This is a genomic window from Exiguobacterium sp. U13-1, from assembly GCF_001750115.1.
Classification (GTDB): domain Bacteria; phylum Bacillota; class Bacilli; order Exiguobacteriales; family Exiguobacteriaceae; genus Exiguobacterium_A; species Exiguobacterium_A acetylicum.
Map to the genome: position 1 here is coordinate 2,753,722 of NZ_CP015731.1, position 230,686 is coordinate 2,984,407.

The 230,686-nt window shown below is 48.0% G+C and carries 230 protein-coding genes, 1 tRNA gene, 1 other RNA gene, 2 pseudogenes, 3 riboswitches and 2 other annotated features (2 of these 239 running past the window's edge); of the genes and pseudogenes, 51 read left to right on the top strand and 183 right to left on the bottom strand.

From position 1 onward, the window contains the following. The 5 genes from coaE to ESP131_RS14345 all read right to left on the bottom strand — a co-directional run. Positions 1–352: the 5' portion of a dephospho-CoA kinase gene (gene coaE / locus ESP131_RS14325; RefSeq protein ID WP_231925646.1), read on the bottom strand. The gene continues 272 nt to the left of window position 1, outside the view; the window shows 352 of its 624 coding nt (coding positions 1–352); the start codon lies at positions 350–352; its stop codon lies off the left edge, out of view. Next, positions 331–1,161 carry a DNA-formamidopyrimidine glycosylase gene (gene mutM, locus ESP131_RS14330; RefSeq protein WP_029342326.1) on the bottom strand — a complete coding sequence of 277 codons (831 nt, stop codon included), beginning with the start codon at positions 1,159–1,161 and terminating at the stop codon, positions 331–333. Before mutM ends, coaE begins: the two co-directional genes overlap by 22 nt. Before the next feature lie 16 nt (positions 1,162–1,177). Next, positions 1,178–3,775, bottom strand: coding sequence for a DNA polymerase I (gene polA, locus ESP131_RS14335; protein WP_047393557.1), 2,598 nt, complete (start codon positions 3,773–3,775; stop codon positions 1,178–1,180). A 212-nt stretch (positions 3,776–3,987) separates the two neighbouring features. Then, positions 3,988–5,721: a two-component system histidine kinase PnpS gene (gene pnpS, locus ESP131_RS14340; protein WP_047393555.1), complete on the bottom strand. Its 1,734-nt coding sequence runs from the start codon at positions 5,719–5,721 to the stop codon at positions 3,988–3,990. Next, a complete protein-coding gene (locus ESP131_RS14345) occupies positions 5,718–6,437 on the bottom strand; it encodes a response regulator transcription factor (protein ID WP_029342329.1) in 720 nt (239 codons plus the stop codon). The genes pnpS and ESP131_RS14345 overlap by 4 nt, the downstream gene beginning before the upstream one ends. Before the next feature lie 211 nt (positions 6,438–6,648). Between ESP131_RS14345 and ESP131_RS14350 the strand changes: the two genes are divergently transcribed. After that, a complete protein-coding gene (locus ESP131_RS14350) occupies positions 6,649–7,074 on the top strand; it encodes a divergent PAP2 family protein (RefSeq protein WP_047393552.1) in 426 nt (141 codons plus the stop codon). A gap of 59 nt (positions 7,075–7,133) precedes the next feature. Here the strand turns inward: ESP131_RS14350 and ESP131_RS14355 are convergent, their stop codons facing one another. The 11 genes from ESP131_RS14355 to dnaE form a co-directional block, all read right to left on the bottom strand. Continuing rightward, entirely contained in the window at positions 7,134–8,273 is a 1,140-nt protein-coding gene (locus ESP131_RS14355) for a zinc-dependent alcohol dehydrogenase (RefSeq protein WP_047393550.1), read from the bottom strand. Between the two features lie 452 nt (positions 8,274–8,725). Continuing rightward, on the bottom strand, positions 8,726–9,664 hold the full coding sequence (mdh, locus tag ESP131_RS14360; RefSeq protein ID WP_047393548.1) for a malate dehydrogenase: 939 nt from the start codon (positions 9,662–9,664) through the stop codon (positions 8,726–8,728). Positions 9,665–9,686: 22 nt separating this feature from the next. Next, positions 9,687–10,961, bottom strand: coding sequence for an NADP-dependent isocitrate dehydrogenase (icd, locus tag ESP131_RS14365; RefSeq protein ID WP_029342333.1), 1,275 nt, complete (start codon positions 10,959–10,961; stop codon positions 9,687–9,689). A gap of 71 nt (positions 10,962–11,032) precedes the next feature. Beyond that, complete coding sequence (gene citZ, locus ESP131_RS14370) at positions 11,033–12,145, bottom strand: citrate synthase (protein WP_047393546.1); 1,113 nt, start codon at positions 12,143–12,145, stop codon at positions 11,033–11,035. A 218-nt stretch (positions 12,146–12,363) separates the two neighbouring features. Next, positions 12,364–12,834, bottom strand: coding sequence for a DUF441 domain-containing protein (locus ESP131_RS14375; protein ID WP_047393544.1), 471 nt, complete (start codon positions 12,832–12,834; stop codon positions 12,364–12,366). A gap of 59 nt (positions 12,835–12,893) precedes the next feature. Next, a complete protein-coding gene (pyk, locus tag ESP131_RS14380; protein WP_047393542.1) occupies positions 12,894–14,642 on the bottom strand; it encodes a pyruvate kinase in 1,749 nt (582 codons plus the stop codon). Positions 14,643–14,707: 65 nt separating this feature from the next. Continuing rightward, on the bottom strand, positions 14,708–15,676 hold the full coding sequence (pfkA, locus tag ESP131_RS14385; protein WP_029342336.1) for a 6-phosphofructokinase: 969 nt from the start codon (positions 15,674–15,676) through the stop codon (positions 14,708–14,710). A 147-nt stretch (positions 15,677–15,823) separates the two neighbouring features. Continuing rightward, on the bottom strand, positions 15,824–16,759 hold the full coding sequence (gene accA / locus ESP131_RS14390; RefSeq protein WP_023469039.1) for an acetyl-CoA carboxylase carboxyl transferase subunit alpha: 936 nt from the start codon (positions 16,757–16,759) through the stop codon (positions 15,824–15,826). Next, on the bottom strand, positions 16,746–17,606 hold the full coding sequence (gene accD / locus ESP131_RS14395; RefSeq protein ID WP_023469040.1) for an acetyl-CoA carboxylase, carboxyltransferase subunit beta: 861 nt from the start codon (positions 17,604–17,606) through the stop codon (positions 16,746–16,748). The genes accA and accD overlap by 14 nt, the downstream gene beginning before the upstream one ends. 21 nt (positions 17,607–17,627) lie before the next feature. Next, positions 17,628–18,146: a FadR/GntR family transcriptional regulator gene (locus ESP131_RS14400; RefSeq protein ID WP_029342337.1), complete on the bottom strand. Its 519-nt coding sequence runs from the start codon at positions 18,144–18,146 to the stop codon at positions 17,628–17,630. Positions 18,147–18,248: 102 nt separating this feature from the next. Further along, positions 18,249–21,410, bottom strand: coding sequence for a DNA polymerase III subunit alpha (dnaE, locus tag ESP131_RS14405; protein WP_069940879.1), 3,162 nt, complete (start codon positions 21,408–21,410; stop codon positions 18,249–18,251). 146 nt (positions 21,411–21,556) lie between these two features. On the opposite strand from dnaE, the gene ESP131_RS14410 reads away from it, so the two are divergent. Then, positions 21,557–21,751: a YtzJ family protein gene (locus ESP131_RS14410; RefSeq protein ID WP_023469043.1), complete on the top strand. Its 195-nt coding sequence runs from the start codon at positions 21,557–21,559 to the stop codon at positions 21,749–21,751. A 65-nt stretch (positions 21,752–21,816) separates the two neighbouring features. On the opposite strand, the gene ESP131_RS14415 is transcribed toward ESP131_RS14410, so the two are convergent. Further along, a complete protein-coding gene (locus tag ESP131_RS14415) occupies positions 21,817–22,752 on the bottom strand; it encodes a DHH family phosphoesterase (protein WP_069940880.1) in 936 nt (311 codons plus the stop codon). A gap of 63 nt (positions 22,753–22,815) precedes the next feature. Here ESP131_RS14415 and ESP131_RS14420 point away from each other — a divergent pair, with 63 nt between their 5' ends. Further along, entirely contained in the window at positions 22,816–23,124 is a 309-nt protein-coding gene (locus tag ESP131_RS14420; RefSeq protein ID WP_069940881.1) for a YtpI family protein, read from the top strand. Positions 23,125–23,175: 51 nt separating this feature from the next. On the opposite strand, the gene ESP131_RS14425 is transcribed toward ESP131_RS14420, so the two are convergent. After that, complete coding sequence (locus ESP131_RS14425; RefSeq protein WP_023469046.1) at positions 23,176–24,486, bottom strand: DRTGG domain-containing protein; 1,311 nt, start codon at positions 24,484–24,486, stop codon at positions 23,176–23,178. A 155-nt stretch (positions 24,487–24,641) separates the two neighbouring features. On the opposite strand from ESP131_RS14425, the gene ESP131_RS14430 reads away from it, so the two are divergent. Next, on the top strand, positions 24,642–25,745 hold the full coding sequence (locus ESP131_RS14430) for a M24 family metallopeptidase (protein ID WP_069940882.1): 1,104 nt from the start codon (positions 24,642–24,644) through the stop codon (positions 25,743–25,745). 45 nt (positions 25,746–25,790) lie between these two features. On the opposite strand, the gene ESP131_RS14435 is transcribed toward ESP131_RS14430, so the two are convergent. Then, positions 25,791–26,516, bottom strand: a complete 726-nt coding sequence (locus tag ESP131_RS14435; protein WP_029342341.1) for an SDR family oxidoreductase — start codon at positions 26,514–26,516, stop codon at positions 25,791–25,793. A 154-nt stretch (positions 26,517–26,670) separates the two neighbouring features. Here ESP131_RS14435 and ESP131_RS14440 point away from each other — a divergent pair, with 154 nt between their 5' ends. Further along, positions 26,671–27,108 (top strand): universal stress protein, encoded by a 438-nt coding sequence (locus tag ESP131_RS14440; protein WP_029342342.1) that lies wholly within the window; start codon positions 26,671–26,673, stop codon positions 27,106–27,108. A gap of 109 nt (positions 27,109–27,217) precedes the next feature. On the opposite strand, the gene ESP131_RS14445 is transcribed toward ESP131_RS14440, so the two are convergent. The 4 genes from ESP131_RS14445 to tpx all read right to left on the bottom strand — a co-directional run bounded on the left by ESP131_RS14445 (position 27,218) and on the right by tpx (position 30,968). Beyond that, positions 27,218–27,823: a 3D domain-containing protein gene (locus ESP131_RS14445; RefSeq protein ID WP_029342343.1), complete on the bottom strand. Its 606-nt coding sequence runs from the start codon at positions 27,821–27,823 to the stop codon at positions 27,218–27,220. A 306-nt stretch (positions 27,824–28,129) separates the two neighbouring features. After that, positions 28,130–29,341, bottom strand: a complete 1,212-nt coding sequence (locus tag ESP131_RS14450; protein ID WP_047393528.1) for an acetate kinase — start codon at positions 29,339–29,341, stop codon at positions 28,130–28,132. Positions 29,342–29,461: 120 nt separating this feature from the next. Then, on the bottom strand, positions 29,462–30,370 hold the full coding sequence (locus ESP131_RS14455; RefSeq protein ID WP_047393526.1) for a class I SAM-dependent methyltransferase: 909 nt from the start codon (positions 30,368–30,370) through the stop codon (positions 29,462–29,464). Positions 30,371–30,470: 100 nt separating this feature from the next. Then, positions 30,471–30,968 carry a thiol peroxidase gene (tpx, locus tag ESP131_RS14460; RefSeq protein ID WP_148662037.1) on the bottom strand — a complete coding sequence of 166 codons (498 nt, stop codon included), beginning with the start codon at positions 30,966–30,968 and terminating at the stop codon, positions 30,471–30,473. Between the two features lie 165 nt (positions 30,969–31,133). Between tpx and ESP131_RS14465 the strand changes: the two genes are divergently transcribed. Continuing rightward, positions 31,134–31,949 (top strand): NAD kinase, encoded by an 816-nt coding sequence (locus ESP131_RS14465; protein ID WP_023469054.1) that lies wholly within the window; start codon positions 31,134–31,136, stop codon positions 31,947–31,949. Positions 31,950–32,042: 93 nt separating this feature from the next. After that, the gene (locus ESP131_RS14470; RefSeq protein ID WP_047393524.1) at positions 32,043–32,807 is read left to right on the top strand and encodes a MerR family transcriptional regulator; all 765 of its coding nucleotides are present in this window, start codon (positions 32,043–32,045) and stop codon (positions 32,805–32,807) included. On the opposite strand, the gene ESP131_RS14475 is transcribed toward ESP131_RS14470, so the two are convergent. Next, a complete protein-coding gene (locus ESP131_RS14475) occupies positions 32,799–34,358 on the bottom strand; it encodes an amidohydrolase (RefSeq protein ID WP_029342348.1) in 1,560 nt (519 codons plus the stop codon). The genes ESP131_RS14470 and ESP131_RS14475 overlap by 9 nt on opposite strands. 67 nt (positions 34,359–34,425) lie before the next feature. After that, positions 34,426–36,132, bottom strand: a complete 1,707-nt coding sequence (gene ezrA, locus ESP131_RS14480; RefSeq protein ID WP_047393521.1) for a septation ring formation regulator EzrA — start codon at positions 36,130–36,132, stop codon at positions 34,426–34,428. A gap of 223 nt (positions 36,133–36,355) precedes the next feature. Between ezrA and ESP131_RS14485 the strand changes: the two genes are divergently transcribed. The 3 genes from ESP131_RS14485 to ESP131_RS14495 all read left to right on the top strand — a co-directional run bounded on the left by ESP131_RS14485 (position 36,356) and on the right by ESP131_RS14495 (position 38,355). Beyond that, on the top strand, positions 36,356–36,841 hold the full coding sequence (locus ESP131_RS14485) for a GAF domain-containing protein (protein WP_023469058.1): 486 nt from the start codon (positions 36,356–36,358) through the stop codon (positions 36,839–36,841). Positions 36,842–37,074: 233 nt separating this feature from the next. Further along, a complete protein-coding gene (gene rpsD / locus ESP131_RS14490) occupies positions 37,075–37,674 on the top strand; it encodes a 30S ribosomal protein S4 (protein ID WP_023469059.1) in 600 nt (199 codons plus the stop codon). 153 nt (positions 37,675–37,827) lie between these two features. Continuing rightward, positions 37,828–38,355 carry a biotin transporter BioY gene (locus ESP131_RS14495; RefSeq protein ID WP_023469060.1) on the top strand — a complete coding sequence of 176 codons (528 nt, stop codon included), beginning with the start codon at positions 37,828–37,830 and terminating at the stop codon, positions 38,353–38,355. Positions 38,356–38,616: 261 nt separating this feature from the next. On the opposite strand, the gene tyrS is transcribed toward ESP131_RS14495, so the two are convergent. Next, entirely contained in the window at positions 38,617–39,864 is a 1,248-nt protein-coding gene (gene tyrS, locus ESP131_RS14500; RefSeq protein ID WP_029342350.1) for a tyrosine--tRNA ligase, read from the bottom strand. A gap of 56 nt (positions 39,865–39,920) precedes the next feature. Then, positions 39,921–40,127: a binding site (T-box leader), on the bottom strand. Between the two features lie 148 nt (positions 40,128–40,275). Here tyrS and ESP131_RS14505 point away from each other — a divergent pair. Further along, positions 40,276–42,870, top strand: coding sequence for a transglycosylase domain-containing protein (locus ESP131_RS14505; protein ID WP_069940883.1), 2,595 nt, complete (start codon positions 40,276–40,278; stop codon positions 42,868–42,870). 45 nt (positions 42,871–42,915) lie between these two features. Here ESP131_RS14505 and acsA read toward each other — a convergent pair whose 3' ends face one another. Beyond that, positions 42,916–44,619, bottom strand: a complete 1,704-nt coding sequence (gene acsA / locus ESP131_RS14510; RefSeq protein WP_047393518.1) for an acetate--CoA ligase — start codon at positions 44,617–44,619, stop codon at positions 42,916–42,918. 146 nt (positions 44,620–44,765) lie between these two features. Between acsA and ESP131_RS14515 the strand changes: the two genes are divergently transcribed. The 4 genes from ESP131_RS14515 (at position 44,766) to ESP131_RS14530 (ending at position 48,100) form a co-directional block, all read left to right on the top strand. Next, positions 44,766–45,398: a GNAT family N-acetyltransferase gene (locus ESP131_RS14515; RefSeq protein WP_023469064.1), complete on the top strand. Its 633-nt coding sequence runs from the start codon at positions 44,766–44,768 to the stop codon at positions 45,396–45,398. Between the two features lie 18 nt (positions 45,399–45,416). Continuing rightward, positions 45,417–46,049 carry an acetoin utilization AcuB family protein gene (locus tag ESP131_RS14520; RefSeq protein WP_069940884.1) on the top strand — a complete coding sequence of 211 codons (633 nt, stop codon included), beginning with the start codon at positions 45,417–45,419 and terminating at the stop codon, positions 46,047–46,049. Beyond that, positions 46,046–47,239, top strand: a complete 1,194-nt coding sequence (locus ESP131_RS14525; RefSeq protein ID WP_047393512.1) for an acetoin utilization protein AcuC — start codon at positions 46,046–46,048, stop codon at positions 47,237–47,239. The genes ESP131_RS14520 and ESP131_RS14525 overlap by 4 nt, the downstream gene beginning before the upstream one ends. Positions 47,240–47,344: 105 nt before the next feature. Then, on the top strand, positions 47,345–48,100 hold the full coding sequence (locus ESP131_RS14530) for a maltotransferase domain-containing protein (protein WP_156772517.1): 756 nt from the start codon (positions 47,345–47,347) through the stop codon (positions 48,098–48,100). Between the two features lie 53 nt (positions 48,101–48,153). Here ESP131_RS14530 and ccpA read toward each other — a convergent pair whose 3' ends face one another. The 4 genes from ccpA to ESP131_RS14550 form a co-directional block, all read right to left on the bottom strand. Beyond that, on the bottom strand, positions 48,154–49,164 hold the full coding sequence (gene ccpA, locus ESP131_RS14535; protein WP_023469068.1) for a catabolite control protein A: 1,011 nt from the start codon (positions 49,162–49,164) through the stop codon (positions 48,154–48,156). Positions 49,165–49,322: 158 nt separating this feature from the next. Then, on the bottom strand, positions 49,323–50,408 hold the full coding sequence (locus tag ESP131_RS14540) for a bifunctional 3-deoxy-7-phosphoheptulonate synthase/chorismate mutase (RefSeq protein WP_023469069.1): 1,086 nt from the start codon (positions 50,406–50,408) through the stop codon (positions 49,323–49,325). A 199-nt stretch (positions 50,409–50,607) separates the two neighbouring features. Beyond that, a complete protein-coding gene (locus ESP131_RS14545) occupies positions 50,608–51,144 on the bottom strand; it encodes a YtxH domain-containing protein (RefSeq protein WP_029342358.1) in 537 nt (178 codons plus the stop codon). Beyond that, entirely contained in the window at positions 51,141–51,710 is a 570-nt protein-coding gene (locus tag ESP131_RS14550) for a DUF948 domain-containing protein (protein WP_029342359.1), read from the bottom strand. Before ESP131_RS14550 ends, ESP131_RS14545 begins: the two co-directional genes overlap by 4 nt. A 139-nt stretch (positions 51,711–51,849) precedes the next feature. On the opposite strand from ESP131_RS14550, the gene ESP131_RS14555 reads away from it, so the two are divergent. Next, complete coding sequence (locus ESP131_RS14555) at positions 51,850–52,962, top strand: aminopeptidase (RefSeq protein ID WP_029342360.1); 1,113 nt, start codon at positions 51,850–51,852, stop codon at positions 52,960–52,962. A 53-nt stretch (positions 52,963–53,015) separates the two neighbouring features. Here the strand turns inward: ESP131_RS14555 and ESP131_RS14560 are convergent, their stop codons facing one another. From ESP131_RS14560 to ESP131_RS14590, 7 genes are all read right to left on the bottom strand, one after another. After that, positions 53,016–53,456 carry a Dps family protein gene (locus ESP131_RS14560; protein WP_023469073.1) on the bottom strand — a complete coding sequence of 147 codons (441 nt, stop codon included), beginning with the start codon at positions 53,454–53,456 and terminating at the stop codon, positions 53,016–53,018. Positions 53,457–53,548: 92 nt separating this feature from the next. Further along, positions 53,549–54,064: a DUF2179 domain-containing protein gene (locus tag ESP131_RS14565; RefSeq protein ID WP_023469074.1), complete on the bottom strand. Its 516-nt coding sequence runs from the start codon at positions 54,062–54,064 to the stop codon at positions 53,549–53,551. Positions 54,065–54,238: 174 nt separating this feature from the next. Next, positions 54,239–55,534 (bottom strand): UDP-N-acetylmuramate--L-alanine ligase, encoded by a 1,296-nt coding sequence (gene murC / locus ESP131_RS14570; RefSeq protein WP_023469075.1) that lies wholly within the window; start codon positions 55,532–55,534, stop codon positions 54,239–54,241. Positions 55,535–55,612: 78 nt separating this feature from the next. Further along, a complete protein-coding gene (locus ESP131_RS14575; RefSeq protein ID WP_069940886.1) occupies positions 55,613–56,350 on the bottom strand; it encodes a hypothetical protein in 738 nt (245 codons plus the stop codon). Positions 56,351–56,387: 37 nt separating this feature from the next. Beyond that, complete coding sequence (gene ytpR, locus ESP131_RS14580; RefSeq protein WP_069940887.1) at positions 56,388–56,996, bottom strand: YtpR family tRNA-binding protein; 609 nt, start codon at positions 56,994–56,996, stop codon at positions 56,388–56,390. Positions 56,997–57,049: 53 nt separating this feature from the next. Then, positions 57,050–57,847: a DUF1444 domain-containing protein gene (locus ESP131_RS14585; protein WP_029342364.1), complete on the bottom strand. Its 798-nt coding sequence runs from the start codon at positions 57,845–57,847 to the stop codon at positions 57,050–57,052. Positions 57,848–57,900: 53 nt separating this feature from the next. After that, positions 57,901–58,209, bottom strand: a complete 309-nt coding sequence (locus tag ESP131_RS14590) for a thioredoxin family protein (RefSeq protein WP_023469079.1) — start codon at positions 58,207–58,209, stop codon at positions 57,901–57,903. 126 nt (positions 58,210–58,335) lie between these two features. Between ESP131_RS14590 and ESP131_RS14595 the strand changes: the two genes are divergently transcribed. Then, positions 58,336–58,626 carry a hypothetical protein gene (locus tag ESP131_RS14595; protein WP_029342365.1) on the top strand — a complete coding sequence of 97 codons (291 nt, stop codon included), beginning with the start codon at positions 58,336–58,338 and terminating at the stop codon, positions 58,624–58,626. A gap of 83 nt (positions 58,627–58,709) precedes the next feature. On the opposite strand, the gene ESP131_RS14600 is transcribed toward ESP131_RS14595, so the two are convergent. Further along, entirely contained in the window at positions 58,710–59,723 is a 1,014-nt protein-coding gene (locus tag ESP131_RS14600) for a PTS sugar transporter subunit IIC (protein ID WP_029342366.1), read from the bottom strand. Between the two features lie 157 nt (positions 59,724–59,880). After that, positions 59,881–60,951, bottom strand: coding sequence for a M42 family metallopeptidase (locus tag ESP131_RS14605; RefSeq protein WP_029342367.1), 1,071 nt, complete (start codon positions 60,949–60,951; stop codon positions 59,881–59,883). 119 nt (positions 60,952–61,070) lie between these two features. On the opposite strand from ESP131_RS14605, the gene ESP131_RS14610 reads away from it, so the two are divergent. Continuing rightward, on the top strand, positions 61,071–61,373 hold the full coding sequence (locus tag ESP131_RS14610; RefSeq protein WP_012371126.1) for a PepSY domain-containing protein: 303 nt from the start codon (positions 61,071–61,073) through the stop codon (positions 61,371–61,373). Positions 61,374–61,442: 69 nt separating this feature from the next. After that, positions 61,443–61,799 (top strand): DUF1304 domain-containing protein, encoded by a 357-nt coding sequence (locus ESP131_RS14615; RefSeq protein WP_029342368.1) that lies wholly within the window; start codon positions 61,443–61,445, stop codon positions 61,797–61,799. A 41-nt stretch (positions 61,800–61,840) separates the two neighbouring features. Here ESP131_RS14615 and ESP131_RS14620 read toward each other — a convergent pair whose 3' ends face one another. Beyond that, positions 61,841–62,356, bottom strand: coding sequence for a hypothetical protein (locus tag ESP131_RS14620; protein ID WP_029342369.1), 516 nt, complete (start codon positions 62,354–62,356; stop codon positions 61,841–61,843). A gap of 116 nt (positions 62,357–62,472) precedes the next feature. Next, on the bottom strand, positions 62,473–63,114 hold the full coding sequence (gene trmB, locus ESP131_RS14625; RefSeq protein WP_029342370.1) for a tRNA (guanosine(46)-N7)-methyltransferase TrmB: 642 nt from the start codon (positions 63,112–63,114) through the stop codon (positions 62,473–62,475). A gap of 176 nt (positions 63,115–63,290) precedes the next feature. Here trmB and cydS point away from each other — a divergent pair, with 176 nt between their 5' ends. From cydS to budA, 3 genes are all read left to right on the top strand, one after another. Further along, positions 63,291–63,392 carry a cytochrome bd oxidase small subunit CydS family protein gene (gene cydS, locus ESP131_RS17085; RefSeq protein WP_023469087.1) on the top strand — a complete coding sequence of 34 codons (102 nt, stop codon included), beginning with the start codon at positions 63,291–63,293 and terminating at the stop codon, positions 63,390–63,392. A gap of 162 nt (positions 63,393–63,554) precedes the next feature. After that, positions 63,555–65,246, top strand: a complete 1,692-nt coding sequence (gene alsS, locus ESP131_RS14630) for an acetolactate synthase AlsS (protein ID WP_029342371.1) — start codon at positions 63,555–63,557, stop codon at positions 65,244–65,246. Between the two features lie 11 nt (positions 65,247–65,257). After that, complete coding sequence (gene budA, locus ESP131_RS14635; protein ID WP_069940888.1) at positions 65,258–65,971, top strand: acetolactate decarboxylase; 714 nt, start codon at positions 65,258–65,260, stop codon at positions 65,969–65,971. 41 nt (positions 65,972–66,012) lie between these two features. Here the strand turns inward: budA and ESP131_RS14640 are convergent, their stop codons facing one another. Genes ESP131_RS14640 through pepV form a run of 6 tightly spaced genes read right to left on the bottom strand, consistent with a single transcriptional unit; the run spans position 66,013 to position 73,050 of the window. Beyond that, positions 66,013–66,813, bottom strand: a complete 801-nt coding sequence (locus tag ESP131_RS14640) for a phosphotransferase family protein (RefSeq protein WP_029342373.1) — start codon at positions 66,811–66,813, stop codon at positions 66,013–66,015. A gap of 51 nt (positions 66,814–66,864) precedes the next feature. Then, the gene (gene pulA, locus ESP131_RS14645) at positions 66,865–69,006 is read right to left on the bottom strand and encodes a type I pullulanase (protein ID WP_069940889.1); all 2,142 of its coding nucleotides are present in this window, start codon (positions 69,004–69,006) and stop codon (positions 66,865–66,867) included. 34 nt (positions 69,007–69,040) lie between these two features. Then, positions 69,041–69,916, bottom strand: coding sequence for a hypothetical protein (locus ESP131_RS14650; RefSeq protein WP_231925647.1), 876 nt, complete (start codon positions 69,914–69,916; stop codon positions 69,041–69,043). A gap of 1 nt (position 69,917) precedes the next feature. Further along, entirely contained in the window at positions 69,918–70,436 is a 519-nt protein-coding gene (gene thpR, locus ESP131_RS14655; protein ID WP_029342376.1) for an RNA 2',3'-cyclic phosphodiesterase, read from the bottom strand. Positions 70,437–70,444: 8 nt separating this feature from the next. Then, positions 70,445–71,593: an MFS transporter gene (locus ESP131_RS14660; RefSeq protein ID WP_047393490.1), complete on the bottom strand. Its 1,149-nt coding sequence runs from the start codon at positions 71,591–71,593 to the stop codon at positions 70,445–70,447. Positions 71,594–71,652: 59 nt separating this feature from the next. Next, the gene (pepV, locus tag ESP131_RS14665; RefSeq protein WP_047393487.1) at positions 71,653–73,050 is read right to left on the bottom strand and encodes a dipeptidase PepV; all 1,398 of its coding nucleotides are present in this window, start codon (positions 73,048–73,050) and stop codon (positions 71,653–71,655) included. A 321-nt stretch (positions 73,051–73,371) separates the two neighbouring features. On the opposite strand from pepV, the gene ESP131_RS14670 reads away from it, so the two are divergent. Continuing rightward, entirely contained in the window at positions 73,372–73,590 is a 219-nt protein-coding gene (locus tag ESP131_RS14670) for a DeoR family transcriptional regulator (RefSeq protein WP_023469095.1), read from the top strand. A 108-nt stretch (positions 73,591–73,698) separates the two neighbouring features. Further along, positions 73,699–74,331, top strand: coding sequence for an SDR family oxidoreductase (locus ESP131_RS14675; RefSeq protein WP_069940890.1), 633 nt, complete (start codon positions 73,699–73,701; stop codon positions 74,329–74,331). A 58-nt stretch (positions 74,332–74,389) separates the two neighbouring features. Here ESP131_RS14675 and ESP131_RS14680 read toward each other — a convergent pair whose 3' ends face one another. Together ESP131_RS14680 and ESP131_RS14685 are read right to left on the bottom strand one after the other, a co-directional pair. Beyond that, positions 74,390–75,109: a pseudouridine synthase gene (locus ESP131_RS14680; RefSeq protein WP_069940891.1), complete on the bottom strand. Its 720-nt coding sequence runs from the start codon at positions 75,107–75,109 to the stop codon at positions 74,390–74,392. Then, a complete protein-coding gene (locus ESP131_RS14685) occupies positions 75,096–76,760 on the bottom strand; it encodes a putative polysaccharide biosynthesis protein (protein WP_069940892.1) in 1,665 nt (554 codons plus the stop codon). The genes ESP131_RS14680 and ESP131_RS14685 overlap by 14 nt, the downstream gene beginning before the upstream one ends. Before the next feature lie 192 nt (positions 76,761–76,952). Here ESP131_RS14685 and ESP131_RS14690 point away from each other — a divergent pair, with 192 nt between their 5' ends. Next, positions 76,953–78,224, top strand: a complete 1,272-nt coding sequence (locus ESP131_RS14690; RefSeq protein ID WP_069940893.1) for a BaiN/RdsA family NAD(P)/FAD-dependent oxidoreductase — start codon at positions 76,953–76,955, stop codon at positions 78,222–78,224. Positions 78,225–78,283: 59 nt separating this feature from the next. On the opposite strand, the gene ESP131_RS14695 is transcribed toward ESP131_RS14690, so the two are convergent. The 5 genes from ESP131_RS14695 to ESP131_RS14715 form a co-directional block, all read right to left on the bottom strand. Further along, positions 78,284–79,261 (bottom strand): hypothetical protein, encoded by a 978-nt coding sequence (locus ESP131_RS14695; protein ID WP_069940894.1) that lies wholly within the window; start codon positions 79,259–79,261, stop codon positions 78,284–78,286. A 131-nt stretch (positions 79,262–79,392) separates the two neighbouring features. Further along, entirely contained in the window at positions 79,393–81,798 is a 2,406-nt protein-coding gene (gene leuS / locus ESP131_RS14700) for a leucine--tRNA ligase (protein ID WP_029342384.1), read from the bottom strand. Between the two features lie 46 nt (positions 81,799–81,844). Continuing rightward, positions 81,845–82,067: a binding site (T-box leader), on the bottom strand. A gap of 38 nt (positions 82,068–82,105) precedes the next feature. Continuing rightward, positions 82,106–82,750, bottom strand: a complete 645-nt coding sequence (locus ESP131_RS14705) for an HAD family hydrolase (RefSeq protein ID WP_069940895.1) — start codon at positions 82,748–82,750, stop codon at positions 82,106–82,108. Between the two features lie 94 nt (positions 82,751–82,844). Then, positions 82,845–83,879, bottom strand: a complete 1,035-nt coding sequence (locus ESP131_RS14710) for a peptidoglycan bridge formation glycyltransferase FemA/FemB family protein (RefSeq protein ID WP_069940896.1) — start codon at positions 83,877–83,879, stop codon at positions 82,845–82,847. A gap of 183 nt (positions 83,880–84,062) precedes the next feature. Further along, complete coding sequence (locus ESP131_RS14715; RefSeq protein WP_069940897.1) at positions 84,063–85,241, bottom strand: MDR family MFS transporter; 1,179 nt, start codon at positions 85,239–85,241, stop codon at positions 84,063–84,065. A gap of 153 nt (positions 85,242–85,394) precedes the next feature. Between ESP131_RS14715 and ESP131_RS14720 the strand changes: the two genes are divergently transcribed. Continuing rightward, on the top strand, positions 85,395–85,994 hold the full coding sequence (locus tag ESP131_RS14720; protein WP_256375409.1) for a tRNA 5-(aminomethyl)-2-thiouridylate-methyltransferase MnmM: 600 nt from the start codon (positions 85,395–85,397) through the stop codon (positions 85,992–85,994). 50 nt (positions 85,995–86,044) lie between these two features. Here the strand turns inward: ESP131_RS14720 and ESP131_RS14725 are convergent, their stop codons facing one another. The 3 genes from ESP131_RS14725 to metK all read right to left on the bottom strand — a co-directional run bounded on the left by ESP131_RS14725 (position 86,045) and on the right by metK (position 88,663). Continuing rightward, entirely contained in the window at positions 86,045–86,749 is a 705-nt protein-coding gene (locus ESP131_RS14725; RefSeq protein WP_050678620.1) for an alpha/beta fold hydrolase, read from the bottom strand. Positions 86,750–86,827: 78 nt separating this feature from the next. Then, a complete protein-coding gene (locus ESP131_RS14730; protein WP_069940898.1) occupies positions 86,828–87,316 on the bottom strand; it encodes a GNAT family N-acetyltransferase in 489 nt (162 codons plus the stop codon). 138 nt (positions 87,317–87,454) lie between these two features. Beyond that, entirely contained in the window at positions 87,455–88,663 is a 1,209-nt protein-coding gene (metK, locus tag ESP131_RS14735; protein WP_023469108.1) for a methionine adenosyltransferase, read from the bottom strand. 128 nt (positions 88,664–88,791) lie between these two features. Further along, positions 88,792–88,918: riboswitch (SAM riboswitch) on the bottom strand. A gap of 234 nt (positions 88,919–89,152) precedes the next feature. Here metK and pckA point away from each other — a divergent pair. Continuing rightward, complete coding sequence (gene pckA / locus ESP131_RS14740; protein WP_197499330.1) at positions 89,153–90,721, top strand: phosphoenolpyruvate carboxykinase (ATP); 1,569 nt, start codon at positions 89,153–89,155, stop codon at positions 90,719–90,721. Between the two features lie 166 nt (positions 90,722–90,887). Here pckA and ESP131_RS14745 read toward each other — a convergent pair. The 10 genes from ESP131_RS14745 to ESP131_RS14795 form a co-directional block, all read right to left on the bottom strand. Further along, positions 90,888–92,050, bottom strand: a protein-coding gene (locus tag ESP131_RS14745; RefSeq protein ID WP_156772518.1) for an IS3 family transposase whose coding sequence is annotated in 2 segments (ribosomal slippage) — positions 90,888–91,774 and positions 91,774–92,050 — 1,164 coding nt in all. Because the reading frame shifts where the segments join, the coding sequence is not laid out codon by codon here. An 89-nt stretch (positions 92,051–92,139) separates the two neighbouring features. Beyond that, on the bottom strand, positions 92,140–93,396 hold the full coding sequence (locus ESP131_RS14755; RefSeq protein WP_047393469.1) for an EAL and HDOD domain-containing protein: 1,257 nt from the start codon (positions 93,394–93,396) through the stop codon (positions 92,140–92,142). Between the two features lie 173 nt (positions 93,397–93,569). Then, positions 93,570–94,325, bottom strand: a complete 756-nt coding sequence (locus ESP131_RS14760) for an alpha/beta hydrolase family protein (RefSeq protein WP_051656293.1) — start codon at positions 94,323–94,325, stop codon at positions 93,570–93,572. Next, positions 94,297–94,770, bottom strand: coding sequence for an RNA deprotection pyrophosphohydrolase (ytkD, locus tag ESP131_RS14765; RefSeq protein ID WP_047393467.1), 474 nt, complete (start codon positions 94,768–94,770; stop codon positions 94,297–94,299). Before ytkD ends, ESP131_RS14760 begins: the two co-directional genes overlap by 29 nt. 172 nt (positions 94,771–94,942) lie before the next feature. Then, entirely contained in the window at positions 94,943–96,292 is a 1,350-nt protein-coding gene (locus tag ESP131_RS14770) for a glucose-6-phosphate isomerase (protein ID WP_047393465.1), read from the bottom strand. Positions 96,293–96,405: 113 nt separating this feature from the next. After that, positions 96,406–97,572, bottom strand: a complete 1,167-nt coding sequence (locus ESP131_RS14775; protein WP_029342395.1) for an iron-containing alcohol dehydrogenase — start codon at positions 97,570–97,572, stop codon at positions 96,406–96,408. Between the two features lie 137 nt (positions 97,573–97,709). Further along, the gene (gene yugI, locus ESP131_RS14780; protein ID WP_012371159.1) at positions 97,710–98,102 is read right to left on the bottom strand and encodes a S1 domain-containing post-transcriptional regulator GSP13; all 393 of its coding nucleotides are present in this window, start codon (positions 98,100–98,102) and stop codon (positions 97,710–97,712) included. Positions 98,103–98,536: 434 nt separating this feature from the next. After that, positions 98,537–99,580, bottom strand: coding sequence for a ribonucleotide-diphosphate reductase subunit beta (locus tag ESP131_RS14785; RefSeq protein WP_035406099.1), 1,044 nt, complete (start codon positions 99,578–99,580; stop codon positions 98,537–98,539). Then, a complete protein-coding gene (locus ESP131_RS14790; RefSeq protein ID WP_023469116.1) occupies positions 99,549–100,037 on the bottom strand; it encodes a flavodoxin domain-containing protein in 489 nt (162 codons plus the stop codon). The genes ESP131_RS14785 and ESP131_RS14790 overlap by 32 nt, the downstream gene beginning before the upstream one ends. Before the next feature lie 18 nt (positions 100,038–100,055). Further along, on the bottom strand, positions 100,056–102,323 hold the full coding sequence (locus ESP131_RS14795; RefSeq protein ID WP_023469117.1) for a ribonucleoside-diphosphate reductase subunit alpha: 2,268 nt from the start codon (positions 102,321–102,323) through the stop codon (positions 100,056–100,058). A 456-nt stretch (positions 102,324–102,779) separates the two neighbouring features. On the opposite strand from ESP131_RS14795, the gene ESP131_RS14800 reads away from it, so the two are divergent. From ESP131_RS14800 to ESP131_RS14815, 4 genes are read left to right on the top strand one after another with little or no spacing between them, the layout of a single operon-like run. Beyond that, a complete protein-coding gene (locus tag ESP131_RS14800; RefSeq protein ID WP_023469118.1) occupies positions 102,780–103,019 on the top strand; it encodes a NifU N-terminal domain-containing protein in 240 nt (79 codons plus the stop codon). Positions 103,020–103,075: 56 nt separating this feature from the next. After that, on the top strand, positions 103,076–103,870 hold the full coding sequence (locus ESP131_RS14805; RefSeq protein WP_047393462.1) for a glycosyltransferase family 2 protein: 795 nt from the start codon (positions 103,076–103,078) through the stop codon (positions 103,868–103,870). 4 nt (positions 103,871–103,874) lie between these two features. Continuing rightward, on the top strand, positions 103,875–104,372 hold the full coding sequence (locus tag ESP131_RS14810; RefSeq protein WP_029342399.1) for an Lrp/AsnC family transcriptional regulator: 498 nt from the start codon (positions 103,875–103,877) through the stop codon (positions 104,370–104,372). Next, the gene (locus ESP131_RS14815; RefSeq protein ID WP_034786083.1) at positions 104,369–105,559 is read left to right on the top strand and encodes an aminotransferase; all 1,191 of its coding nucleotides are present in this window, start codon (positions 104,369–104,371) and stop codon (positions 105,557–105,559) included. Before ESP131_RS14810 ends, ESP131_RS14815 begins: the two co-directional genes overlap by 4 nt. A 41-nt stretch (positions 105,560–105,600) precedes the next feature. Here ESP131_RS14815 and ESP131_RS14820 read toward each other — a convergent pair whose 3' ends face one another. Both ESP131_RS14820 and ESP131_RS14825 read right to left on the bottom strand, forming a co-directional pair. Next, complete coding sequence (locus ESP131_RS14820; RefSeq protein ID WP_231925648.1) at positions 105,601–106,488, bottom strand: MazG nucleotide pyrophosphohydrolase domain-containing protein; 888 nt, start codon at positions 106,486–106,488, stop codon at positions 105,601–105,603. Then, positions 106,454–106,639, bottom strand: a complete 186-nt coding sequence (locus tag ESP131_RS14825; RefSeq protein WP_069940901.1) for a hypothetical protein — start codon at positions 106,637–106,639, stop codon at positions 106,454–106,456. Before ESP131_RS14825 ends, ESP131_RS14820 begins: the two co-directional genes overlap by 35 nt. A 93-nt stretch (positions 106,640–106,732) precedes the next feature. Here ESP131_RS14825 and ytvI point away from each other — a divergent pair, with 93 nt between their 5' ends. Beyond that, a complete protein-coding gene (gene ytvI, locus ESP131_RS14830) occupies positions 106,733–107,857 on the top strand; it encodes a sporulation integral membrane protein YtvI (protein ID WP_058703944.1) in 1,125 nt (374 codons plus the stop codon). Here the strand turns inward: ytvI and ESP131_RS14835 are convergent. The 3 genes from ESP131_RS14835 to ESP131_RS14840 are packed head-to-tail and all read right to left on the bottom strand — an operon-like array spanning position 107,837 to position 110,065. Beyond that, a complete protein-coding gene (locus ESP131_RS14835; protein ID WP_069940902.1) occupies positions 107,837–108,505 on the bottom strand; it encodes a DUF429 domain-containing protein in 669 nt (222 codons plus the stop codon). The genes ytvI and ESP131_RS14835 overlap by 21 nt on opposite strands. Further along, complete coding sequence (locus ESP131_RS16700) at positions 108,486–108,656, bottom strand: hypothetical protein (protein WP_156772519.1); 171 nt, start codon at positions 108,654–108,656, stop codon at positions 108,486–108,488. The genes ESP131_RS14835 and ESP131_RS16700 overlap by 20 nt, the downstream gene beginning before the upstream one ends. Beyond that, positions 108,653–110,065, bottom strand: a complete 1,413-nt coding sequence (locus ESP131_RS14840) for a leucyl aminopeptidase (RefSeq protein ID WP_069940903.1) — start codon at positions 110,063–110,065, stop codon at positions 108,653–108,655. The genes ESP131_RS16700 and ESP131_RS14840 overlap by 4 nt, the downstream gene beginning before the upstream one ends. 353 nt (positions 110,066–110,418) lie before the next feature. Between ESP131_RS14840 and ptsP the strand changes: the two genes are divergently transcribed. Beyond that, entirely contained in the window at positions 110,419–112,143 is a 1,725-nt protein-coding gene (gene ptsP / locus ESP131_RS14845) for a phosphoenolpyruvate--protein phosphotransferase (RefSeq protein ID WP_047393452.1), read from the top strand. A 108-nt stretch (positions 112,144–112,251) separates the two neighbouring features. On the opposite strand, the gene ESP131_RS14850 is transcribed toward ptsP, so the two are convergent. From ESP131_RS14850 to ESP131_RS14875, 6 genes are all read right to left on the bottom strand, one after another. Then, entirely contained in the window at positions 112,252–113,769 is a 1,518-nt protein-coding gene (locus tag ESP131_RS14850) for an MDR family MFS transporter (RefSeq protein ID WP_069940904.1), read from the bottom strand. 152 nt (positions 113,770–113,921) lie between these two features. Then, positions 113,922–116,033, bottom strand: a complete 2,112-nt coding sequence (ptsG, locus tag ESP131_RS14855) for a glucose-specific PTS transporter subunit IIBC (RefSeq protein WP_069940905.1) — start codon at positions 116,031–116,033, stop codon at positions 113,922–113,924. Between the two features lie 129 nt (positions 116,034–116,162). Further along, positions 116,163–117,686, bottom strand: coding sequence for a glucose-specific PTS transporter subunit IIBC (ptsG, locus tag ESP131_RS14860; protein ID WP_029342409.1), 1,524 nt, complete (start codon positions 117,684–117,686; stop codon positions 116,163–116,165). Positions 117,687–117,903: 217 nt separating this feature from the next. Beyond that, positions 117,904–118,761, bottom strand: coding sequence for a glucose PTS transporter transcription antiterminator GlcT (gene glcT / locus ESP131_RS14865; protein ID WP_023469132.1), 858 nt, complete (start codon positions 118,759–118,761; stop codon positions 117,904–117,906). Between the two features lie 101 nt (positions 118,762–118,862). Beyond that, positions 118,863–119,180, bottom strand: a complete 318-nt coding sequence (locus ESP131_RS14870; protein WP_023469133.1) for a YuiB family protein — start codon at positions 119,178–119,180, stop codon at positions 118,863–118,865. An 81-nt stretch (positions 119,181–119,261) separates the two neighbouring features. Continuing rightward, positions 119,262–120,473 (bottom strand): NAD(P)/FAD-dependent oxidoreductase, encoded by a 1,212-nt coding sequence (locus ESP131_RS14875; protein ID WP_029342410.1) that lies wholly within the window; start codon positions 120,471–120,473, stop codon positions 119,262–119,264. 243 nt (positions 120,474–120,716) lie between these two features. Here ESP131_RS14875 and ESP131_RS14880 point away from each other — a divergent pair, with 243 nt between their 5' ends. Continuing rightward, entirely contained in the window at positions 120,717–121,715 is a 999-nt protein-coding gene (locus ESP131_RS14880; protein WP_023469135.1) for an NAD(P)/FAD-dependent oxidoreductase, read from the top strand. 110 nt (positions 121,716–121,825) lie between these two features. Here ESP131_RS14880 and ESP131_RS14885 read toward each other — a convergent pair whose 3' ends face one another. From ESP131_RS14885 to ESP131_RS14900, 4 genes are all read right to left on the bottom strand, one after another. Further along, complete coding sequence (locus tag ESP131_RS14885; RefSeq protein WP_047393445.1) at positions 121,826–122,317, bottom strand: GNAT family N-acetyltransferase; 492 nt, start codon at positions 122,315–122,317, stop codon at positions 121,826–121,828. Next, positions 122,314–122,817 carry a GNAT family N-acetyltransferase gene (locus ESP131_RS14890; RefSeq protein WP_029342412.1) on the bottom strand — a complete coding sequence of 168 codons (504 nt, stop codon included), beginning with the start codon at positions 122,815–122,817 and terminating at the stop codon, positions 122,314–122,316. Before ESP131_RS14890 ends, ESP131_RS14885 begins: the two co-directional genes overlap by 4 nt. Then, positions 122,814–123,680, bottom strand: coding sequence for an NAD-dependent epimerase/dehydratase family protein (locus tag ESP131_RS14895; RefSeq protein WP_029342413.1), 867 nt, complete (start codon positions 123,678–123,680; stop codon positions 122,814–122,816). Before ESP131_RS14895 ends, ESP131_RS14890 begins: the two co-directional genes overlap by 4 nt. Before the next feature lie 116 nt (positions 123,681–123,796). After that, the gene (locus ESP131_RS14900) at positions 123,797–124,147 is read right to left on the bottom strand and encodes a HesB/IscA family protein (RefSeq protein ID WP_029342414.1); all 351 of its coding nucleotides are present in this window, start codon (positions 124,145–124,147) and stop codon (positions 123,797–123,799) included. 111 nt (positions 124,148–124,258) lie between these two features. Then, positions 124,259–124,401: riboswitch (FMN riboswitch) on the top strand. Positions 124,402–124,556: 155 nt separating this feature from the next. Between ESP131_RS14900 and ESP131_RS14905 the strand changes: the two genes are divergently transcribed. Further along, positions 124,557–125,123 (top strand): ECF transporter S component, encoded by a 567-nt coding sequence (locus tag ESP131_RS14905; protein WP_029342415.1) that lies wholly within the window; start codon positions 124,557–124,559, stop codon positions 125,121–125,123. A 76-nt stretch (positions 125,124–125,199) separates the two neighbouring features. Here ESP131_RS14905 and ESP131_RS14910 read toward each other — a convergent pair whose 3' ends face one another. Then, positions 125,200–125,433: a YuzB family protein gene (locus ESP131_RS14910; protein ID WP_023469141.1), complete on the bottom strand. Its 234-nt coding sequence runs from the start codon at positions 125,431–125,433 to the stop codon at positions 125,200–125,202. A 92-nt stretch (positions 125,434–125,525) separates the two neighbouring features. On the opposite strand from ESP131_RS14910, the gene ESP131_RS14915 reads away from it, so the two are divergent. After that, positions 125,526–126,578: an NAD(P)/FAD-dependent oxidoreductase gene (locus tag ESP131_RS14915; protein ID WP_029342416.1), complete on the top strand. Its 1,053-nt coding sequence runs from the start codon at positions 125,526–125,528 to the stop codon at positions 126,576–126,578. Positions 126,579–126,618: 40 nt separating this feature from the next. Here ESP131_RS14915 and ESP131_RS14920 read toward each other — a convergent pair whose 3' ends face one another. Beyond that, positions 126,619–126,915, bottom strand: coding sequence for a DUF1462 family protein (locus ESP131_RS14920; RefSeq protein ID WP_029342417.1), 297 nt, complete (start codon positions 126,913–126,915; stop codon positions 126,619–126,621). Positions 126,916–127,024: 109 nt separating this feature from the next. Here ESP131_RS14920 and ESP131_RS14925 point away from each other — a divergent pair, with 109 nt between their 5' ends. Further along, a complete protein-coding gene (locus ESP131_RS14925; protein WP_012371190.1) occupies positions 127,025–127,252 on the top strand; it encodes a NifU family protein in 228 nt (75 codons plus the stop codon). A gap of 42 nt (positions 127,253–127,294) precedes the next feature. Here the strand turns inward: ESP131_RS14925 and ESP131_RS14930 are convergent, their stop codons facing one another. Both ESP131_RS14930 and ESP131_RS14935 read right to left on the bottom strand, forming a co-directional pair. Continuing rightward, on the bottom strand, positions 127,295–128,059 hold the full coding sequence (locus tag ESP131_RS14930) for a TIGR01457 family HAD-type hydrolase (protein WP_069940906.1): 765 nt from the start codon (positions 128,057–128,059) through the stop codon (positions 127,295–127,297). A gap of 6 nt (positions 128,060–128,065) precedes the next feature. After that, entirely contained in the window at positions 128,066–128,509 is a 444-nt protein-coding gene (locus ESP131_RS14935; protein WP_029342419.1) for a DUF86 domain-containing protein, read from the bottom strand. A 151-nt stretch (positions 128,510–128,660) separates the two neighbouring features. Between ESP131_RS14935 and glpX the strand changes: the two genes are divergently transcribed. Both glpX and ESP131_RS14945 read left to right on the top strand, forming a co-directional pair. Further along, a complete protein-coding gene (gene glpX / locus ESP131_RS14940) occupies positions 128,661–129,641 on the top strand; it encodes a class II fructose-bisphosphatase (protein ID WP_029342420.1) in 981 nt (326 codons plus the stop codon). 35 nt (positions 129,642–129,676) lie between these two features. Continuing rightward, positions 129,677–129,952 (top strand): DUF3055 domain-containing protein, encoded by a 276-nt coding sequence (locus ESP131_RS14945; RefSeq protein WP_034786088.1) that lies wholly within the window; start codon positions 129,677–129,679, stop codon positions 129,950–129,952. 35 nt (positions 129,953–129,987) lie between these two features. On the opposite strand, the gene ESP131_RS14950 is transcribed toward ESP131_RS14945, so the two are convergent. From ESP131_RS14950 to ESP131_RS15080, 27 genes are all read right to left on the bottom strand, one after another. After that, positions 129,988–130,434, bottom strand: a complete 447-nt coding sequence (locus ESP131_RS14950) for a general stress protein (protein ID WP_029342422.1) — start codon at positions 130,432–130,434, stop codon at positions 129,988–129,990. Between the two features lie 86 nt (positions 130,435–130,520). After that, positions 130,521–130,898, bottom strand: a complete 378-nt coding sequence (locus ESP131_RS14955; protein ID WP_029342423.1) for a YutD family protein — start codon at positions 130,896–130,898, stop codon at positions 130,521–130,523. A gap of 94 nt (positions 130,899–130,992) precedes the next feature. Next, a complete protein-coding gene (gene lipA, locus ESP131_RS14960) occupies positions 130,993–131,892 on the bottom strand; it encodes a lipoyl synthase (RefSeq protein ID WP_023469150.1) in 900 nt (299 codons plus the stop codon). Between the two features lie 62 nt (positions 131,893–131,954). After that, a complete protein-coding gene (locus ESP131_RS14965; protein WP_029342424.1) occupies positions 131,955–133,256 on the bottom strand; it encodes a bifunctional metallophosphatase/5'-nucleotidase in 1,302 nt (433 codons plus the stop codon). Between the two features lie 21 nt (positions 133,257–133,277). Then, complete coding sequence (locus ESP131_RS14970; protein ID WP_069940907.1) at positions 133,278–134,120, bottom strand: DUF72 domain-containing protein; 843 nt, start codon at positions 134,118–134,120, stop codon at positions 133,278–133,280. Between the two features lie 167 nt (positions 134,121–134,287). After that, a complete protein-coding gene (locus ESP131_RS14975; protein ID WP_069940908.1) occupies positions 134,288–135,361 on the bottom strand; it encodes an acyltransferase in 1,074 nt (357 codons plus the stop codon). A gap of 146 nt (positions 135,362–135,507) precedes the next feature. Next, positions 135,508–136,059, bottom strand: coding sequence for a dihydrofolate reductase family protein (locus ESP131_RS14980; RefSeq protein ID WP_069940909.1), 552 nt, complete (start codon positions 136,057–136,059; stop codon positions 135,508–135,510). An 85-nt stretch (positions 136,060–136,144) separates the two neighbouring features. Next, complete coding sequence (sufB, locus tag ESP131_RS14985; RefSeq protein WP_023469154.1) at positions 136,145–137,542, bottom strand: Fe-S cluster assembly protein SufB; 1,398 nt, start codon at positions 137,540–137,542, stop codon at positions 136,145–136,147. A gap of 36 nt (positions 137,543–137,578) precedes the next feature. Then, complete coding sequence (gene sufU, locus ESP131_RS14990) at positions 137,579–138,013, bottom strand: Fe-S cluster assembly sulfur transfer protein SufU (protein WP_023469155.1); 435 nt, start codon at positions 138,011–138,013, stop codon at positions 137,579–137,581. After that, positions 138,003–139,226 (bottom strand): cysteine desulfurase, encoded by a 1,224-nt coding sequence (locus tag ESP131_RS14995; RefSeq protein ID WP_035396382.1) that lies wholly within the window; start codon positions 139,224–139,226, stop codon positions 138,003–138,005. The genes sufU and ESP131_RS14995 overlap by 11 nt, the downstream gene beginning before the upstream one ends. Before the next feature lies 1 nt (position 139,227). Beyond that, positions 139,228–140,505: a Fe-S cluster assembly protein SufD gene (gene sufD / locus ESP131_RS15000; protein WP_047393415.1), complete on the bottom strand. Its 1,278-nt coding sequence runs from the start codon at positions 140,503–140,505 to the stop codon at positions 139,228–139,230. An 18-nt stretch (positions 140,506–140,523) separates the two neighbouring features. Continuing rightward, a complete protein-coding gene (gene sufC / locus ESP131_RS15005; RefSeq protein WP_023469158.1) occupies positions 140,524–141,309 on the bottom strand; it encodes a Fe-S cluster assembly ATPase SufC in 786 nt (261 codons plus the stop codon). Positions 141,310–141,442: 133 nt separating this feature from the next. After that, entirely contained in the window at positions 141,443–142,693 is a 1,251-nt protein-coding gene (locus ESP131_RS15010; protein ID WP_069940910.1) for an MDR family MFS transporter, read from the bottom strand. Positions 142,694–142,772: 79 nt separating this feature from the next. After that, positions 142,773–143,606, bottom strand: coding sequence for a MetQ/NlpA family ABC transporter substrate-binding protein (locus ESP131_RS15015; RefSeq protein ID WP_050678660.1), 834 nt, complete (start codon positions 143,604–143,606; stop codon positions 142,773–142,775). A gap of 32 nt (positions 143,607–143,638) precedes the next feature. Beyond that, complete coding sequence (locus tag ESP131_RS15020; protein WP_029342432.1) at positions 143,639–144,304, bottom strand: methionine ABC transporter permease; 666 nt, start codon at positions 144,302–144,304, stop codon at positions 143,639–143,641. Beyond that, positions 144,301–145,323: a methionine ABC transporter ATP-binding protein gene (locus ESP131_RS15025; protein ID WP_056062868.1), complete on the bottom strand. Its 1,023-nt coding sequence runs from the start codon at positions 145,321–145,323 to the stop codon at positions 144,301–144,303. Before ESP131_RS15025 ends, ESP131_RS15020 begins: the two co-directional genes overlap by 4 nt. 76 nt (positions 145,324–145,399) lie before the next feature. Beyond that, positions 145,400–145,504, bottom strand: a riboswitch (SAM riboswitch). A gap of 57 nt (positions 145,505–145,561) precedes the next feature. Further along, entirely contained in the window at positions 145,562–146,728 is a 1,167-nt protein-coding gene (locus ESP131_RS15030; RefSeq protein ID WP_029342434.1) for a bifunctional cystathionine gamma-lyase/homocysteine desulfhydrase, read from the bottom strand. Beyond that, complete coding sequence (locus tag ESP131_RS15035; RefSeq protein ID WP_023469164.1) at positions 146,721–147,644, bottom strand: PLP-dependent cysteine synthase family protein; 924 nt, start codon at positions 147,642–147,644, stop codon at positions 146,721–146,723. The genes ESP131_RS15030 and ESP131_RS15035 overlap by 8 nt, the downstream gene beginning before the upstream one ends. Beyond that, positions 147,641–148,105, bottom strand: coding sequence for an S-ribosylhomocysteine lyase (locus tag ESP131_RS15040; protein WP_029342435.1), 465 nt, complete (start codon positions 148,103–148,105; stop codon positions 147,641–147,643). The genes ESP131_RS15035 and ESP131_RS15040 overlap by 4 nt, the downstream gene beginning before the upstream one ends. A 3-nt stretch (positions 148,106–148,108) precedes the next feature. Continuing rightward, positions 148,109–148,747, bottom strand: coding sequence for a class I SAM-dependent methyltransferase (locus ESP131_RS15045; protein WP_029342436.1), 639 nt, complete (start codon positions 148,745–148,747; stop codon positions 148,109–148,111). Positions 148,748–149,285: 538 nt separating this feature from the next. Next, positions 149,286–149,567 carry a thioredoxin family protein gene (locus ESP131_RS15050; protein WP_023469167.1) on the bottom strand — a complete coding sequence of 94 codons (282 nt, stop codon included), beginning with the start codon at positions 149,565–149,567 and terminating at the stop codon, positions 149,286–149,288. A 98-nt stretch (positions 149,568–149,665) separates the two neighbouring features. Then, positions 149,666–150,049, bottom strand: coding sequence for a glycine cleavage system protein GcvH (gene gcvH / locus ESP131_RS15055; RefSeq protein WP_029342437.1), 384 nt, complete (start codon positions 150,047–150,049; stop codon positions 149,666–149,668). Between the two features lie 64 nt (positions 150,050–150,113). Beyond that, positions 150,114–150,476, bottom strand: a complete 363-nt coding sequence (locus ESP131_RS15060) for an arsenate reductase family protein (protein WP_029342438.1) — start codon at positions 150,474–150,476, stop codon at positions 150,114–150,116. Positions 150,477–150,510: 34 nt separating this feature from the next. Further along, positions 150,511–150,963 carry a DinB family protein gene (locus tag ESP131_RS15065; RefSeq protein ID WP_029342439.1) on the bottom strand — a complete coding sequence of 151 codons (453 nt, stop codon included), beginning with the start codon at positions 150,961–150,963 and terminating at the stop codon, positions 150,511–150,513. 75 nt (positions 150,964–151,038) lie between these two features. Beyond that, positions 151,039–152,823 carry an acyl-CoA dehydrogenase family protein gene (locus ESP131_RS15070; RefSeq protein ID WP_023469171.1) on the bottom strand — a complete coding sequence of 595 codons (1,785 nt, stop codon included), beginning with the start codon at positions 152,821–152,823 and terminating at the stop codon, positions 151,039–151,041. Beyond that, on the bottom strand, positions 152,820–154,010 hold the full coding sequence (locus ESP131_RS15075) for an acetyl-CoA C-acetyltransferase (RefSeq protein WP_069940911.1): 1,191 nt from the start codon (positions 154,008–154,010) through the stop codon (positions 152,820–152,822). The genes ESP131_RS15070 and ESP131_RS15075 overlap by 4 nt, the downstream gene beginning before the upstream one ends. 17 nt (positions 154,011–154,027) lie before the next feature. Continuing rightward, entirely contained in the window at positions 154,028–156,445 is a 2,418-nt protein-coding gene (locus tag ESP131_RS15080) for a 3-hydroxyacyl-CoA dehydrogenase/enoyl-CoA hydratase family protein (RefSeq protein WP_069940912.1), read from the bottom strand. A 183-nt stretch (positions 156,446–156,628) separates the two neighbouring features. Between ESP131_RS15080 and ESP131_RS15085 the strand changes: the two genes are divergently transcribed. Next, entirely contained in the window at positions 156,629–157,276 is a 648-nt protein-coding gene (locus ESP131_RS15085; protein ID WP_029342442.1) for a class I SAM-dependent methyltransferase, read from the top strand. 623 nt (positions 157,277–157,899) lie between these two features. Here the strand turns inward: ESP131_RS15085 and ESP131_RS15095 are convergent. From ESP131_RS15095 to ESP131_RS15165, 14 genes and pseudogenes are all read right to left on the bottom strand, one after another. Beyond that, on the bottom strand, positions 157,900–158,580 hold the full coding sequence (locus ESP131_RS15095) for a hypothetical protein (protein ID WP_029342444.1): 681 nt from the start codon (positions 158,578–158,580) through the stop codon (positions 157,900–157,902). An 87-nt stretch (positions 158,581–158,667) separates the two neighbouring features. Continuing rightward, positions 158,668–159,483 (bottom strand): DUF2785 domain-containing protein, encoded by an 816-nt coding sequence (locus ESP131_RS15100; protein WP_029342445.1) that lies wholly within the window; start codon positions 159,481–159,483, stop codon positions 158,668–158,670. Positions 159,484–159,542: 59 nt separating this feature from the next. Further along, a complete protein-coding gene (locus tag ESP131_RS15105; RefSeq protein ID WP_029342446.1) occupies positions 159,543–160,460 on the bottom strand; it encodes a proline dehydrogenase family protein in 918 nt (305 codons plus the stop codon). Between the two features lie 84 nt (positions 160,461–160,544). Beyond that, positions 160,545–161,219 carry a TVP38/TMEM64 family protein gene (locus tag ESP131_RS15110; protein WP_047393377.1) on the bottom strand — a complete coding sequence of 225 codons (675 nt, stop codon included), beginning with the start codon at positions 161,217–161,219 and terminating at the stop codon, positions 160,545–160,547. After that, positions 161,216–161,875, bottom strand: coding sequence for a PAQR family membrane homeostasis protein TrhA (trhA, locus tag ESP131_RS15115; RefSeq protein WP_047393972.1), 660 nt, complete (start codon positions 161,873–161,875; stop codon positions 161,216–161,218). Before trhA ends, ESP131_RS15110 begins: the two co-directional genes overlap by 4 nt. A 228-nt stretch (positions 161,876–162,103) precedes the next feature. Continuing rightward, positions 162,104–162,719: pseudogene (gene hisIE, locus ESP131_RS16955) on the bottom strand (bifunctional phosphoribosyl-AMP cyclohydrolase/phosphoribosyl-ATP diphosphatase HisIE). Further along, complete coding sequence (gene hisF / locus ESP131_RS15130; protein WP_023469183.1) at positions 162,716–163,465, bottom strand: imidazole glycerol phosphate synthase subunit HisF; 750 nt, start codon at positions 163,463–163,465, stop codon at positions 162,716–162,718. The pseudogene hisIE and the gene hisF overlap by 4 nt, the downstream one beginning before the upstream one ends. Continuing rightward, positions 163,459–164,163, bottom strand: coding sequence for a 1-(5-phosphoribosyl)-5-[(5-phosphoribosylamino)methylideneamino]imidazole-4-carboxamide isomerase (hisA, locus tag ESP131_RS15135; RefSeq protein WP_069940913.1), 705 nt, complete (start codon positions 164,161–164,163; stop codon positions 163,459–163,461). Before hisA ends, hisF begins: the two co-directional genes overlap by 7 nt. Next, positions 164,136–164,723 (bottom strand): imidazole glycerol phosphate synthase subunit HisH, encoded by a 588-nt coding sequence (gene hisH, locus ESP131_RS15140; RefSeq protein WP_047393374.1) that lies wholly within the window; start codon positions 164,721–164,723, stop codon positions 164,136–164,138. The genes hisA and hisH overlap by 28 nt, the downstream gene beginning before the upstream one ends. Beyond that, a complete protein-coding gene (hisB, locus tag ESP131_RS15145; protein WP_047393370.1) occupies positions 164,720–165,301 on the bottom strand; it encodes an imidazoleglycerol-phosphate dehydratase HisB in 582 nt (193 codons plus the stop codon). Before hisB ends, hisH begins: the two co-directional genes overlap by 4 nt. Continuing rightward, positions 165,274–166,245, bottom strand: a complete 972-nt coding sequence (locus tag ESP131_RS15150; protein ID WP_047393367.1) for a pyridoxal phosphate-dependent aminotransferase — start codon at positions 166,243–166,245, stop codon at positions 165,274–165,276. Before ESP131_RS15150 ends, hisB begins: the two co-directional genes overlap by 28 nt. Next, positions 166,245–167,462 (bottom strand): histidinol dehydrogenase, encoded by a 1,218-nt coding sequence (gene hisD / locus ESP131_RS15155; RefSeq protein ID WP_035405944.1) that lies wholly within the window; start codon positions 167,460–167,462, stop codon positions 166,245–166,247. The genes ESP131_RS15150 and hisD overlap by 1 nt, the downstream gene beginning before the upstream one ends. Then, the gene (gene hisG, locus ESP131_RS15160) at positions 167,459–168,070 is read right to left on the bottom strand and encodes an ATP phosphoribosyltransferase (RefSeq protein ID WP_023469189.1); all 612 of its coding nucleotides are present in this window, start codon (positions 168,068–168,070) and stop codon (positions 167,459–167,461) included. Before hisG ends, hisD begins: the two co-directional genes overlap by 4 nt. Further along, positions 168,071–168,892 (bottom strand): ATP phosphoribosyltransferase regulatory subunit, encoded by an 822-nt coding sequence (locus ESP131_RS15165; protein WP_069940914.1) that lies wholly within the window; start codon positions 168,890–168,892, stop codon positions 168,071–168,073. 121 nt (positions 168,893–169,013) lie between these two features. Between ESP131_RS15165 and hisJ the strand changes: the two genes are divergently transcribed. Continuing rightward, positions 169,014–169,808, top strand: a complete 795-nt coding sequence (gene hisJ / locus ESP131_RS15170) for a histidinol-phosphatase HisJ (RefSeq protein WP_047393353.1) — start codon at positions 169,014–169,016, stop codon at positions 169,806–169,808. A gap of 38 nt (positions 169,809–169,846) precedes the next feature. Here hisJ and ESP131_RS15175 read toward each other — a convergent pair whose 3' ends face one another. The 3 genes from ESP131_RS15175 to hxlA form a co-directional block, all read right to left on the bottom strand. Continuing rightward, positions 169,847–170,617, bottom strand: coding sequence for a hypothetical protein (locus ESP131_RS15175; RefSeq protein WP_069940915.1), 771 nt, complete (start codon positions 170,615–170,617; stop codon positions 169,847–169,849). A 186-nt stretch (positions 170,618–170,803) separates the two neighbouring features. After that, positions 170,804–171,352, bottom strand: coding sequence for a 6-phospho-3-hexuloisomerase (hxlB, locus tag ESP131_RS15180; RefSeq protein WP_069940916.1), 549 nt, complete (start codon positions 171,350–171,352; stop codon positions 170,804–170,806). Further along, positions 171,353–171,988, bottom strand: coding sequence for a 3-hexulose-6-phosphate synthase (gene hxlA / locus ESP131_RS15185; RefSeq protein ID WP_023469194.1), 636 nt, complete (start codon positions 171,986–171,988; stop codon positions 171,353–171,355). A gap of 204 nt (positions 171,989–172,192) precedes the next feature. Between hxlA and ESP131_RS15190 the strand changes: the two genes are divergently transcribed. Beyond that, complete coding sequence (locus ESP131_RS15190; RefSeq protein ID WP_069940917.1) at positions 172,193–172,558, top strand: transcriptional activator HxlR; 366 nt, start codon at positions 172,193–172,195, stop codon at positions 172,556–172,558. A gap of 55 nt (positions 172,559–172,613) precedes the next feature. On the opposite strand, the gene ESP131_RS15195 is transcribed toward ESP131_RS15190, so the two are convergent. The 15 genes from ESP131_RS15195 to ESP131_RS15265 all read right to left on the bottom strand — a co-directional run bounded on the left by ESP131_RS15195 (position 172,614) and on the right by ESP131_RS15265 (position 185,462). Continuing rightward, positions 172,614–173,123, bottom strand: a complete 510-nt coding sequence (locus ESP131_RS15195; protein ID WP_023469196.1) for a GNAT family N-acetyltransferase — start codon at positions 173,121–173,123, stop codon at positions 172,614–172,616. Positions 173,124–173,195: 72 nt separating this feature from the next. Then, positions 173,196–174,035 (bottom strand): GIY-YIG nuclease family protein, encoded by an 840-nt coding sequence (locus ESP131_RS15200; protein ID WP_069940918.1) that lies wholly within the window; start codon positions 174,033–174,035, stop codon positions 173,196–173,198. 124 nt (positions 174,036–174,159) lie between these two features. Further along, positions 174,160–174,518, bottom strand: a transfer-messenger RNA (tmRNA) gene (gene ssrA, locus ESP131_RS15205). 58 nt (positions 174,519–174,576) lie between these two features. Beyond that, positions 174,577–175,047: an SsrA-binding protein SmpB gene (smpB, locus tag ESP131_RS15210; RefSeq protein ID WP_029342464.1), complete on the bottom strand. Its 471-nt coding sequence runs from the start codon at positions 175,045–175,047 to the stop codon at positions 174,577–174,579. 32 nt (positions 175,048–175,079) lie between these two features. Beyond that, positions 175,080–177,437 carry a ribonuclease R gene (rnr, locus tag ESP131_RS15215; RefSeq protein ID WP_069940919.1) on the bottom strand — a complete coding sequence of 786 codons (2,358 nt, stop codon included), beginning with the start codon at positions 177,435–177,437 and terminating at the stop codon, positions 175,080–175,082. A 14-nt stretch (positions 177,438–177,451) separates the two neighbouring features. After that, complete coding sequence (locus ESP131_RS15220; RefSeq protein WP_023469200.1) at positions 177,452–178,192, bottom strand: alpha/beta hydrolase; 741 nt, start codon at positions 178,190–178,192, stop codon at positions 177,452–177,454. A 101-nt stretch (positions 178,193–178,293) separates the two neighbouring features. Beyond that, positions 178,294–178,527 carry a preprotein translocase subunit SecG gene (gene secG, locus ESP131_RS15225; protein WP_023469201.1) on the bottom strand — a complete coding sequence of 78 codons (234 nt, stop codon included), beginning with the start codon at positions 178,525–178,527 and terminating at the stop codon, positions 178,294–178,296. Between the two features lie 146 nt (positions 178,528–178,673). Next, on the bottom strand, positions 178,674–179,591 hold the full coding sequence (gene rbsB / locus ESP131_RS15230) for a ribose ABC transporter substrate-binding protein RbsB (protein ID WP_069940920.1): 918 nt from the start codon (positions 179,589–179,591) through the stop codon (positions 178,674–178,676). Between the two features lie 27 nt (positions 179,592–179,618). Beyond that, positions 179,619–180,587: a ribose ABC transporter permease gene (rbsC, locus tag ESP131_RS15235; RefSeq protein WP_050678685.1), complete on the bottom strand. Its 969-nt coding sequence runs from the start codon at positions 180,585–180,587 to the stop codon at positions 179,619–179,621. A 1-nt stretch (position 180,588) separates the two neighbouring features. Next, positions 180,589–182,067, bottom strand: a complete 1,479-nt coding sequence (locus ESP131_RS15240) for a sugar ABC transporter ATP-binding protein (protein WP_069940921.1) — start codon at positions 182,065–182,067, stop codon at positions 180,589–180,591. A 12-nt stretch (positions 182,068–182,079) separates the two neighbouring features. Then, positions 182,080–182,469, bottom strand: a complete 390-nt coding sequence (gene rbsD, locus ESP131_RS15245) for a D-ribose pyranase (protein ID WP_069940922.1) — start codon at positions 182,467–182,469, stop codon at positions 182,080–182,082. After that, positions 182,466–183,344 carry a ribokinase gene (gene rbsK / locus ESP131_RS15250; RefSeq protein WP_069940923.1) on the bottom strand — a complete coding sequence of 293 codons (879 nt, stop codon included), beginning with the start codon at positions 183,342–183,344 and terminating at the stop codon, positions 182,466–182,468. Before rbsK ends, rbsD begins: the two co-directional genes overlap by 4 nt. Beyond that, positions 183,341–184,321 (bottom strand): LacI family DNA-binding transcriptional regulator, encoded by a 981-nt coding sequence (locus ESP131_RS15255; protein WP_035396314.1) that lies wholly within the window; start codon positions 184,319–184,321, stop codon positions 183,341–183,343. The genes rbsK and ESP131_RS15255 overlap by 4 nt, the downstream gene beginning before the upstream one ends. A 198-nt stretch (positions 184,322–184,519) precedes the next feature. Further along, positions 184,520–184,759 carry a hypothetical protein gene (locus ESP131_RS15260; protein WP_050678690.1) on the bottom strand — a complete coding sequence of 80 codons (240 nt, stop codon included), beginning with the start codon at positions 184,757–184,759 and terminating at the stop codon, positions 184,520–184,522. Positions 184,760–185,117: 358 nt separating this feature from the next. Continuing rightward, a complete protein-coding gene (locus tag ESP131_RS15265; protein ID WP_029342473.1) occupies positions 185,118–185,462 on the bottom strand; it encodes a hypothetical protein in 345 nt (114 codons plus the stop codon). A 135-nt stretch (positions 185,463–185,597) separates the two neighbouring features. On the opposite strand from ESP131_RS15265, the gene ESP131_RS15270 reads away from it, so the two are divergent. Continuing rightward, a complete protein-coding gene (locus ESP131_RS15270; protein WP_029342474.1) occupies positions 185,598–185,918 on the top strand; it encodes a hypothetical protein in 321 nt (106 codons plus the stop codon). Between the two features lie 136 nt (positions 185,919–186,054). On the opposite strand, the gene ESP131_RS15275 is transcribed toward ESP131_RS15270, so the two are convergent. The 10 genes from ESP131_RS15275 to ESP131_RS15320 form a co-directional block, all read right to left on the bottom strand. After that, positions 186,055–186,303 (bottom strand): hypothetical protein, encoded by a 249-nt coding sequence (locus ESP131_RS15275; protein ID WP_231925650.1) that lies wholly within the window; start codon positions 186,301–186,303, stop codon positions 186,055–186,057. Positions 186,304–186,316: 13 nt separating this feature from the next. Then, complete coding sequence (locus tag ESP131_RS15280) at positions 186,317–187,228, bottom strand: acyl-ACP desaturase (protein WP_069940924.1); 912 nt, start codon at positions 187,226–187,228, stop codon at positions 186,317–186,319. A 269-nt stretch (positions 187,229–187,497) separates the two neighbouring features. Continuing rightward, positions 187,498–188,790, bottom strand: coding sequence for a phosphopyruvate hydratase (gene eno, locus ESP131_RS15285; protein ID WP_023469213.1), 1,293 nt, complete (start codon positions 188,788–188,790; stop codon positions 187,498–187,500). 59 nt (positions 188,791–188,849) lie between these two features. Next, positions 188,850–190,397 (bottom strand): 2,3-bisphosphoglycerate-independent phosphoglycerate mutase, encoded by a 1,548-nt coding sequence (gene gpmI, locus ESP131_RS15290; RefSeq protein WP_069940925.1) that lies wholly within the window; start codon positions 190,395–190,397, stop codon positions 188,850–188,852. Beyond that, positions 190,398–191,150, bottom strand: a complete 753-nt coding sequence (gene tpiA, locus ESP131_RS15295; RefSeq protein ID WP_023469215.1) for a triose-phosphate isomerase — start codon at positions 191,148–191,150, stop codon at positions 190,398–190,400. Positions 191,151–191,177: 27 nt separating this feature from the next. After that, complete coding sequence (locus tag ESP131_RS15300; RefSeq protein ID WP_050678694.1) at positions 191,178–192,362, bottom strand: phosphoglycerate kinase; 1,185 nt, start codon at positions 192,360–192,362, stop codon at positions 191,178–191,180. 121 nt (positions 192,363–192,483) lie between these two features. Further along, positions 192,484–193,491 (bottom strand): type I glyceraldehyde-3-phosphate dehydrogenase, encoded by a 1,008-nt coding sequence (gene gap / locus ESP131_RS15305; protein ID WP_035409970.1) that lies wholly within the window; start codon positions 193,489–193,491, stop codon positions 192,484–192,486. Between the two features lie 53 nt (positions 193,492–193,544). Then, positions 193,545–194,573, bottom strand: a complete 1,029-nt coding sequence (locus ESP131_RS15310) for a sugar-binding transcriptional regulator (RefSeq protein WP_023469218.1) — start codon at positions 194,571–194,573, stop codon at positions 193,545–193,547. Positions 194,574–194,688: 115 nt separating this feature from the next. Next, complete coding sequence (locus ESP131_RS15315; RefSeq protein WP_069940926.1) at positions 194,689–194,949, bottom strand: glutaredoxin family protein; 261 nt, start codon at positions 194,947–194,949, stop codon at positions 194,689–194,691. Then, entirely contained in the window at positions 194,940–196,082 is a 1,143-nt protein-coding gene (locus ESP131_RS15320; RefSeq protein ID WP_069940927.1) for an RNA polymerase factor sigma-54, read from the bottom strand. The genes ESP131_RS15315 and ESP131_RS15320 overlap by 10 nt, the downstream gene beginning before the upstream one ends. 154 nt (positions 196,083–196,236) lie before the next feature. On the opposite strand from ESP131_RS15320, the gene ESP131_RS15325 reads away from it, so the two are divergent. Both ESP131_RS15325 and clpP read left to right on the top strand, forming a co-directional pair. Next, a tRNA-Arg gene (locus tag ESP131_RS15325) sits at positions 196,237–196,312 on the top strand. A 182-nt stretch (positions 196,313–196,494) separates the two neighbouring features. Further along, positions 196,495–197,079 (top strand): annotated as a pseudogene (gene clpP, locus ESP131_RS15330) (ATP-dependent Clp endopeptidase proteolytic subunit ClpP); the annotation flags it as partial. Positions 197,080–197,199: 120 nt separating this feature from the next. On the opposite strand, the gene ESP131_RS15335 reads toward clpP, so the two are convergent. The 11 genes from ESP131_RS15335 to hprK form a co-directional block, all read right to left on the bottom strand. Next, positions 197,200–197,436, bottom strand: a complete 237-nt coding sequence (locus ESP131_RS15335) for a hypothetical protein (RefSeq protein ID WP_023469221.1) — start codon at positions 197,434–197,436, stop codon at positions 197,200–197,202. Positions 197,437–197,518: 82 nt separating this feature from the next. Next, positions 197,519–198,475: a DNA-binding protein WhiA gene (gene whiA / locus ESP131_RS15340; RefSeq protein ID WP_023469222.1), complete on the bottom strand. Its 957-nt coding sequence runs from the start codon at positions 198,473–198,475 to the stop codon at positions 197,519–197,521. Continuing rightward, positions 198,472–199,470, bottom strand: coding sequence for a gluconeogenesis factor YvcK family protein (locus tag ESP131_RS15345; protein WP_035409984.1), 999 nt, complete (start codon positions 199,468–199,470; stop codon positions 198,472–198,474). The genes whiA and ESP131_RS15345 overlap by 4 nt, the downstream gene beginning before the upstream one ends. Further along, positions 199,470–200,339: an RNase adapter RapZ gene (gene rapZ, locus ESP131_RS15350; RefSeq protein WP_029342483.1), complete on the bottom strand. Its 870-nt coding sequence runs from the start codon at positions 200,337–200,339 to the stop codon at positions 199,470–199,472. The genes ESP131_RS15345 and rapZ overlap by 1 nt, the downstream gene beginning before the upstream one ends. 111 nt (positions 200,340–200,450) lie before the next feature. Further along, a complete protein-coding gene (trxB, locus tag ESP131_RS15355; protein WP_023469225.1) occupies positions 200,451–201,413 on the bottom strand; it encodes a thioredoxin-disulfide reductase in 963 nt (320 codons plus the stop codon). A gap of 61 nt (positions 201,414–201,474) precedes the next feature. Next, on the bottom strand, positions 201,475–202,959 hold the full coding sequence (locus tag ESP131_RS15360; protein WP_069940928.1) for a tetratricopeptide repeat protein: 1,485 nt from the start codon (positions 202,957–202,959) through the stop codon (positions 201,475–201,477). 96 nt (positions 202,960–203,055) lie between these two features. Further along, complete coding sequence (gene kapB / locus ESP131_RS15365) at positions 203,056–203,436, bottom strand: sporulation phosphorelay system protein KapB (protein WP_023469227.1); 381 nt, start codon at positions 203,434–203,436, stop codon at positions 203,056–203,058. Positions 203,437–203,466: 30 nt separating this feature from the next. Continuing rightward, positions 203,467–203,949, bottom strand: a complete 483-nt coding sequence (locus tag ESP131_RS15370; protein ID WP_035396297.1) for an acyltransferase — start codon at positions 203,947–203,949, stop codon at positions 203,467–203,469. After that, positions 203,933–204,589, bottom strand: coding sequence for a pyrophosphatase PpaX (gene ppaX, locus ESP131_RS15375; protein ID WP_069940929.1), 657 nt, complete (start codon positions 204,587–204,589; stop codon positions 203,933–203,935). The genes ESP131_RS15370 and ppaX overlap by 17 nt, the downstream gene beginning before the upstream one ends. A 3-nt stretch (positions 204,590–204,592) precedes the next feature. Then, positions 204,593–205,426 (bottom strand): prolipoprotein diacylglyceryl transferase, encoded by an 834-nt coding sequence (lgt, locus tag ESP131_RS15380; protein WP_069940930.1) that lies wholly within the window; start codon positions 205,424–205,426, stop codon positions 204,593–204,595. Then, positions 205,426–206,361, bottom strand: coding sequence for an HPr(Ser) kinase/phosphatase (gene hprK / locus ESP131_RS15385; protein WP_023469231.1), 936 nt, complete (start codon positions 206,359–206,361; stop codon positions 205,426–205,428). The genes lgt and hprK overlap by 1 nt, the downstream gene beginning before the upstream one ends. 126 nt (positions 206,362–206,487) lie before the next feature. On the opposite strand from hprK, the gene ESP131_RS15390 reads away from it, so the two are divergent. Next, the gene (locus tag ESP131_RS15390) at positions 206,488–206,871 is read left to right on the top strand and encodes a hypothetical protein (protein ID WP_023469232.1); all 384 of its coding nucleotides are present in this window, start codon (positions 206,488–206,490) and stop codon (positions 206,869–206,871) included. A gap of 264 nt (positions 206,872–207,135) precedes the next feature. On the opposite strand, the gene ESP131_RS15395 is transcribed toward ESP131_RS15390, so the two are convergent. From ESP131_RS15395 to ESP131_RS15470, 16 genes are all read right to left on the bottom strand, one after another. Next, entirely contained in the window at positions 207,136–208,245 is a 1,110-nt protein-coding gene (locus tag ESP131_RS15395; RefSeq protein ID WP_029342488.1) for a DUF4097 family beta strand repeat-containing protein, read from the bottom strand. Positions 208,246–208,345: 100 nt separating this feature from the next. Beyond that, positions 208,346–211,201 carry an excinuclease ABC subunit UvrA gene (uvrA, locus tag ESP131_RS15400; RefSeq protein WP_029342489.1) on the bottom strand — a complete coding sequence of 952 codons (2,856 nt, stop codon included), beginning with the start codon at positions 211,199–211,201 and terminating at the stop codon, positions 208,346–208,348. A gap of 1 nt (position 211,202) precedes the next feature. After that, entirely contained in the window at positions 211,203–213,170 is a 1,968-nt protein-coding gene (gene uvrB / locus ESP131_RS15405) for an excinuclease ABC subunit UvrB (protein WP_029342490.1), read from the bottom strand. Positions 213,171–213,376: 206 nt separating this feature from the next. Continuing rightward, positions 213,377–214,540 carry a PDZ domain-containing protein gene (locus tag ESP131_RS15410; RefSeq protein ID WP_029342491.1) on the bottom strand — a complete coding sequence of 388 codons (1,164 nt, stop codon included), beginning with the start codon at positions 214,538–214,540 and terminating at the stop codon, positions 213,377–213,379. 22 nt (positions 214,541–214,562) lie between these two features. Next, positions 214,563–215,987 (bottom strand): S41 family peptidase, encoded by a 1,425-nt coding sequence (locus tag ESP131_RS15415; protein WP_069940931.1) that lies wholly within the window; start codon positions 215,985–215,987, stop codon positions 214,563–214,565. 94 nt (positions 215,988–216,081) lie between these two features. Continuing rightward, entirely contained in the window at positions 216,082–217,482 is a 1,401-nt protein-coding gene (locus tag ESP131_RS15420) for a murein hydrolase activator EnvC family protein (protein ID WP_029342493.1), read from the bottom strand. Positions 217,483–217,522: 40 nt separating this feature from the next. Next, positions 217,523–218,422 carry a permease-like cell division protein FtsX gene (gene ftsX, locus ESP131_RS15425; protein WP_069940932.1) on the bottom strand — a complete coding sequence of 300 codons (900 nt, stop codon included), beginning with the start codon at positions 218,420–218,422 and terminating at the stop codon, positions 217,523–217,525. Beyond that, the gene (ftsE, locus tag ESP131_RS15430; RefSeq protein ID WP_029342495.1) at positions 218,412–219,098 is read right to left on the bottom strand and encodes a cell division ATP-binding protein FtsE; all 687 of its coding nucleotides are present in this window, start codon (positions 219,096–219,098) and stop codon (positions 218,412–218,414) included. Before ftsE ends, ftsX begins: the two co-directional genes overlap by 11 nt. 193 nt (positions 219,099–219,291) lie before the next feature. After that, complete coding sequence (gene cccB, locus ESP131_RS15435; protein WP_029342496.1) at positions 219,292–219,663, bottom strand: cytochrome c551; 372 nt, start codon at positions 219,661–219,663, stop codon at positions 219,292–219,294. Positions 219,664–219,778: 115 nt separating this feature from the next. Beyond that, the gene (locus ESP131_RS15440; RefSeq protein ID WP_023469242.1) at positions 219,779–220,648 is read right to left on the bottom strand and encodes a YitT family protein; all 870 of its coding nucleotides are present in this window, start codon (positions 220,646–220,648) and stop codon (positions 219,779–219,781) included. Positions 220,649–220,745: 97 nt separating this feature from the next. Beyond that, positions 220,746–221,249 (bottom strand): GNAT family N-acetyltransferase, encoded by a 504-nt coding sequence (locus ESP131_RS15445; protein WP_069940933.1) that lies wholly within the window; start codon positions 221,247–221,249, stop codon positions 220,746–220,748. After that, complete coding sequence (locus tag ESP131_RS15450) at positions 221,249–222,016, bottom strand: class I SAM-dependent methyltransferase (RefSeq protein WP_051656296.1); 768 nt, start codon at positions 222,014–222,016, stop codon at positions 221,249–221,251. Before ESP131_RS15450 ends, ESP131_RS15445 begins: the two co-directional genes overlap by 1 nt. A 60-nt stretch (positions 222,017–222,076) precedes the next feature. Beyond that, positions 222,077–223,177: a peptide chain release factor 2 gene (prfB, locus tag ESP131_RS15455; RefSeq protein ID WP_023469245.1), complete on the bottom strand. Its 1,101-nt coding sequence runs from the start codon at positions 223,175–223,177 to the stop codon at positions 222,077–222,079. A gap of 68 nt (positions 223,178–223,245) precedes the next feature. Next, complete coding sequence (gene secA / locus ESP131_RS15460; protein WP_029342500.1) at positions 223,246–225,765, bottom strand: preprotein translocase subunit SecA; 2,520 nt, start codon at positions 225,763–225,765, stop codon at positions 223,246–223,248. Between the two features lie 216 nt (positions 225,766–225,981). Then, positions 225,982–226,545: a ribosome hibernation-promoting factor, HPF/YfiA family gene (hpf, locus tag ESP131_RS15465; protein ID WP_023469247.1), complete on the bottom strand. Its 564-nt coding sequence runs from the start codon at positions 226,543–226,545 to the stop codon at positions 225,982–225,984. Between the two features lie 280 nt (positions 226,546–226,825). After that, on the bottom strand, positions 226,826–227,026 hold the full coding sequence (locus tag ESP131_RS15470) for a cold shock domain-containing protein (RefSeq protein WP_023469248.1): 201 nt from the start codon (positions 227,024–227,026) through the stop codon (positions 226,826–226,828). Positions 227,027–227,277: 251 nt separating this feature from the next. Here ESP131_RS15470 and ESP131_RS15475 point away from each other — a divergent pair, with 251 nt between their 5' ends. From ESP131_RS15475 to ESP131_RS15495, 5 genes are all read left to right on the top strand, one after another. Then, on the top strand, positions 227,278–227,784 hold the full coding sequence (locus tag ESP131_RS15475; RefSeq protein WP_029342501.1) for a competence protein ComK: 507 nt from the start codon (positions 227,278–227,280) through the stop codon (positions 227,782–227,784). Between the two features lie 109 nt (positions 227,785–227,893). Further along, entirely contained in the window at positions 227,894–229,747 is a 1,854-nt protein-coding gene (locus ESP131_RS15480) for a hypothetical protein (protein WP_029342502.1), read from the top strand. A gap of 15 nt (positions 229,748–229,762) precedes the next feature. After that, the gene (locus tag ESP131_RS15485; RefSeq protein WP_029342503.1) at positions 229,763–230,053 is read left to right on the top strand and encodes an EscU/YscU/HrcU family type III secretion system export apparatus switch protein; all 291 of its coding nucleotides are present in this window, start codon (positions 229,763–229,765) and stop codon (positions 230,051–230,053) included. Further along, positions 230,050–230,442 (top strand): flagellar export chaperone FliS, encoded by a 393-nt coding sequence (locus ESP131_RS15490; protein ID WP_029342504.1) that lies wholly within the window; start codon positions 230,050–230,052, stop codon positions 230,440–230,442. Before ESP131_RS15485 ends, ESP131_RS15490 begins: the two co-directional genes overlap by 4 nt. After that, positions 230,439–230,686, top strand: the 5' end (the start) of a protein-coding gene (locus ESP131_RS15495; RefSeq protein ID WP_029342505.1) for a flagellin N-terminal helical domain-containing protein. Its footprint extends 643 nt past the window's final position; only the first 248 of its 891 coding nucleotides appear in the window; the start codon lies at positions 230,439–230,441; its stop codon lies off the right edge, out of view. Before ESP131_RS15490 ends, ESP131_RS15495 begins: the two co-directional genes overlap by 4 nt.

The following is a 230,686-nucleotide window of genomic DNA, read 5'->3' on the forward strand; positions in this document are numbered from 1 at the left end:
GAATATCAAATACGACGAGCGAATGTCCTGAACGTTCATAGGCATCTGCTTCATTAAGCATCTGTCGTCGAATACTCGGATGCATCAACTGATTCAGCTGTTGTCGTTTTTCGCTATCCTGAAAAATGATTTGTCCGAGTTTCGGACGGACGAGACGTTCCTCCTCGAATGCTTCCGGGAAAGCCAACTTGACCGCCTCATATGCTCGCCCTCCTGGCTCAACGACTTCTCGCGCAACGAGATCCGCATCGATGACCGCTATTCCTTTTTGCTTCAGATAGCTAGAAACCGTACTTTTACCGGTAGCGATACTGCCCGTCAGACCAACCCTCATAAGGCGACCTGTTGGCATGTCGGACAGAAGTGCGTTCCTCGTCCGCCGACTTTAATTTTTTCAATGGCAGTACCGCAACGGGAACACGGTTCGCCCTTTTGACCGTATACCGCGAGTTGAAGCTGAAACTCACCTTTTCCGGAAGGTGAGACATAACTTCGGATCGTACTTCCCCCTGCTTCTACCGCTTGTCGTAAGACGTCGACACCGGCTTGATGAATACGTGAGATATCATCAAGCGTCAAGGCACCAGCCTTCGTCAATGGATGGACGCGTGCCGCATGAAGGGTCTCATCGACATAGATGTTACCGAGACCAAGGAAGATGGACTGATCCAGCAATGCCGTTTTGATTGGACTTCTTTTTTTACGAATTAAATTCTCTGCTAACACTTCTGCTGTGAACTCCGGATCAAACGGTTCGCGCTCCAGCTGTGCCAGTGGAGCAGTCTGCATTGCTGTTTCCTTATCACGCAATTCCATCGTTCCGAACTTCCGGACATCATTGTAATGCAGCTCCGAACCATCCGTGAATCGGAAGACGACATGGGTATGTTTATCCCGCTCGACCGGTTGCGGATACGGGAAGTACTTCCCTTCCATCCGCAAATGACTGACGAGATAAAAACGATCAAAATCAAAGAGTAGGAACTTACCGCGACGTTCGACGCGTTCGATCCGTTCTTGATGTAAGGCATCTGCAAATGGTGCCACTTCCATCCCCCGAATCATTTTCGGGTGGTAGACTTTGACGGAAGAGACTGTTTTTCCAGAGACCGAACGTTCTAAACTGCGGCGAACGGTCTCGACTTCAGGTAATTCAGGCACGTCTATTCCTCCTTGCTTACTTCGTTTCGTACCACGTATGTCCTGCGCCCCCATCGACGCGTAACGGTACGGATAGTTCGACGGTCTGCTCCATCGCTTGTTTGACAAGCGCTTGTAAGGCTTCAAGTTCTTCGTCCGGTGCTTCAAAAATCAATTCATCGTGTACTTGTAGTAACAAACGTGCTTTTAAATCTGATGCTTGTAAGGCAGCATGCACATCAAGCATCGCTTTTTTAATGATATCCGCAGCCGAACCTTGAATCGGCGTATTGATTGCCGTACGTTCCGCAAAACCACGTAAATTGAAGTTTTTCGAATTGATATCCGGGATGTTGCGGCGCCGGTTCATCAACGTTTCGACGAATCCATTCGCTCGTGCCGTCTCGATCGCCGTATCCATGAACTGTTTGATTTGCGGGAACAGCTCGAAATAACGATCGATGAACGATTGTGCTTCCTTCCGCGTGATGTTCAAGTTTTGTGACAGTCCATAATCGCTGATTCCATAAATGATGCCGAAGTTGACGGCTTTCGCCTGACGCCGCATGTTTCCTGTGACATCCTCCGGTTCAACACCAAAGACACTACTTGCGGTTTGAGTATGGATATCCTCATCATGTAAGAATGCATCGACAAGCGTCTGATCCTGCGACATATCGGCCATGACACGTAGTTCGATTTGTGAATAATCGGCAGCATACAGTGACCAGCCTGCTTCACTTGGAACGAAGGCTTTTCGAATCTTCCGTCCTTCTTCAATCCGAATCGGGATATTCTGAAGGTTCGGATTGACCGAACTTAAACGGCCTGTCTGGGCAATCGTCTGAGCAAAACGGGTATGAATCTTTCCGTCTTCCTTGATGACTTTTTGTAAGCCTTCGACATACGTCGACTGTAATTTTTGGAGCTCCCGGTACAACATGATGTGATCAATGACCGGATGCAACGGACGCAGTTTTTCAAGAACGTCTGCGGCAGTCGAATAGCCGGTCTTTGTTTTTTTGAAGGCTGGTAGTTCGAGTTTTTCAAACAGAATCACACCGAGTTGTTTCGGTGAATTGATATTGAACGACTCACCTGCAGCTTCAAAGACCAACGTTTCAAGTTCTGTAAGACGCCCGGCAAGATCCGCTTGCATCGATTGGAGCGTCGCGACGTCGACACGAATCCCAGTCCACTCCATCTCAGCAAGGACACCTGATAGCGGACGTTCCAGTGTTTCATACAGCTCATATTGCTGATTCGCCTTCAACTCTTCCCGGACTTTCGGAAACAATAATTCGATCATCCGTGCCTTCTCTGCAAGATAAGGGTGTAATACGTCATCCGCTGGGGCTAGACGTTTTGCTCCCTTGCCGAGGACCGCTTCTTCGTTCGGTGCCATCAATGCATAATGACCAGCAATTGAAGCGAGCGTCGTGCCGCCACTTAAATTCAATAAGTAACCAGCTAATAACAAATCCTCATAACCGTTTAAGGTTAAGCCATGCTTACGCAATGCGAATGCGACTTGTTTGGCATCGAGACAAATCTTCCGATGTTCTGACTCGATCCATTGGCGGAATGCCGGATCCTCGACGAGCGTTGGAGCAGCAACATAGATCGTGTCAGGCGTCGCGATCGCAAACCCGATGATGTCTTCTTCCATGTAATCCTCTCGCAGCTGTTCAGCAAGCAACACCGCATCGGTGACGTCTTCAGGAAGTGACGTAATCGTCACGACGTTCAACTGCTCTTTATCCTCTTCTTTGACGACAGGGGCGAATCGATTCGTCAACGACTTGAAGCCGAGCGACTGGAACAACGAATAAGGAACTTGGGTATCAATGTCGCGAATTTGCAAATCCTCTAGCGTCGTCTCGAGCGGGACATCGACTTTAATTGTCGCGAGTTCTTTCGATAATCGTGCTAGCTCTTCGTTCGCGATGACTTTTTCCTTCTGCTTCCCTTTTAAGTCCTCGACGTGCTCATACAGTCCTTCGACAGAACCATATGCCGAAATCAATTTAACCGCCGTCTTTTCACCAATCCCAGGAATCCCTGGAATATTATCCGACTTATCCCCCATTAATCCTTTCAGATCAATCATTTGAATCGGCTTTAGACCACCATACGTCTCAGCGAACAGTTCCTCAGTCATGCACTGGACGTCCGTAATCCCACGCTTCGTGATCAAGACTTCGATCTTATCCGTGACAAGTTGAAGTAAATCTTTATCTCCAGTGACGATCCGCGTCCGATCCGTCGGCATCGTTCGTGCGAGCGTACCGATCAAATCATCCGCCTCATAGCGATGAAGTTCCATCATTTGAATACCGAGCGCTTCGCAGATGTCCCGGACGATCGGGAATTGTTCACGTAGTTCGGACGGTGTCTTTTCGCGACTTCCTTTATACTCCTGATAGACATCGTGACGGAACGTTTCACTCGAAGCATCAAAGGCAACGAGCATATGGGTCGGTTGTTCTTCCTCGAGCAACTTCAATAACATCATCGTAAAGCCATAAGCTGCGTTCGTATTTCGTCCTTGCGCATCCGTCATTGGTGGTAAGGCGAAAAACGCCCGATAGGTCAACGAGTTCCCATCAATCAATAGCAATTTATTTTCCATCATCTACGCCCCTTTAATCGATTTTCTGTTCCTATTGTATCACTCTACACACATTTGTTCGCTAAAAATGACCAAAAAAAGACGATTGACTCACGGAGAGTCAACCGCCAAGGGCATGACGACATGGGAGCTGATCCAGTCGCCATACAGATGATGAAGAAGGTACTTTCATCATAAGATACGTCTATTAAGGAAATGTGAATCCACTGTGAAATTCAGCCATGTTTTGGTAAACGAATCGTAAACGTCGTTCCTTTCTGTTCTTCTGAAGCGACTTCGATTTCACCGTGGTGTAGGTCGACGATATGTTTGACGATGGCTAGTCCGAGACCCGTTCCCCCGGAATTACGGCTTCGTGCCTTATCGACGCGATAGAAACGTTCGAAGATCCGTTGGGTTTCTTTCGGATGAATGCCAATTCCGTCATCTTTGATGATGAGCTGGACAGACTCTTCTCCATCCTCAAGCTGAATCCAGACGTTGCCACCGTTCGGCGTATAATTCAGCGCATTCGCAACCAAGTTGACGACGACCTGTTTTAATCGATTCAGATCTGCCCGAATGAAGACTTCTTCTTCCGTTTCGATATGAATCGTCATCTCTTGTTCTGTTGCTCGTCGGTGCAGGAGTGCTGCAGTTTCCCGAACGAGACTCGTCACATCAACGATTGCGGTCTCGAGCTGATAGTTATCTTGTTCTAAACGAGAAAGCTCGAGCAAGTCTTCCACCAATGTTTGCATCCGTTCCGATTCATCGTGGATGATCCGTAAGAACTGCTCTCGGATTTCCGGAACATCTTGTGCACCATCGAGTAACGTTTCCGCAAATCCTTTAATGGACGTCAATGGTGTCTTTAATTCGTGGCTGACATTCGCAACGAAATCTTTACGCATCTGTTCCAGCTTTTTGATTTCCGTGATGTCGTTAAAGACGACAGTCGTTCCCTGCACTCGACCGTTCTTATCAAAAATCGGAGCAGCACTGACCATGAACGTCCGACTGTTGATGCCAAATCGGACACTCGATTGTTTCCGGTTCGGTTTTTCCGTCAGATAGACATCTTCAATCACCTGGCTCATCTTTTCGTTTGGAAGTACACGATAGTACAGCTTCCCGCTAGACGGTTCATGAATGTTGAACATTTCTCGGTACGTTCGGTTGACGAGTAGGACGTAGCCCTTCTCATCAATCAGCATGAGACCAGCTCCCATGTACTCGATCAAGGATTCGAGACGTGCCCGTTGCATCGCTTCACCAGACGATGCGTTCTCGAGATTGCGCGCTAATAGATTGATGGAGCGCCCTAAATCGCGTGATTCGTCAGGTGCCGATAACTCATAGACACGGGACTTGTAATTTCCATGTGATAGTTCGTGCAAGACATCGGTTGCCTCCGCGATCGGTCGCAGGAATCGTTTTGTCGAACGATAAATCGTCAAGAAGATAACCAATAACGACGCAACGAGAGAAAGGATGATGACCGTCCAAATCCGTGAATAAATGACGTTCAAGTCTTTTGCATAACGAATAAAACTGACATACACCTCACCACCGTCCGCTGTCGGAACAGGCTTCGTGAATTGAACGACACTATCATCTGTTTTCGATTCAAACGTTCCCTCATCAGGAATCGCTGAAAAATTGAGGGTCGCGACTTTCAGTTTCGTGACATCAACCGGTGTACCGGCAATGATCTCACCCCGACCATTAAATAAAATCATGTCGAAGTTCGATTCAGCGTACAATTGATTCACGTACTGGGCCATTTCAGAAACATCGCGCCCTTGTAAGATCGTCTCAACAAGAGAAGTCTCATCCATCAATTTTTCTTTTTCATTTTGGACATAGAACTCCTTGAAGGATTGTCCAAGTAAGAAACCGAGTGCAATCAGCACGAGACTGATGAACGAAAACATTTTAAAGATAAATCGCTTGCGATACTTACTCATTCCGATTTCGGCTCCTCCATCTTATACCCGAGACCACGAATTGTTTTGATGTAAATCGGTTTTTTCGTATTCGGCTCGATTTTTTCACGGACATGACTAATATGCACATCCACGATTCGTGTATCGCCGACGAAATCATAGTTCCAGATTGCGGATAACAGTTGATCTCGTGTCAGGACACGTCCCTTATTTTTAGCAAGGTATACGAGCAGTTCGAATTCTTTAGGTGTTAGTTCAAGACGCTCTTCTGCTTTGAAAGCTTCATAGTTATCTGGAACGATTTTGACATCACCAATCAGAATCGTCCCATCCGTCACTTCTTCCGAAGGTGTTGTCTGATGACTCATTCGTCGTAAAATTGCTTTCACACGGGCGACGACTTCACGTGGGCTAAATGGTTTTGTCAGATAATCGTCCGCACCGAGTTCAAGACCAAGGACTTTATCGAACTCATCATCCTTTGCTGTCAACATCAAGATCGGCGTATTGATTTTCTGTTGGCGTAGCCGTTTACATACTTCCAGACCATCGAGTTCCGGCAACATGAGATCTAGTACAATCAATGCGGCATCTTGCTTCTCCGCTAATTTTAAACCTGACATCCCATCATGTGCCGTTTCGACGACGAAACCAGCTTGTTCTAGATTAAACTTCAATAGTGTTGCGATCGACAATTCATCATCTACCACGATAATTTTATCTTTCAAACCTTGCATCCCCCTCAAGTTTCGTTCTTTCGAATGAGGAATTCCGTGGAATCCGCTTCGTCTGTCTTCATCTTACCGACTTTCACAGGAAAATCACAAATCTTTCTGCTGTTTCTTTACATAATCTTTAAAGGAGATGCCGAATCCAACTAGATCGTTCGTGTAAAAGCTAATAAAACGGGGAATCAATACATATCGTTAATTGTAGGAGGTAGAATGTATGGAATGGAATCATCCCCTTTTTGCAGCCATTACGGCATGGTTTATCGCTCAAGCAGCGAAGCTTGTCACAAGTTTGGTACGGACACGAAAGTTCGACCTGGAAATCATGTTTGCTTCTGGTGGTATGCCTAGTTCACATAGTTCGACTGTCGTCGCTCTAGCCGTTGTCATCGGTTTTCAGGAGGGGTTCTCATCATCGATTTTCGCACTGGCCGTCATCTTTGCGACGATCATCATGTATGATGCGACAGGTGTCCGGCAAGCTGTCGGTGTTCAGGCAAAACTACTCAATGATTATTTCAAAGGGATTCGCCATGAGACTCCTCTCCTGAATGAGCTCGTTGGTCATACCGAGTTTCAAGTGTTCGTTGGTCTCCTGCTCGGACTAGCCGTCGGTCTTCTATGGCCCGTCTTCTTTTTTTAATCCTATGATGTACAACAGCCCATCCAAAAATCGGATGGGCTGTTTGAGTATGAGATAGCTTATGGTTTCAAGACGACCTTGATACATCCATCTGTCCGATCATTAAATGTCTGATAGGCAGACGCAGCATCATCTAGTGCGACTTGGTGCGTTACGATATCTGTTGGATCAAATTCCTTGTTGATGATTTTCTGGAACAGTTCCGGCATTAAATGGACGACTGGTGCTTGTCCCATTTTCAGCGTAATATTTCGGGTAAAGAAATCGCCAAGCGGGAACTGATTATATTTCTTAGCATAGACGCCCGTCAACTGTACAGTACCAAATTTCCGGACAGCATCCTTTGCAATATCAATGGCACTCAACGTTCCACCTTGCAGACCAATCTTTTGTTCAATTTTTTCTACAGGGGACATCTTCCCATCAAAACCGACACAATCAATGACGACGTCTGCCCCACCCTGTGTCAGCTCTTTAATATACGCACCACTTTCTGCGTGATCTGAGAAATTCACTGTCTCGACTTTATTCGTGACTTTGGCATGATTTAATCGATACACTTGATCATCCACCGCAATGACTCGCTTTGCCCCTTGCATCCATGCAAATTTTTGTGTCATTAGTCCAACTGGTCCTGATCCGAGTACGACGACCGTATCTCCTTTTTTCACACCCGCATGCAAGACGCTCCAATACGCCGTAGGTAAAACGTCAGATAAGAACAATAATGCCTCATCTTCCAGTTCACACGATTCAGGAATCACAAGTGGCATGAAATTTCCGAACGGAACTTTTAAATATTCCGCCTGACCACCGGGATGTCCACCAAACTCTTCTGTAAAACCGAAGTACCCACCTGTATCGACATGGGGATTTCCATTCGAGTTATCACATTGGCTCTCCATGTCATGTTCACAAAAGAAACAGTGACCACAAGCAACGTTAAACGGTAACACGACGCGGTCTCCTCGTTTGACTTTCGTCACACCTGGTCCCACTTCTTCAACGATGCCCATCGGTTCATGACCAATGACATAGTCTTTGTGAGCCGGCATATTCCCCTGATAGATGTGTAGATCCGAACCACAAATGGCAGTCGATGTGATTTTTACGATGATGTCATCGTTTTTTTCAATCGATGGATCCTTTACTTGCTTGACTTGGACATCTTTTGTTCCTTGGTACGTTACGGCGCGCATGTAAAATCCCCCTTAGTGGAATAGAATGACGTACCTTTGTCCTTACCCTAATATTAGCATTCTCTCTACATGTTTATTAAAATTGGAACTTTTCTCCTACATGTATCCTATGCTATGAAATAAGACATTCTACACAATTAGCACAGGAATGAAAGGAGGCACTCGCGTGGCACGCTGTACTGTTTGTCGTCAAAATTGGTCTGCTCGAACAATCTATCGATTAATCTGGTCTGCCCATGTAACTTGTCCACACTGTCAGAATCCGCAGCACCTACATATGGAGCATCAAGGTCACTTCCTCCGGATTGGTTATTTGGTTCCTTGGCTGACGTTCCTTCTTATACTAGTCTGTCCTTGGTATGCTAAGTTATCGCACTATGCTTCTCCTCATCGGTTATGACGAGACAAAAAAGACGAACTTGTCGAAAGTGACAAGTTCGTCTTTTTTAAATTCAGGATTTTAATAAGTCGAGTACAGAGCGGACAGTAGATGCAGAGCGATTCAAAGCCTCTTGCTCCTCAGTCGTCAGTTCGAGTTCATAGATATGCTCGACACCGTTTCCGCCGAGAATGACAGGTACGCCGAAATACATATCGTCATATCCGTATTCACCTTCGAGGTAAGCGATTGCCGGAAGAATACGTCGCTGGTCCTTCAAGATCGCTTCGACCATCTCAGCGATTGCCGCTGCAGGTGCATAATAAGCAGAGCCGTTTCCGAGTAACTGAACGATTTCACCGCCGCCTTTACGGGTCCGGTCAACGATCGCATCCAGTCGTTTTTTCGATACGAGCTTCTCGATTGGGATTCCTCCCGCCTGAGAATAGCGCAGTAGCGGTACCATATCATCTCCGTGTCCTCCGAGCACGAATCCCGATACATCCTTCACAGAAACGTTCAGCTCCTCTGCTAAGAATGTCCGGAAACGTGCCGTGTCGAGGACACCGGATTGACCGATGACACGCTCTTTCGGAAAACCAGATGCTTGATAGACCGTATAAGTCATCGCATCGACAGGATTCGTCAAAACGATGATGATCGATTCTGGTGCATGCGCGACAATTTCCTTCGTCACAGCTGTCATGACGGCAGCATTCGTACTCACGAGGTCTTCGCGGCTCATACCTGGCTTCCGAGCGATACCCGCAGTGATGACGACGATATCTGCACCTTTAATGTCTGCATAATCCGATGTCCCTTTTACTGAAGCATCAAACCCGAGGATCGGCGCTGCTTCTTGCATATCGAGCGCCTTTCCTTTCGTCGGATTCTCTTGCTCTGGTCGGTCGACGAGGACGACATCACCTAGCTCTTGCTGGGCAAGATAGAGTGCCGTCGTCGCTCCTGTAAAGCCACTTCCTATGACTGCGATCTTCTTCCGTCTGTTCATCGACTCATTCCTCCTGATCGGATTACATGTTTTTGATGAGTTCGTCCGCGAATTCAGAACACTTCACTTCAGTCGCACCGTCCATGAGACGCGCGAAGTCGTATGTGACGACTTTCGTTTCAATCGATGTTTCCATCGATTTGATGATGAGATCTGCCGCTTCGTTCCAGCCGAGGTGACGGAACATCATTTCGCCTGACAAGATGACAGATGATGGGTTTACTTTATCAAGTCCAGCGTATTTCGGTGCTGTACCGTGAGTTGCTTCAAAGATTGCGTGACCTGTCATGTAGTTGATGTTTGCTCCAGGTGCGATTCCGATACCACCGACTTGTGCAGCAAGTGCATCCGAAATGTAGTCACCGTTCAAGTTCATTGTTGCAACGACATCAAACTCTTTTGGACGAGTCAAGATTTGTTGTAAGAAGATATCAGCGATTGAATCTTTTACGATCAACTTACCAGCAGCTTCTGCGTCTGCTTGTGCTTTGTTGGCAGCATCTGTTCCTTCTTCTTCCTTGATGCGATCGTACTGGTTCCAAGTGAAGACGTGCTCTGCGTATTCACGCTCAGCAAGTTCATAGCCCCAGTTTTTGAAAGCACCCTCAGTGAACTTCATGATGTTTCCTTTATGAACGAGCGTCAATGAAGCACGTTTGTTTTCAAGTGCGTATTCGATTGCTGCACGAACAAGGCGTTCTGTTCCCTCTTTTGAAATCGGTTTGATTCCAAGACCAGATGTCTCAGGGAAGCGGATTTTATTGACACCCATTTCGTTTTGAAGGAACTCAAGCAGTTTTGCAGCGCCTTCGCTGCCTTCTGCGTATTCAATTCCTGCGTAGATGTCTTCAGTATTTTCACGGAAGATGACCATGTCTGTATCTTCTGGGCGTTTAACCGGTGAAGGAACACCTGTGAAGTAACGAACTGGACGAAGACATGTGTACAAATCAAGCTCTTGACGTAGAGCAACGTTCAACGAACGGATTCCGCCGCCGACTGGTGTCGTAAGTGGTCCTTTGATTGCGATGATGTGCTCACGGATGAGATCGAGTGTCTCTTCTGGTAACCAGTTGCCTGTTTTGTTGAATGCTTTTTCACCAGCGTAGACTTCTTTCCATTCGATTTTCTTCTCACCGTTGTATGCTTTTTCAACTGCTGCATCAAACACACGTACAGCTGCGTTCCAGATGTCAGGTCCTGTTCCGTCACCAATGATGAACGGAATGATTGGAGCGTTTGGAACTTGAAGTGTACCGTTAGTTACTGTGATGTTTTCGCCTTGAAGTGTAGCCATGTCTAAAAATCCCCCTTAAGTAATTGTAATCTACATCAAAAATCAGGAGAGGATTGCTCCTCCCCGTCCTTTTAACGTTCTTCGATGGACACGTATGTCCGGTGCGTTTCACCCGTGTAGTCTGCACGCGGGCGAATCAGACGGTTATCGCTATACTGCTCTAAAATGTGCGCCAACCAACCTGACATCCGACTTACTGCAAAGATTGGAGTGAATAGTTCTGTATCAAGTCCAAGTGCATGGTACGTAGAAGCGGAATAGAAATCAACATTTGGTTTCAATCCTTTTTCCGATTGGACGATTTCGTCGATCTTAACTGACATCTCATACCATTTCGGCTCCCCGATTTGAGCAGTCAGCTGACGGCTCATTTCTTGAAGATGCTTCGCACGTGGGTCGCCGTCCTTGTAGACACGGTGACCGAAGCCCATGATTTTTTGCTTGTTCTCAAGTTTATTATGAACATACTCGTCAACCTTTTCAACCGAATCAATTTCTAACAACATCTTCATGACGGCTTCGTTCGCGCCACCGTGAAGTGGTCCTTTTAACGCGCCCATCGCTGCCGTCACACCTGAGTAGACGTCAGAGAGTGTCGCGACACAAACGCGTGCCGTGAACGTCGAAGCGTTCAACTCGTGATCAGCGTGAAGAACGAGCGCTTGGTTGAAGGCTTTTTCTGCAACTTCCGTTGGCTCCTCACCCGTCAACATGAACAAGAAGTTTCCTGCGTATGATAGACCTGCTTTAGGTGCAATCGGCTCTTGTCCTTTTTTGATACGGGCGTAAGCTGTGACGAGTGTTGCGATTTGTGCCTGTAATTTGATGGCTTTAGCGTAATTCGCCTCAGTCGACATATCTTCTGATGTCTCATCGTAAAGCGCGAGTTGAGAGAGCGCTGTTCGAATCGTCGCCATCGCATTCGCCGACTTCGGTGCTGCCTTCATCGTTTCAAGAACGGCAGTCGCAACCGTTGCTTCGGAAATGAGTGCTTCCGATAGTTGCTTCAATTCCTCTTCTTTTGGTAGACGGTCGTTCCACAATAAGAAGACGACTTCCTCAAATGAGGCGTGCTCCGCCAAATCATCAATCGTATAACCGCCATACGTCAATTGACCATCGATAATCGAACTGATTTTCGATGAAGTCGCGACGATTCCTTCTAAACCTTTAGTTTGCGTCATGACAATAATCCCCCTTTTTTTCCCCAGAAATTTAAAACGCTTTCATTTCCGTATTGAAAAAAAGACGTCCACTCAAGAGTCGTTCCCCATGCTTGTAGCGCTGTACTCTTGAATAGACCATCTTGTTTCTGTTCTTAGTATAAACAAAATTACCCAAAAAGTGAATGAACTTGCATACTATTATCAAAAAATTAATTCAGTTACTTTGCTGATTCGGCTCATCCTGTGAACGCTTTTGCGATGACATCCCACATTCCGATGACGAGCGCCGCGATTCCAGCACCAATCAGCGGACCAACAGGTACTCCCCGGAAGAGCCCGACGGCGAGAATCGTTCCAGCTAGCAAGGCTGTCGTCACGAGTGGATCTTCTTTCATCAGTCCAACACCGTGTGCTGCGACGATTGCAACAAAAATTCCTGATAAAAATGAGATGATGCCGATATGTCCCCGAATGCTTTGGAGCAACTCCTTAAAGCCTATATCCCCTGTTGCAATCGGTACAAGAATTGCTGCTGTGATCAATGTGACGCCCCACGTGATTCCTTTTGCCTGTAAGGAAGGAAACAGTCTACCATCCAGCCCGATTGCCTTGATGATCAATAGGAAGGCTGCAGCGATGATCAATGATTTATTTTGTGCGATGACCCCGATGAAGACGAGGGCAATCAAAAAAAGATAAGCTTCCATACGTCCTCCTCGTACAAAAAAAGACGGACATGACCTAAGTCACGTCCGTCATGAATGGTTTATGCGTTATACAGTTTACCTGTCAATGGATCGATTGAGATCATTTGACCGTCTTTGAAGACTGTCAATGCATCTTCGACACCAACGATAACCGGTTTACCGAGTGATGGTCCAACGATTCCAGCGTGGCTTGTCAATCCGCCATCAACTGTGATCATCGCTACAGCCATCTCGATTGCAGGCATCATGTCACGATCTGTTGAGTTCGTAACGAGAATCATGCCTGGCTTCGCTTTAGAGTTTGCTTCCTCAGCGTTGTTTGCGATGACGACTTCGCCAACGACTCCACGTTCACCGATCCCACGACCGTTTGCGATCTCTTTACCGACGATGTGGATTTTCAACATGTTCGTTGTACCAGCAGTCAAAGCAGGGATACCTGCTGAGATGACGACGAGATCACCATCTGTGACGAAACCAGCGTCTTTTGCTGTGTCCGCAGCAAGTGTCAACATGTCATCCGTGTTGTCTGAAAGATGATCAACGACGATTGGGTACACGCCCCATACGATGTTCAACTGACGTGCGACACGTGCGCTTGGTGTAACCGCAACGATGTTCGGCTCCGGACGGTATTTCGAGATACGTGCAGCCGTGTAACCCGATTGTGTCGGTGTCAAGATTGCTTTTGCGTCCAAGTTGATCGCAGTGTGCGTAACCGCTTGAGCGATCGCATCCGTTACTGTGTGCTCACTACGTGTCTGACGATCTTTCAATAAGAGCTTGTAGTCGAGCATTTTTTCTGTACGTTTTGCGATTGAGTGCATCATTTGGACAGATTCGATTGGGTAGTCCCCTGCTGCTGTCTCACCTGAAAGCATGATTGCATCCGTACCATCAAGAATCGCGTTCGCGACGTCTGATGCTTCAGCACGTGTTGGACGTGGGAAACGTTGCATCGAGTCGAGCATTTGTGTTGCTGTAATGACTGGTTTACCAAAGTCGTTACAAAGCTTGATCAAGTCTTTTTGAGTTGGCGTAACTTCTTCCGTTGGGATCTCGATACCGAGGTCACCACGCGCTACCATTAAACCGTCTGAAATCGCAAGGATTTCTTCGATGTTATCGACACCTTCTTGGTTCTCGATTTTCGGGAAGATCTTGATGTGGCTCGCGTTGTTTTTCTCAAGCAATTGACGAATCGCAACGACGTCTGACGCACGGCGTACGAAAGATGCCGCGATCAAATCGATATCGCTCTTGATACCGAACTCGATATCAGCGATATCTTTTTCTGTCAAAGCAGGAAGGTTAACCTTCACGTTTGGCAAGTTAACGCCTTTTTTCGTTTTGATGACGCCTTCGTTTTCGATTGAACAACGAAGCTCACGGTTCGGAAGTTTTTCAGTGACACGAAGACCGATGAGACCGTCATCAAGCATGATCATCGAACCGACTTCAACATCATCGTAAAGTCCTTCGTATGTGACAGAAAATTTATCTTTCGTTCCGACGATTTCGTTTGCATCACCACTGACGATGATGACTTCTTGTCCACGTTCGAGAAGCGCTTTTCCTTCTTCAAACGAATGTGTACGGATTTCCGGACCTTTCGTATCGAGAAGAATCGTAACGATTTTGTTTGCTTCTTCTGCTGCACGACGGATATCCGTGATTCGTGCACCGTGCTCTTCATAATCGCCGTGTGAGAAGTTCAAACGAGCGACGTTCATACCTGCTTCGATCATTTCTGGAAGACGTTTTTCTGACGCCGGTCCAATCGTACATACAATTTTAGTTCTACGCATATTCCATAAACCTCCTACGGTGTTTGGCCAAGTTCTCTTGTCCATTCCAATCCTATCGACGTTCGTTAAATCGAAAGCTGTTTTGAAAGCTCGAGAATATCAAGATCCAGCTCGTGTTTATTTTCGTCGAGTGCCTCATCGATATCGAGATCGATCATCTTACCACCACGTACACCTACGACACGTCCTTGCTTTCCTTGAAGTAGGATTTCGATAGCATGTGCACCCATCCGACTTGCAAGTACACGGTCCGCTGCCGTTGGTGCTCCACCACGTTGAACGTGACCAAGAACCGTGACGCGTGTATCAAGACCTGTTTCTTTTGCGATCGCGTCTCCCACGTCCTGAGCACGACCTGCCCCTTCAGCGACGATGACGATCGAGTGTTTTTTACCGCGATTGACACCACTTTGAATGCGATCAAGGACTTCTTTTAAATCTTCAGGACGCTCGGGAACAAGAATCGATTCTGCTCCACCAGCAAGTCCTGCATATAATGCGATATCACCTGCATCGCGCCCCATGACTTCAATGACATACGTCCGCTCATGCGACGATGCCGTATCACGGATTTTATCGATCGCTTCAAGCGCCGTGTTGAGCGCTGTATCAAAGCCGATCGTATAGTCTGTTCCAGGGATATCGTTATCAATCGTACCTGGAAGTCCAATTGTCGGGAAGCCAAGTCCTGTCAATTTTTGGGCACCACGATACGACCCGTCTCCGCCTACGACGACGAGTGCATCAATTTCAAATTTCTTAAGATTGACGACCGCTTTTGCTCGTCCTTCTTCTGTGCGGAACTCAGGGCAACGTGCTGAACGTAGGAACGTTCCGCCTCGTTGAATAATGTCACCAACTGATCCAAGGTTCAACTGGACGATGTCCCCGTTGATTAATCCTTGATAGCCGTTATAGACACCAAATACTTCTAAGCCATGAAAAATCGCTTTACGCGTGACAGCACGCACCGCGGCATTCATACCTGGTGCATCGCCGCCACTCGTTAAGACAGCAATCCGTTTTAAACTCACGTTAATCACCTCTCCATTAATCTGAATCTAAAATAGCACGTTGTTTTCTTGTTTTACAACAGGGCAGATTGCATAAACTTTCACTTGGTTTTTCATCACCGATTCCGGAAATGAGGAATATCAATCATGATAGCGATTACATGGTGCTTATGTGCCAATTTGGTGATATTTTTCGGTCCGCTGATCGATAAGCTCTTCCTTGGTCAAATGAACCAATGATTCGAGTTTCTGTACCAATACAGTTTTTAATTTATCCGCCTGTAATGACACATCGAGATGTGCGCCTCCGACGACTTCTGGAATGATGGCATCTGCGATCCCGAGTCGTAATAAATCAGGTGCTGTGATCTTCATCGATTCTGCCGCTTTCTCCGCAAGACTTGCATCTTTCCATAACAATGCTGCAGCACCTTCAGGAGAGATAACGGAATACGTTGAATTCTCGAGCATCAAGAGTTGGTCACACACTCCGATTCCTAAAGCACCACCTGATCCACCTTCACCGATGACGATTGAGATGATTGGAACTGTCATGCCAGCCATCTCAAACAGATTTTTCGCGATGGCCTCACTCTGACCACGTTCTTCTGCCGCACGTCCTGGATAAGCCCCTTTCGTGTCGATGAACGTGATGATTGGTCGGTTGAATTTCTCCGCTTGTTGCATGAGACGTAGTGCTTTTCGGTACCCTTCCGGATGTGGCATCCCAAAATTACGACGAATGTTTTCTTTTGTATCTTTTCCGCGTTGATGACCGATGATCGTCACCGGACGACCATTCAATGTTCCAATTCCACCAACGATTGCCGCATCATCATACCCATGACGATCGCCATGCAGCTCGATGAAATCTTCACAAATGGATTCAATGTAATCGAGTGTCGTTGGACGTTCTGGATGACGTGCCAATTGAACACGATTCCACGCTTTCATATTCCCGTAAATATCGAGTTCTAATCGATGAAGGCGTTCTTCAAGAAGTTGGAGTTCTTCCTTGAAGTCTAATCCTTGTGTTTCCGCCATATCATGGAGCTCAAGAATTTTTTCGCGTAACGCGATGACTGGTTGGTCAAATGGTTGCATGGTTCGTTCCCTCCGCATGTAGCTTTAAGATTCGCGTATAGTACGTTTTCAGATCATGTCGTGATACGACATCGTCCAGTTGACCTGCTTGTAATAAGAATTCTGCTGTTTGGAAATCTTCCGGTAGTTTTTCACGTATCGTCTGTTCGATGATCCGTCGACCTGCAAACCCGATCAACGCCCCCGGTTCAGCGATGTTGAAGTCACCGAGCATCGCAAAACTTGCTGATACACCGCCGGTCGTCGGATGAGTCATACAAGAAATATAAAGTAATCCAGCATCTGAATGCTGTTTTAAGAAGAGACTCGATTTCGCCATCTGCATGAGACTAACCATTCCCTCTTGCATCCGTGCTCCACCTGAAGCGGAGAAAATCGTGACAGGTAGACGATGTTTCGTTGCGTAACGAACCGCTTCAGAAATCGCAGCACCAACCGCTGCCCCCATCGAGCCCATCCGGAATCGTGCATCCATGACACAAGCGACGAGTGGGTGACCATTCACATTCCCGACGCCACAGACGATCGCTTCCTCAAGACCCGTTCTGACTTGGTCGCCCTTTAATTTTTCCGGGTAATCTTGAAATCCGAGAGGATCCGCTTGAACTGCCGGTAAGTCGAAATACGTCACCGAACCTTCATCGAATAATTGCGTAAAACGTTCTTGCGCGGTCAACGGATGATGATACCCACATGAACAGACACGTAAGTTCGCCTCCAGTTGTTTCGTATATTGGATTAATTTACATTTCGGACATTTCGTCATTAGGCCAACTGGCACATCGACACGCTGCTCCTTCGAAGTCAGCGTGACGAACTTTTTAGGTTTTCGAAAAAATGCTTGCACGTTCAGTTCCCCCTTGTCATCCTAGGGGCGGTTCAAGAGTTGTTCCCGTTCCGCCTGCGTATAGAGTTCCCCTTGACCGAAGCTTTTATGGAAGGCATTGACTTGTCGCCAGATTCGTTCAAACAAATCGTTATCGACTGTCTGAATCAACGTTTCACGAAACGCAACATCGGATGAAACGACTGGTGCAAGCACCGAAAGGTCATCCAGCTGCGCGAGCGCTGCTTGCTCAAGCAAGCGAAGCGTTCCTGCCAAGTCTTCGAACTTCGAATCGCCAGTCACTAAGAATTGAGCGATGATTTGAATATAGGTATGATCGTCACGATTCAATAGAAAGCTTCCGCCTCCATGTCGTGTCTCGACGATCCCTAAATAAGCGAGCGTCCGTAATGCTTCTCGTACGGACGGTCGACTGATGGATAGTCGTTCTGCCAGTTCCCGTTCTGATGGAATACGGTCTCCTGGAACTAATCCATCTTGTTCGATCATCAATTTAATCGCTGCGATATTGGCTTCAAACGCATTTCGTTTCTTCTCCATATCGATACGGCACCACCTTTCTGACCCTTCAGTCGGTTGCTTTAATTGGTGGCATTGGTCAGACCAATTACCCCTTATTATAACAAATCTTATTACCTAGTACTAGTTTGAGCGGGGGACATTTTTCAGGACGACATGATCCTCGCCAAACCGAATACGTAGCCGAGCTAGTAATTCCTCATCATGCTGCACTGCATAAAGCGGCGGTAACGATTTCGTCTCGCGTGAATCCGCGTAGCGAACGACGACTGGAATATCGCCTGGTGCTGCTTCTAGCAACTGTTCGAGTGCGGCCAACTCATTTTTTGATGTTAACTTGACGAACAGCACATCTTGTCCAAGTGGACGGAGACGTTCCAAAATGAACTGACGCTCCCCTTCGCGATCTTGCACCTTTAGTTCAATCAGTAAGACGTTCCCTAAATAAAGCGATCGACGGAATCGTTCATATTGATTCGGGAAGACGACGACCTCTTCATTCGAATACCCGTCGACTGCCTGAATAACTGCCATCGTTTGACCACGTTTCGTCTTGAACTCTCGAATCTGATCAATATAACAGACTAAATAATGTGTTTCCGAGCCGACGCCAAGATCATGGAAATAAGCAGATTCAACCGGAGCTTTCATTGCTGTCGTCAACGGCGAATACGTCAACCAGAACCCAAGCGCTTCCCGTTCTAATCGTGCCCAGTCGGAATCACTTCGTTTCGAGGACTTCTGTGTCCGGCGTTTCCCGAGAATTGCCAACTCGTCTGGAAGTAATGTATTCGACGACTCAGTGAAATATTCGAGTACTTCTTGTTCAGCGAGTCCGCGATCGCCGTGTGTCGCTCGATCTAGCGCACCACTGTAGAGTAACAATTCGATTTTTGCGCGCTCCTTCTTGCCCCATCCGACGTGGGTCAATAGATCAGCAATCGTCGCCGTATGCTTCGACGCGTCCTTTACACGCTCGAATTCTCGCTCAGAAATACCTTTAATCACATGGATACCGAGACGAATTCCTTTGCCCTCTAACGAAGAACGGTAATCCGAAATCCAGACATCCGGCGATAGGACAGGAAGACGTCGTTCACGCATCAATCGGACGAGACGCTCCGGTTGTTCGACCGAGACAAGCAAGAAAATGTGCGGAAAATGCGCTTTGATATATCCAAGGGCATAACTAATTTTTGAATAGGCGACCGCGTGGCTTCGGTTGAATCCATACCCAGCAAATCGCTCGATTTGTTCATAGAGTGATTGTGCGATTGCATCATCGAATCCATTCGACTTTGCTCCTTCGAGAAAACGAACCCGTTCCCGTTCGAGCGAATCCGTACTTTTCTTAGAAATTGCACGCCGTAATAAATCTGCTTGTGCCAGTGTAAATCCAGCCACTCGACGGGTGATTTCCATGACTTGCTCTTGATAGACGATGATGCCATACGTTGGTGAAAGGACGTCTTCTAAAACGGGATGCAACATTTGATAAGGTTGACCGGCTTTTCGTTTCGCGTACAGATCAATGAATTTCATTGGTCCTGGACGATAGAGTGACATCGTTGCTACCAAATCCTCGAACCGATTTGGTTTGACTTCGCGTAACGTCTGTTTCATACCTGTCGACTCGAATTGGAAGATATCATCCGTCTCAGCGCGGGCAAAGACTTGGAATGTTGCACGATCTTCCTCTGGAATTTGCGTGAGCGTAAAGGATGGCTGTTCGCGACGAATCAATTCTTCCATCCGACGCAAACGACTGAGATTTCGTAATCCTAACAAGTCAATTTTTAACAATCCTTGACGCTCCAACGCCTGCATCAGGAACTGCGTCACATACCGTTCATTTGGTCCCGTTTCAACAGGTGTCGTCTCGACGAGCAGTTCAGATCCAATGACGACACCAGCCGCGTGAACCGAACGTTGTCGCGGGAGACCCTCGACCGCTTGTGCCAATTGCAACAGTTGCCGGCGCTTTTCGCTTCCAGAGAACCAACGATATGTCTGTTTATTTTGTTCGATCCCTTGTAATGTCGTTGATTTTCCAAGCTGTTTGACTGCAGCATCTAACTCATCTTTCGAAAACTCTAGCGTCCGTCCGACGTCTCGAAGAGCGGCTTTGGCACCGAGCGTCGACAATGTACCGATTTGAGCAACGTGATCTTTTCCGTAACGCATCACGAGATCCTCTAATACTTCTTCGCGTCGTTCGTCTTCGATATCGATATCGATATCAGGCATCGAAATCCGCTCAGGGTTCAAGAATCGTTCGAATAGTAATCCATATTTCAATGGATCCACCGTCGTAATTCCAAGCGCATAACTGACAAGTGATCCAGCTGCTGAGCCTCGACCAGGTCCAACGAAGATACCTTTCGCTTTTGCGCTACGTACGAGTTCTTCAACGATTAAGAAGTAATCGGCAAATCCCGTCTTATCGATGACTGATAGTTCATAAGCGAGACGTTCCCGTGCCGCTTCACTTTCATGACCATGTGCCAGTAAACCTTCCTCAGCACGTTTCCGTAACAACGCATTCGAGTCTTCCGCAATACGTGGAAGTGGACGTTGTTGATAAGGTAATTCTAAGCGTTCAGATGTCGTCGCAAACTGCTCCGCCATCGTAATTTCTCGCTCGGTAAAGTCTTCGAGTAACTCTTCCCGGGTCTTTAAATGCATCAGACGATCTGTCTTTTGGTCTTGGAACGTCGTCGCTTCACCAATCGCACGTATTGCTTGATACGCTGGCGCTTCATCTCGACGAAGATAACGAACAGGATCGACTGGTACAGTCTCAACACCAAGGGCTGCTGCTACTTCGCGGTAACGCGTGCGACTCTCTCGTTCGACCGTTGAACGACTAGAGGTTACTCCCATATATGTACGCGCTCCTTGAACGTGTCCCATCCATTGAACGAAGGAACGACGTAGACGCGTCGCGTCTTCAGATGCTTGACGCAGTGGAACGAGCACCGCGATCAGTGATGAAACTTCAGTCTCCCCCTGTCGACTGGCTAGTCGATACAGTTGACGCAGTCCATCAGAAGAAAAAGCAAACCATAAGATACAAAATTCTTCTTCTTCGATTCGTTGCTCCCATCCGACGATCGGCTGCATATTTCGACGTTGACATGCATCGATGAATGCGGGAACTCCTGTTAATGTCGTTTCACAGATGACCGCTCGTCCGATGTGTCGACGGACTAGTTCATCAAGATAAGGGTCGATTCGAACTAAACTTTGCAATGGACTAAACTGCGTCCGAACATTTATATGCATCTTCCATTCTCCTTTCTCTTCTGATGGAGGTTTTTAAAAGTTTTCAGAACATTCATATCTAACTGACTCAAGTACTCGCCATCTGATTTATTATTCGCTACAATAAGTATAGAAATATCATGACGGGTACGGAAGGAGCGTTTCTCATGATTTTGAATCGCAGTCAAATCGCACGTGAAAAAGTCGAACAACTAAAGCTCGGTGTTACCGCTTTTACTGAAACGGAAGAAATCGCTGAGAAGATTCGCAAATCTGTCGCTGAACTTCAACTGAATGTCATTGAAGACCACACAGATCGTGGCGTTTGGTTCATTCCGCAAGACGAAACAAAGACGCAATAAGCGTAAAAAGGCTGTTCGCTTCGCTTCCTCTATGAGAGGAGTGAGACCGAGCAGCCTTTTTCCGTTTAAAACTGGAAGTTAGCAGCGACCTCGTCCAGACGACGGATGACACGTTCGACTTCACTCAACTGTCCAATCGTTGCACCAGACGCCATCGGATGTCCACCACCATTGAATTCTTTTGCTACTTCATTGATGACAGGACCCTTCGAACGAATCCGGACACGGACTTCCTTGTCCGTTTCAAGGAATAACGCCCAACACTTCATTCCTTTTAAACCAGCAAAACTATTGACGAGTAACGATGCTTGCTCAACCGTCGCCCCAAACTGCTTCAATGTATCTTGTGTCAAAACGACATAACCGACACCTTGATCCGTCAATTGAATATGTTGTAGGACGTATCCTTGTAAGTGAAGCGCCGCAAGTTCTGTTTCGTACATATTGCGATACAACCAGTCCGTATCGATTCCTGCATCAATCAATTGCGCTGCGACTTCAAATGTTCGTTTCGTCGTACCACGGAATTGGAAACGTCCCGTGTCACCGACGATCCCAGCGTAGAATTGAATGGCAGCTAATGCTGGAATCTCATATCCCCATTCATTCAATAAATGAACGAGCAGTTCCGATGTCGAACTCATCGTCGTATCGACGAGTTGCACGGGCGCGTATGGATCTTCATCCGGATGATGGTCGATTTTAATGACATCTTTTCCTGTCATCGCAACTTTTCCATCGATCCGCGCTTGGTTCGCCGTATCCAGAATCACGACTAACGCCTTTTTATACAACACGTCATCGATTTGATCGAGCTCCCCCATGAATGACAGTGATGCCGCCATCTCACCTGCTGACAAAACTGTTTTTTCAGGAAACTGATGTTGTAATGTTAATTGTAAACCGAATTGACTACCGAGTGCATCGGGATCTGGCCGTTCATGACGATGAATAATGATCATATCTGCCGCTTCAATCATTTGTTTGATTTGCTCTTTCACTGTGCACAGCTCCTCTAATCTTGATATGATACTAGATGAAGACAAAAAGGAGGTCCTTTTAACATGCAATTCATCCTCATCGCCCTCATCGTTTTCTCGCTTGGTGGGTATTTGTTAGCAAAACGCCGCGCGTTCCATACGAAAAGCACGAACCGAAAATACTTGTTCAATACGCAAGCGAGCATTTGGTTGAGCTTGTTCGTCATCCTATTCGCCGTCAACCAGTTCGTTTCCGGGAACGGATTAACGACACTCGTTGGGAAAATCGTTTGTTCCATTTTAATCATCGTCGGTGTTGCTTCATTCATCGCCGGATTCATCCGTTACAAAAAGATTTATCCGCATGTCGTCCGCGAGATGGAGCAATCCTGAGCTAGATTCAGAGGAACCGAAGTCAGTTGACTTCGGTTCTTTTTGATTCATTTAACGATCGATGAGTTGGGATGTCACGAGTGCCTTCGCAACAATTTGTGTCCCTTGATACATTTCGACATCGACTTTCCCGAATTTTCGACCGACGTCAAAGACATTCGCCCGGATCGTTACCGTGCTCTCGATTTGAACAGGTTTAATGAAGTAGATGCTGACATTTTCAATGACAAGGTCACCTTTTTTCATATGGCGTAACATTCGCGTCGCTCCTTCGACTAGAAGCGTCGTCAACACCCCACTCGAAGCAGTCCCCATGAAGTTCGTCATTTGCGGCGAGACCTCAAGCGATAAGTACGGTCCCCGTTCGTCCTCCGCCGCCTTGATTTGCCCCGTGATTAGATCGTCGAACGTCTCTCCGACTTGTGGTTGACGATTCGCGAGTTGCAGTGCCTTGAGGACGTCTTGCCGACTAATGATCCCGAGCAATCGACCGTATTGGTCGATGACCGGTAGCATCTCGATTCCTTCCCAGACCATCTGATGCGCGGAATTCGTGACACTCGTTCGAATACCGACCGTGATCGGGTGACGGGTCATGACTTTTTCAACAGCCCAGTCATGTGGACGGTCAATGATGTCCTTCGCTGTCACGACACCGACGACCTTCATTTGTTCATCGATGACAGGATAACGATTGTGTTTCGTCTGCTCATTTAACTCATGCCAGCGTGAAATGGGATCCGTCGTCTGTAAATAGAACGTGTCATGCAACGGAATTAAAATATCCGAGACGAGTAAAATCTCCTTTTTGATCAATCGATCATAAATCGCACGGTTGATCATCGTCGCAACCGTGAACGTATCATATGACGTCGAAATGATCGGTAACTCCATCTCATCCGCCAATCGCTTCGCATCTTCTGTCGTATCGAAGCCACCGGTAATCAATACAGCAGCCCCTGCTTCAAGCACGAGCTCATGTGCTTTTTCGCGGTTTCCGATGATGACGAGACTATCGACATCGATGTAGCGCATCATGGCTTCGAGCTTCATTGCGCCAATGACGAATTTCGTCAACGTCTTGTGTAATCCATTTCGACCACCGAGCACTTGACCATCGACGATGTTCACGACTTCCGCGAATGTCAGCTTCTCGATATTTTCTTTTTGTTTCTTTTTAATCCGAATCGTTCCGACTCGCTCGATCGTCGAGACGAACCCTAAATTTTCTGCTTCCTTGATGGCGCGATAAGCCGTCCCCTCGGATACGGTCAAATCCTTCGCGATTTGTCGGACGGAAATCTTTGTTCCGACATCAAGATCTTCGATGTGTCGAATGATCTGTTCGTGTTTCGTAGGCATACTGTATCCCTTCTTTTCCTTTTTTCTACTCTCCTGTCATTATACTGTACTACTCTAAAGATGAAAACGTGTACTAGTCTGATTTACGATAAATGTTTTTCGAACCGGACGATGATATACTTATGTAGAAAATGAGTAGAGAGGTGGAATCATATATGCGCGAACGTACGAACCAAATCAGTGAATTCTTGAAAGAACAAGGAATCGACTTAGCCGTCGTCACTTCGAAGGCAAATGTCTTTTATTTCTCAGGAGTCTACGCTGAACCCCACGAACGTGTCATGGCGGTCCTCGTGGATGTAACCGGCAAACATGTATTATTCTGTCCGGCGCTCGAAGCAAGTATCGTTGCAGCGAGTCCTTGGGAAGGAGACGTCGTGACGTATGAGGATCACGAAAACCCGTTTGATCGATTAGCAGAATTATTCGCGACATTCGAACACTCGAATAACCGGATTGGTATCGAAGGGGAACATATGACGTTCAGCCGCTATCAGGAGTTAAGTTCACGTCTTGAGAACGCAGCGATTCTCGATATCGGTGCGTCGCTACAAGGACTGCGCTTGAAAAAAACACCGGACGAAATCGCTATTCTTCAAGAAGCAGCACAACTTGCGGACGAAGCAATCGAAATCGGTAAACAAGCGATCCGCCCGGGGATCACGGAAATCGAAGTCATTGCGGAAATCGAATATGAAATGAAGAAAAAAGGCGTCCGCGAGATGTCATTTGATACGCTTGTTTTATTTGGTGCAAACAGTGCTGATCCGCACGGTGTACCCGGCGACCGTGTCATCCAAGAAGGCGACTTCGTCTTATTTGACCTCGGCGTCGTTTGGAAAGGCTACTGTTCCGATATTACACGGACCTTCGTTTACGGCGAAGCGAACGAAGAACAGAAAAAAATCTATGAAACGGTTCGCCAAGCACTTGAAGCCGCGACAGAAGCAAGCCAGATCGGCACGACACTCGGTTCGTTAGATAAGGCAGCTCGTGACGTCATCACAGAAGCTGGTTACGGGCAGTACTTCACGCACCGTGTCGGTCACGGACTCGGAATCGAGGTTCATGAATTCCCGTCTCTCGCGTCAAACAACCTACTGACGGCTGAAGCTGGTATCGTCTACACACTCGAACCAGGCATTTATGTTCCAGGTGTCGGTGGCGTCCGCATCGAGGATGATATTCATCTCACTGCGGAAGGTCCAGTTGCGTTAACTCGCACACCAAAACACCTTCAATCCATTCCTTCATCTTAACTCAAGAAAAACACCTAATCCATCGCTTGGATTAGGTGTTTTTGCTTACTTACGGGATTGATGGACGACATTGACGCCACCTGTTACATCGAGAATTGCTCCCGTGATCATACTCGATTCTTCTGCCAGCAAGAAGGAGATCGCGCGAGCGATGTCTTCTCCGACACCCGTTCTTCCGACAGGCGTCGCCTCATCATGCTCCGCTTCTGAAATCTGTTTCGTCTTATTGTCTCCGACGATGTTTCCTGGGTTGACCATGTTGACCGTGATGCCATGTTCCGCTTCTTCAAGCGCTACACTCTTCGTCAAACTCACCATCCCGCTTTTAGCAGCAGCGAACGCCGCCCGGCATACCCATCCCGGCGCTGTTGCACTCTCTGGAAAGCCATACGTAATGATTCGACCATAAGATTGCTTACGCATGACGGGTAACACTTGACGTAACAGCCAAAAACTAGCCGTCAGATTCCCGGTGATCACTTCATTCCATTCCTGATCGGTGTAATCTACTAACGCTTTTCGTTCAAATATATAAGGTCCTGCATTAAGTATCAACGCATCAATCCGACCTTGCTCGTTGATTGCTTGTTGGGTTGCGCGTTCCAATTCTTCTTGATTCGTCACATCCGCTTGAATCGTCATGAGGTTCGGATGTGTAAATTCGGGTTCGGAACGATGGAACGCTGTCACTTTCCAACCTTCTTCCAGTAACTGGCGCGTTACTCGTTCTCCCAGTCCTTTTGTACCTGCTGTAATTAACGCGTGCCTCATCTTGGCATCGCCCCCTTTCACTGACTCCATCTTACGACGGAACGGAAAGGAAGGACAATTTTTAGAACTCACTGAATGTTTCATCCGCTCCCAGTAAGAGAATGGTATAATTAGGGTGTACTCATCATATCGATTACGAAGGGATGGATTCATCATGGCAATCGTCTATCATAATGTACTTGTAGCAGTAGATGGCTCAAAAGAGGCAGAACGTGCCTTCGAGACGGCAATCGATGTTTCATTGCGAAATGATGCAAAATTGATCATCGCACACGTCATTGATACACGGACATTCGCAACGGTAGAAGCATATGACCGCACCATCACGGAGCGTGCCGAATCTTACGCGAAGGAATTGCTAGACGAATACGTCAAGACCGCTCAAGATCGCGGTGTACAGGAAGTCGAAGTAGCGATTGAATACGGCTCACCGAAAGTAACGATCGCCAAAAAGCTTGCCCCTAATCACGATGCCGATTTAATCATCTGTGGCGCAACTGGTTTAAACGCTGTTGAGCGTTTCTTCATCGGTAGTGTCTCTGAAAGCATTACGCGTTACGCAAAATGTGACGTTTTGATCGTCCGTTTATGAACCACTCTTCACCAAAAAGCCTCGCTTCCTTCATTTCAAAGGAAGCGAGGCTTTTTTGACGACCTACTTAATCAAAAAAACCATCGAACCAATGTCCGATGGTTTAAAATCATTTGTATTTTACTGTGACCGTACGACGACCCCAGTTGAATGCTTCTGAACGAGAGTAGTAAAGGATATCCAGCTTCTTGCCTTTGATGGCACCGCCAGTATCAGCGGCTGTATACGTTCCTTTTAATTTCCCTTTGTAATACACTTTCACTGTCGAACGAAGTGGAATGACACGTGGATCAACCGCTACGACTTTCTTTTTCGAGCTTTTGATGTTCCAACCGATTGCTGTCAGATTACCACTACCTGGATCATACGGCGTGTAAGCTGTTGCGCTTACGTTCGTGATTGTTTTCCAACCACCTGTCGATTGTTTTTTCGAACTGCTTGACGTCACGACTTTTGAGTAGCTTGCGCTAAGGTAAGCTGTTTTACCTTTGTAACTTACTTTATACCAGTTACCTGTTTTTGCTTTGTACGATAACGTTTGGTTCTTATATAGAAGACCGAGCTTTTTCGAAGAAGTAGTAGCTTTCTGACGAATGACTAGGCTATCGACTGTTGACTTGACGCTTTTCTTAGTTGCAGCCTCTGCTTGAAGACCTGCGAACGAACTGAGTGCTAACACGACCGTTAAAACACTTGCGAGCATCCGTTTCATCATGTATTTTCTCCTCCATCATTGTTTCGTGTTTGTTAACTGAGATTAATATACATGACAAAACGAAGTAGTGCCGTTACATATAGACCACAAAAATATGTCTGTACTATTACTTTTATGTTACAAAAGACTCATTTTTTTTAGAAATCGATCATTTTTGGGTTTATTTTTACAAAGATGACGATTCATTTTTCGTTATATGACAAACACCGTAACAATAGATCGTATGTTCGTATATTCTATTTCTTAGATTTTATAAAAAAAGACTGAATCGTTGGAATAACGACTCAGTCTTTTTGATTGAAACGATTATGCGTTTTGAGCAACTAATCCACCAACACGAACCGTGTCGCGTGCAATCATCAATTCCTCATTCGTTGGAATGATGATGACTTTAACTGGTGAGTGTGGGTAGTTAATGAAGAGTTCTTCTCCACGAGCTCCAGTGTTGAGTGATGGATCCCAGTACACGCCCATGAATTCAAGACCACGTAAGACACGCTCACGGATTGAATCAGAGTTTTCTCCGACGCCCGCTGTGAAGATGATCGCATCGACACCATTCATCTCAGCAGCGTATTGCCCGATGTAACCATGGATACGGTTAGCAAAGATACGGAGTGCCATCTCTGAACGATGATTTCCTTCTTTAGCAGCTGTCTGGACATCACGCAAGTCACTTGAGAGACCTGAAAGACCGTAGATTCCAGACTCTTTGTTCATGACGTTCAAGACGTCCTCTGCTGTTTTCCCTGTTTTCTCCATCAAGAATGGAATCAACGCTGGGTCAAGTGAACCAGAACGTGTTCCCATTGTGATCCCTTCAAGCGGTGTGAAGCCCATTGTCGTATCGATTGATTCGCCACCCGAAACTGCTGCGATCGATGCTCCGCTACCTAAGTGACATGAAATCAAACGGAGGTCTTTTAACGGACGACCGAGTAATTCAGATGCACGTTCCGTAACGTATTTGTGGCTCGTACCGTGGAAACCATATTTACGGATGCCGTATTCTGTATAGTAATCATACGGCAAGCTGTAAAGGAAGTTTTCTTCTGGCATCGTTTGGTGGAACGCCGTATCGAAGACTGCCACTTGTGGTACTTCCGGAAGCAATGCTTGGAATGCCCGGATTCCGATCAAGTTTGGTGGAATGTGAAGTGGTCCGAGTTCTGTGTACGACTCGATATCGTGCATGACTTCATCTGTAATCAATACAGAGTCTGCATATTTTTCTTTACCATGAAGCACACGGTGTCCAACACCTTTAATCTCATCGTAAGACGAGATGATTCCGAACTCCATCAATTTTTCGAGTGACAACTCGACTGCTTCTTTATGTGTTGCAAGTGGGAGGACATCTGTATATTTTTGTCCTTCACCATATTTAATCGTAAAGATTGCATCGTCTTTACCAACGCGTTCAACGAGTCCGACTGCAATCATCGTTTCGTTCGGCATTTCGAGCAATTGGAACTTCAAAGACGAACTACCTGCGTTTACCGCCATAATTTTTGCCATGATTTTTCCCCTTTTCCATTTGAATCCAATGAACATTCACATCTGTTTAGGTTTTCTTCTATTTCTGTTCTACAACTAGAATAGTCAAATTAACGACAGATTTCAATCACTTTGCGTAATTCATTTTAATTCTGTGTTAATCCATTCATCAATCTGTTTCACCATACCACCAAAGGCGCGGGCATCTGTGAACGATGGCAACTCAGCAAGCAATGCTTGTTTCGGCATCTTCATACCGGCTAAATGATTACGGACGATCAAATAACTTTTTGCTGCCTGTTCTTGTTTGAACATCGTGAGCGGCAACTGCAAAATACCGATGACATGCGCTTTTGATTCGAAGTACTGTTTCAACTTCCCTTCCGTATCATGCTGGAACAGACCGTTCGGGATAACGAAGACACCGAATCCACCTGGTTTGACGTATTGCATCGCCTGTTCAATCAACAAGAAATGACTATAGCTCATGCCTTCGTCTCGTTTCAAGATGTAAGACGCGGCAGCCTCTTCATCCGGATAATAACCGACAGGAAGATCGGCCATCGCAAGATCAACTGGATCTAACAATAATGGTCGTAACGCATCTTGATGGGTATACGTGACTGGATAGTCGAGTAATTCCGTTACCGCTGCTGATAAACGAATCAATGTCTCATCTACCTCGACCGCCTCAGCGGCTGTACCTGTCGAAAGCTGACTTAAGACAGCATGTAACATGCCACCCGTCCCACTCCCCAACTCAAGTAATCGGATGTCCTCCTTACCTACCAATTTCCCGATTAGATAACCAGCAAACAAAGCGACACTGTCTGGCGTCGGCAAATGGTTCGGTTGCGCTTGTTTCATCCCTTCTAAAATAGCAAGCGACACTGCCTTCCGAATGACCTCTTTATCTACATTTTCAGTATGACGATCGTTCAATCGATCAATCACCGTCGTCAACGCTTCTAAATAGGGCATATCAAGATCACGTTCGATTTGTTTTGTTTGACGTGTTAATTCCTTATATAACTTTTCTAACGGCTCCATGTACGTCATCCTCTCCAAAACGAAACGGCCCCCCGTAGAGCGGGAGCCGTTTCTATCATTAGTTCCATTGTAACGCTTCAGCGGCGTTTGTAAACCATTCTTACTTCGCTTCACGCGCTGCAGCGAGTGCTGCTTCAAAATTAACTTCGTCTGTTGATTCTTCAAGATATTCAACGTACGTGATCTCGTTGTTTGAATCAAGAACGAAAACAGAACGTGCAAGCAGGCGTAATTCTTCGATGGCTACGCCATACTGTGTACCGAATGAAAGATCGCGGTGATCAGACAACGTCACGACTTGATCGAGACCGCTTGATGCGCACCAGCGACGTTGTGCGAACGGAAGGTCGTTTGAGATCGTCATGACCGTCACACCTTCGATTGTTGCTGCTTCTTCATTGAATTTGCGTGTCTGCGCATCACAAACGCCTGTATCGATTGATGGGACAACGCTGATGATTCGAACACCTTGATATGTATCACGTGTTACCGGTGATAAGTCGTTAGCTAACACTTGAAAGTCAGGTGCTGTTTGTCCGACTTGAACTGCTGTACCTTGAAGTGTGATTGGATTTCCTTTAAAAGTTGCCATATGAATTCCCCATTTCCCCTGATTGGATATACTGTATTTTCTATTTAACTATAGGAATGATCTGCGAAGATGGCAAGCATTCTGCCATAATTGATGGACTTCAGTACCCGTCTTTCCAAAAAACAGGTATAATGAAAGAGTTCATGAAACGCTTTCAAGGGGGAATTGACCATGGCTCGAAATAATGTCTACCTGTACTACCGAAATACACAAAGACACGAGACGCAGGTGCGAAAGTTGATTGATGTCGGTACACGATATGGACTGAACGTCGTCCAAGATCACCGACAAGCAAACATCATCGTCTCGATTGGTGGAGATGGGGCTTTCTTGCAAGCGGCACGCTTCACAGGTTTCCGTGATGATGCCATCTATGTTGGATTCGCTGAAGGACCAAACTCGTTCTACTGTGATTTTGATATCAATGATCTTTCGGCGGTCGAAGCGATCTTTAAAGAGACAGGCAACCGTGTCTCGGATGGTGAAATCGAAGTACGTCGTTATCCACTGCTCGAAGCATCCATCAACGGTGGACCACCGATGCTCTGTCTGAACGAATGTTCCGTGAAGTCGAGCATCATCAAATCACTCGCGATCGAAGTCTATATCGATGACTTCCTGTTTGAGACATTCCGCGGGGATGGAATGGTCATCTCAACACCGACGGGCTCTACGGCTTATAATAAGTCACTCTCTGGTGCGATCGTCGATCCATTGATCCACTGTCTTCAAGTCAGCGAAATTGCTTCGGTCAACAACAACCGGTACCGGACACTCGGTTCTGCTTTCCTACTGAACCGTGGACGGAAACTCTCGTTACGCATCATCGAAGACGGAAACGACTATCCGATCATCGGGATGGATAACGAAGCACTCAGTCTCACACGAACAGATTCAGTCGATATCCAACTTTCTGAAAAAGAACTGAAAACCGTCAAACTGACGAATAATACATTTTGGCATAAGATTCAACGCTCGTTCTTATGACAATAAAAAAATCTGCCTCCTCGGGGCAGATTTTTTTATTGCGTCTTCCGTTACGTCACCCCTTATACTCCAATCAAAGGAGGTACACAACTGATGTATTCCACTCAGAAAATTGCCAAACTGACCGGCGTCACAAAACGAACACTCTATCATTATGAGACGATCGGTCTCCTCGTGCCAAAGCGTACCGATGCCGGTCACCGAAGTTACAGCAAGGAAGATCTTTTACGTTTACAACAAATCCTGCTCTATCGTTCACTTGATTTTCCACTGTCAGAAATCCGAAGATTACTCACGCAACCTGATTCCAATCATCATACGACACTGAAAAAGCAGATTGCGCTTCTTCAAGAAAAAGCTTCGCATTATCAAATGCTCGCTCAACTCGCTGAACAGACATTACTCACGTTAAAAGGAGGACTCCCCATGAAAGACGAACAATTATTCCGTGGTTTACGGCATGATGAGATCGTTACGCATGAAAAGCAACATGCAGATGAAGTCCAAAAACACTACGGCGACACCGACGCCTATCGAATCAGTGCAAAAAGACAACAACAACGTACTCCGAATGAGAAAGAACAACTGAGCACCATGCACAAACAGCTCGATCAGCGCTTGACGGTCCTTTACCGTGACGGGCGCATGACTACGGATCCAGACGTTCAACAAGTCGTCAAAGATCAACATGACTTCATCGATACGTACTATTACCCATGCGCATTATCTCTCTTTGCCTCACTCGGTCAGATGTATGTGTCTGACGAACGATTCCGTGCCTATTACGATGCGTATGCCCCTGGACTATCCACGTTCTATTCGGAAGCTATTTCACACTATGCGCAAACATCACACTAACGCGGCTTCCGCCTGATAAACGGTTTTTCCAGCTTGGACCGTCTCGACCAAACGGTTATTTAAGATCGCTTCCCCACGCAGGCGATAGAAGTCTTCTTCAAAGATGACGAAGTCGGCATCATAGCCAGGTAAGAGCAATCCTTTTCGACCATGTGTTTCCGTCGCGAGATGTGGATTTTTCGTAAAGAGCAATAAGGCTTCAAACATCGATAACGTCTCGTTCGTTTTATTGACACGCCCTGCCGTTCCTTCAGTTGCTGCATAAAGCGACCGTCGGACATCGGGGTCAGAGATCGGCGCATCTGCTCCGCCGCACAATAATGCGCCGGTCTCAGCTAACGAACGTAAGCGATAACTCCAGTCTAAGCGGTTCAACCCGAGTCGATCGACGATGAAATCGGCGTCATCCAGTAAAAAGACCGGTTGGACGTCAATCAAGACCGGTAACTTCCGAATTCGCGCAAGCGTTTCTGGTCGGACGACCGTCGCATGAATGATGCGATCTCGTTTCCCTTTTGGCGCAGGATACTTCTCGAGCACCTGTACGAACCGCTCGATCGCTAAATCCCCGATGACGTGTGCCGCGACTGTGAACCCGTAACTACGTGCACGTTTGACGAGTTGCTCGAGTTGTTCTGGCGTATGCACTTCAATACCACGTGTCGTCGGATCATCGGAATAACCACGACCGAGAAGAGCTGTTCGTCCTCCGAGAGCGCCGTCGACGAACAGTTTCATCGCACCAATTGACATCGTTGACGGTAAAGTAGGTTGTTGTTGCACGAACTCATCAATGACAAGATGATGCACGAGCAAATGCGTATGGAAGCCTGTCTCTTGCGTCACTTCCTTATAGGCTTGCAAGATGTCCGCGACATCACCGTGATACGACAAGTCTTCTGTGTGTGCCGCAATGATGCCGTATTGGTATAAATTCTTAATCGCTGACCGGAGGGACGATTTATTCCGCTCCAAGTTTCCAGCTTGTAACGCATATAAAGGTTCAAGCGCCGCATCGTACAAGAATCCGTCAGCTTCACCATTATCCGATATACCGACCTTTCCACCTTCGATGACAGTCGACGCTTTATATCCGAGCTGTTGGAACAAGACATCGTTGACAAGTGCTGTATGCCGGTCTGTTCGTTTCAACAAGGCAGGTGCATCAGGGAACAACTGATTGAGCCATGCTTTCGTCGGTGCACGATCAAGCTTCGTTTCGTCATAGCCTTCTGCCACATGGATCCCATTGACTGGTTCCGCCTTGAGAAAAGCTTGCCCTAACGCTTCAAGCGTCGTATAGCGCGAGGCATCGACACGATTGATCGCTTCCCCGTAACCGATCAGATGAATATGCGCATCCGTAAAGGCTGGATATACAGCTTTTCCGTTCAAGTCGTGAATTTGATCAATACGTCTACCGAAACGGCGGCGTAGCTTTCCTTCCTCTCCCATCGCGATGATCCGCGTCTTCTCGACGAACATCGCTGAATGGACATCCTCTTCGTGTGCCATCGTTCGAATCAATCCGTTTACGTATAGTGTTCCCATTCCACTCACTCCTCTTTTTACAAAAATAGGGTGACCATGACGGTCACCCTGAATTGTCGATCCTGATTTAAACGTGCAATGTTTCTTCTGGTGCACACGACCGTTTAATACGTTCGATCGCGGCCGGATCGTATTCATTTAGGACACGTTCCGCTAAGACAATCGTTCGTTCATAGTCTCCCGCTAAGAACTTCGTTTCCGCGATCGTCAGCGACATATGTATCTCGTTGTCGTGGCGACGGTACCGGTTCGCATACTGGACGAGCCGTTCGGCATACGTGACTTCGAACACTAATGTATCTAACCGTTCTTGCACATGTTTAAACGTTTCTTGGACGTCTTGACTTTGTGCGACGATCGATCGAACGTTAAACGGTAACTCTTCGAGCCGTGTTTCAAGCGTCTGCAGTGAACGATTCGCATTTCGGAGCGCTTCTTCCACCTCAGCCGGTAAGTTCGGTAATCCGAGTCGTTTCAGACGGAGACGTGTCTGCGACAGCTGATGACGCCATTCGACGATTCGTTCGCGAACTTCCGTCTCTTCTTTTCGAAGTGCCTGGAGTTCGACCGTAAAGCGTTCGTACTGAATCATCAACTGTTCTTCGAGGCGAATCGCATCGCGCATCTGATCTTCGAGCATACTGAACGGAATGATTTTTCCGGCAATCGACTCATCGAGATCTTTTGCAGCTTCAAACAGTAGCTCTTCGTCACGCTGGATCGTCTCATAATGAATCCCTAAATCTGCTGAGATTTCATATTTTTCACGTAAGATGCTGAATTCTTGTGCCAATTGATGAATCCGTTCACGCATCCGTAGCGCTTTTTGTTTCAAGAATTGATTTTCTTTTTTCACTTGATGACGCGCATCGACCTCACGACGGAATGTATCATACATTTGATCAACATCGGCCGATAACTGTTGAATCGCCTCTTCCAACCCGTCGACTTCTAGCATTTCGATTTTCTCAGAGAGGCTCAGACGTTGTTCCTCGAACCGTTTGATCTCGGATTGGAGACCGAGTGGTTCAAGTGGGTACCCATCTAACGACATCTCCTTATAGCCCGCTCCAAGCTGATCAATCCGTTGACGCAATTCATGAGCGAGAATCTTCCATTGTTTCGGTACGAGTTCGACGAGTTGACGCGTCGTTGCTACTTCTTGCTCGAGTAACAAGCTTGTTTCATACGCCTTCGTCACTTCACCTGAAGCTTCGTACTGACACATCTCATTCCAGTGCGCGTCGATCTGTTCACTTCGTTCTTCCAGACGCGCAAGCGCCGGACCAAATGAATTCGCTTGAATCAATAATGATTTCCGAACTTGCCCTGAATCGGCTTCCCCTTGCGCTTTCAGTTCGGCTAGAACCGATTGATTCGTTTTGAACGTCGACATCTCGACGAGCATCTCATCGATCAATCCTTCGAGTTCCGCAATCAATTGTTCCGTTACTTCGAGGTCATTCTTGACGGCGATGAACCGATATTTATCGAGCGCTTCCTCCGCCCGGTAAAGGGTCTCATCGATTTGGGCGACGTGGACCGTTAATAACTCTTCCCACGCTTGATGCCAGGAGCTGAACTTCGTCTCCGTCTCACCCGCCATCGGTAGTTGCTTTAAGTCCTGCAACTCCTTTGGAATCGATGCACTGACGATGCCTTGTTTGCGCATATCAAGTTCATCGATTTTCGCGTAGTATTTTTTTCGACTGATCATGCTAAATAGCATGACGAGTAATACGATGACGATGACTCCGATCACCCATGCCCACATTTGTCACGACCTCCACTCTGTCCTACGACTTTAGATTTTCTCTAAATCGCAATAATCTTATCCTTATAATAGTATAGCGCAACCGTTTTGCATAGATTTACAAGGGCTTTTCCTGATTTCTTCCGCTGTTTTGAATCCTTTTTCCAAAAATCAATTGTTTGTCAGCTACGCAAAAACTCGTTAAACTAAAAAAAATATGCTTTTCATGGGAGGAATTTTTATTATGTTCGAAACAAAGACATATGAAGGTGACCGGACGAAACAATATGACATGCTCTCAAAACAACTTGATGCGTTATTAATGGGAGAAGACAATCAAGTTGCGAACTTATCGAATGCGAGCGCGTTGCTCAACCAGTTCCTCGACCGTATCAACTGGGTCGGCTTCTATTTGACGGATACGGAGCAAAACCAACTTGTCCTCGGACCGTTCCAAGGACTTCCAGCATGTGTCCGTATTCCATTCGGTCGTGGTGTCTGCGGAACATCTGCAGCAGAGCAAACGACACAACGAATCGAAGATGTGCATCAGTTCCCAGGTCACATCGCATGTGACGCGGCTTCGAATTCAGAAATCGTCATTCCACTCGTCAAAGACGGACAAACGATCGGTGTCCTCGATATCGACAGCCCAGAATTCAATCGTTTTGACGAAGTCGATCAAGCTGGTCTAGAAGCATTCTGTACGACTCTGCTTCGCCATCTGTAATTCTGATTGACAGTCGATTGTCCACACCGTATACTTGTAAAAGTGCAGAAATGATAACGATAGCGGTCAAATCGCTTACGTATCACATTTCATGACTCGGTGAATAACCGGAGGGGCATCGTGTAACTTTGCTATCAAGCGAGGGTGCCACATCATGAAATGGGCGTAATGTGGGTTTGATGGCGTTATTATTTTTATGCAAATAATAACGAACAATAAGGAGGAGTCTTATTATGGCTCGCTATACAGGTCCAGCTTGGAAACTCTCACGTCGTCTCGGTATCTCACTTACTGAAACAGGAAAAGAAATCGCAAAACGCCCTTACGCACCAGGTCAACACGGTAACAGCCGTCGTAAAGTATCTGAGTACGGTCTTCAACTTCAAGCGAAGCAAACACTTCGTCACATGTACGGAGTAAACGAACGCCAATTCAACCGTATCTTCAACGATGCTGGCAAAATGCCTGGTATCCACGGTGAGAACTTCATGTTCTTACTCGAAGCACGTCTTGATAACGTCGTTTACCGTATGGGTATGGCTCGTACACGTCGTGCTGCTCGTCAGCTCGTCAACCACGGTCACATCCAAGTTGATGGACAACGCGTTGATATCCCATCATTCCGCGTGAAACCAGGTCAAACGATCTCAGTTCGCGAAAAATCGAAGAACTTTGTCGTTATCAAAGAAGCACTCGAAGTTGCTCCAGCAACTAAAGACTTCGTTACTTTCGATGCTGAGAAGCTCGAAGGAACATTCGTCCGTCTTCCAGAGCGTTCTGAATTGAACGATCAAATCCAAGAACAACTCGTCGTCGAGTACTACTCACGTTAATCGATTGTTCCAGCACTCACTTCGGTGGGTGCTTTTTTTATACCTATGACTAAAATGTATACCTGGTCTTAAAAAAAGAGTGACGTCATTTACATCCTTGTGTTAACCTTTAAATATAAATAGTTAACACAAACAGAAAAGAGGACTTCATTCATGAAAACAAGAGATTTAACATTCATTGCCCTTGGTGCTGCCATCATCGCAGCCGTCAGTTCTTTGCCACAGATTCAACTTGTCGGTGCCGTTCCGATCACGCTTCAGATGCTCGCGATCATGACGGTCAGCGCAATCCTTGGTGGCAAACGTGGCGGACTCGCTGTCTTGATTTTCTTATTACTCGCAGCAGCTGGTCTACCGGTGCTTGGCGGAAAAGGTGGACTTGCTCCATTCGTCGGACCAACCGTTGGGTACTTGATTGCCTTTCCGATTGCCGGTTTCTTCATCGGTCTTGTTGCAGAAAAAACGCGCCGCTTCGTTCCTCTCTTCATCGGGATGATCGTCTTCGGACTTGGTTTAGTTTACCTGCTTGGCACATTCGGTCTAATGGCTGTACTCGATCTATCGTTCAAAGATGCTTTTGCGATTAACTATCCGTTTGTCCTATGGGATACAATCAAAGCTGTCATCGCCACGACGATTGCCGTTCGCTTGTTACCACTCCGTTTATTCCGAACAGCTTAAAAATACGAGGCTGACTCATAAGTCAATTTATAAAAAGATAAGGGTGGCAGATCATGAGTCTGCCACCCTTATCTCGTAAAAAGAAGAATGACTCGTTGCACGCAACTCCTACAGGAATAAGCGCATTTTTGCGCTGTCAGAGACAAACAAGACCCGCTTTCCTGCTGAAGTGAAGCAGGAAAACTGGCTTGTGTCTCGCCTGAGGAAAGGGCGTGAAAAGACAAGTCATTCTTTTTTGAGTTAACCCTATTTAATTGATCATCAAGCATGCTCGACGACGAAGTATTTTTTCTTTCCGCGACGTACGATCGTAAAGCGACCGATTGCATCAGCTTCCGTGATTTCTTTCGTTAAATCTTGCTCGCGTTCTCCGTTCAGGTAGATCGCACCGTTTGTTACGTCTTCACGTGCTTGACGTTTTGACGGACTGATCTTCGCCTCAACGAGAACGTCGACGAGGTTTGTCGCTTCACCGAGTGTAAAGCGTGGCATTCCTTTGAACGCATCTTCGATATCTTCGACTTGCAACGATTTAATATCTCCACTAAAGAGTGCCGTCGTAATACGTTGTGCTTGTGTCAGACCTTCTTCACCATGGACGAGAACGGTCATCTCTTCTGCGAGACGACGTTGTGCGACGCGCTTCTCTGGTGCTGCTTTAACTTCTTCTGCGAGCGCATCAAGTTCTTCGTGCGTTAAGAACGTGAAGTATTTCAAGAACTTGATGACGTCAAGATCGTCAACGTTGAACCAGAACTGGTAGAACTCGTACGGTGATGTTTTGTCAGCATCTAACCAAACCGCACCACCTGCTGTCTTACCGAACTTTTGACCGTCTGCTTTTGTAACGAGCGGTACCGTCAAACCGAATGCTTTTTCTTCATGACCGGCACGACGAATCAATTCCATCCCTGCTGTGATGTTCCCCCACTGGTCACTTCCTCCGACTTGAAGGCGGCATCCTTTGTCTTCGTAAAGTTTCAAGAAGTCAAACGATTGAAGTAACATGTATGAGAACTCAGTGAACGAGATTCCGTTTTGAAGTCGTGAGTCAACAGAGTCTTTCGCAAGCATGTAGCTGACCGGGAAGTGTTTTCCGATATCACGCAAGAAATCGATGATCGTCAAGTCTTTCGTCCAGTCCAAGTTATTGGCGATCGTGACCGGGTTCTCTCCTTCAAGCGGTAAGAAACGCGACAGTTGATCTTTAATCCGGTTTGCAAATTCTTCAACGATATCCGATGTGTTCAATGAACGTTCCGTTGCGCGACCACTCGGGTCTCCAATCATTCCCGTCGCCCCACCGACGAGACCTACGACATGGTGACCTGCTTGTTGGAATCGTTTTAAGACTAAAATCGGCAACAAGTGCCCGATGTGCAATGAATCAGCTGTTGGATCGAAACCCGTGTATAGCGTCGTTGGTGTCTCGAGTAATGTCTTAAGTCCTTCTTCATCCGTCATTTGGTTAATTAAACCGCGAAATTCTAAATCCTCTAATAACGTCATTGTGTCTCCTCCTAAAGTTCACTTTTAACAATAAAAAACCGTCCCTTCGTCTAAGACGAAGGGACGGAAAATTCCGTGGTACCACCCTGATTGCCCTTTACATAAAAGGACCACTTGGTTCGTCGATAACGGGACGGACCGCTTGATTTCTCAAGAAACTCCCGGAAGCGTAATTCGTAAGTTCACTGTGTCCTAGTTCGCAGCACCACTAGGTCTCTGTCACAGGGAGTGACTTACTACTGTATTCCGATCACTGTTTAACGTAATATATGAAAATAAGATGGTTTCATGATACGTCGAAGGCGAATCCGCTGTCAAGTCCGATTTTACTGGTGGATTTATGGTATAATACGTCTATCTGTGATTTAATATTAATTTACACCTAAGTTTAAGATGCAAAGGAGATCATTTATGCGCGAGAACTGGTTCAAGTTTTGGAATCACCCCCGGACGAAAGCCGTTCGGCACTGGTCGAATATCACATACGATGTTTCGTGGAACATCATTTTATTCCTCATCATAGCAGTCCTTCTCATCGGCAGCTTCTCTGTCGGAGCGGCTGGAGGATATTTCGCTTCCCTCGTCAAAGATACGAAAGCACCACCTTTGACTGAGATGAAACAAGAAGTGAACAGTTATGCGGTGACAAGTCAAATTTATTGGGGAAGTGGCGAAAAGCTGACGAACATCTCAACGGATGAAGAACGTCAGCCGGTTGATATCAAGAATATCTCCCCTTATTTAATTGATGCGCTTCTATCAACGGAAGACGTAGATTTTTATCAACATGATGGAGTCGTTCCAAAAGCGACTTTACGAGCAGTCTTACAAGAATTGACGAATTCAGCGTCACGCACCGGCGGAAGTACGCTGACACAACAATTAATTAAAAACCAAATCCTGACGAACGAAGTTTCATTCGAACGGAAAGCAAAAGAGATCATCTTAGCGCTCCGCCTTGAAAATGCGATGTCAAAAGATGAAATTTTACAGGCATATTTGAATGTCGTCTCATTCGGACGAAATTCACTCGGGCGTAACATCGCTGGTATCGAAGCTGCCTCCCAAGGGGTCTTCAACAAATCAGCGAAAAAACTGACGTTACCACAAGCAGCTTTCCTCGCTGGTATTCCGAAAAACCCTTACTACTACACACCTTATCTACAGGGCGGTGTCGTCAAAAAGGACTTGACGCCAAGTGTCAATCGGATGAAGACCGTGTTGAAGCGAATGTATGTCGCAAAAAACATTACGAAAGAACAATATGAAAAAGCAATCAAACACGACATCACGAAAGACTTCGCGAAACAGTCGAAACGTTCGCGTGACACGTATCCGTATGTCTATGATTTAGCAGAACGTGAAGCGACGAAGATCATGACGAAGTACTTGATGAAACAAGATGGTGTGAAAGAAGACGAAGTCAAACCGTCTGAACTGGCAGAAGTCCGGGCAAACTATCAAGATCAAGCACTGGTTGCACTCCGTCAAGGTGGATACAAAGTTCATATGACGCTAGATAAAAAAATTCATGAATCGATGCAACAACCTGCGAAGAACAACGGGAACTTCCCTGGCGGCATGCAGTACAAACAAGTCGTGGATCCAAAAACGAAAAAAACCGTTTCGAAACAAGATCCAGAAGAGACAGCTGCGGTCATGGTTCAGAATGAGACGGGTCGTATTCTCGGATTCGTTGGTGGACGTTACCTTGATGGAAAAGCCGATGATTTCAACCGAGCATTCCAAGCGAAACGTCAAATCGGGTCAACGGCAAAACCAATTCTCGTCTATTCGAACGGGATTGAAAATCGTTTAATCACTCCGGCATCTACCGTCAATGATGAAGAGTACTACTATCAGACCGTACCACGTCAACCAGGCGATCGTCCGATCAAGAACGAAGGTGGACGTTATCGTGGAAACGTGACGGTTCGTACAGCACTTGAACTCTCATTGAACGTACCTGCCGTTAAGATTTACGAGAAGATGAACATGTCGAACTCGATTCAAAAACTCGTCGATATGGGTGTTGAAGTACCGGATGCGATTCGTTATGCCCCTTCAGCAGCACTCGGAACGATGGAGATCACACCTGTCGAACTTGCCGGTGCTTACGCGACACTCGCCAACTATGGTGAATTCGTGCAACCATACGTCATTTCGAAAATCACGAAAGACGGAAAAGATATCTATAAAGCAAAACCGAAGAAAAAACGAATTTATGAACCACGAACAGCTTACCTGACGCTTGATATGATGCGTGGCGTCTTCTCAAAAGGTACAGCAACGTTTGCAAAAAGTCGATTAAACGTTCCTGGAGATTGGGCTGGTAAGACAGGTACGACGAACGATGTTAAAGACTCTTACCTTGTCGGTTCCACTCCTGGTGTAACGCTTGCCGTTTGGACAGGACACGATCAGAACAACTCGCTCATCGGTCCAACGACGTATTACCAACGAACACAAACGCTGTGGTCACAAATGGCGAATGCGACGTATGCCGCGAACAGTAGCTACTTCAAATCCGGTGCCCGCTTCACGCAACCATCTTCTGTAACAGCAAACGACTTTAAAAACAGTGGTCGCTTCAAAGAAGAAGATAAGAAGAAAAAAGCGGAAGAAGCAAAGAAAAAAGCCGAAGCGAAGAAAAAGAAAGAAGCAGAAGAAAAGAAAAAAGAAGCGGACGCACAGAAGAAAGAAGAGCAACAAAAAGAACAAGATCAGGCTAAAGAAAAAGCTGAAGCTGATGCCAAGAAAAAAGCAGCCGACGACGCAAAACGTGCTGCCGACGCAAAAGCAAAAGCCGAAGCAGAGGCAAAAGCCGAAGCAGAGGCAAAAGCCGAAGCAGAGGCAAAAGCTGAAGCAGAGGCAAAAAAGAAAGCGGAAGCGGACGCTAAGCAAAAAGAAGCTGATGCTAAGAAGAAAGAAGCAGAGGCAAAGAAACAACAAGAACAACAGAAGAAACAAGATGAAAAGAAAAACGATGCTGCTTCTGAAAACTAACAAAAAGGATGAATCACCTGTCACGGTGATTCATCCTTTTTTCGTTCAATCTTCCATCGTCGACAGATCGCCTGTTTCAAGATTCAACTCCCACGCTTTCAGAACACGGCGCATGATTTTACCACTTCGTGTCTTCGGCAACTTATCTCGGAAATCGATTTCTCTCGGTGCTGCGTGAGCAGCAAGCCCCTCTTTAACGAATGCTTGGATTTCTTGTTTTAGCTCATCCGTTGGCTCGTAACCATCACGCAAGGCAATGAATGCCTTGATGATTTCACCGCGGACTGGATCTGGTTTCCCGATGACACCAGCTTCCGCGACAGCTGGATGCTCGACGAGACGACTTTCGACTTCAAACGGACCAACCCGTTCTCCAGCCGTCATGATGACGTCATCGACACGTCCTTGGAACCAGAAGTAACCTTCGTCATCCATATAGGCAGAATCCCCTGAGACATACCATCCTTTAAAGAAATACGATTCATATTTCTGCGGATTGTTCCAAATTTGACGCATCATCGATGGCCATGGTGTTTTTAAAGCAAGGTTCCCCATTCGGAATGGCGGTAACTCATTTCCTTGATCATCAATGATCGCAGCCTGAGTTCCTGGAATCGGTTTCCCCATCGATCCCGGTTTGATGTCCATCGACTTGTAGTTACAAATCATCATCGCGCCTGTCTCCGTCATCCACCATGTATCATGAATCCGTTGATCAAAGGCTTCTTTCCCCCAACGAATGACTTCTGGGTTCAACGGTTCGCCGACAGACAATACATGACGAAGACTTGAGAGATCATGATGATTTGCAACATCCGCTCCTGCTCCCATCAACATCCGGAAAGCCGTTGGTGCGCTATACCAGACCGTTACCTTGTACTTCTCGATGACACTGTACCAGAAATCCGGATTGAAGCGTCCACCGACGACGATGTTCGTCGCGCCATTCAAGAATGGTGCGAAGATACCGTAACTTGTTCCTGTGACCCACCCCGGGTCAGCCGTACACCAGTAGACATCATCTTCTTGGAGATCAAGTACCCAGCGACCTGTCATTAAGTGCTGAATCATCGCATTTTGAACGTGGAGCACACCTTTCGGCTTCCCTGTCGATCCTGAAGTGTAGTGCAGGATCAATCCGTCTTCACGATCTAACCAGACCGGTTCGAATACATCGGATGCTTGCTCGAACGCTTTGCGGAAATCGAGTAATGTGTCCGATTCTTCGACATCTTCGTCGACAAGTACTACCTTTTCAAGTGATTCCAGTTCCCCAACTGGAACACGTGGGAGCAGTGCCTTCGTCGTCACGAGTAACTTCGCTTCAGAATCAAGCAGGCGATCACGGACCGCTTGTTCCATGAATGCTTCAAATAACGGACCGACGATTGCGCCTACTTTCAGTGCGCCAAGCAAGGCAAAATACAATTCCGGTGAACGTGGCATGAAGATGAAAATACGGTCACCCGTTTTGACCCCTGCATCGACTAATACGTTTGCCGCTTTATTCGTCAATCGTTTCATATCTGCATATGTGAATCGTTGTTCCGTCGTTCCATCGAAATAGATCAGCGCATCCTTGTTCGCTCGCTCGCCTTCTGCGTGGCGGTCGATTGCTTCATGAGCCATGTTGACTTTCCCCGTTGTCGCCCATGAAAAGTACTGCTCAGCATCTTTCCAGTCGTACGTGTTTGCTTCATCATACTCTGCTAACCAATGCTTCCCCGGAAGCGCTTTCAAAACTTTCATGTCTCGTTCCTCCCCTTCTATGTTTTCCTCTTTATTATAAGCTAGTTATCCGTCAGTTCAATCCATTTGCCGTCAATTTGTTAAAAAATCCCTCTCTTTGCTCAAGCGCTTTCGTCTATAATGAATAAGAAGGTGGTGACGCTTACATGTTTGAAAAACAATTCAATCATCGGACGCACGAAACATCACTCGGTCCTGTCGACATCGAAGGTCCCGTACCGAGTCAAACACTAGCAACGTATACACTCGATTCAGGGTTGACGGCTTTTCGTCCACCCGCTGAACAACATCAAGCGCTCGTTGAGATTGCGGATCTTGAAGAAGGACGGATCATCGTCGCTCGTCAAGGAACGGAAATCATCGGTTATGTGACTTACTTATACCCTGATCCCTATGAAACGTGGAGTGAAGGAAACAATCCGTACATCTTGGAACTCGGAGCGATTGAAGTCTCCTCTCGGTTCCGCGGACAACAGATCGGTAAAAAATTACTTGAAATCTCCATGCTGGACCCCGCCATGGAACACTATTTGATTTTAACGACTGAATATTATTGGCATTGGGACCTAAAAGGGAGCGGACTATCGGTCTGGGATTACCGGAAGATCATGGAGAAGATGATGAACCATGGTGGTCTCGTCTTCTTCCCGACCGACGATCCGGAAATCGCCTCCCATCCTGCCAACTGCCTGATGGCGCGTATCGGAAAACACGTCTCACCTGAAGTCGTCGCTCATTTTGATGCGCTACGCTTGAGAAGACGTTTCATGTATGACTGAGCTCGAGGAGGAATCGTCATGTTAATCGAACAAATCATGAATACGACGTGCATCACGATGCAACCGACGAATTCCATCGCGCATGCGGTTGAACTCATGCAACGTCATCAGATTCGTCATATTCTCGTCGTCAATGCCCGTCATGAACTCGTCGGTCTTGTCGGACTAAAGGAAATTCAAAGCGCAAGTAGCATCTTTCATCCGGATACGGCAAAACAAGACCTACAGTATCCGGTCTCAAGCATCATGATTGAAAGTCCTGTCACGGCCCACCCGCTCGATTTTCTCGAAGATGCGGCTGTGCTGTTTTATGAATATCGATTGACGTGTCTGCCAATCGTCCGCGGTCAACGCCTTGTCGGTGTCGTCACGGAAACGGATTTGTTACGGACATTCGTTCAATTGACGGGTGCACTCGAACCAAGTTCTCAAATCGAAATCCGTGTTGAAAACACTGCTGGAACATTAGCAAAAATTGCCGCACTGCTTGCCAAAACGAATATCAATATCTTAAATGTACTCGTGTATCCAACAGACGATCCGTATGTCCGGATCGTTGCGTTTCGTGTCCAGACGATGAATCCGATTCGGATCATCGACAAGTTGCGCAAAGAAGGATTCGATGTACTTGGACCGGATGTGAGCAGATGAAGGATTTTGCCTATCTGTACAGTCCTGAAGAAGCGACTTATCGGTTTTCGGAGACACATCCATTCAATCCGATTCGTCTCGAATTAACCGTTTCCTTACTTGAAGCGATGCATCAATTAGATGATATTCCTTGTATCGCGCCGCGTCATGCGACCGATGAAGAACTGGCACTCATTCATGATCAGGATTATATTGCTGCAGTCAAAGCAGCCGGGACCGGTGCATTAACGCCACTTAAAGCCCAAATGTATGGGTTAGGAACAGAAGATACACCTTTGTTCCAGGGGATGCATTCGGGCGCTTCTCTCCTTGTCGGCGGCACGATCGAAGCATGTGACCTCGTCTTATCTGGTCAATATAAACGAACCTTTCATATCGGTGGTGGATTGCATCACGGATTCCGAGGACGTGCCTCTGGTTTTTGTGTCTATAACGATACCGCTGTCGCCATGGCAGCCATGATTGAAAAATATCACTGTAAAATTCTTTATGTCGATACGGACGCCCATCATGGCGATGGGGTGCAATGGGCCTTTTATAATCGAAAGGACGTCATGACGTTATCGCTCCACGAAACAGGTCGCTATTTGTTTCCAGGAACGGGAATGGTGACGGAACGGGGATCTGAAGAAGGGTATGGATTTAGTTGGAACGTGCCACTGGACGCCTTTACGGAAGATGATTCGTTTTTACTCGCGTATGAGACGGCACTCTTTGAAGCCTGTGAATTGTTCCAACCGGATCTCATCATTACGCAAAATGGTGCCGATGCACACACGCTTGATCCATTGACTCATTTATCCTTAACGATGAAAAGTTATGAACAGATACCTCAAATCGCCGTCGCTGCAGCAAATAAATATACGAATGGAAAAATCGTTGCTTTAGGAGGCGGTGGCTATGACTGGTATCGTGTCGTTCCCCGCGCGTGGAGTCAAGTTTTTGCTGCCATGACCGGACAAGCTCCATTCCATGGAGAGATTCCTATTTCATGGCAAGAACGTTGGAGTGGAGAAGAAACACCCCCGCCAACACACTGGCATGATCCAACGCCACTCTACCCGGCCATTCCGCGACGACCTGAAATCGAAGAAAAAAATTGGGAAACCGTCAAACGATTGATTTGGCCGTTCGTTAGCGATGAGCGTAAGAGACAATTGACTACGACTTCCCCCTACTCCGTTGATTAATTGACTTTGTATCTTCACATTTATTTCGTTCGGAGTTCACAACTTGTTGCTATACTAAATATGGAATTTTTACTTAGTAAATGAATAATAGTTGGGGGAATCATCATGAAAAAGGCATGGCTTTATTCCGGTCTTATTCTGTCGACGGGGATCGTACTCGCAGGGTGTGGCAATGAAAAACAGGCAATGGATCACGATAACATGCAAGGGTCAGGAAAACCGACGGTCGAAGTCAACGTCAATGTTCCAGCCAAGACAATGGAAGAAGATAAAGTTGTTTTTAAAGCGTCAGCTGTCGAACAAAAGAAACCAGTTAACCTTGAAGACGTGACATTTGAAGTGTGGGAAGCTGGAAAACAAGATGGTGCCCATCAAAAGTTCAAGGCAACCTTGAAAAAGACAGGTTCTTATCAAGCGGAAGCAAAACTTGTTGAAGGGGAATATGAAGGACTGTATCATATCAATGATAAAAAAGGACTCCATCATATGGATAAGATCTCATTCGTCGTCATGGATCATTCACATGAAAAAGAGGAAGCATCGCACGAGCATGGACATGATCACGAAACCGTCGACGGTCTGTCTGTCCATTACATGGGCGCAACAAAAGCGAAAGCTGGTGCTGAACTCCCCGTCTCCTTTCATGTTTTCCTTGATGGGAAACCGCTAAAGGCGAACGTACAAGTGGAAGTCATTGAAACGGGCATAGAAAAGCATACCTATGTTCCTTTAGAAAAAAAGGGTGATGCGTACAGCGGGAAAGTGACATTGACTGCACCTGGTCAGACTACGGTTCGACTCCATGTCGAAAATGATCAACTTCACCATCATCAAGATGAACTTATTACCGTCGCGAAATAAAAAAACGTCTCTTTTTTCAAGCAGCTTGCTTGAGAGAAGAGACGTTTTTTCGATTAAGGGCGTGTCGAATCCCGTTGTTCGATTCGGTGTGGTAATGTAACATCGTTCGTTTCAATTTCTTCTTTGTTCAAGATTTTCGTCAATAGACGCATCGAGACTGCTCCGATATCATACATCGGTTGAACGACAGTCGTCAGTTTCGGACGAATCATCGTCGCAAGACGTGTGTTATCGTGTCCGATGACTTCGAAGTCTTCCGGTACACGGTGTCCAGCATCCTGTAAGGCATGGATAACACCAAGAGCCATCTCATCCGTTCCAGCAAAAATCGCGCGTGGGCAATCTTCTCCAAGTTCAAGCAATTGATTCATCGCCTTCATTCCCGAATCATACGTATAGTTTCCAAGGACGACATTTTGCTCGTTAAACGGAAGATTTGCTTCTTCAAGTGCTCGGCGATAACCCGCAAATTTCTTTTCACCATTGATTTGCTGTTCGAGTGGTCCAGTGATGAACCCGATCCGTTCATGTCCACGGTCGATCAAAGACTTCACAGCATCGTGCGCAGCACTCTCATAGTCGATGTTGACGGCAGGAAGATCATAATCTTGATTCAACGTTGCAGCAAGAACGATCGGTACCGGTGATGTTTTAAACTCACGAACGAGATCCTCATGCAGACGTCCGCCCATGAAGATGATTCCATCCACCTGTTTCCCAAGTAATGTATTGAGCAAATGAATCTCTTTTTCCCGGTTTTGGTCGGAGTTACACAAAATGATGTTGTATTTATACATTGTCGCGACATCTTCAATTCCGCGTGCTAAATCCGCAAAGAAGATGTTCGAGATATCGGGCACGATGACACCGACCGTCGTTGTTTTTTTACTTGCCAGTCCACGGGCAACAGCATTCGGACGATAACCAAGCTGTTCGATTGCGTCTTGGACCTTTTTTCGTGTGGATGGTTTAACATTCGGGTTTCCGTTGACGACACGCGATACGGTCGCCATCGAAACAGCAGCCTCTCGCGCGACATCGTAAATCGTAATATTACTATTCAAAACAAATTCCTCCTTTAGTATGATCCATCTCAAGTGTTTTCATTTCGTTTTCATTTTTAGGCAACACGAAAGGAAGACAGGAAAAGATAGTTTTCTTTTCCCATTCTTCCTTCATTGTAAAACGTTTTCATTCGCTTTAGGTTACCCTTTTTCGGAAATCATTGAACGTTTAGTGCCGGAAAGGTAGTCGTCAAGTTTTCGATGAACGTATCGAATTCTTGGAAATCGAGTTGTTGGTTCGCATCAGACAACGCAAGTGCTGGGAACGGATGGACTTCGACCATGACAGCGTCTGCTCCAATCGCGTATGCCGCTTTTGCTGTTGGCAAGAGTAAATCCTTACGTCCTGTCGAGTGCGTGACATCGACCATGACAGGGAGATGCGTTTCTTGCTTCAGAATCGGAACTGCTGAGATATCAAGCGTGTTCCGTGTTGCACGCTCGTACGTCCGGATACCACGCTCACACAAGATGACTTGATCGTTACCACTTGCCATGATGTACTCAGCCGCGTACATGAATTCCTCGAGCGTTGCAGAAAGACCTCGTTTTAAAAGAACTGGTTTATTCGTACGACCGACTTCTTTGAGTAAATCGAAGTTTTGCATGTTGCGTGCGCCGACCTGGATGATGTCGACATATGGTAAAGCAGATTCAACGGCGCTCGGTGTCATGATTTCAGTGATGACATGCAAACCGTGCGCGTCGGCTGCTTTTTTCAACATTTTTAGACCCTCGAGTCCTAGACCTTGGAAGTCGTAAGGCGATGTACGTGGTTTGTACGCTCCGCCTCGCATGAACTTCACGCCATGTTTCGCGAGCTGTTCCGCGACCTCAAATACTTGTTCTTCGCTCTCGACCGCACACGGTCCAGCGATCAATTGTTGCGAACCGTCTCCGATGACGGCATCTCCGATCCGGATGATCGTATTCGTCGGTTTTTGTTTCCGTGATACGAGTAATTTCCGAGTCCGATCTTCTCCTTGTAATTCGAGAGAAGCTTTGAAAATTTCTTTAAATACATGCTGAAGGCGTCCTGTTTCAAAAGGTCCATGGTTATTAGCGGCAATTGATTCGAGCATTTGACGTTCTCGAACAGGGTCGTATCGATCTAGCCCTTGTGCTCGTTTGACTTTTCCGATTTCGACGGCAATTTGACCACGTCGGTTCATCAATTCCAATAATTCTGCATTCACTAAATCGAGTTCATCACGTAATCTTTTTAATTCTGCATGTTGATCCATGTCCTACCACTCCCTAATCAGCATATAGCTCGTAATAGCAACTAATTATAGCGAACTCTTTCCCTGTTGTACATAAAGAAGCTGCATGATTTCTTAAAATATGAAAATAAATTACGTTTTTTCATATAATTTTTTTATGTTTTCTCTATAAGGAAACATAGAAAAAGAGCCCTCATGATGAGAGCTCCTCATTTATTGATTATTTCTTATGATTCACATCAGACTGCGGATCATTGTCTTCATCTTGTTCGTCTGCTAACTGTTCACGTAACTCCGAAAGTTCAACGACCGTCTCCGTGTCGATTTCTTCTGCCACTGACGCCCCATCGACTTCGTCGCCAATTTCACGTTCGATGTCACGTACGAGTTGTTCTGCTTCTGCGAGAGCAGCATCAATGCTTGCCTGATCCTTCTCAAAGCCCGCATATTGTGCCGCTTCTTGAACCGTTGGATTATTCTTTGCTTTTTCAATGACAGGTGCTGCTTTATCTTTTGCTAGTTGAATCCACTCACCTACGAGTGGTTCTGCTTTTTCGCGAACGACTTGTGTCTGTTCCGTCAAACGTTGACGCGCAGGCGCTGTACGCTCATCGATCATGTCGCGCATCTCGCGGCCTGATTTCGGGCTAGAAAGGAGAGCTGCCGCAGCACCGATCAATCCACCAACGATGATTCCGGCAAGGAAGCCTCCTCCTTTAGAAGAATCTTGTGCTTGATATGGGTGTTGTTTCGTCATGATTTACGATCTCCCTTCAACTCATCTGGAATGCTTTCGACGTCTGGTACAGATACGACTTCCGGTGTGACCGGCGCCTCTGCCTTTTTCCGGAATCGACGACGTGGCTTTTTCTCAACCGTCGTCGTTGCCGTCGAATGATTTTGAACCGTAGTTTCTGCCGGTTTATTTTTCTTAAATAACTCTACAGCGACTGAGCCCCAACGGACTGCTTGCGCAATCTGTTCTTTATTCGTATCCGCCGCACCAGCAACCGTATCGGATACTGTTCGGACAGAATCTGTCACTTTGTTTAAAGACGTACCGAGTTCTTCGATCGAGTTTGCGACAGGTGCAAGCAATTCTGTTTTTTCTTCAATCGTATCTACCAGACGATTCGTCTTATGTAACAACGCTGTCGTCTCCATCATGATACCGTCTAATTGACGTTCAAGTCCTGCTGTCGTGTTGGCTACATTGTTGAGCGTCTTACTCGCAGCACCTAATACACGGGCAAGGAAAATGACGAGCACTACGAATGCGATCGCAGCGACTAATCCGGCGATTCCGCCTAATGTGATTTCCATGGTTCTTGCCTCCAATTTTTTTGCATAGTCTTTTATTGTTAGTTCGACGTGCAGCAAGTCGTTCCTGCTACTCCAAATGGTTTATTTCCGTTACAATGATAATTGAAACCTATATCATCCATTTCGAGGGGGAAATTTCATGCGTGACCCACGTCTTACTCAACTGGCAACGAATCTCATTAACTATTCGGTTGCCCTTGAACCTGGTGAAAAAGTATTGATTGAAAACTTCGGCATCGAACGCGAACTGGTTGAGGCACTCGTTGAAGCTGCCTACGCGGCTGGCGGTCATCCGTTCGTCTTACTTAAGGATAATCGTATCCTACGAAAATTATACCGAAATGCTTCAGAAGAGCAACTCCAATTGATGGCAGACATTGAACGCAAGCAGATGCAAGCGATGGACGCATACATCGGACTACGTGCTGGTGATAACATCAATGAATTATCAGATGTGCCGGCTGAACAAATGAAACTGTACGGTCAAACGATCGGTAAGATGCACACACAAGATCGTGTCAAAGGAACGAAATGGGTCGTCCTTCGTTTCCCAACTGCATCGATGGCACAACTTGCCAACCAATCGACAGAAGCATTCGAAGACTTCTACTTTGATGTCTGTACGCTTGATTATGAAAAAATGGGCCAAGCGATGGAACCACTCGTCGACTTGATGAACCGGACGGATCGCGTTCGCCTCGTCGGACCAGGAACGGATCTAACGTTTTCGATCAAAGACATCCCAGCCATCAAATGCGCTGGGAACGCCAACATTCCAGACGGCGAAGTCTTTACGGCACCGGTCAAGGATTCGGTCAACGGTGTCATCTCATATAACACACCATCTCCGTATCAAGGGTTCACCTTTGAAAACGTCAAACTGACGTTCAAAGACGGTAAAATCGTAGAAGCGACGGCAAACGATACAGATCGAATCAACCAAGTCTTCGATACAGATGCTGGTTCTCGTTTCGTCGGCGAATTCGCGATCGGTGTCAATCCATTCATCCAGCATCCGATGAAAGATATCTTGTTTGATGAAAAGATCGATGGCAGCTTCCACTTCACACCAGGTCAAGCTTACGAAGAAGCCTACAACGGTAATGACTCATCCGTTCACTGGGATCTCGTTAACATCCAACGTCCTGATTACGGTGGTGGAGAAATCTGGTTCGACGACGTATTGATCCGCAAAGACGGTCGTTTCGTCCTTCCAGAACTCGAAGTCCTCAATCCTGAAAACTTGAAATAAGAAAAAGCGGATGGCTGATCCTTTACAGGACCGGGTCATCCGTTTTCTTTAACTTATTTTTTCAATGTCGCACGAAGCATCCAAATTTGTTTTTCGATTTCCTTCGCTTGACCAAGCAGATCATCTTCAACCGTCACGTCTTGTGCCTCAAGATGTTCAATCGCATCGAGCATCTCTTTTCGGACTTGTTGGAAGTCTTTGATGACAGAATCAATCATTTCATCTGCCGATAACCCCGATTTCGCTTCTTCAAGCGTCGTTTGCTCTAAATACTCTTTCAGTGTCGCAGAAGGTGTTCCGTTATTCATTAGGAGACGTTCCGCAACGACATCATATTGTTCAGACACCCATGTATACAGTTCTTCGAGCTTCTCGTGAAGTGTTAAGAAATCTGGTCCTTTAATGTACCAATGATAATTGTGGAGTTTAACGAACAGTACTCCATAGTTTGCTACCTGTTGATTTAAAGCTGATTTTGCATGATTACTAATCATCTGACATTCCCCTTTCCTGATTTCAAATGACGTCCTACTTCATCTTTATCCTTAAATAACAAAGGATAAACATCATTTTCAGGAAGAGTCATTCAACGAGGGCGTTTTAGACCTTTCAACATGTAGCCACCTTTAAAGTCAACGGAATCAAAGGCAACGAGGAAGGCCTTTGGCTCGTATTCCTCAACGAGATTACGTAACACTTTCATACGTGTTCGGGCTGCAAGAACATCTAACCGGTAACGGACACCGTCGCGTCCTTGTCCTTGATAATGTGTCACACCAAATCCATTATCACGAATGACTTGAATCAGTTCCGCTGGAAATTCTTGTGTATGCACTTGAATCATATTGTAACCGATGGCGAGTTTTCGTTCGACATATCCACCGACGAGTATTCCTAGACCAAATCCAAGCGCATAAACGACCATACCGAGTGTCGTTAAGTCTTGGAACACGATTCCTAGTGCAAAAATGTAAATTAATGTTTCAACCGTTCCAAATAATCCGGCGATGACCGTCCGCCCTTTGACGAGCATGATCGTCCGTAATGTCAATACAGGAACGTAAATCAACTGGAGCAATAAGATGAGTAAAATCTGTCCCATGGTGTCTTTCCTTTCTGTTAATAACTTCAACACATACACACTATTTCAAACTTTATTTCAAGATGCAATCCTATTTTAGATTTTCCTCATCGGTTTTTTGAAATTATTATCATAATTCAAAATTACGACAAAAAAAGTGCCACTCCAGTCGAGTGACACTTTTTGATCTGTTATTTATTTTACACTTTGGTATTGGTGCTGGTACGTTTGGATATCGCCTGCTCCCATGAACAGAAGCACAGCATTTTCATGCTGACGTAGGACAGAAACGTTGTCGCGTGTCAGAATAGAAGCTTGCGGAATCTTCTCTTGTAAATCTTCGACGCGAACTTGCCCTTCCTGCTCACGTGCCGATCCAAAGATTTCGCATAGATATGTCGCATCTGCTTCACGTAAAGAAGTCGCGAAATCATCCATGAATGATTTTAAGCGTGTGTACGTATGCGGTTGGAAAATCGCAATGACTTCACGGTCCGGATATTTCTTTCGTGCCGACTCAATCGTTGCGCTGATTTCCTTCGGATGGTGCGCGTAATCATCTACTAGGATTTGTGTGCCGAATTCCGACTCACTAAAGCGGCGTTTCACACCACCAAATGTAGCTAAACGTTCAGCAACGTCGTCTTTGCTCAATCCTTCGTACTGACAGATCGCAATGACAGAAAGTGCATTCAAGACATGATGACGACCGAATCCTGGAATGAGGAACGTGCCGTAGAAATCATCACGTAAATAGACATCAAATGATGTACCGTCTGGCGTTGACGTCGCGTTTTCTGCGCGGAAATCATTGTTTTCTCCAAATCCATAATAGAGAACAGGTACATTCGCTTGAATGTTTTGAAGATGCTCATCATCTCCACAAGCAACGATCGCTTGCTTAACCTGCATCGCCATCTCTTGGAATGCCGAAACGACGTCATCGATTCCTGTGAAATAATCCGAATGATCGAAGTCGATATTCGTCATGATAGCGTAGTCCGGCTTGTAATATAAGAAGTGACGTTTGTATTCACATGCCTCGAAGACAAATGCCTTCGCATCCTCTACACCTGCTCCTGTACCGTCTCCGATCAAGAAAGCCGTTGGTGTGATTCCACTTAAGACGTGTGAAAGCAAACCTGTCGTCGACGTTTTTCCGTGTGAGCCTGTAATGGCGACTGAACGATATTCATTTGCTAAGTGTCCTAAGAAATCGTAATAATGATGGATGGTTAAACCAAGTTCATTTGCCCGTGCGATTTCTGGATGATCATCCCCAAAGGCATTCCCTTGGATGATGACGTAGTCTTCTTTGATGTTATCCGCATTGAACGGGAAAAATGGAATTCCCTTAGCTCGTAACGCGTCTTCAGTAAAAATGTGCTTTTCGATGTCTGAACCTTGTACCTCATGATTCATCTCATGTAGTACTTGGGCGAGCGCACTCATCCCCGTTCCTTTGATTCCAACAAAATGATACTTTGTCATATAAAAGCCCTCCAATTCACGTTCCGGTCCGTACCATCGGGCTCGGGTACAAAACCTGTACCATTATAGCAAACCGATTTATTTTTTACCATGTAAATTATTTTGCTCGCGACGTGCGCGATACATCGCCATCAAGTCTTTCGTTGTCATGACGACGTTGACAGGCGGTCCGACCGGTTTTTTCACTTCCGACTGAACAGGCTTATCCACCTCGGTAACAGATGAATCTTGATCTACTTCAATAGCAGATGTATCAAGAATCGGTTCGAAGCTCTCCAATTGTTGCTCAGCTTCTTTTTCATCAGCAGACGCTTCATTTGATGCCTCTGTCGTAATAGCTGATTGTTCCATCGTCTCACTGTTGGAAGAGGTTTCAATTACGTCCGTTTCTTCTACTTCCGTTACGGTCGGTACTTCTTCTCTCACGAGTTCTTCACTTGTGTGAGGTTCCGGTACGAGCAATTCGACGTCCGTCACCGGTACAAGACCAGCATCTGCTTCCGCTTCGTCTACTACGACTTCTGGCGCGATCAGTTCTTGATCCGTCAAAGCAACCTCATCGGTATTTCCCTCTTCCACTGTTTCCGAAACCTGCTCACTCGTTTCCGTTTCTTCCGTAGCTTTTACGATTTCCGATGCAGATTGCTTCGGACGTTGGAATCCATAAATCGGTGAAGGAACATCCGTTAAAACGAAGCGATCTTCACGCTCCTCTTTTTTCGGACGTTCTACCGGCTTTGTCTCACGTTCCCCTGCAAGCTCTCGACGAATCCGGGCAGCCTGCTCTTTTAGTGACTGTTCATAACGATTACTCATACGTTCACCCCTCCATCTTGTTAAAAAATCGGTCGAATCATCGACCGATTGAGAATGCTTCCCCTACTGCTTTTGTATCATCGAGTACAAGAATCCCTTTTTCTTGTGGTGCATCGACAAGCCCGAGCTCACGCGCTGAGCAGAGCATACCGCTTGATGGTACGCCGCGTAACGCCGAAGGACGGATGATTAACCCAGACGGCATGACCGCTCCTGGTTTAGCAACGACTACTTTTTGACCCGCCGCTACATTCGGTGCTCCACAAACGATTTGTAAAGTTCCGTTATCTACTTCTACCTGACAGACCGATAATTTATCAGCATCCGGATGCTTCTCGCAAGAAGCAACGAACCCAACAACGAATTTCGGAGAATAATCCACTTGTTCGAGTGACAATTTGATATCTCGACTCGCCAGTTCCTTTTGGATGCGTGTTGCCAATTCTTCCGTCAATTCAACCGGTCCTTGTGTCTCGATCGTAAATGTAGTCGAAGCATCAAACAGGTTGTAACCGACGACACGATCACCATGCTTGATAATTGCTACGTCTCCTTCACGAGTCGCTGTCACTTCCGCACGTGGTGCGCCTTCCAAAATAATCATTAAGACGTCGCCGACGCCCTCTTTATTATAAAACACATTCATTCAATCCATGACTCCCTTCCGTCTTTCTCACAATGCCTATTGTATCAGATTCTTCACTCTTTCGGCTGCTTGTTTTTCGCAAGGACGAAGACCGGTTCTAGATTGCCATCTTCATATAAGAATGGTAATGCCGTGACCGGGACACGACCGTTCGAGAAGAAGTCAAACATCAGTTGCTGTAAGACATCATATCCGGCATCATTCCGAATATCAGCGAAAATCAGGACATCCTGATGCGGAATCCCGACAGCGAATTCTCCTTCGATTTGCGCCGCATAATCGGCTAATAACGTCTTGTTCAAAACACGACTCGCCTCGTATCCGTCACCGAGACTCAAGAAATAAAAGATATTCCCTGCGACTTCGTCTTGTTTGAATGGCGCATCAAGCGATTTCACATTAAAACGAGCTGCTTCTGATAACTGTTCAGCTGTCCACTCTGCAGATGCCAGTAACTCCTCATCAATCAAACGATACGTCGCTCCTAAATCGAGTGCGTACATGATTTTCGTCTCGCCCGTATGTGGTGTACTGACGAGCGTCTTTCCTTCTTTTGTCGTATCGGCAAACGATTTAGCGCGAATGACGGGAAAGATTTTTTGTTCTTGTCCAACGAGTGAGATTTGATCCGTTTGTCCGAGTACAGCACGGATATATTCGATCGTCTCTTCGACCGCGATGACACCTCTTCGTTTTGCTTTTGCGACAAGCGGATTCAATCCGACATCAACGCCTGATTTATCGTGCTTTCGCTCAATTCGTAATACAGACTTTTCACGATCGAAATACGTCGTGTACCCTTCTTCTTCAAATGTTTGTGTCATCATTCTTCGGATTTGTTGTAGTTCCATTCGAATTCATCCTTTCTATCATGAAAAAAAGCGAGTCAGCGCTCGCTTTTTTCTTAAACCGTCTCTAAAAATGCTGTCACCTGTTCTGGTGTTTTCCGCTCTTTCCCAACATAACGCCCTGTCTCTTCACCATCGCGGAACGCAACAAAACTTGGAATTCCGAAGATGTCCATTTCCTGGGCAATTTCAATATGATCGTCACGATCGACATAGTAAAACTCGAAGCCGTTAAATGTTTGCTCGATTTCCGGCATGAACGGATCTAAGAAGCGGCAATCCGGGCACCAGTTTGCTGAGAATAAAAAGACGGCATTTCCTTGTTTTGCTGTATCGAATTCTTGTTTGGATTGTAATGTTTTCATGATGATTTCCTCCTTTGATTTCCCTAGAAGTCATTGCTCTCATCATAGCATATTCAATTGTGGCTGTGCGTTTTCGTGCTTGGTTTGCTATACTGCAACTAGAAAACACCTGGAAAGGACTTCACTATGGCAGATCAACCAATCAAACATCCGTTCGAACGCTTCGTCGGCTTCATCGGCATGACAAGTTGTTTACGTTACGGCTATTCTTTCATCGATTCCGAACGGAGCTTACCGGAAATCTTTTTGTATTTAGTCATCGGTTTTGCGATCATCATTTTACTCGAAGCACTCGGAAAACGACTCGCTCGAAAATTACCCGTCGTACGCATGCGGTATTTGACTCCACTTTATCTCATTTATCTCTACGTTTTCTTTACGAGTTTTTATTCAAGTTCATTTGGATTCTCTTTATGAAAAAAGCTGATTCAAAAAGTCATATGCTTGTTCGTCCACCATCCGGTCAAACAGGCATATCCTTTAGAATCAGCTTTTTGTACTTAATATTCGATTTTTAAGTCGCCATCTTGAATTCGCCCAAAGCGTCGTAAGACACGATAGATGAAATAACTGATGATACCAGGCGCAAGGAAACAGAGGACAGCAACTGCTAGGTAATACTCCATTTCGAACCCCATCGTTTTTAATAACATCAACGGACCAACGAATCCGCTCGTACCCATACCAGAACCTTCTGGATTGCTCTCAAGCATTAACAGAACAGTCGCGAATGGCGCTAGTATAGCACCGGCTACCGTCGGTGGTAGAAGAATCCAAGGATTTCGAATGATATTCCCTACTTGTAACATCGATGTTCCAATCCCTTGGGCAACCACACCACCGATTCCGTTATCACGGTAACTGATGACGCCAAATCCAATCATCTGTGCCGCACAACCGATCGTCGCCGCCCCTGCAGCAAGTCCATCCAAACCAAGCATGATTCCAAGCGCAGCACTCGAAATCGGCGCTGTCAATGCAAGACCCATGACGGTAGCAACGAAAATTCCCATGAATAATGGTTCGCGTTCCGTTCCCCAACGAATCAACTCGCCCAGATCCGTCATGCCTTTTCCAATCCACTTCCCTGCGTAACGTCCGGCAACGAATCCAGCTAGTAACGTAACGAACGGCGTCAATAAAATATCAAGTCGCGTCGTCTTTGAAACGAGTTTTCCGATCTCTGTCGCAAGAAGCGTTGCAATGTAACTACCTGCTGGTCCTCCTGCTTCATATCCGAACGCACCAACGGCAACTGCTGCGAACAAGATCAGCGGTGGTGCCTCAAGTGCAAACGCTACAGCCACACCGATTGCTGGTCCCGTCAGCGCGATCGCCTGCTCTCCTAACTGAATGAGAAACTTCGCCTCTACACCACGATCGACCAGTCCTTCACCAATCGTCCGGATGATGAGACCCATGATCAACGAACTAAACAAGCCAAGTGCCATATAACTTAATACGGTTATGAAATATACTTTAGGGCTAAGTGAAATCCCTTTTTGTTTGAACATCTTGTCACGTCCTTTTCTTAACATCGCGTATCATTATATCAAATCTCCTTTCTATCCGACTACATTGTTTTTTCAACTGACAAGACAGTTAGTATTTACATCATTCTTATTAAACAAAAACAGACAGCGGATTCACATCCACTGTCTGTCATGTCATTCACTTGACTTGTAGCGTCGCGAGCGTTGTCGCATCGAGATTCGTGACGAGTTTCCGAAGCAATTCCTTCGCCGCATCATAATCATCTGTATGCATGATCGATGCATGCGTATGGATGTAGCGTGCTGGTAAGCCAACGACTGTCGTTGGAATCCCATTATTCGAACGATGGATGACACCACCATCGGTCCCACCTGCACCGACATAGTATTGGTACGGAATTTTGTTCGATTCTGCCGTATCGAGGACGTAATCCGTCATCTCTTTTGAGAGGATCATGACACTGTCTTTAATTCGAAGCAATGGTCCTTGTCCGAGTTGACCGAATTCCGTTTTGTCTCCTGATGCATCATTGGCAGGAGAAGCGTCGACGACGAACGCGACATCGGGATCGATGAGTGCTGTCGCTGTTTGCGCACCGCGCAATCCAACTTCTTCTTGAACCGTTGCACCCGAGAACAAAATGTTCGGATGATCCGCCGCTGTCGTCTCTTCCAGCAATTCAATCGCCATTCCGACACCATAGCGGTTATCCCATGCTTTCGCCATGATCTTCTTCGGATTCGCCATCGGTGTGAACGGGAAGAATGGTACGGCAGGGATACCTGGACGTACTCCGAACGATTCCGCCTCTTCTTTGGAGTCCGCACCGATATCGATGAACATGTCTTTGATCGCCATTGGCTTATTGCGTACTTCTTCTGTCAATAAGTGTGGTGGAATCGATGCGATAACACCAGGGATGACACCGTTGTCCGTACAGATCGAGAAGCGTTGCGCAAGCAACACTTGGCTCCACCAGCCACCGAGCGGTTGAATCCGTAACATTCCGTTCTTCGTGATTTGCGTCACCATGAATGCCACTTCGTCCATGTGCCCGGCAACCATGACTTTCGGTCCTGTCACATCGCCTGTTCGTTTCCCGAAAATCGAACCGAGTCCATCCGTAACGATCTCATCCGTGACAGGTGTGATGCGTTCGCGAACGAACTGACGAACGTCGTGCTCAAACCCCGGTGCCCCATTTAATTCCGTCAGTGTTCGAAATAACTCTCTCGTTTTTTCATTCATATGTATCGCCTCCTGCTTCTCATTATACAAAAAATTGCTTCTATCACTTAACCTTTTGTTTCTCTCTGAACGAATTATTTGGTACAGTAGGAATAGAACCTGTAAGGAGGGGAATTTTAATGAAAAAACGCTATTGGATTATCGGATTGGCAGCAGCTGTCGTCGCCGCTTTCGCAGTGAAGAAAGCCGTTGATAACAAACAACTTTCTGCCGAGGAAGCGCTCGAAATCACGAAACGCACATTTTCAGCAAAAGGACGTGTCCAAGGTGCATGGATCTCTGCAACACCAGAGGCTTACGCATATGAGTCACGTGACTACCAAAGCTACAAAGGTGGCATCTCGGTCCTTGAAGGTGATGACGAAAAAACGTATCAATTCACAGTTGATGCCGAAACCGGCGCTTTACTCGAATACGCTTAATCAAAAGACCGTGCTTCGATCGACGAAGTACGGTCTTTTTTCCACGTTCATGTAAAGGAGGTATGATTCATGTCGATTCTTGCTACGCTGTTCGTTATCCTCGTTGCTTTGGAACACTTTTATATTTTAGCACTTGAAATGTTCTTTCTTTCTTCCAAAGCGGCTCGTCGAACGTTCGGCTTAACGGACGAAGCTGTTGCATCACAACAAATTCGCACACTTTTTGCGAATCAAGGCTTATATAATGGGTTTTTAGCAGCCGGATTAGTATTCGGTCTGATTCGTGAGGATGTCGCTGTCCAATTGTTCTTTTTAGCGTGTGTCATCATCGCTGCGCTTTATGGTGCCGCGACTGCCAATCGCTCTATTTTACTCAAACAAGGCTTGCCTGCCATACTTGCTTTCATCTTTGTATTGCTTGCATGAGAAAAGCCCCTATCCGATTGGATAGAGGCTTTTTTTCTTAATTAACGCGGGTTGTCGTTGCGTTCGTAGATCGGGTTCATGTATTCCGTCGTCGAGTATAGACGTGGAACAACGATGTATAAGATGACCGCTGGTACAGCGATGATCAACAACATCAAGAGCATCGGTAACCAGTAGACGACTTTTTGTTGAAGATTATCCGAGTTGCTGTCGATGTATTCTTTTACGCCATCAACTTTTGCAGCATCGGCACTCGTCAACAATTTACCGCTATCGGCATTGAAGAAGTGGATTTCACGTTTGATCGTGATGAAGATGCCGTCACGGACTGTCTCGATGACAGCGATTCCGCCAATGACTTCTTCTCCTTTTTCATTCGTGAACGTCTTCGGATCCTCGATTTCGACCGAACCTTTTTTATAATCGTAATGCGTCGTTGGTAATTCCTCATTTAATGCTTTCGTCATTTCTGAGGTATCAACCGCAGCAAGTACCGATTGACCGATACTTAACGCGAGAAAGAGCGCCGTTACGAAGGCTAAGCTTTTCTGCCACATCCCCAAATTCCCCCTTTACCTATAAGTACAAGTTCTTCAGTCAACAACATTGTACCAATTAATAAGAAAAAAGTGTGAAAGAAATACCAGGAAAATAAGAAAACTTTTTGTCTAAATTAATTTTGGTACGTTGCTTCCATCCGATAAATCGGTTGACCCATTGATGAAAAACGCTCTTCGTACTCTGTTCGGACGTTATCTTCCGGTTCATTCGCATGTAAATCAAGCGACATCCAGTCGAAGCGCATGCCGTATGCTGACATCGTCATCAAACTCGATTCAAACAACTTCCGATTATCTGTCTTGAAATGGATTTGCCCTTTCGCCGGTAAAATATCTTCATATGTCGAGAGGAATGTTTTATACGTCAAACGGCGTTTCGCATGACGTGTCTTTGGCCATGGATCAGAGAAGTTCAAGTACACGCGGGCCACTTCGCCTTTTTCAAAGTAATCACGTAGGTCTTTTGCATCGACCGTCAAGACGCGAACGTTCGATTGTGGTGTCTCGACCAATTTTTGAACGATTGTCACGGCAACGCTTTCGAATAATTCAATCGCGATGAAGTTGACATCCGGGTGTTGGTGCGCCATTCCGGTAATGAAGGCTCCTTTCCCTGATCCCACTTCGATATAGATCGGATTATCATTTTTGAACTCGCTAGCCCATGCTCCTTTAAGAGATGCTGGTTCTGCTATATAGATCGAGGATTGTTCCTTCATATAATCCTGCGCCCATGGTTTATGTCGTAAACGCACTATCGTTCATCCTTTCCAAACTTAAATTATCCGCAGATAAGTTTATCATGATTCGGGTAATTATATAAGAACTTCTTCATTTCCTTTCGAAGAATGTTCAGCAGTTCGTCACTTGAGAAATAGTGAGCATTCTAATACACTTAAGGTACGTAAGAACCGAAAAGGAGGGCTATCCTGTGGATGATTTCTTGATTAGTTGGGCATCTCCCATCGTTCTCGTATTGGGAATCACTGCTTTGTTCGTCTGGGCGACTTTCGGAAAAGTCGACGTCGAATAAGAGCAATCTCTGTACCTTGTGTAATCGTACACAAGGTACTTTTTTTATTTTCTAAACGATTTTAGGTTGGTTTTACCATGAAACAGATGTATACTTTTTTTGAAACAGATAATTTATTACAGCTATCGAACACCAAAAACGTTGGTAAAAAGGAGAATTGTAATGAACGAAAATAAAAACAGTGATTCAAAAGAACTAGTACAGAAGAAAACAGGTGCGGACCTAGTCGTCGATTCACTCATCGAGCAGGGTGTCGATTACATCTTCGGTATTCCCGGCGCCAAAATCGATTCCGTCTTCAATGTGTTACAGGACCGGGGACCTGAACTCATCGTTGCACGGCACGAACAAAATGCTGCCTTCATGGCTCAAGCCATCGGACGCTTAACGGACAAACCGGGTGTTGTCCTTGTGACATCTGGTCCTGGGGCATCGAATTTAGCGACTGGTCTTGTGACAGCGAACTCTGAAGGTGACCCTGTTGTCGCAATTGCCGGAGCTGTCACGCGAGCCGATCGTTTAAAACGAACACATCAGTCAATGGACAACCAGGCACTCTTTACACCGATTACGAACTTCAGTGCGGAAGTGCAAGATGCCGACAACATTCCAGAAGTATTATCGAATGCTTTCCGAACAGCTGAAACGACAGCTGGAGCTGCTTTCGTCAGTATCCCGCAAGACGTCGGGCTAAGCGAAGCGAACGTCACGGCGTTCCGTGCGGTCGAAGCACCAAAGCTTGGTGTGGCACCAGAAGCATGGGTCGACGAAACAGCCCGTCTGATTCAAGATGCAAAACTCCCTGTCTTGTTACTCGGTATGCGCGCGAGTCAACCAGACGTCGTACATGCGATTCGTTCGTTACTCAAAAATGTCTCGATCCCTGTCGTTCAGACATTCCAAGCGGCCGGTACATTATCACGTGAGCTTGAATCGAATTTTTACGGACGTGTTGGATTGTTCCGTAATCAGCCGGGAGATGCGTTACTTGCAGAAGCCGATCTCGTCCTCTCGATCGGATATGACCCAATCGGTTATGACCCGAAATTCTGGAACCAACCAACGCACGACCGGACGCTTGTTCACATCGATCAAATGCGTGCTGAAATTGATCATTTCTATCGTCCCGACCGTGAGCTTGTCGGTGATATGGCGAAAACAGTCGACGCGATCGCTGAACGCCTGCAACCACTCACATTACCGGAAAGCTCGGTTCAGTTCCTTGAAGGATTACATCAACGTCTTGTCGATCGCGATGTTCCTCCTGTCGCGGATTCTCCATTGACGCATCCACTTTATTTCATGAAGACGTTACGTGAAAAAATTGCGGACGATGTCACGGTCACGGTCGATGTCGGCTCACACTATATCTGGATGGCACGTCACTTCCGTTCGTACGAACCACGCCACCTCCTCTTTAGTAACGGGATGCAAACGCTCGGCGTCGCACTTCCATGGGCAATCGCAGCTACACTCGTCCGTCCTGGGAAGAAAGCTGTCTCGATTTCAGGTGACGGCGGATTCCTCTTCTCTGCAATGGAACTTGAGACAGCTGTCCGTTTGAACTCACCACTCGTCCACTTCGTTTGGCGCGATAGCGGATTCGATATGGTCGCGTTCCAACAAGAGATGAAATACAAACGGAAATCCGGTACGTCATTTGGTGACGTCGATCTCGTCAAATATGCGGAAAGCTTTGGAGCAAAAGGACTCCGTGTCAATCATCCTTCGGAACTCGCAGCAATCATGGATGAAGCACTCGCGACAGACGGTCCCGTCATCGTTGATGTGCCGATCGATTACCGTGACAACATCGCGCTCGGAGAACAAGTTCATCTCGATCAATTGAACTAAGGAGGATTCACATGGCACACGATAAAACACTCGTCCAGATTTCAACGATGATGGCACTGCTTGACGGCGTATTCGAGAGTGAAGTGACGTACGCTTCCGTCCTTGATCAACGTGATTTCGGTATCGGAACGTTTGACCACTTAGACGGTGAGATGATTGGAGTCGATGGACAGTTCTATCAACTCCGCTCAGATGGTAGCGCTCGACCGCTTCAACCCGAGACGACGACCCCTTTCGCGACATTAACCCGTTTCGAGCCGGAACAAACCCTGACCGTGACGGAAGAGATGTCAAAAGCGACGTTTGAGCACTGGCTGAACGAACAACTCCCTACGATCAATAGCTTTTATGCTATCCGGATTGATGGAACGTTCACGGAGGTTCAGACACGCACCGTTGCGCGTCAGGAGAAGCCGTTCGTTCCGATTACGGAAGCTGTCGCTTCTCAAAGTGCTCGTACGTTCGAGCACACGGAAGGAACGCTTGCCGGATACTATACACCACGATTCGGTCACGGGATCGCCGTCGCCGGATATCATCTTCATTTCATCGATGCTGCCCACGAAGGTGGTGGTCACGTCTTTGACTACACAGTCAAGAACGTCACCGTCACATTCGAAGAAAAGTCGCAACTTGATTTACGTCTACCGACGACAGAGGCTTATCGATCGGCAGATCTCGAAAGTCACGATATTGAAAAAGAAATTAAAATCGCAGAAGGTTAAGCAAAAAAAGCGTGTCGTTCCCTTTCGGAATGACACGCTTTTTAGTCGTTTGAGTATTCAAGTAGCTGTTCAAGAAAATGATAACTGTCGTCGACATCTGGATGACGCGTATCTTCATACCAGTAGAGTGATAGTACCGCTTGCGCTACGACATACCAGTGCATGCGTCGCTTCAAATCACTCGTCAATGGATGTCCATAATGTTCAAACCATTCTGGCCAAGCTGCTTCGTCGACATAACTGTATAACATCATTCCAAGATCGTACGCACGGTCAGCAATGATCGCATCATCCCAATCGTTCAGGTAGAGTTGACCGTCTGCTCCCGTCAACCAGTTATTGTGGTTCAAATCTGAATGACAAACGACCTGCTCATCCGTTCTTACCTGCTCCAGATTTTGTTCGAGGTAAACCATCGCATGTTCCACGAGCTCCGGATCCTCTAAATCATCCGGTTGGAAGTACAAACGACATTGTCGCAATAACTCATCAGGTTCAATCGGGCGCTGATCAAGCTGTTGTAGCATGAACAGTAATTCCTTCGAATCATGGATTTTCCCAAGCAAACGTGCTACTTCAGGGCGTTCCATCATTTCGGGCTCTAACTCGTTCCCTTCAATGAACTGTTGGGCGCTGATGACGTCCCCACTATAAATCCGTTTCGTCCATAATAACTTCGGAACGATTCCGTCTGCGGATAAAATCGCCAAAAACGGCGATGAATTTCGTTTTAAGAACAACTTCGATTGTCCGGTTGAAGCGATGTACGCTTCTCCTGTGATTCCACCTGCTGGCGTAAGGGTCCAGCCTTCGCCAAGCGCATCTAAAATATCTAATTCCATTATAATCCGCTCAACTTTTTTAGTAGATTTGCCTAAGGCACAATGCTTATCTTAACACGTTGCAATCGTCGTTGACAACGGAAGGACCTGAATCCTGTCGACACCTTTTAGAAGCGGGTCGACCGAGGCCTCATCCCCTTGTACATGCACATTCCAGCGCGAATGATCCAGTCCGACTTCAACGATTTCGCGCGTCGTATTGTAAACGATGAGCGTGCGTTGCCATGCATCATACGAGTGGACCGCTCCAAGTTCATAAGCGATGACACCCGGACGTAAGTCGATGAAATGAAGCAACTCGCGAATCTGATTCGCTCGGTGCAATCGGAATCCGCCATGCATTCTACGAATCTGCAAAATCGTCTTGATGTAGGTTACAAGGGACAGATGATCATCCCGCCGTTCCCAGTCCATTCGATTGATCTCGTCTGGTGCGTTATAGCTGTTTTCAACACCTTGTTTTGTGCGCAAAAACTCTTGACCTGCGTGAAGAAACGGAATCCCTTGCGCAAACAAGGCAATCGTCTGAGCTAGGCGACTCATCCGCAATAATTGCAGTTCATCCGCCCCTGGACAAGATAACTTTAATTTATCGTATAACGTATGATTATCGTGCGCCTCGACGTAATTGATGGAATAAGTAGGTTCCGGAAAACGTCCGTGCGTTTGATTGTCGATGTGGATACTTCCCGCAATTCCGTTTCGGACCTCCCCTTCCTTCCAGCCATCTCCCGCAACGAATCCTCGGTCGAACTCACTGAACGTCGATCCTTTTAACGCGTCACGGAACACATCATTAAAATGGGCGATCCGCGGCATTTGCGCAGCAGAGGCACTCATCGCCTTTAATCGTTCCGGTAACGCTGTCGCAAGATCCCATCCTTCTCCATACACCAGAATCGTTGGATCAATCGCATCGAGCGCCGAACGAACATCATTCATCGTCTCAATGTCATGAATCCCCATCAAATCAAATCGAAAGGCATCAATACGGTAGACACGAGCAAAGTACGTCAAACAGTCAACGATGAGGCGGCGCATCATGAATCGCTCGGATGCGGTATCATTTCCGACACCCGTTCCGTTCGATAGTGTCCCGTCTACTTCGTAGCGGAAATAATAACCAGGGACAAGCTGTTCGAGAGAGGAGCGTTCTCGAATGAAGACGTGATTCATGACGACATCGAATGTGACACGAATGCCTGCTTCATGGAGCCGCTCTACCATTTCCGCGTACTCTCTGACGCGAACGAGTGGTTCAACCGAACTCGCATAACTCCCAGCTAGCCCGAACCAAAGCATTGGGTCGTATCCCCAGTTATACGGAGACCGCGTTCGTTCATCGGTCGTCTCAAAAAAGTGGACTGGTAGCAATTGCAGATGGGTGATCCCGAGATCCAGGAGATAATCAAGTCCCGTCGCATGACCTCGAGGAGAGCACGTCCCTCGTTCCGTCATCCCTGCGTATTGACCCGGATGACTTGAACCAGCTGAGTGATCGATCGTGAAATCACGAATATTCGCTTCGTAGATGACAGCGTCTGACGGTTTGACGAACAGAGGACGCGCGACGCGCTTCGGAAACCACTTGGTAATCGTCCGTTCGACGTCAACGATAACACCGTATCGACCATTCTCCGATATCGCACTAGCGTACGGATCAACGACCTCCTGTGTGCCAAGGTATGTCGTCACTTCATACCGATACCAGCACTCTGCGATATCTTGTTCCAGTTCAAGATGATAGGCACCTTGCTCTTGTCGCTCCATTTCGTACTTTCCAATCAAATGTTCATCTTGATCGCACACGACACACATGATCCGTTCTGCGACCGGCGACCAAACAGCAAAGTGAAATGCGCCCTCTTCTTCCCAGACGCCGAGTTTCCCTTCGTAGCGGTACTTGCGCTCGAATGCTTCCGTTCGAACTAACCGATCGGGAACGACGCGGATCGATCTCCCTGCTCCGAATACCTCATATCGGCATTCTAGCTCGACCGGTTCCAGAACCGTCAATTCATAAATCACCAATTGTTCCTCACGGTGTGTCTCGACTTGCTGGATCGCAAGTGATTGTCCATCACATTCAAGCGACCAGTGGATTGACGGATTGCCTTCGACCTCGACCCGGATGCTTTGGAACGATAAGAACTCCGCCCGGATCACTGGTATCGCTACTTCTTGGTTCGTCATCTCTTTCGCAACGACAATGCCGTCGCTCCCTCCCTTACTCTTGGATTCGAGACTGTCCCTCACTTTGAATCGCCATGTGAAACGGAATCGATACCGTCTCTTTTAGGATCTTTTCACATACTCGCATCTGAAATGCCTTTGTATGTGTCGCATTCGCATTCATCCGTTGCACCCAATTCGGAAAATCGACTTTATTGACATAAGTCGTCGTCGTTTCTTTTGGAATTTGATCAAAATAACCTGAAGGGGCGAGGATGACTCGTTCAATCGGCAAGACGTAATCTCGTCCGAGTACGACCCGTAAAATATCTTCTGTCCGCTTTAAACCGATGTTCGGATTCAAAATTTGTTTTGCAGAAGCCTTGAACGGCTGCTCCCGCCATAACTTATCTCGTCGGATATGATAGATACTTTCGTCGCCATCAAGCCATTCCATGATATAGATCGCAGACGGACCGACGACGAACGGACTCAACTCGACTTCTCCGACTTGATATTGGATGACCGCTCGATAAAACATCGCATACTGTTCATTTAGTAGATGCAGCATCTGGTAGAAGTCTAAATGACGTTTCAATGGAATCCGCCAAATGTCCTCCTCCCCTGCTCCGCCAGTGACGTTCAAGAGTTTTTGTAACTCGAGACGTTTTTTGTACCATTTATCAAACGCTCTTCGAGATAATTGTTTACCCGGAAGTTGAATGACTTCACTTTTTTTCATCACTTGCCACCACTTCTTCGGACGGATGAGCGTTTCTCCTGGAAACAACTCTCCTGCCTCCCATCTGCGATAGACATGGGCATAATCAAGTGCTTGGTGTTCACCGAATCGTTTCGTCATCTCTAGCGGATTTTTTTCAAATCGACTATCTAAGTCATATAGTTTCATCAAAATTGCGATGGGGATCACCTCATTCCTCTTCACCTAGATGAATCCGGTAAACCGGCTCATATCGCGGTGAAACCTCTGGTCGTACTTCAAATAGAACGAGTTCACGAACAGTCCACTCTACTGATCGGATCGGACTCGTCTTCCATTCGGCTGCCTCTGTGCGCCATTTTTTCGCGATCGTGACATGCGGAACGAATGGTCTGGTCGAATTCGGATCAATCTGTTCCACTAGTTGAAACAATTCCTTCGATTCTGTTCCAAATCCTACGACGCGTGGTCGTTCACCCCGACCAAACGTAATCAAACGATCGAATCGCAGCACGAAGGGTTCCATCGTACGTGCGATCTGCTGTAACTGCTGTTTCCACGACTGCTGTTCTTTTTCCTCTAATGGACCGAAAAAACGAAGTGTTAGATGGTACTCTTCTAACGTATAGACATTACGAAAGTACTCTGGTAGCGATAACCGTTCAGCAAGATTTGCCAAATCTTTAGAAGGGATCGGCAAAGCAATGAAAAAGTGTTGTTCTTGTCTCATCGTCGCGTTCACTCCTTCATACGACCACTAATACCATACAGAATCGCGCCTAGGATACTACTACTTGTATATACCCAAAAGACGGTATAGATTGTACTCTCCTCGAGTACAAAACCACTCATCAGATTAAACAACGCTGTCGCGAGTCCCGTCGTCATTGCCATATATGTACTGACGGCTGTTGCGACCATCGTCTCCGGAACGAGCGATCGGACATAATCTAAGGCGACAGGGATCAACAGACCAACGATCATTCCTTGCATCGCAGATAATACCCATAGCGTGACGATCGGAAGTTCTAAAGCAATCATCGCCGTCCGCGCAGCCGACAACAAGGAGACGAATACAAGAACCGGAATCGCTCCGAATCGTAATAACAGACGCGAGGCGATGCGCATGAACGGAATTTCGCACAGAACGGCGACAAAGAATAGTGTTCCGACGAGTGCCGTCGTCTCGCCACGAATCGTGACGTAGCTGCCAAAGTAATAATTGTTGGCGAAGATTGGTCCGAAGATTAAACTTCCCCCTGCTAGGAATAACAAGAAGCGTCGATTCGAAAAGAGCTGTTTTAGCGGTACGGGTTGCTGATGTGAAACATGGACGCTGCCCGTCTCTTCAATACCGATCAGCACAAGGAAACCGAGAACCCATGCTGCACCGGTTGCATAAAAAATCAGATTTAGTCCGCCATCCTCAGTGATTTGCCCAAGAACAAAAACAGCTAAAGCGAACCCTGCTGAGCCGAAAAGACGTAAAGCACCATAATCCACCTTACGCTTTCGCGTGTACTCGATCGCTAATGTATCCACGAGCGGAATATGCGCGCACTGGAACAACGCCCAGACGCAAGAAATCAACAATAAAAGTAGATAAGCAGAAGTCAGTAAGTAACTGAGTGTAAAAATACCGGCAGCAAGCATCGCGACGAGTAAGAGTCGTTTCGGCTTCCCGAGGCGATCCGCCGCGATTCCCCAGACAGGTTGTAGGAAAATGGAGAGAATCGGTCCAATCGCAACGATCGTTCCAATCTCTGAAGCCGACAGTCCGAACGCGTCGTTTGAGAAATAAAGCGCGAGATACGGAATGAGCGCTCCTTGTCCAAAGAAAATAAAGAAATATAAGGCTTGGAAATGATAGGTTTGACGATTTTTCACACGGAACTTCCTTTCAAGAAGCAATCCCCCCATCTTTACGATGCGGGGATCATCAATCATTATTTTGCGAGCTCATAAATCGCTTCTGCATAGATTGCGACAGCAAGCAATAGTTCATCAAAATCAACATATTCATCGACTTGGTGGGCAACTTCAGGACCACCCGGGAAGACTGGACCAAAAGCAACTCCCGCCGTCAACGAACGCGCATATGTGCCGCCACCAATCGCTATCAGATCAGCTGATTGGTTCGTGTGACGCTCATAAACGGCACTTAGCGTCTTGATCAATTCATGGTTTGGATCGACATGGTGCGGTGTCATATGCGTCCGCGTCTGCAATTCAAAACCATATCCTGCCGCGGCTTCCTTAATGATTTGCAGACGTTCCGTGAAGTCTGCCGTATACGGGTAACGGATGTTAATCGACGCCGTTCCTTGTTCTTCAGCATAGCGGAAAACGCCACCGTTGATCGTCAAGTCACCTGTTTCATCCGAAGCAGCGACACCAATTGCTACACCGCGAGAATCCCGGAACATATGCGTCACGAGTTGAATGTAACGACGACCGTTATAATCCAAGTGAAGCGTATTGAGGAAACGCGCCAAATGTAAGGCAGCATTTTTACCGTTGTCCGGCTCCATCGCATGGGCTGCGACACCGTTGACATCAAGTACGAGACCTTCTGTTTCTTGCTTGACTGTTCCCGTCAAACCTTGTTCTTCAAGATAAGAATGGAAATCCGTTTCAAGCGTTCCTACTTCGACGACACGAAGAAGCGCTTGGGCATGACCTGGAACCATGTTTGGACGTTCGCCACCTTCAAAACGAACGAGATGGTAGCCTGTATCCGAGGCTTGCGCTGGTTTCCCTTGAATCAATAACCCATCATAGAGTCCTTTTTCCGCATTGATGATCGGGAAGTCGGCATCTGGTGCAAAACCGAGTGTTGGCATCTCTTCATGTTTGAAGTAATGATTGACACAACGCCATTCACTCTCCTCATCCCCTCCTGCAATCAGACGGATGCGCTTCGAGAGTGGTAAGCCAAGCTCTTTGACGATTTTCAGGGCATAATACGCTGCCATCGTCGGTCCTTTATCATCGATTGCTCCACGCGCATACAGTTTTCCATCTACAAGCGTCGGGTTGAATGGACCGTATGTCCAGTGATCGCCACCAGCTGGTACGACGTCTAAGTGACAAAGAATACCGAGTAACTCTTCCCCTTGACCATACTCCAAATGTCCTGCATACCCATCGACATTTTTTGACGTGAACCCATCGCGTTCCCCTGTCGCGAGCATCCAATCGAGGGCACGTTTGACTTCATGACCAAACGGTGCGCCCTCTTCGATCGTCGATTCGTCGAGTACACTCGGAATCCGTAATAGTTCTTTTAAATCTTCTAATAAGTCCTCGCGACGTGCGAGTACTTCCTCTTTCCAATTCACCATCTGATTTCGCTCCTTCATTACGGGTTTTGGATTCGTTTCCTATACACCTTCCTAGTATAGCGAATATTCGTTCAGATACGAACATCCAAATTCTGTTTTCTTTTTTATTTATTGAAATGACGAACATTAATCTTAAATAAAACCTGAATCATCGACTTTACAAACCATTTGAATATGTTTTTTATGAAAACGTTCGGTTAAATTACTTGCATTTTAATATCAAAACGTTATACTAAAGGCGAAACAACTGGATATTGCATTGTCTTTTGTCACCCGAAGCTTTAGAACACTATTCTATCCATTGGGGGAGTGGTTATACCAATGAAAGATTCTACAGACCGTATGTTGACCCGGATTAAATCGATTTATCTCTACATCCAAGAGAACGGAGCTACTACGACAGCAGAGTTGGTTGAAGAGTTTGGCATCACTTCAAGGACCGTCCAGCGGGATTTGAACGTGCTCGAATACAACAATCTCATTGTGAGCCCTCGACGCGGTACATGGACGTCGAGTAAGAAACAAAAGCAAGCGGGTTGATCCACTGTTTCACTATGTATATCTTTCGATGACGCGATTCTTCGCGTCTTTTTTTGTTATCTTTTTTAAAACGTGGGGTATAGCTATTGGGAGAAGGAGATGATAAGAATGAATATTTTAATCATTGGAGCAAACGGAACGACGGGACGCAAAATGGTCGAATTGATCGCTAAACAAGGAGATCACCAAGCGATCGCTGTCGTACGGGAAGAAAATCAAATCAATGATTTGATTGCACTCGGTGCATCTGAAGTCAGACTTGGGGATTTGACGAAGGATGTCAGTGGTGTCGTCAGTAACGCGGACGTCGTTATCTTTGCAGCGGGTGCTGGTGGCGCATCGGACGAATTGACACGTGCCGTCGATCAGGAAGGCGCGATTAAAGTCATCGATGCAGCAAAAACCAACGGGATCAATCGTTTCCTAATGCTCAGTTCAGTCGGTACGGAAGAACCGAAAGGCGAACTAAAAGTATATCTCGAATCGAAAGCAGCAGCAGACGCTCACCTAAAAGAAAGCGGACTTGATTATACGATCGTCCGTCCTGGCCCACTCAGCTACGATGACCCGGTAGGTACTGTTGAAACGAAAGAGCATTTTGATTCATACGAAGATCGTAAGGTGCCTCGTGACGATGTGGCAGCGCTGTTCGTTCACTTGATTGATCATCCGACACAATCTCGTGTGTTCGAAGTACTCAGCGGTCCTTATCCGATCGCAGAAGCACTACGTAACCAATAATTGAATTCCACAATAAAAGGCGATGGAATGTACATTATTCCATCGCCTTTCGTTTTGCTTATTCAGGTTGCCAATCAAACAAGGATAATTCATCCGGCGTCAGTTCACGATAATCCCCGAGTACAAGTGTCGGATCAAGCTCCAAGCGACCAATCGAACGCCGTTTCAAGAATGTGACCTCTTTACCGAGGGCAAGCATCATCCGTTTGACTTGATGAAACTTCCCTTCCGTGATCGTCAATTCAAGCGTTGAATCTGTTTCTGTCGTCGATAAGATCACAAGTTTTCCTGGCTTTGCCTGATAATCGTCTTCTAAGGTGACGCCTGCCGCAATTGCCTCGACGTCCTCTTGCGTCAATACACCTGTCACTTCCGCGTAATACGTTTTTTCGACGTGTTTCTTCGGAGACATCAAAGCATGATTGAACGCTCCATCGTTTGTCAGTAACAATAAGCCTTCAGTATCCTTATCAAGTCGTCCGACCGGAAACGGTTTGAAATACGTCACGTCTTCAAACAACAGATCGATGACGGTCTCATCTCGTTTATCCTCTGTCGCACTAATGACACCCGGTGGTTTATTCATCATCAAGTAAATGTATTTTTGATACGTGACCGGTTCGCCGTACATCAGAACCTGTTGCGTCTCGACATCGACATGCTGTTTTGGATCACGCACGATTTCACCATCGACTTGAATTGCTCCTGCCTTAAGCAAAAGTTTTACTTCTTTTCGGGAGCCTGCCCCCATGTTAGATAATAATTTATCTAGACGCATGACCTCGTCCTCGTTTCAATGAAATTTTCCGTCCTAATACGACTTCTGCTAAACCACTCCAAATCGAGAGTCCAGCAAAAATCACGATTCCAACTGCCGCACCAATGATCAGGATCAAAAGAGATGCCCATGTCGTCTCTGGTAAAAAGGACACCATTCCCCACTTGACGAGCGCGACACCCGCCCCCATCAATGCACTGATGATTAGAATCAATGATGTCCGGCGCAAGACCGTACTGAATGGGAACTTCACTGTTTGTGTGATCCGGAAGAACATCAATCCTGTCGCAACGAGATAACCAATGATCGTCGCATAACCAGCACCCGTTCCATCACCCGTCCAATGAATCAACGGCGCATTCAAGAGATACTTCGCAAGTAGTCCAGCAAGTGTTGCGATGATCGTGAAGTACTGACGGTTAATCCCTTGAAGGACGGCTGCCGTAACAGAATACAGGGCAAGGAATAAGGCACTCGGTGCATAGCTTAACAGATAGACCCATGCTGCTTGGTCTTTCGGGAAGAGCACATGGAACGTTTCTTCGCTTAAAAGAATCATTCCGACGACTGCCGGAATCGTCACGAAGAAAACAAGTTGATAAATCTGTGAGATTTGAGCCCGTACTTTCCGCATATCGCCTTGCGTGAAGGAAGCTGTCAACAGTGGAGTTGCCGACAACGACAATCCTGTTGCGACCGACACCGGAATCAAGACGATCTTATGACTATCCGCAATCAGATAGGCAGTCGCGTTTCCGGCCGCTTCGAGCGTGTAACCGATACTTTGTAAGGCGGCATTCATCGTATTCTGGTCGATGACTTGATAAAGGGGTGTCGAAAGACCGACCATGACGATTGGAATCGCATACGTCAATAATTCCTTATACAAATCCGTTAACGGGCGATCCGGCGAACGGACGGTTTGAGTAGCACGTAGTTCCTGCAAGCCGCTGGCACGTTTGCGGAAATAATAGATCAGAACCGCGACACTACCAATTGCGCCAATGAAGGCGCTGAACGTTGCAATCGTTGCGGCAAATGCTGCACCTGAATCAAATAAATAAATCGCAATGCTGACTCCTGCAAGCAAGAAGATGATCCGGACGATTTGTTCCAAGATTTGCGAAATCGCTGTTGGTCCCATCGATTGATACCCTTGGAAGTAACCTCGGGTCATACTCATCGGTGGAATCAAGAGTAAAGCGAAACTTACGCCACGAATCGTCATCGTGACGGCATCAACGTATGCTGCTGAATCGACGTCACCACCCGGAATGGCCCGGTGTGCTAAATACGGCGCGAGAAAGAATAAAGCGAGGAAGGAAACAATCCCGGTCAAGGACATGATTTTCAGACCAGACCGATATAATCGTTCACTCGTATCATACTCACCTAGTGCATTGTATTTCGCGACGAATTTCGAGACGGCGACAGGAATCCCCGCTGTCGCGAGTCCAATCATGATCGCATAATAATTGTAGGCATAGGTATAGAACATGATGCCCGTCGCGCCGACCATGAACTGAAACGGAAAGAGATAAATCAAACCCAGTGCGCGGGAAATCAGTGACGCACCGGACAGGAGCATCGTTCCACGAACGAACCCTGAATTGCCGGAAGAAGTAGACTGCTTATTACTGACTGTGGACATGGTAACATCCCTCACGCTTTCTAATTTTTATACTCGACACTCTGATCGTGACTGTCTCATTATACAAGTTCTCTCGTACACAATTGCAAATCATTATACCGCTGTCTATCTTGAATTGAAAGAGACGGTTTGTTTACAGTCACAACTTCTGCTAAAGTGAAACAAGCAGAATTCTATGAATGAGGTGACCATATGTACGATGTAATCGTAATCGGAGGCGGACCGAGCGGCTTAATGGCGACGCTCGCCTCTTTACAAGCAGGAGCTCGGACGCTCCTGCTTGATAAAGGAAATAAATTAGGTCGGAAGCTTGCAATCTCAGGCGGCGGACGTTGCAACGTCACGAACCGAAAACCACTCGATGAGCTCGTCCAGTCGATTCCGGGAAACGGACGTTTTCTTTACAGCGCCTTCTCTCAATTCAACAATGAATCGATCATCGAACTCTTCGAAGGGTTTGGTGTCGCACTCAAAGAAGAAGACAACGGGCGGATGTTCCCTGTTTCGGATAAAGCCGCAGATGTCGTTCGTGTATTGATTGATCAAATTCGCGCGCATGGCGCCGAGATTCAAACAGACGCGCAAGTCGCTACGCTCGACTTCCATCCGGATGGGTCTTTTGCAGCTGTCCTCTTAGAGAACGGCATGCGCCTTGAAGCAAAGAGTTGTATCGTCGCGGTTGGCGGACAATCCGTTCCGCATACCGGTTCGACAGGCGACGGCTATCCGTGGGCTGAAAAAGCGGGTCATACGATCACGGAGCTCTTCCCGACCGAAGTCCCGATCTTATTAGGGGATACGTTCATTCACGAAAAAACATTACAAGGGCTGTCGCTGCGTGACGTCGCCTTAACGGTCCACGGTAAAAAGGACAAAGCAATCAAAACACATACGGGTGATCTACTCTTCACACACTTCGGTTTAAGCGGTCCGATTGCTTTACGCTGTAGCCAGTACACGATCAAGGAGCGCAAACGTTCGAAGGAGACGATCGTCCATCTATCAATCGATCTCTTCCCGGACGAATCACTCGGTGCGTTAACGGAACGCTTCCAAGCCGCACTTGCAGCCAATCCCAAGAAAACGGTGCGCAATGCCCTCCGCGGCTTCGTGCCGGAACGTCTACTTGAACTTCTCTTTGCTCAAATCGGATTTGGCGATGAAGTCTGTACACAAGTCAAGAAACAGGACTGGACGGACTTCTTGCAAAAATTAAAACGATTCCCATTGAAAGCAACAGGAACGCTCGACTTTGATAAAGCTTTCGTCACGGGTGGTGGCGTCTCGATCAAAGAGATTGATCCAAAGACGATGATGTCGAAAAAAGCTGACCGGTTATTCTTTGCCGGAGAGATTCTTGATATCCATGGCTATACAGGTGGTTACAACATCACCGCTGCATTCGTGACGGGTCATTGCGCCGGTAGTCACGCTGCAGAGATGGCACGTGACTCTGTCTTTTAATATGAATAAGACCCGATTCTTCTGTTTAGCAGAGGAATCGGGTCTTATTGTGTCAGGATTTAATCGATCGGTGTAAACGATCGGCTTGAGAATTTATCCGTGACGACTAACGCAAACAACTCATTATCTTGCACGAAAATCCCCTTCGAACCATATACTTTCGGACTGGCTGTCTCGCCCGTGATCGTTTTGTCCTTTCGATCGATCGAATAGAGATAGAGGGATTCTGAATCCAGTGTGTAGATCCGACCTTGTCGTTCAGCAAGACCAATCGGTCGGAACTCAGACTCGAACGATTTCTTCGCATCACTTCGCATCCCACTCGCCGCTTCAATCTTCTCCCGTTTGATGACTGACAGATAAGGTGGTTTCTGTTTTTTCTTCAACGCACGTTTTTTCTTTTCCGAGGCGTCAGGATCAATCTTGATCTTATCCTCTTTCATCGCAAAATAGGTCACCTCGACTCGTCCCAGTGCTCGAATATGATTAATCGTATAGAATTCTTTCTTCTTCGTATCATATCCAAGACCGTGGAAACTGTCCCGTATCGTCGTTCCTTGTACTTTTTCACGTTTCTCTTCGCTCCAGACACCATCTTTTCGCGTAATCGTGACCAGAATCTGATTCGACGTCAATAGCGCGACGGTCTCCCCGTCAACGAGGGTCATACCGTCAAGACCAGCGAGCAACAACTTTCCTTCTTCTAACTGGAAAGATGCATTGATGCGTTCTCCGGTTCCACTGATTTCAAAGAAACGATAATCGTCTGTGACGACGAGGTACGAACCAATGGAATCATCATATAACATTTGTTGGACATTTTTGATTAACGGCTCTTCTGGATTTGGAATAGCTGAAGGCGTTTTCGGTGGCACCTGTTTAACGGCTGCCTGATGCTTCGATTGCGTCTCGATTTTCGCGAACGTTTCCTGAATACGTGACAACGTCTCCGGCTTCGAGAAGACGAGCAGTATACAAAGGATCAACCCCGAAACGACAGCAAAAATCGTTGTATAGACTATATAAGATCGTTTCATTGATGGTACTCGCCTTTCTTTCTCGGTTTCTGATTCAGTGTAGCAGAAGGTCGTTCAAAAAAAAAGCGGACTTGCGACGGAAATGAAGAAACCCCTTCCATCCGCGTCAAGCGAATGAAAGGGGCTATGGCTTAGTTTGCCACGATATTGATTAATTTTTTCGGTACGACGATGACTTTACGAACTGTTTTGTCGCCGATCCATTCTTGTGTCTTTTCATCAGCGAAGGCAAGTGCTTCGATTTCTTCTTTTGTCGCATCGATGTTGATTTCGATTTTCGAGCGAACTTTTCCGTTCACTTGAATGACGAATTCCATCGTATCGCTGACCAGTTTCGATTCATCGAATGTTGGCCATGCCGCATACGTCAATGTCTCTTCAAATCCAAGTTGTTCCCAGAGTTCCTCACCAAGGTGCGGTGCGACTGGTGTTAACAATTGAATGAATCCACGAAGGAAGTGACGTGGAAGAACTGGTTGCTTATTTGCTTCGTTGACGAAGACCATGAGTTGCGAAATTCCGGTGTTGAACTGGATGTTCGCGAAGTCTTCTGTGACCTTCTTGACCGTCTGGTGGTACGTCCGTTCGAAGTCAGCATCGACTTCTGTGACGTCCTGAATGTCTGCTGTCCGTTCGAACAAGCGCCAGACGCGGTCGAGGAAACGACGCGCACCGTCAAGACCGTTTTCAGACCAGGCAACTGATGCATCGAGTGGTCCCATGAACATTTCATACAAGCGTAACGTATCCGCACCATGCGATTTGACGATTTCATCCGGATTGATGACGTTACCGCGTGATTTCGACATCTTCTCGTTGTTCTCTCCAAGAATCATCCCTTGGTTGTATAACTTCTGGAATGGTTCTTTTGTTGGTACGACGCCTGCATCATACAAGACTTTATGCCAGAAGCGCGCATACAACAAGTGAAGAACAGCATGTTCCGCTCCACCGATATAAATATCAACTGGAAGCCAGTATTTTAATTTTTCTGGATCCGCGATCGCCTCTTCATTATGTGGATCGATGAAACGAAGATAATACCAGCAGCTTCCGCCCCATTGTGGCATCGTATTCGTCTCGCGACGTCCTTTCATTCCTGTTTCAGGATCCGTATAATCCAACCAGTCTTCCGCAAGCGCAAGTGGTGATTCGCCAGTACCAGACGGTTTGATTTCCGGAATGATCGGAAGTTCAAGTGGCAATTCCTCTTGGCTGAGCGTCTTCATTGAACCATCTTCCATGTGAACAACTGGAATCGGTTCACCCCAATACCGTTGACGACTGAACAACCAGTCACGGAGACGATACGTGATTTTCTTACGTCCGACTTGATTCGTTTCGAGTTCAGCAATCATCGTCTCAATTGCTTCTTGTTTTCCAAGACCATCAAGCATATGTGAGTTGACGTGTTCGCCCTCTCCTGTATAGGCTGCTTCATCAACGTTTCCACCCGCGACGACTTCAACGATTGGCAAGTCAAATTGTTTCGCGAATTCATGGTCACGCTCATCGTGTCCTGGAACAGCCATGATTGCACCCGTTCCGTACGAAGCAAGGACATAATCAGCGATCCAGATTGGAAGGCGATCGCCTGAGATTGGGTTGACGGCAAAAGCACCTGTGAAGACACCTGTTTTTTCCTTCGCTAAATCCGTCCGCTCGAGATCCGACTTTGTTTGGACTTGCGAAATGTACGTATCGACGGCTTCCTTGTGATCCGCTGTCGTGATGTCAGCTACGAATGGATGCTCCGGCGCAAGCACGAGGTACGTCGCACCAAAGATTGTGTCCGGACGTGTCGTAAAGACCGTGACTTGTTTTTTGTGTCCATCAATCGTGAAGTCGATTTCAGCACCTTCTGATTTTCCGATCCAGTTCCGTTGCATCTCTTTGACAGAATCCGGCCAATCAAGGTCATCGAGATCTTCAAGAAGACGATCTGCATATTCCGTGATCTTTAAGACCCATTGACGCATCGGGACACGCACGACTGGATGATTTCCGCGTTCAGATAATCCGTCGATGACTTCTTCATTCGCAAGAACGGTTCCAAGTGCCGGGCACCAGTTGACTGCGACTTCGTCCACGAACGCAAGTCCTTTTTCATACAACTTCGTAAAGATCCACTGTGTCCATTTGTAGTACTTCGGATCCGTCGTGTTGATTTCACGATCCCAGTCATAGGAGAATCCAAGTTCTTTCAGCTGACGCTTGAACGTCTCGATGTTTTTCGCTGTGAATTCACGTGGGTCATTCCCTGTATCGAGGGCGTATTGTTCTGCTGGTAACCCGAACGCATCCCATCCCATCGGGTGCAAGACGTTGTATCCTTGCATCCGTTTCATCCGTGCGAGGATATCCGTTGCTGTGTAGCCTTCCGGGTGACCGACGTGGAGTCCGGCACCTGACGGATACGGGAACATATCAAGGGCATAAAACCCTTCTTTTTCTGGATCTTCTGTCGTGACGAAGGCGTTGTCTTGATCCCAACGCGCCTGCCATTTTGGTTCGATTTCGCGATGATTGTACGGCATGTCTTTTCCTCCTCTAATCTAAAAAAACCGGTCCTCCGCCCCTAGGAATAGGGACGAAAGACCGGTTTGGCTTCCGCGGTACCACCCACGTTGTCTGTCTATGACAGACCGCTTGATTCACGGATAACGGTGTGAAAGACCGGATTCGCTACTACGACTTCACGAATCGTGCTCCCTGACGAGTTCACGGTTGTTACCGACTGGTTCGCACCTTCCACCAGCTCTCTTGACGGCACCTTTCCCCTACTACTTCAGTTCCATGCAATTGACTATCTTTTCCTAGTGTAATCTGTTTCTTCCTCAAGCGTCAACGCTTCCGTAAAATTTCCTCGATTTCTGCATGCGATCGCGCCACATGATCCGCTTGTTCTAGACGTTGCGTCGGCATCCGGTCATCAAGAAGCGCAATCACTTCCATGCCTGCTGCTTTTGCACCGATCATCCCGTTCGCAGCGTCTTCGATGACGAGACACTCTTCAGGTGCGTGCCCGATTCGTGATGCTGCAAGTCGAAAAATCGCAGGATCCGGCTTCGAACGCACGACTTCTTCCCCACTGACGTAATGCGTGATTGGAAGCTCATAATGACGGATGACGCGTTCGATTTTTTGAAGCGAACTTGAAGAGGCGATCCCGATATCATAACCAAGAGACGCCGCTTGTTCGATGACTTGTTTAACTCCCTCTTTTAAACCACATTCTTCCGGTTTTGCATGAATTTGAAACAAGCGATGTTCTTCTTCAAGTAACGCACTCGCTGTTTCTGGAAGGTCGTGTTGCGCGACAAGTTCTTCCCACATCTCATCTCCTGTTTTTCCCATGAACGTCGCATACTGAACCGGATCGAGCGGAATCGATAACGTTTTAAACATCTGCTGATGGACCTCAAAGTAGCGAATTTCACTATCTAAGATGACCCCATCCATATCAAAAATAAGACCTCGTTTTTTCAAGACACATCCCCCTTTATTGATCTATCATGATTTCAGCATATCAAAAAAACGACTACACAATGTAGTCGTTTCACCTTCTTCATTTACTTACTGTTTAACTTGTCGCCATTTGGACACTGGTTTGTCGGTAAGCCGGAAAATAATCCGAATCGGCATCTGACCCGTATCGTATACATAACTGATCGTATATGGCTGGTTGAAGAATCGATTTTCCTTGATGATACTCAAATAGTCGATATCCAGTATAGCGGCATTTACTCTCAAAGAGACTATCCCGTTCTTGATATCCACCCCCGAGATGTTGTTCGACGAGACCGCGTGCTTTCGCCTGAAGAATCGCTTCGTACTCGAGTCGCTGATTCGGAAACATCTTCGATTCGTCCCGCTTACAACCAATCAAATGACCGTGGGCATATTCTTTTCCGAGCAATACGAAGTATCCACCAACAGGTTCTCCGTCGATTTCCGCAATCAGTAACAATGGCTCACAGAGTGGATTTGCTTCAAATAATTGCTCAAAATAATTCGCTGTAAAATAGTAATGAGTCGAAGCATTCTTCCGGTCCATCGTTTCATGATACAACGCTACAAAAACAGGTAAGTCGTCTCGTGTTCCTGTTCTAACAGTTAAAGGAGAGGCAAGCGATTTGCGAATCATACTTCTCGTCTTCTTATGAAATGTTTGCATGATGTCCTCTATTGAAGGGCGTAAATCGATACTCGTCGTATGACGGATGAAAGAGACTTTCGTCCAATCCCGCATGAAGCGTTCATTCCCCGTCAATGGATTAAAGCGAATCATTTCCGAGACGATCGCTTCTCGCTCTGCCCACCTTTCGAACAATAAGCGTGCATGCTGCATTTCAGTCGCAGTCAGTTGACCAATGATTTCCGGTCCACCATAGCCATACGGCGTGATGAGATCTGAATAAGGCGTATCAAAAATCCGGCGCTTTAAAAACGGATAGAACAGGGTTCCTGCATCACCTTCATAACGGAACAGCACCGCTTGCTCAGACGGTCTAGCATTGAGCGTGACGTATTGGTGACTGTAGAAGATATCAAGAGGCTGTTGCTGTACGTGTGTCGTCCAAGTTGCGGCATCTGTGATGAATTGACACCTTTCCATTCGTGCACCTCCAGTCAAAAAGAAGCAACGTTCATATGACCTTTCTTTTCAAGTTCTTGCTTAGAAAGTACCCGTTTCTTTGCCGAAATATTCCATATTATTAAATGTTTATTTTATGTTTTTAGAACGAACGACGTAACAAAAGACAGCGAATCATAGTGTCCGCTGTCTTACAGATGATGCTCATGATGTGATTTTAGGAATGGCACGAAGGAAGACGACGCCCGCTAACAGGATCAATCCAATCAATGTCAAGAAGACCGCTGACATACCGGATAAATCGTAGATCAACCCTCCAACGGTCGGACTGATCATCCGCCCTGCTGAAGCAGCGATATTGACGTACCCTTGGAATTCTCCTTCTTTTCCGATTGGCGCGAGTCTCGCCGCCATAGCAGGAACCGCTGGCCAGATGAACATCTCACCGACCGTCAGGATGATCATCGCGACGAGGAACATCTTGAAGCCACCTGCGAACGGAACGATCAGATAAGACAAGAGGAAGATTCCTGTACCGGTCATCAGTTGTCGTTTTAAGTCATCTCCAAACCAACGAAGAATTGGTGTTAGTAAAGGTTGCGCGAACACGATGAGTGCTCCGTTGATCGTCCAAAGAATCGAGTATTCGGAAATAGTGACACCGAGCGATTTCGTGTGTACAGCAAACGTTCCCTGCCATTGCACATAAACGAACCAAAGTAAGGCATAACCAATCGAGACGAGCAACATCGTCCGTGCCGCACCGCGTGCAAGGGGCATGCGTGTCGTTTCGGTCTCGTCATGGGCCGCATGCATCCGCGCTGGTGCCTGAATCCAGGACAACCCGACGAACAAAATGATGGCAAAGGCGATGTAGAGGACGAGATTGGCGATGAAGATGTACTGAATCGAAAAGGCAGCGATTTGACCACTGACAGCTGTCCCGAGCGCTACACCGACGTTTTGTGCGACATAGATCGCATTAAAGGCACGACGCCCGCCTTCAGGCCAAATGACACCCGTCATCGCGTAGATCGTCGGAAAAACCATCCCACCGACGAATCCAATCAATCCAAGCATCGCGACGTATCCGAGGTACGTCTGATGAAACAGCAACAAGCCGACGGAAGACAGGACAAGTCCGATGACACTGATGACGAGCGTCTTCTTGCCGCCGAGACGGTCAAACGCTTTTCCACCTAAGTAGTTTCCGACGATTGCTAAGGCCGAGTTGACGAACAACGCCATCCCTGCTTTCGTCATCGACTCTCCTAAATATTCATGTATATATAATGTATTAAACGGCCATAAAAAAGAGGATCCCGTCGTATTGATGGCCATCGCAAGGACAAGGATCCAGACCGCTTTTGGTAATTTTGGCATACCTGTGGTCCTCCTATTTCATTCTCAACCTTGCCACTTTACGCAATCCGTCCCTTGTCTGTCAAGCCACTTCGCTTTTCGTCAACGAATCAAAAAATGATATAATGCAGAAAGAATCTTGCACATACTGAACCATTACTAGAAAAACAGACTATAGGAACAGGAGTCTATGCCATGTCACTTGCCCGTGTACTACCTTATACGAAACAATTACTCGAGTCCGTTATCGAGCCCGGAGACTGCGTCGTCGACATGACTGCCGGAAATGGACATGATACGCAGTTTTTAGCAGAATGCGTCGGTCCAGAAGGTCGAGTCCTTGCGTTCGATGTCCAGGCACAAGCCATCGAGGAATCGACGCGACGTCTCGACGAAGCCGGAATGTTAGCACGCGTCGACCTTTATCATGAAAGCCACATCCATGTCGGTGCCCGTCTTTCGGACGAACAACGTCCCGTTCGTGCCGGTGTCTTCAATCTCGGATATCTGCCTGGAAGCGACAAATCGATCACAACGACAGGTGAAGAGACGCTCGAAGCACTCGATGCCCTCCTCCCGGTCCTCGCTCCCGGCGGTCTTGTCGTCCTCGTCGTCTATCACGGTCACCTGGAAGGAAAACGAGAGCGCGACGCCGTCCTCGATTACGTGACAGCCCTTGATCAGCAAGATTACGCCGTTCTTCAGTACCGTTTCTTGAATCAACAAAATCATCCACCGTTCATCATCGCAATCGAGAAAAAAGTACGCGGATGATTGGACACAAAAAAGTGATGCCTTTTTTTAGAGGCATCACTTTTGTTATTTCATTCTTCAACAAGCTTAAAGAACAACATTAATTTTTCTGCAAACCGTGTGTTCAACCGTTCGAAACTAAAATGCGGAAATCCGTGTAGACGTTGTAAGTAAATCTGATCGCCACCCATTTTCCGGCATACTTCAAGCGTCAACTTGACGTCTGCGAATTGATCGTCCGGTGCATAAAAACAAGCCAAGTTCACACGCGGCAGTTTTTTTCGTTCCTCGTCATGTACGACGATCTCTTCTTCGATTTCCCGGTACTGTGCATAGGTCAGTTCACCGATACGAACAGTATCTTCCGTACTTTGACCAAACGGTAACGTACCGAGTGGCGCATCAGGTCGGAAACGATCGAACGCACTTGCGAAGACTTGTTTGACGCCTCCGAGTTGTTTTGAAGGGTGCCAATCAAACAACGGTGAAATGAACGACAGACTGGCGACCGGTAATTCATATTCTTGCAACAGACGATTGACGACGAGTGCGCCCATGCTACAGGCGACGATATGAATCGGTAACTTACGTTTTCCGGCTTCACGTAATGCTTCTTTTAATAGTTGACCATGTTCTTCAAACGAGATACGACGTGGCGCGTCGACGAGCAATACTTCATACTCTCGTTCGAGTACCCGAATCAAAGCTTCACTCGGACGGGCACGCAGTTGTAACGGATAGACTAATACGATGATTCCTGTTGGTTGTTCAACCACAAACTCACCTCTTCACTTCATACTTCCTTTTCACGATACCTTATTTCAAGCGCAATCGAAACCGTCCCAAGACGGATTTCACGAGGCGACATGGCGAAGACGAATGACAGATTCTACTTGCCCAAAGACTTCTTCCGTCATCTCACTCAGTTCTTCAAAACCAAATGAGGTCAAGAACTGACGTGCTTTATAGTTACGTGCTTCCACGTAGACTTCGAGTGGGACGGCTCCTTGTCGTTCGAGTTCACGGATCAGACGTCGCCCGATACCATTTTGCTGATATTTCGGTAAGACGTACAGACGAACGATCTCCCACGTTCCCTCAACATCAACAGCATGAATGAAACCGACGATTTCCTCGTCGATGATTCCGACATAAAAATACTCTCCCCGTGCTTCTTCCGCCGTCCGGATCGCACGAACGACTTCTTCTTGCGGATACGCCTCCTGCACGAAATGCGCTTTCGAACGTTCGGAATAGATTTCTGCATACGTATCCAACCAAGATGTGACGGCAATGTCATGAATACGTCCTGCATCAGCTGGAATAGCTTCGCGTATTTCCATAATCGGAACCCCCCTTTGTATTCATACGAATCGACTCATGTACTTTTACCCTCTTCTAGAAAAAACATTCGTTTCCTGCAAAGTTCCCCGTAAACAAAAAAAGTCCGAAAACCCGCGTAGGGTTCTCGGACTTTTTGATTATGCGAAACGTTTTGCTTGTTCTTCAAGAACTGCTGCTTTATCTGTTTGCTCCCATGGAAGCTCAACATCTGTACGACCGAAGTGACCGTATGCAGCTGTTTGACGATAGATCGGACGACGGAGATCAAGCATGTTGATGATTCCAGCCGGACGAAGATCGAAGTTTTCAGCAACCAATTCGACGAGTTGCGCTTCAGGAAGTTTTCCTGTACCGAATGTATCAACCGCGATTGATACTGGGTGCGCGACACCGATTGCGTACGCAAGTTGAACTTCTGCTTTGTCTGCAAGACCTGCAGCAACGAGGTTCTTCGCGACGTAACGTGCTGCGTATGCAGCTGAACGGTCGACTTTCGTTGGATCTTTACCTGAGAATGCTCCACCGCCGTGGCGTGCGTATCCACCATACGTATCAACGATGATCTTACGACCAGTCAATCCAGCATCTCCTTGTGGTCCGCCGATAACGAAACGACCAGTTGGGTTGATGAAGAATTTCGTTGCTGCGTCGATGTATTCAGCCGGGATGACCGGTGTGATGACGTGTTCTTTCAAGTCAGCTTGGATTTGCTCAAGCGTGACTTCTTCTGCGTGTTGTGTCGAGATGACGATCGTATCGACACGAACTGGCTCGTTGTTCTCGTTGTATTCGACCGTGACTTGTGTTTTTCCGTCCGGACGAAGGTAGTCGAGTTGACCGTTTTTACGCACTTCTGCCAAACGGCGTGCGAGACGGTGCGAAAGCGAGATTGGAAGTGGCATGAGTTCTGGTGTTTCTTTCGTTGCGTAACCGAACATGAGACCTTGGTCTCCTGCACCGATAGCATCGATTTCAGCATCAGACATGCTGCCTTCACGTGCTTCAAGCGCTTGGTCGACACCAAGAGCGATGTCTGCTGATTGCTCATCGATTGATGTCAATACAGCACACGTGTCCGCGTCGAAACCGTATTTCGCGCGTGTATAACCGATTTCACGAATCGTTTCACGAACGACTTTTGGAATGTCGACGTAAGTGGATGTCGTGATCTCACCTGCAACGAGAACGAGACCTGTTGTAACAGAAGTTTCTGCCGCAACACGTGCGTTTGGATCCGCTGCGAGGATTGCATCAAGAATTGAATCCGAAATTTGGTCACAGATTTTATCTGGATGACCTTCAGTGACTGACTCCGACGTGAAAAGTCGGCGATTAAGGTTTGTCATGTATGACCCTCCCAAAAAAGAATTTGACGGTGTACTCATTTCCCCTAGTTGAGTGGGACGGTAAAATGAAAAAAACCTTTCCAAGTCCAAAAAATGGTCAGGGAAAGGTTGTGCGTTCTTCCTTTACCCTCTTATCGTTCGAAGTGTTTACTTCGCTTCAGGAGAGCACCTTTTCCCTCATTAATATGTGAATTAATGTAGGACGGTTGCCGGGTTTCTTCGGGCCTTGTTCCCTCCACCTGCTCAGAATAAGAGTATCCGTTACGAATTACATGATATAAAGTTGTAACTACTCTGTCAAGCAAGGTTTCAAATTCTAGTCGAAACTTTTTGAAAGAGATGTTAAACTGTTAATGCTGAAAGCGTTTCCAGATAAATAGAAATCAGCACCAGAAAATGATTGCTCTCTCTTTAGTATGTCATATATAATAAATGTGTCATACTAAAAACGATGAGCCAAAACCAACGTAGGGGAAAGGTGGGGTCAGGATGCCGATGACGGTCCTGAATATCGAAGAACTACTCAAGAAAGAGCATGTGTTCAAACAACTATCTGTTGCTGAACTTGTCGAACATGCGATTCGAAACGAAGAAGGTGTCCTTGCTGAGAACGGCGCATTATCTGTAGAAACGGGGAAATTTACAGGTCGTTCACCAAAAGATAAGTTCATCGTCCGTGATTCTTCCTGCGAGTCTCACATTGATTGGGGTCACGTTAACCAACCAATGGATGGAGACAAATTTGAACAATTGTTGCAGAAGGTTCTTCGTTACATGAACGAAGCCGATCATCTCTACTACACAGAAGCTGCAGCAGGTGCAGATACGCACTTCACCCTTCCGGTCCGTGTGCTCACACAATACGCTTGGCATAATCTCTTTGCCAAACAACTCTTTTTACGCGAATATCCTGAAGTGGCTGCCTTTGAACCGTTCACGGTCGTCTACGCACCACATTTCAAGGCAGATCCTACCGTTGACGGAACGAACTCTGAGACGTTCATCGCCATGTCGTTCGAACACCGAATCGTCTTGATTGGTGGAACGGAGTATGCGGGCGAAATCAAAAAATCAATCTTTTCCGTCATGAACTACCTCTTGCCACAAGAAAACGTTCTTTCAATGCACTGTTCGGCAAACGTCGGACACGAAGGTGACGTTGCCTTGTTCTTCGGTCTATCTGGGACTGGTAAGACCACCCTTTCCGCTGATGATAGCCGCCAATTGATTGGTGACGACGAACATGGTTGGTCACACGATGGTGTCTTCAACATCGAAGGAGGATGTTATGCGAAGACGGTTAACCTGTCACGTGAAAAAGAACCACAGATTTTTGACGCAATCCGCTTCGGAACGGTTCTTGAAAACGTCGTTCTTGATGAAACACGTCACCCTGATTACGATGACACATCGTTGACGGAAAATACGCGTGCTGCTTATCCGATTACAGCAATTGATAACATCGCTGTTCCATCACGCGCTGGTCACCCGAAGACGATCGTCTTCTTGACGGCTGATGCGTACGGTGTCTTGCCTCCGATCAGCAAGTTGACGAAAGAACAAGCGATGTATCACTTCCTATCAGGTTATACATCAAAACTCGCTGGAACAGAGCGTGGTGTAACGGAGCCGGAAGCAACGTTCTCAACGTGCTTCGGTTCACCATTCCTTCCACTCATGCCTGAAAAGTATGCGACGATGCTCGGCGAATTGATTGATCGTCATGGTGTCACCGTTTATCTCGTCAACACCGGCTGGACGGGTGGTGCTTACGGTACGGGTAGCCGCATGAAGCTATCCTACACCCGGACGATGGTCAATGCTGCCGTCAACGGTACACTTGCAACGATTCCAACAGAAGAACATCCGATTTTCGGACTTCATATGCCACTTGAAGTTCCAGGTGTTCCAAGCGAGTTACTCAATCCGGTACGCGTCTGGTCGAATCCGGACGAATACGACACACAAGCGCGTTCGCTTGCTGAGAAATTCCAACACAATTTCCTTCGCTTCGAAAGTGCGACAGATGCAATCAAGTCAGCTGGTCCACGTCTATAAAAAAAGAGCCCTCGGGCTCTTTTTTTAAGCTTAGAAATCGGTAAATCTCTTAAGAAATTAATTCATGATTAACAAAAAAAGAAGTGCACGTTTTTCTCAATCAAGAAAAACATGCACTTCACTTTAGACTGACCTAGCAATATGAGACACATATAAAACACCTTGATTAGGCTGCCTGTACACCGTATTTTTTCGGTGTCAGGTAGCCTAATTTTTCTTGGATTCGTTCTTCGTTATAGTAATTTAAGTAATTAGTAACGCGTTCAGAGACCTCATGGTCTCTTAGTGAATTAAATTTGACGTACTGGAATTCCTCGGACTTTAAATTAGAGTGGAACGATTCGATAACTGCGTTGTCCCAACAGTTTCCTCTACGAGACATGCTGCTTGTTAGGTGATTCCTTTTAACGAATTCTTGAAAGGCGTATGACGTATAAACACTTCCTTGGTCCGAATGAAGGATGACCCCTTCGGGATAGTTTCGATTCTCAAGCGCTATCTTCAACGTATCAATCACAAGAGACGTTTGTTGATGCTCGTATAACTTGTATGCGATGATTTCGTTATTAAAAAGATCCATGATGGTGGAAAGATATTTCGTCGTGCTGCCGTATTGGATATAGGTGATATCCGTCACCCACTTTTGATTCGGTTTACTTGCTGTGAAATCGCGCTTGATGAGATCCGGTGCCGTTATGATGCGCTCACCTTGAGACTTCCATCTTCGCTTCGGCTTGATCCGACATTGGAGATGGTGTTTTTGCATGATTTTCTGTACGGTATTCCGATTGGCTTTTAACTGATAGATTTGCTGTAATAATGCCTTTATTTTTCGATGTCCATTCCGATACTTCGTCTGTTTACTTAGTTCAATGACGGTTTTTTCGAGCACCGAAGGTGCTTTCACAGATTCCTTAATCCAACGGTAATAGCTTGCTCTTGGTACATTCAAAGCGCTAAGAATGGCGGTGATTGTATACTTTCTCCGAAGAAACTCTACAATTTTTATGACTACTTCTTTCTCAACTCTCTTTCGATTTCCATGTACTTTTTTAAGATCTCATTTTCCATCTTCAGATGTGACATTTGTCGTTCTCTCTTGTCATCCTCACTCGCAGAATATGGACCATGTCCATAGGTATATTGTTTACCGATTGGCTGATCAAATCGATAATGTTCGTTAGAGCGATACCATCTCATCCATGTTTTGATTTGAGATTCATTTTTGATTCCGTACTTCTCCATGATTTCTCTCGTCGTTAACTTACCACTCAGCTTATCTTTGACTACTGCCCATTTCACTTCACTTGAATATACGTTTTTGCCCATGCAAAAACACCCCCGATGTTAGTACTTTTTAAAAGTGTACCACTCCGAAGGTGTTTTATATTGTCTCAAAATTTTAGGTTAGCCCACTTTTAGTCTAAAACAGAATCCGTTTTTTCTTGAAGATGTGTTTCTTTTTGGTTGAGCCACTCCTGACTTTCTGCTAGTAGCGCATAGGAACGAGTAAGCGAGACACCTAAACGTTGACTGAGCAGTTCGAACTGATCAAAATCACCGCGATCTGCACTGATTGCAAGCACTAAACAATCCCGAAACGGATGATCTTTTCCTTGTAGAACGACCTTTAGAGAATCTTCAATTGGCAGTTGGTCGATGATGTCGTCGATATCCACAGACAATAACGCATCAATATGTGATAACAGACCGATCATATAAGCACTCTCCGGCTTTAACGTACGCGTCTCTTTCGCAAACAACTCGCAAAGTTTTGCACAATGTAAGGAAGACCGGAGTAACTCATTTGACCATTCGTAAGGACTAGCAAGCTTCATCTCGCGTAAGACAATTAACGAAATCCAGCTTTTGAGTTGCGAGAAGCCTAGCAATGAGATGGCTTGACGAACAGAGCTGACCGTATTTCGTAATCCCATGCCCGGAGAATTGATCAGTTGCAGTACTTGAATGCTGATATACGGATTTGCTTCAATCTCATCAATGACTTCATCGTATTTTTCGTCCGTATCGAGCCATTTTAGCATCTTCAGCAATACCGGCAATTGAGGAGGGACAGCTTTTCCCTTCATCAACATTGGCTTAGCGTAAAAATAGCCTTGAAACCAGTCATATCCCATGGCAAGACAACGTGTATGATCCTCGTGTGTCTCGACTCGTTCGGCAAGCATCTTAATATGGGGATAATTACGCCGGACAATATGCAAGATTGCACTTTGCTCGCGAGTGGGAATCGCTTCGATGTCGATTTTAATTAAATCAATTAGTGCAAATAATTCTGTTCCATGTTGACGAAGTAAATCCGTTTCAAAATCATCGAGTGCTAGCGTAAAACCTGCTTCTTTCCAACTGTGCAACACAGATAGCATCTCTGTATCGATGTCGACAGTTTCTAAAATTTCGATAACGAACCGACTTGGATCTAAATAGTGAATCAGATCACTTTTTAAGAGATCCGCCGTAAAGTTGACGAAAAGTTTTTTACCTTCAGCGACATGCTCCACACCCATATGAACAAGTGTATTCGTTAATACATCCATTGTCGCTAAGTCACCGTCGAATACATTCATTTGTTTGACGGAACGATACAGCAACTCAAATGCATCAACTGCTCCGATTCGGTCAACGATGGGTTGACGTGCTAATAAGATATCCATCGTCCTCCATCCCCCTCTACATTACTCATATGGTTCTAATTATATCAAAATTTATTTTTTAGGAAGTTTATTGTTTTTTACAACGAATCAATATTCTTTTTTTCCCATTATGTATGTAAGTTCAATTCTTTAGATGACAAAAAACCGATACGACATTCGTCGTACCGGTTACATCATCGATTATAGATACCAGTCTCAAACCAATTCAATACATTCCACGTCACACGTAACTTTTCGTGAATCGGAAATTGATGCGCGTAGGCGTAAGTCTGAAGCATCGTCTTTTCGGAATGACGCGCAGCATAAGCCGTCGCGTGGCGTAAACGAACGTTTTCATCATACGCACCGTGAATCAATAACACTTCACCTTGAGGTGCGACATGAAGCGGAGAGCGAACCGCGTATGCATCAGGAACCGTGTCGGGTGTACCTCCCGTGTAGCGACGAAGCATCTTTTGCATCGTCTTCTGCTCTTCATAGGTCCATTTCAACTCGGTCACCCCTGCCCACGACACCGTTCGGGCAACTGGACGATGATGCGCAAGGAGCAATGCCATCTGCCCACCACGTGAAAATCCGAATGCGTGAACATGCGAGACACGTTGCTGCAACCAGTCAAAGGCACTGCAGGCGTCTTCGATATCGTGATGACCGAAGTCTTCTTTTCCCGTACCGCCTAAATTCCCCCGATAGAAAGGTGCCATGACAAAAAAGCCAGCCTGTGCGAACGCGAGCAGTCGTGTCGGTCGGACCATTCCGATCGAACGCGTTCCACCACGCAAATAGAGAATTCCCTGACCATTTGCGACTTGCGGGAGTACGATATAGGCACCGACCCGTTCCCCATCCCCTGTGGTATAGAACATCCGAAACGTACGAAACGGACCTTGACGCGGAAGTTCAAACCAATCGGCGTTCGCTAAGTACACGGAGCGTCTCCGGAAGGACACGGTCCTTCATCATGAAGCTGTATTGTCGATTCGTATCGAGACGATCAGGGAGTTCCTCGAATAGAAAAGCACCATCTGTTTCATCCACGGCAAGATGAGACGACAATGATCCGATTTGCGCGAAATAGATGTTTTTGATGATCGTATCACCTTTTCCGGCAACACGATACTGTCCGACATATGAGAGAGAATCGATTTTCCCACCCGTCTCTTCCATCACTTCACGACGTGCGGCTTCTTCTGCTGTCTCACCTGGTTCAACCTTTCCGCCGGGAAATTCGTACCCACGCTGCTTATGATGGGTCAGCAACCATTTTCCTTCGTACACGGCAATGACCCACACGTGCAAGGGACGATCCGAGAACGGATGGTCATCAAAACTTAATTCCACTTGATTTTGATAATAATCCAAGAATGTAATCACGTACGTGCACCTCATTTCTTCTTCTAACTTCACTTTACCTGTTTCACGGGTATTCTAAAAGTGAAAACGCTAGGATTACCTGTAAATCTGGAAAATGATCTCCTACTATCATCCGGTAAACGCAAAAAAACAGCCGATGTTCCACAAGGGAACGATCGACTGTCGTTTCACATTACTTCAAACGTGCTTCGAGTTCTGCTTTTTCTGCTTCGAATCCTGGTTTCCCAAGAAGCGCGAACATGTTTTTCTTGTACGCTTCGACGCCTGGCTGATCAAATGGGTTCACTCCGAGGAGGTAACCACTCATCGCACAAGCTTTTTCGAAGAAGTAGAACAGGAATCCGAGGTGATACGGTGTCATCTCTGGAAGTTCGACCGTCAAGTTCGGTACTTGTCCATCCGTGTGCGCAAGCAACGTACCTTCTGCCGCCTTATCGTTGACGAATTGAATCGACTTGCCTGCAAGGAAGTTCAATCCATCGAGATCCTGAGCATCTTCTTCAACCGTCAACGCATGACGCGCTTGACCGACTTTGATGACTGTCTCGAACAGGTCACGACGACCTTCTTGGACATATTGTCCCATCGAGTGGAGATCCGTCGAGAAGTCGACTGCTGCTGGGAAGATCCCTTTGAAGTCTTTTCCTTCTGACTCGCCGTACAATTGTTTCCACCACTCCGATACATAATGAAGTGCTGGTTCGTAGTTGACGAGAAGCTCGATCGTCTTCCCTTTCGCATAAAGCGCATTTCGGACGACCGCGTATTGATACGCTTCGTTGTCAGCTAGGTTTTCGCTCGCATAGCGCTCTTGCGCGTCACGGGCACCTTGCATCAACTCTTCGATTGAAATACCAGCTGCTGCGATTGGTAATAGACCAACCGGTGTCAAAACAGAGAAACGGCCGCCGACATCATCCGGAATGACGAAAGTTTCGTATCCTTCAGAGTCTGCGAGTGTTTTTAATGCACCGCGTGCTTTATCCGTCGTTGCATAAATCCGGTGTTTCGCTTCTGCTTTACCGTATTTTTCTTCCATGAACGATTTCAAGAGACGGAACGAAATTGCTGGTTCTGTCGTTGTACCCGATTTTGAGATGATGTTGACCGATACATCTTTTCCTTCGAGGACTTCGAATAAATCGTGCAGATACGTCGATGAGATATTATGACCTGCATAGATGATTTGTGGTGCTTTGCGATCTTCTTTTGATAACAAGTTATGGAATGAGTGTCCGAGCATCTCAATTGCAGCACGCGCACCGAGATACGAACCGCCGATTCCGACGACTAACAACACATCAGAATCCGACTTGATTTTTTCTGCAGACGCTTGGATGCGTGCAAACTCCGCTTGATCGTAGTTCGTCGGAAGATCTACCCATCCTAAGAAATCACTTCCTGCGCCTGTTCCTTCATGAATCGCATGGTGAAGCGTCTTTACCGTCTCCGCCATATGATCTACTTCATGTTGACCTACAAATTGTAGGGCCTTCGAATAATCAAAACGTACTGTTGACATGCCATCGTCCTCCTTATTCATTCGCAACGAAATGCGACCTTCCTTTTCATTAAAACGCAAGAAGGAAGGTCGTTCAAGTCTTTTGTGAAATGAGTAGCAAATGTTACAGATTGTTATAGGGCAGCTGTCACGATTTGACGAACATCTTCGTTTCCAAGTGATTTGAAGTTTCCGAAGTCGCCGCGTGTCATCGCTGACTTGACGATTGAATCAACTGTATCTTCTTTGATGTCGTAATCAGCAAGACGGTTTGGTGCACCGAGTGATGTCCAGAAAGCGCTGATCGCGTCAATTGTCGCGTGTGCTGCTTCCATCTCTGATTTACCTTCCGTATCAACGTTAAAGACGTTCTCACCGAGTGTCACGAAGCGATGTGCATTTGATTCGTCAAGCACGTGGCGCATCCAGTTCGGGAAGAGGATTGCGAGTCCACCTGCGTGCGGGATATCGTGAACAGCTGAGACAGCGTGCTCGATGTTGTGTGATGCCCAGTCGCCGCGTGCTCCCATTTGAAGAACACCGTTAAGTGCCATCGTACCAGCGAAGAGAATCGTGCCACGAAGTTCAACGTTCTCGAGATCGTTGACGAGTTTTGGTGCTGCTTCGACGACTGCTTTCATGACACCTTCTGTCATCCGTTCTTGGACCGGTGCATGCGCAGGGTGGAAGTATTGCTCGAGGCAGTGGCTCATCATATCGACGATACCGTAGATCGTTTGATCTTTTGGCACACTGACTGTGTACTTCGGATCAAGAATTGAGAAAGTCGGGAACGTAAGCGGGCTGCCCCAACCGTATTTCTCTTGTGTCTTCCAGTTCGTGATGACCGATCCTGAGTTCATCTCAGAACCTGTTGCTGCAAGCGTCAAGACTGTTCCGAATGGGATGACTGTTTCTGGTGTTGCTTTACCGATGACGAGATCCCACGCTTCGCCTTCATAAGGAATACCAGCAGCAATCAATTTCGTGCAGTCGATGACAGAACCGCCACCGAGTGCAAGCAATGCGTCAACGCCTGCTTCCCGTGCGATTTTGATACCGCGCTCTGCTGTCTCGATACGCGGGTTCGGTTCGACACCGTCGCATTCGACGTACTCGATTCCTGCCGCGTTGAGTTCACGTGTAACATCATCATAAACGCCGTTACGTTTGATACTACCGCCACCAAAGACGAGCATGACTTTCTTTGCACCGAGTGCTTCGAGTTGTGGTTTCAGTTGGCTGACTTGACCGTCACCAAAAATAAGTCTTGTTGGATTGCGATATTCAAAGTTTTCCATCTGTGTTGCCTCCTCAATAAGTAATGAACACCTTACATTATCCACACATTCCCCTTTCGCATCTAATTTAATGCTTATTCTATGTAAAAACCGCATAAAAAAAAGAGAACCGACCGATGTCGATTCTCTCATGTGGCTTATTTTTGGAAGTTTGATTTTTCAATCCATTCTTCCAATTTACCTTTAAGAACGTTGAATCCAGGTGCTTCTTCTTGTTTGAAAGCAGGACCTGCATCGCGACGTCCAGCGTTTTTGCGTGGACCTTTCGCGCGTGCTTCACGTTTTGGAGCTTCCTGAGTTGCTTTGATCGAAAGCTTCATTTTTTTGTTAGCTTCGTCGATGTCGAGAACTTTAACAGTTACTTCATCGCCAACTTTTACGTAATCGTTGATGTCTTTTACGTAATCGTGTGAGATTTCTGAGATGTGGACGAGACCTTGTGTTTGCTCGTCAAGTGCTACGAAAGCACCGAAGTTTTGAATACCAGTTACTTTACCAGTAACGACTTGGTCTTTTTCAAAGTTTGCCATAATGTATACACTCCCTAACTAAATTCATCAACTTATAATAACACACTTTTCTTGTATCGTAAAAAATATTTTTGGAATTTGTTTATTTTTTATTTCACAAGGGAACATTTTAGTAGCAAGACTTCAAGTATTCCCCCTGATTCTGCCGAACTTTCCGAGTTCGGCCCTTTTTTTTGTTCTTTTGCTGAATTGACCTAAGTGACAAAGAAAAGTAATGCTTGAAACGAGAAAGACAAAAGACAGACAAGACTATTAAAAAACGGACAGTCTCGGTCTGCTCGTTTTCCGCGGACAAGCCCTCATGCCGCTTCAGATGCGTCGCATCTTCCAGGGTCATGATGACTTGTTTTTCCGCAGGAGTCGAGCAGAACCTCACCTGTCCTAGCGTAAAGGAAATATAGAGTAGAAGCAATCATCAATTATCTATTTATTACTTATAGATCGTCGAATCCATTCGCATCCGTTACTTTCGCATACGAACGTGATTTTTGTTCGAAGAAGTCCGATTTCGTCGCATTCATCGAATCATCCGAATACGCACGAATCCATGGCATGACGTCTTCGTCGTGCCCTTCATAAAGATCCGATAACCCGATGACGCGAAGGCGTTTGTTCGCGAGATATTTAACGTAGTCACGCATTTCGCTGACGTCAAGTCCATCTAAATCACGCAAGACATATTCGCTCCACTCGATTTCAAGATCAACGGCACGCTTGAACGTATCATAGACGAATTGTGTGAATGAGCCATCGGCATCAATTTCCGGATGCTCTGACAAGACAGCACGTAACAATTGGCTGATGAAGTACGAGTGTTGTAATTCATCCCGTTGAATGTAGCTGATCATCGTCGATGTTCCGACCATCTTTTGGTGACGCGCTAAGTTATAGAAGAAAGCAAAGCCTGAATAGAAGTTGATTCCTTCAAGAACGATCGAAGCAACGAGCGATTTCGCGAAGTTTTCTGGAGTCCGGTCATTTTGGAAATCTTCGTATAAATCAAGAATGAATGCATTACGCTTCATGACCATGTCATCATCTTTCGCGATATCGAAAATCCGGTTTTGTTCAGCCAATGGAACTAAGCTGGATAAGACGTAGCTGTACGATTGATTATGAACGACTTCCTGTTGCGCGATGATAGCGAGAATCGCATGAACAGATGAATCCGATGTGAACATTGCCGATTCCAAGATATAACGTGTCTGAACCGAATCAAGGATCGAGAGTAGCCCAATGATTCGTTTAAAGGCATCCTGTTCCCGTTCGCTCAGTTGATTCCACTGTTGCATGTCCTTCGACATTGAGATCTCATCTGGAATCCAGAAGTTCGATAACAATTGTTTGTAGATCGAATAAAACTGTGGATACGCAATGTCGTTCCAGTTGACGATGGCACTCGTTTCGCCACCGATGATCGCTGTCGCGCGATTTGGATGACGTGCATCAAGCAGTTTGATTTTTTGTAGCTGTTCCATGTGCTTCGACTCCTTCTTGCTGTAATTGAAGAATGGTCCGTTTCGTCCATTCCTTGACGAGATGCGGGCGATTGCGTGGTGACTGTTCGATTTTCAACAGTTCTCCAGCAAGCGGTACCCCGAATTTTGAGAGATGATATGCCATCTCATCAACGGCGCGACAATATTTGACGAACATTTTGTCCCCTGTTCCAAAAACAGCTGCCTGCGGAATCGCATGCGAACTCTCCTTCAGAACGGTTCTAAGACAGTCGCGCATATCGTCGGGCAGTTGCCCATCTCCCCACGTATACGAACCAAAATAGACGATATCATAAGGCATTAACTGATACGTCGTCACTTCGTCCGCAAACAACATCGTCGGCTCGATTCCCATCTCAGAACACGTCTTCGCGACGAGTTCTGCCACCTCCTCTGTGTTTCCACTCAATGACGCATATACGATTGCTGCCTTCATGATATCGTCCTCCTTATCTTATGATGAACACGATTCACATTCGTCGATCTCAACCGTTGTCGAACGCGTGTAGTAGATCGTCTTCATCCCGAGTTGCCACGCTTCCATGTGCATCTCGAGTAACTCTTTCGCCTTGACGTTGTTTTTCACATACAGATTGAAACTGATCGCTTGGTCGATGTGACGCTGACGTGAAGCATTTTGACGAATGCTCCATAACTGATCAATCTCAAACGCTGATTTATAGAACCAATTCGTTTCCGGTGTTAAATCCGGAACAGTGACTGGGATCTTATAGTTTTTCTTCTCTTCCGAGTAGACTTTTTTGTAGATTGGATCAATCGATGCCGTACTACCCGCAATGATCGCCGTCGATGAGTTCGGTGCGACCGCCATCAAGTATGCGTTACGCATTCCGTACGCCGTGATGTCGGCTTGGAGACGATCCCAATCAAGTTCATCCGTCGTTTTGTAGTGGCGACGTTTGATGTACTCTCCTGTTTGCCATTCTGAACCTTCGAAGAGACGGTACGCGCCCTTCTCTTTCGCAAGTTGCATCGACGCATCGATCGTCAAGTAAGCGATCTTCTCGTAGAGACGGTCTGCGTATTGTACCGCTTCGACCGATTCCCAACGGATGCCCTCGAGTGCGAGCAGATGGTGCCAACCGAACGTGCCAAGACCAACGGCACGGTATTTTTGATTCGTCAATTGTGCTTGCGGAACATCGATCGTATTCAAGTCGATGACGTTATCAAGCATCCGCATTTGAATCGGAATTAATCGCTCTAGGACGTCAGAACGAACTGCACGTGCAAGTGCGATCGATGACAAGTTACAGACGACGAAGTCCCCTGGTGTCTTCGTGACGATGATTTTACCGTCTTCCGTGTATTCTTCTGTCACGGTCGTCGGGCTCATGTTCTGCATGATTTCTGAGCAAAGGTTTGACGAGTAGATCATCCCTGCATGTTTATTCGGGTTCGCACGGTTAACCGCGTCACGGAAGAACATGTATGGCGTTCCTGTCTCAAGTTGCGAACGCATGTAGCGTTTGACGAGATCGATCGCCGGGACTGTTTTTTTGCTGAGGCGTGGTTCGTTGACACACGCTTCGTATCGTTCCGTGAAGCTGCCACCTTGCTCCGTCTCATCGAAGTAATCTTCGAGGCTGAAGCCCATGACCGTCCGAATTTCATGTGGGTCAAACAAATGCCAGTCTTCTCGTGCTTCGACGGCACGCATGAAACGGTCCGGTAAGTTAACACCTGTGAATAAGTCATGTGTCCGAAGTCGCTCATCCCCATTGTTGAGCTTCGCGTCCAGGAACTCGAGAATGTCTTTATGCCAGATGTCGAGATACACAGCGATTGATCCTTGACGCATACCGAGCTGGTCGACGCTGACTGCCGTGTTGTTCAACTGTTTCATCCACGGGATGACACCGCTTGAGACACCTTTGAATCCTTTGATGTCTGATCCGCGTGAGCGAATCTTACCCATGTAGACGCCGATTCCGCCGCCACCTTTAGAAAGTGTCGCCACGTCCGTGTTCGAGTCGTAGATGCCACGTAGCGAATCATCGACTGTATCGATGAAACATGAAGAAAGTTGACCGTAAGACTTACCAGCGTTCGAAAGCGTCGGAGTCGCAACTGTCATGTAGAGGTTCGACAATGCCCAGTAAGATTCTTTGACGAGTTCTAAACGACGTTCCTTCGGTTCGTTCTGCATCAGTGTCATCGCGATGACCATGAACCGTTCTTGTGGTAGCTCGTACAAGTTTTTGACGTGATCGCGTGCGAGGTACCGGTCTGCCAGAGTTCGAAGACCAATGTATGTGAACAAGTGATCGCGGGATGGATCAATCGTTGCCGACAGTTCGTTGATGTCTTCCTTCGAATACGCATCTAGTAAATGTTTCGTGAAGATGCCGATTTCTGTCAGTTTTTCAATCAGCGTATACAGCGAACCATATCGTTCTTCCGCTGCATATCCGCGATTTTCACCTGCTTCAAGGTATAACCGATTTAAGTAAGTCGCTGTCGCTACGAATGTCCAGTTCGGCTCTTCTGCCTTCAACATATCGAGTGCGTGCATCGTTAACAGTTCATAGACTTGATCGGCTTGTAGGGATTTTCCTTCAAGCGCTCGGATGGCACGTTCAGTATAGCGGTCGATATCAAGTTCCGGATACGTTTCCGTCGCCTGTCGGATCACGACATATACGTCTTCTATTGTCATTGCACCCTTAAAGATGCGTGCTGTATTCAGTGGAGATGCCACTATGAACCACTCCCATTCTCTATCGTTAAACAGGTTCGCATTACACGATGAAATACGCTAAACTAAAAAAAGACGTCCTACATATAGAAAGGACTCTACAAGTATCACTCTATATATAGACGTTTTAGCCGTTTTTAAACCTGTTAATGTACAAGATATAGGTTATCACTGAAATTCAAAAAAATAACCCCTTGCTTTGAAATTCAGGTCAAACAATTTGAAAAAGGCATCATGACGCCTTTTGAGATATATTGAGATAGCGAGTAAAATGCATTATAAGGTCAAGTGAACCGTTAAAATAAAGATGGTCCATTTCTCCTACTAGAAGAAAAATATTCTCTTCGAATTTTCTGATATACTGAACGTATCGATCTTCCGTCTATCAGGAAGAAGGATTCAATCCATCTATCACGAAAAGACGGCATATACGTATGTACGTTGAAAGGAGCTTACCTCATGCAAGTCGATTACACACCAAATCCGAATTCCGTCAAAATCACGCTCGAAGAACAGCGCTTCGGTGCTAAAAGTACGAGTGTCAAAAAAGAAGATACACCTGAAGATGCGTTGCTCGCATCATTGATCGCCCTCGATGGCATCGACAATCTGTTCGCTTACGGCGACTTCGTGACGGTTACGAAAGAACCAGAAGCAGAATGGAACGAACTGCTACCACGTATTGAAGCAAACATGTAAAAAACAAGAAGACACCTGTTCCTGGACAGGTGTCTTTGTTCAAGGAGCGATCACTGATGCCAACCGTATCCATCATCATTCCGACGTACAATCGTCCTCGTGAATTAGCAGAAGCGCTAGAAGCGTTGACACGTCAACATTATCAAGACTTCGAAGTCATCGTCTTAAACAATAATGGAGACGATGTCTCAGCAGTGACGACTGCATATCAGGACCGTCTTCAACTGACCTATGTCGAGTTACCTGAAAACCATCATGTTCGTGCTCGAAATCATGGTGTCACGCTCGCTTCCGGTCGGTATATCTTACTTCATGATGACGATGACCTCTTATTACCGAGTCACCTCGAAGAAGCGGTCGGCGATCTCGAAGCTGGTGCCGATCTCACCTATACAGACGCGGAACTCTTTACGTACCGCTGGGAAGAGGATCACCGGATTGCAATCGATTCTGAGCCATTCGCGTATCCGTACGATTCAGAGACGATTCGAGAAGACTCGACGTATATTCCGTCCGGGTCACTCTACCGTAAATCGCTCCACGATCAACTCGGTCCGTTTGACGAGGACGTCTTCAACTACTGGGACTGGGACTGGATCTTACGCGTCGGCAAGGATCATTTAATACTGCACCCGGCGCGCGCGACCGTCCTATATGCTTTCAATCCGTCGGGTAATCATGAATCCGCGCGTCAGGATGCGGCGCGACGCGTCTTTTTTGAACGCCTCGTTGAAAAACACCAACTTCCGACAACTGAAATGAAGAACTTTCATATCGTCCAGGCTGAGCGACGCGCACGATTGCGCCAGACCCGCCGTACCTTCAATGGTCAATTGACAGAAAGTGAGTGATCCCATGTACACCGAAAAACAACTCGAATTATTAGCATTATTAACACAAAATGGTCCGATGGACGTGGACTTGCTTGCGCAAATGCTCGACTGGGAAGCGGCAGAAGTAGCAGCTTCCATCGAGACATTCAAACGCGACGGTGTCCTACTTGGTTACACCGCTGTCATCGACTGGCAAAAGATTCATGCCCACCATGGCGTGACGGCTTTCATCGATGTCAAAGTCACACCGAAACGTGGACGCGGTTTTGACGAGGTAGCGGAGCGGATTCATCGTTTCCCGGAAGTGACGTCCCTTTATCTGATGTCGGGCGCATATGACTTACAAGTCGTACTTGATGGCAAATCGCTACAAGAAGTCTCTCAATTCGTCTCGGAAAAATTATCGACGCTCGACTCCGTCATCTCGACGACGACCCATTTCCGCTTGAAGACCTACAAGCACGATGGTGTTCTCTTCAGTCAGGATGATGACGACAAACGATTGAAGGTGTCTCCATGAAGTCTCTATCTGAACGTGTCGAACAGCTAGCCCCATCCGGTATCCGTCGTTTCTTTGATTTAGCAGGATCGATGGAGGACGTCATCTCCCTCGGTGTCGGCGAACCTGATTTCGTCACGCCATGGAATGTTCGCGAAGCGAGCTTCGCAGCACTCGAGCAAGGCTATACAGCGTATAGTGCGAACGCCGGTTTACTCGAGTTACGTCAGGAAATCGCACTCTATATGCAAGAAAAGTTCGCCATCTCCTATTCGACGACGGAAGAAATCATCGTCACGACCGGAGCTTCAGAAGGACTTGACCTTGCGTTCCGTAGTTTGATCAATCCAGGAGATGAAGTCATCGTCGTTGAACCGGCGTTCGTCTCGTATGCCCCTTTAATTGAACTCGCTGGAGGCATTCCTGTCGCCGCTGCGTGTCATGCAGAAGATGGTTTTGCGATTCAACCGGAAACGATCGAGCAATTGCTAACGGACAAGACGAAAGCGATCATTTTCTGTTTCCCATCGAATCCGACGGGCTCGACAATGACACGCGATCAACTCGCCGATCTTGCACTACTCGTTCAAAAACATGATCTATACGTCATCAGTGACGAGATTTATGCCGAACTATCCTACGAAACGGAAGCAATCTGCTTTGCGACCCTTCCCGGAATGCGGGAGCGGACGATCATCATCAACGGTTTCTCGAAAGCCTTCGCGATGACAGGCTGGCGGCTCGGCTTCACTTGTGCACCACCTTCAATCACGCAATCGATGCTGAAGGTGCATCAATACGGGATGATGTGTGCCCCGACACTCGTTCAATTCGCGGGCATTGAAGCACTCCGTTCACGTCATAAGACGGTTCCTGACATGGTGACGAGTTATCGGCAACGCCGGAACTATTTCGTCAAGGCGTTAAACGATGCGGGTCTTCCGACACACTTACCCGGCGGTGCCTTCTATGCCTTCCCGTACATCGGTCATACTGGACTAACGAGTGAAGAGTTCGCGGAGCAATTGTTACTCGCTGAACGTGTCGCCGTCGTTCCAGGATCCGTCTTCGGAGCAAGTGGTGAGGGATATGTCCGAGCAAGTTACGCGAGTTCGATCGAACAACTCCAAGAAGCGATCGCACGGATTCAGCGCTTCATGAAAAAATGGCAGACTCAAGATGAGGCAACATCGTCTCATTCACATTAAAAAATGATCCGCCTTGCTCCGAAAAGCAGGCGGATCATTTTTTAATCGATATAGAGAACAAGGAACATCCGATGGTCGTCTTCCGCATGATACGGTGAGATTGGACCAAGTTGTGGTGCAAAGACTTCCAACCGATACGGTGAATTCTTGAAGTCAAGCGGTGTCCGCTCTTTGATCAAGCGTCCCATTTCGTCCGCTAGTTCTTTCACTTCAACTAAACTGCGCGAGCGTTCCATCGGTGCCTCGAAGACGAATGCCTCGATTCCTTCAGTCGGCGCACATCGGATGAAACGTCGGAGTGACGGTAATGCTGCTTCCATGTTGTCCTCTATCGTTTGGTTCTCCTCGTACACAGGGGCTCCCCAGAGGCGCACCTCACTTCCTGTCGCACTCCGGAAATGATCAATCGTCTCCTCCGTGATGGGATCACGCGTCAACGCGAAGCGTGTTTTATCCCGCTTCAGATTCTTCTCATTCGTCCGGTCGATTTCTGTCAGTAAATCAAGTTGAAGCGGTCGTGCTAGACGAAACAGTTCGCGTTGCAGACGTGCTAAGGAATGACCGATTGGAACAATCGTATCTTTCGCTTTCGGTGGTTTATCGCCTTCATACCCGTTCATGACACGTGCAACTTGCCCTGCCTCATGTACAAGTCGATAAAATGAACCGTCCTGATCGTCGTTTGCCGTACCGAGTGTCTCATGCTGTGCTGCAAGATCCGTCACGTATTGATTCGCAAGACAGGTCGAGATCATCAAGACGTCGACAAGCTCAAGGCGAAGGGCTTCTAGATCATTGTGTTCTAGTGCTTCTCCAACCTCACCGATTTCTTCTGTCAGGCGCGCGAGACCAGATAGCGGTCGAAAATAACCACCGAGTGAGCGAATCGTCGCATCAACCTTTTGTTGCAGTGTCTTCATCTGTTCCATCTGTCTGACCCTCCACGATTGCTTGGCGTACGCGCATTTCTGTCTCCTGTTTAACGTGTTGCGCAAACGCCTGATTTTTCTTCCATTCCCGGATTCCGACAGATGTCGCAGCAATCAATGCAGCAATTAGTCCGATTTCTCTTTTACGCATCGAGATCTCCTCCTTTTGAATGACTCGTAATCTACCTAAACATGATATGATGATATCAATAAATTCTACATACTCCAGTAAGAGGTGTTGCTTGTGTCGACTGAACGTCTTTGGCAAATGGCCCGGTTCCTGACGGTGATCTTCGCCTTCTTAGTTGGTGGATGGTTACTCATCCGCCTCTCGTCCATCTTATATCCATTCGTCTTTGCGTTTCTGCTTGCCCTTTTCAGCCGACCGCTCGTTGATTTCTTCCAAAAGCGGTTACGGATCAATCGCGGATGGGGTGCGTTGTTATCGATCATTTTGATCAGTGGCTTACTGGTTGGTTCGCTCGCCTTGATCATCATGCAGTTAATACGTGGTCTTGTGTTCGTCGCGAATCAATTACCGGCGCAAATCCAAGAATTGAGCCTGTATTTTCAAAAGCTGTACAACGAAAAACTGGCACCCATCTGGAACGATGCTTCTGAAGCCTTACGCTCACTGGAACCATCGCAACAAAATACGGTTCAAAACAGTATCCAATCGCTCGGTAGTTCACTTGCGAGTGCGATTGGCGAAGGATCAAAAAGTATCGCCATGATGTTGCAGACGATCCTTGCGACATTACCATCGATTGCATTGATTTTCGTCATCGTCTTACTTGCCTGGTTTTTCATCGCAAAAGATTGGCACCAGTACGAGATGCGATTGAAACGTTATGAGATGCTTCCCTGGTTCGCTCGTTTCGAGTCGGTCTTCCTGAGCTTACGGTCCGCCTTATTCGGCTATCTCAAAGCACAGCTCACCTTGATCACAATCACGTTCTTCATCGTCTTGATCGGTTTGTTCATCATTGGTGTCGAGCATCCGTTTGCAATTGCTTTTATTGCTGCCTTTTTTGATATTTTACCGTATCTCGGTACCGGTTCCGTCTTCCTGCCTTGGATCACCTACTCGATCATCACGGGCGATACGACACTTGCGATCGGACTCGGTATTCTCTACGCTCTCGTCATTCTTCAACGCAACATCATGGAACCGAAGATCGTCGGTGACAATATCGGGATTCAACCGATCACGGCATTGATCGCGCTGTTCGTCGGGATCAAATTCTTCGGTGTCTTCGGACTGATTCTCGGACCATTGATCGCTGTCATCTTAAAAGCACTCTACAACGCCCAGATTTTCCATTATATCTGGGACTTCGTCAAAGGATCACCCACACCATTTCGGTGAGGGTGATTTTTTTGGTACAGCCGCATGTAACGGATATCCTTCCGTATCCACTGGTCGACTCGCCGGCAAGTAATCACATGGAAAACGGGCACCTGTCGCAAGCAGACAAGCGTCGAGCCAATCATCGATCGCAACATGCGGCTGACGCTGTTCCCAAAGCGGAGGGCAATCAAAACGCTCGAGCAATTCAATCCGTTCCGCGACGCCTTCCATCGTCTTCTTTGAAAAACGTGCCGGATGACCGGCGAGTCGCGCGAAACAGACTTCCGGATGTGCTTCGATCATCTCCGTTCGATATACGCTGCGGACTTCTCGGATTTTCGGTAATAGGTACCAGGCTTGTTTCGAAAACCCGATCCCCGCATGTTGTTTGGCTAAATCATTTGCTTCCATATAGGTAGAAGCTGTCAGCGCACTAAGGAACGGTGCATTAAAGACACTGCTCGTCCGCCCAGGCCGTAGTTCCTGTCGCAATAACTGATCCGTTTCGCGTCGTCCTTCCGTTAAACCAATCGGCATGTCGATCCAAATCCGGTCAGCTCTAGGAATATTTGCAAGCGTCGGTTCGACCGATCCCGTGTAACGACCGTTTTCGTACACAACGACGACCCACCCCGCCTTTGCTGCATCAATCCCGATGACGTGCATTCGTCTTCTCCCGGAAAGAACGCAGTAGTGATAAGACGGTGAAGATGCCGATGAACGTCGCGAGACCGAGCGATAAGCGGTCGCGCGCATCCAAGTACCAGACGACGGCAAGAATCGTCAACAAGACACCGAGTAAATTCCAACGTCTCATTTTTCTTGCTCGACGAACCGGTACAGACTACGGACCATAACGCCCGTTGCTCCTTTAGGACCGATCTCGGACGCTTGATTCTGTTCCGACGTTCCTGCGATATCGAGATGTAACCATGGTGTATCACCGACGAATTCACCGACGAACGCACCACCGAAGATCATGTGTCCCATGCGTCCCGGTGAGTTGTTCAAGTCTGCGACTTCCGAACGGCGGACTTGTTTAATGAAGGCATCGACATACGGCATTTGCCAAATCATCTCATTCGTCTCTTTCGTCACCTGTTCAAAACGTTCGTAAATTGACGCATCATTCGTCAACGCACCCGTGATTTCTGTTCCAAGCGCAACAAGGACACCACCTGTCAAAGTCGCAAGATCAATGATCGCTTTTGGCTGATACTCTTTGACGTACGTGACCGCATCTGCGAGGACAAGCCGTCCTTCCGCATCCGTGTTCAAGACCTCAATCGTTTTTCCTGCCATCGATGTGATGACGTCGTCCGGCTTGAAGGCATCCCCGGAAATCATGTTGTCTGTTGCTGGAATGACACCGATGACGTGAACATCTGGCTTCAGCTGACCGAGTGCTTCGAACAGACCGAGAACCGCTGCTGCTCCCCCCATGTCGCCTTTCATTCCGACGATTCCGTCTTTCGGTTTGATGGAATAACCACCTGTATCGAATGTGACGCCTTTTCCGACGACCGCGATTGGTGCTTCTGCAGAACCTTTATATTCAAGGACGATCAATTTCGGTGGAATGACGGATCCTTGGTTGACCGCAAGCAAGGCGCCCATCCCGAGTGCTTCCATCTCTTCCTTATCGATGATCCGGAGATCATGCCCATGACGCTCCGCGATGAAACGGGCTTCGTCCGCAAGTGCTGGCGCTGTCAAGAGATTCCCTGGCATCGTTACGAGACGACGCGCTAAGTTCGTCGCTTCAGCCAAGACTGTCCCGCGGCGTACTGCTTCTTCCTCTTCAGGTAAGACCGTCAGTTGTAACGTATATGCTTTAGAAGGCGACGTCTTATAATGCTTGACCTCATATGTAGCGAGGGTAAATGTCTCGGCAATCAGTTCGACCGGTTGTCCTGGGAATGTCGTCGCATCAACTGTGACATGTTCTAAGCGACGTGCTTTAACATGTTGTGCTGCTTTTCCGAGTAAGCGACGCAAATCATCTTGCGAAAGCTGATCGACTTTCCCGAGGCCGACGAACAAGACACGTGCCACATCTCCCGATAATGTCGGCAACAGTCGGAGTTCTCCGCGTTTCGTTGAGATATCACCTTGACGGACCCACTCTTCTAATTTGTCACCATACAGTGCCTGTAACCGTTCATCGAGCGGTTGATTTCCTGAAATCCCGACAACGAGTACATCTACGGATTGATTCGTTTGCATATAAAACTCCCCCTTTGACTAGTATCTATTAGTATGAAGTGTTTTCAGTCATTTTCCAACTGATAGCCTCTCGACCGACCGCAAACGCTTTCACTACTTCTGTTCGACAATTTGTCGAAATGCTTGGTTTCAAACAATTGTTGCCCGTTTCACAATATGATAGGATTAAACGGGTGAAATGTTGAGACACTTCAAGAAACGATGCGTTTGCTGTTCCGAGAAATGTCTACGTTTTCATTCAAGGGAGAGTGCGCAGAAGGCTCGTTAAGAGAGAGGCGTTTATGGGTATCTATAGATAGCTAAGAAACGAAGTCATCGCGTTAAAAAAACTTACTGAAAAGAGGGTAATGCACATGGCACAACATATCAAGGGAATTGGCGCTTCTGCAGGGATCGCGATTGCAAAAGCATTCGTGATGGAAACACCGGTCTTTGAGATTCCATCGCACAAAATCGAGGATGCAGCTGCGGAAAAAGAACGTTTCCAAGCAGCGATCGCAAAATCGAAGACGGAACTCGAAGTCATTCGTGAAAATACCTTACAAGAATTAGGTCCAGATAAAGCGGAGATCTTCTCGGCTCACCTTCTCATCTTAGAAGATCCGGAAATCGTCAGTCAGGTGAACGCAAAAATCGAGGATGAGCAAGCAAATGCTGCAAAAGCACTCGATGAAGTCGCAAACATGATGGTCATGATTTTCGAATCAATGGATAACGAATACATGCGCGAACGTGCAGCAGACGTTCGTGATGTCACGAAACGGACGATGGCTCACCTTCTCGGTATCACGTTCGTCACTCCAGCTCAAATCAACGAAGAAGTCATCATCATCGCAGAAGACTTGACTCCTTCAGATACAGCTCAATTGAACCGTAAATATGCTAAAGGTTTCGCAACGAACATTGGTGGCCGGACATCGCACTCTGCCATCATGTCACGTTCACTCGAAATCCCAGCAGTCGTCGGAACAAAAGTTGTTTTAACGGACGTTAAACACGGCGACCTTCTCATCCTTGATGGTGCTGAAGGTGACGTCATCGTCAACCCAAGCGAAGAGCAAGTAGCTGAGTATGAAGCAAAACGCGCAGCATACATCGCACAAAAAGAAGAGTGGAAAAAACTCAAGAACGAAAAAACAATGACGGCTGACGGTCATCACGTCGAGCTCGCTGCAAACATCGGTACACCAAACGATGTCAAAGGCGTTCTTGAGAACGGTGCAGAAGCAGTCGGTCTCTACCGTACGGAATTCCTCTACATGGATGCAGAGACATTCCCAACGGAAGACGAGCAGTTCACAGCTTACAAAACAGTTCTCGAATCAATGGGCGATAAAAAAGTCGTCATCCGGACACTCGATATCGGTGGCGATAAAGAATTGTCGTACCTTGATCTCCCACACGAGATGAACCCGTTCCTCGGTTACCGTGCGATCCGTCTCTGTCTCGATCAAACAGACTTATTCCGTACGCAATTACGCGCACTTCTTCGTGCGAGCGCATACGGTAAACTTGCTGTCATGTTCCCGATGATCGCAACGATCGAAGAGTTCCGTGCTGCAAAAGCACTTCTCCTTGAAGAAAAAGCAAACCTCCAAGCTGAAGGCGTCACTGTATCGGAAGACATCGAAGTCGGTATGATGGTCGAAATCCCAGCAACAGCGGTCATGGCTCGTCAGTTCGCAAAAGAAGTCGATTTCTTCTCAGTCGGAACGAACGATTTGATTCAATACACGATGGCAGCAGACCGGATGAACGAAAAAGTATCATACCTGTACCAACCGTTCAACCCAGCGATCTTGAACCTTTTGAACAACGTCATCACTGAAGCACACAAAGCAGGCAAATGGGTCGGCATGTGTGGTGAGATGGCAGGAGAAGAATTGGCACTCCCGATCCTTCTTGGTCTTGGTCTTGATGAGTTCTCGATGTCAGCATCATCTGTCCTTCGCGCACGCAGCTTGATGACACGCCTCAACAAATCAGAGTGTGAAGCAATCGTCGAGCAAGTACTCGATATGGATACGGCAGAAGAAGTCGTTGACTTCCTCAGCACGACATTCGACATCAAAAAATAAGTTTTGTCAGACGAATCTGGAGTAATCCAGGTTCGTCTTTTTTTGTCCTGTTAAACAAAAAAACAACGCCTCTTTCTAATAAGAAAGAAGACGTTGTTAAAACGGTGGTTATTGAGCTTGTTTCTTCTTCGCTGGCGTTGCTTGTTCCGATAAAATCGGACGCTCGTTCCCCATCAAGAAGATAAAGATGACACCAAGCACTGCTGGAATCAGTGCCCAGAAATAGACGGTTGAGATCGATTCTGCAAGCGACGTCTTGATTGCTGTCGCGACTTCTGGTGGCATCTTCGCAAACGCATCAGCCGTTGGGAACTGTCCACCCGACGGCGCTCCGCCTTGAGGTAACCGATCGGAGACAGCCGATGTGAACGTCCGCGATTGGATGATTCCGAGGACTGTGACACCAAGCGTCATCCCGATTGTCCGGAATGTCGAGCCCATCGAGGTCGCTGCGCCACGACGTTGCATCTCGATGCCATTGATACTCGCTAGATTCAACAGAGAGAAACTGAATCCAACACCGAAGCCGAGAATGATCATATAAATCGTTACCGCTGTCCGCGATGTCTCAAGCGTCATCGTACTGAGGAGATAGACACCGAGTAAGAAAAAGACAGCCGAGACGATCATGATGTTGCGGAAACCGAACTTATTCGGCAATTGCCCGCCGAGCTGTGCCGAGACGACTGATGCAATCAGCATCGGCATCAGGATTAGACCAGAATTCGTCGCACTGCCACCAAAGACACCTTGCACGAAGATTGGAATGAATACACTGGCCGAGATAAAGACGAATCCGTAAAAGAACGCCACGCCTTGTGTTGCCGCAAATAAGCGACGGCGGAATAGACTGAACGTAATAACGGGATCCGCGGCCCGGCGTTCTGCGAACGCAAAAGCAACGAACGCGACAAGTGCTGCTCCGAACAGACCAAGAATTTGTGGCGAAGACCACGCATACTCTTTTCCACCCATTTCGAGCGCGAGTAAGAATAATACCAATCCGGCGACAAGCGTAAAGGCACCGACGTAGTCGATTTTCTGTGTCCGGTGCACCGGTGATTCCTGATAGAAGACCGTTACGAGACCAAGTGCAATCAAGCCGAGTGGGATATTGATATAGAATACCCAGCGCCAGTCGAGGGAATCCGTCAATACGGCACCAAGCAACGGTCCGAAGATACTAGAAATCCCGAAGACCGCACCGAACAAGCCACTGACCTTCCCCCGTTTTTCCGGTGGGAAGATATCAAAGATGATCGTAAAAGCAATCGGCATCAACGCCCCTCCACCGAGCCCTTGCAAGGCACGATACGCAGACAATTCAATGATAGAATCCGCCATCCCACACAAGATACTCCCTACCATGAAGAGAAGCATCCCAAAGAGGAAGAAGCGTTTTCTTCCATACATATCACTCAGTTTACCGAAGATCGGCATTCCGGCAACGGTTGCAATCATGTAAGCAGATGTGACCCATGCGTACTGATCAAAACCATTCAGTTCGCTGACGATCGTTGGCATCGCTGTCGCAACGATCGTGTTATCCATTGCTGCGACTAAAATCCCAATCAATAATCCGATGACGACAGGTGTCGTATTCGTTTTTGTTGTAGTCGAAGACATCGACTCACCTCATTTCTAAAAAAATTAGCTAACTCTTATAATAGCTAACTCATTGTATCATCATATGTGCAAAATCTCATTATCAAATGTGCTCTACGATCGTTTCACACAAAAAAGACGGATCGCCTATGACAATCCGTCTCTTTTCTTCTTTACTCTACACGATACGAAATTGCTTCTCCGGCTTCGACCGTCCGTCCGACATCAACATCAACTTTTCGATCCCCACTATTCGTGACGATGATTGGTGTCAGTAATGATGGTACGAGTGGTCGTACTTGTTCAAGATCCACATTGAGGAGTGGTGTTCCCGGTTCGACACGATCGCCGGCTTTCGCCAACGCCTCGAACCCTTTTCCTTCGAGTGACACCGTATCAATACCGATGTGAATCAAGATTTCATCTCCATTATCCGCAAGAATACCGATCGCGTGTTTCGTCGGGAAGAACGTCGTGATCTCACCAGAGACTGGAGAGACGACATATCCTTCCGTTGGTTCGATTGCATATCCGTCACCCATCATGCGACCGGAGAACACTTGGTCCGGTACATCATCGAGAGAACGAATGATACCGCTTAATGGTGCGACATATCCATCTTCAGGCACGTAAGCCCCACCACGATCCCCAGCGAGTGGACCGGCATCTGCTGTACCAGCTCCAGAAGTCCGTGCTTCGTCTCCCGTTGGTACTTGTGGAATTGGATCGGCTTCTGGTGTCTCTTTCGGTTTATAATTTGGATCTTTCATGATATCTGCCATTTCGGTCTTGATTCCATCGGATTTCGGTCCAAAGATGGCCTGGACGTTATCTCCGACTTCAAGAACACCGGCAGCACCGAGCTCTTTCAAACGATCCTTGTTGACACCTGATTTATCATTAACCGTAATCCGTAAACGCGTGATACAAGCATCTAAATGTTTAATGTTTGATGGACCACCGAATGCTTGTAGAATTTCATACGGTAGATCGCCTGCTTTTGCCGTTGAGGTAGCGGCACCCTCTTTAATCGCTTCGCGTCCTGGAATCTTCAAATCAAACTTCGTAATGACGAAGCGGAATCCGAAGTAATAGATGACGGCGAAGACAAGACCGACTGGAATGACGAGCCACCACGAGGTTCGGTTCGGTAGAATCCCGAATAACGTGTAGTCAATCAATCCACCGGAGAACGTCATCCCGATCTTGACGTTCAGTAGATCCATGATCATGAATGAAAGACCTGCAAAGACAGCGTGAACGGCAAACAAGAGTGGTGCGACGAATACGAAGGAGAACTCGACTGGCTCCGTGATACCAGTCAGGAAAGAAGTCAACGCCGCTGAGAAGTAGAGACCTTCGACGGCTTTACGACGATCTTTTGCGACCGTATGGTACATCGCAAGACAGGCTGCTGGCAGACCGAACATCATGAATGGGTATTTCCCGGTCATATATGTCCCTGCCGTGAATGGTACACCGTCCTTCAACTGTGCAAAGAAGATCCGCTGATCCCCATTAATGATCGTTCCTGCTTTATCCGTATATTCCCCGAACTGGAACCAGAAGCTTGAGTACCAGATATGGTGAAGACCAAACGGAATCAACGAACGTTCGACGAGTCCAAAGATAAAGGCAGACAACGGTTCGTTCGCTTCGATAATTGTTTTCGAGAATGTGTTGATTCCACTGCCGATCGGTGGCCAAATATACGATAAGGCAAACCCGGCGACAAGACTGAATAAGGCAGTTGCAATTGGAACAAAACGTTTCCCTGCGAAGAATCCGAGGAAATCAGGCAGTTTGATTTTAAAGAATTTATTATAACTGTACGCTGCTATCAAACCGGCAATGATCCCTCCGAATACCCCCATTTGCAAGGTCGGTATCCCGAGGACCGTCGCATACGACAAGTCACTCGCCTTCTGTGCTTCCGTGATTTTTTCTGGTGTGATCTGTAAGAACGAACTGATGACCTTGTTCATGATCAAGAAACCGACGATCGCTGCTAGACCGGCAACTCCTTCCCCATTCGCAAGACCAATCGCGACCCCGACGGCAAACAGTAATCCGAGGTTCGCAAAGATGATATCACCCGCATCCTGCATGACTCGCCAGATGACGACTAGCGAATCGTTCTCGAGGAACGGTAAATATTGCGTCAAGTTCGGGTTTTGAAACGCTGTCCCGAACGCGAGCAATAACCCCGCTGCCGGTAAAATCGCTACCGGTAACATCAGGGCCTTACCGATCCGCTGTAAGACACCAAACACGTTTTTCCACATGCGTATATTCCCTCCTTTTTTTAAACAAACTACTTAATTCATACCCTAAAATATTCTAGCGCAAAACGATTCTAAAAGATTTTTCCAAAAAAAATGAGCCCTTCCGCAGAAGGACTCACTTTAAAAACATCAGACTGTTTTTTCTTGTTTACGTGATGCGATGACGGCTTGAATTTCAGACTTGATGTTGTCTGATTTCGGTCCGTAGATCGCTTGAACGTTGTTACCAACTTCAAGGACACCAGCAGCACCTAATTTTTTCAACTCATCTTTGTTGACTTTCGATTTGTCGAGAACTTCGACACGAAGACGTGTGATACATGCATCCAAGTGTTTGATGTTCGACTCTGAACCGAGTGCATCAAGGATACCTTCAGCGAGTTCAGAACCTTGAGCAGATGAAGTCTCTTGCGCTGCATCTTCACGACCTGGAGTTTTCAGGTTGAACTTGCGGATTGCGAAACGGAATCCAACATAGTAGATGACAGAGAGTGCAAGACCGACGACGATGACGAGCCACCACTGCGTGCGTCCCGGAAGAACACCGAAGAGAAGGAAGTCAATCAAACCACCAGAGAATGTCATACCGATCTTAACGTTCAACAATTGCATCGTCATGAACGAGAGACCTGCGAAGACTGCGTGAACTGCGAACAAGATTGGAGCAACGAACAAGAACGCGAATTCGATTGGCTCTGTGATACCTGTCAAGAATGCTGTAAGTGCTGCTGATCCAAGAAGACCACCAACGACTGCGCGGCGCTCAGGACGAGCTTCGTGGTACATAGCAAGAGCTGCCGCTGGAAGACCGAACATCATGAACGGGAATTTACCAGTCATGAACGTACCAGCAGTCAATTCAACGTTATCTTTCAATTGAGCGAAGAAGATCGCTTGGTCACCACGAACGACATCACCTGCTGCATTCGTGTACGAACCGAATTCGAACCAGAATGGTGCATAGAAGATGTGGTGAAGACCGAATGGAATCAACGAACGTTCGATGAGACCGAAGACGAATGCTGCGAGTGTTGGGTTTTTCTCCATCATGAAGTGGGAGAATGTGTTCAATCCGTCCTGAGCGAACGGCCAAACGAATACAAGTACAAGACCTGCGAACAATGAAACGACAGCAGTAACGATTGGAACGAAACGTTTACCAGCAAAGAATCCGAGGAACTGTGGCAATTCGAGATTATGGTACTTCCCATACGCCCAAGCTGCGATCAGACCGATGATGATACCACCGAATACCCCAGTTTGAAGTGTTGGGATACCGAGTACGTTTGCATACCCTTGACCGTTAGCAACCATTTCTGGTGTAACGCCGAGCCAAACGCTCATTGTTTTGTTCATGATCAAGAATCCGACGATTGCCGCAAGTCCGGCTGCGCCGTCCCCTGCAAGACCAATCGCGACACCGACCGCGAATAAGAGTGCTAAGTTACCGAAGATGATATCCCCGGCTGCTTCCATCAATTTTGCAACCTTGATGATTGCATCATTTTTTAAGAACTCGAGTTTTGACGTCAAGTTCGGATTTTGCATCGCGTTACCGAATCCGAGTAGGATACCGGCAGCTGGCAAAATCGCTACAGGAAGCATCAACGCTTTACCGACACGTTGAAGAACAGCAAAAATCTGTTTGAACATGTGTGTTTCCTCCTTTTCCTGTTAAGAGCGAAGTATGATGAATAATGCCAATGATTGAGACGAAAAAAGTCAGACATCTGACCGTTTTTTTACAGAAAAAAATCAGGCACGAGCGGATTGTAGACAATAGACTTATCCCGTTGAATAACGGAAATAAAGCTTCTTGCCCGACATCCCACTCATGCCTGATCGTATCAGTAACACGTAGTCCGTGCGGTCATTTACCTGAATCGTACTGCACTAAGCGTTGCAGATGCATCGTAAGATACGTCGCCTCACCGCGCGGTACCGCTTTCTTCAACTGACGTTCCATGATGGACATCAGCTCCCAAGCAGTATCATAGCATAGCGGATATTCTTCACGCAATAGCTTTTCTACTTTTTCTGGAGCCTCTAGATACTCCCCATTGGAAACCCTTTCAATCGCTGAACGAAGGTGCCGAATCAGACGCTTGTAATCAAGCGATTTTCGGTCGATTTTAATCTCCAGTCGCTGCTCGATATGACTAGCGATTAAACCGACGAGCTGATGATGGCGGTTGACTTCGAGTACGTCTTTGAAGTTCGTCGCAGAATGAATATGAAGTGCGATGAATCCTGTCTCCGCTGGAGGTAGGTAAAAATTCATCTCAGCACTGATGAACTCGACGATTTCTTCTGCAAGGGCGTACTCTTCCGGATACAGGGCTTCCGTTTCGGCAAGAAACGGATTCGTGACTTCCATTCCTTGTTCTAGTCGCTTGAACGTAAACGTCAAATGATCCGTCAATCCGATATGGATATGTTCGTCGACCTTTTTTCCGAAGCGTGTCTCGATCATCGAGACGATCTCGTTCATCAGCGCGATGAAATTTTCATCGAGGTGACCGACGAGCGCCTTATATTGATCCTGTTCTTCTTTATCCTTCAACGTGTAGACTTTTTCCAACTTGTCGAGATCTGTCAGTTGATCGCCTGGCTTCCGACCGAAGCCAATCCCTTTTGCGAGGATAATGACTTCCTGATTCGCACCAGTCGAACAAATGACGACATTATTATTCAATACCTTGATAACGTGGTACATTTGTTTATCCATTCGCTCTCAACCCAATCTGCTCTTACACATTTATTTAAAGACATTGTTTTTATTATAACGGTTTTTCAGACACGAAAAAAGCCTACTTACTCAAGTAGACTTTAAAACATTTGGTAACCGCTCTTACGCAAGAAGCGAATCGATAGACCGGCGATGATGATTCCGGCAAGACCAGCCGCGAACATCGTGATATCCGCTGTCTGTAGACCAGCAATCCGGTCCCCAAGATTCGGAATCGCTTCACGAGCATTCGTGAAGTATTCGAGCGTTGATTGGTTGTCGATCATCATGATGATGATGACCGGATAGAGTACGAGCATCACCCACGTACTCCGCAACAACATGTTTAAGATGAATCCGATACTGAAGAACATGACGAGATAAAGCACACTCCCGATCACGGCTTGAATGATATGCATACTGTTCCCCCTTTGAATCTCTTCTAGTATAACCGACAAAAAAGGCAAATGCACGAGTGTACATTTGCCTAAAACGTGAACTTAGAACTTCCCTTTTTTGATCGCAAGACCAAGTTTTTTCAGTTCGAAGAAGTGTTTGTTGTCGATGACTTTTTTCATGAACGATGCGTTACGGCCGTAGATCTTCTTACCGAAGACCATGCCGATACCGTCTTTATGACCAAGTGAAGCGACCGTTCCTTTGTTCTCGTACGTGAACGTCGATGTTTGACGACCAGCGATGAGTGCTGCGATGTTCTCAGCGACTTTGTGTGCTTGTTGTGTCGCGATTTGTGCAGTTGGTGGGTATGGACGGTTCGAACTTGGATCCATGACTGCTGAACAGTCACCGATCATGAAGACGTTGTCGTGTCCTGGAACACGGAGATCTTCTTCGACGACGACACGGTTACGCATTGCTTCGAAACCAGATGCTGCAACGACAGGGTTACCGCTGACGCCACCTGTCCAGATGATCGTGTTCGCTTCGATTGTTTCAGTTGTGTCGCCTTGAAGCGGACCGAATGTGACACTTCCTGGTCCACATTCCTTGATGCCGTTACCGAGTTTGAACTCGATGCCTTGACGCTCGAGCCATTTGTGTGCGTAGTTGACGAGATCTGCATCGAATCCTGGAAGGACTGTTGGTGCTGCCTCGATGTTGACGACACGAACGAGTTCGCGTGGGATATCATATTGTTTGCACAGTTCTGGAATACGGTTGACGAGTTCACCCATGAACTCGATTCCTGTGAATCCAGCACCACCAACAACGATCGTCAAGAGTGAACGATCTTGTGATCCTGTTGTTTTGTACTGTGCGAATGAGTAATCGATATGTTCCTTGATTTTACGGACGCTGTTCAACGAGCTGATTGTCAGCGCGTGTTCCTTCAATCCTTTGATACCGAATGTTTCAGGAACGCCACCGAGAGCAACGACAACGTAATCGTAAGGAACTGTTCCGCCATCTTGTAAGAGAACCGTTTTAGCAGCCGTATCGACTTTCTCAACGATACCTTTAACGAGTTTGACGCGTGACGGGTTGATGACATCATTGATGTAGATGCGCGCTTGCTCCGCAGACATCGTACCTGCAGCTGGTTCGTGCAACCAAGTTGTTTGGTAATGATAGTCGTGTTTGTTGATCAGCGTGATGTTCGCTTGATCGACGCCGAGTTTCTTTTGAAGGTTGACTGCTGTGATCAATCCACCGTAGCCCGCTCCAAGAATAACAATGTTAGGTGTGTTCATGTTCTGATACTCCTTACGAATCGTAGTTTTGTTGTGATTTTCTTCACATTCAATTACAGACGAATGCTCAAAAATTTTGTTCAAATAATGTTCACATGTCTATAAGCCTATTGAAACACTTTTTAGGAATGATTGCAAAAGAAAAATGTCATTTCCTTTAAAAAAATGTGAGATGTCCCGCACTTGCACCCTCACCCCCTACTTCCTATATAATAGACCTATCCAACGCTAGGAGGGAATCAGATGCACCAACCATATGATGTCACGATCATCGGCGGCGGTCCGGTCGGACTGTTCACCGCGTTTTATTCAGGGATGCGCCAGATGAAGACGAAGGTCATCGAGAGTCTACCTCAATTAGGTGGTCAACTCGCTACGCTTTATCCTGAAAAATATATATACGATATCGCCGGTTTTCCGAAAGTAAAAGCGCAGGAACTGGTCGATCGATTGCTTGAACAAGCAAATGAATTCGATCCGACGTACGTACTCGGTGAGACCGTCATTGCTTACGAACGCATGGATGACGGAATCATCCGCCTCGTCACGAACAAAGGCGAGCATTATACGAAGACCGTCATCTTGACGGCAGGAAACGGCTCGTTCGCTGCACGTCCACTCGGCGTCGCGGACGCAGAACGCTTCGAAGAAACAAACCTCCACTACTTCGTTAACGACATGGAGCGTTTTAAGGATCGCCAAGTCGTCTTGCTTGGTGGCGGCGATTCAGCAGTCGACTGGTCATTGATGCTTGAACCGATCGCAAAATCCGTCACGCTCGTCCACCGCCGCGATAAGTTCCGTGCCCATGAACATTCGGTCGAACTTTTACACGATTCGTCCGTCAACGTCATGACACCATATACACTTGAATCGGTCACAGGTGAGACGCACATCGAGACGCTGACGTTCAAACATGCTGAAAGCGGCGAAGTCGTTGTCGTTGCTGCTGACGATGTCGTCTGTAACTTCGGTTTCGTCTCGTCACTCGGACCGCTTAAAGAATGGGAAGTTGAATTCGAACGCAATTCGATTCGCGTCAACTCGAAGATGGAGACAGCGATTCCAGGTGTCTTCGCTTGTGGTGATATTGCGACTTACGAAGGACGCGTTAAACTGATCGCAACAGGATTCGGTGAAGCACCGATCGCCGTTAACCAAGCGAAGCTTCTCGTTGATCCATCTGCTCGTCACCCGCAACACTCGACGAGTCTGTTTGAAAAAGTAACGAATCATTCTTGAGATATATGTGAATGACTGCAAATGATGAGAGGTCGGATTCCGGATGACATACCGGAGCCCGACCTCTCATTTTCATGGAATCACACTTAAGATGTTGAAAACGTCCGATTTCATACGGATGATCTTTTAACAGGTATCCGGTAAATCCGTTGTACGAGTTCGACTCCACCACGCTCAATCGTCGATTCTTCGAAGACCTGACCACCAAATCGTTCGTAAAACCGACACGCAGGATTATCTCGCAAGACAGAAACCTGCATCGTCTCATACTCCGCTAAATCATCAGCAATCTGGTGAAACAACGCTTTCCCGAATCCCTGCCCTTGAGACGCTTGTAAGACATAAATCGCATAGAGCTCCCCTTCACGCGCATCACTTCGATTCGGTCCGCCTTGCGCAAATCCGACGATTTCGTCTTCTGATTCCACAACATACACGCGCTCATCGACTAACGTCTGCTCCCATTGTTTCGTCCGTTTCGCATGCGACAACTGTGCTAAATACGGAGCCGGGATGATCCCTTGATACGTCTCGCGCCAGGCATCGATATGAACGCGCGCGATGGCTGACGCATCTTCAAGACGCGCTTTACGAATATTCATAACGCAATGATGAAGCGACGTGTTTCGCGTCCATTACGAACAGTCGGCTCGATTTCTCGTCCGCCGTTCGCTAAGATGACACGACGTGATGCTAGATTATCAACGCCACACGTCAGTAGCACTTGATCCAGTCCACGTTGTCGTGCTTCTTCAAGCGCCAATCGAAGACCAGTCGTCGCATACCCTTTCTGACGCTCAGATGGTCGGATCCCGTATCCGATATGTCCGCCGTATAACTTCAAGTTCTCCGTCAAATCATGCCGGAAGTTCAGCGCACCGACGATTCGTTGCCCGTCGACCATCCAGTACGTCGAATGGGTGACAAGACCCGGTCTGACCGTCGTCTCCATCTCCTTGAGTTCCGCAAAATAAGCGCCGAGCGGTTCATATGTGTCTCCGACTGCTTCCGGCACAATCGTTTCGCCCGACTCTCGCCAGTCTTCTAAAAAGGCGCGGTACTCTGTCTCCCACGCAAGAGTTGGTTTCATTAACTGCATCATTGGTGATTGCGCACCTCCTCTTCAATCAAACGATCGAGCCAGTCATCGACATGTTGGAACAGATAGCCCGCTTGTTTCGCAGCTGTTGTATCCATATAGAAATCGCGTTCTGGCGCAAGCGGTGATTCATCCTCTCCTTTTGCGACGAGTTGACTTGTCGTTCCCGCAACGCGGTCGATTTTATCCAATAGGTCTTGAATCGATAAGACACCGTCACTTGCAGCATTGATCGGTCCCGTCAGTTCCGAGCGACCACACCACTCAAGAAAGGCAGCGGCTTCGTAACTTGAGATATAACCCATCTTTGCGTATGTGTTTTCAGCAACGATCGGACGGCTGCCAAGCGCCCGCTTGATATGAAAGACAAGTCGCTCCGTATAGTCATCGGGTCCGAGAACAACCGGGAAACGGACGGCAACGACTGGGAATGTCGCCCGTTGGAAGAAATAACTCTCCGCTTGGCGTTTCCCTTCGCCATATCCATGTTCCTTCTCAAGGTCATATTTCCCGGGAAACGGATTGTAGGCACGCTCCGTGATATTCGCACCACCGTCTTCATAGACAGACATCGTCGACGTCAACACGTAGCGTCCGACTTTTCCTTCAAACGCGTCGACCGCGAGCTTTGCTTGATACGGCGTGAAACAGATATTGTCATAAATGACATCCCAGTGCTGTTGGCTCAAGTCCTTCATCGTACTACTCGACGTCCGATCCCCTTTAAAGAATGTCAAGCCCTTTGCGACCGGTGGAGTATGCTCACCGCGTGTGACGATCGTCACATCATCCCCCGAATCGGCTAACCGAATCGCTAAGCGTCGTCCGAAATAGCGTGTTCCCCCGAAGATCAATACTTTTCTCATCTTGAAGCCCTCCCTGTTCGTAGTAGCATTCACTCTCTTAATATTTCGAGTCAATGGAACAGGTCTCCTGTAGAAGGCAATAAAAAAATCGTGGACATCGTCCACGATTGGATTCATTAACAGCCACCCGGTGTCCCGGCATTCGTTGCCGTCCGGAACGATGTCCCGCAACCGCATGTTGCGATAGCATTCGGATTCGTGATCGTAAATCCGCCGCCGAGCATCGACTGCTTATAATCGATTTCCAGTCCTTTGACGACCGGATAATCTTTTTCGTCCACGATGACGGTCACGCCGTGCTGTTCGAAAACGAGATCCGTTTCTTTCTGTTGATCGAATCCCATTCCGTACGACAGACCACTACATCCACCACCTTGGACGAGCATCCGAAGATTCCGTTCATCTGCTGGTGCCTGCGCCATCATGTCCTGGACTTGTAACGCTGCTGCCTCCGTTAAATGGATCATGTCATCACCTTCCTTTTCTTTAGTATACGCAACTTTTGGGCGAATCGAAACCTAGTTGCTTGAAACTATCTTGAATTCGTTGTATAAATGGTATGTACAATAAAATAATCGTTCCATCTTCAGGGCAGGGTGAAATTCCCGACCGGCGGTAAACAACTCTTCTTGAGTTGAAGCCCGCGAGCGAATAGGGCGCTATTTGCTGATTCTGTGTAATTCAGGAGCCGACAGTATAGTCTGGATGGGAGAAGATGGCGGCATGAGCTTGAATTTGATCGATTTTTGCAACAATCGATTAGGTTTATTTAATGCGGACTTCTCCCCTGTTGATCTCATCAATAGGGGTTTCTTTATGGGCGCAGTCATGCCAATACTTCATCGAGAGGAACGAGCAAAAGGAGACAATACTCGTATGAAACGCACACAAAAAATGGTCACTCTGTCAATGTTAGGTTCAATCTCGTTTGTTCTTATGCTAATCAATTTTCCACTACCATTCTTACCGAACTATCTGAAGATCGATTTCAGTGATGTTCCTGCTCTCGTCGCAGCGATCATGTTCTCACCGGTTGCAGGCGTCATCGTCGAAGCATTGAAGAACGTGTTGTACTATATCTTCCGCGGAAGTGGTGTTCCGGTCGGAGAATTCGCGAACTTTGCTGCAGGCGTCGCATTCGTACTTCCTGTCAGCTGGTTCTACCACAAAAAGAAATCAACACAAGGTCTCGCAACTGGTCTCGTCGCTGGTACGATCACGATGGCACTTGGTCTTGCGATCCTCAACTATATCTTGATCCTGCCAGCGTATGCATGGTTCCTCGGTATGGACTACATGGCGGATCCAGCTGTCAAATGGACAGCGATCACAGCCGGTATCTTACCGTTTAACGTTATCAAGGCGTTGTTCATCTCGGCACTCTTCATTCCACTGTTCTTGAAACTAAGACCATGGATGATGCGCCGTCAACAATCTGCCTGATCCGAAAAGCTGCGCCCGCTGACGGACACGAATCCCCTCGTTCAGATGAACGAGGGGATTTTTTGGCTGTCTTTGTTTACAGCTCGTTCTCTTCGATTTTCAGGTAAATCTTCTCGAGCAACTCTTCCGGTGTTTCGCCTACGACAGTCTCACCATCGACGAGACAAAAATGGTCGAGCGAACAAATGCCACAATAGCCGAGGCAACCGTATTCGACGACGTCGACATTCGGATCACGTTCGAGTTGCTCCATGACGACCTGTGTACCAGCTGCTAAGTTACTGATACAAAATTCAATAATCGGATTCACTTTTTTTCCTCCTTCAAGCAGGAAACGACCTGCCTCATGTCGTATTATACAAGGTCAGACTGATTTAGGGGAACTAAGGGGGATTTTACGTTATGAAGCAATTGGTCGTACTCGGCGGAGGATATGGTGGAATGCGGATTTGTGAGCGGTTCAAGGACGAGGAAGTTGCCGTCACGCTCGTCGATCGTCTGCCATACCACGCACTCAAAACGGAATATTACGCACTCGCAGCAGGTACATTATCAGATCGGGATGTCCGGATTGAATTTCCGGAGGGGAAACATCTTACTTATAAATATGGACATGTCATCAAAATCTCACCGGAGACGAATACGGTCCACCTGCAGGACGGATCAGAATTATTTTATGATGACTTGATCATCGCTCTCGGTTGTGAGGATAAATACCACAACATTCCGGGTGCTCAAGAGTTTACATATAGCATCCAGACACTTGAAGAATCAAGGAAGACACAGCAAGCGATCTATGGCCTGTCACCGGGATCCGTCGTCTCGATCGTCGGTGCCGGTCTATCCGGTGTCGAACTTGCCAGTGAACTGCATGAGAGCCGGAAAGATTTAACGATCCGTCTGTTCGACCGCGGACCATCCGTCTTGTCGTTCTTATCCGACAAAGTCTCGTCTTACGTTCAAGAATGGTTCGAGGAGCATGACGTAGAGGTCATCAACAATTCGAACGTCACGCTCGTCACAGCGGACGACGTGCGAAATGGCGACGATACGTATCCATCCGACTTAACGATTTGGACGGCAGGTACGCAGCCGGTCAAGGTCGTTCGTGATCTCGGCTTTGCTGCGGATAGTGGTGGTCGTATCAAATTGACGGCACATCATCACGTACCAGAATACGATAACGTCTTCGTCATCGGTGATTGTGCCAGCTTACCGTATGCGCCAAGTGGTCAACTCGCAGAACATCAGGCAGAACAAGTCGTCGATGTCTTGCAAGCCAAGTGGCAAGGTAAAAAATTACCGAAGTTGCCAGAAATCAAACTGCGCGGGATGCTCGGATCACTCGGAAAATCAGACGGGTTCGGAATCGTCATGGGTAAACAGGCATTGACAGGAAAAGTCCCACGTCTCCTGAAGTCCGGTGTCTTATGGAAACACAAAAAGATTAAATGAGCAAAAGAGGTATCCGACTCGGGATACCTCTTTTTTTCGTTCACCCCGTTTGACTTAACTTCGCATCAATCGCCGCTGTGATCGTCTTTAGTTTGACGTACCCCTCGTCAATCATCTCGTCATCTAGAACAATCAACGGGTAAAAATAGACATCCTCTTTCAGCGCTTCCGTCCATTGATCCGCTGCAGCTGTCTCGAAATCGATATAACGTAACGTCATCGCTTGCTCATATTTCCGCCCAAGGACGGCTTGTAACCAGCTGAACGTCTCTTCCGAGCTGGGTGCCCCGACACAACTCGGACAAGTGACTGCTGTCCCATAAACCGTGATTTCCATCTTGAAGTCCCCCTTTTCAATTCACTCCTCTTTAGTATACAAGTTTTCCAGATTGAGAACATTTTTCAACCCTGTTACAATGAAACTATACGAAAGGATGTGTTTACGCATGGAAATGTTTGATCAAGTGAATGAAGTTCTTGAAAAATTGCGTCCGTTCCTTCTTCGTGATGGAGGAGACGTTGAACTCGTAGATGTAGAAGACGGAATCGTAAAACTCCGTTTGATGGGAGCTTGTGGTAGCTGCCCAAGTTCAACAATCACATTGAAGGCCGGTATCGAACGTGCCCTTCTTGAAGAAGTCGCTGGTGTCGTCGAAGTCGAACAAGTCTTCTAATACATGAAATCCCGAACGAATTCTCGTTCGGGATTTTTTGATTCACAGAATCCATTCAGCTAACGTATCGACCATATATGTCGGTTGACGATCCTGACCTTGAATGAAGACGGGTGTATGGACGCCAGAATTGACGTGCATCGTCCGGATGCCTCCATTGATTCCGAACAGAATATCCGTATGGTAGTTATCCCCGACCATGATGACGTTTTCTTTCGATAGACCAATCATCTCCGTTGCGATATCGACCATGACCGGTTCCGGTTTACCGATGAAGAACGGTTCCTTCTCCGTTGTCACGCGCAGGACAGACGTCAAGGCACCGTTACCTGGTAAGAAACCACGTTCTGTCGGAATCGCGATGTCACCATTCGTCGAGATGAAACGAGCACCAGCACGAATCGCAAGGGCACCGACAGCGAGTTTTTCATACGTGATCTGACGGTCGAGACCGATGACGACGTAGTCTGCCGCTTCGGTTGCGACGACGTCTAACCCTTCCCGTTCAAGCGCATCGATCAATCCTGTTTCTCCGATGGCATAGACGCGCGCTTTCGGTGATAGATCAGCGATATAACGACCAGTCGCCATCGCACTCGTCAAGACATGCTTCGCATCAGAATGAACACCCATCCCGCGTAATTTCTCCGCGACAGCTTCTGCCGTCATCGACGCATTATTCGTCACGAACAAATACGGAATCCCTTCTGCTTGCAGACGATTGACGAAATCGACCGCTTCTTTTACCGGTTCCGTTCCGTTGTACATCGTTCCATCTAAATCAAATAAATAGCCTTTTGCCTTCATCCTGACTCACTCCTCGTTTGGTAAAAATGCAGACACCGGTCCGAGTTCTGTCTCGATATACCGGCGAATCGCTTCTGGGAAACGACGTAGTTCTGCTTCCTCTGTCTCTAGTACCGCCCGAATCTCTGCCATACTCGACTCTGTGAATGACCGGACGATCAACGTACGTAATGCAACAAGCTTCTTCAGACTCGTCGCGAGCGGTCCATCGATCACCTTCTCATCTTCTAAAATGAGGATGATATCTTCATAACTTCCCGGATCCCGCATGATGAATCCATCAATCATACTGTTTCCGATGTCGATGACACTCTCGATGACTAAAAAACCGATTCGCTCCATAGCCAGTGCTGTCGTCACCGGATCCCCCGTAACTTCCTTACTTTGTCGAAGTGCCGTCTCATAACAGACGACCGTCTCTTCGATTTTTTGACGATTGACGAAATACATCTTCATTCCCCCTCACATCCTCCATTTTATCGTTATCCGGCAATCCTGAAAAGCAGAAAGGTCATTTGCATCACATTCCCCAATGTGTTATACTCAATTTAGATTTTTGCTGAAAATAGTATGTCACATTGGTGACGTGGAGGTTATATACATGGAACGGGAACTCGCACTGGAAATCGTACGCGCTACGGAAGCAGCAGCACTAGCTTCTGCTCAATGGATTGGTCGCGGTAAGAAAAATGAAGCGGATGATGCAGCAACGACTGCAATGCGCGAAGTCTTGAACACGGTCAACATGAACGGAACGGTCGTCATCGGTGAAGGCGAACTCGACGAAGCACCGATGCTTTTCATCGGCGAACGTGTCGGAACAGCAAACGGTCCAATCGTTGACATCGCGGTCGACCCACTCGAAGGTACGAACATCGTTGCCAAAGGTCTCGGTAATGCGATGGTCGTCATCGCCGTCGCCGATCAAGGTGCCCTGCTCCACGCACCCGATATGTATATGGATAAATTAACAGTTGGACCAAACTTAAAAGGGCACGTCTCGCTCGACGATCCACTTGAAGTCATTATTGAAAAAGCAGCTCAATACAACAATAAACGGATTGAGGACGTCACGGTCATCATGCAGGATCGCCCGCGTCACGATCACTTCCGCGAAGCTGCAATGCGAATGGGCGCACGGGTTCGTCTGTTTGAAGACGGTGATGTCTCAGCTGGAATCGCACCACTCTCTCCTGCGACAGGAATCGATATCTTCATCGGCACAGGCGGTGCGCCTGAAGGTGTCATCACGGCTGCTGCGGTCAAAGCGATGGGTGGCGACATGCAAGCCCGCTTACACCCGATGAACGAAGAAGAAACCGCTCGCGTCATCCGGATGGGACTTGAAGATCCGCTTCAACTCTTAACACTCGACGACCTGATCAAAAGCGACGACTGCATTTTTGCTGCAACAGGCGTCACGACAGGCGAAATGCTCGATGGCGTGAAGTTCTTGACGGATGATATCGTTGAAACGACATCCCTCGTCATGCGTTCGAAAACACGGACAATCCGAAAAGTTATCGCCGAGCATAGCTTATCTCGTAAACCGTACTTGCAAAAAGTCCCCCAAACCCTTTAATCTGAAACAGACGTTAGGGAAATGAGGGAAGCTTGATGATGGAAGAACGTGATTTTTTATATGATGATGTCGAACAAACGAAGACACGCTTCGTCAGTTGGATTGGAGAAGCAAGCCGGTTTGATCTCGCCATCACGCATTCGGAACATTTTTACGGTAAGATTCTCGTCTTGAATCTTCTATCGAATCGGTTTGCAATCATTGGTGCGGATGATTTCGATGAACCAGGCTACATCGCGACGGCGTTTGACGTCGAAGACGATGCGGCAACGGAACTCGAGATGTATCTGCGCGCTTATATCGGTCTATGAAAACAGCCTTCGTCCGCGGACGAAGGCTGTTTGTCTTATAAGAGACGATCGTTTCGTTCATTTAGTGTGTTTGGTCCGCTAAAGACATTCGTATTGTCTGACTCGTCATGGGCACGGCGTTCTGAATGCTGATCCGCTTCATCACCGACGAGCAATACGAATTGACCACTTTCGACCGCGTGATTCGCACGATCGACGTCTTCCTTCGTCAAGCCACTTCCATGAATCGCGTCTCCATGAGAAGCTGTGTCATCTTTTTTGAAGATGCTCTTGATTTCCTGCCAGAGATTACGATGATCTTCCTGCGACAAACGTGTTGACGTCTGTTGGTTGTTTAGATCCGCCAATTCCTCGATTTGTTCAAGATCGTATTTGTCGTGTGCTAAAACTTTTAAATCAGTCGAGACGACACCGGCAACACGGAGATCGTGCACGGCACTAACAACTTCTGGTACGGATGAGTAAATTCCAACGATTCGCATGGATAGTTCCCCCTATTAGGTACGTGATACTTATAGTAATAGCCGAATTCCGTCCACTAGAAACGCTTTTCTGTATGACAGTTTGATTACTCGCCTTCCGTCTTCTCTGGTGCAGGTGCGAACTTCCGTTTCAACTTCAACGTATTGGATGAAGAACCGTCGAAGCGAGGTGGTGCTTCTTCTCCTTCTACCAATCCGATCTTCTTGACGATGAAGTAGGCACATCCGAAGTTACAGTATTCGTAGAGATAATCCGCCACATGCGAAATCTTCGTATCAAATGTTGCTTTCTCGTGTTGATCCTCATAGAAGCCACGTAGCCGTAATTGACCGTGCCCCCAGTCCCCGACGATATAATCATATTTCTCAAGGACATCGCTAAAACGACCGATGAAGGCTTCCTCATTAAAACCTTCGCGCTTCTCTTCGACGACCTCATAACGTTCCCGATTGACTTGTATCATTATTCCCACCTCCTGCTGTTCTTATCATAGCATATTCCATTTCGCCTGGCAGACGAAAAACCGTCCGAGCAACTGCTCGAACGGTTTTTGATCATTAGTCGATCGGAAGTGCTGTTTTATTCTTTTTCGCTGCGTTGACTTGCTCATCCGCGTGGTACGACGAACGAACGAGTGGACCTGCCTCACAGTGCGAGAACCCTTTGCTGAGGGCAATCTGCTTCAGTTCAGCAAACTCTTGTGGTGTATAGTATTTGATGACGTCGAGGTGTTTTTTCGTTGGTTGGAGATACTGACCGATCGTCATGATATCGACGTTATTCGCACGGAGATCATCCATCGTTTCAAGAATCTCTTCCCATGTCTCACCAAGACCAAGCATCAAGCTCGACTTCGTTGGAATTTCAGGTGCGAGTTCCTTCGAACGACGAAGGAATTCAAGCGTCCGGTCGTAAGTGGCTTTCGCACGAACGGTCGGTGTTAGACGGCGGACCGTCTCGATGTTGTGGTTCATGATGTCTGGCTGTGCATCAATCAGCGTTTTTAATGCTTCGAAGTTCCCTCCCATATCTGAAGGCAAGACTTCGATTGATGTTTCTGGATTCATCCGACGGACTTCACGGACCGTCTCCGCATAAACGCCTGCTCCGAAATCATTCAGATCGTCGCGTGCGACCGCTGTGATGACCGCGTGCTTCAAGTTCATCAAACGGACGGATTCCGCGACACGTTTTGGTTCTTCGAGATCAAGTTCGTTTGGACGTCCTGTCGTCACGGCGCAAAAACGGCACGCACGTGTGCAGATACTTCCGAGAATCATGAACGTCGCCGTCCGGCGTACCGCCCAACACTCGTGGATATTCGGACACTTTGCTTCCTCACAGACAGTATGTAGCTTTTTCTCGCGCATCATACTTTTTAATTCTGTGTAGGTTTCATTCGTATTCAGCTTGATTTTCAACCATTCCGGTTTACGTTGGATTTCTCCGCGTCCCATGGTTTCGCTTCCCCCTTCATCCCCAAAAAGTCAATTAATGTCTGCTTTAGTATAACAAACAATCAGCGTTTGCGAACATGCAATTCATTATATTCCGACTTCTCCGATAAGCGTTCGAACAACAAATCCCGTAACAATTCCGGCATGAAGTATTCTTTTGGCATCTCTTTGATTGCTGGGAAGAGTGGACCGAATGTGAACATATCCGGCAATACGACCGTGTAGTTTCGCGTTGGCTCAAGCGGTTGATGTGCCGCCAAACCAGCATAATGCATCCGCCCCATCAACTTACCCCGGAAACCGAGACCACGAACCTTCAGTTGTTCGAACTGATCTGTCTTGACTTCATCGAGGAAGGTTTGGACTTCCGCACCGGTCATCGTCACCTTACAAGGGTTGATCGGGTGCGGACAGAGTCGATGTAAATCAAAGGCAGAGACAGGACCTGGTGGAAGTGACCCAAGCAGAATACCGGCTGGAACACATGCGATATCCGCGTCACACCAGTCGCGCATCGTCTCGACAAGCAATTGCGAGAACGGCGACTCGCTGAACCAATCATTGGCTAGACCCGCTGTCTCGCCAATCGGCTCCTTCATTTGTTGTTCTGCGAGATACTGTTCCCGGTCGAGTAGTTTCGCTGTCGCTTCATCTTCGACGTAATCGTGTAAGGAGTGAAGAACCGCTTCCTTCTCACCCGTATCCGTATTCATGTAGATCTCACCTGCATATTGACCGTGTTTCCCCGCTTGCGTGATCAAGACACCGTTCTTGACGACACCGTCATCGAGGACATGATGCGTATGCGCACCAATGATTAAATCGAGCTCCGGAAAACGCATTGCCAGTTCTTCGTCTTGATAAAAACCAAGATGACTTAAACAAATCAAGACGTCAACTTCTTGACGCAACCGCTCGATTTCACGCGCTGCAACGTCAAACGGTTCTTCGATCGTCCAACCAAGTAAACCGTAAAGTTCGATATAAGGTGCCGTCAGACCGAAGACACCGACTTTACCGGTCGGTAATTCGTGAATGACACCTTGCTTCGCAAACGGTGCTTCTAAATTCGAGACGAGAACCGGAAAGTCCGCTTCCGTGTAGAGATCTGCTAACCAGTCGTGTGGAAAGGTGATGCCTTCATTGTTCCCGATCGTCACGGCAGTTGGCATCAACGCATTCAATAGATGTGTATTGATCTTTCCTTTTGTCGCTTCCGTCGCTGGATCGACGCGGTCAGCATGATCGCCGAGATCAAAAACGAGCGAATCATACGTCCGGTGTTCCTTGACGAAGGACATGTAGCGAGGCCACATGTCGAAGTGTGAGTGCAAATCATTATAGTGAATGATGTGTAACTTCATGCAGAAGCCCCCCTTGATGATTTAAAACAAAGAGATTTGTCGCGGCGCGAGTTCATAGTCGAGATCGAGAATCTCGATTAATCGTTTCGCATTCGGGGCAGCATCTCCTGCTGAGTTGTTATTGAAGAAAACATAGACATCCTTTGCTTCCGCCGCCACGTTTCGGATGTGACTTGCGAGTTCCTGTAACTCGTCTTCCGAGTAACGGTAGAGACAGCGGACTTTACGCCAATCGTCACTACTTTGACCTGGTTTCTTTAACCAGCCGGCTTTATTTCGTCCGTGGAGACGAATGAATGCCGTCTCCTGCGTCACGACTGGTACGAACGGTACGGAACCGTCTTCCGTCTGCGGTTCATCACAAATCGTATGAATGAACTGATGTTCCTTCAGAAAACGGAGTGTCCGCTCACGATAAGCATCTGAATACCACGATGGATTTCGGAATTCGATTGCGACTGGCAGTCCGGCAAGTGATTTTCGGATCGTTTGCAAATACTCTAAGTGCAGTTTACTAACATCGAACCAGGGTGGCAGTTGCACGAGAATCGCGGCAATCTTTCCACTCTTTCGCATCGGTTCGATCGACGCGATATATTGTTCAAAAATCGGACCGAGTGGATCTTTGTTTTCCCGGTCGTGCCCACTCATCGCCCGGTGGACCTTGACGATGAAGCGGAAACTATCCGGTGTCTCGGATACCCATTTCTCGTAGTTTCGTTCCGGTTGAATCGCATAGAATGTCGAGTCGACCTCGACTGCTGGAAAATGCCCGGCATAGGCAGCCAGTTTCTCTTTACGATCTTGCGGGGTCAAGTAGAGGCTATCATGATCTCCCCAGCCTGTGACACCGATATATATCATGCTCTCCTCCCCCTTACGTGTACTATTCTACCTATTCATCATAGCATAGCAGAATCCGGGATTTCTTCTTCAATGCTTCCTAAGCAAACACTCTTTTTTCAGAAAAAGACACCCCTCTCCTCCCTACTCATGTAGGAAGGAAAAGGATGCCTAGTCAATCGTTCTTATCATGAAGCAGTAGACTGTGCCTCGACCATTTTCGGAGCAGGCGCTCTTCGTTTTGGAACCGGAACGATATAGTTTCCGTACGGCAAAAGACTGATCACATAAGAGACAAAAATCGAAGCCGTAAGTGTGACGATCATCGCACAAATGAACATACTCGCAGAGTCGAAGTAAGCGAAGAGATCCGTCCGACCAATTCCGCGGATGACGAGCGGATGAATTAGATAGATGCCCATCGAATGCGTTCCGATCGTCTGGAAGATGCGCATCGCTGTCGCATCCATCCGGACACGACGGAAGACGTAGTTCAAGACGACGAGAACGAACGGGATGTACACAAGGTTCGAAATGTTCGTCGACGTGTACGTCCGTTCTAAATCAATGCTGACCCAGATATCAAGGATGATCAAGCCACTGATCAGCAATAAGATTGTCCGATGACGCTTTAGAATCTGTTGAATCTCTTCATAATAGACGGCATATGTAATTCCCATCATGAAATAGGCAATCCAATTGAGTAAGAAAGAACGGCTATTGACGAGTCGATCAAGAAACGCGATGTCTGTCGTTAAGCTTCCTGAAGTCAGCCAGAAGTAGTTGACGCCCATCGCCACAACTGTTGCGACAAGTAGCAATGTTCCTTTCTTAAGTCGTGCAAGTACCGGAAATACGACATAAAACTGAAGTACCGTCAAAATGAAATACAGATGGAAGTTCGCCGTTCCATAGAGGAAGTAATCTGATAGCGGCATACCTGGTTTTAGACTATCTTCTACATGATAACGATACACGAGGTAGATCGTGCTCCAAATCAGATAAGGAATAAAGATCTTAGAGAAACGTGACTTGACGAATGTTCCAAAATCGAATCCTTTGCGCTGGACCATCGACATCAACAGAAACGCACTGATGATAGCAAAAATTGGCGTACCGATTCGAGAAAATTGATCGATGTAACCAATCGCTTCATTTTCGAATTCCCCTTTCGAATGATACAGACCTGCGATGACATGGACAGCAACGACCATGATTGCCGCAATCGATCGAATGACAGGAATTTCTTGATAAAATTTCATTTTTTCACACCTTAATCATGTTTATATATTTTTTCACAAAAGTTATTATAATCTATTTTCGTCCAAATTAAATGATAATATCCAAATTTTATCGGATGTAACAAAAAAGAATCCCTTTTGAAATAAGAGACTCTTTTTTGTGAAGACTAGGTTTTTTCGTAAGCTAACGCGAGACATCCGGAAGCAAAGACGCGTGTTTCGACTAAGCGTAGCGCCTCTGGTTGATCAAACACCGGAAACATCCGTTTCCCACCGCCGAGCAGGATCGGGTAAATCACGACATGATAACGGTCGATGAGTCCGAGCTTGACCGCTTCAGCAGCAAGCGTCGCCCCACCGATCGCAATCTGTTTTCCAGGCAATGCTTTTAATGCTTGAAGTTCTTCGGCAAGGGACTTAGTCGCTAGACGTGCATTTCCTGTGACGGAATCAAGCGTCCGCGAGAAGACGACCTTCTCAAGCGCCTGCCAGGTTTTCGCATACTCAACGATAATCGGCTCTTCTTCCTGATCCGCTGTCTCCCAGTATTGCATCATCTCGTACAAACGACGTCCGTAGACATGGGTATCAAACGCTTTCTCATAGTCATTGAAATACTGATGTAATTCTGCGTCCGGTGAAGCGAAATCGATCCTGCCTGACGCATCTTCGATATAACCGTCAAGCGAGACTTGAAAGGAATAGACGATGTCACGCATAGTAATCCCTCCTTTTTCACTCTTTACCCCAATAACCATTTCATGAAAAAAACTCTCTCATCCGTAGATGAGAGAGTACGACGAATTATCCGATTGAACCTTCCATCTCAAACTTGATGAGACGGTTCATTTCGACCGCATATTCCATTGGGAGTTCTTTTGTGAATGGCTCGATGAAGCCCATGACGATCATTTCCGTTGCTTCCTCTTGTGAGATCCCGCGGCTCATGAGGTAGAACAATTGTTCTTCCGAGACCTTCGAGACTTTCGCTTCGTGCTCGAGCGAAATGTTATCGTTGAGGATTTCGTTGTACGGAATCGTATCCGACGTCGATTGGTTATCCATGATGAGCGTATCACATTCGATGTTCGAACGTGCGCCTGTCGCTTTACGTCCGAAGTGAACGATACCGCGGTACGTGACTTTACCACCGTGTTTTGAGATCGACTTCGAGACGATCGTCGACGATGTGTTCGGTGCTAAGTGAATCATTTTCGCACCCGCATCTTGGTGTTGACCTTTACCAGCGATTGCGATTGACAATGTCATACCACGTGAACCTTCACCTTTGAGGATGACGGCTGGGTATTTCATCGTCAGTTTCGAACCGATGTTACCATCGACCCATTCCATCGTTGCGCCAGCTTCACAGATCGCACGCTTCGTAACGAGGTTGTAGACGTTGTTCGCCCAGTTTTGGATTGTCGTGTAACGGCAGTAAGCGTTTTTGTTGATGAAGATCTCAACGACCGCTGAGTGAAGCGAGTTCGTCGTGTAGACCGGTGCTGTACATCCTTCGACGTAGTGAACCGATGCTTCGTCATCAACGATGATCAACGTCCGCTCGAATTGACCCATGTTTTCCGAGTTAATGCGGAAGTAGGCTTGAAGCGGCGTGTCGACTTTAACACCTTTTGGTACGTAGATGAACGATCCACCTGACCAGACCGCTGTGTTCAAAGCTGCGAACTTGTTGTCTGTTGGCGGGATCAATTTCCCGAAGTACTCACGGAAAATATCTTCGTTCTCTTTTAACGCTGTATCTGTATCTTTGAAGACGACACCGATTTCTTCGAGGTCTTCTTTCATGTTGTGGTAGACAACCTCTGACTCGTACTGAGCCGAGACACCTGCCAAGTATTTTTGCTCTGCTTCTGGAATACCGAGTTTGTCAAACGTACGTTTGATTTCTTCTGGTACTTCATCCCACGATTTCTCTGCTCGTTCAGACGGCTTGACGTAATACGTGATGTCGTCGAAGTTCAATTCTGAGAGATCGCCACCCCACGCTGGCATTGCTTGTTCGTTGAAGATCTTGAGTGATTTCAAACGGAAATCAAGCATCCATTGTGGTTCTTCCTTCATTTTCGAGATCGTTTCGACGACTTCAGTCGTCAAGCCGCGTCCAGAACGGAAGATCGAGATATCGCGATCGTGGAAACCATATTTATAATCGCCAATTTCCGGCATGTTCTTTGCCATGTTCATTTCCTCCTCTTACTTGCTTGTGACCGAAGTTTACTTCCCTTCTTCTACGCCGCGTTCGAGCGCCTTCCAGGCAAGTGTCGCACATTTGATCCGTGCCGGGAATTTCGTGACACCCGAGAGTGCCTCGACGTCCCCGAGGTCGAACGATTCGTCGTCATAGTCTTTTCCTTGGACCATGTCCGAAAAGATATCCGCGAGTCGTAAGGCTTCTTCGATAGTCTTACCTTTGACGAGTTGCGTCATCATTGAAGCAGACGCCATGCTGATCGAGCAGCCCTCCCCGTCAAATTTCGCATCACGGACGACATCGTCTTCAATCGCGAGCTGGAGACGAATCGTATCGCCACACGTCGGATTGTTCATGTCGATTGTGACGCCCCCCTCGATCGCACCGCGATTTCGGGGAGTTTTATAATGATCCATGATCACTTGACGATACAAGTGATCGAGATTGTTAAAATCCATGACTGAAATACTCCTTCGTTTGGCGAAGTCCTGTCACGAGTGCGTCAACCTCTTCTTTCGTGTTGTAGAGATAGAAGCTAGCGCGAGCCGTCGAGCTCGCTCCGAGCCAACGCATCAAGGGCTGTGCACAATGGTGACCGGCGCGAACCGCGATTCCTTGCATATCAAGGACGGTTGCGACGTCATGTGCATGGACATCACCGAGATTGAACGTGACGAGTCCGACGCGTTCTTCCGGACCGTAGATCGTGAGTCCGTCGATGTCACGCATTTGTGCCATCGCGTACTGCGCGAGTTCACGTTCGTGTGCTTCGACGTTCTCTAGACCAATCTCTTCTAAGAAATCAATCGCTGCTGATAAACCAACGGCACCAGCGATGATTGGTGTACCCGCTTCGAAACGATATGGAGACGGTTTGAACGTCGACTCTTCAAGACCGACGTAATCAATCATCTCACCACCGAATTCGACTGGTTCCATCGCATTGAGTAATGCCTTTTTCCCGTAAAGGACACCAACGCCTGTTGGACCACACATCTTGTGTGCGGAGAAGGCGAGGAAGTCACAATCGAGATCCGTGACATTGATTCGTTGGTGCGGTGCACTTTGCGCTGCATCGACGACCATGACGGCACCACGAGCGTGTGCAAGACGAGCGACTTCTTTGATCGGATTGATTGTACCGAGGACGTTCGAGACATGTGCCATCGCGACGATCTTCGTCCGGTCGGACAGTTGTGCTTCGACTGCTTCGACCGTCACGCGACCATCCGCTGTCAAATCAACGTATTTCAACTTCGCTTTTTTGCGTTTAGCGACTTGTTGCCACGGAATGAGATTCGCATGGTGTTCGAGGTACGTGACGACGATCTCGTCGCCTTCTTCGACATGCTCCATGCCGTAGCTTGACGCGACGATGTTAATCGCCGTCGTCGTGCCGCGGGTAAAGATAATTTCTTCATGGTGTTGCGCCTGGATGAAACGACGAACGTTCTCACGCGCACCTTCGTACGCATCCGTCGCTCGTGTTCCGAGCGTATGGACGCCACGGTGCACATTCGAATGAATCGTCTTATAGTAGTCGTCAATCGCGTTGATGACGACGAGCGGCTTCTGCGAAGAGGCCGCACTATCGAGATAGACGAGTTTCCGGTCGTTGACCTGTTGGTCGAGGATCGGAAACTGATTGCGGATGGATGCATCGATTCCCATATTAGTTTACTTTCCCTTCGATGACTTGAACGAGACGTTCTTTCACCGAGTCAATCGCAAGTTCCGAGACGACTGGCTGGAGGAATCCGTGAACGACGAGGCGTTCTGCTTCCTTCCGTGAAAGGCCACGGCTCATCAAGTAGTAGAGTTGTAGTTCATCGACACGACCGACAGATGCCGCGTGTCCTGCCATGACGTCATCCTCATCGATCAAGAGGATCGGGTTCGCATCACCACGTGCCTTTTCAGACAACATGAGGACACGTTCCGTTTGAACGCCGTTTGATTTTGAAGCACCGTGATGGATCATCGACGTTCCGTTGAAGATCGATGTTGCTGAATCTTTTTGGACACCGTGGATCAAGATGAAACCTTCTGATCCTTTACCGAAGTGATCCGTCCGGACGTTGAAGTTTTGTTTTTGCTCTCCACGACCGACCGTAACGGCTTTCGTATCTGAGAACGAATCGTTTCCGACGAGATGTGTTTTTGTTTCTGTGACCGTGTGACCGTCATTCATGTGACCGAGTGCCCATTCAAGCTTCGCGCCTTGTTTGACGACACCACGACGGTTCATATACGTGATCGCACCCTTAGATAGCGTATCGACACCACCGAAGAGAACTTTTGCGTTGTCTTCGACGAAGACTTCTGTGACGACGTTGACGTTATGCGCTTCGTCCCCGTAAGAGACGAAGTTTTCGATATACGTCAATTCGCTATCAGCATCTGCGACGATGATCGCGTGATGGTAAAGCGCTGCGCCTGATTGCTCAAGCGTATAGATCGCTTGCATCGGTACAGAAAGCTTGACGCCTTTTGGTACATAGAGGAACGTACCGCCGTTACGAAGTGCCGCGTTTAATGCCGCAAGACGATCTTCGTTGACTTGAACACCTTCCGTCATGAAGTACTTCTCGACGAGTTCCGGATGTTGTTTTAATGCGTCTTCGAGCGTCGTGAAGATGACGCCGTTCGCCGCTTCACTGTTTTGCGCATGGACGAGTTGTCCGTTACGCGTGACGAGCATGTGATCACGGTTTTCGCCGATCAATGCTTCGATATCTGAAGAAAGACCAGTGACGGTTTCGAGTTCCGTCGTACCTTCTGTGAAGTTCCAGCCTTCGATCTTGATTTTTTCTACTTTTGGCAATGCGAGCGTTGGGGCAAGATCAAGCGCGTCTTGACGCTTTGCGACCATCCAAGATGGTTCCCCTAAGCGAGTCGCACGTTCTGCCACTGCCTCGCGATTTACTGCAAGATTCAGTTCTACAGTCATCATGCTTCCTCCCTCGTCTTACGCTTTTGTTTCGATTTCGACGTCTTCGATGCCGAGTTCTTTTTTAACCCAGTCATAACCTTCTGCTTCGAGACGGTGTGCGAGTTCTTTACCACCAGACATGACGATTTTTCCGCCCATCATGATGTGGATGAAGTCTGGCTCGATATAGTTCAAGAGACGTTGGTAGTGCGTGATGATCAAGCAACCGAATTCAGGTGAACGCATTTCGTTGACACCTTTTGCGACGACTTTCAATGCATCGATATCAAGACCTGAATCGATTTCATCAAGAATCGCGATTGCTGGTTTAAGCATCATCATTTGAAGAATTTCGTTACGTTTCTTTTCTCCACCAGAGAAACCTTCGTTGAGGTAACGGTGTGCCATTTCTGAAGGCATCTCGAGAAGACCCATTTGTGAATCAAGCTCACGGATGAACTTCATGAGTGAGATTTCATCGCCTTCTTCGCGGCGCGAGTTGATCGCTGAACGAAGGAAGTCTGAGTTCGTGACACCACTGATTTCACTTGGGTACTGCATTGCGAGGAACATACCCGCTTGTGCGCGCTCATCGACTTCCATGTCGAGGACGTCTTCGCCGTCGAGTGTGACTGAACCAGATGTCACTTCGTACGATGGGTGACCCATCAATGCTGATGCGAGTGTTGATTTACCTGTCCCGTTTGGTCCCATGACCGCGTGGATTTCCCCGCCTTTGATTTCCAAGTTGACGCCTTTCAAGATTTCCTTGCCGTCGATCGCGACGTGTAGATCTTCAATCTTCAAGTGTGAAGCCTTCATGTTAGAATCCCTCCATCTATTCATTTCGTGACTGACGATTCAGAACACGAGCGTTACTAATTTAGTATCATTCTAATCTTAAAGAAACATGGCGTATTATTCAAGCGTCATCGCTCGCTGATTTTTCTCAAAATCATGCGTTTTGTTGAGAATCATTCGAAAGTTTCACCGGTTCCTCCAGTTCCTCGATCGTCGAACCCCGATGAATCCGTTGTGACAGTAAGAGTAGTGGTATTCCGAATAATGTCAAGCCCGCTAATATCCCGAAAATCGGTAACGGACGGTCCGCTCCATATAAACTTAACAAATGTCCTCCAGCGATCGGACCGATGGATTGTCCGATCGACGTCAAGCCCATCGCCCCGAAATAACTGCCCCGTAATTCCGGTTTGGCAAACCGATCGGTCAAGATGTCGGTCATCGTGAACATCATGACTTCCCCGCACGTGAAGATAACCATCGCGACAACCATCAGCCAAATTGAACTCACATTACCGATGATGAACAATCCGATCGCAACTGTCGCAATCCCGGTCGTGATCGAGACGAGCGGTGACGTTTTGACACCGAACTTCATGATCGGATATTGGACGATCAAGACGGTGATCGCATTGATCGTGATCAAGATCGCATAGAGTGTCTTTCCGCCTTCAAGCAGTGACGTCTCCGTCAAGAACTGTGGCAAGGTCGAGTTGAACTGGCTGTAACCAAAGACCCCGAAGATAATGCCGGCGAGTGCGAGTGTAAAGGCGATGTCCGTCCGTAACAGACGAACCGTCGCTCCGAACGAGACCTTCTTGCCACCGTGCGTCTCGGTGATCGGATGGCGTTTGAATAAGAATCCAATCATCACCCCGTATACGATATAGACGAACGCCGTGATGTAAAACGTCGCGGACGTGTTCCCCGCACTCAGCAGTAAGGCGATTCCCGGCCCGATCGCTGCTGCGATGTTGATCATCGCGTAACGGATATTGAAGACGAACAATCGGTTCGCTTCGTCCGTCGTATCACTGATCAAGGCACGAGCGGATGGCTCAAAAATCGAGCGACAGACACCATTCAAGGCACTGAGGATAAAGAACGCCCAAAATGTCTCGACTTGTGCCAGTGCGATGAAGACGATCGCAAACCCAATCGTTCCGGCGAGCATCATCGCCCGTCGTCCATACCGGTCCGACAATGTACCACCGATGAAGCTCATGACGAGACTCGCGATCGCTGAGATACTGAGGACCCAGCCGACATCGATCGGGTCAAACTTCAGGACGGTCGTCATGTAGATGGCGAAGAACGGCATCGTGATGAATGTTCCGAGACGCGAGAAAAACGTTCCAAACAAGACCCCGAGTGTCAACGGATGCAGTTGACGAATGCGTTGCATATGATTCCCCCTAACCCCTGTTTCAGACAAATGAAAAGCATCCTTCCATTATATAGGAAGGATGCCGGTTTCGGTGAACTTATTTGCTGACTGGAACGACCGCACCTTTGTACTTGTCGAGGATCCAATCTTGGTTTTTCTTCTCGTGCAGAACGTCAAGAAGTGCTGTGACACGCTTGTCTTTCTCATCGCCGTCACGTGTGACGATGATGTTGACGTATGGTGACGACTCATCTTCTGATGCGATCGCATCTTTCAACGGGTTCAGACCGTTATCGATCGCATAGTTCGTGTTGATGAGGACGGCGTCGCCTTCATTGTTTTTGTAGGCTTGCGGAAGAAGTGATGCTTCGATGTTCGTCTTGAACTTGAGTTTCTTCGGGTTCTCCGCGATATCACCGAGTTGTGCATCTGTCGTTTTACCGTCTTTGAGTTTAATCAATCCTTCGTTTTGAAGGAACGTCAAGACACGACCGCGTTCCGCGACGTTTGAGCTCGTCAGGATCGTTGCACCGTTTGGCAACTTATCGAGTGACTTGTATTTCTTCGAGTAGATACCGAGTGGTTCAACGTGAACGCCACCTGCGTTCGCGAACTTATATGATTTGTTTTCTTTCTCTTGTTGCTCGAGATACGGTACGTGCTGGAAGTAGTTTGCATCGATTTCTTTTGAAGCGAGCGCTTTGTTCGGAAGTACGTAATCTTGGAACTTCTTGATTTCAAGCTTGTAACCTTTTGCTTCGTATTCTTTTTTAACGTGCTCAAGAATCTCAGCGTGCGGTACGTTTGATGCACCAACGACGAGTGTTTTGTCGTCGCTACCTGATCCTGATGATTTTTCACCACATGCAGCAAGGCTGATTGCTAAAACGGATACAGCGGCAGTACCTACGAATTTTTTCCAAACTTTCATGAATGATTCCTCCAATATGAATAAAATTTGAATTAACGTTTATCGATTGCACGGATCAGCAAGTCACCAATGATTTGGATGACGAAGACGATCGCTAAGATTAAGAGTGTCGCAATGACGATGACATCGTTTTGAGAACGCTGGAATCCTTCGATGAAGGCCATGTCCCCAAGTCCACCTCCGCCGACTACTCCGGCCATTGCCGTATAACCGACAAGTGAGACGAGTGTGACCGTGATACCAGAAACGATGGCAGGCAACGCTTCCGGGATTAAGACTTTATAGATGATCTGGAACTTCGTCGCGCCCATCGATTCAGCTGCCTCGATGACACCTTTATCGACTTCGCGTAACGCGAGTTCAACCATCCGACCGTAGAACGGTGCAGCACCGAAGATCAGTGCCGGTAATGCTGCCGTTGGTCCGAGGAACGAACCGACGATTGCTGTCGTGAATGGAATCAATAAGATCAGTAAGATGATGAACGGAATCGAACGGAAAACGTTGACGACCAAGCTCAAGATTGAATAAAACGCCCGATTCTTGAATAATAACTCTTCGTTTGTTGCATACAATAATAGACCAATGATCAAACCGAGAACGAATGTCGAAACCCCAGCGATTGCCGTCATATAGACGGTACTGCCTGTCGCTTCCCACACCATGTCCCAGTCTAGGTTGTCAAAGAATGAAATCATCGGTGATCCACCTCCACTTCAACATCACTGGCTTGAAGCTTCGTGATGACCGCTTGTGTTGCTTCTGTTTCCCCAATCAACTGAATGAACAGTGTACCGAGTGCCCCTTCCTGTGATTGACCGACGTTTCCGCCGATGATATTGAACAGGACCGGTGAATCCTTCATGACTTCCGCGAGGATCGGGCTTTCCGCTGTCGATCCGACGAACGTCAACTGAACGATTTTACCGGTTGGGTACCGTTCGCGTAGTTTCGCGAACGTTAACTCGTTTTCTGACGGCGACGTCAATTGTTTGACGAATTCTTTCGTCATCGCTTGTTTCGGGTGACGGAAGACTTCCGCGACCGGACCTTGCTCAACGATTTTACCGGCTTCCATGACGGCGACCCGGTGACAGATTTTTTGAATGACGTGCATCTCGTGTGTGATCAAGACGATCGTCAGTTTCAGTTTCTGGTTGATGTCGACGAGTAATTCAAGGATCGAGTCCGTCGTCTTCGGGTCGAGTGCACTGGTTGCCTCGTCACATAAGAGAACGTCTGGGTTCGATGCCAGTGCCCGAGCGATACCAACACGTTGCTTTTGACCGCCGGATAATTGCGATGGGTAAGCTTTTTCTCGTCCGTCAAGACCAACGAGTTGAATCAGTTCCGCAACCCGTTCCTTGCGGCGAGCTTTTGGAAAGCCACCGAGTTCGAGCGGGAACATGATGTTCTCCTCGACTGTTCGTGACCAAAGTAAGTTGAAGTGCTGGAATACCATTGAGACATTCTTGCGGACGCCTCGTAATTCTTTTGGTTTCAGTGATGTCATTTCGACACCATCGATTTGGATCGAACCACTCGTTGGTGCTTCGAGCATATTCAGTAATCGGATCAGGGTCGATTTCCCTGCTCCGGAATAACCGATTATTCCAAAAATTTCGCCGCGCTCGATTGTCAGATCAACATTCGCGACGGCTTCGACTGCTCCGCGCTTTGAGCGATAAATCTTTCCTACGTCTTGTAAACGAATCACTACTGTCCCTCCTAAATAAAAAAGTGCGCGCGTTTTAGAGCAAACGCGCGCACTTTTCAGTACACAAAACCATTTGCTCTCATCTCCCAGACTTTTGTCTGCTGGAATTAGCACCACTTCGGATTAGATCCGCGGTTGCCGGGTTTCATCGGGCCAGTCCCTCCACCACTCTCGATAAGAGTTTCGGTATTAAGTTTGTAGAATATATTCTGAATATTAGCAGGGGTTATTTTTGTTGTCAAACAGTTTTTTCAGAAACTTTTTCGAGGAACGTGAAAGCACGTGTTAAGTCTTCTTTCAAATCTTCCGCATCCTCAAGTCCAACTGAAATCCGGACGAGACCGTCCGTGATGCCGAGTTCTGCCCGACGTTCTGCCGGGATCGACGCGTGCGTCATCCGTGCCGGAACCGAAATCAGACTCTCGACGGCACCAAGACTCTCAGCAAGTGTGAAGAAATGTGTCGCCTCGACGAGTTTTTCTGCGTTCGCTGCTGAACCGACATCAAAGCTGATCATCCCACCAAATCCAGTCGCTTGTTTCGCTTGGATCTCGTGACCAGGATGCGATGCAAGTCCTGGGTAGAAGATGTTCGAGACGATATCTTGCGCTTGTAAGAACGCGACGAGATCATGTGCTGTCTCTTCGATCGCATCCATCCGGATACCGAGTGTACGAAGACCACGGACGAGCAAGAAGCTGTCTTGCGGTCCAAGCACGCCGCCTGTCGAGTTTTGGATGAAGTGCATCTCTTCGCCGAGCGCATCATCTTTGACGACGACAAGTCCAGCGACGACGTCCGAGTGTCCGCCGATGTATTTTGTCGCACTGTGCAAGACGATGTCTGCACCGAGTGCGAGTGGTTGTTGATGATATGGTGTCGCGAACGTGTTGTCGACGACGAGTTTAAGATCGTGACGTTTTGCGATTGTTGCGATTGCTTCGATGTCCGTTACTTTCAACAACGGGTTCGTCGGTGTTTCAACGTAAACGATCTTCGTGTTGTCTTGAATCGCTGCTTCCGTCGCTGCAAGGTCCGTCGTATCGACGAATGTCACTTGGATGTTGAACTTCGGTAAGACGCGTTGCATCAAGCGGAACGTACCACCATAGACGTCATCTGTCATGACGATGTGATCACCAGACTCAAGCAAATGGAAGACGGCATGGATTGCTGCCATCCCAGAACCGAAGGCAAAACCACGTGCGCCGCCTTCAAGATCTGCAATCAATCGTTCGATGCTCGTCCGTGTCGGGTTCGCTGTTCGTGAGTATTCATATCCGTCCTTGAGTTGACCGATTTTATCCTGCTTGTATGTGCTTGTTTGATAGATCGGTGGTGTGACGGCTCCTGTTGCCCGGTCGACACCTGTTCCTCCATGAATCAATGCTGTCTTCTTACGCATGAGTTTCGTCCACCTTTTCAAAGATTTGTTGGCTTAAATAGCGTTCGGCACTGTCTGCGAAGACGGTGACGATCGTACTGCCGGGGTGACGCTTTGCGATATCAAGCGCAGCAACGAGCGCTGCACCTGCTGAACTACCAACGAGTAATCCTTCGCGAGCGGCGAGTGTATGGACCGCATCAAACGCATCACGGTCAGAAATCGTATGAATCTCGTCAACGAGTTCACGCGGAACGAGACTTGGCCATTTTGCTGTTCCAATGCCTTCCGTCTTGTGCGGACCGGCTGGACCACCGTTTAAGACGGAGCCTTCCGGTTCGACGATTGCTGCTTTTGTACCGAGACGTTGTTTTAAGAAGTCCGCTGTTCCGGCGAACGTACCACCTGAACCACAACCGGCAACGAACCAGTCGATGTGCGGCAAGTCCGCAATCAGCTCAGGACCGAGTGTCCGCTGATACGTGACTGGGTTCTCTTCGTTTTCGAATTGTAACGGAACGTAACTGTTCGGAATTTCCTGACCGAGTTCTTTTGCCCGGTCGATCGCCCCTTGCATATCGAGTTCAGTTGGCGTGTTGACGACGGTTGCGCCGAGTGCCCGCATCAACGTCTGCTTTTCCTGACTGAATTTTTCCGGAACGACACAGATGACTTGGAGATCGTATTTTTTAGCGGCGAGCGCCAAGCCGATGCCGGTATTCCCGGCTGTCGGCTCGATGATCGTACCGCCTGGTGTCACATGTCCGTTTTCGATTGCTGCATCAACGAGTTGAATGCCAAGGCGGTCTTTGACGCTGCCCCCAGGGTTCATCCATTCGAGCTTCGCCAAAATGCGCGTACCAGCAGGCAAATCGAATGAAGTGATCTCGTAGAGTGGTGTGTTTCCGACGAGGTCGCGGACGTTGTTCGCGATCATCCGAAGACGATGTCCCATTCATCACGACCGGCAAGCATTTTCTCGGCATAGTGCTTCGCTCCTTTGAGGTCATGTGCGCTCGCAAATCCACATTGGACTTCGTTTTGCGCTGGAATCTCTTCTGCTGCGAGGACGTCATTCAATGTTTTCTCAACGAGTTCGCTCATTTTTTCGACCGAGTCGAAGTTCATCATCGCCATGTAGAAACCTGTTTGGCATCCCATTGGCGAGACATCAATGACATCATCCGAGTAGTTGCGGATGTTTTCAGCAAGTAAGTGCTCGAGTGTGTGCATCGCACGCATCGGCATTTGCTCAACGTTTGGTTGCGTGAAACGGATATCGTATTTGACGACTTGGTCGACTTTACCTTCTTTATAACCCGCGACGCGGATATAAGGTGCTTTGACTTTCGTGTGATCCAGGTTAAAGCTTTCGACGTTCATTTTTTGAAGTGCCATGATTTATTCCCCCATTTTCTCGGCTTCTACGAGCCAGACGAAGTGATTGTATTGTATAAATTTAACAGTGAATCCCCGTGCTGTAAACAATTCTTCCATGACTGGAATCAAAGGGTAGAACTCGCGTTCGAGATCTTCCGCTAACGCATCGAACCCTTGAGCACGTGCTTCGCGTATCGTTTGCAAGCGTGCCTCTTCTGAGACGAACATCGTATCCGCGTAGACGATTTTTCCGTCTGCCGGTAAATGTGATGCCATCAGTTCGATTGCTTCTCCCTTTTCCTCATCCGTTAGATGATGAAACGCATACGTGGAGACGAAACTGCGTGCTTCCTTCGCTTCGAACGAGAGGAAGTGACCATCCTGTACATCAAGCGATGGAATCTTTTCCTTCAGGATCGCCCGCATTTCCGGACTTGGTTCGACGGCGAGTACGGCGTCGTGACGTGCCAGAAGACGTTGTGTCAGGTTCCCTGTGCCTGCTCCGAATTCAATGACCGGCGACTGCGCTTTATCCGCTACTGTATCCAAAATCTCATCGTATCGACGAAAAACCTCTTTATACTCCGGATCGTGTCCGGTTACTGTCTCGTCATACGTCGATGCCCATTCTGTGAAAACATCCATAAAACGTACTGTCATGCCTTGTCGTCCTCCATCTCACCAGTTAATTCCGAGTAATCGGATATGAATTAAAGTAATTTTCCTTATTCGCATTGTAGCAAGGAGATGCTATCCTGGCAAGCGACCGGCTCGAAAAACTTCCAGAAAACAAAAAAAGGCGTTGCCGGCGAACCGACAACACGAATAATGTGGTTAGAAATGCTACGAAGGAAAACCCAGCTCCATTCGGAATTGTTCGCTCTTCCGCGTGGAGGACGGCGCCTGTTCGACATGATCGCCAGCTTACGTTCACTTCCTGATCAGTCCTTTCGATCCACCACCTGTTCATTGCACCGCTTCGTCTTTGGGGGACGACTTAAGGGGAAACAATACACCGGCTTAGGATGGGAGAAAGGGTTCAGGACTTGAATCGTATTGAACGATCATCTCTGCTAGACTTCCTATAATGCATTTCTAGAAGTTGTTATGAATATACCATTCATATTTCGACGTTGTCAACGGATTATTGTAAATATTCCGACAATTTAACAAAAAGAAAAATCCAGTCGGACTTTTCTTACCGTTCTTGACAAAAAGCAAAGACGTTTTGTACGGACTGAAAAGCATAAAGTCGCTCTACGACTTGATTTTCTTCAATTCGCAGCAACGCAGGAACACTCATGACGCGGGCTTCTTCTAAGAAATCCGGAATGAAATTCCCGTTCGCCTTCTGAATCGATTGACCTGATTCCGTCGCTTCGACGATATCTAGCATGCGCTCCGCGATGGCGCATGTCCCGCACATCGGTGCATAGACATACAATAGCCCGTTTTCTGGGACGGTCGTGACCTCTTGCATGACGGTCGCTCCTTTCTTCGTGGTATCTGTCGTCAGTATACAAAAAAAAGAGAGCGGACGAAACGCAAGCGCCTCGTTCACTCTCTTTTCGTTAAGTATTACTCGTTGATCATCGATTTGTATGCTGCAGCATCCATCAATGCCTCGACTTGTGAAGCATCTTCGATTTCGATGTCGACCATCCAAGCACCTTCGAATGGTGACTCGTTGACGAGTTCTGGGGAATCTGAAAGGTTTTCGTTGATGGCAACGACTTTACCAGAAATCGGTGCATATAGTTCCGAGACCGTCTTGACCGACTCGACTGAACCGAATGGCTCGTTTGCTGAGATCGTATCCCCGACTTCAGGCAATTCAACGAAGACGATATCCCCGAGTTCGTGTTGCGCAAAATCCGTGATTCCGATACGCGCCTTGTTTCCTGATACTTCGACCCATTCATGTTCTTCCGAATAGCGTAAGTTGTCTTTTACTTGACTCATTTCCGATTCCCCCTGTGGACTAATTTGGACTAACGTGTTCAGTATACCAAAATCGACTCTGAACTTAATACCATTTTCCTCGATACATTTCTTCCTTGAAGCCGATCGTGACGTCTCTCCCGTCTGTAACGATCGGACGCTTCAGTAACATACCGTCACTTGCGAGCAACTTGTATTGCTCGTCTTCCGATAACTCAGGAAGTTTGTCCTTGATCCCTTGCGAACGGTATGATTGACCGCTCGTGTTGAAGAATTTCTTCAACGGCTCTCCACTCTTTTGATGAAGTTCATGGATCGTCGTTGCAGATGGTGTCTCCTCGACGATATGTTTGTAGTCCACTTCGACACCGTGCTGTTCGAGTGCTTTTTTCGCTTTGACACACGTACTACATTTCGGATAGCCGTACATCGTGACTGTTTTTGTCATGTTCATCACCTCACCTTCAAGAGTAGCAGATGAATCACTTCTGCTTCAAGCTTGCGAGCGCCCCGTCAATCTGATCTTGATGATGGGCATCATGGGCAACGAACGACTCAACGAATTCTTGCGGTCGGAAATTCTCATAGGTCGCTTCAAATTGCTCGTCAGACAAACGATCGAGTTGATCGACGATGTCACGCCGGACGCTGATCGCTTTTTTCAATAAAGCAAGCGGATCGATATGATGCGCATATTCGACCGCCAGTCGATTGAACTGATCAAAATCTGTCTCAACAAGCGTCAACGGTTCGTCCGGTAATTTCGAAATGGCATGATCGTAATAAAACCGGTCCCATAAATACAGATGACTGACGCACTCAAGGACGGTCCACTTGTTAAGGGCAAGCGGCAGATTCCATTCTTCCGGCGACAAACGTTCAAGGGATTGATAGTAGGCAATCGCAAATTGCAGTTCGACCAATTCTTGGCGCATCTCGTTTTCCTCCTCCAACCAAAAACTTCGCCTTTACAGAGATTTTCCCTGCAAAGGCGAAGCGGTAAACCTGACTTAGACCGTATATTTGTTTGATTCGATGAGACGTTTTGCGATGTCGCGTTTTGTACCGATGACGTTGATCGGCTGGTAACGGCTGAATTTTTTCAGCGCCGAGAGCAACATCCGGAGTTCGTCGCCGCTTGCTGCCGCATAGAGCGTCTCTTTCGCGTCACGCTCGACAGCTTCGAACGCTTGTTGTGCGAAGACTTCCGTGTAACGGACTTTCAGTTCGCTCTTCTCGATCCCTTTGTCGGCAATCGCTTTGTCCGTCCGGACGATCGCTGACTCCAGCGCATAAATCGCACTCATGATGTCGGCTGTATTCGCTAAGATTTCTTGCTCGCCTTGGAGTTTGTCCTGGTATTTCTGGACCGCTGTTCCAGCAGTCAACAAGAAGATCTTCTTCATCATCGCGAGTAAGTGGCGTTCGCGATCAAGTGGTGCCGTTCCGATTTCTGTCGGCATGAAGCTCATCACTTCTTGTTGCAGACGCTGTGCTTCCGCAAGCAACGGCAACTCGCCTTTCATCGCCTTCTTCAGCAATGTCCCAGGCACGAGGAGACGGTTGATCTCGTTCGTTCCTTCGAAGATCCGGTTGATCCGGGAATCACGGTACATGTTCTCGACTTCATATTCTGCCATGAAGCCGTAACCACCGTGAATTTGGACCGCTTCGTCGATGACATAATCAAATGTTTCCGAAGCGAAGACTTTGTTCATCGAGCATTCAATCGCGTACTCCGCGATCGCATCGGCGATTTTCTTTCCGTCTTTGCTCTCTTCTTCTGATAATTGATCGAGGCTGTCTTGGAACAGACCACCTGTCCGGTAGACTGAACTTTCCATCGCATACGTCTGTGCTGCCATCGTCGCGAGTTTTTCTTGAATCAATGGGAACGAGCTGATCGGTGTCTTGAACTGTTTGCGTTCGTTCGAGTACTGGACTGCGAGATCAATCGCTCGTTTTGACGAACCGACAGCACCAACAGCTAATTTATAACGACCGACGTTCAAGATGTTGAAGGCGATGACGTGACCGCGTCCGATCTCACCGAGGACGTTATCGACCGGTACTTCTGCATCTTGTAAGATCAACGTCCGTGTCGAAGATCCTTTGATTCCCATTTTCTGCTCCTCGACACCTGTCGAGACGCCTGGATACGATCCTTCGACGAGGAAGGCTGTGAACTTGTCACCGTCAATCTTTGCGTAGACGACGAACAAGCTTGCGAAACCAGCGTTCGTGATCCATTGTTTTTCACCGTTTAAGATGTAGTGCGTACCGGCTTCATTCAAGACAGCCGTCGTTTTAGCACCAAGAGCATCCGAACCAGAGCCTGGCTCCGTCAACGCGTACGAAGCGATCCACTCCCCTGAAGCGAGTTTCGGCAAGTATTTATGCTTTTGCTCTTCGTTACCGAAGAAGACGATCGGCAATGAACCGATTCCGACGTGTGCGCCGTAGCTGAGGGCGAATGAACGGCCGCGCGCAAACTTCTCCGTGATGATCGAAGACGAAATCTTATCCATCTGATAACCGCCGTATGCTTCCGGAACGTCTGCGCCGAGTAGACCAAGCTCGCCTGCTTCGCGGAGGAGACCGACCGACAATTCGAACTCATGTTTTTCGATCCGGTCTAGAACTGGAACGACACGATCTTCGACGAACTTCGCTGTCATGTCACCGACCATTTTGTGTTCTTCCGAGAAATCCTCCGGTGTGAAGAGACGTTCTGGTGCTAACTCATCTAATACGAAACTGCCACCTTTGATTAATTCGTTTGTCGTTTGGCTCATTGTCCTGTTCCTCCTTCAACTAGTTCGAATACACCTGCTGCGCCCATTCCGCCACCGATACACATCGAGACGACACCATACTGGACATTTCGGCGTTTCATTTCATGCAAGAGTGTCAATGTGAGTTTTGTTCCTGTACAACCGAGTGGGTGACCGAGGGCGATCGCTCCACCGTTGACGTTGACGATGTCTTCGTTTAATCCAAGTTCGCGGATGACACCGAGTGACTGCGAAGCGAACGCTTCGTTCAACTCGATCAACCCGACGTCCTCAAGCGTGATCCCCGCGAGGTCAAGTGCCTTCGGAATCGCGACGACTGGTCCGATCCCCATCACTTCCGGACGGACACCACCGACCGCGAACGATTTGAACTTACCGAGAATCGGTAACCCTTGCCGTTCTGCTTCTTCTCGTTCCATGACGAGGACGGCAGCGGCACCGTCTGACGTCTGCGAAGAGTTCCCTGCCGTGACGCTACCGCCAAGACGGAACGCTGGGCGAAGTTTCGCGAGACCTTCCGGTGACGAATCCGGACGAACACCTTCATCGTGCTCGACGACGAATGTCTTCTCTTCGATTTTCAGTTCATCGTTGACGAATTGTTCCGTCACCGTTATCGGGACGATCTCGTCGACGAACTTACCAGCCGCAATTGCTGCTGCCGCTTTTTGGTGACTCTTCAAGGCAAAGGCATCTTGATCTTCCCGTGAGACATTGTAGGTCGCAGCGACTTGCTCCGCTGTATGCCCCATGCTCATGTAGTACTCTGGTGCCGTGTCGACGATCGACGGATTAGGTCGGACGACGTGACCCGGCATCGGAACTTGACTCATCGATTCGAGTCCACCAGCGACGACAGCAGTTGCTTGCCCCGTCATGATCTTCATCGCCGCATCAGCGATCGATTGTAGTCCACTTGAGCAATACCGGTTGATCGTGATCGCCGGTACCTCATGTGATAATCCACCGAGGACTGAAGCGTAGCGGGCGATGTTCATCCCTTGCTCTGCTTCCGGTAAGGCACATCCGAGGATGACGTCATCAACCGCTCCCGTATAACCGGACCGTTTCAACGTTTCCTGGATGGCGATGCCTGCTAATTCATCCGAGCGCATCGACTTGAATGCGCCTTTTTTTGCTTTTCCGACCGGTGTCCGTGCACCGGCGACGATTACTGCTTCCTTCATCCGAATCCCCCCAGTCCTCAGTTACGAAGCGGCTTGCCTTTTACGAGCATGTGCTGCATCCGTTGTTGTGTCTTCAACTCACCGATCAGGCTCAAGAATGCTTCCCGTTCGATGTCGAGCATATATTGTTCATCGACGTGGCTACCGAAGGCGACGTTTCCGCCGGCGATGACGTGTGCGAGTTTACTTGCGATTTTCAAATCGTGTTCCGAGATATAACCACCGTAGAACATTTCGCGTGTTGCGAGTTCAAGCGTCGCTTTCCCCGCACGACCGACGACTGGAATCTTCGCTTTCGCTGGTGCCGTGTAACCAGTCCGGTCCAGTTCAAGGACAAGTTGTTTCGCATCATACGTCAAGTGATCCCGATTCATCGAGATCTGATCAACGGAGCGGACATATCCGAGTTCGCGTGCTTCAAAGGCTGATTTTGAGACTTTTGCCATCGCGACGTTCTCGAACGTCTTTTGCGCTGCTTTCTCGATGTTGACGAGTCCTTCCGGTGTGTTCTCTAACAGTCGACGGTACGTGTTGACGTTTCCGCCGCCTCCTGGAATCAGACCGACACCGACTTCGACGAGACCCATGTACGTTTCAAGACCAGCTTGCAGACGAGCTGCCGGAAGCGAGATCTCCGTACCGCCACCAAGCGTCATTCCTTGCGGTGCAACGACGATTGGACGCGATGCATAGCGAATCTTTTGAATCGATTGTTGGAACTTATTGATGATCCAATCGAGTTCGAACCAGTTCTCATCTTCTGCTTCCATCAGCATCATCGCTAGGTTCGCACCGACACAGAAGTTCTTACCATCGTTCGCGATGACGAGACCACGGTGGTTTTTCTCGACGAGATCAACCGACTGTTCGATCATCTGCATGATGTCAACACCGATCGCATTACTCTTCGAAGTGAACTCGAGGACCGCGACATCGTCTCCAATATCAAGCAGGCGCGCTCCGTTGTTCTCAAGGAGAACACCGTTTGACTTCCGAACGTCGCGGAGATGGATTTCCTTCGGATTGACCGTTGCTCCGACGTAGTCTTGTGTCGCTAAGTCATAATGACGACCGGACGCATCATAGAAACTCGTCTTCCCTGCCGCAAGCATCTCATCGACCCAGGCCGGTACCGCGTAACCGTCTTGTTTCATCTTCGCGACCGTTTTCTCGACGCCGAGTGCGTCCCATGTCTCGAACGGTCCCATCTTCCAGCCGAAGCCCCATTTCATCGCTTCATCAATCGCTTTGATGTCGTCTGCGATCTCTCCCGTCAGCTGAGCCGAGTAGAGCAATGTTTTCGCGTGGATCGGCCAGAGTAAGGCGCCGACACGATCTTGCGCGAAGACGACGGCTTTCAGTTTGTTTTTAGCGCCCGGAAGTGCTTTGGCTTGTCCGATTGACGGTTCAGTAAGCGCTTTCTTTCCAACGTACTCGAATGTCTCGAGATCAAGTTCAAGGATCTGTTTTCCGACTTTCTTATAGAAGCCTTGACCGGTCTTCGCACCGAGCGCTCCTTGTTCGACAAGGCGACGCATTTCAGCCGGAACCGCGAACGTCTCCTTCTCTTCGCCTTCAGGCAACAAGTCATAGACGTTGTTTGCGACATGAACGAACGTGTCGATGCCGACGACGTCGAGTGTCCGGAACGTCGCTGACCCTGGGCGACCAAGGAGTGGACCTGTGACGGAATCGACTTCCCCGATCGAATAGCCACCTTTTTTCATCTCATCCATCGTTACGAGGAGACCGTATGTCCCGATCCGGTTGCCGATGAAGTTCGGTGTGTCCTTCGCGATGACGACACCTTTCCCGAGTCGTTCCTCTGCGAATTGTTTCATGAAGTCAACGACACGTGGATCCGTGTCTGACGTCGGAATCAACTCGAGTAACTTCAGATAACGTGGTGGGTTAAAGAAGTGTGTCCCGAGGAAACGACGATTAAACGATTCCGAGCGTCCTTCGCGCATCGCTTCGATCGAGATGCCTGATGTGTTCGAGCTGACGATCGCATCTTCCCGAATGAACGGTTCGATTGTTTTAAACAATTGCTGTTTGACATCGAGTCGTTCGACGACGACTTCAACGATCCAGTCCGCTTCCTTCAGACGCTCTAAATCGTCTTCTAAGTTTCCGACCTCGATGAAGTCGATCAATTTCTTTGACGCGAGTGGTGCTGGATTTTGTTTCAAGAGTTTTTCGCGGTTATCGCGCGCGATGCGGGAGCGGACGCGCGGATCACTCAGCGTCAAACCCTGCTTCTCTTCTTGTGCCGTAAGTTCTTTTGGTACGATATCAAGCATCAATGTCCGTATGCCAGCATTCGCAAGATGTGCCGCGATGCCTGCACCCATCACCCCTGAACCGATGATGACGGCGAATTGGATGTGTTTCGTCAACTGGATTGTGGTCGGCTGACCGATTTGACTCGCCATGATATACCCCCTGAGTTTAAATTGAATGAACAACCATTCATTATACTGACAAAAAAAGAAGCCAATCGGTTTTCGTTTGCTTCTTCTACATCTTCATCATAAATGAATAATGATTCAGTAGCAATAAAAAATCAGTCAATGGACAAATTTTCCTGTTAGACTAATAAAAAGGAGTGGTTGAAAATGAGTCAAACTGAGCACGTATGGAATCAAAAAGCCGCTGACTGGGCGGAGCGCGCTGATGATATGTGGACGAATGGTAGCCGCAAAACCGTTTTGCCGTTCTTACGAAAAATGATCACCGGTGGTCGGTTGCTTGATCTCGGTTGTGGCGATGGTGCCGCCTGTCGCTTACTGACACCGGACTTTCAGACAGTTGGGCTCGATGTCTCTGACGAGATGATTCGAATCGCCCGTGAGAAGTCACCCGAGCAGACGTTCATCGTTGGAACGGGCGAAGCATTGCCGTTCGGCGATTATGCATTTGACGTCGTTCTTGCCGTCAACTCACTCGAATGGTCGACACGTCCCGTACAGGTGTTACAAGAAATCGAACGCGTCGCCCCACTTGTCGTCATCAGTCTACTCGGTCCGACAGCCGCACCACGGCAACTTGCTTATCGTCGTCTGTATGGCGAAGAAGTCGCGATGGGGAATACGATGATGCCGTGGGAATTGCTGCAATTAGCGAAAGAACGGGGTTGGACGTTACTTGATGAAGCAGTCATCCAAAAGGAAGGCGCCGTCATGACAGGACACCGGTTACTTGATCAAGCCCATGCCTTCTCATGTTTATTTGCTTTTCAGACGACGGCTGTAAGGGAGAGATAAATATGTCACACAGTACCTTTTATACGTCTATATTAATAGCTTTATGTATTGTTTTATTATTTTACATTGATGCTCTCGATGTTCTAGAAAGATGGCAATTCTTCCTACTCTTTATTGGTCTCTTATTCTGTATACAGGCATTGGGGGACCGTTTATTTCGACGTTATCGGGAGAAACGTTTCCAACCACAAACTACTGTCTTCTTAATGATTGGTTTATTTGCTGGGATGGTGTTTCTAGGTAATATCATTTGGCCATGATGCGAAATGATCGATGTAACGCACTATTCACCTCACTGTCTTCTCACCCGCTTTCCCCAGGCGAGACACAAGCCAGTCTTCCTCATCCCTCGGATGACTAATCCGGGTCTTGTTTGTCTCTGACAGCGCGATAAAACGTCGCGCTTTTTCCTGTAGGAGTCGGGTGAAGACATGTGAGGTAGCTTAGATATAGTAAACGGTCTCTCACTAGAAGTTAAGAGACCGTTTTTAGTTGATTTCATTCAATTTGAGACTGCAAATCACATTGTCTTCATCACACCGGTAACGGTAATGATAAGTGTGAATCAAGATCGTCTACTTACTAAAATTCGTTTAGTATTTTAAGAAGTACTTTTTACAGATTCAATCTTCTAAGTCATATTTCAAACTAGAAAATGAACGACTTACCTTAAAATTGAAATCAATAAGAGTATTTAAATCGTATTTCTTTTGCTGATACATCTCTTTCATGAATTGCAAGAAAATGTAGCAACACGTATATAAATCGTCTCCAGTGTCTTCTCTCATCGAAGCATAATCAATTTCTTCACCTAGCGAATCATACACAATCGTTTCAAACTCTAAATTCGTATGCCACATAAAATCTAAAAATCCTTGTAGGACTGCCTTCTTATACATATCTAGTGGAAAAGTAGCCAAGATTTTATTTTTATAATAAAACTCTACTACTTTTTTTTGATAGAAAAATCGAATGATAAAGTTAGAAGAAATTTCCTCGCTCTCATATTGTAAAGACCAGTTTGATTTTTCAATGTCATATAGTTCACTTGTCGATACACTTTTTATTAAAGCGTGCCAAAACATGTATAGCTCACTTACATGTGCGTCAAAGGGAAGTGGTTCACCATCTATACAAAAAACAACTTTTCCAGAAGGATACCCGTCAGTTCGACCAAATGCATAATTAAATACATCGTTGTCTTTTAAATCGGTCATCTTTATGAACCCTGGGTATTCTTGATTAATATCTAGTTCTTTTTTTTCAGGAGGAATTTTAATGAAACTCTTAACTTCCAAATGCATAATAAAATCGTCCTTTCATTTATGAGCATACTTCCTACCTGAGGACAGCGAAGAATTCGAAGACGTCCAATATACTCTATGTCTTTATCATCCATGCGTTCGCTGATGTATCTGTCGCAAACACTCTTCAATCAAGACAAGACTCGATTGTCCTTCCCATTTCAATCGGAAATAGAGTGTCTGCAACATCTGTTTGACGTTACGATACGTCGTCCACTCCGCATCCCCCCATGTCACGTCACTCTCAAGCCACTCCTTAATATTACGTTCGATTCGTTGTAATAGGAGGCCTTCCGACAGTCCATGGCGACAAGCTTGCAACCATGCCGTCACCATCCGGTCCGCTTCTTCATCGATATAGAGATAATCGGACCGTGTCAACTGACGAATCATCGCATCAATCGCTCCGAGTTCCTCCTGCGGACGACTCGCTGTATGCGTAAACCAAACCGCATAGACATCGGCGATATGTGCCATGCTGTGTGCCCACCCCATTCCATCAATGAATCCACGGACATCCTTCTCTTGCTCCAAATAGGTTTTTAAGTAAGTCGACAGCCGATTCAGCTGACTTTGCGTCAATAAGTGTCTTGTTTTATCCATCACTAACAGTTCAGCAAGTGCTAATGCTGAAAATGATCGTGTCAGAACAGCTGTTGTGTCCGCTGTTCCCATCCGGTACATCAATCCATGCCCGCTTAAAATGAAATCGAAAATTCGATTGGTGTCTTCTATCGTAAAGGACTCTGATGCGATGTAGGTCGCTAACTGCGGATAGATCAATCCATCCCGCAACTCAGAATCCGTCGAACCAATATGTAGAAGTAACTCATCGAGTAATGCAGGCGTTGTATTCGCGTTTTGTTGCAACAGTTCCTTTAACTCTTGTTCTGTGCGTGCCATTCTGTCATCTCCTCTCTAAATCAAAAAAAGACGATGCAACGTTGCATCGCCTTCTTTTCTTATCCTTTAACCATCCCTTTAAGAACGAAGGCAACGTTTGCCGGTCGTTCTGCTAAGCGGCGCATGAAGTAACCGTACCAGTCACGTCCATAAGGGACGTAGACGCGGACTTTATAGCCTTGTTTGACGAGTTCGAGTTGACGCTCGACACGGATACCGAATAACATCTGGAATTCGAACTGGTCTTTTTCAATCCCGTTTTCTTTAGCGTAACGGATAACTTGCTCGATCATCGCATCGTCATGCGTTGCGACGGCAGCATAGTTTCCGAGTGATAATTGTAATTTCACGAGCTTGATGTAGTTGTGATCGACGTCTTCTTTTTCTGGGAACGCCACCGTTGCCGGCTCTTTGTATGCTCCTTTGACGATTCGGAGATTCGTTTCGAAACGTCCGACACGTTTGATATCATCTTCCGACCGGTAGAGATACGACTGGATGACCGTTCCGATGTTATCGAAAGATTGGCGCAATTCTTCAAACAATTGAATCGTCTTTTCACAACGTGGCTCATCTTCCATGTCGATTGTGACGAAGACACCAAGTTCTTTCGCTCGTGTTAAGATCCGTTCCATGTTCGAGCGGATCAAGTCGTCCGAAATATCGAGTCCGAGTGATGTCAGTTTCAACGAGAGTTGCGAGTCTAATTTTTCTTCCGCAATCATCTCTACCGCACGAATACATTCCTGTGTCATCATCTCTGCTTCAGCCACCGTCGAGATGAACTCCCCTAAATGGTCCATCGTGACGCATAACCCTTTTGCGTTCAATTCCTGGATCGCCCGTTTTGATGCTTCCAATGAATCCCCTGCCACGAAGCGACTTGCTCCGAATTTAAGCCCGTATCGCTTGGCGAGACCGTTCAATGTCTTGTTTTGCGATAAGAAGATAAAACCATCCCGTAGTACTTTTTCCATCACTCATGATTCCCCCTAAATAAATGCTAGGCTGTTTTACCGTATCGGTTCACATCTCTGCACTCATATTATGCCATAAAGCGCTTACATACGCTCTTTATTTCGTTTATTTTTGAGAATCCGTTGAGCAACAAGTCCTACGGCAAAGAATAGGACATATAGTCCGATCGCAACGAAAAATTGCCAGGAGAACGGATCACGAAGGCTTGAGCCGATATTGTTGTAAACGAACGCACCGGGAATGATCCCGAGATAGTTGGCGATAGCGAACTGTTTAAAGCGGATTTTCGATAATCCAGACGCGTAGCTGATCGCGTCAAACGGAAATAGTGGAATCAACCGAACGACGAGCACGACGAGGAAACCGTTCGTCGCAATCCGTTCGTCGAGTACGTTCAGCTTCCCTTTTCCAATCAACTTCTCGACGCCACGGCGACCGAGCAATCGAGCGATCCAAAAGCTGAGCAAACCGCCGGTACCAGCACCAATAACATCAAGTAACGTTCCGAGCCACGGTCCGTACGTATACCCACCAAATAACGTAAGCAAGCTCGCCGGGAAAAAGACGAGTGGTCGGACAGTGTAGGCGAGCACGTAAAGCAACATCCCGGTCAGACCTTGATCCCGTACCCAATCCGATAATGCTTGAATGTCGAATTGCTCCAGCATTCCAGACATCCGGAAGTACAGGAGCAATCCAAGTCCAAACATAAAATACAGCGTGAGCGGGAGCCAGTCCCGGAGCCGTAGTTTCTTCATGACATCGTCGCCGGAGCAACGTAATAGAAAATCGATAGGAAGATCAAGATACTGCCAGCGAGGACGAACAGATGCCAAATCGCGTGGTTATACGGCAAGCGTGCCCAGACGTAGAAGATGACGCCGAGTGAGTAAGCAAGTCCACCACCGAGGAGCAATAAGAATCCTTGTAACCCGAGCGCTTCATAGATCGGCTTGATCGCAAACAGACAACACCAGCCGAGAATCAGGTAAGACGCATTCGAGATCCAAACGTATTTACCGGTCGAATAGAGCTTCCAGATGATACCGAGTGTCCCGACACCCCAAACGATCCCAAGTAATGTCCAGCCGAGCGGACCACGGAGCGTGATCAAGGCGAACGGTGTATAACTACCGGCAATCAACAGATAGATACCAGCATGATCTAAAATTTGTAGAACCTTATTTGCTTTCGTATGCATCAGCGAATGCATCAAGGTCGAGAACAGATAAAGGAGAATCATCGTTGCCCCGAAGATACTGACAGCGGTGACGTTCCAAGCGCTACCTGATTTCGTCGCCTGCAAAATCAATAGGACCAGCGCGACGATACTGAAAATGACACCCAATCCGTGTGTAATGGCACTGGCGATTTCCTCTTTCAAGGAATCACCTTTTGCGAGCAGCTCTTCGATCGTTTCTTTCGATTGTTGCTTGATCGTTTGCTTAAGTTCTTTTTTTGTAACCAATCGAACACCTACTTTCTGATTGAAAAACATACGACTATGTGTTTGATTATACGCCCTTACGAGACAGCATGCCTATTGAAAGATTCTGTCGATTTGATGACAACCGTCATCTGTTTGTCTTTTCCCATTTCTCTATCAAAAAAATCCACATCGCGTATGCGATATGGATTCTGTTTACCACTGTTCAATATCCGGGCGATCCTTGAACGTCGATTTTGTTCCGTGACGCTCATTGAGGACGGCTTCGACTTCTTTGAAGGAGACACCGCGGTCAGCAAGCAAGACCGTTAGGTGGTACAACAAGTCTGCTGTCTCTTCTGCTAACGTATCGTTACCGGCGAGGACAACTTCAAACGCCTCTTCACCGAACTTCTTCGCGATCTTCTCGTATCCGGAAGCAATCAAATAGTTCGTATAGGATTCTGCTTCCTTTGCCTCAATCTTCGCTTTGACGGTCTGTTCCAGTTCGTATAACATTTGGCACCTCCACTTCCGTATAGAAACAACTGCGATTTCCGGTATGGCATGTCGGACCGTTCGCTTTGACTGCGATCAAGAGACTATCCTGATCACAATCGATCCACATCCGTTTGAGCTCAAGCGTATTCCCGCTCGTCTCCCCCTTTGTCCAGAGACGATTCTTCGTCCGTGAGAAGAAGGTGACAAGACCGGTCGCAAGCGTCTTATCATAAGCGGCTTGGTCCATGAAGCCGACCATCAAGACATCGTTCGTCTGCTCGTCGACGACAACGGCAGCGACGAGTCCTTTTGAAAAATTCAATGTCGTCATCGGACTTCGACTCCCCGTTCTTTGAGGTAGGCTTTCGTTTCCGGCATCGTGTATGTCGCTTCATGGAAGATTGAAGCAGCAAGAGCCGCGTCAGCGCCTGCTTCCAACCCTTCTGCTAAGTGATCGAGCGTTCCGACCCCACCGGAAGCGATGATCGGCACATTGACGACTTCACGTAGACGACGGATCAAGGCGAGATCATACCCGTCCTTCGTGCCGTCAGCATCCATTGACGTGACGAGTAACTCGCCGGCACCAAGCGCAACGGCTTCCTGTGCCCATTCGATTGCGTCACGTCCGACCGGTTGTGTGCCACCGTGTGAGAAGACTCCCCATGAGTCGCCGGTCTGCTTGGCATCGATCGCGACGACCGTCGCTTGGACACCGAACAGGCGGCTGACTTCTTGAATCAGTTGCGGATTTTGAAGCGCCGACGAGTTGAGCGAGACTTTATCAGCCCCGGCACGAATCAACCGTTTTGCGTCTTCGATCGTCTTGATTCCGCCACCAACCGTAAACGGCATGTAAATGACTTCCGCAACGCGTTCGACGATATCAAGCATCGTCTCGCGCCCTTCTTGCGTTGCTGAGATATCGAGCAGGACGAGTTCATCTGCTCCTTGCTCGTAATAGTACTTTGCGACGGCGACCGGGTCACCGAGATCGCGTAAGTTCTGGAATTTGACCCCTTTGACGACACGACCTTCCTTGACGTCAAGACAGGGAATGATCCGTTTCATCAACATACGCGTAACACCTCTTTTAAGGCGAGTGATCCGTCAAGTAACGCCCGACCGACGACGGCTCCGTCCATCCCGATTTCTTTCAGACGCGCGACGTCGTCAACTGTCGTCACACCACCGGAAGCGATCAATTCGACCCCTTCCCGTTTCAACCGATCGAGTCCATCAACGTCTGGTCCAATCATCATTCCGTCACGCGAAATATCCGTATACAGGAACGTCTTGATGCCTTTACCAATCAAGTGCGTCATTGCCTCTTCGAGCGTCCAACCGCTCGCTTCGAGCCAGCCGCGTGTCTGGACGATGCCTTCTTTTGCATCCAAGGCTACAGCCAGTTTATCACCAGCGAGGGCAATCATCTGCTCAAGTAACGCTTCGTCTTCAAGAGCGACCGTGCCGACGAGAATCCGGTCGATTCCGGCACCGACGTACGCTTCGACGGTCTCGATGTTACGGACACCACCACCGGCTTCCACGAACAACCCGGTTTCTTTTTTGATGTCGGCAATCAAATTCAAGTGCAACGGTTCACCGGCTTTCGCGCCGTCAAGATCGATCAAGTGGATCGCTGTTGCCCCATCTTCTTTGAAGCGCTTCGCGATCGTCAGTGCATCACCGAAGAATGTCTGTTGGTCAAAATCTCCTTGCTTCAGGCGCACCGCCTGTCCGCTCATTAAATCGATTGCTGGGTAGAGTTGCATGTCGTCTCTCTCCATTCCTTCAGTAGTTTCAATCCGACTTCGCCACTCTTTTCCGGGTGGAACTGCATCCCCGTGACTTGTCCTTTTTGGACGATCGCTGGGACGAGGCGTCCGTATTCGACCGAATCGACGATCCATTCTGCATCACAGACGGCACCGTACGAGTGGACGAAATAGACGGCTTCGCCATGGTTCGTCAGCTGGTGCCAACCCATGTGCGGCAAGCGGACGTCGCTCGGTAATTTTTCAATCGTTCCCGGTAAGATGCCGAGACCTTCCGTCAGTCCATCTTCGTCACTCGATTCAAAGAGCAGTTGCATCCCGAGGCAAATCCCGAGGAACGGCTTCTTTTCGGCTTGTTCTTTTAAGAAGTCGACCAGTCCCGTTTCTTTCAAGCGCTCCATTGCCGGTGCATAAGCACCGACACCCGGTAAGACAAGTGCTTCCGCTTGGTCGAGCAACTCCGTGTCACTCGTAACGATGACTGCTTCGCCGAGCTCCTTTAACGCCCGCTCGACGTTCGCGATATTTCCGACGCCATAATCGACGATTGCTATCATTGATCAATCAACCCTTTCGTAGACGGTACGCCTTCGCTCGTCACGGCAACTGCCTGACGGACGGCCCGACCGAGTGCTTTGAACAACCCTTCGATCATGTGGTGTGTGTTTGAACCATATAAGACTTCGGCATGAATCGTCATCCGGGCACTCCGGGATAAGCCTTGGAAGAACTCTTCTGCGAGTTCCGTATCAAAGTCACCGAGCTTCGGATTCTTGAAACTAGCACGGAAGACTGTGAACGGACGACCGCTGAAGTCGAGCACGACCGACGCGAGTGCCTCGTCCATCGGTACACGCGATTCACCGTAGCGTTCAATCCCGGCTTTATCGCCGAGCGCTTCCGTCAATGCTGCCCCGAGGACGATCGCTGTATCTTCGACCGTGTGATGGGCATCGATCCACGTATCACCTTTGGCTGTTACCTTCAGACCAATCCGGGCCTGGAAGGCGAATAACGTCAACATATGATCAAAGAAACCGACACCCGTCTTAATCTCAACCGGACCTCCTGCGAGATCGACCTCAACCTTGATGTCTGACTCTGCACTTACTCGTTCGCTTGCGCCACGCCGCATCGTAATTCCTCCTCTACACACGTTTCTAATACTTGCATTGCTTCTGGTGATCCACAACTGACACGGAATGCCTGGTTAAACAGACGGATCCGTAATCCGGCGTCAGCACAACGCTGCGTAAAGCGTTCGGCTTCCGGATACTCGACGTAGACGAAATTCGCCGCACTGGGATATGTCTTGCCAATTGGCGCGAGAATTCGTTCGATTGCTTCACGGCTCGCATACGTTTCGTCTAAGACCCGATCGAGTTCCGGTTCTGCCATGATGGTGATGCCGACAGCTGCTGATAGACCAGAGACGTTATACGGTGATTTAATCTGTTCGATTTCTTCGATGATCTGTTCACTCGCGATGACAAAACCAAGTCGAAGCGATGCGAGTCCGAACGCTTTTGAGAGTGTCCGTAAGATGATCGCTTTCGGATACTCTTCTAATAGATGAAGCATCGACTGCTCGAGCGCAAAGTCGATATACGCCTCATCGATGACGACGTATTTGCCACTGTCGAGCAAACGACGGATGTCTGCTTCCTTGCGAAGGACTCCGGACGGATTGTGCGGGTGACTCAAGAAGATGATTTCACCCGGTGCTGCGATCAATCCCTCAACGTCAAGCGCCATCTCGTCCAGTAACGGCACGCGTTCAAACGGTGCCCGTGCCCGATCAGCATAGAACTGATACATGACGAAGTCAGGTTCCGAGGCGATGACCGGCATCCCAGGTCCGCCGTAGCGGGCACATAAGTAGCCGATCAGCTCATCCGAGCCGTTTCCGGCGACGAGTTGCGTCGGACGGACACCGGCGTACGTCGCGTACGATGCCTTGACTTGGTCGATGATCTCGACAGGATATTCATTTAAAGGGAACGTTGCGATCAATTCCTGGATCGCTTCAATCCCGACTGGACTGTGGGTCGTGAATCGTTCGTTTTGGTGTAATCGCATTAGTCTTCCCTCACTTCGATGGCTTGTGCGTGTGCTTCGAGTCCTTCGACTCGGGCAACGGTCTTCGCTGCGTTCGCGAGACGTTGTACGCCTGCGCGTGTGGCTTCGAGCATCGTCTGGTGACGCAGGAACGTCCGCGCTGATAATCCAGACGCAAAACGGGCTGTGCCGGATGTCGGCAAGACGTGGTTCGTTCCGGCGACATAATCGCCGAGCGTTTCCGGTGTCTCGTGACCGAGGAAGATCATCCCGGCGTGACGGATCGATTTGACGACTTCTTGTGGATTGGCAACGGCAAGTTCCAAGTGCTCCGCTGCGAGGCGATTCGCTTCTTCGATTGCTGTCTCGAGTGGAGCAACGAAGACGCCACCGTTTTCCATCGCACGACGGGCAATCTCTTGACGCGGCAATTGCTGTAAGCGTCGCTCGATCTCTGCATCCACAGCTTGTTTCATTTCTTCCGTTGGCACGAAGGCGATCGCGACAGCGTCACGGTCGTGTTCGGCTTGGGCAAGTAAATCGGCTGCGATCCGGTCCGGATGCGCTGTTTCGTCCGCGATGACGACAACTTCCGATGGACCAGCAACTGAGTCGATGCCAACGATCCCGTAGACTTGGCGTTTGGCTTCAGCGACGAAGCGGTTCCCTGGTCCGACGATCAAATCGACGGCTTGGATACTTTCTGTTCCGAATGTCAGCGCGGCGACAGCTTGCGCTCCACCAATCGTATAAATTTCTGTCACACCAGCGATGCGTGCCGCAACAAGAACCTCGTCACTTAAGTTCGTCATCGGCGTTACCATGACGACGCGTTCGACTCCGGCAACTTTCGCTGGAATCGCGTTCATCAAGACCGTCGATGGATAACTTGCCGCACCACCTGGTACATAGATCCCAACCGAATCAACAGGAACGAAGCGTTGACGTCGTGTCACGTCTGCTTCGACGAGTTCGATGTCAGACGGCAGTTCTTGTTCATGCCACTCGACGAGCCGTGTCGCCATCAACTTCAACGAGTCGATCAAGTTGGCGTCTGCCTGTTCGAACGCTTGCGTGATCCGTGTTTCACTGAGACGGAAATCTTCGAGATCGACCTGATCGAATTGGTTCGTGTAATCGCGGACAGCAGCGTCACCGTCTGTTGCGACGCGTTCGAGAATCGCACGGACCGCGAGTTCCGTGTCGCGATCGATGCTGAAAGGTTTTGTCGGTGTCATGATCGTGTCACTCCTTCTGTCAATTGCTCGAGCAAGCGGATGACTTCAACCCGCTTCCGTTTTAACGTCCATTCGCTCGTAAAGAACCGAGCGCTAATATCGATGATTTTTTCGTATTCGTTTAGTCCGTTCGCCCGTAACGTCTCACCCGTCTCGACGATATCGACGATTGCGTCAGCAAGTCCGAGTAACGGTGCCAACTCGACCGAACCGTTCAACGGTACGATGTCGACGTCGACACCGAGTTCGCTGAAGTAGCGTTTTGCGATGACCGGATACTTCGTCGCAATCCGGACGCGGCGTCCGCCTTCGAATTGCAAAGGCTCCTTCGCACAGACGGACATCCGGCAGACTCCGAACGGTAATTCTGCGAGTTCCGATAGTTCTTGATCCGATTCGAGTAAGATGTCACTGCCGGTGATTGCAACATCGAGAACTCCTTGAGCGACGTACGGGATCAAGTCCGATCCTTTCATAAAGACGAATTCGTGCTCGCCCCGTTTGACGATTAGTTCGCGTTCGATGGCTCCCCATGTCTCGACGCCAGCTTCTTTTAAATAACGTTCTGTCGCTTTCGACAGCCGTCCTTTCGTAATTCCGATTCGCATTTAGAGCACCTCCGCCAACCGTTCGACCGAGAATCCGATGCCGAACGCCTGTTGTTCTTGTCCGAATTGTTCATAGAGCCGGTCGTAGCGTCCACCGACGAGGACGGGTTCCGTCACACCTTCGATGAAACCATGAATCGTGATCCCGTCGTAGTACGTCTGTAAGCCCATTTGACCGAAGTCGAGATCGGCATTAACGGCTTCCGCGAGATCAAGCACGGCATTGAGTCGTGTTTCGTCGACGTACGGTAAGATCGTTTCTGCCCCTTCACGTCCGAATAATAAAGGAAGTTTCGCAAGTAAGGCATCATCGAGTTGACCCGCGATTCGCTTCAGTTCGATGACGTTACGTAAACGGAGCATCTGCGTCACTTGGTCGCGTAAGTGGTGATCACCGACACGCGTCTCAATCAAATGCTCGATTAGACCGGCATCGCCGATTGAGAGTGTGACTTCTTTTCCTGTCAGTTCTTCGACGAGTCGGACCGCGAGTTGAATTGCTTCGACTTCTGCGATTTGTCCCCGTTCTTCGAACCCGACTTGGAACTTCTCTTTCGGTTGAAAGACCGAGCCGCTGTAGAAGACACGTTTATATTGTTCGCGACCACGTTCGCTGAGGGCACGCGCGACACTAGTCGTAAAATCTATCCGAATCTGTTCCCGTCCACCGATTTCCTCAATTAAGGGGGTGATTAATCGGGTATAGTTAGATTGTTCGAGTCCATCTTCGAGCTGACGGATGACCCGTTGAAGCCGCGTTGCTGAGGCACCGACGTAATCCGTCGCTCCATCCTTGAGTCGAATCGTAGAAAATGATTGCATACTCCCACTCCTTTATCTTATTATCACTGTACCACGCTAAATTATTTAACGATAAGATACCGCGTTTCGGGCACATTGTCAATCGCTTTGCTTGCCAATTCTAAAAATCGGAGGGTTTATCATGCAATTATTGAAATGGGACGGTCACGTCCACAGTCCATATTGTCCACACGGTACGAAGGATCCACTTGAAGCCTACATCGAGCGTGCCTTAGAGCAAGGCTTAGAACGGATCAGCTTCACGGAACATGCCCCTTTACCTGAAGGTGTGACGGATCCTGCGCCAGATAATGATTCCGGGATGTCGTTCGCGACAGCCGATGCCTACCTGAAGGAATTGACGCAACTCCGCGAGACATACAAGAATCAGATCGACATCCGAATCGGGATGGAATTCGACTACTGGGAAGGACATGTCGACGGTACGCGTGACATCATCGCTCGCTACGCTGACGTTTTGACCGACGGGATTCTCTCATTGCATTACTTATACATCGATGATCAGTATTACGGCGTCGACTTCAGCAAGGAAAGTTTCGGTGAGATCGTCACGAAACTCGGAAGCGTTACCGCCGTCCACGAACGGTATTATGAAGGCATCCAAGCCCTCGTCATGACGGACCTCGGTGCACACCAACCGAAGCGACTCGGTCACTTGACGTTACCGACGAAGTTCATCCAAGCCTATCCGCTCGAATCGAACCCAGCGAACCTCGACGACACGTTACGGAAGATCCGTCAGGCGAACTTCACACTCGACGTCAACACGGCAGGACTCCGAAAGCCGTTATGTGGTCTTTCCTATCCTTACCCGGAACTCCTGCAAGTCACGCAGTCGTTATCGATTCCGCTCGTCTATGGATCAGATGCCCATCTTGCAAAAGATGTCGGTGCTGATTTTGATTTCAAATGGTAAACAAAAATCCGGATGCCGCAGCGTCCGGATTTTTTTATTTAAGAATACGGGAAATCAGTAGCGTCGACAGGAGCAATCGATCGTGCTATTTTTTTTAAATGTGCTAGCGACACGTTACCGGACAGGAGGACGATTTGATTGTCCTCGACGTAATAGAGGTTTGCTCTCCCTTGTTTCTGCTCGAAATAAGCCGTCTGTCCGTTCGCAAGTGTCGTTTGCTTCCACCCCTCGCCTTGAACGTCTTGCTTCGGAACGACGGTTAGCAGAATCGTTTGAGACTTCGTGTGGAAAAACCAGATGCTATCGTCCCCATTAGGAGTCGAACTACTCATAATCGCTTGGAATGTCGAGAACGGTAAATTCAAGCCGCGAGCAGAACTACTCTTCTTAATGTTTTGAACGTCGTCATATAAGACGCCTCCTAACATCCAGTTCTTCTCTTGCTTGGTATACTCTAATACAGCAAGACGATCTGCTCCTTTTGGGTAATGCAGCGTTACGTAAGCATGATTTCCGACAACGATACTGCTCCAGATATCGCGTTCAGTCGGGTACGCTTTTGTTCCATCTTTAAAGTAAAACGTCACATGATGACGGAAATCCGCTTCAAACGAATCCTGTTCTGAAAAGTCCTTCGCTTTAATTCGTTGTACGATGGCATCGGGATTATTTACATCTTCAGCAGTATTATCCTCGATCCAGTGCGTTCTAAGCTGATTCAAAGGCGGACTTTGGTCTGATTCCATACAACCGGTCAAGATACTTGCAGCGAGTAATACACTGATTACACCAATCCGTTGAAATCGCATGACAATCTCCTTTTCCTCTTTTTTCCTTTCTTTCAGTATCGCATGCTTCGCGAGTAAGTCTTCAAGAAGATTACGAAAAGAAGGAAAGGAGAATTTCTGATTAATACGCATTCACACGTGAAAGATCTACAGACAAAAACAGACTAGCCCTCTTCTATTGAAGAGAACTAATCTATTTCGTGTGCATCACTCTAAGTTGGCGTGTTTCCCGTACATCGTTTGCGAATCGAGCTGTTTGTCTTCCATGATCTGCAGAATCAAGGCATCATAGAACAACAACATCGTCTGTTCGAACAACGAGCCCATTGGTTGCACCGTCTCGTCCGCTGATGCCGTTCGTTCTTTCGGAACTCCGGGCAGTTGGACGACTAAGTCGGCTAATCGCGCTAACGTTGACGTCGGATTGATCGTGACAATGGCAACCGTTCCACCGAGTTGCTGTGCTTTCTCGACGATTGGTACCAATGTTTTTGTCTCACCCGATCCGGAACCGACGATTAACACGTCACCCTCACGTAAGTTCGCCGTGACCGTCTCGCCGACGACATAAGCATCGAGTCCCATGTGCATCAGCCGCATGACGAACGCTTTCCCCATCAAGCCGGAGCGACCGGCTCCTGCGAGAAAAATTCGGTTCGCTTGCAGCACAGCGTCTGCCAGTTCTTTTGTCTCCGTCGCATCGATTGCTTCGACAGTCGAAGTCAGCTCTTCGATAATCGTTTGAATGTGTGTCATTTACGCCTCTTGCAGCATCCGGTGCATCGTTGACGCTGTCTCTTGTTTATCATCTTGTCCCGTGATCCCGCCACCGACGATGATCAGGTCAGGACGTGCTGCGATGACTTCCGGTAACGTCTCCATCTTGATGCCACCCGCAACAGCTGTTTTTGCATTTGTCACAACTGACTTGATTGTTGCGAGATCCTCGAACGAGTTTTGACCGACTGCTTGGAGATCGTAACCTGTGTGGACACAGATGTAGTCGACGCCTAACGCATCGAGTTCTTTCGCACGTGTTGCGATATCTTTCACGGCAATCATGTCGACGAGAATCTGTTTACCTGATTTTTTCGCTTCTTCGACTGCCCCTTTGATTGACATGTCTTCCGCTGCCCCAAGGATCGTCACGATGTCGGCACCATGTGCGACAGCTTGGCTGACTTCGTAGCCAGCAGCGTCCATGATCTTCAAGTCAGCGAGGACCGTTAAGTTCGGGAACGCGGCTTTCATTTCTTTGACGGCACGGAGCCCTTCGTTGATGACGACCGGTGTGCCGATCTCAACGATATCTAAATTGTCTTCTCCGATTTCTTTGACTAAAGCGATCGCACCTGCTGTATCGACTAAATCAATCGCGAGTTGTAATTTCATTTTGTATCTCTCCCATTCTTCTCTGTATTGTCGTACCTGACACTTCCTTCCGACGTTCATGAAGGAACACGACTAAATATAATCCGCAGGAGCATTCTTGAGAAGTACGCACTTTTAATTTACATAGTGCGGTTTTTCATACATAGTGCAGAAAAGTATACTGTCGACCGGAAGAAAGACTATACTGGAGCAGGAGGTGGATCAATGCCACATTTTGAAGACCGTCAGTTTAACTGTGAGAAGGAATTGACCCTCTCGATCATCGGGGGCAAATGGAAGATGCTCATTCTTTGGCACTTAGGCAAGGAAGGAACGAAACGCTTCGGGGAACTGAAAAGTCTGATGCCTGGGATCACGCAACGGATGCTCGTCAATCAACTGCGCGAACTCGAGGAACACCATATCATTCATCGGGAAGTCTATCCGGTCGTACCACCGAAGGTCGAATACTCGTTGACACCGCACGGTCATAGCTTAATGCCGATTTTAGATGCGATGTATGACTGGGGTAAGGATTATGCGAAAAACGTCCTGGAGATTGATTTCGAACAACATAAAATATCGCAATAAAAAAGATGCTCATGGGCTCGTCTCTTTTCAGAGATAAGTCCACGGAGCATCTTTTTTAGGATTCTTCCGTCGTATAGATTTTCGACATCGCCAGTTCATCGACGTATTCCCCATCGATGAAGAGTGACGCGATGCGTGTTCCTTCGATGTTAAAGCCAAACTTATGATAGAGCTCGATTGCCCGCAAGTTATCCTTGCGAACCGTCAACTCGAGTCGGATAAGTCCTGCTTCAATCGCAAAGGCATCCACCGCTTCAAGTAGACCTGCACCGAGTCCACGACCTGTGTAGGCGTCAAGCAAGCCAATGACAAGATTCGCCCGGTGACGAATCCGACTCGGCTCACCACCAACGACGAGCACATAACCGACGAGTTGCTCGTCGACATCCACGACGAAGATGTCCGAGTTCGCAGCCTGACCGAACTTCTCGATGAACGCCTCCGCCTGTTCCGTTGACAGGACGCGTTCTTCCGGCTCATACAACATATATTTCGTTTCCCGATCAATGCGTCGCATCAAGTCCGATAAGGCTTTTCCGTCCATCAACGTGGCGCGTCGTATCATAGGTGTCAGCTCCTTTTTTTACAATATTACAGCCTATTTTTACTCTATTCCAACATTATAGAAAGTAAAAAATCAAGATAAATTCTTTAAAATAACTCCATGTTTATTCTTCCATTCGACTAATCCATTGGCACTTCTGCCCGTCACAATATCAGCTGCTAATGAAGGACTCGAAAACAATAAGTCTTCGATTACTATGTATTCTCCATCAATTATTTGAACTTTATTAGAGTCAATTAATTCTTTTCTTTTAACTTTCAATCGTTCCGAGAATGAATTGACAACTTCTGACGCAATTTTTGAGTTTTTAAAAACAACGAACCCTTCTGATGTTTGAACCCCCGTACTGTCGGCACCTCTTGAGCTTTTTAAGTATAGAACGTTCTCATTCTCAGTATCGATATTCTTTTGAACTTCTGAGAATAATTTATGTCCTAACATATTTACCAACATTTCAACATTCTCACTAAAAGTATTCATTTCAGCACGATCTGCTTCAGAGATAGAAGGCATCGGGGGAATATTACCGTTTACGATTTTATAACGGTTTGCTTTTTTTGCTTTATGATACAATTTGTTCTCCAAATATTTAATATGTGCTTTATTCAAGTTCTCATCTTTACTAATAAACACAATCACTTCATTCCAAAAATCTTTTTCACGTAAATGATCTTGAAGACGATTATACACTTCTTCAGCCTCACCAATATAAACTGCTTCTTCATCTTCTTCGTTTCGACCGAACAACATATAAATTCCAGTTGAATTTAAATTAGGGCGATCATTACATTTTTTAACTTCAGTACGTGGAATTCTATAAGCGAGACCAGTCCAATTTGACAACTCACACGTTAATCTGCCATCAGAATTACCATCAATTAAAAACATTTTAATTGTTTGACCAAATTTCATATTTTGTTCTCCTTATTAATTTTTTATTTTATTTCTAATATTTATAAATAGTTTTTTATACTAAAAAGTACTTGAACCCATTTAATGAGATTCAAGTACTTTTTTGAAATCCACTGATTTCGTCGTATGGAGACGGTGGGAGTCGAACCCACGTCCGAAGGCATCGTATACTTAAGCTTCTACGTGTGTAGTCAATTTATTGGGATCTCGTCGTCAGGCTGCCAATTGACAGGCGTCCGTCCGACCAGTCTGATTCCATCTCTTCTCTTTCCCTCCAGACGGAAGGGTCCAAGCGTAGCCTGTTTAAAGTGAGACCCTAGAAATCAGCCGACCAGGCGACGGCTGCTAGGATCCGTAGCGGCAATTAAGCTGCTGCGAGTTGTGTGTTAGTTTTGCCAGTTATGGCTGGTGCGTTTTAACGAGGCCGACCCCTCGACACGCCACAGAAGACCGAACTACCCCCGTCGAATCCGTAACGTCCCCAAGATATAAAATTGGGGCTTTCCGAATACTAATATTCTAGCAGAAAAGTGTTACGGGTTCAATACTTTTGCTTATCGCGTAGTGCTCGATCGATATCACGCTTCGCATCCTTCTTCTTCAGGTCGTCACGTTTATCGAATTTCTTCTTCCCGCGTCCGAGTCCGATCAAGCATTTTGCGTACCCGTTCTTGATATAGACTTTGAGCGGAACAATCGTATAACCATCGCGTGAGACCGCACCGATCAAGTTCGCAATCTGTTTCTTGTGCAGCAACAGCTTCCGCGGGCGGAGTTGCTCATGGTTGTACCGGTTCCCCTGTTCGAAGTGGGCGATGTTCGAGTTCCAAAGAATCGCTTCTCCCCCGTCGAACCGGACGAACGCGTCGCCGATACTGATCTTTCCTTTACGGACCGATTTGATTTCCGTTCCCGTCAAGACGAGACCGGCTTCAATCGTATCCTCGATCGCATAATCGAACGAGGCCCGTTTGTTGTTTGCTAAGACTTTCGAATCTGTTCCCTTTGGCATGTTCATTCACCACATTTCCGATGCGGAAGCGCTTATTTGCGCTTCCGTTTCTTATTCGAGACCGCCTTATGGAATGGCGGTTTATCTTTCTTATTCTTTAACGAGAATCCTTTTCCCTTGCTTTGGTCGCTCTTACCCGACCGTTTCTTGCCACGACGATCGTCCTTCTTCTTGTCGTCGCGTTTTTGTCCCGGACGTCCACCGCTTGAGCGGATCGTCTTCGACTCAAACCGTTTCTTCGGTTGTCGCTCTGGCATCCCAACGACGCTGAAGTCAATCGTCCGTTCATCGATGTTGACGTTCGTGACCTTGATCTCGACGACATCCCCGATCCGGAACTGTTGCTTCGTCCGCTCACCGATCAGCTGATAGTTCGCTTCATCGTAGCGGTAGAAGTCATCCGTCATCGCTTGGATGTGGACGAGTCCTTCGATCGTGTTCGGCAATTCGACGAACATCCCGAAGTTCGTCACGCCACTGACGACACCTTCAAACGTCTCACCGATGTGTTGCTCCATATACTCGGCTTTCTTCAAGGCGTTCGTTTCCCGCTCTGCATCAACCGCGCGACGCTCGCGTTTTGACGAATGATCGGCGATTTCCGGTAAAATCTCCGAATAACGGTCTTGCGTCTTTTGTGATTTGTCGTTATATATGACATATTCACGCAGCAGACGGTGAACCATCAAGTCTGGGTAACGACGGATCGGTGACGTGAAGTGCGTGTAGTAGTCCGTCGACAGACCGAAGTGACCGATTGGTTCGATGTCGTATTTCGCTTGTTGGAGCGAACGGAGCATGACCGTACTGACGACGGCTTCTTCTGGTTCGCCTTCGACCGCATTCAGAATCGATTGCAACGTTTTCGGTGCGACTGACTCCCCTTTGCGTTCGACATTGATCCCGAAGTTACCGATGAACTTGAAGAACGTATCGAGACGTTCTGCTTTTGGCTCATCGTGGATCCGGTACATGAACGGCAGTTTTTGACGCTGGATGTGCTCCGCGACCGTTTCGTTCGCTGCAAGCATGAACTCTTCGATCAGCTTCTCAGCAACCGACCGTTCCCGGAGGATGATCTCGCTCGTCTTGCCTTCTTCGTTGACGAGGACCTTCGCTTCTGGGAAGTCGAAGTTGATTGCCCCACGACGCGAGCGGCGTTCACGTAGGATTGCTGCGAGTTCCGCCATCTTGTCGAAGTACTCGACGAGATCCTGGTACTTCGCGATCACTTCCTCGTCTTCACGTTCAACGATTTTCCGGACGTCCGTGTACGTCATTCGTTCCGTCGTCTTGATGACACTCTGGAATATCTCATGGTTGACGACAGCACCGTTCGCATCGATTTCCATGATACAGCTGAGCGTCAAACGATCAACGTGCGGGTTGAGCGAGCAGATCCCGTTCGATAGACGGTGCGGAATCATCGGGATGACGCGGTCGACGAGATAAACACTCGTTCCGCGCTCACGCGCTTCTTCGTCGAGTGCTGAATCTTCTTTGACGTAATGCGAGACGTCGGCGATGTGGACACCAAGCTCGAAGTTACCGTTCGCTAATTTCTTGACGTGAACCGCATCATCGAGGTCTTTTGCGTCCGCCCCGTCAATCGTCACCGTCAATTCGTTCCGTAGATCGACGCGTCCGACTAAATCCTTCTCATCGATCTGATCCGGTACAGCGTTCGCTTCAGCGATCGCTTCCGGTGAGAAGTCGACATTGATGCCGTGCTTATGGACGATCGACAAAATATCGACGCCTGGGTCATTCTTGTGACCGATGATTTTCAAGACTTTCGCTGTTCCGGCGTAGCGACCGTCTGGATACTTCGTGATCCGGGCGAGGACTTTATGGCCATCGACGGCACCGAGTGTATCGGCGTCGTTCGCAACGACCGGTAAGAACGTCAGCTTCGTATCATCTGGTTCGATGTAGGCGATCGATTCGATCCGTCCTTTGGGACTGACGAACGTGCCGACGAAATCGGCTGGTCCGCGTGAGAGAATCTTGAGCAGTTTCCCTTCACGACGGTCGCCGCCGTTTGACTCGGCAAACACTTTGACGAGGACACGGTCGCCGTTATAGACGTTCTTCAGTTCCGGTGCCGGCAAGAAGATGTCGCCTTCTGAACCGTCTTCCGGTGAGACGAAACCGAATCCGCGTTGGTGGACGGAAATCTTCCCTGTGACTTGACCGATCTGCGCAAGCGTTCCGTACTTGTTCGAGCGTGTCCGGGCGATCAACCCTTCGTCTTCCATTGCGTTTAGCGTCCGGATCAATTCCTTGAATGCTTCCGTATCCGCTAGTTCTAGCTTTTTCGTTAATTGATCAATCGACAACGGACGTTCTTCCGTCGTGATGACCGTTAGTATTCGTTCACGTAATTCCAACGTGACACCTCCAGTTACTTGCTCCAGTTCAATGACTCCAGGAAGTCCAAGATGTCAGAGTGGAGCTGGTCTTTTTCTTTGTCGAGCGTAATGACGTGACCTGAGTTCTCATACCAGATCAGCTCTTTTTGGAAGGCACTGACTCCATCATGGATGATGTTCGCGGAGTCGGTGTTGATCATGTGATCGTTGCGCGCTTGGACGACGAGCGTCGGTGCGTAGACGTCCTCGAGCGAATCGCGTGTCTCACGCAGCAGTTCCTGTAAGTCCTTCAAGGTCGGCATCGGTTCGAAGGACGCCATCTCGTGATCGATCTCTTCTTGCGATTTGCCTTCTCGCTTCTTGAATTCTCGTGCGTACTCGGTGACTCCTGCATACATGACTTCTTCACTTTTGATGTAGGCGGGTGCACACATCGGGATGACCGCTTTGACCGGACGGTTCATCGATAACTTCAACGACATGACGCCACCGAGCGACAGTCCACAAACGGCGATTTCGTCATAACCTTTATCGACGAGTTCCTGATATCCGGCAAGGACATCCTGCCACCAGTCGGCTGGCCCGGTCTTCGTCAGCTCTTCGGGTGGGGCAGCGTGCCCTTTATATTGTGGTGCTAGGGACGTATAGCCTTGTTTTTGCAAGTAGCGACCGAGGATGCGGACATCCGCGCTCGATCCCGTGAATCCGTGTAATAGTAAAACGGCACGTGGGCCGGCTTCGAAAAAGAATGGTTTTGGTAAAGTGATTTTCATAAAATGATTCCCCCTCTAACTCTATACCCCATATCCGGAAAAAATGAATATCGAGAAATACAAAAAACGACAGCGCGATCATACGGCTGTCGTTTCAGTGCTCACTTATAAAAAGCGACGAGTAACGCCAAGATGAAGAGTAATGCTCCTAAGATAGACGCCACACGATTTAGGACCGCATCCAAGCCACGAGCTTTTTGGCGACCAAATAATTGTTCTGCTCCACCCGTCAATGCTCCGAGTCCAGTCGTACGACCCGACATCAATAGAACGACGATGATGAGAAGAACGGAAACGACGATGAGGCCGACAAGAGCCACGTTATGAATGATCATCGATGATCCTCCTTCAGTAATATACGCTTCTTTCATTATAGAGAAAAACAAGTACGGGAACAAGGAATAGATTTAGGAACTTTTTCCTGCCTGCTCTGCCCGACGAAAAGAGACACCTGAATCGTCGACTCAGGTGTCCTGTCTTCTTATTGTTTGATCAATTCGAGGTCGACTGGTATGTTCTTCTCGACTGTTTCACCTTTTAAGTGCTTGATCGCTGTCTCGACACCCATTTTCCCGATCTCAGTCGGTTTTTGAGCGATCGTTCCTGCCATCTTTCCGTCTTTGACGGCTTTGACGGCATCATCTGTCGCATCGAAGCCGATGACTTTAACATCGTTCAGACCCGCTGCTTTTAATGCTTCAACCGCACCGAGTGCCATCTCGTCATTGTGCGCGAAGACGGCTTTGATGTCTTTGTTGTTCTGAAGGATGTTCTCCATGACCGACAAGCCTTTTGCCCGGTCAAAGTTTGCTGCTTGTTTTGCGACGACGTCGAGTTTACCGTCGACTGCTTCATGGAACCCTTTCCCACGGTCGCGTGTTGCGGATGCTCCTGGAATTCCTTCGAGCTCAACGACTTTTGCTTTATCGCCGACGAGTTCGATCATGAACTCACCTGCTTGTTTCCCACCCGCGACGTTATCCGACGCGATGTGTGCGACGACGTCGCCTGCTTCTGCATTGCGGTCAACTGTGATGACGGGGATGTTCGCATCGTTCGCTGTTTGTACGGCTGCGCCAACTGCTGCTGAATCCGTTGGGTTGATCAAAATGAGATCGACTTTCTTTTGAACCATGTCTTCGATATCGCTTGCTTGTTTTGCTGCATCATCTTGTGCATCCGCGACTTGAAGTGTTGCGCCTTGTGCTTTGGCTTCTTGTTCTGCCCCTTCTTTTAACGAGACGAAGAATGGGTTGTTGAGGGTTGAAATCGAAAGACCAATCTTGAAGTCCTTCGTCTTTTTCTTCGTTTCACCATTGCTGCTGCCTGGCTGTTCCGTCGAACAGGCTGCTGCGAAGACCATTAATGCCATCATGACGACTGCAAGTAGTTTTTTCATCTGTAAATCCTCCTTTTTGAGTGTGGGTTACGCTGCTTGTTTCCGATCCGCGAGTACCGCGAACAAAATGACTAAACCTTTGACGACGAGTTGGAAGAACGAGGAGACACCTAGCAAGTTGAGTCCATTGTTCAGTGTTCCGATGATCAAGGCACCAATCAAGGTACCGACAATCCAGCCACGACCACCTGACAGGCTCGTCCCACCAAGGACGACCGCCGCGATGGCGTCGAGTTCGTACGATGTCCCCGCCGTCGGCTGTGCCGAGTTCAGACGGGACGTCAGGATGATGCCGGCAAGTGCTGCCATCAAGCCTGAGAGTGAGTAAATCATGATTTTGACTTTATTGACTTGAATCCCCATCAGCTTCGCTGCTTCTTCGTTGCCACCGATCGCATACGTGTAACGACCGAACGTCGTCTTCTTCAAGATGAAGTAGAGAACCGCGAAGGCGATCAACATCGTCAGAACCGGTACCGGGAAAATCCAGAAGTAACCGCGTCCGAACAATTCGAACCAGCCACCTTGGCTCAGACCAGTGATTGGTTTCCCGTCCGTATAGACGAGTGTCAATCCCCGGAAGATCGTCATCGTCGCAAGTGTTGCGATGAACGGTGCGACCTTCCCGAGTGAGATGACCATTCCGTTTAAGGCACCCATGACAGCTCCGACGATCAACCCAGCAAGAACAGCGATCAACGCTGATGTTCCGTCCGTCATCAGACCCGCGACGAAGGCGGACGAGAGGGCGAGAATCGAACCGACTGATAAATCAATCCCACCCGTCAGAATGACGAACGTCATCCCGAAGGCAATCAAGGCATTGATCGAGACTTGCCGTAAGATGTTAAATAAATTATTCAGTGTTAAAAAGTCCGGTTCCATGATCGAGACGACGAGGACGATCGCGAACAATCCTGCGAGTGGTCCAAGCTTTTGTCCGATCCCAAGACGTCTCGGTTTTGCTTCCGTTACCTTGCCTTGCATCAATTCCATATCATTGTCCTCCTGTCGCAAGTGTCATGATGCTTTCTTGCGTCGCTTCCTGTCGTGTCAACATGCCGCCCATCTTGCCTTCGCGCATGACGTAGACCCGGTCGCTCATTCCGAGAATCTCCGGGAGGTCCGAGCTGACCATGATGATCGCGACACCCGCCGCAGCGAGTTCGTTCATGATGAGGTAAATCTCTTTCTTCGCCCCGACGTCGACACCACGTGTCGGTTCGTCGAGGATCAAGACTTTTGGTTGTGTCCCGAGCCACTTCGCGAGGACGACCTTCTGTTGGTTCCCACCGGACAGTGACTTCGCCGGCTGGTCCATCGAGCTGTGCCGGACCGAGAGTGACTTCAAATATCCTTCCGCGAAATCGCGTTCTGCCTGATCCTTGATGACACCGGATCTCGATAACGAACGAATCGTCGGCAGCGAGATGTTCTCACGCAATGAAAAGTCGAGGAACAAGCCTTCGCCTTTGCGATCCTCGGTCAAAAAGCCGATCCCCTGGCGAATCGCGTCGTACGGTGTCTTGATTTTTAGCGACTGTCCGTTCAGTTCGATCGTCCCTTCTTTCAGGCGATCAACCCCGAACAGTCCACGCATGACTTCTGTCCGCCCCGCACCCATCAAACCAGAGAAGCCGATGATTTCGCCCGCCTTGACGGAGAACGAGACATCGTCGAACCGTTTCCCGCTCGCCTGTTTGACTTCAAGGACGGTCGCACCAATCGACACATCACGGTCCGGATACCGTTCACCCATCTCACGACCGACCATCTCTCGGACGATCTGTTCGAACGATGTCTCGGGAATCGCGTGCGTCGAGACGGAGATCCCGTCCCGTAAGACCGTGATTCGGTCACAAAGCTCGAAGATTTCCTCCATCCGGTGCGAGATATAGACGATCGAGACACCTTGGTTGCGTAGTGCCGTCGCGACGCTGAACAGGGCACGAATTTCCCGCTCTGTCAGTGCCGCTGTCGGTTCATCCATGATGATGACCTTCGCGTCCGTCATCAAAGCTTTTGCGATCTCAATCATCTGTTGCTGACCGACCGATAACGTCCGAGCCAGCTGGTCGACGTCCATGAAGACGTTCAATTCCGCGAGTTCACGTTCTGCCTGCCGCTTCATCTCCCCTTGCTTGAGAATCCCAAAGCGTGACTTCAACTCCCGTCCGAGAAACAAGTTCTCCGTCACCGTCAAATCCGGGAGGATGTTTAGTTCCTGATGGATGAAGGCAATCCCCGCCTCTTCGGCAAGCTTCGGATTCTTATATTCGACGTCCTGTCCATCGACGCGGATCGTGCCTGCGTCCGCTTTATGAACACCGGTCAAAATCTTCATCAGCGTCGATTTCCCGGCACCGTTCTCTCCCATCAAGGCGTGGATCTCACCCGCAGCGAGTTCGAAGTCGACCCCTTTGAGGACAGGGACGGGACCGAATGCTTTTTTGATACCTGTCATCTCGATACGCATCGCATGACCCCCTTAAAAGATTACGCCGGAATGGAAGATGACATTTGCGTATGGTGTCGCTTCTCCGGTCCGGATGATGACCTTCGCCTGCTGTGTCTGTTTCTTGAATTCCTCGTGCGAAACGAACGTCGTCTCGATCTGCATGGCTTCCAGTTGCTCGAGGACGTCTGGATTCGCTTCCTTAATCTCCGTTGCCAGAGTCAGCTGTTCGATCGCCATGTCACCGGCGACGACACGGACGACGTCGAGGAATGATGGTGTGCCGAGTTCCAGTGCTAAATCAATTCGGGCGACTCCGTCTGGAATCGGTAAGCCGCAATCGGCGATGACGATCGTATCGGTATGACCAAGATCGGCCAGGACCTTGCTGATATGACTGTTTAAGATACCGTGCTTCTTCATGCATCTCCCTCCATCTGTTCCCGTGTCGGCATGCCGCCTTGTGCGCCAAGCGCGCGAATCGATAAGCCGGCTGCCCGGTTCGCGAAACGAATCGCCTCGACGAGCGGTTGTCCTTCCGTTAACGCAACGGCTAAGGCACCGTTGAACGTATCCCCTGCTCCTGTCGTATCAACGACGGTCGTCTCGATCGCGGGAATCGTCACGATCGACTCCCCGTCATAGAAGCGTGCCCCGCGACTGCCTTCCGTCACGATCAATTTATTCGGGTATTCCATCAACCAATGTTCGATTGGCTGGTCTTGTCCGAAGATTAATCCACATTCATGTTCGTTTGGCGTTAAGTACGTGACGTGTTCAATCAATTCCGGACTGAGTGACATCGCCGGCGCTGGATTCAAGACGACTGGAATGCCGGCTACATGTGCTTCGCGAGCAACGGTCTCGACCGTTTCGATCGGAATCTCGAGCTGGAGTAAGATGATTTCACTGTCTGCGAGAATCGGTGCGAGTGTATCATCCGCAAATTGCACATGTTGATTGGCAGACTGAACGACGACGATCGAGTTGTCGCCTTCAGCGAGCGTGATGTGTGCTGTTCCCGTTCGTTCGCCTTCAATCGTTTGCAAGTGTGTCGTCTGCACCCCTTGTGTTTTAAAGTTTTCGCGGATCGCTTCACCGTTCGCATCACTGCCGACGCAACCGATCATTTCAACGGTACTGCCGAGACGCGCGACCGCCACCGCTTGGTTCGCACCCTTTCCGCCCGGTACGGTATGAAAGGCATCCCCGATGACCGTTTCGCCTGCGCCTGGACGGCGTTTACTTTCGACGACGAGATCCATCGAGATACTGCCGATGACACTGATTTGTTTCATGCTTCCTCATCCTTCCGTTTCGTCGTTTCCCGTTCGATGATCTCAACCGTCAACTCATGATGGACGGCGGCAATCGGTGTGCCTTCAATCCGTTGAATCAGGAGTTTCGCCGCTAGTTCTCCCATTTGATAAATCGGCTGCGCAATCGTCGTCAACGGTGGTGAAATCATTTGTCCGAGTTCGATGCCGTCATAGCCGATCACTTGTAGCTCGTCTGGAATCGTGATCCCGCGTTCCGCAGCGACCTGCACCGTTGCTGCGGCAATGACATCACTCGCGGCAAAGATCCCGTTGCAATGATAGTGATCAAAGAGATAGTTTGCGGCATCAAGCGCTCCTTGAAAGTGGAACGGTGACTCGATGCTTGCGACGAGATGGGTTCCGGCAATCTCTTCGAAGCCATCCCGTCGTTTCTTGATCGTCGGGAGTTTCGATGGACCGCTGATGACAGCGAGTTCCGTCGCACCAGATGCAAGTAAGAACGAGGCTGCCTTCTTCCCGCCTTCGTATCCGTTTGACGTCACCGTCGGAATCGCGCCTTGTAACACACGGTCTAATGCTACGACCGGCACTTCGAGTTCTTCATAGTTCGGATTGTTCGAGTAGTTCGTCGTGATGATCAATCCGTCGACATGCATCGCCTCGAGTGACTTGATATATTCGCGTTCTTTCTGAAACTGTTCGTCTGTGTTACACAAAATGACCTGAAAACCATGTTGATGTGCCATATCTTCCACAGCCCGTGCGAGTTGTGGGAAGAACGGGTTCGTGATGTCTGGAACGATCAAACCGATCAGTCCGGACCGTTTTTGGAACAACGATCGCGCGACTCGGTTCGGTCGATAATCCAATTGTTTGATTGCCTGAAGCACCGCCTTACGCGATTTCTCACTGACATAACCCTTTTCGTTCATGACGCGTGAGACCGTCGCGACGGAGACATGTGCCGCTTTCGCTACTTCCCGGATGGTCGACATGTTTCGCCACCTCTTTCTTTTGATAACGCTTACAAGAATCATCATATTGTGTAACCGGTTACACATCAATCTTTTTTATATAAAATATATTTTATTTTTTTCGAGCCCTTGGATTGAACCATAAAAAAGAAGCCTGACACCGCATCAGACTTACGATCATTTCGTATGATCATACACTTGAACACTTTGAATCCTGTCTTAAATAAAGACGATCAATGAGAGACCAATCAAAATATTAATGAATCCTAATCCGTCGGTCGCTTTCGTGTACAGTGACGGTTTATCTTTTTTGACGCTGTCATTCAGGAACATCAATGTCACGGCAATGACGGTCGTTACGCCGAGTGGTGCATTCAAAAAACTATCGGAATACGTAAATAAGTTATTCGTAATATAGAGACTATTTAAGACAGATAAACCAAACAACACTTTATGCATGAAACTCACTCCTATAATCAACGGAATCTTACGAAACCAACTAAGATCTAATTTCGCTCTCCCTCTATTATAGAATATTCTTCCAGTTATTCTTCCTTACACTATTGAAAGAAAGTATTTGGATACGCATAAAAAATAAACCGTGAGCTGGCTGTATATTGCCTCACGGTTTAGATTTTGTTCTCTCAGGAGCACATTAGATTGTTGATTTCTGAAAAAGACGGAAACTCCTGCGGGAAGAGCGGAATAGACAAGAACCTGCAGGAGCACACACGACAAGGAGACTTGCCTTCCGTCCGTGGAAAGCGACGTCTTGGACGGAAATCAACGAACAATCGGAGTCTAGCTGACAAGACTTTCATCTCTTTGCTTTCCCGGCTCTTTTTCGCTCCACGAACAAACGTCGAATCAAAGCAACAAAGAACGCAACAATTGCTAGAGGCTCAAATAAATAAATCAATAGGAACGTGACATCGATGACGGCATCCTCCGGATTATAACGGATGATATAGAGCGCACCGGGTAAGATGGCAATCAGTCCGCCAATTCCGAGTACCGTTCCCAAAATCAGACTCTGACGTGAAAATCGGCTCGTGATTTGATACAAACCGATGAATAGTATGAGTTCCGTAAAATAGATGAGGCGCAACGGGATGTCACCAATCGACGTATCAAGCCCTAAAAACAAAAACCGAAATAGCATGTCGATTCCCCCTTCCCTCTAGTTGTACCCCGAACAGCGTCCTCGTAATGCTTCATTTCCAGTTTCCCTGCATATCCTCGCTTCAATTAGGGAATAGCTAGAGAGTTACAGTCACATACAGAGAGTTGGGATCGGATGAAAGAAGAACACTCGATGAGGGTCGTCAGTTGTCTGAATGATTATTTCGAACGTCATCAGCAGCCTCTTCAAGTCGACCTATTGCGGGGGCTACCGCCGATCGTATTATTATTACGCGACGATGCGAAGCGCGCCTTTCCAAAGGAAGCGAACCTGCATGATGAATTATTACAGGATATTAAGCGTCTCGTTCAAGAATGTCTGGAGCCGGATACACTACGTGAACTTGGAATCGATGTAGATCTCCCAGATTTTTTCGTGACCCGTGCACCCCTTCATTCCCCTCATCATTATCTCGTTACGTTTATTGAAGATTGATTTCATATTAAAAAGTAGCTATTTCCTCCATCACGTGCACGTGTTTGCGTGAAAGAAGAAATAGCTGCTTTTTTATAGACGTAAAAAACCGGTAGAGCCGAAGCACTACCGGTTATACTTCTATGAAGAAGATTCCTTAATTCTCGACCTCAAGAATGGCCTCGATTTCGGCTTCTACTTCTTTGTTGACCATTTGTGAACGTTTTTTTCGTAACTCCAGATCCATTTCCTGATCGATGAAATGGTTCGTATGTTTATCAAAACAATCAAAACAAATCGGATAAAAGTCTTTTGCTTCTTTGTTCAATGAGTTGAATTCCCACGTATCGAGTTCCAAGTAACTGACTTGGTTGTTCGTTTCGGTTCCACAGATTTCACACTTCATGTTCATTGCCTCCTTAGACGTCGAGCTTCGCTTTTTCGAGTTGGCGTTCCTGACGTTCCTTGATGCGCTTCAAACGTCCGTGATACTTCATGATGTTCGCTTGAGATTGCTTCGCTTCTTCGCTTGTCGGTTCTAAATCAGCGATGCCCCAGTATTTGACGACGACGTCTAATACTTGGTCGAAGTATTGGAGTGGTCCATAGTTCGTATCGACGGCGATCGTCTTCATGCGTTCCGTGAAGTCCGGCATGACAGCACCTGGCATCGAGAAGTTGATGATGACATCTTCGAAGAAGACGATGAAGTTCGGGTCAAGCTCTAGGTGTGCTTTGACCGTGTCACGGTAGAACGCATAATGCAGTGCTTCGTCCTTCGCTAGACGACGGAGTAGCGTTGCTAAGTCCTTGTCATGTGCCCCTGCGATTTTCGCGACGTTGTTATAAAAGACAAGTGTCGCTAACTCTTGCAGTGACGTATACGCCATCGTCGCTAACGGGTTCGTGAAGTCCGGGAACCAGCCGTTCTCAACGACGCGTCTTCTTAACTGATGGAGTCGCGTTGGATTGACATTTCGCGTGACAAGTAAATACGTCTCGAGTAAGTTCGAGTGCTGATCTTCTTCTGCTGTCCATGTCCGGACGAAGTCATTGATGACTTCCATCGAGTTCTTGAATGTATAGTCTAAGTGTGACGTATACCATGGTAAGTTGACTTCTGTCAGTAATGCCGTCTCGATTGCTACGATAACACCTTCTGGAAGCGTGACTTGGCTCTCATCCCAAGGAACGCGTTTAAACGACATCGCCTTATCCCATGGAATGAACTCGTGGTAGCTCCAGTCAATATTAGCTGAACGTTCCTTATGCAGTCGATATAACTCTTGAATACGTGGTTCTAAACGGATATCTAAATCTGAATTTAACATGATCGTATCTCCTTTAAACGTATTTTTCACCTTCATTGATTAAGGTGTAATTAATCGCTATAACTATTTAATTTGCACTTATTTATGAGTATAACATTTTAGCCGTCTAATGAGATAAATCAATTTTTTGACAGTTCATTTTAGTTTTGATGACAAAAGGGATTTTCGCGTTTGACATCGCTTGATATGTAAAAAACCTCCTATCCGTGTGTACGTATCACACGAATAGGAGGTTTTCCTTATAGCTTATTCAAACGATCAACCTGAAATTACTTCTTGAGGTTGTAGAATGATTTGATTCCGTCGTAGACAGCAACATCTGAAAGCATGTCTTCGATGCGGAGAAGTTGGTTGTATTTCGCGATACGGTCTGTACGTGAAAGTGAACCCGTTTTGATTTGACCAGCGTTTGTCGCAACAGCGATGTCAGCGATCGTTGAATCTTCAGTTTCACCAGAACGGTGAGAAACGACAGCTGTGTAACCAGCTTTTTTAGCCATTTCGATTGCGTCGAATGTTTCAGTCAACGTACCGATTTGGTTAACTTTGATGAGGATCGAGTTCGCGATGCCTTTTTCGATACCTTCAGCAAGTTTCTCAGTGTTCGTTACGAACAAGTCATCCCCAACGAGTTGGACTTTGTGCCCGATACGATCTGTAAGAAGTTTGTGACCATCCCAGTCGTTTTCGTCACAGCCATCTTCGATTGAGATGATTGGGTATTTGTCAACGAGTTGTGCGTAGAATTCAACAAGCTCTTCTGTTGAGAGGACTTTGCCTTCGCCAGCGAGGTTGTATGTTCCAGCTGCTTTATCGTAGAACTCAGAAGAAGCGACGTCCATTGCAAGGTAAACATCTTCGCCTGCTTTGTAGCCAGCTTTTTCGATTGCTTCAAGGATAACTGTGATTGCTTCTTCGTTTGATTTCAAGTTTGGAGCGAATCCACCCTCGTCACCAACTGCTGTGTTAAGACCCATTCCGCTAAGAACTGATTTCAACGCGTGGAAGATTTCAGCACCCATACGAAGTGCTTCTTTGAATGTTGGAGCACCGACAGGCATGATCATGAACTCTTGGAAGTCCACGTTGTTGTCTGCGTGTGATCCACCGTTGATGATGTTCATCATTGGTGTTGGTAATGTTTTCGCGTTGAATCCACCGAGGTATGTGTAAAGTGGAAGACCAAGCTCATCTGCAGCAGCACGTGCAGCAGCCATAGAAACACCAAGGATTGCGTTAGCGCCGAAGTTACCTTTGTTTTTCGTACCGTCGAGATCGATCATCTTTTTGTCGATTCCAGCTTGGTCGAAGACATCGTAACCGATGATTTCTGGTGCGATTTTTTCGTTGACGTTATCAACAGCTTTCAAAACACCTTTTCCGAGGTAACGTGCTTTGTCGCCATCACGGAGTTCGACTGCTTCGTGCTCACCAGTTGATGCACCTGATGGTACGAGTGCGCGACCGAAACCGCCATCTTCTGTATAAACTTCTACTTCTACTGTTGGGTTACCGCGTGAATCAAGAATCTCGCGTGCGTAAATCTCTGTAATCATTGACATTTAAATTCGCTCCTTTTGTGTATAAAGAATGTGTGGTGTAGCCATTTCGATCGACGGGATTATTTTTTCAATACGATCGATTTACCAGTCATCTCTGCTGGTTGGTCCGCTCCGAGAAGATCAAGGACCGTTGGTGCGAGGTCAGCGAGTGCACCTGTGAGTGGTTCAAGGAGTTCAACGTCCTCGACCGTCACGATACATGGAACTGGTTCTGTCGTATGCGCCGTCATCTTACTGCCGTCCGCATTGAGGACTTTATCCGCGTTCCCGTGGTCAGCCGTGATGACTGCCGCGCCGCCTTTGCTGAGAATCAAGTCAACGACTTTCCCAAGACACTCATCGACAGCTTCAATCGCCTTTTTCGTCGGCTCGAGCATACCCGAGTGACCGACCATATCCGGGTTTGCGAAGTTGAGGATGATGGCGTCGTGTTTGTCCGAGTTGATTGCGTCGACGAGCGCATCTGTGACTTCATAGACGCTCATCTCTGGTTTCAAGTCGTATGTCGCGACTTTTGGTGAAGGGATCAAGATCCGATCTTCCCCTTCGTATGGTTCTTCACGTTGTCCGTTGAAGAAGAACGTGACGTGCGGATACTTTTCCGTTTCCGCGATGCGTAGCTGTTTGAGACCTTGTTTTGACAATGTCTCACCAAGCGTGTTCTTGATGTCTTCAGGCGGGAAGACGATGTCCGTATCGATCGCATCCGAGTACTTCGTCATCGAGACGAGTAGCAGGTTCTTCGGTGCGTTGTCCGGAAGTTCGAATCCGTCGAAGCCACCTTTTTCTTTGTAGACTTTCGAAAGCTGAATCGCACGGTCAGGACGATAGTTGAAGAACACGATCGCATCGTTATCGTGGATCGGTGCGACTGGCGTACCGTCTTCCTGCACGACAACAGTTGGTTCGATGAACTCATCCGTTACGTCTTCTTTGTACGAAGCTTCAACCATGCCGATTGGATCCTTCGTCGTTGGACCTTCACCGAAAGTGATGACGTCATAGACTTTCTTGACGCGTTCCCAACGGTTATCGCGGTCCATCGCATAGTAGCGACCAGAGATACTCGCGAATTGTCCAACATTCAATTCATCCATCTTCGCTTGCGCGTCACGGAGGAAACCAGCGCCCGATTGTGGGTCGCAGTCACGACCGTCCGTGAAAGCATGGAGGTAGACTTTTTCGATTTCGTGAAGTTTCGCGAATTCGAGCACCGCATATAAGTGGTTGATGTGACTGTGGATTCCACCATCAGAGACCAAACCGAAGATATGAAGCGCTGAACCGTATTTCTTCACGTGACCTGCCGCATCGTTCATCGCTTGACGCGAGAAGAACGAGCGATCCTTGACCGCGTTGTTGATTCGGGATAGCGATTGATAGACGACGCGACCTGCACCGATGTTGAGGTGACCCACTTCTGAGTTCCCCATTTGACCTTCAGGCAAACCGACGTATTCGCCTTTCGCATTCAACAACGTATGCGGGTATTGACCCCAGTAACGGTCGAAGTTCGGTTTATTTGCCGCCGTAACGGCATTTCCAAACTCCTCGTCACGCATACCAAAACCATCAAGGATGATTAGTGCGACTGGACGTTTTTTCATTTAAATCGCCTCCAACAGTTTGAGGAACGATCCTGTCTCAAGACTTGCACCGCCGACGAGCGCGCCGTCGATGTCTGGTTGAGCCATATATTCTTTGATGTTTTCCGGTTTGACGCTACCACCGTATTGGATGCGGACAGCTTCTGCTGCTTCAGCACCAAATTCAGCTGCAACGACGTCACGGACGAATTTACAAGAATCTTGTGCATCTTGTTCTGTCGCTGATTTACCTGTTCCGATTGCCCAGACAGGCTCGTAAGCGACGACGAGATTTTTCACTTGGTCGACAGTAAGACCTTTGAGGCTGTTTGCTGTCTGTTCGCGGATGACGTCTTCGAATTTGCCGCCTTCACGCTCTTCCAGTGTTTCACCTACACAAACGATTGGAACGAGACCATGCTCGAACGCTTTTTTCGCTTTGCTGTTGATGAACGCATCTGTTTCGCCGAAGTACTCACGACGCTCAGAGTGACCGAGGATGACGTATGTCACGTCGAGTTCTTTGAGCATGAGCGGGCTGATTTCACCAGTGAAGGCACCGCTCTCTTTGTCGTACATGTTTTGAGCACCGATCTTAAGATCCGTACCAGCTGCTGCTTCTGTCAAGTGTGCCAAGAATACTGCTGGCGCACAGACGGCTGCGTCGACTGTCGTCGAAGCAGGTACAGCTCCTTTGACTTCCTCAACGAATGCGACTGCATCCTTGAGCGTCAGATTCATCTTCCAGTTACCTGCGATAATTGGTTTACGCATTGAGAAACACTCCCTTGTGAACTTAGATTACTTGTCGTTTAGCGCTTCGACACCAGGAAGAGCTTTCCCTTCCATGAATTCGAGACTTGCTCCACCACCTGTAGAGATGTGGCTCATTTTGTCAGCAAGACCGAATTTCTCTGCCGCAGCAGCTGAGTCGCCACCGCCGATGATTGAGTACGCATCGCTGTCCGCAAGAGCTTGCGCGACACCTTTTGTACCGTTTGCGTATTTATCGAGTTCGAATACGCCCATCGGTCCGTTCCAGACGACGAGTTTCGAGTTCTTGATTGCCTCTGCATAGAGTTCAACCGTTTTTGGACCGATATCAAGTGACATGTGATCCGCTGGGATCTCTGTGATGTCACGTGGTCCGACATATGTTTCTTCTCCGAATTCCTTCGTGATGACACAGTCGACAGGCATGAGGAACTTAACGCCTTTTTCTTCTGCTTTTTTCATGAATTCCTTCGCTTGGTCGATTTTGTCGACCTCAAGAAGTGAAGTACCGACTTCGATACCACGAGCTGTGAGGAACGTGTACGATAAGCCGCCACCGATGATCAACGTATCGACGATGTCGAGTAAGTGATCGATGACACCGATTTTATCCGCAACTTTCGAACCACCGATGATTGCCGTGAACGGGCGATCTGGGTTAGAAAGAGCTTTACCGAGAACTTGAAGTTCTTTTTCGATGAGAAGACCGGCAACTGCTGTGTCGACATGGTGTGCGATACCTTCTGTCGATGCGTGTGCACGGTGTGCTGCGCCGAACGCGTCGTTGACGAAGACGTCAGCGAGTTTCGCGAATCCTTTAGCGAGCTCTTCGTCATTTTTCGTTTCACCAGGGTAGAAGCGAACATTCTCTAAGACGACGACATCGCCGTTTTCGAGTTTGCTGACTGCTTCTTCTGCAACTGGACCGTATGCTTCTTCAACGAGCTTGATGTCTTTACCAAGCAATTCGCTGAGGCGTGCTACGACTGGTGCAAGTGAGAACTCAGGGTTCTTTTCGCCTTTTGGACGACCCATGTGGCTAGCGAGAATGACTTTTGCTCCGCCATCGATCAAGTGTTTGATCGTTGGGAGTGCAGCACGGATCCGTGTGTCATCCGTGATTTTACCGTCTTCCAACGGTACGTTGAAATCCACGCGTGTAAATACGCGTTTTCCTTGTACATCGATGTCGCGAATCGATTTCTTATTCATACATTCGTCCTCCGTCTCTTACGTATAGTGAGGGGCGAATGCCCCTCCCGCTTTTTTCCGCAATAAGAGCGGAGACTGATATCGTTTCCGCTCTTATTCAATTGCTATTTAATTGCTCGAATTACTTAGCGATTTCTGCGAAGTGTTTGAGTGTACGAACGAGTTGGCTAGTGTAAGACATTTCGTTGTCATACCAAGCAACTGTTTTAACGAGTTGTTTGTCGCCGACTGTCATGACTTTAGTTTGTGTTGCATCGAAGAGTGATCCGTAAGAGATACCAACGATGTCAGAAGAAACGATTTCGTCTTCAGTGTAACCGTAAGACTCGTTAGCAGCTGCTTTCATTGCTGCGTTGATTTCTTCTACAGAAACTTTTTTGTCGAGTACAGTTACGAGCTCAGTGAGTGAACCTGTAGCGACTGGTACACGTTGTGCAGATCCATCAAGTTTACCTTGAAGTTCTGGAAGAACGAGACCGATTGCTTTTGCAGCACCAGTTGAGTTTGGAACGATGTTAGCTGCTGCCGCACGTGCACGACGGAAGTCACCTTTAGGGTGTGGAGCGTCGAGTGTGTTTTGGTCACCAGTGTAAGCGTGGATCGTAGTCATGAGACCTTCAACGATTCCGAACTGATCTTGGAGAACTTTAGCCATTGGCGCGAGACAGTTTGTAGTACAAGAAGCACCAGAGATAACTGTTTCAGTTCCGTCAAGGATTTCGTGGTTCGTGTTGAAGACGACTGTTTTCATGTCGCCAGTTGCAGGTGCAGAGATAACGACTTTTTTAGCGCCAGCTTTCAAGTGAAGCTCAGCTTTTTCTTTGTCTGTGAAGAAACCAGTACATTCGAGAACGATGTCAACACCGAGCTCGCCCCATGGGAGTTCTTCTGGGTTGCGGTTAGCAAGTGTTTTGATTTCTTTACCGTTGACGAGGAAGTAACCGTCGTGTACTTCAACTTCGCCGTCGAAACGACCTTGAGTCGTATCATATTTGAGAAGGTGTGCAAGCATTTTAGTGTCTGTAAGGTCGTTGATCGCGACTACTTCGATTCCATCGAATTGAAGAATTTGACGAAGTGCCAAACGTCCGATACGTCCAAATCCGTTAATACCAACTTTTACTGCCATGATAATTTTCCTCCTTTTAATGTAAAGCGAGTTATCTATTATTCAAAAGGGGGTTACCCTTTCAAAATCGAAGCTGCTGCGCCTTCATCCGTAATCAGGATGATGTCTGGCGACTGTTTGACATAGGCGTTGATCGCTTCTGCCTTCGAATGACCACCTGCGACGACGATGACGTGTTCGACTTGCTTCAAGTCAGCCAGTTGGAGACCAACCGTCTTGACCCGATGCACGATGTTCCCGTCTCGGTCGAAGTAATATCCGAATGCTTCCGCTACTGCCTGTTCATGTTCCAGTCGGGTCAGGAGATCCTCAGACGCGCGACGACGTTTTGCCATCGTTTTCGCCTCACCAATTCCATGTACCACGATTGAAGCACCTTTAATCATTTGAAGCACATTTTTTATGCTCGGCTCTTCGATCATCTTGACGAAAGTCTCTGTGCTGACCATGTCCGGGATGTGAAGCAGATGATAATCACTTTGAGCGCGTGACGCCATCCGTGAGCATACTGTGTTCGCTTGTAGTTCGAGCGTTTCTCCCAGTCCTCCGCGTGCCGGAACGAACGTCATTGGACGGTGTTCCTTGTCCGGCGACATCATCGCCGCGACGGAAGCCATCGTTGTACCGCCTGTGACAGCGATCGTATTGTGATGGTCTGAAGAAAGCTCTCGTTTGAGTCGTGCGACGGTCGCCCGTCCCATGTCTCGTTGTACCCAGAAGGTCTCATCGGAATCACCCGGTACGATGACGACGTCCCGTACCCCGAGTCTCTCTTTCAAGGCTTTCGCCATGTCTGAGATCCCTGCGAGTTCTCCCATGATGCTGTGCATGCTGCGAAGAACGTTTCGTCCTTCATCCGTTAAGGACATCCCTTGCGTTGCGACCTCTAGGAGGTCTTGCTGCTTCAAGAAGTCGACTTCCCGCCGTAAGACGCGTTCCGTCAAGCCAAGGCTTGTCGCAAGTGTACGTCGTCCGATCGGTTGCATTAGTCGCACATAATGAAGGATGTCGTAGCGTGTCTGCATTTCTTCGATCAGATCAGGCACGATTCGTTTTTGGATCTGGACTAACTGCCGAATCATGTATTTCCCTCTCCTCTCAAGTAGCTGGACGCTTTTTGTCCCGCATGTCATAACGTGTCCCACTTGGTACACCGTTATCATAACAGTCCGTTTCTCGCCTTGCAAGTCTCGTTTCTCAAGTTTTTTGAAGTAAGCGTTTTCTTACTGTTTCTGTCTCGAATTTGCCATAACTCCAGATTTCACCGTCATGCATGACGACGGGAATCTCGTATAAGAACCGTAGACTGAGCGCTTCATCCTGATCGATGTTGACTTCCTCGAACGTCCATTCCGGAAACTCATCGAGTACGAAGTCGAGTAAGATGGCGGCCTCTTCACATAGCGTACATCCCGGACGTGAATAGAGTGTTAAGTGTCTGTGTCGTTTTAATCCCATTCTGATTGCGCCTTCCTTTGCTGCATCGTTTTTTTCGTTAAACCAAGCGTTGCCCGATATTTCGCAACCGTCCGTCGCGCGACTGTCAGACCGTCTGCTTGCAAGCGATCTGTCAATTGCTGATCACTTAACGGACGATCGCTATGTTGAATGTATTCGGCGATCCGCCGTTTAATCAAAAAACTCGAATCTCCGGTTGTCGTCCGTGAGACGAACAAGTCTTCTAGGGCAACGAGACCGTGGACCGTCTCGACATACTTCGCAGCAATCGCTCGACCAATCGTTGACGGATGATGCCCCGTCGCCTCAGCGACTTGTTTTTTCGTCAATGGCTCAAGATGCAGTTCTCCCTTGAACCAGCGTTCTTGTCGCTCAAGCAAGACCGAGAGGATCGCATGCATCGTGACACGGCGTCGTTCGTACGCGCGCAAAAAAGGCGTTGCCTCTTTTAACTCGAGCCACGTCTGATCCGTGTCGAGTGTCATCCAGTCGATCTGAAGTTCTCCATTTAACAGGTGAATCCGTGCTTCTGCTGTCACCGGTCGTTCTTCTTTTGGAAGATCTGGTGTCCGGCTCAACCGCGTCAATTGTTTTCGCAATCGTGTCCGGTCCTGTTCACTGAACTGAGCGAACACCTGACTTGCGGATTCATGTCGCAACCGATTCGTCAGTCCGATCAATTCCGCGTCGTCTAGCTCGATCGCCTGTAACCATTGGCACTCGCGTTCCGAACGGGCAGCGATGCCGACTGGTTCACATTGTTGTAAGAGTGTCCGTGCTTCTGTAATCGTTGCGACATCGGTCGAGAAGGATGCAGCGAGCTGCTCGTCCGATGTCCGCAATAAACCGTCCGCTTCTAAATACACGATGAGTTGTTCCGCCATATATCCTATTTCCTGTCTGACTGATTCTAAACGTATTTGTGCAAGAAGCTCGTCTTCATAAGATGCCAAATGTCCCGCCATCTGCTCGACCTCTAGCGAAACCTGATTCGGGTAATGGCGATGCAACCGTCGTTTCAACCGTCGCCATTCCTCCTCGAGCTCTGACGCTGGTTGTTCAAGCACATGTAACTGATACTGTTGTGACGCCGATAACGTCATCTGTTGCGTCTGTTCCTGGCGTTGATCCATCGATTCCCCTCCCCCCACTTCTTATTATAGAAGAAACGTTTTAAAAAACGTGCTCTGAACCTCTCTTAAGTCGCTAGAGAAAAGAAAAGTCATGCTTCCCTATTGCTTTTCTGAAAAAATGTCGCTATACTATTAATTGTTCAGTACATCAGATGCACCCGTAGCTCAGGGGATAGAGCACTGGTTTCCGGTACCAGGTGTCGGGAGTTCGAATCTCTCCGGGTGTACCATTTATTCAACTACAAGGCAATGCCAGCAATGGCGTTGCCTTTTTTCTATACTGATATGTTTCGTTTGCCCTTGTAATGGAAAAATACCTAAAAGTCGCATCGTATCTTTTGACCAATATTGACCAAAGGATTATGATAAGGATAAGTCGAATAGGAAGCTACATACCAACTATAAGGAGGCAAAGACTATGTTAATTCCAACAGTCATCGAACAAACAAACCGCGGGGAACGTGCTTACGATATCTACTCACGTTTGCTAAAAGACCGCATCATTCTTCTTGGGAGCGCGATTGACGACAACGTCGCCAACTCAGTCGTTGCCCAACTTCTGTTCTTAGCAGCAGAAGATCCAGATAAAGAAATCTCGCTTTACATCAACAGCCCAGGTGGTTCAATCACTGCCGGTATGGCGATTTACGATACAATGAACTTCATCAAACCACAAGTTTCAACAATTTGTATCGGTATGGCAGCATCGATGGGTGCGTTCTTGCTCCAAGCAGGCGCAAAAGGAAAACGTTTCGCGTTACCAAACGCTGAAATCATGATCCACCAACCACTCGGTGGTACACAAGGTCAAGCATCGGATATCAAAATCCATGCGGAGCGCATCATCAAAATGCGTGAGCACCTCAACAAAATCATGGCTGAAAACACAGGACAACCACTTGAAGTCATCGAACGCGATACAGAGCGTGACAACTTCATGTCAGCACAAGCTGCTGCTGACTACGGTCTCATCGACCGCGTCATGGAACGTGCATAAGTCATCCAGAGTGTCTCCTTCGGGAGGCACTTTTTTTGTATCCATAGGAAAGCGAAGCCTTGTCGGTTATCGTTGCATACAAAAAAACCTCCCGTTCCTTATAGAACGAGAGGTCGATGATCAGTCGATCAAGTCTGTGATGTCTGAAACGATATCGTGGTTTTCACGAATCAGCGAGTAGATCGCGTTCGCATGTGGCGAAAGCTCTTCTTCTGCTTGTAATTGTTTCAGGAATAAAGATGTTGCAAACGCAACGAGTGTGCTTTTCGGTACACCGATTGATTTTGCTTTTTTTGTTAACACTTCATCAAACTTCGCATCGACTGTCAGCGAAATACGTTTCTTTTCGTTAGCCATTTCAAAAACTCCTTAATTCGAACATTTAGTTGCATCGACTATATATTATAGTAGACTATGGTTCATCCCGCAAGCGACCCTCTTATAAAGCCCCTGTCATCGACTCTCCATTTCGTACTTTTTCAGCGATTTGATCAATCTTCCGCAACCGGTGATTGATCCCTGATTTTGAGATGGAGCCGCTTTCGACCATCTCTCCGAGCTCTTGTAACGTCACGTCTTGATGGGTCACACGCAAGATCGCGATTTCCTTCAGCTTATCCGGTAAGACATCGAGCCCGACCGTCCGCTCAAGGAACTTGATGTTCTCGACTTGGCGTAATGCCGCACCGACCGTTTTGTTGAGGTTTGCCGTCTCACAGTTGACGAGACGGTTGACCGAGTTACGCATGTCTTTTAAGATCCGGACGTCCTCGAACCGTAGCATCGATTGTGTCGCATCAACGAGCTTGAGGAAATCGGAAATCTTTTCGCTCTCCTTGATGTAGAGGATGTGTCCCTTTTTCCGTTCGATCGCCTTCGCGTTCAAATCAAAGACGTTTGATAAACCACGGAGCGCCGCATTGTGCTCCTCATATAAGCTGAAAATCTCCAAGTGATACGACGACGTCGCCGGATTGTTGAGCGAACCCCCGGCGAGAAACGCTCCTCGTAAATACGCGCGCGCTTTGCGTTCGTCGTTGAGGATCGTGTCACTGATGGAACGAATCATCGTGAACCCTTCCCCTAAAATCCCGAGGTCTTGTAAAATCTTGTCCGCTTGTTGTTTGACGCGGACGATATAGACATTATTCTTTTTCAGACGCATTTTCTTCCGCACGAGCAGATCGAGATGGACCCCGTATGCTTTTTTCAGCAATGAGTAGATCCGACGAGCAATCGAGGCATTCTCGGTCGAGATATCGAGTGTCAGACCACGTCCGAGACCGAACGAGATCGCACCGTTCATCCGGGCGAGTGCCGCGAGTTCTGCCTTCATCTCGTGATCGGTGATCGGAATTTGCGTTAATTCTTTTTTGACTTCTGAGGCAAAGCTCATGTCAGCTCCTCCTTTCCTTCGAGTTGACGCATCCGTCGAATCGACAACACCTTTCGCATGACGAGGCTTGCGACGGCATCTGAGTCATGACGGATGAAGTGATGATTGTAATCGACGATATCGTCTGCCAGCACTTCAACGCCAGCGAGCTCGAATTGTTTTTCATTATAGGTGACGATGTCAGCGTGATCCTTCTGGTATTTCTTCAGGTAACTCGCATCGATCGATTCGTTGTTGACGATGATCGTATCAACGACGCCTTGTCCAAGGAAGCGTTCGAGTGCCGCTAAATGCTCATTGGCTGTGAACGCCGTCGTCTCGCCGGGTTGCGTCATGACGTTACAGATATAGACGACCGGAGCTAACGATTGTTGGATTGCTTCCCGGATCTCATCGATCAGGACATTTGGGATGATACTCGTATAGAGACTACCCGGACCAAGGACGATGACATCGGCATCAAGAATTGCCTGAATCGCTTCCGGAACCGGTCGGACATCTTGTTCTTCGAGGAAGATCCGTTCGATCTTCTTGCCAACCTTCGGGATCAACGACTCGCCTTTGACGATCGTTCCGTCCTCGAACTCGGCACATAACGTGATCGTCCGTTCCGTCGCCGGATAGACCTTTCCTTCTGCGTTCAACAGTTGTCCCATGACGCCAATCGCTTCGACGAACGAACCGTTACAAAGCTGAGTCGCTGCTGTCAGCATCAGGTTTCCGAGCGAATGCCCGTGTAATCCTTCCCCTGTTTCGAACCGGTATTGCATGATTCGGTCCATCAACGTCTCCGACTTTGATAAGGAGACGATGACGTTTCGGATATCGCCTGGCGGCAACATGTTGAATTCCGTCCGCAGCCGACCAGAACTGCCGCCGTCATCGGCGACCGTGACGATGGCTGTGATGTCGAGCGGATAATGTTTCAGTCCACGAAGAAGCGTCGAGAGTCCTGTCCCACCACCAACGGCGACGACTTTACGTTCCCATTTCATCACTTCTCCTCCTTCGCATACACATAATCCCGGTGATTCGTCTCGATATGATACTGCGTCGCGAATTCTTTACTGATCGCTTCCGCGAACGTGATTGAACGGTGTTTCCCGCCTGTACAACCGAGAGCGATGACGAGTTGTGACTTCCCTTCCCGCTCGTATTGTGGAATCAGGAACTCGAGCAAGTCGACGAGTTTTTTATAGAACAGCTTCGCTTCCGGCCACTGCATGACGTAGGACGCGACTTCCTCGTCGAGTCCCGTCTTTGGACGCAGCTCTGGAATGTAGAACGGATTCGGTAAGAAGCGCAGGTCAAAGACGAGATCGGCATCAAGCGGTAAGCCGTGTTTGAACCCGAACGACATGACGTTGACTGTGAACGGAATCCGTGTCCCTTCCGTGAACTCCTTCAAGAGACGTTCTTTCAGTGCAAGCGGCTTGATGTCACTCGTATCAATCAGCATCTGTGCCTTATCACGGAATCCTTCGAGCAACGTCCGCTCACGTTCGATTCCAATCAATGGGGAATCCGTCGGTGCGAGCGGATGCGAACGGCGCGATTCTTTGTAACGACGTACGAGGACATCGTTTCGTGCATCAAGATACAACATCCGGATTTGTAAGTCCGTTTTCTTTAAATCCTCATAGACGACAAAAAAGCTGTCGATGAAATCACGCGCGCGGGTATCGATGGCAACGGCGATTTTAGGACGCACTTGTCCAATGACTTCGATGAGATGCGGCAGTAACGTCGGGGGTAGATTGTCGACACAAAAATAGCCTAAGTCCTCAAAGCTGTTCATTGCGACAGTCTTCCCAGCCCCACTCATACCCGTGATGATGACAAGTTGCGGTTGATTCTGTTCCATCTTTTCGCCCTCCAGACAACAGTTCCGTGTGTATTTTTCACTTCTTTCTCAGTATATCATAAAAAAAGAGCCAGCTTCACTGAAGTCTCCTTCAATGAAACTGGTTCGATATTATGCGTGTGAGGATTCTTGTAATTCTTCAAGCAACGCTTCAATGAAATGCTGTGCATTTTGCGCTGCGATTGAACCATCATTTGTTGCTGTAACAACTTGGCGCAGTGTTTTCTCACGAACATCACCGGCAGCAAAGATCCCTTTGATGTTCGTTTCCATCGCTTCGTTCGTCACGACGTAGCCTTGGTCGTTTAAGATCCCGAGATCTTGGACGTAACCAGTGATTGGGTTCATCCCGATGTAGATGAAGACTCCATCGATCGGATGCGTCGTCACGTCAGCTGTTTTTGTGTTGATCAACTCGATACCGCCGACTTTCCCGTCTTGTTCGTTGATCTGTTTGACCGTATGGTTCCAGATGAAGTCGATTTTCGGGTTGTCGAACGCACGTTTTTGAAGAATTTTTTGAGCACGGAGCTCATCACGACGGTGTACGATCGTGACTTTTTTCGCGAAGCGTGTCAAGTAGACACCTTCTTCAACCGCAGAGTCGCCTCCACCGATGACGAAGAGTTCTTTTTCTTTGAAGAACGCGCCATCACAGACGGCACAGTATGAGACACCGCGACCGCCGAGCTCTTCTTCACCCGGTACGCCGATCTTCTTATATTGTGCACCGGACGCGATGATGATCGCCCGTGCATAGTAATCTTTGTTGTGTGCATGAATCGTTTTGTATGCTTTACCGTCTTCGATGCTTCGAACGTCTCCGTACGCATATTCTGCGCCGAATGCTTTCGAGTGGTCGAACATTTTTTGCGAGAGATCTGGTCCGAGGATGCTATCGTATCCTGGGTAGTTCTCGATATCTTCTGTGTTCGCCATTTGACCGCCCGGAATCCCGCGTTCGATCATCAATGTCGAAAGGTTCGCACGTGATGCATAAAGTGCAGCTGTCATCCCAGCAGGACCTGCCCCGATGATGATGACGTCATAAATTTTTTGTTCTGTTTCCGCCATGATTCCACCCCATTTATCATAATCGTTGTAGTTTGAGTATAGGTGAGAATCGCCTAAACGTCTAACACTTTGCTTGCAGCGGTGCCAGCATCCGTTCATGTGTCCGGATCATTGATGCGACATGATCGAACGAACAATCGACGAGCGATGCACATTCTTCGATCAACATCCCGTCCCGTAAATCATGGAACAGATAAAGCAGCGATGCAGCGGATGCTTCGATCGAATCGAATGACTCACCGCTTAAGACGAGTTGTGCGAAGCGTTCATAAAAATCACCTTCGAGACTCATCCGTTCTTCATCTGAAACGAATCGTTCTGCAAGACGGATCGTCTGCAATGCCCGGTGAATGCGTTCATCCACGACATCAGTCCGTCCTTCCATCTCGATGACAATCTGTTCCGTCAATGACAGGACGTCTTCCTGGTCTGTCACTTCTGGCATCATCGACAATGCAAGCCGTGCTTCGGCATCGTTCAGTTTCCCAAGAAGGAGTGCCGTGAAGATCCGTGAGACATCGTCTTCCGTCTTCAACGCTTGGATGAGCGCCGAACGGAACTGCAGGTTATGCCGGATGTCATACGTATCCGTCTCTTCCTTTAACGCTTGTGCTTCGTCCGACTTCAAGAAAGCAGCCGCTTCTTCGACGTGTCCCGTCTTATAGGCAGAGATTGATAACCAGTGACCGAAGAGTGGGTCTCCCCGGTAACCACGACGCTCGAGTAATTTCAACTCTTCATAAGCGATATCGTACCGTCCGATGATCGCTAAAGTTGAGGCAACCTTATAACGTGTCTCAAGATGCACGGAACGGACGTGTTCGAGCTGACGAGAGAGACGGTGTGCCTCTTCGTCCTGCCCCATCTCGTGTAGCAAGACGAGCGTGTTACAAAGGGCATGCAAATTCCCCGGATTCCCTTCAAGGACCCGTTCGAGGGAAGCGAATGCCTGATCATTCTCTCCTAAATAGAACTCGACGATCGCGAGGTTGTTGTAGGCAGGCCAGAACGTCGGGTACTGGGCAATCAGTCCAGTCAACGTCTCCTGTGCCGCGAACAGCATCCCTTTATCGATCTGGCGTTGTGCCTGACCATGCAGACGAATCAATTCATCCTCTTCGTCGTCTTCCATCTCTTGTTCAAGATCAATCAGTTCCACGAGTGCGGCCGATGCCTCCGCGTGTTTGCCGTTTGGTGCTTGCTCTAAATATTCCATCGCATGTTGTCGCGCTTCTTCATAAAGTGAGACGTGTGCGTAGTTATTCGCTAAATAAAAGAGTGCTTCCGTATTTGATGCGTCGAGTGCGCGTACTTGTTTCAAGACATCATTCGCATGATTGATTTCTCCTGTCTCGAATAAGACACGGGCATAACGGAGCAAATAACGGATGTCCGCTGGCTGAAGTGTCGTCGCCTCATCTAAATGATAGACGGCTTCGTCCAGTCGCCCTTCCCGGTGCGCCTTCCGTCCGCGGAAATAAAAAAGTTCCGCTTGGCGCGCTGTTATCGCAAAGGGGTCTGCTTTGTATTTGGTTAATTCCATCATGATTCAAGCCCCCATAAATAGTAAACTGGTTTCGTAGTTGCAGACACAAGAATACCCTATCTCTAGGAGGCATGCAACAGAAAAAAACGCCGGAGTTCATCCCCAGCGTTTCGCATAAATCGATTCCAGTTCTTTGTAATTCTCTAAGCATTTTCGTACAAAAGCATCCGTCTCCGGATTCAGTCCTTCAAGACGTGCCACGTCCTTGTCATATGCCTGCCGTAAGCTCGTCGCATAATCCGGAATCTCTCCGTCATACGCATAAACGACTGCGGGCGAAACCGTGATCTTTTCGTGCTTATGCAAGGCGGTCCGGATATGGAAGAGTGGAACATCGACTTGGTTCGGTTGGTGAAGATCTCCTTGAACAGGATGCTTCTCAACAGCCAACACCTCAACGACGAGACCTTGTGGACGTTCGGCGAATAATCTTCCGAAATACTTTCCTGTCTTATACGTAAAGCGGATGTGCGTCATCTTTTTTCCTTCTTCCTTCTCACAGTTTTGTCACATTTCGTGCCGGCGAAGCGGCTGACTCGAGACGCGTTCGTTCGGTGCAATGTCTCGGTGAACGACTGATCCGGCACCAACGACGGCACCATCTCCGATCGTTACGCCCGGTAGGATCGTCACGTTCGCACCGATCAAAACATTGCTTCCGATGACGACGTCACCTAAACGATACTCCGTCGTCAAATATTCATGACAGAGAATCGTCGTATTGAAGCCGATGATCGTATTGTCACCAATCGTGATTCGCTCCGGGAACATCGTGTCTGGCATCACCATCAAGGCAAGCGCCGTCTTCTCCCCGATCTTCATCCGAAGACATGTCCGGTAGAGCGCGTTCTTGAAACGAAGCGACGGAGCAAACCGCCCGATCGTGATGATCGTAAAGCACCACATCACTTTAAAGAACGACACCGTCCGGTACATGTGCCAGAGTGGATTCGTCGTGCCGACCTGAAACCGATCAGTTCGCCGCGCCATTTTGTTCCTCCAGCCAAGCAGCAAGATGATCCATCGAATCAATGATGACGTCCGGCTCGAGGGCTTCTAAGTACGCGCGTCCTTTGATCGCCCAACCGACCGCGACTGTCTTCAATCCCGCGTTCTTACCACCGAGAATGTCCGTATCGTTGTCACCGACCATGATCGTTTCGTCTGCCGTTGATCCAAGCAACTGCATCGCTTTTTCGAACGGCTCGACGGCTGGTTTTTCTTCCGTTACGTCGTCGGCTGCGATGACCGCGTCAAACAGTGACGTCAATCCGAACAACTCGATACCGCGAAGAGCGACACGACGACTTTTCGACGTCACGACCGCCATCTTGTATCCTGCTTCATGCAGACGACGTAATCCGTCAAGCACACCTGGATACTCGAGCACGAGCGCGTCATGCATCGCGATGTTGTAGCTACGGTAAAAAGCGACCATCTCTTTCCACTGTTCCGCATTCATCGCTGAGAATGATTTTTCTAGCGTCGGACCGATGAACGGAAGCAATTCCGCTTCCGTGAACGTCCGGTCCGGGTAATAGTAACTGAGCGTATGCTCGAAGCTTTTTAAGATCAATGGATTCGTGTCAATCAACGTGCCATCTAAATCAAACAGTAGTGTGCGAATCATCGATTACTTCGCCTCCTTTTTCGAACCGTCCAAGTAACGAACGGCGTTGCGGCGAACGACCATCATGATCACACCGAAGATGATCAAACAGATTGAGACGATTTGTGCCGTCCGGAGTCCATCCCCCATCAACAGACTGTCCGTCCGGAGTCCTTCGATATAGTAGCGTCCGATCGAGTACCACACGAGATAACCGAGGAAGACATACCCACGACGTGGATTGAACTTCATCCGCCAGACGATCAACAGAATGACACCGATGATGTTCCAGATACTTTCATAGAGGAACGTCGGTAAGTAGTATGTTCCGTCAATATACATCTGATTAACGATCCAGTTCGGTAAGTGGAGCGTATCTTGCAAGTACGACCACGTCGTCTCACCACCGTGTGCTTCTTGGTTGAAGAAGTTGCCCCAACGTCCGACGGCCTGTCCGAACAAGAGTGACGGTGCCAAGATATCGACGATTTGCCAGAACGAGATCTTTTTCTTACGCGTATAGATGATGACCGTCAAAATCGCCCCGATGATCGCACCGTGAATCGCGATCCCACCTTGGCGAATGTTGATGATTTGGTCAAGATGTTGACTGTAGTAATTCCACTCGAACGCAACGTAGTAAATCCGGGCACAGATGATACTGATCGGAATCGACCAGATGACGACATCAACCGCATACTCTTCGTTGAAGCCGATTCGCTTCGATTCGAAAATTGCAATCAACAGTCCAACGACCGCACCGAGTGCGATGACGATCCCGTACCAGTAAATCGGTACAGGACCGAGTTCGATCGCCACACGGTCAAACGTTGGTTGTACAGAGGCTAAAGTTCCCATCAAAGACCACCATTCCCATCTTCAATTGCTTGCGCGAGACGTCCCGCGAATTCTTCTGCTGTGTTGATGCCCATGTTCTTCAGACGATAGTTCATTGCTGCGACTTCGATGATGACAGCAAGGTTTCGTCCGGGACGAACCGGAATTGTCAGGAACGGAATTTCCGTATCGATGATTTGGAGTGTCTCTTGGTCCAGGCCGACGCGGTCATAGACTTTCGATTGATCCCAAATCTCGAGGTTACAGACGAGGCTGATCTTCTTGTGCGAGCGAACCGCGCCTGCACCGAACAACGTCATCACATCGATGATCCCGATTCCACGAATCTCAAGCAGATGCTGAATCAACTTCGGTGCTGTCCCAACGAGAATCCCGTCACCAGTTTGACGAATCTCAACTGAGTCGTCCGCCACTAGGCGGTGACCTCGTTTAACGAGTTCGAGTGCCGTTTCCGATTTACCGACACCACTTGCCCCTTTGATGAAGACACCGACACCATAGATATCGACGAGGACACCATGCATCGCTGTCGTTGGTGCGAGTTCCGCTTCGAGGAAGTTCGTGATCTGTGACTCGACCGATGTCGTATGCCCTTTTGTCGTCAACAGTGGCACGTTCGTCTCGTCTGCAGCTTGGATGATCGCTTCCGGTACGTCAAATCCACGTGTGATCAAGATACCAGGTGTTTCATCCGTACAGAGGACATTCGCTCGTTCGCGTTGTTCCTCGTACGTTAAATTATTGAAGAACGTCAATTCTGTTTTTCCGAGAATCTGGAGACGTTCTGCCGGGTAATAGGCATAATAACCGGCAAGCACAAGGCCAGGTCGGCACAAATCAGCCGTCAGAATCGGACGATGTAAGCCCTCTTCTCCCGTGACGATGTGGAGATTGAATTGTTTTACGATTTCAGCTGTTCGCACTTTTGGTTGCACGCTTCGTCAGCCCCTTTCACTTGAAGTATTGTACCATATTTTTATTGGATTCATGGAATTGGATTAGAAGCATGATTTCTTGGGAATGGAATAAAGAGTTAATATTTTGAAGGAGGTTTTGCCGTGATGTCAGGCGGTGGTATCGGATTAATTTTAGTCATTATCTTATTTGCGGTTCTAGCGATTGCTGGTTTCGTCTATCTCATCATCTCACTGATTGATATGTGGAAAGCGTATTCGCGTAATCAAGATCAAACTGCCCTCTTATTCTTCATCATCTCGATTATCGGGATCTTCATCAGTGGTTCATTCATTTCCTACGTCCTCGCGATCATCTTCTATTGGAATCGCGCACGTGGAAAGAGTTGGCTCGGAATCGGTCTGATTCTCGTTTCGATCGTTCTTGCAATCATCGGTGTCATTGCCTTACTCTCGTTCGGTTACGATATGAATAATATCGAGAACATGAACTTCGACGAGCCGATGATGGATCAGGACTACGATTATTGATGTAAGCTACACCCATCTTCTTATGAGGATGGGTGTTTGTTTATCTAAAGGAAAACATAGCGATATATCCTTTTCTTCTACTTGCTTTCCTCAGGCGAGACACGAGCCGCGGCTGCATCGTTCGAACGAACGAGTAGCCGGGTCTCGTTTGTCTCTGACAGCGCGGATCACCGCGCTTTTTCCTGCAGGAGTCGCGTAAAAAGCAGGATACAAAAAAAGCAGCTACCTGATTCGATTAAGAATCAAGTAGCTGTTATCTATTTCTTATAACGCTTGTGGACTGAGGTGAACACCATGCGTGACCGAAATCGTACCTGTCTTCGTATCCGCTTCAACCTCGATTTTTGGTGAGCGACCGCGACCTGATACGAAATGGAGCTTCCGGTTGACAATCTCTTTTTGATCCCGGATTAATTCCATGTCATCGAGGTTGCAGTTGAGACCACCAAAGTTTGTCTCAAGCTCCCCGTAGACTTCAGCGCCGTGCGGCAACATCAGGGCGATGCTTCCAGCAAGCGACGACGCTTTGACCTTCGCATTTTGCGCTGTCTTCAGCTCGCAGCGGACGTTTCCGTTCGCTGTTTTCAGTTCTGAACGTTCGAAGACACCTGCCGTGATGATTTGTCCATTAGCTGTCTTCGCCTTCAAGACCTTCAACTCCGACTCTTCGATTTCAATCGAACCGTTCGCAGTCGATACTTTGACATCCTCACTGAACAAATCACGGACGTTGACCCGACCGTTCGCTGTCATCAGTTGAGCAGATGTCGTATCGAGTGACGTCAACGAAATTTCCCCATTCAGTGTCTGTAAGACGAATGATTCGTAATGACGGCGCGGAACTTTCAGATGGACTGTCGCCCGGACACTCTTATCCTTCAAACGGATCGAGAGTGTGTTCGCCGAGACTGCGTGTTGAACAGCGGCCTGAAGTTGCTCAAGCGCCTGTTCTTCCGTCACTTGTTGGCGGCGGAGCGGACGTCCTGTCACCGTCAATTCGCATTCTTCGAGATCACTCGGTTCGACGACCAAGTTTGCATTGAACAGATCGACGTGAACCGTCTCTCCGCTGAATGGGAATTGTTTGACGTAGGTGACGTTCGGACCGGACGCCTGATTAAGCGAAAGATCACTGTCCTTGATCCGGCTGACGAGATTATCGAACGCTGACATGACTTTCGTCGTCAGTGAATCGACGGAATACTGGTCGACCCGATCATATTGTTCTGGTTCATCGACGTACTTATGTTCACTGGCAGAAGTTGCACGTTCGTCGATCGCTTCGAGCCGCTCGAGTTTATCGAGTGCCTCATCAATCGTTAACTTTCCTTCTTTGACTTGCTCCAATATCAATTGACGCATATCTTGCTTCATGAACCGTTCCCTCCTATTCTTGAACCTCAAACGTGTGTTACATGATACTTTCGTTTAAGTTCCCTTAGTTCCTTCCTACGAATCCTCATCCACAAAAGTTTCACGATTCAATTCGTGCCGCATCGCGTTCAAGGACAGGTGCGAGGTATCGTCCCGTGTAGGATGCTTCGACTTCAGCAATCTGTTCCGGTGTACCGGCAGCAACAATCGTTCCGCCACCGTCGCCACCCTCTGGTCCTAAATCAATCAAGTAGTCGGCCGTCTTGATGACATCCAAGTTGTGTTCGATGACGAGCACTGTATCACCATTGTCGACGAGACGTTGCAAGACTTTCAAGAGACGCGCAATGTCGTGGACGTGGAGTCCTGTCGTCGGCTCATCGAGGATGTAGATCGTCTTCCCAGTCGAGCGTTTATGCAACTCGGACGCCAGTTTAACACGTTGCGCTTCCCCGCCGGACAGTTCCGTCGCGGGTTGACCGAGACGCATGTATGTCAGACCGACGTCAGCGATCGTCTGCAATTTACGCGTGATCTTCGGAATGTTCTCGAAGAAGGCGAGGGCATCTTCAACCGTCATCTCAAGCACGTCGGCAATCGTCTTGCCTTTATATTTCACTTCGAGTGTTTCGCGGTTATAACGTTTCCCATGACAGACTTCACACGGTACATAGACGTCCGGTAAGAAGTGCATCTCAATCTTGATGATCCCGTCGCCACGACAAGCTTCACAGCGTCCACCCTTGATGTTGAAACTGAAGCGTCCTTTTTTATAACCACGCAGTTTCGCTTCGTTCGTCGAAGCAAAGACGTCACGGATGTCATCGAAGACACCGGTATACGTTGCTGGGTTCGAACGTGGTGTCCGACCGATCGGCGACTGGTCGATGTCGATGACCTTATCGATTTGATCCAGACCGGTAATCCCTTTATGGGCACCCGGTTTTTCTTTCGCCCGGTTCATCTCGTGCGCAATCGTCTTATAGAGAATTTCATTGATCAACGTCGATTTCCCGGAGCCCGAGACACCGGTGACGGCGACGAACAGACCCAGCGGAATATCGACATCGACGTTCTTCAGGTTGTTTTCCGATGCTTTGTGGATATGGAGCATCCGACCGTCCGGCTCTTTGCGTGTTGATGGAACAGGAATGAACTTCTTCCCGGACAAGTATTGACCAGTCAACGAGTTCGCATCCTGCATCAACTCTTCCGGTTTCCCGGCTGCCGTGACGAATCCACCGTGATCGCCGGCACCAGGTCCGATATCGATCAAGTAGTCGGCTGCCATCATCGTGTCTTCATCGTGTTCGACGACGATCAACGTGTTGCCGAGATCACGCATCGCCTTCAGCGTATTGATCAGACGATCATTATCACGTTGGTGTAAACCGATCGATGGTTCATCGAGAACGTAGAGGACGCCCGTCAGACGCGAACCAATTTGTGTCGCAAGACGAATCCGTTGCGCTTCCCCACCGGACAACGTACCGGCTGCGCGTGAGATCGTCAGGTAATCGAGACCGACGTTCTCGAGGAACGACGCCCGTTCGTGAATCTCACGGACGATCATCCGCGAAATCGTCTGATCCTTCTCACTCAACTTCTCCGGTAGTTCGTCGAAGAACATGACCGCTTGTTTAACAGACATCTTCGTCACTTCACCGATATGATGATCGGATACTTTGACGGCAAGTGATTCCCGTTTCAAGCGGTGTCCTTGACACGTCGGACAAGCTTTCTTCGCCATGTAGCCTTCCATCTGTTCCCGGATATAATCAGACGACGTCTCCTTGAAGCGACGTTGTAAGTTATTGAGGACCCCTTCGAAGTAGAGGTTCGTATTTCGGACCATCCCGAAGTCGTTCTCATAACGGAAGTGAATCTCTTCCTTCGTGTTTCCGTTCAAGATCGTTTCACGGTGTTCTTCTGACAATTGTTCGAACGGTGTATCCATATCGATCTTGAAGTGGTCGCAGACCGCTTTGAGTAATTGTGGATAATACTGCGAGCTCGTCGGTTCCCACGCCACGATTGCCCCTTCGTTCAACGACTTATCGGGATGCGGCACGACGAGATCAACATCGACCTCAAGCTTCGTTCCGAGACCATCACATGACGTACAAGCACCAAACGGTGAGTTGAACGAGAACATCCGTGGTTCGAGTTCGCCGATTGAGAAGCCACAAATTGGACAAGCATGATGTTCACTGAACAACAGTTCGTTGCCGTCCATCGTATCGACGATGACCCGACCATCCGCGAGGCGAAGGGCAGTCTCAAGTGAGTCCGCAAGACGGGCTTCGACGTCTGGTCGCACGACGACACGGTCGACGACGACTTCGATCGAGTGTTTCTTGTTTTTCTCAAGCGTGATCTCTTCGGCGAGATCCATCGTCTCTCCGTTGACACGGACGCGGACGAAACCTTCTTTCTTCAAATCGTCGAGTACCTTGACGTGCGTTCCTTTTCGTCCGGAAACGATTGGCGCGAGGATTTGCAGACGGGTCCGCTCCGGTAACTCCATCACTTGGTCGACCATCTGACTGATCGTCTGGCTCGAAATCTCGATTCCGTGATTTGGACAAATCGGTTTACCAATTCGTGCATACAACAGACGCAAATAATCATAGATCTCTGTGACCGTTCCAACCGTCGACCGTGGGTTTTTACTCGTCGTTTTCTGGTCGATTGAAATTGCTGGACTCAGTCCTTCAATCGTATCGACATCCGGTTTATCCATCTGTCCGAGGAACTGACGGGCATAGGCAGATAAACTTTCGACATAACGCCGTTGTCCTTCAGCGTAAATCGTGTCGAAGGCAAGCGACGATTTCCCTGACCCGGACAAACCCGTCAAGACGACGAGCTGATCGCGGGGGATTTCGACATCGATGTTTTGTAGATTATTGACGCGAGCGCCTTTGATGATAATCTGATTCTTCTTTTCTCCCAACTTAGGCACCTGCTTTCAATTCTAATATGAGGTCGCGGAGCTCAGCAGCTCGTTCGAACTGCATGTCCTTCGCCGCTTGACGCATCTCTTGGTCGAGCTGCTCAAGCAACGTTTCGCGCTCCGGTTTTTTGAGTTTGTTGAACTTCTCGAGTTTTTCGACGGTGTCGTCGCTCTCGATCGTCGTACTGATGACACCACGAACATCTTTTTTGATCGTCTGCGGCGTGATGCCATGTTCTTCATTGAACGCCATCTGGATCGCGCGACGGCGTTCCGTCTCATCGATCGCGCGTTGCATCGAATCGGTAACTTTATCGGCAAACAAGATGACGTGTCCTTCCGAGTTCCGAGCCGCCCGACCAATCGTTTGAATCAGCGAACGATCCGACCGCAAGAACCCTTCCTTATCGGCATCAAGAATCGTCACGAGTGAGACTTCCGGAATATCGAGTCCTTCTCGTAATAAGTTGATCCCGACGAGGACATCGTATTTCCCGAGTCGTAAGTCACGGATGATTTCAATTCTTTCCAGCGTCTTGATCTCCGAGTGCATGTAGTTGACCTTGACACCATTCTCTTTCAAGTAATCGGTCAAGTCTTCTGCCATCTTCTTCGTCAGTGTCGTCACGAGAACACGTTCGTTCTTCGCGACCCGGTCACGGATGTTATCCATCAAGTAATCGATTTGTCCCGTGATTGGATGAATCTCGATCGTCGGATCGACGAGGCCGGTCGGACGAATGATTTGCTCGACCATCTCTTTTGAATGTTCGAGTTCATATGGTCCTGGTGTCGCTGAGATATAGATTGCCTGACTGACTTTTTCCTCGAACTCCTCGAACCGTAACGGACGGTTGTCTTTTGCCGATGGAAGACGGAAGCCGTGATCGACGAGGACTTGTTTCCGCGCCTGGTCTCCGTTGTACATCCCGCGAATTTGCGGCAATGTGACGTGTGACTCATCGGCGACGAGCAAGAAGTCTTTCGGGAAGTAATCAAGCAACGTATACGGTGTTGCACCTTCCGGCATCAAGTTCAAGTGACGCGAGTAGTTCTCGATTCCGGAACAATAGCCCATCTCACGCATCATCTCGAGATCGTAGTTCGTTCGTTGCTCAAGGCGTTGCGCTTCAAGTAGCTGATTGTCTTCGCGTAATTTCGCGAGTTGGACTTCCAGTTCCTTCTCGATGTTCGCGATCGCTTTCTGAAGACGGGTATCTCCCGTCACGAAGTGGGACGCCGGGAAGATTGAGATATGCTCGCGGTCTGCGACGATCTCACCTGTCAGCGGATCCATGTCACGAATCCGTTCAATCTCATCACCGAAGAACTCGACCCGGACACACTGTTCGTCGCGTGACGCCGGGAAGATTTCGACGACGTCTCCTCGGACACGGAACCGTCCTCGTTGGAAATCGATGTCGTTACGCTCATACTGAATGTCGATCAGACGACGGAGCATCTCGTTACGCCCCATCTCATTGCCGACACGTAGTGACAAGACGTGATTGTTGTACTCTTCCGGGTTACCGAGACCATAGATACACGAGACAGACGCAACGATCAAGACGTCCTCCCGTTCGAACAGGGCGGACGTCGCCGAGTGACGTAGTTTATCAATCTCATCGTTGATCGAAGAGTCCTTCTCAATGAACGTATCCGTCGATGGGACATACGCTTCCGGCTGATAATAATCATAAAAACTAACGAAGTATTCGACCGCATTGTTCGGGAAGAATTCCTTGAACTCCGAGTAGAGTTGTCCCGCTAGTGTTTTGTTGTGGGCAAGGACGAGCGTCGGTTTCTTGATTTCCTTAATGACGTTCGAGACCGTGAACGTCTTCCCGGTACCAGTCGCCCCAAGCAACGTCTGATGTCGTTCGCCTTGTTTTAGCCCAGTCACCAATTTTTCGATTGCCGTCGGCTGATCACCGCCTGGCTCAAATGGTGAAACGAGTTCAAATTCCATCGTTTGCTTCCCCCTCATCACGTAAAAAATCTATTTTTATTGTACCACTTTACGAACAAACATTCGATTATGAAGTGCTCCTTTTAGGAAGTTACCCTTTTTTTCGAAAATGCAAAAGTTTCTTTTTTGCTTCGAGTGTTGACCCTCGATTTTTCTGCCGACAAAAAAATCCCCGTCACGGCTGTTCCGTGACAGGGATTTACTCGTTAATGCAAGGACCGCACTTTAGTGCGACCATGGACTGGCTCATTGACGAACAGGATGCCGAGCTCATGATGATCTTGTTCATAGAAGGCACGTTGCGCAAACCGGATGTCTCCGTTATGGTTCATGACTTCAAGACGCAGATACGGTTTGTGTTTTTGGATGGCTTCGTAGAACGATGTTTCCGAATCGACCTTTTCACCATTGACCTTATAGATCGCTTCGCCCGGAATCAAGCCCATCTCGGCAGCTGGTTTATCAGGTAGCGTTCCGAGAATGACGGCACCACGCGTTCCATTGAGGAACAATGGTGTCTGTGCCCGGTTCAATCGTTTGACCCGCTGATGCAACACAATGTGCAGGACGAGCAACAAAACGATCCCGTACAGCCATTCAGCTTGTCCGGTGACGTATGCAAGAACCGTCAATAGAATTGCAACGAGGCTCGTAATTAAACGTCCTTGAACGAGTGGACGCATCAATTCTTTCGGTAACTTACCCGTAAAGAGGAAGCTGAAGCCGATCGGTAACCAGAGAACGATCGGAACGAGCTCTGGGAAGCTGTAACGTGGCCACCAGGCTTCAAGCACGTCGCCCGGAACAAAGACGAGCAAAGGCAATAGCCAAAGTTTATTCGCTGACAGCCCACCGATGAAGCGACCACGCTTCGAAACGACGAGTGACGGTGACAGGCGTCGTTGCCCGCGCCACCAGACGAGGAGACATTCCGCAACGAGCGTTAACGTCGCAAGCAATAAAATCATTTTCGGCTCAACCGCTCGGACCGGATCAAGACGTGCATCCATCAAGAACCAGCCGGCAAGTCCAAGCAAGACGATCGGCCAAAGCGGTACGTTCAAACGTACGATGCCGATCAACAGCAGGACACTTGAGAATCCGAGTAACAGCAAAGCGTATTGCGGCGTCAGCGTCAATCCGAGCCAGCCACTGACGACGGATAAGACGAGACCAACGAGTAACCCTGGTAAAAGTGTTTCGAGGACATCGCTTCGTTTTCCGTGTGTCCGGGAGCGAAATAGTCCACGTTCCCGTTTGACACGCCGGATGCCGATGACCCAACTGACAAGGAGTGCTAACCACAAGGTCGGACTGGCGATGAGACTAATCGCGGTCCAACCAATTTCATCGAGTAATTCCACGCGCATTCAGACCTCTTTCCATTCCTTATTATTGAGCAGCGACCTCGAGTGCTTTTTTCCGCTGGACGTCATTTTTGTCGTCCTCGAGTTTCTTCAGGAGACGTGTCTCCATCTCACCCGCTGTCTGCTGATCGATTTTTCCAGTGACGTCGAGCTTCGCATCTTTTTGTAAGGCTTCGACAGCTTGCTTCATCGTGTCACCGAAATACCCATCCTGTCCTTTTGGCTCGTAACCGATTGCTTCGAGAACTAAGTGAGCGTTTTCGACCGATTTTCCATAATCACCGACTGCAAGTGACTTCTGATCAGTCAGGATCTTCGTGACGTTGAAGTACGCTGGTTGCTTGACTTCAATCGTCGGTTCGACCCCTTTTTTGTGGATCCAGTTGCCGTCCGGCGTCAGCCATTTGTTCGTCGTCAACTTCAAATCACTACCGTCCTTCAGATCGTACGCACTTTGGACGATTCCTTTACCGAACGATTTTGTACCGACAACCTCAGCCCCAGCACCTTCCTTTAGACCGGCTGCCAGAATCTCGGACGCGGACGCGGATCCGCCGTCTTCAAGCACGACGATGTTATAAGGTTTCTTCTCGTCTGCCTTCCCGAATTCCTGCTGCCGCTCCCCTTTATTGTTCTCAACTTGATAAATCGGAACATCTTTCGGAATGAACGGTGCAATCATGCTTGAGACAGCCGTCAAAAGACCGCCCGGATTCCCACGAACGTCGATGACGAGCCCATCGATATTCTGACTCTCGAGTTTCGCGAGCCCCTTCTCGAACTCTTCTGCCGTCGGTTCTGAGAACTGCGTCACTTGCAAGACACCAATCTTCTTCCCGTTGACGTCCTCAGTCGACGTATAGACCGTCTCGATCGGAATCGTGTCCCGTTTGATCGTGATGTCCATCGCGTCTTGACCGCTGCGTTGAATCGTCAGGACGACGTTCGTTCCTTTTTCACCACGGATTTTCTTGACCGCCTGATCCGTCTTTTGCCCTTTCGTCGACTTGCCGTCGATTTCTAAGATGACGTCACCAGGTTTAATCCCGGCTTTTTCAGCGGGCGACCCTTTGATTGGTGAGACGATGACGATCGACTCGCCCTTTTGTTCAAGCGTCGCACCGATCCCTTCGAACGAAGACGATAGATTCGTATTGAACGATGCTGTCTCCGACTCATCCATATAGACGGAATACGGATCGTCAAGCACTTCCGCCATACCGGATAACGCACCATCCAGCAGTTCTTTATCTGTTACGTCCTCTAGATAGTTCTGTTCGATCATTTGACGGACCTGATCAACTTTTTTCCAATCACCCGTCGCATTCGCCGACGACGATGACGTCGAGACAGAATCCGTTCCGCCAGCCGCTAACATTCCGACGGCGCCTGCCCCTAAACCAAGCCCGAAGGTACTGACCGCGATGACTGCTGTTGTAGATTTTTTCACGCTTGATTCCCCACTTCCGTTAAAAAACGCAGTATTTTTTTCAGTATAGCAAAAAAAGATAGGTTACCCTATCTTTTCGGTATTCTATGGGATGTCAAAAGATGTACGGTGCCGGGTCCACTGCATTCGGTTGTCCGACCGCCCACTCTCCCTTATGCAATTCGAAATGCAGATGCGGTCCTGTCGACCAGCCGGTTGAGCCAAGCGTCCCGACCGTTTGACCTGGCATGACCGTTTGCCCCGCAGACACGCTGATCGAGTCGAGATGCGCATAAACGGTCGTATAGACCTGTCTGTCGATCAAATGCGTCACCATGACGACATTTCCGTAACCGGTCGCACTACCGGCACGGAGGACGATCCCACCAGCTGCCGCATGAATCGGAGTTCCTTTCGCATTGACGAGATCGATGCCCGTATGCAACTCCGGTTTCCCTGTCAATGGATTGTTCCGCGGACCAAATGGTGACGACACATAGCCTTTGACTGGTAAGTGGAACGGGCGACTCACATCAACATCAACACTCGTATCCGGTGTTGCACTTGGCGCCTCGATCTCAGGTACCGACGTCTCTGTTTTTGGTGTCTCTGCTTTCGGTGCCTCTCCTTGTTCCTCTTTCGCTGCTGCCTCTCGTGCAGCTTCAGCAGCTTTTGCGGCTTCCGCTTGACGTTTGGCTTCTGCTGCCCGTGCGGCTTCTTCCGCTTTGCGTTTCGCTTCTTCTTTTGCTTTCCGTTCCGCTTCTTGCAGGGCAATCAATTCATTTTGGATCAGACGACGCTGATCCGCGAGGATTTCCGCCTCTTCAGCTTTCGAGAACTGCTCTTGTTGTAGTTCCTTGACCTTCGTGTTCAACTGGACGACGAGCTTTCGCTTCAAGTCAGACTCCGCGATGATCCGCGTCTGAAGAACGAGTAACTTCCGTTGTTCCTGTTTCATGCTCTCCAGTAATAACGCTTGTTCCGAGCGCTGTTCATTCAGTTGCTTGACGTTCGCCTTATAGGCTTGCAAGACATTATCATCTTGCTTGATGATCTCGCTGACCGTACTGAAACGCGAAATCAAATCACCGAAATCCTTTGCGTCGAGCAGGACCTCGATGTATTTGACGTCTCCTTTTTGCTGGACGGCACGCAATCGGCTTCCGAGCAAATCTTCTTGCTGATGCAGTTCCTTCAACGTCTCGGAAATCGCTTCTTCCGTCAGACGTAATTGTTCCTTAGATGCAGCAACAGCCGCTTGTTGATCGGCTATTTTAAGCGCTAAATCATCCAAACGGCTGTTGACTTCATCCAGTTGCGCACGGGCTTCCTTGCGCTCCTGTTTCGTCAAGATTAACTTCTCTGATGTCTGATTCTGTGATCGTTCCGTCTCTTTCAGACGGCTTTCGACCTCCTGTTGTTCCTTCAGCAAATCTTCTTTCGACGTGGCATCAACGGACACACTAGTTCCAATCAAAGCTAAGCTCAGGACGGCAGAATAGAATCGGACTTTCATGAGAAGCATCTCTCCTCTATTTTATTTTTGAGTGAATCACTTAAATCTTCAAGAAACGACCGAGTGATGTCGTAGATCCCCATACACCGATGAATGCACCGAGTCCGAGTAGGATCAAGACGACTTGTGCCGACAGTTCACCTGGTGGAATCAGCGAGAAGATTCCCGCATTCACGGTAGCAAGTTGCGGTTGGATCGCGTTGTATGAGACTTCGTAACCGAAGTAGACGACGACGATCGGGATGATGGCACCTAATACGCCCATCAATAATCCTTCGACGAAGAACGGCGCACGGATGAATCCGTTTTTCGCTCCGACGAGGCGCATGATCTCGATTTCCCGGCGACGGGAGAAGATCGTGACTTTGATCGTGTTCGAAATGAGGAACATTGCCATGAATGTCAATCCGACGATCAGGATGATTCCACCGATCCGAACTCCTTCAAGGAAGTTAAACATCTTTTTAACATAGTCCTTACCATATTCGACACTATCTACATTTTCCATTTTTTTGATGGAATTTGCAAGTGTTTCTGTCTCTTTTGGTGAGGTAGCTTTGACGATATATCGGTCGTGAAGTGGATTATCCTTTTCAACCGACTGATAGGCTTGTGAGCCTTCGCCAAGTTGCTCCTTGAAGCGGTCCAGTTCTTCTTCTTTCGAACTATAACGAACAGAGTTGACACCCGGCATCTGCTTGAGGAAGTCACCCACTGCATCAATCTTCGACTGGTCTGCTTCCCGTTCGACGAACACTTGGATTTCAACGTCTTTTTCGACGTTATCGGAAATCTTGTTGACGTTGAACATGAGCATTGCGAATATTCCTACGAGAAGTAAAGTGACGGTAACAGCACTGACAGAAGCGAATGTCATCCAGCCGTTCCGGACGAGACCTTTTGCCCCTTCCCGTAAATGACGGAATCCATTAAACTTCATAGCCGTACATTCCTTTCTCTTCGTCTCGGACGATTTTTCCTCCGTCGATCGCTAAGACACGATGACGCATCTTGTTAACGATGTCTCGGTTATGTGTCGCCATTACGACCGTTGTCCCACGGCGATAAATTTCTTCGAATACTTCCATGATCTCCCATGCTGTATCCGGGTCCAGGTTCCCAGTCGGCTCATCGGCGATGACGAGTGACGGACGATTGACGATGGCTCTCGCGATCGAGATCCGTTGTTGTTCGCCCCCAGATAATTCGTCCGGATAGTTGCGCTCTTTATGTTTGAGCTTCACGAGATCGAGAACCTCGAGGACTTTCTTCCGGATTTGTGATTTGTCTTCTCCTACAACTTCTAGCGCGAAGGCGACATTTTCATAAACCGTCAATGACGGGAGTAGTTTGAAATCTTGGAAGATGACGCCGATTTGGCGACGAAGTTCGGGGATTTGACGGTTCTTCAGCTTACCGACTTCGATTCCTTTAAATAAAAATGAACCGCTCGTTGGTTTCTCTTCGCGGTACATCATTTTCATAAATGTTGATTTACCCGCACCCGACGGACCGACGATATAGACGAATTCGCCTTGATTGATCGTCAAATCGACCTCACGGAGTGCCGTGACGCCGTTCGGATAAATCTTACTGATTCGTTGCATCTTGATCACGTACTTCACATCCTTATTTATTTACTGATGCTGATGGATAGGTCTAAAAACCTACCGACCACCATTATAACAGGGACAAAATTGAACGCACATTACAATCAAATGTCATTTCAGGCGATTATACCATAAAAAAGAGGCACGAATGACGAACACGTGTCGTGTGTGTCATCTCGTACCCCATCATATCCCATAATTACTTTTTATCAGCGAGCCAGTCGGCAACGGCAACGATTTCTTCATCCTCTTTCAAGAGTCCGGCAGGCATTTGCCCTTTCCCGTTCTTGATGATTTCCTGGATTTCTTCTGAAGAATACTTCGAGCCGACCTTCGTCAGGTTCGGTCCGACGTTCCCTTCAAGGTTGTTCCCGTGACACGATGCACAGTTGTTCGCGAAGATTTTTTCCGCATCGACGGCTGTTTCCGTCTTCGACGAATCATCGTTCATCGTCGACTCTTCCTTCGTACTTGACGAATCGCTAGAGCTTGAATCGTCACTGCCGCCACACGCCCCGAGCGCAAGCGTTGTTCCTAAACCTAACGCAAGTAACAAGTTTTTCAGCTTCATCCGGATATCCCCCTCTTGTAAGTATCTGCAAAAACACTTCTGACCTAGTTAGAGTATAACCGTTATCCGGAAGAGTTAAGCGTGATTTCACAAAAACTTCACGAGTTCGGAACAATTACGGCACATTCCGGTAACGTTTATCATCGGTAAAACCGAGACCGAGCACTTCGTGGGCTTCACTGACGACGAGAAACGCCGACGGATCGATGTGTTTGACGATCTCTTTGAGCGTCGTGATCTCCCCTTGGCGAACGACGACCATCAGCATCGGTTTCCGTGTCCGTGTGAACGCACCTGCTGCCTCGATCTCCGTCGCCCCGCGATCGAGCGTCTCGAAGATTTCCTTCACTAACGCTTCCCGTTGATCGGAAATGATATAGGCGAGCTTGTCGTTCGTGATCCCGAGCTGGACGACGTCGATCATCTTGATCGTGATGAACAAGGCGACGAGCGCATACAATCCGATCTCGAGCGAGAAGATCGTCGCCGCACTGATGACGATCGTTCCGTCGAGCAAGGCAATACAGAGATGGAGCGGCAACTTGGTGAAGCGATGCAAAATTTGCGCGATCAAATCCATTCCCCCGGTCGACGCCCGGCCCCGGAAGATCAGACCGAGTCCGATTCCGACACCGGCACCGCCGAAAATCGCGGCAAGCATCGGATTCATCGTCGCAGCCGGAACATCGAACCGCTCATACACGAGGATGACAACCGGTAAAAAGATTGAACCGACGAGTGATTTGACACCAAACCCCATCCCGAGGATCATCCAACCGATCGCTAGTAAGACAACGTTCGCGACGAGTTGGAATAACCCGGGCGAGATCCCAAACAAATCGTTCAAGACGATCGATAAGCCACTGACGCCTCCTGAGGCGAGTTGATTCGGTGCTAAAAATAAACTAAAGGCACTTGCGACGAACAAGGACCCGATTAACAAATACGCATAATCGCGCACGACTTCCTGACGTGTCGATGTCATGACATTCCATTTCCCCTTATCGATTGATTCTCGTGTTTCATTTTAGCGGAAAAGTCAGACAACGACTAGATAGGCGGAACAACTCACAGTGTTCCCTTTATACCGCACTAAAGGGCGGACTATAGCGGACGATGCCGCTAACGCCACGCAACCCATTTCGTTCAAGCGCAAGGACGAGAAAGACCTCTGGCGGAACGGGGAACGGTGGGTGAATATCATAGTCGATCGCCCGTTCGAAACCAAACTGTGGATAGTAGCTGTCGTGACCAAGTACAACGATGTGCGATTCACCAGCATCCCGCGCATCCTCAATCACTTGACGGATCAATTCGGAACCAATGCCTTTTCGTTGCCAGACCGGCAGGACGCCGACTGGTGCTAAAGCAAGCGACGGAATGTCATCGATATGGATCCGGCTTAAGAGGACGTGTCCGACGATTTCTCCTTTATCAGTTACCGCGACGCGACCGAAGACCAGTTGCGCTGCTTCATCCTCACGTAAGGCATCGACGAGGTTTGCCTCGTTCGGTTGTTCGAATGCCGCTTCGTGAACGAGCCGGATTCCCGCTGCATCCTTGAAGCCTTCTTTACGAATGATCATCAGATATTGCTCCCTTCGAGTGGTTTTGTTGCAAGAAGCGTAAATTCCTTCGGAATGTTCTCACCGTTCCAGCCCCGATGCTCATCGAATCGCTTTAATGTGAAACCTGTTCGCAGGACACCGTTTAAGATTTCGCTCAGTGTAAAATAGCGGACGGAGACATCCGGAAAATCGACTTGCTCCTCGTCCGTAAAGTGCGTCTTATATGCCAAGTCACCCGCCTGTACCGCTTGATCGAAATAACACGGTTTATACGTCAAGTCCGTATCAATCCAGCGTCCGACCGGATGAAAGTCACTCAGGATCAACTGTCCACCGGGCTTCAACATTGTAAAGAGAATCTGCAGAAAACGCTCGAGATCAGCAAAATAATGCAAAATCCCACCTTCTAAGTAGAGGATATCAAATGTCTCGCTGTATCGCTCAAGGTCGATTGCATAGAGATCGCCGACGACATACTCAATCTTTGTTCCAGCAGCATGGGCGAGTTCTAGCGCGTACCGCGCATTCTCCTCCGAGATATCGAACACCGTGACGTCTGCCCCGAGTAACGCTAACGGCACCGTCTTGCGTCCGTTCGAACCACAGATGTTCGCGATCGTCTTCCCGGCTACGTCTTCGAGATGACGACGATGTTTCTTCAGGCTTGCGGCTGGATCTTGTTTGATGATCGCAGCATATTCCGCCGGTGTTCCGTCGCGTTTCTCCCAAAATTCATACGCCCGGTACTCCCACGCTTGTTTGTTGATCCGACTTTGCTCCTGCATCACTGTTCCCCCTTTGACGGTCAAAAAACCAGTCGAACATCGTCCGACTGGTTGGTTGTCTTACATATTCATGAGACGGAGGTACGCATCGATGAAGCCCATGATGTCACCATCCATTGCTCCTTGTGTGTTCCCGACTTCATAGTTCGTCCGGTGATCCTTGACCATGCTGTATGGGTGGAAGACGTACGAACGGATTTGGCTACCCCATGCGATATCCGATTTTTCACCACGGATCTCGTCGAGTTTCTTTTGCTGCTCTTCGATTTCGCGTTGATAAAGTTTCGCTTTCAACATCTTCATTGCCGCTTCACGGTTTTTGATCTGCGACCGTTCTTGTTGACAGGAGACGACGACGCCTGTCGGAACATGTGTGATCCGGACAGCCGAGTCCGTCGTATTGATGTGCTGACCACCGGCACCAGAGGCACGGTACGTATCGATCCGTAAATCTTCCGTACGGACTTCGATGTCGATGTCATCGTTGAATTCCGGCATAACGTCACACGAGACGAACGATGTATGACGGCGACCTGACGAGTCAAATGGTGAAATCCGGACTAAACGATGGATCCCTTTTTCGGCTTTTAAGTATCCATAGGCATTGTGCCCTTGAATACGGAGCGTGACTGATTTGACACCCGCTTCATCACCCGGTTGGTAGTCCATCGTTTCGACTTTCCAGCCTTGCTTGTCGCAGAAACGTTGGTACATCCGGAGAAGCATCGATGCCCAGTCTTGCGACTCGGTCCCACCCGCACCTGGGTGTAACTCGAGGATCGCGTTGTTCGCGTCATATTCGCCGTTTAAGAGGATTTGAAGTTCGAAGTCTTCGAACTTCTTCTTGAGATCGCCAAGTTCTGACTCGAGCTCTTCTTGAAGATCCGCATCCGGCTCTTCCTTGATCAATTCGTACGTCAAGGCGACGTTCTCATGACCTGCTTCGAGTTCTTTGTATTTGTCGACCATCGCTTTTAAGCCGTTCGACTCATCGATGACTTTTTGTGCCGATTCCTGGTTGTTCCAGAAGTCTGGGTATGTCATCTCATTTTCAAGTTCTTCGATCCGGGCAATCTTCGACTCGAGGTCGAGTGATGCCTTATATTCGTCGAGTTTCTTTTCCATCCACTCGGCGGTGTTGCGAATTTCTGCTAATTCCATGTGTTCCACCTTCTCTTTCCGTGAAAAGAGGCAGGAATCTCCTGCCTCTCTTTCAGTCGATTCATCACTTATGCCTGACGGCCGTGACAGTTCTTATATTTCTTACCGGATCCACACCAGCACGGATCGTTGCGTCCGATTTGGTCGTTTGGATTTTTCCTGACCGGCTTTTTCTTGACCGCTTTGTCTTCCTTACCCGAAACGGCGACTTCGTCTTGAACAACTTTTTCGCGTTTGAGGTTTGGATCGAGATCTGCCCGAAGGACGAATTGTGTCACTTCTTCAGCAATCGCAGCGTTCATCGCATCAAACATCATCGAACCTTCCGATTGGTATTCACGGAGCGGATCGTTTTGACCGTATGCCCGGAGGTGAATCCCTTCACGGAGTTGATCCATTTGATCGATATGGTTCATCCAGTGTTGGTCAACGGCACGAAGAACGATGACTTTTTCGAACTCATCAAATGCTTCGGCTGGTACTTCTGACCGTTTGTGCTCATAGTGTGCGAATGTCCGCTCTTTGAGCAACTCGATGATTTCTTCGCGTTCTTTTCCGAAGAGGTCGCTTTCCGTGACCTTCTCTTCGATTGCAAGCGTCTGATTTGCCCACTCCGCAAGCGCACCGATGCTCCACTCTTCCGGGACGAACTCGACCGGCGTGTACTGATGGACGCCTGCTTCGATCGTCTGCTCGATCATCGGACGGACGATATCTGACACGGAACCCGCATCGAGAATCGCTGCCCGGTCCGCGTACATGACTTTCCGTTGGTCTGCCATGACGTTATCGTAGCCGAGGACTTGTTTCCGCGCATCAAAGTTGTTGCCTTCGACGCGTTTTTGAGCCGATTCAACGGCACGAGACACCATCCGGCTCTCGATTGGTTGCGAATCATCCATTCCGAGACGATCCATCATCGATTGCAACGAATCGGAACCGAAACGACGCATCAATTCATCTTCAAGTGACAGATAGAATTGTGATGCCCCTGGATCTCCTTGACGACCAGCACGACCACGGAGCTGGTTATCAATCCGGCGTGATTCGTGACGTTCTGTCCCGAGGATGAAGAGACCGCCTTTATCTAAGACACCTTCACCAAGCTTGATGTCGGTACCACGACCGGCCATGTTCGTTGCGATCGTGACCGAGTTCGCTTGACCGGCGTTCTCGATGATTTCCGCTTCACGTGCGTGGTTTTTCGCGTTCAAGACTTCGTGACGGATGCCACGTTTCTTGAGGATGTTGCTGAGCAACTCTGACGTCTCGACGGCAACCGTACCGACGAGGACAGGCTGTCCTTCGCGGTGGGCACGTTCGATTTCGTCTGCGACAGCAGCGAACTTCCCGTTCATCGTTTTGAAGATTAAGTCCGGCATATCGTTTCGGACGACGGGTTTGTTCGTCGGCACCGGTACGACATGCATGTTGTAGATGTTACGGAACTCTTCTTCCTCCGTCTTCGCTGTACCCGTCATCCCAGCAAGCTTCGTATACATCCGGAAGAAGTTTTGGTACGTGATCGTCGCAAGCGTCATCGATTCGCGTTGAATCTCGACGCCTTCCTTCGCTTCGATCGCTTGGTGCAGACCTTCTGAGTAACGACGCCCTTCCATGACACGACCTGTGAACTGGTCGATGATCATGACTTCGTCTTCACGAACCATATAGTCGACGTCGCGATGCATGACGGCGTTTGCCCGCAGTGCGAGGCTCAAATGATGGTTGAGTGAGACGTGCTCAAGTCCGAACAGGTTATCGATGCCGAAGTATTTCTCAGCCCGGTCGATCCCTTGCTCCGTCAACAGAACACTTTTCGTTTTGATGTCGACTGTGTAGTCTTCATCTGCTTTCATGATTTTTGCGAATGCATCCGCTTGCGAATAGAGCGCTGTCGATTTCTCGGCAGACCCTGAGATGATGAGTGGTGTCCGTGCTTCATCGACGAGGATCGAGTCAACTTCATCGACGACAGCGTAATGGAGCGGTCGTTGTACACGGTCTTCTTTATAGAGGACCATGTTGTCACGCAAGTAGTCGAAACCGAACTCGTTGTTCGTTCCGTACGTGATGTCACAGCTATAGGCTGCTTGTTTCTCCTGACGCGACATGCTTGAGAGGTTCAAGCCGACCGATAGACCAAGTGCCGCATAAAGAGGCTCCATGATGTCACGGTCACGTTTTGCGAGATATTCGTTGACGGTAACGACGTGAACGCCGTTGCCAGCGAGGGCATTCAAATAAACAGGGAGTGTCGCAACAAGCGTCTTACCTTCCCCGGTTTTCATTTCGGCGATGTCCCCGTTGTGCAGGACATATCCACCAATCAACTGAACGCGGTAGTGGCGCATGCCGAGAACGCGTGTCGAAACCTCGCGACAGACCGCGAAAGCTTCCGGTAAAATATCATCTAAGTCTTCTCCGTTAGCAAGACGCTCACGGAATTCAACGACTTTTCCTTCAAGTTCTTGATCCGATAACGCACCGATTTGTGTCTCGAATGCTTCTACAGCGTCTGCTGCTTTTTCGGCTTTCTTCAGGACACGTTTCGTTGGTGCAAATAATTCTTTTAGAAAATTAGCCATGCCTTACAGTCCCCTTACTTCGAACGATTCTTTGAACGAACAGAATTCCGAGATTTTTCCTTTATTCAGTGTACCGAATACGACGTCAAATTTCAACAAGCGGACCAAGCAGCGGTCTCGGTCTTTTGTCATAAAGCAAACGTATCGTGTTTAAAAATAGTTTTCCATCATATCAAAAAGGGACCCGCCCGTAAGAGCGAGTCCCTGTTGCATTCATTATTCTGGTTCAATCAAACCGTAACGACCATCTTTACGACGGTAGACGACGTTCGTGTTGCCCGTTTCTGCGTCTGAGAAGACGAAGAATGCGTGTCCGAGCATGTCCATCTGAAGAATCGCTTCTTCCGTGTCCATTGGTTTGAGTGTGAAACGCTTCGTCCGAACGAGTTCGAGTTCTGCCTCGTCCTCTTCATAGACTGGCGCTTCCGCTTCCGGTCCTTCGAGCGTTTTGAAGTACTCTCCGATGCCGCCTTCTTTAGCGCGTCCTCTCCGGTTCAACTTTGTTTTGTGTTTCCGGATTTGACGTTCGAGCTTATCGACGACGAGGTCGATTGCTGCATACATATCGCCATTGATATCCTCTGCACGGAGCAAGAGGTTTGGCATTGGAATCGTCACTTCGACTTTTTGCTTCTCATTGTTGACTTTGAGATTGACATAAGCCGTTTGCGCTTCCGTAGGAGTTGTAAAATAACGAGTTAACTTTTCAAGCTTTTTCTCGACGTAATCCTTGAGAGCATCTGTGACGTCCAAGTTTTCACCGCGAATGTTGTAGATCATGTAAACTCCTCCTTAAGTAACCGGTTGAACCTATGAATTCGAGATGCTTCAGTCGTTTCCTTCTGAATATTCGAAATTCTTTGGTTCGTTTTTATTATAGCACGATAAGTGAAGGAAGACCATGAAAACGATGACATTCTCATGAACGTTCACTCCGGTTCTTAGCGTACGATAATATTGAAGCATGTTGATGTTAACGTATATACCCGTTTTATCTAAACTCAAAACAAAAAACCGCTTTTAGGCGAATAGCCTAAAAACGGTGGCGGCTGCTATTGGATTAGATCTTTGAAACGTTCGCAGCTTGTGGACCACGATCGCCTTCAACGATTTCAAATTCCACTTCTTCGCCTTCTTCAAGTGATTTGTAGCCATCGACTTGAATCGCTGAGAAGTGTACGAATACGTCTTTCGCGTCAGACGTCTCGATGAAACCATAACCCTTTTCAGCATTAAACCATTTTACTTTACCTTGTTCCATTCGAATTCACGTTCCCTTCGCAAACCAGAGTTCGAGAGCAAGCTCTCTACGGCTTAGTCTATCAAAAGAAGGAATTATTGACAATTAAAAATTCTGATTAATTTGAATTCATCCCGAAAAATGAATAATATTCCCTACTTATTGGTCTATATTTTAAAAAATTACGTTGTCATTACAGTTGTATTATTGTATTATATCGTTAGTAATTACCTATTTTATCCATTGTCCTATCTTAAGGAGGATGTAGTCGAATGCGACCATTCCATAATGACGAAAAGTATCGAATCACGAAACGGACGGTGGCGATTCTCCCGTGCTACGACATGATGAAGCAATCCATCATCGTACTCGAGGATGGCTCGACCATCATGACACCGCTTCGGCCGTATCAACTACTGCAGCTTTCCTGCAGGCAATACAACAGTTCCATCGAGGAACGCATCGTGACAGCAAAACGTGTCGCATCTGTGAAAGGAAAAGTCCCAGTCGTCATTGAACCGACACTTGGCCTCGTGTTTTTCCCAACGAAATCACCGAAACGTGATGATTGCGAGTGGTACGCTTGGAGCCACATGTCCGAAGTCATCGAGGAAGACGGACAGACGAAGCTCAAGACTCGTAATGGCATGATCCTTCCCGTAAACGCCTCTCCTTACATCGTCCGCAACCAAATGAAAGCAACTGGCGAGCTGATGGCTCGTTATCAACAATTGAACGCGATGACATTAGAGGAACGCTTTAATGCAATCAAATCTTAAAGATTAACCGTAAAAAAATCAGGGTTGGGCGATGAATTCGCTCAATCCTTTTTGGTTTCTGCCGATATATAATGAGATGATAGTTTTAAAAAAACAAGGAGGCTTCTCGATGAACATCCAATTGAACCCGGCACGTCCGGCGCAATCCCCTGGTCAGACGCCGCTTTCGGAGACGAAGACCTATAAAGGTACGGTCCTTGAGCAGACCGGTCCACATACGGCTCTCGTCCAGGTCGGTCGGGATAAGATCGAGATGACCTTCACGGGCGACGTTCCGACAGGTGATTTTCAGTTCAAGGTCAAAGGACAGACCGCAGAAGGTTACCTGATCGAACAGCTGACTCCAGCGACACCAGACGCGGAAACCCCACCTGTCCTGTCCGTTCCCTCAAACGTCGATCCTGCCTTACTTGAAGGCGTACCAGCGGAACTGAAACAGGCCGTCGCAAAGTTACTGGCGAGCGGACAGTTGCCACAAACATCAGAAATCGTCGCCCAGCTCGTGACGGCACTGCAAGGAACCTATAAAAACTTAGCACTCGAACTCGTGTCGCGACCGGACACGACACTGCCCGTTGACGCCGACGTCTTGATCGCGAGTCTTCTGGCTACGACGGAAGATTATCCGGACGTCCTGCCGGAACGAGACGCCTTAAAGGAGCAGCCGACGTTCGAAAAAGCTGTCGCGCTTGATGTCGCCCGCGTCACCCTGCCAACGCAACGCGAGATCGAGACAGCATCGCCACTCCATATCCGGCAATACATCGAACACCTACCAGCAGAGAAACGCCCGGCTCTCGTCGCTACGCTCGAACGAGGCGATGTCGAAACAGTCCGCAAACAGCTCGCGCCTTACTTCCCGCAAGCGCCACTCGAGCCGAAGACGAGCGTCCGCGAGCAACTGATCGGTCTGACGGCACGGGCAAGTCAACCGGAAGCTCAAGCAGCGCAAACGACACCGGTCCGTTCCGCCTTGACGCTTGTCCGCGAAGTGACGCCACGGCTCGCTGAGATCACGAATGATTTCAAGAGCCAACAACGAACGATCGTCTCGCAACTTCGCCAGATCGAACCACTCGTTGAGACGCGTCCCGTCCAAATGGTCGCCGTTATCGAAAGTACGGCGCAACGCTTAAAACAAGTCTTCCAGCAAACAGATGCCTTACTGCATACCTCGATGAAAGATGAAAAACAGCTGATTCATTTCTTATCGAAACTCGAACGGGGCGCGGAACTGGCATTACTCGGACGCGGAACAGAGGCAAAAGCCGTCTTACAGGAAGTCCGGATCGCATTCGAAGCCTTCCGTTATGCGCCGGCGAACGTCCGCCCGACCTACTTACCGGAGATGCAAGGACTGCCACCGCAAGCACCAACGCTACCAGCGCAAGTAGCAACAAAAGCCGTTCCATATGAGCCGCAGCAGAACAGCCCACGACTTTTGCAAGAAACCGTCCAAAAGACGCTTCAGCTTCAGACGGCAGAACTGAAACTGAGTACACCGGCAGCGAACCCCGAAGCCGCCAAATTGCAGACGTTCCTTGCAGCGCAACAGCAAGTCAATAAACCGGATAGCCAGCAACAGTTGAACCAGATTCTCCTGGCGTTACCGGTCCAACTCGTCGAAGCGACGGCAGGACTCCACGTTCACTTGCAAAATAAACGTCCGGACGAAGTGATCGACTGGGAAAACAATACGTTGTATGTCCAGCTCAATACGCCGCGCCTCGGTGAAATCGGTGTCCGCGTTGAGACCGTCAACCGAAAGATGCAGATCACGATTGAAAATGATTTCCCAGTTCTTGAACAACTGGCGACCCCGTTCCTCGACCGAACGACGGATGCCTTGCAAGCGACCGGTTACCAAGACGTCCGAATCCAGTTCCGTCCGTTCACGCGCGAGCAAGTGACGGAGACCGTCAAACAAGACGAGATACCGCGTGGCTACGACTATCGTATCTAAAAAGGAGAGACCGTTATGTATCAGAAAATCGATTTAACCGGACGCAAGACCGCTGCCGTCCTCCGCTACGATGAAGCATCCGGTCAAGCACCGGTCGTCGTCGCTCGGGCCAGCGGACAAGCCGCCGATCGGATCCTACAAGAAGCACGAGCAAACGGCGTCGCGATCGAACACGATACGTCTCTGCTCGGTCACTTACTTGATCTTGATCTCGGAACAGCGATTCCCCCGCAACTGTACGACGTGATGGCAGAACTGCTCTTATTGATCGAAGAACTCGACAACGCGAAAGGACGGCAGACATGACAGAACAAGAACTTTACGCGATGACCCCACAACAGCTGACGGAAGTGATGCTGACGGGACTCGTCCTCCAATATGACCGCTCGATACTTGCGCGTGACGCGAACCGCTTCGATGAAGTCAACGAACACCTACAAAAAGCTTATCAGTTACTCGACAAACTACAGGCGGGACTGCATGACGACGGCGGTATCATCACGGCACAGCTCGACGCGCTTTATCACTACCTCGCCGAGCAGACGTTACAGGTTTATAAGACACCGAGCGTCTTAGACGAGTTGCTTGAACTAGCAGAAGACTTACGCATCACCTGGCAAGCGGCACAAACCGACGAACGACCACTTGCGCGCGCCGTACATCATCAACGATACGAAGGGATGGAATACGAATGAGAATCACCAATAACGTTCAAGCCTTGAAGGCTTATCGCAACCTCAGCATCAATCAGACGAATGTCAAGACGACAATGGATAAATTGTCGAGCGGTCAGAAGATCAACCGGGGAGCGGACGATGCAGCTGGTCTTGCAATCTCGGAGAAGATGCGAAATCGCTTGAAGGCACTCGATAAAGCCGAACAGAACGTCCTTGACGGTGTCTCGATGATTCAAACGGCTGAAGGTGGTTTGAGTGAGAC

Bases quoted from the DNA above. Each gene is read 5' to 3' on its own strand.
- polA (WP_047393557.1), bottom strand. From the start codon at position 3,775: ATGATGGAAAATAAATTGCTATTGATTGATGGGAACTCGTTGACCTAT.
- pnpS (WP_047393555.1), bottom strand. From the start codon at position 5,721: ATGAGTAAGTATCGCAAGCGATTTATCTTTAAAATGTTTTCGTTCATC.
- ESP131_RS14345 (WP_029342329.1), bottom strand. From the start codon at position 6,437: ATGCAAGGTTTGAAAGATAAAATTATCGTGGTAGATGATGAATTGTCG.
- ESP131_RS14350 (WP_047393552.1), top strand. From the start codon at position 6,649: ATGGAATGGAATCATCCCCTTTTTGCAGCCATTACGGCATGGTTTATC.
- ESP131_RS14355 (WP_047393550.1), bottom strand. From the start codon at position 8,273: ATGCGCGCCGTAACGTACCAAGGAACAAAAGATGTCCAAGTCAAGCAA.
- mdh (WP_047393548.1), bottom strand. From the start codon at position 9,664: ATGAACAGACGGAAGAAGATCGCAGTCATAGGAAGTGGCTTTACAGGA.
- icd (WP_029342333.1), bottom strand. From the start codon at position 10,961: ATGGCTACACTTCAAGGCGAAAACATCACAGTAACTAACGGTACACTT.
- citZ (WP_047393546.1), bottom strand. From the start codon at position 12,145: ATGACGCAAACTAAAGGTTTAGAAGGAATCGTCGCGACTTCATCGAAA.
- ESP131_RS14375 (WP_047393544.1), bottom strand. From the start codon at position 12,834: ATGGAAGCTTATCTTTTTTTGATTGCCCTCGTCTTCATCGGGGTCATC.
- pyk (WP_047393542.1), bottom strand. From the start codon at position 14,642: ATGCGTAGAACTAAAATTGTATGTACGATTGGACCGGCGTCAGAAAAA.
- accA (WP_023469039.1), bottom strand. From the start codon at position 16,759: ATGCAACCATTTGACCAACCAGTCATCGCGTTACGCGAAAAAATTCTT.
- ESP131_RS14400 (WP_029342337.1), bottom strand. From the start codon at position 18,146: ATGGAGAAGAAACGAAATGCGTTTGAAGCCAATATCGCAGCGATTAAA.
- dnaE (WP_069940879.1), bottom strand. From the start codon at position 21,410: ATGCATATAAATGTTCGGACGCAGTTTAGTCCATTGCAAAGTTTAGTT.
- ESP131_RS14410 (WP_023469043.1), top strand. From the start codon at position 21,557: ATGATTTTGAATCGCAGTCAAATCGCACGTGAAAAAGTCGAACAACTA.
- ESP131_RS14420 (WP_069940881.1), top strand. From the start codon at position 22,816: ATGCAATTCATCCTCATCGCCCTCATCGTTTTCTCGCTTGGTGGGTAT.
- ESP131_RS14425 (WP_023469046.1), bottom strand. From the start codon at position 24,486: ATGCCTACGAAACACGAACAGATCATTCGACACATCGAAGATCTTGAT.
- ESP131_RS14430 (WP_069940882.1), top strand. From the start codon at position 24,642: ATGCGCGAACGTACGAACCAAATCAGTGAATTCTTGAAAGAACAAGGA.
- ESP131_RS14435 (WP_029342341.1), bottom strand. From the start codon at position 26,516: ATGAGGCACGCGTTAATTACAGCAGGTACAAAAGGACTGGGAGAACGA.
- ESP131_RS14440 (WP_029342342.1), top strand. From the start codon at position 26,671: ATGGCAATCGTCTATCATAATGTACTTGTAGCAGTAGATGGCTCAAAA.
- ESP131_RS14445 (WP_029342343.1), bottom strand. From the start codon at position 27,823: ATGATGAAACGGATGCTCGCAAGTGTTTTAACGGTCGTGTTAGCACTC.
- ESP131_RS14450 (WP_047393528.1), bottom strand. From the start codon at position 29,341: ATGGCAAAAATTATGGCGGTAAACGCAGGTAGTTCGTCTTTGAAGTTC.
- ESP131_RS14455 (WP_047393526.1), bottom strand. From the start codon at position 30,370: ATGGAGCCGTTAGAAAAGTTATATAAGGAATTAACACGTCAAACAAAA.
- ESP131_RS14465 (WP_023469054.1), top strand. From the start codon at position 31,134: ATGGCTCGAAATAATGTCTACCTGTACTACCGAAATACACAAAGACAC.
- ESP131_RS14470 (WP_047393524.1), top strand. From the start codon at position 32,043: ATGTATTCCACTCAGAAAATTGCCAAACTGACCGGCGTCACAAAACGA.
- ESP131_RS14475 (WP_029342348.1), bottom strand. From the start codon at position 34,358: ATGGGAACACTATACGTAAACGGATTGATTCGAACGATGGCACACGAA.
- ezrA (WP_047393521.1), bottom strand. From the start codon at position 36,132: ATGTGGGCATGGGTGATCGGAGTCATCGTCATCGTATTACTCGTCATG.
- ESP131_RS14485 (WP_023469058.1), top strand. From the start codon at position 36,356: ATGTTCGAAACAAAGACATATGAAGGTGACCGGACGAAACAATATGAC.
- rpsD (WP_023469059.1), top strand. From the start codon at position 37,075: ATGGCTCGCTATACAGGTCCAGCTTGGAAACTCTCACGTCGTCTCGGT.
- ESP131_RS14495 (WP_023469060.1), top strand. From the start codon at position 37,828: ATGAAAACAAGAGATTTAACATTCATTGCCCTTGGTGCTGCCATCATC.
- tyrS (WP_029342350.1), bottom strand. From the start codon at position 39,864: ATGACGTTATTAGAGGATTTAGAATTTCGCGGTTTAATTAACCAAATG.
- ESP131_RS14505 (WP_069940883.1), top strand. From the start codon at position 40,276: ATGCGCGAGAACTGGTTCAAGTTTTGGAATCACCCCCGGACGAAAGCC.
- acsA (WP_047393518.1), bottom strand. From the start codon at position 44,619: ATGAAAGTTTTGAAAGCGCTTCCGGGGAAGCATTGGTTAGCAGAGTAT.
- ESP131_RS14515 (WP_023469064.1), top strand. From the start codon at position 44,766: ATGTTTGAAAAACAATTCAATCATCGGACGCACGAAACATCACTCGGT.
- ESP131_RS14520 (WP_069940884.1), top strand. From the start codon at position 45,417: ATGTTAATCGAACAAATCATGAATACGACGTGCATCACGATGCAACCG.
- ESP131_RS14525 (WP_047393512.1), top strand. From the start codon at position 46,046: ATGAAGGATTTTGCCTATCTGTACAGTCCTGAAGAAGCGACTTATCGG.
- ESP131_RS14530 (WP_156772517.1), top strand. From the start codon at position 47,345: ATGAAAAAGGCATGGCTTTATTCCGGTCTTATTCTGTCGACGGGGATC.
- ESP131_RS14540 (WP_023469069.1), bottom strand. From the start codon at position 50,408: ATGGATCAACATGCAGAATTAAAAAGATTACGTGATGAACTCGATTTA.
- ESP131_RS14545 (WP_029342358.1), bottom strand. From the start codon at position 51,144: ATGACGAAACAACACCCATATCAAGCACAAGATTCTTCTAAAGGAGGA.
- ESP131_RS14550 (WP_029342359.1), bottom strand. From the start codon at position 51,710: ATGGAAATCACATTAGGCGGAATCGCCGGATTAGTCGCTGCGATCGCA.
- ESP131_RS14555 (WP_029342360.1), top strand. From the start codon at position 51,850: ATGCGTGACCCACGTCTTACTCAACTGGCAACGAATCTCATTAACTAT.
- ESP131_RS14560 (WP_023469073.1), bottom strand. From the start codon at position 53,456: ATGATTAGTAATCATGCAAAATCAGCTTTAAATCAACAGGTAGCAAAC.
- ESP131_RS14565 (WP_023469074.1), bottom strand. From the start codon at position 54,064: ATGGGACAGATTTTACTCATCTTATTGCTCCAGTTGATTTACGTTCCT.
- murC (WP_023469075.1), bottom strand. From the start codon at position 55,534: ATGACAAAGTATCATTTTGTTGGAATCAAAGGAACGGGGATGAGTGCG.
- ESP131_RS14575 (WP_069940886.1), bottom strand. From the start codon at position 56,350: ATGAGTAATCGTTATGAACAGTCACTAAAAGAGCAGGCTGCCCGGATT.
- ytpR (WP_069940887.1), bottom strand. From the start codon at position 56,996: ATGAATGTGTTTTATAATAAAGAGGGCGTCGGCGACGTCTTAATGATT.
- ESP131_RS14585 (WP_029342364.1), bottom strand. From the start codon at position 57,847: ATGGAACTACAACAAATCCGAAGAATGATGACACAAACATTTGAAGAA.
- ESP131_RS14590 (WP_023469079.1), bottom strand. From the start codon at position 58,209: ATGAAAACATTACAATCCAAACAAGAATTCGATACAGCAAAACAAGGA.
- ESP131_RS14595 (WP_029342365.1), top strand. From the start codon at position 58,336: ATGGCAGATCAACCAATCAAACATCCGTTCGAACGCTTCGTCGGCTTC.
- ESP131_RS14600 (WP_029342366.1), bottom strand. From the start codon at position 59,723: ATGTTCAAACAAAAAGGGATTTCACTTAGCCCTAAAGTATATTTCATA.
- ESP131_RS14605 (WP_029342367.1), bottom strand. From the start codon at position 60,951: ATGAATGAAAAAACGAGAGAGTTATTTCGAACACTGACGGAATTAAAT.
- ESP131_RS14610 (WP_012371126.1), top strand. From the start codon at position 61,071: ATGAAAAAACGCTATTGGATTATCGGATTGGCAGCAGCTGTCGTCGCC.
- ESP131_RS14615 (WP_029342368.1), top strand. From the start codon at position 61,443: ATGTCGATTCTTGCTACGCTGTTCGTTATCCTCGTTGCTTTGGAACAC.
- ESP131_RS14620 (WP_029342369.1), bottom strand. From the start codon at position 62,356: ATGTGGCAGAAAAGCTTAGCCTTCGTAACGGCGCTCTTTCTCGCGTTA.
- alsS (WP_029342371.1), top strand. From the start codon at position 63,555: ATGAACGAAAATAAAAACAGTGATTCAAAAGAACTAGTACAGAAGAAA.
- budA (WP_069940888.1), top strand. From the start codon at position 65,258: ATGGCACACGATAAAACACTCGTCCAGATTTCAACGATGATGGCACTG.
- ESP131_RS14640 (WP_029342373.1), bottom strand. From the start codon at position 66,813: ATGGAATTAGATATTTTAGATGCGCTTGGCGAAGGCTGGACCCTTACG.
- pulA (WP_069940889.1), bottom strand. From the start codon at position 69,006: ATGACGAACCAAGAAGTAGCGATACCAGTGATCCGGGCGGAGTTCTTA.
- thpR (WP_029342376.1), bottom strand. From the start codon at position 70,436: ATGAGACAAGAACAACACTTTTTCATTGCTTTGCCGATCCCTTCTAAA.
- pepV (WP_047393487.1), bottom strand. From the start codon at position 73,050: ATGGTGAATTGGAAAGAGGAAGTACTCGCACGTCGCGAGGACTTATTA.
- ESP131_RS14670 (WP_023469095.1), top strand. From the start codon at position 73,372: ATGAAAGATTCTACAGACCGTATGTTGACCCGGATTAAATCGATTTAT.
- ESP131_RS14675 (WP_069940890.1), top strand. From the start codon at position 73,699: ATGAATATTTTAATCATTGGAGCAAACGGAACGACGGGACGCAAAATG.
- ESP131_RS14680 (WP_069940891.1), bottom strand. From the start codon at position 75,109: ATGCGTCTAGATAAATTATTATCTAACATGGGGGCAGGCTCCCGAAAA.
- ESP131_RS14685 (WP_069940892.1), bottom strand. From the start codon at position 76,760: ATGTCCACAGTCAGTAATAAGCAGTCTACTTCTTCCGGCAATTCAGGG.
- ESP131_RS14690 (WP_069940893.1), top strand. From the start codon at position 76,953: ATGTACGATGTAATCGTAATCGGAGGCGGACCGAGCGGCTTAATGGCG.
- ESP131_RS14695 (WP_069940894.1), bottom strand. From the start codon at position 79,261: ATGAAACGATCTTATATAGTCTATACAACGATTTTTGCTGTCGTTTCG.
- leuS (WP_029342384.1), bottom strand. From the start codon at position 81,798: ATGCCGTACAATCATCGCGAAATCGAACCAAAATGGCAGGCGCGTTGG.
- ESP131_RS14710 (WP_069940896.1), bottom strand. From the start codon at position 83,879: ATGGAAAGGTGTCAATTCATCACAGATGCCGCAACTTGGACGACACAC.
- ESP131_RS14715 (WP_069940897.1), bottom strand. From the start codon at position 85,241: ATGCCAAAATTACCAAAAGCGGTCTGGATCCTTGTCCTTGCGATGGCC.
- ESP131_RS14730 (WP_069940898.1), bottom strand. From the start codon at position 87,316: ATGGAAATACGCGAAGCTATTCCAGCTGATGCAGGACGTATTCATGAC.
- metK (WP_023469108.1), bottom strand. From the start codon at position 88,663: ATGACAAACCTTAATCGCCGACTTTTCACGTCGGAGTCAGTCACTGAA.
- pckA (WP_197499330.1), top strand. From the start codon at position 89,153: ATGCCGATGACGGTCCTGAATATCGAAGAACTACTCAAGAAAGAGCAT.
- ESP131_RS14755 (WP_047393469.1), bottom strand. From the start codon at position 93,396: ATGGATATCTTATTAGCACGTCAACCCATCGTTGACCGAATCGGAGCA.
- ESP131_RS14770 (WP_047393465.1), bottom strand. From the start codon at position 96,292: ATGTCAACAGTACGTTTTGATTATTCGAAGGCCCTACAATTTGTAGGT.
- ESP131_RS14775 (WP_029342395.1), bottom strand. From the start codon at position 97,572: ATGGAAAACTTTGAATATCGCAATCCAACAAGACTTATTTTTGGTGAC.
- yugI (WP_012371159.1), bottom strand. From the start codon at position 98,102: ATGGCAAACTTTGAAAAAGACCAAGTCGTTACTGGTAAAGTAACTGGT.
- ESP131_RS14785 (WP_035406099.1), bottom strand. From the start codon at position 99,580: ATGGAACAGCTACAAAAAATCAAACTGCTTGATGCACGTCATCCAAAT.
- ESP131_RS14790 (WP_023469116.1), bottom strand. From the start codon at position 100,037: ATGAAGGCAGCAATCGTATATGCGTCATTGAGTGGAAACACAGAGGAG.
- ESP131_RS14800 (WP_023469118.1), top strand. From the start codon at position 102,780: ATGCAAGTCGATTACACACCAAATCCGAATTCCGTCAAAATCACGCTC.
- ESP131_RS14805 (WP_047393462.1), top strand. From the start codon at position 103,076: ATGCCAACCGTATCCATCATCATTCCGACGTACAATCGTCCTCGTGAA.
- ESP131_RS14810 (WP_029342399.1), top strand. From the start codon at position 103,875: ATGTACACCGAAAAACAACTCGAATTATTAGCATTATTAACACAAAAT.
- ESP131_RS14815 (WP_034786083.1), top strand. From the start codon at position 104,369: ATGAAGTCTCTATCTGAACGTGTCGAACAGCTAGCCCCATCCGGTATC.
- ESP131_RS14820 (WP_231925648.1), bottom strand. From the start codon at position 106,488: ATGGAACAGATGAAGACACTGCAACAAAAGGTTGATGCGACGATTCGC.
- ESP131_RS14825 (WP_069940901.1), bottom strand. From the start codon at position 106,639: ATGCGTAAAAGAGAAATCGGACTAATTGCTGCATTGATTGCTGCGACA.
- ESP131_RS14835 (WP_069940902.1), bottom strand. From the start codon at position 108,505: ATGCACGTCATCGGGATTGATGCAGCAAAGGCGGGGTGGGTCGTCGTT.
- ESP131_RS16700 (WP_156772519.1), bottom strand. From the start codon at position 108,656: ATGAGACGTTGGAATTTACTCGGTGTCTTGTTGACGATTCTTGCCGTC.
- ESP131_RS14840 (WP_069940903.1), bottom strand. From the start codon at position 110,065: ATGCAAACGAATCAATCCGTAGATGTACTCGTTGTCGGGATTTCAGGA.
- ptsP (WP_047393452.1), top strand. From the start codon at position 110,419: ATGGCACAACATATCAAGGGAATTGGCGCTTCTGCAGGGATCGCGATT.
- ESP131_RS14850 (WP_069940904.1), bottom strand. From the start codon at position 113,769: ATGTCTTCGACTACAACAAAAACGAATACGACACCTGTCGTCATCGGA.
- ptsG (WP_069940905.1), bottom strand. From the start codon at position 116,033: ATGTGGAAAAACGTGTTTGGTGTCTTACAGCGGATCGGTAAGGCCCTG.
- ptsG (WP_029342409.1), bottom strand. From the start codon at position 117,686: ATGTTCAAACAGATTTTTGCTGTTCTTCAACGTGTCGGTAAAGCGTTG.
- glcT (WP_023469132.1), bottom strand. From the start codon at position 118,761: ATGGATAAACAAATGTACCACGTTATCAAGGTATTGAATAATAATGTC.
- ESP131_RS14870 (WP_023469133.1), bottom strand. From the start codon at position 119,180: ATGCATATCATTCAAGCCGTGATCGGGAGTGTGCTTTATCTCGTCATG.
- ESP131_RS14875 (WP_029342410.1), bottom strand. From the start codon at position 120,473: ATGAACACACCTAACATTGTTATTCTTGGAGCGGGCTACGGTGGATTG.
- ESP131_RS14880 (WP_023469135.1), top strand. From the start codon at position 120,717: ATGCACCAACCATATGATGTCACGATCATCGGCGGCGGTCCGGTCGGA.
- ESP131_RS14885 (WP_047393445.1), bottom strand. From the start codon at position 122,317: ATGAATATTCGTAAAGCGCGTCTTGAAGATGCGTCAGCCATCGCGCGC.
- ESP131_RS14890 (WP_029342412.1), bottom strand. From the start codon at position 122,817: ATGATGCAGTTAATGAAACCAACTCTTGCGTGGGAGACAGAGTACCGC.
- ESP131_RS14895 (WP_029342413.1), bottom strand. From the start codon at position 123,680: ATGAGAAAAGTATTGATCTTCGGGGGAACACGCTATTTCGGACGACGC.
- ESP131_RS14900 (WP_029342414.1), bottom strand. From the start codon at position 124,147: ATGATCCATTTAACGGAGGCAGCAGCGTTACAAGTCCAGGACATGATG.
- ESP131_RS14905 (WP_029342415.1), top strand. From the start codon at position 124,557: ATGAAACGCACACAAAAAATGGTCACTCTGTCAATGTTAGGTTCAATC.
- ESP131_RS14915 (WP_029342416.1), top strand. From the start codon at position 125,526: ATGAAGCAATTGGTCGTACTCGGCGGAGGATATGGTGGAATGCGGATT.
- ESP131_RS14920 (WP_029342417.1), bottom strand. From the start codon at position 126,915: ATGGAAATCACGGTTTATGGGACAGCAGTCACTTGTCCGAGTTGTGTC.
- ESP131_RS14925 (WP_012371190.1), top strand. From the start codon at position 127,025: ATGGAAATGTTTGATCAAGTGAATGAAGTTCTTGAAAAATTGCGTCCG.
- ESP131_RS14930 (WP_069940906.1), bottom strand. From the start codon at position 128,059: ATGAAGGCAAAAGGCTATTTATTTGATTTAGATGGAACGATGTACAAC.
- ESP131_RS14935 (WP_029342419.1), bottom strand. From the start codon at position 128,509: ATGTATTTCGTCAATCGTCAAAAAATCGAAGAGACGGTCGTCTGTTAT.
- glpX (WP_029342420.1), top strand. From the start codon at position 128,661: ATGGAACGGGAACTCGCACTGGAAATCGTACGCGCTACGGAAGCAGCA.
- ESP131_RS14945 (WP_034786088.1), top strand. From the start codon at position 129,677: ATGATGGAAGAACGTGATTTTTTATATGATGATGTCGAACAAACGAAG.
- ESP131_RS14950 (WP_029342422.1), bottom strand. From the start codon at position 130,434: ATGCGAATCGTTGGAATTTACTCATCCGTACCAGAAGTTGTTAGTGCC.
- ESP131_RS14955 (WP_029342423.1), bottom strand. From the start codon at position 130,898: ATGATACAAGTCAATCGGGAACGTTATGAGGTCGTCGAAGAGAAGCGC.
- lipA (WP_023469150.1), bottom strand. From the start codon at position 131,892: ATGGGACGCGGAGAAATCCAACGTAAACCGGAATGGTTGAAAATCAAG.
- ESP131_RS14965 (WP_029342424.1), bottom strand. From the start codon at position 133,256: ATGAAGTTACACATCATTCACTATAATGATTTGCACTCACACTTCGAC.
- ESP131_RS14970 (WP_069940907.1), bottom strand. From the start codon at position 134,120: ATGATATATATCGGTGTCACAGGCTGGGGAGATCATGATAGCCTCTAC.
- ESP131_RS14975 (WP_069940908.1), bottom strand. From the start codon at position 135,361: ATGAAATTTTATCAAGAAATTCCTGTCATTCGATCGATTGCGGCAATC.
- ESP131_RS14980 (WP_069940909.1), bottom strand. From the start codon at position 136,059: ATGCGTGACATCGTCTATTCCTTTCAAGTCTCGCTTGACGGTTATATC.
- sufB (WP_023469154.1), bottom strand. From the start codon at position 137,542: ATGGCAAAGAACATGCCGGAAATTGGCGATTATAAATATGGTTTCCAC.
- sufU (WP_023469155.1), bottom strand. From the start codon at position 138,013: ATGGATTTTAACAATCTCGATCACTTGTATCGTCAAGTGATCATGGAT.
- ESP131_RS14995 (WP_035396382.1), bottom strand. From the start codon at position 139,226: ATGGGAATCGATGCATCCATCCGCAATCAGTTTCCGATCCTCGACCAA.
- sufD (WP_047393415.1), bottom strand. From the start codon at position 140,505: ATGACTGTAGAACTGAATCTTGCAGTAAATCGCGAGGCAGTGGCAGAA.
- sufC (WP_023469158.1), bottom strand. From the start codon at position 141,309: ATGAAGGCTTCACACTTGAAGATTGAAGATCTACACGTCGCGATCGAC.
- ESP131_RS15010 (WP_069940910.1), bottom strand. From the start codon at position 142,693: ATGCAACGCATTCGTCAACTGCATCCGTTGACACTCGGGGTCTTGTTT.
- ESP131_RS15015 (WP_050678660.1), bottom strand. From the start codon at position 143,606: ATGAAAGTTTGGAAAAAATTCGTAGGTACTGCCGCTGTATCCGTTTTA.
- ESP131_RS15020 (WP_029342432.1), bottom strand. From the start codon at position 144,304: ATGATTTCATTCTTTGACAACCTAGACTGGGACATGGTGTGGGAAGCG.
- ESP131_RS15030 (WP_029342434.1), bottom strand. From the start codon at position 146,728: ATGCGTAAGAAGACAGCATTGATTCATGGAGGAACAGGTGTCGACCGG.
- ESP131_RS15035 (WP_023469164.1), bottom strand. From the start codon at position 147,644: ATGATCGCGAACAACGTCCGCGACCTCGTCGGAAACACACCACTCTAC.
- ESP131_RS15040 (WP_029342435.1), bottom strand. From the start codon at position 148,105: ATGGCACTTCAAAAAATGAACGTCGAAAGCTTTAACCTGGATCACACG.
- ESP131_RS15045 (WP_029342436.1), bottom strand. From the start codon at position 148,747: ATGACAGTACGTTTTATGGATGTTTTCACAGAATGGGCATCGACGTAT.
- ESP131_RS15050 (WP_023469167.1), bottom strand. From the start codon at position 149,567: ATGCAAGAGGTCACGACCGTCCCAGAAAACGGGCTATTGTATGTCTAT.
- gcvH (WP_029342437.1), bottom strand. From the start codon at position 150,049: ATGAGTCAAGTAAAAGACAACTTACGCTATTCGGAAGAACATGAATGG.
- ESP131_RS15060 (WP_029342438.1), bottom strand. From the start codon at position 150,476: ATGACAAAAACAGTCACGATGTACGGCTATCCGAAATGTAGTACGTGT.
- ESP131_RS15065 (WP_029342439.1), bottom strand. From the start codon at position 150,963: ATGCGCCAAGAATTGGTCGAACTGCAATTTGCGATTGCCTACTATCAA.
- ESP131_RS15070 (WP_023469171.1), bottom strand. From the start codon at position 152,823: ATGAGCCAAACGACAAACGAATTAATCAAAGGTGGCAGTTTCGTATTA.
- ESP131_RS15075 (WP_069940911.1), bottom strand. From the start codon at position 154,010: ATGAAGGAAGCAGTAATCGTCGCCGGTGCACGGACACCGGTCGGAAAA.
- ESP131_RS15080 (WP_069940912.1), bottom strand. From the start codon at position 156,445: ATGGCGAGTCAAATCGGTCAGCCGACCACAATCCAGTTGACGAAACAC.
- ESP131_RS15085 (WP_029342442.1), top strand. From the start codon at position 156,629: ATGAGTCAAACTGAGCACGTATGGAATCAAAAAGCCGCTGACTGGGCG.
- ESP131_RS15095 (WP_029342444.1), bottom strand. From the start codon at position 158,580: ATGCATTTGGAAGTTAAGAGTTTCATTAAAATTCCTCCTGAAAAAAAA.
- ESP131_RS15100 (WP_029342445.1), bottom strand. From the start codon at position 159,483: ATGGCACGCACAGAACAAGAGTTAAAGGAACTGTTGCAACAAAACGCG.
- ESP131_RS15105 (WP_029342446.1), bottom strand. From the start codon at position 160,460: ATGGAAAAAGTACTACGGGATGGTTTTATCTTCTTATCGCAAAACAAG.
- ESP131_RS15110 (WP_047393377.1), bottom strand. From the start codon at position 161,219: ATGAAGAAACTACGGCTCCGGGACTGGCTCCCGCTCACGCTGTATTTT.
- hisF (WP_023469183.1), bottom strand. From the start codon at position 163,465: ATGTTGATGAAACGGATCATTCCCTGTCTTGACGTCAAGGAAGGTCGT.
- hisA (WP_069940913.1), bottom strand. From the start codon at position 164,163: ATGCAACTCTACCCAGCAATCGATTTAATGAGCGGACAGGCGGTGCGC.
- hisH (WP_047393374.1), bottom strand. From the start codon at position 164,723: ATGATAGCAATCGTCGATTATGGCGTCGGAAATATCGCGAACGTCGAG.
- hisB (WP_047393370.1), bottom strand. From the start codon at position 165,301: ATGCGGCGTGGCGCAAGCGAACGAGTAAGTGCAGAGTCAGACATCAAG.
- ESP131_RS15150 (WP_047393367.1), bottom strand. From the start codon at position 166,245: ATGCGATTACACCAAAACGAACGATTCACGACCCACAGTCCAGTCGGG.
- hisD (WP_035405944.1), bottom strand. From the start codon at position 167,462: ATGACACCGACAAAACCTTTCAGCATCGATCGCGACACGGAACTCGCG.
- hisG (WP_023469189.1), bottom strand. From the start codon at position 168,070: ATGCGAATCGGAATTACGAAAGGACGGCTGTCGAAAGCGACAGAACGT.
- ESP131_RS15165 (WP_069940914.1), bottom strand. From the start codon at position 168,892: ATGCAATCATTTTCTACGATTCGACTCAAGGATGGAGCGACGGATTAC.
- hisJ (WP_047393353.1), top strand. From the start codon at position 169,014: ATGCAATTATTGAAATGGGACGGTCACGTCCACAGTCCATATTGTCCA.
- ESP131_RS15175 (WP_069940915.1), bottom strand. From the start codon at position 170,617: ATGCGATTTCAACGGATTGGTGTAATCAGTGTATTACTCGCTGCAAGT.
- hxlB (WP_069940916.1), bottom strand. From the start codon at position 171,352: ATGACACACATTCAAACGATTATCGAAGAGCTGACTTCGACTGTCGAA.
- hxlA (WP_023469194.1), bottom strand. From the start codon at position 171,988: ATGAAATTACAACTCGCGATTGATTTAGTCGATACAGCAGGTGCGATC.
- ESP131_RS15190 (WP_069940917.1), top strand. From the start codon at position 172,193: ATGCCACATTTTGAAGACCGTCAGTTTAACTGTGAGAAGGAATTGACC.
- ESP131_RS15195 (WP_023469196.1), bottom strand. From the start codon at position 173,123: ATGATACGACGCGCCACGTTGATGGACGGAAAAGCCTTATCGGACTTG.
- ESP131_RS15200 (WP_069940918.1), bottom strand. From the start codon at position 174,035: ATGAAATTTGGTCAAACAATTAAAATGTTTTTAATTGATGGTAATTCT.
- smpB (WP_029342464.1), bottom strand. From the start codon at position 175,047: ATGCCAAAGGGAACAGATTCGAAAGTCTTAGCAAACAACAAACGGGCC.
- ESP131_RS15220 (WP_023469200.1), bottom strand. From the start codon at position 178,192: ATGAAAATCACTTTACCAAAACCATTCTTTTTCGAAGCCGGCCCACGT.
- secG (WP_023469201.1), bottom strand. From the start codon at position 178,527: ATGATCATTCATAACGTGGCTCTTGTCGGCCTCATCGTCGTTTCCGTT.
- rbsB (WP_069940920.1), bottom strand. From the start codon at position 179,591: ATGAAAAAACTACTTGCAGTCGTCATGATGGCATTAATGGTCTTCGCA.
- rbsC (WP_050678685.1), bottom strand. From the start codon at position 180,587: ATGGAATTGATGCAAGGCAAGGTAACGGAAGCAAAACCGAGACGTCTT.
- ESP131_RS15240 (WP_069940921.1), bottom strand. From the start codon at position 182,067: ATGCGTATCGAGATGACAGGTATCAAAAAAGCATTCGGTCCCGTCCCT.
- rbsD (WP_069940922.1), bottom strand. From the start codon at position 182,469: ATGAAGAAGCACGGTATCTTAAACAGTCATATCAGCAAGGTCCTGGCC.
- rbsK (WP_069940923.1), bottom strand. From the start codon at position 183,344: ATGAAACAAATCAGTGTCATCGGCAGTATCTCGATGGATCTCGTCGTC.
- ESP131_RS15255 (WP_035396314.1), bottom strand. From the start codon at position 184,321: ATGTCGACCATCCGGGAAGTAGCGAAAGCGGCACATGTCTCCGTCGCG.
- ESP131_RS15260 (WP_050678690.1), bottom strand. From the start codon at position 184,759: ATGCATAAAGTGTTGTTTGGTTTATCTGTCTTAAATAGTCTCTATATT.
- ESP131_RS15265 (WP_029342473.1), bottom strand. From the start codon at position 185,462: ATGCTATTTCGGTTTTTGTTTTTAGGGCTTGATACGTCGATTGGTGAC.
- ESP131_RS15270 (WP_029342474.1), top strand. From the start codon at position 185,598: ATGAAAGAAGAACACTCGATGAGGGTCGTCAGTTGTCTGAATGATTAT.
- ESP131_RS15275 (WP_231925650.1), bottom strand. From the start codon at position 186,303: ATGAAGTGTGAAATCTGTGGAACCGAAACGAACAACCAAGTCAGTTAC.
- ESP131_RS15280 (WP_069940924.1), bottom strand. From the start codon at position 187,228: ATGTTAAATTCAGATTTAGATATCCGTTTAGAACCACGTATTCAAGAG.
- eno (WP_023469213.1), bottom strand. From the start codon at position 188,790: ATGTCAATGATTACAGAGATTTACGCACGCGAGATTCTTGATTCACGC.
- gpmI (WP_069940925.1), bottom strand. From the start codon at position 190,397: ATGAAAAAACGTCCAGTCGCACTAATCATCCTTGATGGTTTTGGTATG.
- tpiA (WP_023469215.1), bottom strand. From the start codon at position 191,150: ATGCGTAAACCAATTATCGCAGGTAACTGGAAGATGAATCTGACGCTC.
- ESP131_RS15300 (WP_050678694.1), bottom strand. From the start codon at position 192,362: ATGAATAAGAAATCGATTCGCGACATCGATGTACAAGGAAAACGCGTA.
- gap (WP_035409970.1), bottom strand. From the start codon at position 193,491: ATGGCAGTAAAAGTTGGTATTAACGGATTTGGACGTATCGGACGTTTG.
- ESP131_RS15310 (WP_023469218.1), bottom strand. From the start codon at position 194,573: ATGATTCGGCAGTTAGTCCAGATCCAAAAACGAATCGTGCCTGATCTG.
- ESP131_RS15315 (WP_069940926.1), bottom strand. From the start codon at position 194,949: ATGGGATTAAAACGACACAGACACTTAACACTCTATTCACGTCCGGGA.
- ESP131_RS15320 (WP_069940927.1), bottom strand. From the start codon at position 196,082: ATGGATCAACGCCAGGAACAGACGCAACAGATGACGTTATCGGCGTCA.
- ESP131_RS15335 (WP_023469221.1), bottom strand. From the start codon at position 197,436: ATGGCTAACGAAAAGAAACGTATTTCGCTGACAGTCGATGCGAAGTTT.
- whiA (WP_023469222.1), bottom strand. From the start codon at position 198,475: ATGAGCTTTGCCTCAGAAGTCAAAAAAGAATTAACGCAAATTCCGATC.
- ESP131_RS15345 (WP_035409984.1), bottom strand. From the start codon at position 199,470: ATGAAATGGGAACGTAAAGTCGTCGCCGTTGGTGGTGGGACAGGACTC.
- rapZ (WP_029342483.1), bottom strand. From the start codon at position 200,339: ATGGAACAGAATCAACCGCAACTTGTCATCATCACGGGTATGAGTGGG.
- trxB (WP_023469225.1), bottom strand. From the start codon at position 201,413: ATGGCGGAAACAGAACAAAAAATTTATGACGTCATCATCATCGGGGCA.
- ESP131_RS15360 (WP_069940928.1), bottom strand. From the start codon at position 202,959: ATGATGGAATTAACCAAATACAAAGCAGACCCCTTTGCGATAACAGCG.
- kapB (WP_023469227.1), bottom strand. From the start codon at position 203,436: ATGACGCACATCCGCTTTACGTATAAGACAGGAAAGTATTTCGGAAGA.
- ESP131_RS15370 (WP_035396297.1), bottom strand. From the start codon at position 203,949: ATGGCGCGGCGAACTGATCGGTTTCAGGTCGGCACGACGAATCCACTC.
- ppaX (WP_069940929.1), bottom strand. From the start codon at position 204,589: ATGATTCGCACACTACTGTTTGATTTAGATGGCACGTTGATTGACACG.
- lgt (WP_069940930.1), bottom strand. From the start codon at position 205,426: ATGGGAACTTTAGCCTCTGTACAACCAACGTTTGACCGTGTGGCGATC.
- ESP131_RS15390 (WP_023469232.1), top strand. From the start codon at position 206,488: ATGTCAGGCGGTGGTATCGGATTAATTTTAGTCATTATCTTATTTGCG.
- ESP131_RS15395 (WP_029342488.1), bottom strand. From the start codon at position 208,245: ATGAAGCAAGATATGCGTCAATTGATATTGGAGCAAGTCAAAGAAGGA.
- uvrB (WP_029342490.1), bottom strand. From the start codon at position 213,170: ATGGAATTTGAACTCGTTTCACCATTTGAGCCAGGCGGTGATCAGCCG.
- ESP131_RS15410 (WP_029342491.1), bottom strand. From the start codon at position 214,540: ATGCGCGTGGAATTACTCGATGAAATTGGTTGGACCGCGATTAGTCTC.
- ESP131_RS15420 (WP_029342493.1), bottom strand. From the start codon at position 217,482: ATGAAAGTCCGATTCTATTCTGCCGTCCTGAGCTTAGCTTTGATTGGA.
- ftsX (WP_069940932.1), bottom strand. From the start codon at position 218,422: ATGAAGTTTAATGGATTCCGTCATTTACGGGAAGGGGCAAAAGGTCTC.
- cccB (WP_029342496.1), bottom strand. From the start codon at position 219,663: ATGAAGCTGAAAAACTTGTTACTTGCGTTAGGTTTAGGAACAACGCTT.
- ESP131_RS15440 (WP_023469242.1), bottom strand. From the start codon at position 220,648: ATGACATCGACACGTCAGGAAGTCGTGCGCGATTATGCGTATTTGTTA.
- ESP131_RS15445 (WP_069940933.1), bottom strand. From the start codon at position 221,249: ATGATCATTCGTAAAGAAGGCTTCAAGGATGCAGCGGGAATCCGGCTC.
- ESP131_RS15450 (WP_051656296.1), bottom strand. From the start codon at position 222,016: ATGCAGGAGCAAAGTCGGATCAACAAACAAGCGTGGGAGTACCGGGCG.
- prfB (WP_023469245.1), bottom strand. From the start codon at position 223,177: ATGGAATTAGCAGAAATTCGCAACACCGCCGAGTGGATGGAAAAGAAA.
- secA (WP_029342500.1), bottom strand. From the start codon at position 225,765: ATGGCTAATTTTCTAAAAGAATTATTTGCACCAACGAAACGTGTCCTG.
- hpf (WP_023469247.1), bottom strand. From the start codon at position 226,545: ATGATCTACAACATTCGCGGTGAAAACTTGGACGTCACAGATGCTCTC.
- ESP131_RS15470 (WP_023469248.1), bottom strand. From the start codon at position 227,026: ATGGAACAAGGTAAAGTAAAATGGTTTAATGCTGAAAAGGGTTATGGT.
- ESP131_RS15475 (WP_029342501.1), top strand. From the start codon at position 227,278: ATGCGACCATTCCATAATGACGAAAAGTATCGAATCACGAAACGGACG.
- ESP131_RS15480 (WP_029342502.1), top strand. From the start codon at position 227,894: ATGAACATCCAATTGAACCCGGCACGTCCGGCGCAATCCCCTGGTCAG.
- ESP131_RS15485 (WP_029342503.1), top strand. From the start codon at position 229,763: ATGTATCAGAAAATCGATTTAACCGGACGCAAGACCGCTGCCGTCCTC.
- ESP131_RS15490 (WP_029342504.1), top strand. From the start codon at position 230,050: ATGACAGAACAAGAACTTTACGCGATGACCCCACAACAGCTGACGGAA.